Genomic DNA, 227,787 nt, shown 5'->3' with positions numbered 1-227,787 from the left:
GCTCTTCTTCTTCCTCCTTGTCCATCTCGCGCAGGCGCTTCTGGACGCGGACGAAGTCCTCGTGGTGGCGGTCGGCCGCCTCCTGGGCCTCCACGAAGGAGTCGTGCATGTCGTCGGCCTCGTCACGGATGTCGTCGGCCTCTCGGTAGGCCTCGATCATCTGATTGTGGTGCTCCTGGGCCTTGTCGGCGAGCTCCGTGACTTTCTGGTGGTGCTGGGAGGCTTCCGATCGGACCTCTTCGGCCTCTGCTCGGAGGTCTTCTAACTCCTCACTGCCGTCGAGTTTGTCCTTGCGCTCGGCGTACTCCTCGCGCTTGCCTTCGATCTTCTCGATGAGTTCGCGCTCTTCGTCCGTCGAGAGCACCTCCGTCTGCTGTTTGAACTCGAGATCTTCGATCTCCGATTCGAGTTCCTCCAGGTCCTTGCCTTCGTCGAGTTCGAGGTCGGACTTCAGCTCGTCGACCTTGTCGAAGAGCTCGTTCGCCTCGGCGTTGAGCTCGTTTCGGCTCTCTTTGTGTTCCTGGACCTGTTCGTTCAACTCGTCTCGTTTTTCGCGATGCTCCTGGGCCTCGTCGACCTTCTCACGCGTCTTGGCGTTGAGATCGTCACGCTTCGACGCGCGATCAGAAGCCATCTGGTTCAGCTCGTTTCGCCGATCACGGAGTTGACCAGCCTTCTTGATGAGCTGTCCCTTCGATTTGTTTGCGAGATCGTCCTCTGTCAGTTCGATGTTCTTCGATTCGTCTACCATGTATTCAAACCTCTGTGCCATACCCGCACCGGCTGGCGCAACCGCTCAAAAGCAGCGAAATCTCGGTCAGTAAGATTCCCTGTCATCGGTTATCGAGCGATACGCGCCACGCCGGTGACGCTCTGGTACCTCCAACTACCGTCGCCGCCTAGTTAAAGGTACCGAAAATCACCCTGTGAATATCGTTAGCACGGGCCGTCTGGGGCGTATACGCGGCCAGGAACCGATCTGGGTCGGCGATCATAACCGATACTCATTCACGCTCGAACCTCCGTCCGTTTCGACGACGAGTGAGAGGGTCGAAGCGCCCGACGGGATGGTGAACGTCCCGAGCTCGGCTACCCCTCCGGCATCGATATCCACCGATAGCTGCTCGGTCGCATCGGCTGCACGGCAGGTGACCGTCGCGTCCACGCGGTCGCTCGTCTCGTTTACGAGCCAGATCGTCGTCGTTCCACCGGCTGACGGACGCCCGTCGACGACAGCCCGTACCGGTTCGAAGATACCGGCGATATCGTCACCGCCGAGCCACGCTTCGACGCGGTGGGCTTCGTCTGCAATGGCACTGTTCGAGCCACCTTCCCGCCCGGGTTCGACGAGGACGACCTCCGATTTGTGCCGTCGGAGCGCCTCTACGGTGGACCGGAGCGCCGTCGATCGCTGCTCGTCGAGTGCCGTCGAAGCGCCGCCGTCTGCCGAAACGGCCGTACTGGATTCGTCCGGTTCGGCCGAACCGGGTGGTGTCGCGTCCAAGTTGGGACGGTCTGATGTGGGTGTGGGTACCGGTGAACTGACGATGGCACCCATCGTGTCGTCGTCGACGTAGCGATCGAGCAGCCACTCGACGGATGCCTCGTCTACGTATCGCCAGCCCGGAGCGAGTCGAACGACGTCCGGACCGGTCCCCGGCGGTCCGACGAGCGGAATCGGGACCAGATCGGCTGGGACCGCCGCCGCGATGTCGTCGACCGTCCCTCGATCGTCGTCTGCGCGCCAGGCGCGCCAGCGGACGCGCGCTCTCGCGAGCAGTCCCGTTCCGAGGGCGTCGTCGAACGGTGCGGATCCGCCGTCTCTGATCCCGACCACCGACAGACTCGGATTGCCGTATCGGTGGCCGTAGAGCTGATCGGCCACGGTCGTCGCCTGCTCGGTATCGGTCGACGGGGCGATCGGGAGGTCCTGCCAGACCAGCAGTCCCGCCTCGTCGCAGGCCTCGTAGAGCGACCGGGAGGGGACGTGACCGCTGAACCGAACCAGCGTCGCGTCCGCCGCGGCCGCTGCCTCGATCGTGGCTGGGGACGCCGTACCGGGCGGAAGGCTAACGCCGCGGGCGGGGACTGGCCGGCCGTTGATCCGCAGCCCCGAGTCGTCACTGTCGATCGTTCGCAGTCCGATCGACCGCTCCAGCGATCGGTCGCCCACCTTGGCTCTGAGCGTGTACCGGTGCTGGGGGCCGAGCCCGCGTGGCCACCACAGGACTGGATCGCGAACGTCGATCTCGGTTTCGACGGTCACTTGCTCTCCGGGACCGGCCTCGATGGGCGTTCTGTCCATGGAGCCGCCGCCCCGGAAGCCGTTCGGGCGCAGGGAGAACGTCACCACGTCGTCCACCGGCTCGACGGTCTGGACGGTTGCCGCCACTGCCAGCGACGCTCGATCGTCCTCGACCGTCGGTTGCACCTGCAACGACCGAACGCCGGCGGTGGGAATCCGATGGACCGAGACCCCATCACGGATGCCAGGCACGGCAAACTCGGCTGGAACGTCGTCTCGCTCGGCAACGGCGGCCGTACTCGCGGATGGTTCGCACGCGATCACCAGTTCGTTCGTCGTCTGTGGCTCGAATGCGAACCGAGCCGGTTCGATCGGTCCGTCGTGGGTTCCGTGGAACCGATCGTTGATCCACACGTGCGCCCGCCCGTAGACACCCGTCAGTTCGAGTTCGGCCCGTTCGTCGTCCCCAGCTCTGGGGTCGGGAAACGTTCGCCTGTAGGCGATCGGGCTCGACTCGTCGGCAAACACCGTCGAGACACCCGGAACCGACACGTCCTGCCACGATCGTACCGTCGGTGGCGACTCGCCGTTCATCGACGCGACCACGCCACCGCTCCACGTATCGGCCATCACCACAGCAACTGAACGCCGGCGTCAAAGCTGTTGCGACGATCGTGTCAACGCTGTCGGGTTCGTCGGGGCCACCACGACTGACAGTGGTAGGCGCTCTCGGTCAGATTGCAGCCCGTCCCGCCGCGTCCGAACGGCGACGGTCCGTCGGCCACGAACGGGAGCCGTCGATGCGGATAACAACGGCTTTCCGGGGCCGTCACCTGCCACCACGTATGTTTGCCGAACTCCGTACGGAGGTCCCAGCGTCGCCGGCGGCGCTCCGGGCCGAGTATGACAGGGAACTCGCGGCCATCGTCGAATCCGCCGGTCTCGATCAGGCCGTCGCGGAGACGGATGTGAACCGAGACGAATTGCAGACGCTGCTCGATGGGGATTCACCTCCGATTTCGCTCACGGACGCCGCCGCTATCACTGCCCTCGATCCCGACCAGCCGGACGCGGAGTCGATCGAGATCGAAGCCTGTGAACACCTTCTGCTCGGCATGACGACTGCGGTGCTCGACGTGGAGCGCCTCGCGATCGAACTCGACCTCGATCTCGACCCGACGGAGATTCAACAGAAGATCGAACGTCGCGCGCCCATCTCCTTCGAGGAATTCGTCCACATCCAGCACACGATCGCGGAACAGTCTCCATAGGGCGCTACCCGTCGCAGCCTCCACAGGGCGTCATCGGGCGGAGTCGGCGTACCCGTTGTAATCCCGGTCTGACCGGTTTCGATCGTATCTGTCACTCTCTCACTCCCGTGCTACCGAAGATCCCGCAATATTTGGGGTGCTGGTCGGTCCTACGGCCGGTCTCGGAGGATTGAAATGTGTTCGCCTTCTAGCTGACCCAATGTCATTCGACGACGTTTCGGACGCAATAGGAACGTTCGAACACGACGGTTCGTCATACAAGATGGCCGACCTCACGGTGTTAGAGGAGGAAGGCCTCTGTGATCTCGACTCGCTCCCGGTGAGCATTCGCGTCATGCTCGAATCGGTGCTGCGCAACGCCGACGGCGACACCATCGACGTCCAGGACGTGAAAAACGCCGCGAGCTGGCGCCCCGACGTCCCGAACGTCGAGGTGCCGTTCACGGTGTCGCGCGTCGTCCTGCAGGACCTGACCGGCGTCCCGGCGGTCGTGGACCTCGCGGCACTGCGGTCGGCGGCCGACCGCAAAGGTGTCGACCCGTCGGTCGTGGAACCGGAGGTTCCCTGTGACCTCGTCATCGACCACAGCGTGCAGGTCGACTACTTCGGCAGCGACGAGGCCTACGAGAAGAACGTCGAACTCGAGTACGAGCGCAACGAAGAGCGCTACCGCGCGATCAAGTGGGCCGAAGGGGCGTTCGAAGACTTCAACGTCGTCCCGCCGGGGACGGGGATCGTCCACCAGGTCAACTTAGAGCACCTGGGTCGCGTCGTCCACGAACGAGAACAGGACGGCGAACAGTGGCTCTACCCCGACACGCTCGTCGGCACCGACAGCCACACCCCGATGATCGGCGGGATCGGCGTCGTCGGCTGGGGCGTCGGCGGGATCGAGGCCGAGGCCGCGCTGCTCGGCCAGCCCATCACGATGCAACTGCCCGAGGTCGTCGGCGTTCGCCTCTCCGGCGAACTCCCCGAGGGCGCGACCGCGACGGACCTCGTGCTTCACATCACGGAGAAGCTCCGACAGGTCGGCGTCGTCGACCGCTTCGTCGAGTTCTACGGGCCCGGCGTCTCCCAGCTGTCGGTCGCCGACCGCGCGACTATCTCGAACATGGCGCCCGAGCAGGGCTCGACCATCAGCATGTTCCCGGTCGACGAGAAGACCCTGGAGTACCTCGAACTCACCGGCCGCGACGAGGAGCACATCGACCTCGTTCGCTCGTACCTCGAAGCCCAGGGCCTCTTCGGCGAACAGAACCCAGAGTACACCGAGACCGTCGAGTTCGATCTCGGCGACGTGGAACCGAGCCTCGCCGGCCACAAGAAGCCCCACGCCCGGATCCCGATGGGCGACCTGGACGAGCACTTCCCGACGCTACTCGAGGAAGAAGGTGTGATCGACTCGGGTACGGCCGAGAGCGACGGCGGACTCGTCTCGAAGAATCCGCCCGAACTCGACGAGAACGTCCCCGTCACGCTCGACGATGGCACCGAGATCGAGATCGGTCACGGCGACGTCCTCGTCAGTGCGATCACGAGCTGTACGAACACCTCGAACCCGTCGGTGATGGTCGCCGCCGGCCTCCTCGCGCGCAACGCGGCCGAGGCCGGACTCAAGGTCCCCGACTACGTCAAGACGAGCCTCGCACCCGGCAGCCGCGTCGTCACGGAGTATCTCGAACAGGCCGACCTGCTCGACGATCTCGAAGAACTGGGCTACCACGTCGTCGGCTACGGCTGTACGACCTGTATCGGCAACGCGGGCCCCCTCGCGGAGCCGATCGAGGCGGCGATCGACGAACACGACCTCTGGACGACGAGTGTCCTCTCGGGTAACCGCAACTTCGAGGCGCGCATCCACCCGAAGATCCGCGCGAACTACCTGGCCAGCCCGCCGCTGGTCGTCGCTTACGGCCTCGCCGGGAAGATGGATATCGACCTGGAGGAAGAGCCGATCGGCACGAACGACGCAGGCGAAGAAATCTATCTGGAGGACGTCTGGCCGGACCCGGAAGAAGTTCGCCAGACCATCCACGAGAGCGTCTCGCCGGAACTCTTCGAGGAGAAGTACGCGAGCGTGTTCGAGGGTGACGACCGCTGGGAGTCGCTCGACGCGCCGACCGGCGACGTCTACGACTGGGATCCGGAGTCGACGTACATCCGCGAGCCGCCGTTCTTCAAGGACTTCCCGCTCGAGAAACCCGGTGTCTCGAACGTCGAGGACGCCCGCACGCTGCTCACCCTCGGTGACACCGTCACGACCGACCACATCAGCCCCGCCGGTCCGTTCGGCGAGGACCTACCCGCCGGCCAGTGGCTGAAAGAGCGCGGCGTCGAACCCTACGAGTTCAACACCTACGGCTCCCGACGCGGGAACCACGAGGTCATGATGCGCGGGACGTTCGCGAACGTCCGAATCGAGAATCAGCTGCTGGACGGCAAAGAGGGCGGCTACACCGTCCACCACCCGACGGGCGAGGAGACCACAGTCTTCGAGGCCTCCGAGCGCTACCGCGAGGACGACACCCCGCTGGTCGTCACCGCCGGCATCGAGTTCGGGACCGGCTCCAGCCGCGACTGGGCGGCGAAGGGAACGGACCTGCTCGGCGTCCGCGCCACCATTGCGAAGAGCTACGAGCGCATCTACCGCGACAACCTCATCGGGATGGGCGTCCTCCCGCTGCAGTTCGACGACGGCGAGGGCTGGGAGGAACTCGGCCTCGACGGCACGGAGTCCTTCACGATCGAGGGACTCGAGGACGGCCTCGAACCGAGCGAGCGTCTCACCGTCACCGCTGAATCCGAAGACGGCGATACCACGACCTTCGACGTCACGGCGCAGGTCGCGACGCCGTCCGCCGTCGACTACGTCGAACACGGCGGCGTCCTCCACATGGTGCTTCGCCAGCTCCTGACCGAGGAACTCGACGCCTGAGCAGGACCGTCCAATACTTGGACGTCTAGCGCGACTACCCGATCTCGTTTTTTCGACGGTTCGCCGTCGCTGTCGACGGATCTACACCGCCAGTAGTGAGCGATGAACGCCGGTAGCCTCGTCGCACGCCGTGGTGATTTCGTACCTCCCTGTTTCGCCGCGGGGTTGGGGCCCGTAGTCGTTCAGCTGAAACACGTGTGGATGTGGAGCGGAGAGCGCTGCCATTTTCCCGCCTGACGCCCAAGCGGTCCCTATGCGCGTGGCGATCCTCGGCTGTGGGTACGTTGGACTCGAGCTCGGGCGACAGCTGACCGAGGCGGGGCACGAGGCTGTCGGCGTTCGCCGGAGCGAGGCCGGTATCGCGGCGATCGAAGATGCCGGATTCGACGCCGTACAGGCGGACGTGACCGACCCCGACTCCCTGTCGGCAGTCCCGGACGTCGACGCGGTCGTCTTTGCCGCGAGCAGCGGTGGCGGGGACGCAGAGCAGGCACGAGCCGTGTACGTCGACGGGCTCCGGACCGTCGTCGATCACTTCGGCGGACGAGAGTCGGTTCCCGACCGGTTGCTCTACACCTCTTCGACCGGCGTCCACGGCGACCACGACGGTGACTGGGTCGACTCGACGACACCCGTCGAGCCGGCGACGCCCAAGGCGGCCGTCCTGGCCGAGGCCGAACGGGTCGCACTCGACGCGCCGCAAACGGACGGGATGGATGGGACCGTCGCCAGACTGGCCGGCCTGTACGGCCCCGATCGCTACCGTCTGTCGCGATATCTGGACGGGCCGGTGACCGAGGGATACCTGAACCTGCTTCACCGCGACGACGCGGCGGGAGCGATTCGGTGGCTCCTGACTGCCGACGCGTGTCGCAGGCAGGTGGTCCAGCTCGTCGACGACGAGCCCGTCTCGAAGTGGGAATTCGCCGACTGGCTCGCCGACCAGTGCGGTCGGGACCCGCCGCCCAAGCGCACGACTGCGGAACGCCTCGCCGACGACGACCTGTCCGAGCGGGCCCGCCGACGGCTCTTGACGAGCAAACGGTGTGCCAACGACCGACTCGTCACCACGGGCTACGAATTCACCTATCCGACGTATCGCGACGGCTACCGAGCGGCGATCGAATCGCGACTGTCGTGAGCGGACAGCTGTCGGTCGTGTTCCCATCCTGACCCGATACATTGCGGTGAACCCGGTTTATAGGCCATCTGTGGCCCAAATTCACCTTTCCGTCTGTGAGGGGAACTTTCATGGTGACCGACTTGGAGACTGACGTATGATCGATCGGTTCACCGCAGGACCCGTCGGTGATCCGTCTGGTGGGGTGGCCACGGTGGGTGGCCTGGATGTGGAGACGATAACCGCCACGGATCCGCTCGTCGTCTCGGCGGTCGTCCTCGTGATCGTCCTCCTCGCGGCGGGGCTCTGGGTGGTCTACCGGTGGTTCAATAGATCGCCCGGTGACCGACTTCGCCGACTGCTGGCGACGGAAGACGAGGTCGCCATCCTGATGCACCCGAACCCTGATCCGGACGCGATGGCCTGTGCGATGGGTGTCGCGCGGGTAGCGGAGACGGTCGGTACGGAGTTTACCATGCAGTATCCGGGCCAGATCCGCCATCAGGAGAACCGGGCATTCAGGACGCTGTTGGAACTCGAACTGGAACAGATCGAAGCGGCGTCCGAAGTCGCGGCCGATGCCATCGTCCTCGTCGACCACAACACGGCCCGGGGCTTTACCGGCGCACAGAAGATCGAACCCATCGCCGTCGTCGACCACCATCCCGGAAACGGTGCCGGGACGCAGTTTACCGACGTTCGGCCCGGATACGGCGCCGCCTCGACGATCGTCGTCGAGTACCTGACCGAGATCGGCGCGACGCTCGAGGCCGAAGCCGAGGACGGGTCGTCGGGGCCGCTCATTTCCGAATCGCTCGCGACCGGCCTGCTGTATGGCATCCAGTCCGACACGAATCAGTTGACGAAAGGCTGTACGAAAGCGGAGTTCGACGCCAGCGCGACGCTCTTCCCGGGCATCGACGAGGACCTGCTCGATCGGATTGCCAACCCGCAGGTGGCCGACGAGGTCCTCGAGATCAAGGCGGACGCGATCAGAAATCGTCACGTCGAGGGCTCGTTCGCGATCTGTGACGTCGGCGAGATCGACATCGTCGACGCGATTCCGCAGGCCGCAGACGAGCTCATGCACCTCGAAGGGGTGACGGCTGTCGTCGTCTTCGGCGAACACGACGGCACGTTACATCTCTCGGGCCGATCGCGCGACGATCGCGTTCACATGGGTGAGACGCTCAGACACGTCGTCAGCGACATCCCCATGGCCTCGGCGGGTGGCCACGCCCGAATGGGTGGCGGCGAAATATCGATCGATCACATGGCCGGTCTCGGCCCGTCAGACGGCGTCAGTAAAGCGGAGTTCGGCGAACGGCTCTTTACGGCCCTCTCCGGCGAACGGTGAGAACAGGGGGCGATCGCTCTAGCGAATCTCCTTCCACTCGGATCCACACTCCGGACACGTCCTGATGGTGGTGATCGTGTCCGGGTCGTTCTCCGTCTTCAGCGTCTTCTCGCAGGTCGCACACGTGACACGCTCGTAGGTGTCCTTGACGAGTTCCCCCTCCCGGAGTGCCTTTCGGATGGATTTCATGTCTCGGTCATACGAACGTGGGGGAGAAAAAGACCCGGGTCGGTGGACAGACATTTCGGTTCGAAAACTTTGAATCGGAGCCGTCCCTCGATTCGACCGTGTTCTCAGCCAACGGCCGGTCGATCGGGGCCAGAACTGGCGTCTTCGGGTCGCTCTGCGTACTGGTCTTTCTCGTCAACTTCGCCCGGGTGGTGTACGCGCCCCTGCTCGAACCGTTTCGGGCGGCCTTCGGCGTCAGCGAGGCGGCCGTCGGGTTACTCGCGACGCTGGTCTGGATCGGCAGCGCGGCACCACGATTCCCGACCGGGTATCTGCTGACCAGATACCCTCGTCACCGGATCGTCCTCGGCTCGGGACTCGTCCTCGCGGGCGCGTCAGCGATCGCCGCGGCGGCGCCCTCGTTCGGGACGCTCGCAGCCGCGACGGTGCTGGTCGGGGTCGGCAGCGGGGTCTACTTCGTCGCCGCGAGCCCACTCATCGGGCAACTCTACCCGGACCAGGTCGGGCGGGCGATCGGCATTCACGGAACCGCGAGCCAGGTAGCCGCCGTCGTGGCACCCGGTTTCGTCGGTGTCGTGCTCGCCCTCCACCGCTGGCCCTTCGCGGCCTGGCGGGGGATCTTCGTCCTCCTCTCGCTCGCCGCGCTGGGATCGGCCATCCTGTTCTGGCTCGCCGCCCGTCGATCGACGATCACGGGCCCGCAGGAACTGGATCTCGACATGCGTGTCGCGCTCGTCGCCCACTGGCGACTCATCCTCTCCGGGATCGCGGTCGTCGGACTCGCCGGCCTCGTCTGGAACGGCGTCTTCAACTTCTACGTCACCTACCTGATCGAGGCGAAGGGGCTCTCCAGCGGGAACGCACGAACCGCGTTGACCGTGGTGTTCGCAGCTGGCGTCCCCGCGTTCTGGGCCGCTGGTGTCGTGGCGGATCGACTCAGGTTCGTGCCGCTCATGCTCGCCATCCTGGCAGTCTTCGTCGGATCGATGCTCTCGCTCGTCGCCGTCCAGTCGCTCGTTCCGGTGTTGTTGGTCTCTGCGATCCTCGGGTTCGTCATCCACTCACTGTTTCCGGCCACCGACACGTACATTCTCGCGTCGCTCCCCGCGGAACACAGCGGCAGCGGCTACGCCGTCTTCAGCGGCGCGATGATGCCGATCCAGGCGATCGGCAGCGTCGTCGTCGGCGTCCTCGTGGATAGCGGGCTCTCGTACGACGTCGTCTTCACGGCGCTCTCGCTGGGTGTTGCCGTTCTCACAGCCGGTCTCTTCGGCCTGGCACTGCTCGGACGCGTCCCGTCGGGAACGAACGGGTGAGACGAGGAAGGGTCCGGGGGACGGATCGAGTCTCGGTTTCCTGGCCGGGCGTGAACTCATCGGTGACTCGACTCGGTTCGACCCGGAGCCGTGGCTGTTTTCACGGACGGCGCCAAGACACGAGCGATGGAGTACGTCCAGGAACGGATCACGACCCTGCACGATTTCGGTCGGGGTGGGCTCCCCGACGTCGACAGGGCCCTCGAGGAAACCGCCGTCGTCGTTCCGATGACGGCTCGCGAACACGCGAGCCTGGCCGCAGAACGCGTCCTCTCGGAACTCGAACGGCTCGACCCGGCGGCCGTGTTCGTTCCCGTCAGGGCACCGGCCCAGCGAATCGAGGCGGTCCGGACCTGGCTCGATTCGTTCGACCTCTCGCTGTCCGTCATGTGGTGTAACGCGCCGGCCGTCGAACGAACGCTCGAATCGGCCGGCCTCGATGGCGGCTCCGGCAAGGGGCACGACGTCTGGCTCGCGCTCGGGCCGGCCGCCGACCGTGGGGAAACCGTAGTGGTGCACGACGCCGACGCCAGTAGTTTCGACGGCGACCACGTGGCGCGGCTGCTCGCTCCCATTATGCTGGAGCACTCCTTCGTCAAGGGGTACTACGCGCGCGTCGAAAACGAGCGACTGTACGGCCGACTCGTCAGGCTGTTCTACGAACCCCTCGTGCGCTCGCTCGCGGATCGCCACGACGCGCCGATCGTCTCGTACCTCTCCTCGTTTCGGTACGCGCTCGCGGGCGAGTTCGCGATGACCGCCGACCTGGCGAAGGAGGTCCGCGCGCCTCGATCGTGGGGGCTCGAAGTCGGCGTCCTCGGTGATGCGTTCGAAGAAGTCGGGTTCGAGGGCTCGGCACAGGTCGACCTCGGCCACCACGAGCACGACCACCGGGCGGTCGCCGGCGAGACCGGCCTCGAGGGGATGAGCCGACGCGTGGGGGAGACCCTGTTTCACGTCCTCGCCGACCACGGCGTTCGGCCGACCTACGACGAGCTGACGAATGCGTACAGGGAGGCCGGTCGGACGCTCGTCTCGCAGTACCGTGCGGACGCCCTGTTCAACGGCCTCGAGTACGACGCCGCCGACGAGAGTGCGCAAGTGGACCGGTACGCGACGGCGATCGAAGCCCCCGGTCCGGATCGTCGCCTCCCGTCCTGGTCGAGCGTCGATCTCTCCCCCGACGACGTCCTCGCGGCCGCGACCGAGTGGGAGCAGTGATCGATTGGAAAATGATCGGGTGGGGTGATGACACCTCGGTCACTGGTCACATTCACGGCTCGGTCATCGATCACCCTCGCAGGTCGGTCACCGGTCCTGGCGCGCGCACGAGTCAGAAAGCGCTAACTGTCCGCCGTGACTCCCACCGGTATGGACCTGACGGCGGACGAGCTAGCAGGGATCGTCGACCTCTTCGGCGCGGTCACCGACGACGAACTCGGGCGGGCGCTCGACGAGCTCGCCGCCCGAACCGGTGAGTCGGCGCTCGCCGACGCCGCGGCGATCGAGACTGCGCTCGAATCGTTCACGTTGCTCGCGTACGAGGTCGACGGCGAACCTGGGTATGCGGTTGGCCCGACGTCATTTCCGACGCTGCCGCCCCACGCGGAGGACCTCCCACACATCCTCGACGTGCCACATCGCTCGCCCGACGCAGCCGAACTCGGCCGCGTGGCCGGTGAGCGATTCGCCGACGAGGTCGCCGACGCGATCGCAGCGGACGATACCGAGCGGGCGCGCGAGCTCCTCGACCTGAGTTACGACGTCGAGGCGTGGGCACCGGTCGAGCTGTCGGACGAACGATCCCGTCTCGACGAGCTCACGTCCTGAGCGATGGACGGGTTCGACATCGAACCGATCGCTCGCCACTCGCCCACGTCGATCGACGACCAGCCGAGCGACGCCGCCGTCCTCGTTCCGATCATCGATCGACCCGACGGGCCAGCCCTGTTGTTCACCAAACGCGCGGAGCACCTCGGCGAGCACCCCGGGCAGATGAGCTTCCCCGGCGGTGGCGTGGAACCGGAAGACGACACGCTCCGGAACACCGCGCTCCGGGAAGCCCACGAGGAGATCGGCCTCGATCCGGCGGCACCGACGGTGATCGGCCGCCTCGACGACATCAGCACCATTACCGGCTACGCGGTGACGCCGTTCGTCGCACGCGTTCTGGACAGGGAATACGAGCCGGACGACGGCGAGGTCGCCGAGATCGTCGTCATCTCGCTGTCGGAACTGCTCGATCCGGCCACGTACACGACTGAGGTACACGACCACCCGACCGAGGGGCCGACGATCATCCACTACTTCCACGTCGGCGAGTACACGGTCTGGGGCGCAACGGCGCGCATCCTCGTCCAGTTTCTGGATCTCGCGACCGACTTTCAGCCCACCACCGACGTCGATCGTGTCGATGGCTAGTCGACTCTTTCGGCGGTGACCACGTCTGACACGAACCTGGCTCCCTGTGACGACGGCCCCGTGAGTGGTCCCCACGAGAGGGGGTCGAACGTCACCCTTTTGTACGGCGACGAACTTGCCTGTACTACATGGTCTCACAGACGATGGATCGAGTTCCGCGCCGATTCTAGCACTGCCGTCGTCTCGACCGGTGATCGACGATGTTGACCGAAAATACCACACACGGTACCGGCAGGTGCGTCGAACGAATCGGACTCGACGGGCTCGCACTCAAGCCCACGGAGACGGCGATCGAAGCGCTCGAGTCCGTCCCGGTGGAGACGCTGACGATCGATTACGAAGGCACCGAATCACTCCCGTCGGCCGAGGTGCTGGCTCGCCTCGGGGCGGACGCCGACGTCCGCGTGACGACGCCGGTGCGAGCCGACGGGTTCGACCCGCTGGGTGACGATTCGCTAGCGACGGCGCTCCCGGGCGAGGTCGGCCGCGTGCTGGTCGCCGGTCATCCGGCGTATCTCTCGGCCGACGAGCGCCGACGGGCCGTCGCCCCGCGACTCGGGTCGGCACTCGAGACCGATCCCGACGCCTGGGTCGGCTCCGAGAGCATCGAACGGATCGCCATGGCGACCGGTGCCGGGCAGTTCGACCTCCTCACGGCCACCACCGAACGCGAAGTACGGGCGCTTCGGGCGGCCGGATTCGACGGCGACGTCGCCGTCTACGCGCCGACGGTCCTCTCCGACGACGAGGACGTCCTGCTGGACGCCGTCGGCGACTACGTCTCGCGCCGGCCGGCGGTCGCGAACGCGCTGCCGACGGACGCGCCGACCGACGCGACTGCGACCGGCCAGGCCAGAGAAACGCTGCTCGCCGGTATCGACGATTTCGCCCTGGCCGGCACCGTGGAAACCGTCAGTGAGCGCATCGACCGACTGCGATCGATCGGCGTCACGACGGTCGTGGGCTACCCGGCTCGCGGTCTCGACACCCTTCTCGAATCCTGAGTCGCGTTCGGTCCGCGTTTCGACGCTGATCACGTTCCATCGAGGCGCGAACCGAATCGTTTTGGGCGGCGCGGGGTTCCGGATTCTCGGTGGCAACCACCCACACGTAAGTGGGTGCCGAACTCACTCCGAGGCATGCCAACACTCGCGACGAAGTCGAGTCCCGATTCGGCCGAGGCGATCGAACGGGCGGAGGTGGCGGTCCTCCCGACCGGGAGTACGGAACAGCACGGCCCGGCGCTCCCGCTGGGGATGGACCACTACGCAGCCCGGGCGTTCGCCAAAGAGGCAGCGACGGACGACACCGTTCTCGCACTGCCGACGATTCCGGTCGGCGTCAGCCCGCATCACATGCAGTTCGACGGCTCGCTCACCGTCTCCCCGGAGACGTTCGCGGCGTACGTTCGTGAGACGATCGAGAGCCTGTCCTCGCATGGGCTCCGGAAGGTGATCGTGGTCAACGGGCACGGCGGCAACATCGACGCGCTCTCGCAGGTCGCACGCGATCTGCGAGCGAGTGAAACCGCCTATGCGCCGACGTGGAACTGGTGGGACGCGGTCGAGGATCTCGCCGACGACCTCTTCGACGAAGCGGGCGGGCACGCGGACGCAGCCGAATCGAGTCTCGTCTGGCACCTTCACGAGGAGTACGTGGATCCTGATTCACTCGAAATGGCCGAGGCAGACGGCGCGGATGCCTGGGGAGAACGGGTTCACGGCGCCACTATCGGTTTCGACACCATCGACTTCACCGAGAGCGGCGCCGTGGGAAAGCCGACACAGGCCTCGCCCGAGAAGGGCGAACAGCTGTTCGACGAGGCTGCGACGGCGCTGTCGGCGCTGGCAGACTGGCTGGCCGAACGACCGATCGACGACTGCTGGCAGCGAGCGCACAAATGACGGCAGACACTCCTCCCGCCGAGGCGGAACTCGCCGTGGGTGCGGACGCGTTCGTCGACGAGGGCGCCGGCTGGACGATCGCCGTCGTCGGCGCGGGCGCGATCGGGGCGACCTGCGCCTACGATCTCGCCCGACGCGGCGCTGACGTGACGCTGTACGACCGTGGCTCGATAGCGAGCGGTTCGAGTGGCCGTGCGGCCGGGATCTGCTACGCCGCCTTCGCCGACGGGCTCGATGCGGAGATCGGTCGCGAGTCGATCGAACGATTCCGTCACCTGTCGGGCGACGAGACGTTCCCGTTCGTCGAGTGTCCGTACGTCTGGCTTGCTCGCGAAGGAGACGATCAGCGAGCCGCGGTGATCCGCGAGGACGTCGAACGCATGCAGGCACAGGACGTCGTTGCGGTCGCGATGGACGGCGACGCGCTGGGCGAGCGCTTCGAGACGCTTCGGACGGACGACGTCGCCGTCGCCGGCGTCGCGGGAGCAGCGGGTTACACGGATCCCGGCAGATACACGGCCTGTCTCGCGGCGGCCGCCGACGGGGCCGGGGCGACGCTTCGCCCCGAGACGCCCGTCTCGGTGTCGACGGATCCGGCGGCCGTCACGGAATCGGCGTCGGACACGACGACCGAGTACGACGCCGTCGTCGTCACGGCCGGCGCGCACTCGAAAGCGGTCCTCGCCGACGCCGGGATCGATATCGCGATGAAGCCCTATCGGGTGAAAGCGCTCGTCGCGGACGCCGCCTACCCGGAACCGATGTGTTTCGACGCGACCGAGGACTTCTACGTCAGGCCCCACCCCGAGGGACTCCTGGCCGGGAACGGGACGGAACTGGTCGAAGCGGATCCGGACGACTGGGAACGGTCGGCGCCCGCCGACTTTGCATCGTCGCTCGCCGAGCGCGTCACCCACCGGTTTCCGTCGCTCGAACCGACGGTCGAACGCGCCTGGTCGGGGCTCTGTACGGCCACGCCGGACCACGACCCGCTCGTCGGCGCGGTTGCCGACGGCCTGTACGTCGCGACCGGCTTCCAGGGCCACGGATTCATGCGCGCGCCCGAGATCGGGGACAGGCTGGCCGCACAGGTACTCGGGGAGGAGACGCTGGATGCATTCGACCCAACCCGATTCGACGGCACCGAGTCGTTCGAGATCAGTGCCGGTATGACGATTCCAGAATAGCGAGATTGCGGGCTGACGTCTCGACACGTGGACTATTGGTTGATCACCGAATCGAAGTCAGTCGTCGATCGGAATCTCTTCGCCTGCGACTTCGGCTGGTTCTGCCTCCGTCGCTTTGGGGAGTTCGATCTTCACCGTTCCAACGGGGCTGAGCCGTGCTGTTCCGGCCTCCGGATCCACGACGGCGTCGTCGGGAAGGGTAATCTCGGTCGAGAGTTCGACCGCCCGGCCGCGGTAGCTGGCCCCGGTCGACTCCTCGTTCGGACGCTCTCGCTCGACGGTGACCTGGACGTGTCCGTCGTAGTAGCGGATGTCGAGTCCGGCCGCGTCGGCGCCGGGCGTGTCGACGATGAGGAGGTAACTTCGATCGTTTTCGAGGAGATCGGCATCGAGCGATCGAACGTGTTGGACGGCGCTTGCGAGGCGACCGGTTCCTCGATACAGCTGGGTGGTGACCGAGGCGGGGAGCGTCCGCAGGTTCACGGGCACGCACCTCGTGGAGGGGCGGGGCGAGCGGGGACCGTGGTGGGTGACGGAAAACGTGCCATCGTCTGTCACGAGCGGCTACGCCGCCCCCAATTATATCTCTTGTGTTCGGACAAAATAATCGTCAGACGTTCGCGCCGTTGATCCCATCGACTGGGCCCGTGTAACGGCTCGATGTCTTCTGACTCTGTGTAACGGAATGCACAAACGTGCGCGTGGCGGGTCCCCGCCAGCTGCGGGTTCGACTCGCTCTAGAGTTCGATCTGTTCGAGCGACTCGGTTTCGCCACAGACTGGACAGGAGACCGTGGCAGGGTCGTGGTCGTCCGGTCGATCGTAGGTGTAGTGGAGTTCGAACATGTCCAGAAAACACTCGTCGTTCGGACAGCGGACTTCGGCGGTTGATGGCATGTCACTCCCTTGGGACCGATCGCCCTTAGCCACTGGGATGGCGTCCACGGCTGTCCGGTTTCGGTGATCGTGGAAAAAGGCAGCGTGTTTGCGGTCGGTGCGGTGTGGACGTGGTGAGTGCGTCACGTTGTCCGCTCCGGACATCCGTACCAGCCAGGACCCGGCGGCGGTGTCGGTCAGACAGCGTTTTCCCGCTCGGGTCAGTACGAAGTGGCATGACCGACCCCGAGACGCTCTCCGTGACGCTCGTCGATGGCTACGTCGACGAACCGGCTCACTTCGGGGTACCGCCGTACATTTCGACGTATCCGCGATACACGGCCGGTGCGCTAGTCGACGCCGGTGTGCCGGCCGAGTCGATCACGTATCACACGATCGACGGACTCCGGGACGAGCAGCCCCGCTGGCGCGACGTCGACGAAGCGGATCTGCTGATTTACTTGGGTGGGATCACCGTCCCCGGCAAGTACGTCGGGGGAACGCCAGCCGAACCAGACGAAGTGAAAGAACTCGCCTGGACAGCGAGCGGAACGACGCTGATGGGCGGCCCAGTCAAGTTCGGCGTCGGCGACGCCAACGAGGGGGCGATCGAGACCGAACGACAGGACCTCGACTTCGACTTCGTCGCGAAGGGCGACGTTGAGGCGGCCGCGTACGACCTCGTTGACAACGGACTGGAGGGATTCGGCGACCGGATGCGCGACGTCTCGGAGGTAACGCGCTGGGCGCGCCAGGGCGCCTTCGTCGTCGAACAGCACCCGAACCATCCCGAGTACTTGATCTGCGAACTCGAGACCTCGCGCGGCTGTGCGTACCGCTGTTCGTTTTGCACGGAACCGCTGTACGGCGACCCGACGTTCCGACCGCCGGAGACCGTCGTCGACGAAGTCGACGCGCTCTCGGCGTACGGCGTCTCCCACTTTCGCCTCGGACGGCAGGCGGATATGCTCGCCTACGGTGGCGACGGCGAAGCGCCCAACCCCGACGCGCTGGAGGCCCTGTACGGCGGTATCCGTGAGGTCGCTCCTGACCTCGAGACGCTCCACCTCGACAATATCAACCCAGTGACGATCGCTCGCTGGCCCGAGGCCGCCCGCCGCGGCCTCGAGATCATCGCCCGGTACAACACACCGGGGGACACGGCTGCGTTCGGCCTGGAATCGGCCGATCCGGTCGTCCAGGAAGCGAACAATCTGGCGGTCTCGACCGAGGAGTGTCTCGAGGCGGTTCGTATCGTCAACGAGGCCGGCGGCTGGAGACCCGGCGAGGATCCGGCGGAAGCTCCGACGTTCGGGGACGATGCGGCCGATCGGTTGCCGAAGTTGCTCCCCGGGATCAACCTCGTCCACGGGCTGCAGGGCGAACGCCCGGAGACCTACGAGCACAATCTCGACTTTCTCCACCGTGTCTACGACGAGGGACTACTCCTGCGACGCGTGAACATCCGCCAGGTGATGGCGTTCGCCGGCACTGAGATGTCAGAGACGGGCGCGGACATCGCGATCGAGCACAAACAGCAGTTCAAACCGTACAAACGCCAGGTCCGCGAGGAGATCGACAATCCGATGCTACAGCGGCTGGCGCCCCCGGGAACCGTGCTCCCCGACGTCCACCTCGAGTACCACCAGGACGGCAAGACGTTCGGCCGCCAGCTCGGCACGTACCCGCTCCTGGTGGCGATTCCAGGCGAGCGACCGCTCGGACAGACGTTGGACGTCGCTATCGTCGACCACGGGTATCGCTCTGTGACTGGCGTCCCACACCCGCTCGATCTGAACGAGGCGTCGCTCGACGAACTCGAAGTGATCCCCGGAATCGGCCGTTCCCGAGCCGGTGATATCGTCGTCAACCGGCCGTACTCGTCGGTCACCGACGTCGACGTCGGCGACGACCTCGACCTTTCCCCGTTCACTGTCGCCTCGCAGTGAGGCTGCAGCCTCCGGAGAATCCTCGATTCCCCGGCTTGTGGTGCCGGTAGAACTATTAGGGTCGATCTGTACTGGCCACGTGAGGGTTTACCTGTGGAAATCTCTGAAAAGTTACTGTGTCTGTTCAGCACGGATATTTCCGAAGAGGACGACCGGTACGTCATCGAGGTACCGAAACACGAGATCGAGACCGGCGACGTCGATCCGGACTCGATCTATCGCGTTGCCCTGATCGCTCGCGAGACGGCCGAGTCGACCGATTCGGTGAGTACGACTCCGACGTCGAACCCCGGCGAGCCCCGTCCCCCGGTCGAGATCGGCGAGACGCGATACGTCGAAATCGAGGACATTGGCAAACAGGGCGACGGCATCGCCCGTGTCGAGCGCGGGTACGTCATCATCGTTCCCGGTGCCGACGTCGGCGAACGCGTCAAAGTCGAGGTGAGTGAGGTCAAGTCGAACTTCGCTGTCGGCGAGATCATCGAAGAGACGTTCTAATCTGTCAGTCCACGCCGATCGGGGCCACCAGCTCGAAGCCCGGGTGTGTCCCGGACCGATGGCGTCTGTCAGTTGGCCTCGACGACAGCGCAGCGGTAGTTATTCGAGTTCTCTCTGCACTGGTCGTCCATCGGGCCGTTTTGCCCCTTCCGAGTCGTGGACGACAACCTCGTCGACCTGATCGATGGGCTCGTAGGCATCCGTGACGGCGATCGCCTCTTCAAGTTCCGTGATCGCGCGTTCTCGTAACGCCCGGGCCATCGATTCGGCCGCGTCCCGATCCATCGATCGACCGAGTCCCTCACACTCGTGGGCCCGGACGAGTCCCGCTTCGTCGACTGCGTCGCCGAGCGGTTGCGTCGTGCCGTCGAGGGCGATGCTGAACGGGTAGGTTTGACAGATGAGCGGGCGATCCTCGTGGATGGTACAGCCACCCTCGCCGCTTCCCCCGTCGTAAAACGCGCAGTCGCCGCAGGCGTCGGTCTGGAGCGCCCACTCGAACGTCTCGCCGCTCGTCGTTCCATCGTCGTTCGTCTCGACGCCGAACGGCATCGGCCGGGCGACGTCTCGCCAGTCGACATTGACTTCCTCATCGGCTGTCTCTGCGAGGCGTTCGCGTATCGTTCTGATCTCGTCGGGGAAGACGGTGGCCGTGTGGGGCGATGTGTCGGCGTTCCCGCTTCCCGTGTCGCCTCCGCAGTCGGTCTCTGCACGACAGCAGGCGCCGCAGTGGGTGCACTCGAACCCGATCGACTGGACGGCGTCCGCGAGCTCCGCGACGGAGAGTGACCGTGCCCGTTCGAGTGCGTCTTCGAGTGAGGTCGATGCGGCCTCACCGTCGCTCGTGTCGTCCGAATCGCTCACGACTGCACGTAGACGGCGAGGGGCAAAAGTCCGCCGTTCACCGGTCCGTCGGCGTCGCCGTCGATCCGTCCCAGGACAGCTCGCCGTCCGCCGCGAGTTTGTCGAGGTGGGTGACGACGGTGGCCTGTGCAAGGTCTCTGACGCCGGTCAGGTCCTTGTCGTAGGCGATTTCGAGAATCTCTTCCGGCTTCCTTCCACCCCGCTCGACGGCGTCCTTGATCCGTCGTTCTCGCCGCTCTCGATGGGTGACGAGCCGATCGATCGTCCCCTCCGGATCCTCGATCGGCGGCCCGTGGCCTGGCAACAACGTCGGGGGGTCGAGCGTGCGAAGCCGCTGTAGCGAGGCGAGGTACGCTCGCATGTCCGCCCCCTCGCCACCGACGACCACGCTGCCGTCACGAACGGCACAGTCGCCACAGCAGACCGGCCCGTCGTCGCCGACGACCAGCCCGACGTGATCCGGGGCGTGCCCTGGTAGCGCCATGACGCGTACGGTTCCGTCGCCGACAGTGAGACGGTTGCCGTCGGTAAACGTGTCGTCGGGCGGGCGACCGGTGGCCCGCTCGAAGCGAGATTCGACCCCATCGAGGGCCCAGCAGGTCACAGGTCGATCGATGTGTGTCGCGTAGTGGCCGACTGCGCCGACGTGGTCCGGATGTGCGTGCGTCACGACGATGTGCTCGACCCCGCGGTTGCGAACTAGTTCGTCGAGCGTCTCACTGCTGTCGGCGGGATCAACCAGTATCGCTGGATCTCGACCGAGAACGTACGCGTTCGTTCGACCGCCCGGAGCCCGCGTGTCCGTCGTGATCGCGCTTCGGACGACGTCCATACCTCGCCGTAGTCTCAGGACGACGAAATGTCTATCGGCCCGGGGCGATGGTCCGGAAGTAGACGAGTTTTCTGGCGTCGTCGAAACTGTGTCGAGAGTCGACCAGTCCGACGTCTTCTAGGCGGTTCAGCGCGTATCGGACCGTCCGGTCCGGGAGCAACGTTTCCTCGACGAGTTCCCCCTGGGCGAGGGGCTCGTCGGTTTCGAGCACTTTCGCGACGAGCTTCGCACTCGGCGGAAGGTCACGCAATCGGTCGCGGTATTCGGTCGGCGTCAGTCCTTCGGTGGCTTGCGGACGTTCACTCGGGGTACGAGTGCTCATGTCTGACAGCGCGCCGTCGGTGTTGGTAAAGGTTCTCCCTATTGAGGTCCATATTGTTTATGCTGTTTAATGTATATTAGGTCGGTTAATTCCGATGGTGTAGTCCGAGGCTGTCGACCCTTGTTTTCCCGCGGTTAGTGCTGATTCCCGGCAGTTGGACGTCCACTCGACTCTGTGCTGGCCACGGCCTGGCAGGCCTTCGACACGTGGTTCCGATACGAACGTTCGTGTGATTTCCGCTTGTAAATTGGATACGAATACAGCGGTGGGGCAAGTCCAGTATTGTTTTATCCCCCCGGGAATCTATCAACCACTAGCGTGAAGGGACAGGAGTGGTACCAGGCCGACGACGTCGCCGCTGAGTACGACGATAAACGGTTTTCGAGAGGTGGACAGCTCATCGACTTCAGGGAAAAGGCCGCCGTGTTGGACGCGCTCTCCCCGCTCGAGGACAAACGGGTGCTGGAAATCGCCTGTGGGACCGGTCGGTTTACCGTGATGCTCGCCGATCGCGGCGCCGACGTCGTGGGGCTCGATATCTCCGCCGCGATGCTCCAGCAAGGCCGGACGAAGGCCCAGGCTGCGGGCGTCGCGGACAATCTGGAGTTCCTCCGAGGTGATGCTGGGCGACTGCCGTTCCCGGACGACCACTTCGATACCGTCGTTGCGATGCGGTTTTTCCACCTCGCGGACGATCCGCACGCGTTCTTACAGGAGATGCGACGGGTGAGTCGCGACCAGATCGTCTTCGATACGTTCAACCGCTATTCGACTCGCAGCATCTACAACTGGGCGCTGCCGATGGGATCGCGCCTCTACTCCGCGCGGGAGGTACACGCGCTCCTCGAGGCGAACGATCTGTCGTTGTCCAACGTTTCGGACGATTTCCTCCTGCCGTACGGGCTGTATCGCATTACGCCGAACGTGCTCGCGTCGCCGCTACGGTCGCTGGATCGTCTTCTTGGCAACGCTCCATTCGTCGATCGACTCTCGTCAGTCTCGTACTGGGATGCGACAGTGGACGAGCCTGTCGAGTAATTACCAGATTGGGGCCCTGCGAGCGGTCCGAGGCGGCGAATTTATACACCCCCGCCGTCAGATTGTTCGCTATGAAGCTCTCGGTCGTCCTCTCGACACTCAACAACCGGGAGCGACTCTGCGGGGCGCTCGACGAACTGGCGACCGTCCTGGGAGCTGACGACGAAGTGATCGTCGTCAACGGCCCCTCGACGGACGGGACGACCGGAACGATCCGGGCGCGCGACGACGTAGACGTGCTCGTCGAGATCTCGGAACGGAGTCTGAGTGTCTCGCGTAACGCCGGGCTCGATCACGTCCGTGGCGATGCGGTCGCCTTCCTCGACGACGCGTGTCTCGTGGAATCGGGCTGGCGCGACGGCATCGAGACGGCCCTCTCGGCGGGTGCCGACGTCGTCACTGGCCCTGTCACCGGAAACCCCGACAGTTCGGAGACCATGGAGGTGTTCGCCGTCGCCGGTCGGACCGTGACCCCGATTCCTGGCAACAACGTTGCGTTTACTGTGCCCGTCCTCGACTGTCTCGACGGATTCGACGAATATCTCGACCCCGGGAGCACGATCGACTGTGCACACCGGCTTGCAGGCGGTGACTTCGACGTCGTCTCGTCCGGGAACATGACGGCCCGGTGGGCCGGCGAGTCATCCGAGGGGGAAGCGCCGGAGTGGGGGAAACGATACCGATCGATCGGCTATCGGCTGGCGAAAAATTACGGGATCCACCCGGCTATTCTTGCCCGGACTCTCGGCAGAGCGTTACTCGACGGGTTCGACGACGCCCGCTGTGTCCTCCGTGGCGAGACGGCGCTCACGGGGTGGGTCAGAAACGGCGTCGACGTGACGTCGAACGCCATCCGTGGCCTTCGAGACGGCCTCAAAGCGCGATACGGGGGCGATTCACCTCGACGGAATCCCCGCGGCGTCTCGAGTCGACAGGACCGGGCGGTCCAGGTGTACGACCGGCGGTGACGTGGGCGGATTCTGGGACGCAGGTGATGCTTTAGTGTCGAGCGGCCGGCCACTTCGTCTCGATCGACTGGCAGCTCTTCGATCGGTATCACTCACCAGTGAACTCCGGGTCGCGATCCTCGATGTGAGCAGCGACCCCTTCGGTGACGTCTCGCGTGTCCCTGAGCGTCTCCCCGAGTGACCGTTCGTAGGCGAGCCCACGCTCGAGCGGCATTTCTAACGCGGCAGTGAGCGCTTTCTTGGCGTTCTGGATCGCCAGTGGTGCCTTCTCGGCGATGTCGTCCGCGAGCGCTTTCGCGCAGTCGTCGACGGTGCCCGGGTCGCAGACTTCGTGGACGAGCCCGATGCGTTCGGCTTCGTCGGGGTCGATGTAGTCGCCGGTCAGGACCAGCTCCGTCGCCTTCGAGAGCCCGATCAATCTCGGAAGCCGTTGTGTGCCGCCACCCTGGGGAAACAGTCCCATATTCGTCTCGACGAGTCCGTACGTCGCGTCGCTGCCCAGCACACGGAGGTCACAGGCGAGCGTGAGTTCGAACGCGGCCGCCGGGGCAGCGCCTTTGATGCCCGCGACGACGGGTTGTCGGACGGATTCGACGAGCGAGAGCAACTGCGGGAACGCGTCGTCGCTGATCGGGTCCGATTCCGCACGCTGGCTGACCAGTTCGAGGTCCATTCCGGCCGAGAAGACCGGTCCCTCTCCAAGGAGCGCGATAGCTCGGATGTCGTCGTCGGCGTCGAGGCGACGAAAGGCCTCGGTGAGGTCCTTGACGAGGTCGGTCGTCATCGCGTTTCGTTTCCCCGGGCGGGACAGGTAGATGTCCGCCCGGTGTCCAGCACGCTGGATCGCCGCGAGGCCACTTCCCACTGATCGCATACTCGGACGGTCTTACCCACCACTCTTAAATCTCCCCGACGGTCCATCGATTCCATCGAGGGACTGCCAGGACCGGGCGGCCTCTCGAGGCTCGGCGAGGGGTGTGGTAACCCGTTTTAGGGCTGGTTTCTCTCCAGGACGGCTCCGTCGTCCAGCGTGTGGACTCACTCCAGTGCTGTGACGACGCGCACGGCGTTCTTCGAGAACGCCCGGGTGAGTTTATCGGCGGAGACGTCGAGCGTCAACAGTTCCATGACGGCCACATTCGGGTGACTCGCCGGTGTGCCGCTGCCGAAGAGGACGCGGTCGGGGTGTTCTCTGAGTGCTCGTTCGAGCTGGTCGCGATAGCGAACGAGGCTCGTGTCGACGTAACACCCGTCGTAGGTATCGAGGAGCTCGATCATCTCGTCCATGAGTCCGCGTTGTAACGGGTGGCCACCGAAGTGACCGACGACGATCGGGAACGATCGGTCCAGAAGCGTCGCCGCGAGTTCGCCTGGGGGTGCGTCGATTCCACCCGAGACGACGACCGGGAGGTCGACGTCTTCGAGCGTCGCGAGGACGGCCTCGTCAGGCAACCCGTCGATCGCGGGATCCAGCGTAAAGCCGTGGAACCGGTCGTCGTAGGCGTACTGCTCGACGTCTTCGGGGTCGACGTGACACTCCTGGCGGCGACTGATCGCGTTCGTGAGTCGACTTCTGGGGTCGTCACCGATCGATCGGTGGCCGTTGATCCGGGCGAAGGCGACGAACGGGCGGTCGACACTCAATCGGGCGACACCGTTGTTCGCCTGCAGGTAGTTTGCCTCCGGTCGGGGGGTCGGACTCACGATGGCGCGGACGATTCCCGCCTGATGCATCTCCCGTTCGAGTCGGTCCGGGGAGACCGGTCTCCCTCGATCGCGATAGGCAGACTCTCGCTCCGGAGTCAGCCTCGCGTTGACGTCGACCACCCGGAACCCGTGCTCCAGCTCCAGCATTCACCAGGTTGTTTGGGCCCCCCACATATCGGACTACCGGCTGTCGTGTGTGGTCCGCTCTCGACCGATCGAGTGGGGGGATCGACCTATTTCGTCTCCCCGCCGAACGACCCATGTCGATCCTCCCCTGTCACTGTCTACCAATCGCAAGAGGGAGACGATTCCGAGGGAAACGCTTATATAGAAGTGCTGATGATATATTTAGTGAGGCATACACCATGGCACAACAGCAACGCATGGGTGGACAACCGATGTTCATCCTCAACGAGGACAGTCAGCGAACGGAGGGTCGCGACGCCCAGTCGTCGAACATCATGGCCGGGAAGGCGGTCGCCGAATCGGTTCGAACGACGCTCGGCCCGCGCGGCATGGACAAGATGCTCGTCGACTCGGGTGGCGAGGTCGTCATCACGAACGACGGCGCGACCATTCTGGAGGAGATGGACATCGAGCATCCGGCGGCGCAGATGATCGTCGAAGTCTCCGAAACCCAGGAGGCCGAGGTCGGTGACGGGACCACGACCGCGGCCGTCATCGCTGGCAATCTCCTCGCCGAGGCCGAAGACCTCCTCGAACAGGACGTCCACGCGACGACCATCGTCGAGGGCTACCACGAGGCCGCGCGCATCGCCCTCGACGCCATCGAGGATCAGGTACTCGACGTCGAGGTCGACGACGAGCTGCTCGCCCAGGTCGGCAAGTCGAGCATGACGGGCAAAGGAACCGGCGGCCTCACCCCGGCCGAGCTCGCCGAGACCGTCGTCACCGCGATCGGTCACGTCGCCGACGACGATGGCGTCCGCCGCGACGATGTCTCCGTCTACACGCAGGTCGGTGCCTCCTCGAGTGCAACCGAACTGGTCGAGGGCATCGTTCTCGACGAGGAGCCGGCTCACGACGCGATGCCATCGACCGTCGAGGACGCCGATATCGCGATCCTCGACGTTGCGCTGGAGATCCAGACCGGCGAGATCGACGCGGAGTACGCGATCGACTCCATCGATCAGCTCAACGCGGCACTCGACGCCGAGGAGAGCGAACTGCGCGGCTACGCCGAGGAGATCGTCGACTCCGGCGTGGACGTCGTCTTCAACACGGACGACGTCGATGACCGCGTCGCCTCGTTCTTGGCGAACGAAGGCGTCCTCGTCTTCGAGGGGCTCGGGAACTCGGACACGCGCAAGATCGCATCGGCCACCGGCGCTCGTCGCGTCGGCGCGCTCGAGGACCTGGACACCGAGGACTTCGGCCACGCCGACCGGATCCGGACGGACTCCTACGGCGACGACGACCTCGCCTTCGTCGAGGGCGGTGCTGCGGCCGAGGCCGTCACCGTCTTCGTGCGCGGCGGCACCGACCACATCGTCGACGAACTCGAACGCGCGGTGGGTGACGCCCTGGACGTCGTCGCGACCGCCCGCGAGTCCGGGGAGGTCGTCCCCGGCGCCGGCGCCAGCGAGATCGCCATCGCCGACCGCATCCGTGCCAAGGCGGCCGGCATCGAAGGTCGCAGTCAGCTCGCCGTCAACGCCTTCGCAGACGCCATCGACGTGATCCCGCGCACGCTCGCCTCGAACACCGGTCGCGATCCGATCGACACACTGGTCGATCTCCGCGCCGAACACGAGTCCGAGGGCCGCGCCGGCCTTGTCACCGACGGCGAGACGGTCACGATCGCCGACCCCGTCGAACACGGCGTCGTCGATCCCGCCGACGTCAAGCGCGAGGCGATCGAGAGCGCGGCCGAGGCCGCGACGATGATCGCGCGCATCGACGACGTCATCGCCGCCGAATAACCGCTCTCCGAGTCGGTTACCGCCGATACGATACGCTCTCAAACTTTTTTGCCAAATTGGGTATCGCCCGCTGTCGGTTTTCACAACGTATTCTGCTATATCCGACTAACTAGTGAGGTAAAATGCAGGATATGTGCGCAACTCTCCCTGTTTCGGGTGACATTCCTCGATAGTGTTAAGTGTTATCATATACCTATGTATGGTGGGATGGTCCGAAACGAGCGGGGAGGACACACTCGGCGTATCGACACCGTGGATGGGACGGCCATCTACCGGGACGAGCGCCACGAGACGTACTACGCTCGAATCCCGTTCGACCAGCGCGATCCCGTGCTGACAGTCCTTCTCTCGCTCGTCGCTCGAACGACGGATCGAGACCGCCTCGAACTCGCGCCGCTCACCGACGTCGTCGATCCGGACGCCCTCGAACGGTTCGTTGCTCACTGGGCAGATTCCGGAACGGACGACGAACCAGTTGCACGCCTTTCGTTCACGTACGAAGGGTGCGACGTTACGATCAGTGCGAGCGGTGAAATCGTCGTCTCACCGGTTGATGGCGTCTCTCCACCGGAGTGAGTGTGTCTTCGTTCGCACCTGTATCGATCGTACTCGATCCCTCTCACCTGTGGACAGCACTGGGTCAGTCCCAGGTGAGGGTGACCGAGTCCCCCGCGGTCACGTCGAACACGTCCTCGCCGCGCCCTCGATTGACGGCGAGTTCGACGAGGCCATGACTGCCCGAGAGTACGACGGGATCGCCTGGATCGACGGCGTCGAACGCCCGCCCGACGGTCGCGGTCGAATCGTCGACGTGAACTGCCTCACGCCCGTCGAGTACCTCGCCAGGGACGTTCGTCACGCAATTGCCGAACTCGTCGACGATCAGGATCTCACCGCGGGCCCGGGTGGACTCGACCTGTGGCTCGGGGAGCTGGTACGCTACCGGATCGTCGATCGGCGTGAGTCCGTCGATCGTGGCGAGGTCGTCCCAGTCGTGGTCGTGTACCGTCGCAGCCATCGGGGCGAAGACGTCTCGACCGTGAAACGTGTGCTCCTCGGCGTCCGCGTCGTCGATCGCGAACCACTCGACGGATTCCGTTCCGGCGAGTCGACGGGCGATAGGAGCGAGGATTCCGTTGTCAGGTCCGACGAGGACGTGTTCGCCGGCGGCACAGACGAGTGCCCGTCGATCCGTCCGTACCCCGGGATCGACGACGATGACGTGAACTGCAGGCGGAAAGGACGGGAGCATCTCCCGCAGCCAGAAGGCGCCGGCGCGAACGTCCTGCCTGGGAAGGTCGTGTGTGACGTCCACGACGCGTGCGTCGCTCTGACTGTAGATGACGCCGGCCATCGCGGCCGGGTACAGCGAGCCGAAGTCTGAAGCGAGTGTGATCATACGACGGGGAAGTATCCGTGTCCGCTTGAGACTGTGGTCGTGCCCGGGTCCTTCCGCAGTCGCCTCACTCGTGGCTCACTCGCGAAGCAGTTCGCGTGCGTTGTGTCGCCAGGTGCGCACGTGTAACACGTCGAGGTCGAGAACGGAGGCGACTTCGCCGGCGTGGATCGTCGCCAGCCGTTCGGCCGAGCGGATCCCAGCTTCGGCGAGTTGGTCGGCGTTTGAGCCACCGACGCCGGTCACGGCAGTCACTGGGGTTGGTCGGGGATACGGCCGTTCGTCCGGCGTTTCGGTCGTGGTCGGGATCGAGCGCTCGCCCGCGTGTTCGAACCCCTGCCAGTCCTCGTCCGCGCTGGCGGCGATCCAGGCTCGTTCTGCGTCGCCCAGTCCCGAGACGGCCTCCGATCGATCGTCGAGGTCTCCTTCTGTCTGGTACGACCAGGGCAGGGAGAAGGTGCGTCGAAGCGCCTCAGCCGCCGATTCCTCCAGTCCGCCATCGAGCAGTTGCCGGTAGGAGTACTCTTTCTCCGCGACACCCGCCGGATCGATCCCGACGGATTCGAGATCGGCTGGCTCGACGCCTGCACCCTCGAGGCGTGACCGCTCGTCGGCTTCGAGTGGTCGGACGCTCGGTGTCTCGATGACGTCGTTATCGCTCGCCATACAGGTTGTCTGACTCTGACGGTCGGTCACCTAAAACGTTACCCTCCCGGCGCCCCTTGAACGAGTGGACGACCGACACCGGTCGATTCAGGCTGTCGTTGAACGGCGTAATCGGGTGCCGGATCGGCCACTCACCGGTACGCGATCCATCTGGCTCTCCGTCATCGCCAGCCGACGACCACGTCGGATCGTCACCGTAATGAGATTGTCGCTGGAACGCAGAGGTATGATTCGAGACGAGCTCGACCGGATCGGCGTCGTCGGTGCAGGAACGATGGGCAGCGGCATCGCCCAGGTGGCGGCGACCGGTGGTTACGACGTCGTGATGCGAGATATCGAACGCGAGTACGTCGACAGCGGGTTCGAGACGATCGAGGACAGCCTCGATCGCCTCGCCGAGCGGGACGCGCTCCCGGACGACCCACAGACGATTCGCGACCGGATCGAGGGAACGACGGACCTGGCAGACCTGGCCGAGTGCGACGTCGTCATCGAGGCCGCCCTCGAGAAACTCGACGTCAAGCGGGACATCTTCGCCGACCTCGAAGCGGCCTGTGACGACGACGTCGTGCTCGCGACGAACACGAGCACGCTATCGATCACGTCGATCGCCGGCGACCTCGATCGTCCGGAGCGCGTCGTCGGCCTGCACTTCATGAATCCCGTCCCGATCATGGAGGGCGTGGAGGTCGTGGTCGGCGAGAAGACCGTCGACGACGCCGTCGACCTGGCCCACGAGTTGGCCGAGGATCTGGGGAAGACGACCTGGGAGTCCGACGACAAACCGGGCTTCGTCACGAACCGCATCCTCATGCCGTGGATCAACGAGGGAATCCGCGCCTTCGACGAGGGTGTCGCCTCGAAGGAGGATATCGACGCCGGCATGGAACTGGGAACGAACGTGCCGATGGGGCCGCTCACCCTCGCCGATCACATCGGCCTCGACATCTGCCTCCACGCATCGGAGACGCTGCACGAGGAACTCGGCGACCGGTACAAGCCTGCGTACCTCCTGAAGCGCAAGGTCGAAGCCGGCGATCTCGGGAAGAAGACGGGCGAAGGATTCTACGAGTACGACTGACGGTTCCGTTTTTTTTTGTCGTTTGTCGTCTCTCCGATCACCCGCAAGCGTCCTCTTGCCGTTTCTCGCCATTTCTCCGTTGAGGGCCGCAGTCCAGTGTAAATTTTAGATTGGTCGATCGAACGCCTGGGAATGAGGCCTATCGGTGGAGCGGTTCGGACGCCATCGTCTGGCGCAGTTCGTCGAGTTCCCCTCGAGAAACGCCGGTATCGAACCGCTGGATGACGGTGTAGACTTCCTCGCGCGCGAGTTTGACGTCACCCGTTCGAACGACGTCTTTCGACCGCTGGCGCAGTTCTCGGAGGGTGCCGACCGCGAGTAGATACGGAATCGCCCAGGCAGAGAGGTTGTTTCCGCGGTGCTCGGGGAGGATTTCGAGGTAACGGTGCGCGTCGTCGAGGTAGCGCTCCGCCCGATCGACGACGCGACGGACGACCGTGGTTACCTCCTGGTGATTGTCGGTGTCGGTGACGGCGTCGGGCGCGACCGCTTCCTCGGCGAGCCACTCGGCGGGGAGGTAGACGTTGTTCTCTTCGTGGTAGTCCGACCGGACGTCTTTCGCGATGTTGACGAGCTGCAACAACAGGGCGAACGACCGTGCGTTGTCCCTGAGCTCCGCGGTGCGTTCTGGGGAACTATCACGGACGAGGAGTTCCGTGATGAGCGTCCCGACGGTGCCGGCGGCGTACCAGCAATATTCTTCGAGTTCGTCTATCGTCTGGAGACGAAGTCCACCCTCGTCGGCGTAGCGTTCGGTGAACATCGCCATGCCGCCGACCAGTTCCCGGATCGGGTCGCGCATGAGCTCGCGAGGTTCGTCGTCGAGGGTCTCGAACGCCCGAAAGACTCGCGCGGTCTCCGCGACGACCGTCCAGTCGGCGGATCGCTCGTCCGGCTCCGGGAGCCACGGGCTGACCGCGTCCACGAACTGGTCGACGGTGTACTCGTCGGTCGGATCCAACAGTCTATCGTACTCGGTGAGGAGGTCGGACTGGGCGGACGGGGGAACGTGACCGGCATCTTCGATCGTATCGGCGATCCGACAGAGGAGATAGCCGACGCAGATCTGGCGTGCCATCGGCTCTTCGAGGCGGTCGATCGTGATCGAAAAGGTTCTCGAGACGCCGTGGACCGCGTCGAAACACCAGTCGAGATCGGACGACAGTGCTGGTGAAGGGGAGCCGGAACTCATCTGGTTGCTGGACGTACGGGCCTGGGTGGGAAAAACCTCGGGGGCGAGCCACGGCCGGGACGATTCGGCTGCAGACATCGGTGCGGCTAGCGGGTCTACACCAGCGTCGAGCGTGGCCGATTGATAACTGTAAAGGAGAGCGGCCCGCTACCGGGCGTATGGATTTCACGCTCTCACCGGAGCAACAACAGATCCGTGACATGGTCGCGGAGTTCGTCGACGAGGAGGTCGTCCCACGCGCAGCCGAAATCGACCACGAGGACGCGTTCCCTCACGATCTCGTCACCGCAATGGGCGAACTTGGATTGATGGGGATGCCGTTCCCCGAGGAGTACGGTGGCGCCGGACTCGACTACCACTCCTACGCGATCGGGCTCGAAGAGATCTCTCGCGGCTCCGGCGGACTCGGAACTATCGTCGCCGCGCATACCTCACTGGCGGGGAACATGCTCTACGAGTTCGGGGACGAGTCCCAGAAAGAACAGTACCTGACGCCGCTTGCGGAGGGGCAGGATGTCGGCGCATTTGCGCTGTCCGAGCCCGGTGCGGGAAGCGACGTCCCCGCGATGGAGACCACCGCGGAGCCGGTCGGCGACGGTGCCGACCACGCCGACGCTGAGCCGGATGCCTACCGCCTGAACGGCGGTAAGCTCTGGATCTCGAACGGATCCGAAGCGGAGACGGTCACCGTCTTCGCGAAGACCGATCCCGAAGCGGGCAACAAAGGCATCTCGTCGTTCGTCGTCCGCCCGTCGGAAGACGACGGTTTCTACGTGGAGGGAACGGAGGACAAACTCGGCGACAAGGGCTGTCCGACCGCCGAACTCAGGTTCGACGACCTGGAGATTCCAGCCGACCGACGCCTCGGGGACGAGGGTGATGGGTTCGTGCAGGCACTCAAGACGCTGAACGGCGGCCGTATCACGATCGCCGCTCGCGGGGTCGGCATCGCCCGGGCGGCGTTCGAGGAGGCTCGCGATTATGCATCCGACCGCGAACAGTTCGGCCAGCCGATCGGGGAGTTCCAGGCGATCAAGCACAAACTCGCCGACATGGACACGAAGATTCAGGCCGCGAAACTCCTGATGCACAAGGCGGCGGACAACAAGATTCGCGGCGAGGAGTACATCAAGGAGGCTGCACAAGCGAAACTCTACGCCAGCGAGGTCTCGCGAGAGGTGGCCAACGAGGGCATCCAGATCCACGGCGGCTACGGCTATACGAAGGACTTCCCCGCCGAACGCTTCTACCGCGACGCGAAACTCAACGAGATCTACGAGGGAACGAGCGAAGTCCTGCGGAACACGATCGGCGATCGACTGCTCGAGTAAGCTGGTCGACCGTTCAGGAGAGCCGATCGACTGGACGACTGAGTCGATTGCTTCGAGAGCCGATCGACTGCTCGGGAGAGCCGAACGATTGTTCGAATGGGCGATCGGTTGGCCTCGACGCTCCGGCTGGGGCTCGGAAACTGTCTTCGTCGGGGGGCAAAAGTGACAGAAAAACGATTGGTGTCGGGGCTGGACCGGAGCGTGAAACCTGCCGAGAAGCCTCCGTAGCGACTGGCATTCTTGCTGCAGTGACGAACAGGATCCCGGATCGATTCACCAAGACTCATTATACAGGCTGGATAAGTATTCGCTAATGAGCGAACAGTACGACGTAATCGTGGCGGGCGCTGGGCCCGCTGGCGCCCAGTGTGCGCGCGACTTGGCGACACGGGGGTACGACGTGGTCGTCCTCGAGACGGAGAGCGAGGACGCCTTCCCCACGACGAGTAACAAGTCGACGGCCGGAACGTTCCCGTCGATGATCACCTCGTTCGGCGTCCCCGACGACGTGGTGATGAACTTCACCGACAAGGTCGTTCTCGAGTCGCCGAACAATCACTACACGCGACACCATCCGGGTGCGGTCCTCGAATTTGCCGACTTCAAGCAGTGGCTCGTCGAGGACGGACGCGAAGCGGGCGCCGAGTACCGGTTCGATGCACGCGTTACCGGCCCCGTGATGGAGAACGGCCAGATCGCGGGCGTCGAGTACAACGGATCCGAGGAAGTACGCGCCGAGATCACGATCGACGCGACGGGCCCCAGCGCACCGCTCGCGAAAGCGCTGAACGTGAGCAAACTCGAACGGGAAAACCACGCCATCGGCATCGAGTACGAACTCACCGGCGTCGACCTGAATCACCCAGACTTCGGTGACCTCTCCGACGCGATGATGCTCCGGCTCGATCACGACCTCGCTCCGGGCGGCTACTCCTGGATCTTCCACACCGGGGCGGACGAGGCCAAGGTCGGCCTCTGTTACATCCAGAACGACAGTCACAGACAGAACGCCCGTGATGGCTTCTCGGTCGACGACTACATGGAGTACTGGCTCGATAGGGACCCCCGCTTTGCCGACGCCGAGCGCAAGGAAGGTGTCCAGCACCGCGGTTCGGCCCACATCCAGATGCCCGGCGACCTCTCGACGGATCGGTTCATGGCCATCGGCGACACGGTCCCCTCTATCGATCCGATCTGGGGGGAGGGAATCCACAAAGGTATGAAGTCGGCACGCGCAGCCGCCATCACCGTCGAAGCTGCCCTCGACAAGGGGATGACCGACACGAGCGCCGAGCAGATGAGCATCTACGATCGGCTCTGGCATCGAGACGTCGCACCCAACCAGCGGCGGCGCCTCCTGATGACCGAACTGCTCTATCTGGCCGACAACGATCGATACGATCGGTTCATGGAGGACCTCCACGGGATGGACGAGGCGACGATGCGGAAGCTGAACAACGGCAATCCGCTCGCGGTTGCGAACCTGCTTCACTTCGACGACAGGGCGCTGCTCACCGAATTCGTCCGGGACAAAGTCGCCATCGACTTCGACGGCTTCTTCCCAAAACCGTTCAACAAGCGCCGGAGTAACGCGTCGGCAGCCTTCGAGTTCGACTGACGCGTCGATCGTCGAATCGCGTTTTCCGGTTGGTCCGTTCTATCTTTCCCGGTGAGGATGCGCCGTGCGTGTCGGTCACGCTGTCTGTTCCGTGAGCCACGAGACGTGTTCGTCGAGTCGGTCCTGGCCGGCGTCGGTGAGTGTGTACACGTCGTGGAGGCCGTCCGTGCGCTTTTCGACGAATCCGGCGTCGACCAGTGCGGAGAGCGAGCCGTAGAAGCCGCTCGGATCGATCCGTTGCTCGTAGTGTGATTCGAGGGCGGATTTCACCTGTTGGCCACGCCGTTCTTCGGAGCCGGCGAGCAGGTAACAGATGTCGCGCCGCCGGCCGCTCTGGAGCCACCTGGACATACGGGACTCTCACGCGAGCGTCGTGTCGGGTGTTTCGGTTTCGCCCGATCGCGACCGCCCGCTCGATCGAGTGTCCGCCGGCTATCGACAGGTTCCCGTACCTCGGCGAGTGACGAGAACGTATGACCGACGACGCGGTCACGAAACGGGCACATGGGATCGTCGCGAGGTACCACGAGACCGACGACGAGCGGATTCTCACATTTGAGGACGAATCGGGAGACGGGACGGCGGCCGTCGCCCAGAACATCGACGGATACGCGATGTTGAAGGTCCGTACGGCGTCCGACGGAGACGAACTCGAACGCTATTACGGATTCGACATGGCGCTCGATCACGTCGGAGAGCGCCTCGCTGTCGCGCCAACTGCACTGCCGATTCCGGACCCGGCCAGCGACATGGGAATGTAGTGTCACCCACGAGCTACCCACCACTTTGGTCGAGACCGCCGCCACGAAAGCGGGACCCCTAAGTAACGCCGGCCGAAGTATTCGGCACGAACCGTGACTTCAGCCCGTTTCCCGTCGCCGATCGAGAGCACCTCGCGATTTACGGGGCTCCTCACGGCGACGGCCCTTGGCGTCTATCTACTGATTCTCGTTGGGGCGACGACGTCGATCACCGAGGCCGCTGCCTCGTGTTCGACCTGGCCCGGGTGTGGCCAGCCGGTCGATCCGATTACCGAGACCGAACTGGCGATCGCCCTGGGACACCGGATCGCCGCACTTGTCGTCGCCGGCCTCGTTCTCGTCTCGACGGCGGTCGCCTGGCTCGGGGACAGCTCTCGACGTGTTCGCTACACACTCTCGCTCGGACTCGTCCTCTACGGCGTGCAGATCGCCGTCGGCGCCGTGACGGCGACGATGGGGCCTGACGCGATCGTTCCCGGCCTCCACCTCGCGCTCGGCGTGGTCGTTTTCGGTGCCGTCGTCCTCGCACTCGCCTGGGACCTGGAACTGGCCACGGGAACGGCGGAGTCGATCGACCGTTCCGTCGCCACGACACCCGCTGAACCCGTAGTCGATGCCGCGGAAACGGCCGGACGATCACTCCCCGAGAGCCGCCTCGGACGCGTTCGCCTCCTCGCGAAAGCCTATCTCTCGATGACCAAACCGCGATTGATGTGGCTCCTCTGTCTCGTCGCCGCGGCTGGGATGGCACTCGCCGCCGGCCCTGCTCTCGACGCGGGGACCGTCGTTGCGACACTTGCCGGCGGGGTTCTCGCGATCGGGGCGTCGGGCACGTTCAATCACGTCCTCGAACGAGACGTCGATCGACGGATGAATCGGACGTCCGATCGACCCCTGGCGCTGGATCTCGTCCCGGTCAGAAACGCCATCCTGTTCGGCTTCCTCCTCGCGGGCGCCTCGCTCTCGGTCTTTCTCACCGTCAACGTCCTCGCGGCCGCACTCGGACTGCTCGCGATCGCCTTCTACAGCGTCGTCTACACGCTAGTGTTGAAACCCAATACGGTCCAGAATACGGTCATCGGTGGCTTCGCCGGCGCGCTCCCGGCGCTCATCGGGTGGGCGGCCGTCACGAACGAGATCGGCGTCCCCGCCCTCGCGCTCGCGGGACTTATCTTCCTCTGGACGCCGGCGCACTTCTACAACCTGGCGTTGGCCTACCGCGACGACTACGAGCGTGGCGGTTTTCCGATGCTATCGGTCGTTCGCGGTGAAACTGTCACGCGAAAACACATCGTCTACTACCTCGGAGCGACCCTCGTCGGCGCCGCCGGACTCGCCTGGGTCACCGACCTCGGCGCCATCTACGCGGGAGCCGTCGCCGTCTTCGGGGCGATCTTCCTCTGGGCAGCCGTGGAACTACACTTCACCCAGACTGAACGCGCAGCGATGCGCACCTTCCACGCCTCGAACGCCTTCCTCGGTGCCGTCCTCGTCTCGATTCTCGTCGACGCGATGCTCGTCCTGTAAGCCAAGCCCACCGGTGACGATCGACGCTCGAAACGAGGCAAAGAAAACCCGTAGCGGTTGTTACTGCCGAGCGTCGGCGATCCGGTCGAAGTCGTCGTCGGTAAGTTCGACGTCCACGGCACCGACGTTTTCCTCGAGTTGTTCGGGCGTCCGCGCGCCGACGATCGGCACGCAGGTGAATCGATCCTGGTCCATCAGCCAGCGCAGCGAGACCTGCGCGGGCGTCGCGTCCCGTTCGTCGGCGACGGCCTCGACCGCGTCGAGGACGTTCCAGGCGGTGTCGGTCGCGTAGTACTCGCCGAAGCGATCTTCGAGCGTCGCGCGCGACCCGTCCGGGGCTTCGACGGAGCCGTCGTCGGCGCGGTCGTACTTCCCGGTGAGGAAGCCGCCGGCCAGCGGCGAGTAGGGGCAGACGGCGAGGTCCTGATCGGCACAGAGATCGAGGTAGTCCCCGACCTGATCGTAGTGAGCGGCGTTGACCATCGGCTGGGTGACGTCGAAGCGCTCCAACCCCTCGACGTCGCTGGTCCACAGCGCCTTGGTCAACTTCCAGGCGGCCATCGACGAGGCGCCGAGGTAGTTGACTTTCCCCTCGCGGACGAGCTCCGTCAGCGTCTGCATGGTCTCGCGGATGGGTGTCTCGTCGTCCCAGCGGTGGATGTAATAGAGGTCGAGGTAGTCCGTTCCGAGCCGATCGAGCGTCCCCTCGATCTGACGGCGAATGTGCTTGCGTCCGAGCCCGGAGTCGTTCGGACCGGGTTCGCCCCAGCCGTCGAACGGGAAGTAGACCTTCGAAGCGAGGACGAAGTCCTCACGGTTTCGGCCCTCCAGCCACTCGCCGATCCACTCCTCGCTCGTGCCGTCGGGATCGCCGTAGACGTTCGCCGTGTCGATGAAGTTGATTCCGTGGTCCGCGACGGCGTTGAGGAGGTCGTGGGCTTCCTCCTTCGTGGTTTCGACCTCGTCACCGTGGCGCTTGCCGAAGCGCCAGGTGCCGAAGCAGAGTCGCGATACCGTCGTGCCGGTGTTGCCGAGCGTGACGTACTCCATAGGCGGGTGGGTGTTTCATCGGCACCGAAAAAACCCCTCGGGTGGCGGAACACTCCCTGCTCGTGGCGTGCGGTTCCACCCGTGGCCGCCGTCTCGGCCGGGAGAAGCGACGCCGATATCGGTGTGTCACTTACCCCAGTCGAGCCGATCGCCGGATTCGACATCCCGCTCGGTCGTCCAGTCGAGTGTCACTTCGAGGACGTACTGGCCTCGACCAGGATAGCGATGTTCCTCACCGTCCTCGTCGGGGTCGGGGGCCGGTGCACGGTGAATTTGCGTGATCGTCCCCGACGCGTCGGCGTAGACGATGTCGATCCCGAAGTCCATCTCACGCATGACGAAGGTCCGGTCGGCGACGCGGTCGAAGATGAAGAGCATCCCGTGGTCGTCGGCGAGGGACTCGGTGGCGCTCAGGCCCAGCTGCCGCAACTCGTCCGTGTCAGCGACCGCGGCTGTGACGGATCCCAGCCGCTCCCCGTCCGGCGTCGAGACGGTCACCGGCGTCGTCTCGTACCCGGGGAAAACCGGTCGCTCGTCGGACACGGGCGCGGTCTCGTTCGTCGATTCGTTCGGCGGCTGGGGCTCGCCGCCGGTACACCCGCTCAATCCGACGGCCGTAGCCGTCGCCCCGACGGTCGCGAGGTAGTTGCGTCGGGTTCGCGCGGGATCGCCACGCCCCATGCGGTCGGTCTACACCACTCCGAGTAATAAACGCCGGCGACGGTGGTGCGCCGCTGGCAGGGGTCCATGGGAACTGGACGACGGGGAAATCGGATGGCGTCCCGACCTCCATCACGCCTCGCTCTCAGCCGAGTTTCGGTGCCAGTTCGTCTTCGAAGAACTCGAAGAACGCTTCCTGGTCGGGGCCGATCTGGTGGAAGTAAACGTGGTCGAAGCCGGCGTCGACGGCGGTCTCGAACGAGTCGATCCAGGGTTCCGGATCGGGATCGGTGAGCGTCGCCGACTCGGCGATGTCGTCGCGGTCGACCATGGCCGCGGCCTGTTCGAAGTGTTTCGGCGTGGGGAGTTCCTGGCCCAGTTCGCCCGGGAGCGAACCGTTCGGCCAGGTCTCGTAGATCGTGTCGACTGCCGCGGACTCGCTCTCGGCGTAACAGCCGTGGAGCTGGGTGATCCGGGGTCCTGAACCGCCAGCGTTCTCGAACGCGTCGACGACGTCTCCCTTCGGGCCCGAACACCAGAGCCCGTCGCCGTGGTCGGCCGCCCATCGGGCCGCTTTCGGGCCGAACGCGCTCACGACGGTCGTGGGTTGCTCGTCGGGGCAGGTGAACAGTTTCGCGTTCTCGACCGTGTAGTGGTCACCGCGGTGACTCGTGTTCTCACCGGTCCAGAGCGACCGCATCACGTCGAGCGCTTCCGCCAGCTTCTCGAGTCGGACCGCGTGCTCTGGCCAGCGTTCGCCGGTCACGTGTTCGTTCAGGTTTTCTCCCGTCCCGACGCCGAACGTGAACCGATCGCCAAGGAGGACGGCGACGGTGGCGACGGCGTGGGCGACGTTCACCGGATGGATGCGCATGGTCGGGCAGGTGACGCCGACGCCGACGTCGATCTCGTCAGTTGCAGTGGCGATACCGCCGAGGGTCGTCCAGACGAACGGTGACTCGCCCTGGGCTGTCACCCACGGGTGGATGTGATCGGAGATCGAGACGAAGTCGAACCCGGCCGCTTCCGCGCGCCTGGCCTGTTCGATCAATGCGTCCGGGCCGTGCTCCTCGCTGGACAGGGTATAGCCGACGTTCGTCATGGTGACAGCGTCGACCACGGGCCGACGCATATCGGTTGGGCCTGCCATGGGGAATAGGTCCGATCAGGACTGGCCATCGGTTCCTCGATCGAGTCCCGGAATCGAACGCCTTACCCCGGCCGGTTGCGTACCCCGGCGCATGAATCCGGTCGTCGTGGCCGAGGACGTGGCCAAGCGGTACGGCGAGACGGTCGCCCTGGACGGCGCGTCGCTCTCGATCGACGCGGGCGAGGTGTTCGCGCTCATCGGGCCGAACGGCGCCGGCAAGACGACACTCGTTCGAGCGCTCACCGGAACCGTCTCCCCAGATTCGGGCTCGGTCTCCGTGCTCGGGACCGCACCTGCCGACGTCGACGCCAGCCGCCTCGGCGTGCTCCCCCAGTCGTTCTCGCCGCCCGACCGACTGAGCGCACGCGAACTACTCGCCTACTACGCGTCGCTGTATCCGGAGTCGCGCGATCCCGACACCGTACTGGCCGAGGTCGGGCTCGCAGACTCGGCGGAGACGTGGTACGAGAACCTCTCCGGGGGCCAGCAGCGCCGTGCGTGCGTCGGGAGCACGCTGCTCAACGACCCTGACGTGCTCGTGCTCGACGAACCGACGACGGGGATCGACCCCGCCGGTCGACGGACGATCCACCGGTTGATCGAGGACCTCGCGGCTGATGGCACGACCGTCCTTCTCACGACCCACGACATGGCGGAGGCCGAGCGACTGGCAGATCGTGTCGGCCTGCTCGCCGACGGCACCGTTCTCGACGTTGGGTCGCCGGCCGCGCTCGTCGATCGCCACGCCGGGTCGGACCGGCTCGTGGTCGACCTGGCCGAGACGGAGACCGATACCGAGTCCCCGATGACGGCGGCTGATCTCGTCGCTACAGCGCGCGAAACACTCCCCAACCGGATCGAGCGTGACCGATCGCGCCTGGTCGTCCACGACGTCGATCCAACCGACATCGGGTCGGTGGCGGACGACCTGTCGACGGCAGGAATCGAGTACACCGGCCTCCGTTGGACGGAACCTGGCCTCGAAGCTGTTTACTACGCGCTCGCGGACGCGGAGACCGATGCCGTGACGGGCGGTCCCGAGTCGGTCGCTGGTGAGGCGAGTGTGACGTCGAATCCGCCGATCTCCGATGTGGGAGGTGGTCGACCGTGACGGCCGTCGACTCGCCCGCCGCACGCGTTCGCCGGATCCGCGGTGCGGTGAGTGCCGGCTGGCGGGCGTTCGTCAGGCGGCGGACGGCCGTCTTCTTCACGTTCTTCTTCCCGGCGATCCTCGTGATCATCTTCGGGGCGCTCGTTCGGACCAGCTCGGGCAGTGGCGGGCTGTTCGCGGAACCGGCGGGTTACTACGTCCCCGGCTACCTCGCCACCGTCGTGCTCTTTACGCCCCTCTCCCGGATGAGCAGCGAGGTGGCTCGCCATCGGGAGGGCAACCGATTCGAGAAGCTCGCGACGACGCCGCTCGGACGCACCGAGTGGCTCCTGGCGCAGACGATCGTCAACGCGGTCATCATCACGATCGCGGCCGCGCTGATCCTCGTGCTTGTCGTCGCTCTCACCGGTGCGACCGTCGCGCTCTCGCCGCTGTTACTCGTGTACGTTCTCGTCGGCGTCGTCGGCTTCTGCGGACTGGGTGCAGCCCTCGGGAGCTACACCGAATCGCAGGACGGCGCCGTGGCGGCGAGCAACGCGATCGGGTTGCCGGTGCTCTTTCTCTCCGCGACGTTCGTGAATCCGTCGCAGCTGCCCGCGTGGTTCCTCCCGCTGGTCGATCTCTCACCGCTCTCGTACTTCGCTCGCGGGGTTCGGGCGGCGACGTATCCGGCAGCCGACTACGGCCCCGTTCTCGGCTTCGACCCGGTGATCGGGAACCTGCTCGTCCTCACGGGCGCGTCGCTCGTCCTGTTCTGGATCGGTGCCCGGTCGATTCCGCAGACTGAATCGTGAGTCGGCTGCGCGTCGAAGCGTTCGGTGGGATCAGGTGGCCGTTTCGGTCAGAACGTGTATCCCCAGATGTGGTTGAGCATGAGGTACGTCACAATTCCGAGGACGAGACTCAGGATCCACGATCCGGCGGCGACTCGACCGACGCGAGCGTGGATGCTGTCACGCAACTCCGCTGGCGTCCGGGTCAGGCCGAGCAAGAGCGCGTAGAGGACGACCGGCACCGCGACCATCGATAGCACGATGTGGACGGCGAGCATGAGGAGGTACGCGTAGTACGCGGGGTCGGGCCCCTCGAAGTACTTCGTCCCGCCACCGCCCACTTTGAGGAGGTAGACGACCAAGAACAGCAAGATCGTCCCGAAGGCGCCGGCCATGGCGCGTCGATGTGCGTTCACCCGACCGTTCCGGATCCAGTACCAACCCGCGATCAGCAGGGCGGTCGTCGTCGCGTTGATGACGGCGATTGCGTGCGTGAGGAAGTTGGTCTGGCCCTGGGTGAGATCCGGGTAGATCGGTACGTCGAGGAGGAAAGTTCCGAGGACGAGTCCGTACCCGAGTACGGTCAGGACGATCGTACTCGCCGCCGTCCGGGTGCGGATCCACTCGCGAAGTCGGACAGTACTCATTACGTGGTTCTTTCGAGTCGATCGCTTTCCCTCTTGCCTTCCGTGGCGCGACTCATTCGGCTTCGAGTTCGAAGGGAAGGTGATCGAGTCGTTTGCGTGCTTCGCGAGTCAGGTCGAACCGATAGCGTTCGGTCGTCGGTTCTCCGCCTGTCGATCCGTGCTGGGTGTAGACCACGCGGTCGACGGTAACCGACGCTGGCAGCTGATTTGCGACGACGATCGCACGTACTCCCGTGCCCGGTTCGAGCACCGCCGACCCTGGCCACCACGTCTCGGGAAGTGACGTTCGCCCCGGCGTGAGGAGGGTCGAGGCCTCGTACATGAAGCCGTCGGTGCCGATAAAGCGCGTCTGCGATGGGCCACGCCATTGCCGGGGCTGGGAGGTCGTGTTTCTGACCTCGAAGGCCGCGACGGCTCGTTCGAGCGCCGGTCTGGTCCCCGGTGTCTCGACGAGGCGAGAGATGTCGACCGCCTCGTCGAACCCCACGAGTGCGAGTGCGAGGAGGTCGCCTGTCACGGACAGGGGTCGCGTGGGGGACGATTCCGCCTCGATTTCGAAGGTCGGGGCGTCCGGTGATCGCGTGTCCACGGCCATCGTCTGTGACGTCGAGTGATCGGGCGGTTGTTCGCCGGTGATCGACTCGTAGGCCGCTTTGAGTTCGAGAAACTGCTCGCGGCAGCCACCCTGATCCGGGTGGTGCTCGGTCAGGAGCGCCCGATACCGCTGTCGGACCGTCGCGAGCGACGCGTCCGATGAGAGACCGAGAACCTCGTAGGGACGCTCCATTGTCGTTCGTATCGACTCGCGTCCGGAAAAAGAGTCTTTCTGCTCACGATCGCATTCCAGCCCCGTCGCCGGTCCATTACACCCGACACGTTCGTCCGTCCACTACAGCCGGCACCGTGATGAACCCACTCCACTGGTCTGGCAATCACCCAGCGGGAGCGCCTGTCTGTTCCGGTCTCACGTCGATCCCGTCTGCAGCGGATCGACGTCGTCGACCGGAAGGACCGAGTAATCGACGGTGAGGATGTCGCTGGTCGCGCGAATTTTACCGACGAACGTGGAAATCTCTTCTAGCTGCCCTTCGAGGACGAACAGCTCCATACAGAAGTGATCGCCGACGTGACTGTGGAAGTTCGATGTCACGAGTTGTTCGTACTCGTGGCGCAGCGAGATCATCCGCTCTTCGACCGTGGTCGTCTCGTAATCGAAGAGGACGGTGACGACGCCCATGAGCGTCCGATCCTCGAGTCTGGTTTCTTCGAACTCGCCGAGGAGTGAGCGTGATGCTTCTCGAACGACCTCGCTTCGGCCCGTGTACCCGTGTTCGTCGGCGAATTGGTCCAACCGGTCTAAGAGTTCGTCCGGCATCGAGACGCTAACAACTGTCATATGCTAATACTCGGGGGCGCTGTTATTAAAATGTACGGAGACAGCCGAGATTGTGCGTATTGCCGGGCAGCCACTGGCTCGGGTCGAGAAGGGGGAGTCCAAACGCCCGTCTCTCATCGGTAGCCTCGGGAACCTACGGACACCGGCCTGCGTCGGCCGTCCGGTAACTGTTTGCACAACCTCACTCGAAACCGCCGATTGAAGATAAAATCTTTTCATGGATGCGCCCTGACCCTGTGGTATCACCTGGTGGCCCCATGGTTACGATGGATACAGCGGATATCGAGACGGATTTGAGCCTGTTCAAGTACGACACCTTAGAACAGCTCCCCCCGGAGTATCGAACGTTGTCGGAATCCGAGCGCACGCCGCGCATCGAAGCGGCGCTCGACGAACTCGGCGACGAAGCCGTCGTCCTGGGACACAATTACCAGCGTCGAGAGATCGTCGAACACGCCGATTTCGTCGGGGACTCCTACGAGTTGTCGAAACGAGCCGCCGAGGCCGACGCCGAGTACGTGATCTTCGGCGGCGTCACCTTCATGGCCGAGTCCGCGGATATCATCACGGACGACGACCAGACCGTGATCCTTCCGAGTATGGAAGCGTCGTGCCCGATGGCGGGGATGGCCGAGGCCCTGCAGGTCGATGCCGCGTGGGCCGAGATCACGGCCGCCGCACCCGACGCGGAGATCATCCCGATCACGTACATGAACTCCTACGCCGACCTGAAGGCATTCTGTGCGAGTCAGGGCGGCCTCGTCTGTACCTCCTCGAACGCCCACCGCGCGTTCGAATGGGCGTTCGAACGCGGTGACAAGGTGCTCTTCCTGCCGGACAAGCACCTCGGAGAGAACACGGCTCACCGACTCGGGATGGAGGACGAGGTGGCGACGTGGGATCCCTGGGACCCTGCGGGGAAGGACCCGGACGAGGTCGTCGAGTCCGACATCATCTGCTGGGACGGCTACTGTCAGGTCCACGAGCGCTTCACCGCCGAACACGTCGAACAGGTGCGCGAGGACCACCGGGGCGCCCGGGTCGTCGTCCATCCGGAGTGTCGTCGCGAGGTCGTCGAAGCTGCCGACGTCGTCGGTTCGACGAGTACCATCTGCGAGACGATCGAGACAGCGGATCCTGGCGAGACGTGGGCGATCGGCACCGAGATCCACCTGACCGAGCACCTCCAGCGCTGGCATCCCGAGGTCGAGGTGCTCCCGCTGTGCGGCGACGCCTGCATGGACTGCAACGCCATGCGCCAGATCGATCCGAACTACCTTGCCTGGGTCTTGGAAGAATTAGTAGCGGGTCGGGAACGAAACGTCATTGAGGTCGCGGCCGACGAGAAGGAACTCGCTGGCGTCGCCCTCGAACGGATGCTGGAGGTCTGAGTCGATGGTGAACGACGACCCCGCGGCTGCACCGACTGCGGAGACGGACGATCGGACGGACGTTCTCGTCGTCGGTTCCGGGATCGCCGGCTGTGCCGCCGCGCTCGGCGCGGCCCGGGACGGTGCTGCGGTCTGTCTGTTGACGAAGGCCAGCCGGCCGGACGAAGCGAGTACCGACTGGGCACAGGGAGGCATCTCGACCACACGAGGTGATCCGGAATCGCTCAAGCAGGACGTGCTCGCAGCGAGTGCCGGAACTGCCGACGACGCGGCGGTCGACGTCCTGGTGGAGAACGCCGACGAGGCCGTCCAGGACGTCCTCGTCGACACGCTCGACGTCGATTTCGACCGCGAGGGGGAGAAGTTCGATTACACGCGCGAGGCGGCCCACTCCACCGAGCGGATCCTCCACGTCGACGCCTCGACGGGAACGCACATTCTCCGGCCGTTCTTGCAGTACGTCGACGACCACGACCGGATCGACGTTCGCGACGACACTGCCGCGCTCGATCTGCTCACTCACGAGGGGGCGGTCCACGGCGTCCTGACCGACGAAACCCCCTCCGGCCATCCGATCTACGCGACGCGGACGATCCTCGCGACCGGCGGCATCGGCTCGCTCTACGGTCGGTCGACGAACCCGGACGGCGCGACGGGGGACGGCATCGCCATGGCCGCACTGGCCGGGGCCGATGTCGCGGACATGGAGTACGTCCAGTTTCACCCGACGGCCTACGCGGGCGAAGATCCGTTCTTGCTCTCGGAGGCCCTCCGGGGCGAAGGCGCTCACCTGCTGAACGCTGATGAGGAGAGATTCATGCCCGACGTTCATCCGGACGCCGAACTCGCACCGCGCGACGTCGTCGCGCGGGCCGTCGCCGACGAACGTGACCGGACCGGTGAGGTGTTCCTGGACGTGAGTACGCTCGCGGAACCGTTCGCCGATGCGTTCCCGAATCTGGCCAGCAAGTGTGTGGATCGCGGTATCGAGTCCGAGCGCATTCCGGTCGCGCCGTGTGAACACTTCCTCTGCGGCGGTATCCACGTCGACGATCGTGGCCGGACGTCGCTCGCAAATCTCTTCGCAGTCGGCGAGTGTTCCCGGACGGGCGTTCACGGGGCGAATCGCCTGGCCAGCACGAGTCTCCTCGAAGGGCTGGTCTGGGGGCTCCGATCGGGCGAGACCGCGGCGGACGCCGGCTCCGTCGAGCCGGTTGGCCCCGAGACCGTCGATCCGCCGGAACTCAGAAACACTGACCCCGAACTTCCGGCACGATTCGCCGGCGAGAAGTTCACCCGACTGCGCCGGACGATGGACGCGTCACTCGGTCTCGAACGCGACCTCGACGACGTCGCCCGGGCCGGGAGCGTGTTCCGGCGTCTCAAGGGCGAGGTCGACGCATACACCAGGACACGTACCTCCCGGTCGCTGTACGAACTCCGCAACGCCTGTGTGACTGCCCTGCTGATCGCCCAGGCCGCTCGTGAGAACCCTGAATCCGTCGGCTGTCACCACGTCGTCGACGACTCGGTGGCAAACGAAGCCCCGGGCCAGTAACCACCGGCGAGCACTTCTCTGTCATCAGTTTCCGCAACGAGCGACGGGATACCAGCTGTCGACAGTAGCTCGTCGACTCCATTCCCGATTCGTTACTCCCAGTACTCGGGAGCGAGAGCGGCGAAATCAGCGAGTTCAGGTGCCATCCATACGAGCACGTCCTCGTCGTCCAGTCCGATCGCTTCGTAGCGACCGTCGCTGGTCCAGACGTTTTCGCGGTCCGTCTGGGCCCCGCGTGATTCGGCCCAGTGACGGACGTGCTCGAAGCCAGTTTCGGCGGCCGCAGTGTCGGCGAACCGGATCCGCCAGTACCACCCGTAGGCGCCATCGTCGCGTTCGAACCCGGTGAACGCGTCCCCGCGCCACTGGTCGGTCACGGGAGCGCGGTAGCGGATCAGCGAGGCGTACACCTCGTCCGTCGCCTCCGGACTGCGAGTGTAGACCGCCTCGGTGGGAAGGGCGCCCGCCTGCCAAAGGGTCGTAAAGAGTGCCTGCATCCCGAGCCGCTCGGTGTCGAGCAGGGTCCAGCCGTCACCCGGTTCTGATGGGGCCGTAACCGGTTCGGGATGTCGATCCGGATACCACGCCGGATGCAGGATCTGCCCCGAGGAGATGGGTGGGTCGTCGTGACTCGCCCAGATTTGCTCCCAGCCGCCGCGGGCCGCGAGGGCCGACGCGAAGTCGTAGCCGTTGAAGTACGAGCCGTACTGGAGCAAGAGTGCCGGGTCGAGCGATCCTGGACTGATGCGGGTGGGGTCTGCGAGTTGACAGTGAGCGAAGTCTCCGCCGCAGCCGTCGACGTACTCGTCTTCGACGAACATCGCTGTCCCCTCGACGACCGCCTGCTGAGCGCTGTAGCGGTCGAAGCCGACCGACCAGCTGCGGTTCCACTCGTCGAGGCTCCCAGTCTGGAACTGGATCGCGTGGAAGAGCTCGTGCGCGAGTAATTGATCGTCGATGGCTGCGTCGTCCGTCCCGACCAGTCGGATCGTCGTCGACGCCGGATCGTAGGAACCCGCGAACTCGAACGACCGGTCTGCATCCAGTCGCTCCGTGAGTCCGAGCGCCCGATAGGCGAGTTTCTGGGTCCTCGATCCGCCGACGACCGGATAGGTCTCGGCGCGCTCTCGCATCTCCGAGGGTGTGATGCGCTCGATCGTCGTCCGTTCGTGTATCGACGCCCCGACGATGTCCGTCAGGCGGTCGTAGACCGTCTCGGTCCGCTCGACGAACCCGTCGCCGACGCCCTCGAACCGAAACTGCTCGGACGTGGGGGTCGGGTTCCGATTCGAACACCCGGCGAGCGTGGCGCCGAGGGCGGCCGCCCCCGCTCGAACGAACTGCCGTCGTGTTCGCCGTCCCCGACGCATTTCCCGTCACTTCTCGCCCGAGGATGAAATCTGTACCGTTCGAGTGATCGACGCTCCACGGCGCCTCGGAGAACGGGGGTCGCTACACGACAAAACCGGTGGCGATAAACGGCTGCCGGCGAACCCCTCACCGACGCAATGATCACCGATTCCCAGATCGAGGGCTGGCTCCGGGAGGACCTGGGTCATCACGACGTGACGAATCAGGTCCCCGGCGAGACCACCGGGCGCCTCGTCGCGAAAGCGGCCGGCGTCGCGGCCGGCCTCGACGCTGCCGAGCGTGTCTTCGAGTATCTGGACGTCGACGTGACCGATCGCGTCGCCGACGGGACGTCGTTCGACGCCGGAGAGACGATTTTTTCGGTCGAGGGCCCCGCACGCGACGTTCTCAGGGGTGAGCGCGTCGCCGTCAACGTCGCCGGACACGCGTCGGGGATCGCCACTCGCACGCACCGGACAGTCGAACTCGCTCGACAGGCCGACGAATCGGCCCGCGTCGCCGCCACCCGCAAAACCACGCCCGGGTTACGGGGACTCGAGAAGCGGGCCGTCGTCGCGGGCGGCGGCGACACGCATCGCCTCGATCTCTCACACGCGGTGATGGTGAAGGACAATCACATCACCGAGATGGGCCTCGAGAAGGCAGTCGAGCACTTCGACGACCGCGTGTCATTCACGACCAAACTCGAGGTGGAAGTCGAGACGCCGGCGGACGCACCGAGAGCCGCGGCCGCCGGAGCGGATATCGTCCTTCTCGACAACATGGATCCGGACACCGTCCGGAACGCGCTCGATCGACTCGCCGAAGCCGGTCACGACGACACCCTGACCGAGGCGAGCGGCGGGATTACGATGGAGACGGTCGCCGACTACGCGGCGACGGGCGTGGACGTGGTCTCGATGGGGAGTCTCACGCACTCCGCTCCCTCGCTGGATCTCTCCTTCCGTACGGGTGAGTGAGAACTGGCGTTTTGGCTCGTTCGTTTCTGGTCCGATAGCTGGTGTCCGGGACAGGGCAGCACGGATTTTCGACCCGAGTAGGTAGAATTATGCGTCAGTCTTCTCGACGGGAACGTATGAACTCGTCAGCAGAGACGACGGAGGGACAGACTTCCTTCGAAGACGGCCCACTCACGCCGAACCTGCTGGGGGCAGCGTTCGGCCTCATGGACGTCGTCGCGTTCGGCGCCGTCGGATTTTTCGTGCTTGACGATCCGTTCCTGGGGGCGCTTGCCGGTCTCTTCGTTGGAACTGGCGTCTTCCTGTTTCTACCGCTGTTCGTCGCAAGTTCCACCGTAGACGGCGGACTCCAGGGGATGGAATCCGACACAGATCGCCACCCGTTCCGCGGATTTCACCGTCTGGCCGCCGGGTTTGCGCTTTCTGCCGGGGGACTTTCGTATTTGAGTTACCTCTTCGTCGAGCAGTCGCTCGTCCCGGCTCTTCCGATTGGCCTTCTCGTCGCCGCAGTCGTGTACGTCTCGCTTTCGTTCCTCATGCCGAATGCGGAACTGTAGTGGCGACCCCGCCCGTCGCTTTCGGCCGGTTGCGTGCGCCGGTCCGCCGATTATCTGCTCGGGCGGGGTGGGGTCCGTATGGCGGATCTTCCCCTGTCACCCGATTCCGGCTGGACCGCACTCTACAGAGACGGCGAGTGGATCGACCGCGATGACCGTGACACAATCGACGTCACGAACCCGTATACCCGCGACACGATCGCACGTGTTTCCGCGGGGACGCCGGACGACGTCGACGAGGCCTATCGGGCTGCGGAGCGGGCCCAGGGGTCCTGGGCCGAGCAACCGCCGCAGCGGCGCGCCGGCGTCGTCACTCGCGCGCTCCGATTACTCGAAGATCACTGGGACGACGTCGTCGAACTGCTGGCGATCGAATCGGGCAGTGCGTCGGTCAAGGCGGTCGCCGAGTTGCAGACGGCGAAGGGGATGATGCAGCAGGCGGCGAGTTACCCGTTCACGATGACGGGCCAGCACCGCGACTCGATCGTCCCCGGAAAGGAGAACGTCGTCGAACGCGTGCCAGTGGGTGTCGTCGGCGTGATCTCGCCGTGGAACTTCCCCTTTCACCTCTCGATGCGCGCCGTGGCACCGGCGATAGCAGCGGGGAACGCGGTCGTCCTGAAACCCGCCTCGAACACGCCGATCACCGGCGGCCTTTTGCTCGCCCGTCTCTTCGACGAGGCCGGCCTCCCCGACGGCGTCCTGAACGTCGTTCCGGGCCGGGGGTCCGAGATCGGTGACGCCGTGGCCGAGCACGAGACGCCACGCGTCCTGGCGTTCACCGGATCGACGGAGATCGGTCAGCGGGTGGCGCGGAAGGCGGCCGGCAATACCGCGCTTCCCGCCCTCGAACTCGGCGGGAACAACGTCCACGTCGTCACCGAGAACGCCGACCTCGATCGGGCGGTCGACGGCGGCGTCTTCGGCTCCTTCCTCCACCAGGGACAGGCCTGCATCTCGATCAATCGCCACCTGGTCCACGAATCGCTGTACGACGAGTACGTCGACGCCCTCGCGGATCGTGCGGCGAATCTGCCGGCCGGCGATCCGCGTGACGAGGAGACGGTTATCGGGCCGATCATCGACGAGAGCCAGCGCGACCAGATGCTCGAATTCGTCACGGAGAGCGTCGACGCCGGCGCGACCGTCGAGACTGGCGGCGAGAGTGACGGGTTGCTCGTCGAACCGACGGTCCTCTCCGACGCGAGCAACGACATGGCCGCCGCGTGTAACGAACACTTCGGGCCCATCGCGCCCATCATCCCGTACGCCGATGACGCCGAGGCGATCGACCTCGCGAACGACACCATCCATGGTCTGTCGGGCTCCGTTCACTCCGACGACGAGGCGCAGGCGCGACGTATCGCCGACGGCATCGAGACGGGCATGATTCACATCAACGACCAGCCGATCAACGACGAACCGCACGTTCCCTTCGGCGGGATGAAGCACTCCGGCCTCGGGCGCTACAACGCCGACTCGATCCTCGACGAACTGACGACGACCAAGTGGATCTCGATACAGCGCGAACCGAGACAGTACCCGTTCTGATCGCGAAAACTCGTCCTGCGTACGAGTGGCCATTCGCGTACGAGTTCGTCGCGCTGCGTCGGCCCATCGGCCCGAACGCGCCGGGATCGAAAGAGTCGACTTGATCGCCTGTCTCCACCACGGACATGAGCAGTCACGAGATTCTGATTCCCCACCGCTACGACCGGGCGGATCGCGAGCGCCTCGCCGTCCGGTTCGACGAACTCGACGACGCCGACGTGACCGTCGCGACTACGCCCGACGAAACGCTCTCGGGTATCGAAACGGCGACGGCGGCACTCTCACCGAGCGTTCCGGAGGAGTGGCTCGATCGTGCCTCGAATTTGGGGTGGGTGCAGGGATCGACGGCCGGCTACGATCACTACGATCTGGACGCCCTCGAGGCAGCCGGGATCACCCTCACGACGGCCTCGGGCGTCCACGCGCAGCCGATCGCCGAGTGGGCACTCGGGGCCATGCTCGGCATCGAGCGCGACCTCTTCGCCGCCCGGGATCGCCAGCGCGAGGGACTTTGGCTCCGCGAGAGCGGCGGCGAACTGGCGAGCAAGACCGTCGGGATCGTCGGTCTGGGTGCGATCGGCGGTCGGATCGCCGAACTCGCCGCGGCCGTCGGCTGTCACGTCGTCGGGACGAAACGTGATCCGTCGACTGCGCCCGACGCCGTCGACGAAGTCTATCCGGCCGACGAACTGGACGCGGTCCTTCGCCAGACCGACTATCTCGTCGTCGCCTGCCCGCTCACCGACGAGACGCGCGGCCTGATCGATCGGTCGGCGATGCGAACGATGCCGCGCGACGCGGTCGTCGTCAACATTGCCCGAGGCGACGTGGTCGACGAGGATGCCCTCGTCGAGTCCCTCCAGCAGGGTCGCCTCGCCGGTGCGGCACTCGACGTCTTCTCGACCGAACCCTTGCCCGACGACTCGCCGCTGTGGGATCTTCCCAACGTGCTGGTGACGCCACACGTCTCGGGTTCGACGCCGCACTACTACGATCGCGTCGCCGAAATCTTCATCGAGAATTACGACCATTTCGTCGCCGGGACGCCCGAAGAGATGCGAAACCGCGTCGTGTAGGGCCGGGACGCCGTCGCTCGGTCGCCGTCACTCGGTCGTCGTCGATCGATACCGATCGTCCGGTGTGCTTCCTCACTCGAATCGCCGCTCCATCGTCACGTAATCGAAGGGCCGATCCGGTTTCTCGTGGGTCTCGATCGGCTCGTATCCCTGACTTTCGTACCACTCGTGGAGGAACGGGTGCGTGTCGTAGGTCGTCAACTGTGCGGTGTCGTAGCCGCGCGATCGAGCGATCGATTCGACCCGATCGAACAGTCGTTGGCCGAGTCCGCTCCCCTGCCACGATTCGACGACGGCCAGCCGTTCGATGTACGGCGTCTCGCGTTCTTCGAGCAGGCGAACGGTGCCGACGACCGGCTGACTACCGTCCGGCTCCGTGCCACCACTCCTCCCGTCACCGACGTTGGTCTCGCCTGGCTCGGCGACGAGCGTGACAGCATCGGCGTCGAGCCACTCACGAACCGTGTCGGCCCCGATCTCGGTCATCCGCGTCGGAAACCCGCGCTCGGCACCGACGCGGTAGGCGTCTCGATAACAGGCGGCGATCGCAGCGGCGTCCTCGGGGGTCGCGCGGCGAATGGTGGCGTCCGCGGTCATACGGCGTGATTCGAGCGTGAGCGGCAAACGACTTCTGCAATTCCACCGCGCAACTGACCTGGTCGATTTGAACCGTGTCGAGCGACGACTCGCCCGTTCACACCGCGTCGATCGCCTGTTCCAGGTCTGCGACGATGTCCGCGGGGTCCTCGATGCCGACTGACAGACGGACGAGATCGGGCGTGACGCCGCTCGCGAGCTGCTCGTCCTCGGTCAGCTGCTGGTGGGTCGTGCTCCCGGGGTGGATGATGAGCGTCTTCGCGTCGCCGACGTTGGCGAGCAGGCTCGTCAACTCGACCTCGTTGCAGACGGTCTCGGCGCCATCGTAGCCGGCTTCGAGGCCGAAGGTGAGCATGCCGCCGTAGCCACCATCCAGATACTCGGAGGCGGTGTCGTGCGTCTCGTGGGATTCGAGCCCCGGATAAGTGACCCAGGCGACGTCGGGATGCTCGTCGAGATACTCGGCGACGATTTGTGCGTTCTCGCAGTGGCGACCCATCCGGAGCGAGAGCGATTCTAGCTTCTGGAGGGTGTTCCAGGCGTCGAACGGTGCTTGCTGGTTACCGAGATCGCGCAGCCCGCGCGTGCGTGCGGCGATCGAGAACGCCTGCTCGCCAAATGTTTCGTAGAAGTTGACGCCGTGGTAGGCGGGGTTCGGTTCGGCGATCTCGGGATAGTCGCCTTCGTCCCAGGGGAAGGTGCCCCCGTCGACCAGAATTCCGCCGACGGTTGTCCCGGCGCCGGTGAGCCACTTCGTCGTGGAGTGCCAGACGAGGTCGGCGCCGTGTTCGATCGGATTACAGAGGTACGGCGTCGCGAAGGTATTGTCGACGAACAGCGGAACATCGTGATCGTGGGCGATGTCCGCGATCCGCTCTAGGTCCGGTGTCACCAGCGCGGGATTCCCGATCGACTCCAGGTGGACGAACGCGGTGTCGTCGTCGATCGCCGCGTCGTAGGCCTCGTAGTCGAGCGTATCGACGAATTTCGTCTCGATCCCGCGGCGCGCGACGGTGTGGCTGAGGTAGGTGTACGTCCCGCCGTAGAGCGACGAGGCGGAGACGATGTTGTCGCCGGCTTCCGCCAGCATGAACGTCGCGAGATCGAAGGCCGCCATCCCGGACGCGGTTGCGAGCGCACCCACTCCGCCTTCGAGACTCGCGACGCGCTCTTCTAACATCGCGTTCGTCGGGTTCATGATCCGCGAGTAGATGTTGCCAAACTCCTCCAGGCCGAAGAGGGCGGCGGCGTGATCGGTGTCTTCGAACTCGTAGGACGTCGTCTGGTAGATCGGTGGGGCCCGAGCGCCGGTCGTCGGGTCGGACGCCTGTCCAGCGTGGATCGTCCGCGTGTCGAATCGCGGTGTCTCGTCGTCTGCCATACACGTCCGTGCGACCGGGTATCGGTTGTAGCTCGCTATCGCGTCGGTTTCTGCCGCTATCGCCGACGGCGAACCCGTTGCCCCGACGACGGTGGACGGTCACGTCGGCAGTACGCGCGTGAGTCCGACGCTTTCCGTGATAAGCCAGGCGACGAACCCGCCGTAGAGGACGAGCAAGAGCCACCCTTCGCGCCGCGAGAGGAACATCTTTGTCCGGGAGATCGTGAAGAAGATGACCGTCGCGACGACGAGGAAGGCCATCATTGGGACGACGTGATCGAACCTGATCGAGAGGGAGCCGGCGACGAGAATCCCGACCGGAATCGCCACGAGCAGATCGAACGTGTTGGAGCCGAGGACGTTCGCGATCGAGACCGTCGGTCGGCCCGACTGGGAGGCAGTGATACTGACGAACGCGTCCGGGAGGCTCGACCCGGCAGCGACGATGGTCATCCCCCAGAGGAACGACGGCGTCCCGAAGGCGTCGCCGAGGCCGACAGCAGCCCGGACGAGCCCCTCGACACCGACGACGATCAGCACCAGTCCGACGAGAAAGCGCCCCCAGCTCCGGGCGAGGTCGATGCCCTCGTCGGGGACGGTCCCGGACTCCGAGGCGTCGAGATACTGGGTGAACACGTACAGCACGTACAGGACGATCGGCACGAGTGCGAGTGCTCGCGTCACCTCACCGCTTATCCGGCCGTTGGCGACGTCGATGGGGTAGTAGATGACCGCGAGCGAGAACGTGAGCAACAGCGTCGCGACCGCGAGCATGTAGAAGAGTGCTTCCTTGTAGACCAGGTCTCGGTTCGTCTCGATCCCGCTGCCGATCACGACGGCGATACCCGGGATAACGAGGAGGTTGAACACCGCGGAGCCGACGATCGCGCCGACACCGAGTTCGAACTCGCCACGGGTAGCCGAGAGTAACACGCTCATCAACTCGGGCGTACTCGACCCGACGGCAGCGATGATCGCCCCGTGAACGACCGATGGGATGCCGTACGCGCCGGCGAGCTTGGCTGCCGCGTCTTCGAGCCACCTGCTCCCGATCCACACGATGCCGGTCCCGACGACGGCGAGGGCGAGCAGTCCGAGTACCGTGAACATTTCGTGAAGCGTTCGAAACGTCGCTGGATAAAATGGTCGGTGCCAGCCGGCGCGGTTGTGCTGTCCCTGTATCGATGTCAATCCGGGAGATCGAACGCGGTGTCGCTTAGATAGACCAAACGCGGCGTCACTCGGGTCGGACGGACGCGGCGTCGATCTGGTCGAACGGACGCGGTGCCGCTCAGGTGGGCCGAACCCGTCGTCGCCACCCGACCCACCCGAGGGCCACGAGTGCGGCTACGCCGCCGAAACCGGGGAGTTTCTCATTGACGGTTGAGCCGATCCCGTCCGCGTCGCCACCGCCGGGCGAGCTGCTTTCGCCGGTGCCGTCCCCAACGGTGATCGTCCCCGCTGTGGGTTCGACTGCGATCGGTGTGCCACCGTCCGCGTCGAGCCGTGCATCCGTCACGCGAACGGCTGTAGTGCCGACTTCGTTCCCCGAGACCTCGATCGTCGCCAGCGTGACGTCCGCCGCACCGGCCGTAATTTCGTTTTCGAGATCGACGGCTTCGAGCGTGATCGATCGTCCGTCAGTGCTCACCATCGGGCGTTCCGTCATGGCCAGCGTGTCCGGATACGCCGCGCTCTCGATCGACGCCACGTGTTCGTCCGCGACGGAGACCGTCACCTCGAACCCGGCGAGCCCGGCCGGCGCCTCGCCCAACACGAGGGGAATCGACGCGTTCTCCCCGGGGTCGACGGGAGCGTCACCCAGTTCGATGCGTCCGTCCATCTGTGCTGTCGCGCTCTCGTCTCCCTGGGGCGTGGCGGTCGCGGCCGTCAGATCGGTGTCGGACCGATCGAGGTGCGCCACGGCAGCAGTGTCCGTGCGCTCGTCGACGACCGTTGCCGCGTCGACCGGGGCCCCAATGGCCACTGCGCTCATCGTGAGACAGACGAGTGCAGCGATCGAGACGAACCGGGGCAGTACTCCACGCTCGTCCGACCACGTCGCTGGCTCGCACTCCGTGAGCCACCCGGTCCCGTCGTTCGGTCGGCTCGCTGGGCTCACAGTTCGTCAGCGAGTGCGTCGACGTCGTCGTAATCGATCCGGCCGTTGTCGTTGAAGTCGAACGCGTCCGCGTTGAGCTGCACGGCCTCCGAGTCGAGTCGTTCGAACAGGGTGACCACGTCGTCGTAGTCAAGGCGGCCGTTCCCGTTGACGTCCTCGAAGCGACCATCGTCGTCGGGATCGGTCGGCGCCCGGCCGCTGCCGGAGCCGTCGCCGATCGCGGGCGGTCCGGTGACGACCACGCCGGGGTAGGGCGCCGGCTCGACCGGCTGGCCCGCGTCGTCGTCGAACGCGTGGACGTCGACCGACACGTCGGTCGTTCCAGTGCCGGTCGCCTCGAGCTCGATCGAGGCGAGGGTCACCTCGCTCGTCCCCGGTTCGATCTCGTTTTCGACGTCGGCGAACCGGAACTCGACGGCGCTTCCGTCGGCGGCGATTTTCGGGTCGCTGGTGAGCGAGACGTCGTCTGTGTAGGTCGCATCGGTGATCGATGCGACGTCGGTGTGCGAGACCGAGACCGTGAGTCGACCACCTGCGAGTCCGTCGCGAAGGTTGGAGACGCGCAGGTCGAGCGTCCCCGTCGACCCGTGTGACAGGGCCAGCGACTCGACGTCGAGTTCGGCCGGCGGTTCGTAGACCCACATCGCGTCGTTGGGGTACGAGCGGCCGAAGCTTCCCTTGTCCTCACAGCACAGCACGCGCCCATCGTCCATCACGTAGACGTTGTCGACGTTGATGAGCGAGACGTCCTGCAGGGAACTAGGATCGCTCGCGTTCGGCCCGACGATGACCGGTTCCAGTCGGGAGACGTCGTAATTTTCGTCGAGGCGGCCCCGATAGACGACCCCGGAGTCAACCTCGTCGAATCGGAGTTCGCCCCGGTCGTCGGTCATGTATCCGCTGAGCGAGGAGATGCCGAAGTAGACGAAGTCGCCGGGTTCGGCGTCGGCGACGGAGTCGATGCCTTCGGCTTTGTTGAACTCGACGCTGGCCCCGATCTCTTTGGCTGCCGCGCGGGTTTCGAGGAACGGCACGCGACGGAGTTCCTCGTCGACGTCGTCGGGCCCGCGTGCTTCGTACTGGCTAGCCCACTCGACGATCTCCTCGTCGGTGATGTAGTCCTGGTTGCCCTCGATCGCGACGGTCTCGTCGGCCTCGGCGAGGGCCGCTTCGAGGTCTTCCTCCCAGTCGGTTTCGGCGTGGGTCTCGAGGTAGTCTATCTGGGTGACGTCGTCGTAGTCGGCGATCCAGGACTCGACCTCGGCGTTGCTCGCCGTGCCGAGTTCGAGCCACTCGACGTCGAGGTCGGTCTCGCCGACGGTCCCCTCGCCGACCTCGGTCGCTTTCACCGCGTACAGCGTTCCGCGAACGTCCATCCGGCTGTCGTAACTCGGGATGGGCTCCTCGGCGACGAACTTGTAGATACCCTTCGCGCCGCCGTCGGAGGCGAGGTAGACCGTTCGCTCGTCGGGCAGCACCTCTGGACACTCCCAGGCGGCGCGGCCGAAGACGTGGTGTTTGACGGGGACTGGCTCGTCGGCCGTCGGCTTCGTAACCTCGACGATCTTCCCGTATCGGTAGCGGTTTGGGAAGTTGTCGTCGATCGGCGTCGCGCTGTTCTCGTCGTCCGTGCGGTCGATCGGCTCCGCGCCGAGGTAGTACGCCAGCCGTTCGACGCCACTGTTGGCCCACAGCCCCATCGGGGACCAGGCGTCTTCGCCGAAGACGTCCTCAAGTGACGATTCGACGTCGGTCAGGTTCGGGCGGTTGTAGAACTCGCTCCCGCCGCGGAGGCCGACGCCGCTGCCGGCATCCACGATGTCGCTGACCGTCGCGAGTCCGTTGACGCGTGGGTGTCCGTAGTCTTCCTCCGCCGAGAGTGGCGTCTCCCAAGGAGTAAGATCTCCGTAGCAGTTGATCTTCGTCCCACCGATGTCGCGGAAGGCGTCGGTGTTCTCGAGTTCCATCGCGTTCTCCAGGTCGGCCTCCCAGTCGCCGCCGTCGTCCCGGCTGAGCGGCGTTCGCGAGATCGCTCCCGGCGTGGTCTCGTTGTTCGTAAAGAGGTACCCCTCCATCCCATCGTCGTCGGTCGGTACAAAGAAGTTCATGTCCGGATTGTAGCCCACCTCCTCGAAGCGCTCGCCGACGAGGTCCGAGAGGTCCGTTCCATCAGGCGTCTGCGGGCGACCCCATCGCTCGGTGCCACCGTTGATCTCCTCTCCTTCCCGGACGAGGTAGGAGAAGTCACCGGCTGCGGATCGAACACGTCCCCGCTCGGCGTCCGATCGCGGCGGTTCGAGTTCCGTGAATTCGGGCGTCGCCCCATCGAAGTCGAACCGGAAGCCCTCGAAGACGCCGACACCTGCCTGATCGTACGGTGCCGGGTTGTCACGGCTCGGGTGCTGGACGCTGTAGAGCAGTTCGCCGGTGTCGAAGACGAACGGGCCGGTCACCTCCGCGCCACGGGCCGTGGTCAGGAATCGGGTGAGTCGGCCGTTCACGTACGGCGCCTCGGGCGTCGCGTGTTCGTCCGGTTTCTCGCTGGCCTGGACGGAGCCGACGACGCCCGCCCCTAGTGCCGCCGCAGTCGACGATGCAAGCAGGTTGCGTCTGGTGAATTTCACCATGCAGATGGAGTGTTAATTAGTAAAATAAAGGAGTTTTATAATATGGGTATCGGGTGGTATGATCCCGTCGCTTCGACCCCGACGTGAAACAGTCCCATCCGGAGACTATGTATCGGTCCGGAGTGCTTGGCAGTGATCAGTCACTGTCGGAATGGGGCTACGCTGTGGGTCACGTCGTCGAGACGGGTTGCAAAACGAGGGCCGAATCAGCAGTTCGGTCGAGTTCTGTCCGTCTCACCGGGGCTGTCCGTTTGCAGTCGTCAGTCGGCTCCGGCGTCGGGAGCTTCCTCACGGATTTCGTCGGCACGATGGCGCACCCACGAGCAGTATCGGTCGATGACCGTCGGTGTCGTTCCGTAGAAGGACGCGACCCAGTTCTCGTCCGCCCACTCCATCGTGACGAGGTAGGCTGCGAGCGTATCTTTGCCGGCCTGCACGATCTCCGGCGGAACCCCGCGTGCGCCCGTGTCGGCCTCGACGAACCCGTTCACGTCGAAGTAGACGTCGGCGTACAGGCGTGCGTCCGCGGGTCTGTCGAACGTGATATCGGTGTGCTGGGGTGCGACGAACCGGTATCGAGGCGACGGCTCGTCTGCCTGGCACTCGACGATCGAGACGCCGAAGCCGTACGATTCGACGACGGTTCCCTCCGGATCCGAGTTGTGGGTGGACGTGGCCATGGGCCGTGTGTCGGTGGACAGCCGTAGGGCTGTTTATCGTTTATATGAGGGCTATTGAGTACTCACGAGTGGACCCGAGTCCGTTCGATGGTGAATCCACGACCAGGTGGGAGGTTGGGTACGGCGGTTCGAATCAGCCGTCCAACAACGGGCGGCCGGTCATCGCTGCCGGTCGATCGATTCCAGTGAGCGTCAGCACCGTCGGGGCGAGATCGGCGAGCGTGCCGCCGTCGTGGAGGGTCCGATCGTCGGCAGTTCCGTCGGGGGAGACGTACACGACCGGGACAGGATTCGTCGTGTGGGCGGTGTGAGGATCAGACGCCGTCCCCATGTCGTCGGCGTTGCCGTGATCGGCGGTGACGAGGGCGTGGGCCCCCGCGTCCGCGATCGATTCGAGGAGCCGTCCGAGCTGGGTGTCGACGGCTTCGACGGCTTCGACGGCCGCATCGAAGTCCCCCGTGTGCCCGACCATGTCTGGATTGGCGTAGTTGAGCACGAGGACGTCAGGATCGTCCGCCCTGAGGCGCTCGATCGCGGTGTCCGTGACGCCGGCTGCGCTCATCTCAGGTCGTTCGTCGTAGGTCGGGACGTCGGGACTCTCGACGATCTCGCGTCGTTCGCCGTCGAACTCAACCTCGCGGCCGCCGTTCAGGAAGTACGTCACGTGGGCGTACTTCTCCGATTCGGCGATGCGCAACTGCGTCGCCCCGGCCGCTGCGAGCACCTCGCCCAGAACGTTTGCGGGCTGGTGGGGCGGATACGCGACGGGGAGGTCGAACGTCCGGTCGTACTCGGTCAGCATCACCACCTGCGTCTCCGGCGGGCTGATTTCGAACGCGTCCGCCCAGTCGTCCGGACGGATATCGGCCAGCAATCGCGTCAACTGTCGGGCGCGGTCGGCGCGGAAGTTGAACCAGACGACCGCATCGCCGTCGTCGATGGCCGGCCGGTCGGCGACGATCGTCGGTTCGACGAACTCGTCGGTGTCGCCGCGCTCGTACGACTGTTCGACAGCTGCGAGGGCCGACGGTGCCTCGTACGCCGCCTCTCTCTCGACGATCGCGTCGTAGGCGCGTTTCGTTCGTTCCCAGTTCTGGTCGCGATCCATCGCGTAGTAGCGCCCGGAGACCGTCGCGACGTCCCCGGTCCCTGCGGCGTCGACGGCGGATTCGAGCGCCTGGAGGTACTCGCGACCGCCGGTCGGGGCCGTGTCTCGGCCGTCCGTGATCGCGTGGGTCACCGCCTCGACGTCGCGGTCGACGGCGAGTTCGAGCAGGGCGTGGAGGTGGGCCTGGTCCGAGTGAACGCCGCCGTCGCTGACGAGTCCCAGAAAGTGGACCCGCCCGTCGTTCGCCCGCGCGTACTCGAACGCGTCGTCGATGGCTTCGTTCTCTCCGAGGTGGCCGTCGGCGATGTCGTCCGTAATTCGCGTGTACTCCTGGTCGACGACGCGGCCGGCGCCGATCGTCAGGTGACCGACCTCGCTGTTGCCCATCTGGCCGGCCGGGAGGCCGACGGTCCGGCCGACGGCGTCGAGCGTCGAGACCGCGCCCCGGTCGACCAGCCGATCGAACGTCGACGTCTCCGCCGTGGCGACGGCGTTTCGGCCGCCGTTCGCTGGCCGAGTGGCTGCCCCTCCATCCTCGTCGTTACGATCTGTCGAACTGGACCCTCCCTCGGCCAGGCGATCCCACAGCGGGTCGTCGTGACCGAGTCCCCAGCCGTCGAGTACGATCAGCGCCGCGTCCATGGTACAGGCGACTCGACACGCGACCAATTAGCTGTCGCTCCCCGGTCGTGTCGACTGGTGTGTTGCTGGCACCGACACCGTTGCCAGTCGCCCGTCCGAGCGAGGCCACCTCGTCCTGCAGGACCGACCGCGACCTTTTTGCCGCTGGCATCGGTCCCCCGACACATGACGCTCGATCCGGTGCACTTCGACGGCATCGCCCGCCTCGCACGACGGATCGATCAGGGTGCCTCAGAACAGGACCACCGGGAGCTCGCCGAGACGGTCTGGGCGGAGTTTCTCGACCCACTGACCGATGGCGACCGAGTGGTGCTGGAGCCGATCGAGGACGTGAGTCGGCACCTCGTCGATATCGAGCGGATCGCTCTCTCGGAGCGGCCCTTTCCGACCCAGCACGGCCTCGATGCCGGGACGATCAACCCCACGTCGTTCCGGAACGGGCTGGTCATCGATATCGCGCAGGCCGCGATGGCCTCCTCGCCGTCGACGCTCGATCTCCACCGGTCGCGGACGGTCGTCGCAACCGTCCACTCGAACGACGCGACGGCGAGCGTCAACGACCGCTGGGACACGTTCGACGCGGGCTACAGCCGAAGCCGTGCCGTGAAGGTTCCGTCACTCCCGCGCTTCGCGGAGGGCGTCGTCCACGCGCTGGCGCTGTACATGGCCGAAGGTGAGCACGCCCTATCCCACGCGGACGCCGTCGACGATCTGCTCGTTCTCGACGGACCGCTGTACCCCCGTGGGCTGCTCCGGTGGGCGGATCAACACTCGGATCTGGCCGAACTGCTGGTGACCGAACGTCAGCCCCGATCGGTCCTCGAAAAATACGTCCGGCTCGTCGAGTCGTTCGTCGAGCGATCGGTCCCCCTCGTCGGCTTCGTCAAGAACCCTGCCACACGTGTCCTCTCGCGAACGGTCGCCGAACACGGGATGGAGACGCCGTGGACCGACGACACCGCCTTCTTTACCCGCGTCCTCGAACGCGGCGAGTCGGGCACTGGCCCGGACGGCCGACAGTTCGACCGCGAGACGGACGCCCTTACGTACACCGGCTGGTTTCGCTCGCGAGGCGGCGTCGACGGCCCGATGTCGATCGACGGGGACGCACTCGGCGTCGAGCGAACGCTGGATCCGGCGTGCTACGAAGTTACGTTCTTCGTCGTCTACGACCCGCGAACCGACCTCTGCTACCGGATCGAAGCGCCGTACGCGTTCACCCGTAATGCCGAGGTGCGCGAGGCGCTCACCCGTCACCTCCTCGCCGAGGTCGCGACCTCGCGGGGGCCGCCACCGGTCGTGGAGAAGGCCGACGAGCTGGCGCGTATCAGCGCGCCGGAGAAAGCCTCCCTCCGCGAGACGTTCGAGGAGCGGTTCGCGACGACGGCGGAGCGCGATTACGACGATCGTCGCTGGGGAGACGACGGCCGACCGTTCGACTCGGCTGGGCTCAGGTAAGGGAGCGTCGGGTTCTTGGAACGGAACGGAATTCGCACTGGCCGAGACAGATCGCCGGATCCCTTTTGCCAACTGGCGGCGTACGACAACCATGCTTACGGTGCGGGGTCAGGCGGGCGGGACGGAACTCACCGGCACGATCTACGAGCGCGGCGAGGAGGCGCCGCGGTTTCGCGGCGCGCCGGACGGCGACGCGGCTTACGTCTGGATCTGTGACGAGTTCTACGAGGTTTCGAGCGGCGGCTCGCGACTCGAACTCGAGGACCGTGTCGTCAACGTCGCGTTCGAGACGCCGCTCCCGCGTGGCTTCGACACAAAAGAGTGCGCGATCGACGCCGCGACCGAACACGTCCGGACGCAGTTCCGTCGCATCGGCGTGGACGCCGACAGCGTCGAACTTTCCGTCGAACCAGTCGACGAAGCGGGAGAGCGTCGGCAGTAACCGACCTGCATGTCGATCGAGGAGTTCTGGCGTGGCTACGGGGGACTGGAGGCCGGCGACCCACGCAATTCGGTCGCATCGCCGGCCATCTATCGACGGGGTGAGACTTTTCCGTCCCGCGTTCGAGCACTCTGTATGGATTTTCCGCCCCCAAATAACCGATCCGAACACGGGCTCGACGTGTCCGGCTCGGTCGATCACATCCAGGCGCTATCGAGTCCGCGGCGGATCGCTACCCTCACAGCACTCGCCCGACGCGACGAGTCGATGCGCGTCGAGGATCTCGCCAGCCACGTCAGGGCGCTCGAACGCGAGACGGACGTGTCGGCGGTGTCTCGGCGGGAGCAACGGCGCGTCCAGACGTCGCTGCAGCATGCCCACCTGCCCGCCTTGGCCGCTCGCTCGCTCGTCGAGTGGGAGCACGAGGCCGACTGGGTGGCGCTCCACCCCGACGTTTCGTCCGAGGAGCTTCGCGAGACAGTCGGCGAGGCGCATCCGACGGCGTCGACACGCCACATCCGGACGCTGTCGGACCCGCGGCGCAGGCAGGTTCTCGAACTTGTCGAGGAGTATGATACGCCACTCTCTATCGACACGCTCGCCAGACAGGTTGCGTCGTTCGAGACGGGTGGAGGGAGTTCCTCACCTCCCGCGCAGACGATGGATCGGGTTCGAATCTCGCTCGTCCACTCCCACCTCCCGGCGCTCGATGACGCCGGCCTCTTGACGTACGACGAGGAGACTGGGACAGTGACGAGCACCGCCCTGTCCCCCGTTGGCGACGAGTGAGGAGAATTGCGCGAGCGGGGGCAGGAATAGTGTCATCGGGGCGGTGGGCCGTTCGTATTTTCTCATCAGCAGGTCGTGACAGCCCCGCGTCTGACGAGCGTCTGCCGCGGAGGGGAAACGTGTTTTAGGCAGCGGTTTCACTGTGACCGTATGACTGACCTTGGGGATTTCGAGAGTTACGCCGAGTCCGACGAGTCGTCGGATGCGGGGGCACCCCAGGCCGAATCGGACGGAGACGCGACGACAGCGACCGGGGGAGGCGCCGAGGCGTCCGAGTCGACGGACCGGGACGACGCGTTCGAACGGACGACGGTGGAATCCACTGCAGAGGAAGCGGGGATCGGTGCGCTCTCGGTCTCGCGTGGCCTCCGTGTGACCGAGGACGGCGAAGACACGACGTTGCAGGCGTACGTCACGCGAGAGAACCGCTCGCTGGTCCGCATCGGGAGCTACCTGATCGCACCGTATCCCGACGACGAGTTGCTGTTCTGTCGGATCACAGGCCTCGAGTACGCCCAGCAGTTTCACGCCGACGACGCGACGGAGATCCACGCGCGCCGGGCGATGGGCACCGACGACTTCGAGGAGGCCGACTACAAGTTCGTCGCGAGTCTCGAACCTGTCGCGGTGCTGTACGAGGACAGCGATGAGCAAAGCTCATCTGGCAGCCGGACGCAGTCCGGCGACGATGGCGAACTCAAGCGACGGATGACCGACCGCGTGCCGAAGCCCCAGACGACGCTCGAACGGGCGAGCGACCCGACGCAGATCAAGACCGGTTTGAAGATGCCCGAGGGTGGGATCTTCCTCGGCCACCTCGCCGTCGGCGGGGAGAAAGTCCGCACCGCCGCGGAGCCACCGACGATCGACTACCGACTGAACGACGACTACGACTCCGGCGATCCGCTCGTCTTCCGGCACACCCTCGTCGCCGGGGGGACGGGGTCGGGGAAGACCCACGCCGCGAAGAACGTCCTCCGGCAATTTTTGGACGAGGAGCGACGCTACCCGATGGGTGACGGTCGCGAGGTCCGCCCCGCCGTCGTCCAGTTCGACCCGCAGGACGAGTACGCCCAGATGCACGACGACGGGGACTACGACGACGCGTTCGCTCGCCGATTGGATCGCGAGGGAATCGCCCACGGCGGGCACGACGATACGGTGGCGTTCGTCCCGAAGGTGGGCTCGTCGACCTACGCGGCGGACCACCACCGCGCCGAGCAGATCGAGTTCACAATCCCCTTCTCGATGGTGAAGGACAACCCGTGGCTCGTCGCCGGGAGCGGTCTCAACGACAACCAGTACGGTGCGCTCGTCTCCGTCCTCCTGCCACGCTTCGAGCGAAACTACGGCGGGGACGCGACCTACGACGAGTTCACGACCTTTCTCGACGACCCGGCGCTCCGCGAGGAACTCGACGAGAGCGGCCTCGTCCACGAGGCGACGTTCGACGCCGTCCGCCGCCGGGTGCTGGGCTTCGGCCACCTGTTCGATCAGTCGGCCCAGCCGATCACCGACCTCGTCCACGAGTTCGTCAAACCCGGCCGTCTCTCGGTCGTCCCGACGTACCACCTCTCGGATTCGCGGGCGACGGAGGCAGTCGTCCTCGCCCTGTCGAGTCTCCTCATCGACGAGAAACTCTCGAACGATCCGACGTTCGACCGGATCGAAGAGACGCCCCTCCTGCTGGGAATGGACGAGGCACACAACTTCCTCACGGACGCCGATTCCGTCCAGGCGCGCAAGGTCATCGGGAAATTCACCGAAGCCGCGAAGCAGGGTCGCAAGGAGCGCCTCGGCCTGTTCCTCGTCACGCAGGATCCCCAGGACATCGACGACGCCGTCTTCAAACAGATCAACACGACGGTCGTCCTCAACCTCGGCGACGAGGACGCCATCAAGAGCGTCAACATCCCGCGCTCGCTCGAATCGAAGGTCCCGTACATGGAGAAGGGTCAACTGGTCGTCTACTCGCCGGACAACTCCGAGCCGGTGGAACTGATCGGGCTCCCCCACTGCCTGACACGGCACGGACGGTGACTCTCATGGATGGACGACTCCCTGCGGGCGATCGCGGTGTCGACGACGTCGATGGCGTCGCCGTCGGATCGAGCGTCGCCGAGGCCGAGTGTGTGCGATCGGACGGTGAGGCCGTCGAGTGTACGCTCTCGCTACCGGACGATCTGGCCGGAGAGCTGGACGACTTCTGCCGGGAGCAATACCTTCACCGCGAGGCTGCGGTTCGATCGTTGCTCGCCGAGTGGCTCGATGGCCGGTCCGTCGAGTAATCTCTCTCTCTCTCTCTCTCTCTCTCTCTCTCTCTCTCGATTCCGCCAGACGGCTCGTTGATTGTGAATCACCCCGGCACAATCGAAACCGAACGCACATATGATCGCCGGACGAGACTCCGATATGGAGCAGTTTCCCGAGGTCGTGGTCTGCCGGCTGGGTCACCGGCCGGGCCGCGATGACCGGATGACGACCCACGTCGGATTGACCGCACGGGCGCTCGGTGCCGATCGCGTCATCTTTCCCGACAACGCGACCGACGCCGTCGAGACCGCCGAGGACATCACCGACCGGTTCGGCGGCCCCTTCTTTGCAGAACTGGTGGAGAAACCGGCGGCCGTCGTGCGAAACTGGGAGGGTCCGATCGCCCACCTGACGATGTACGGCGAACCCGTCCAGACCGTCGAGTCGGAGATTCGATCGACCGTGACGGAGGGAGACGACCCGCTCCTGGTCGTCGTCGGCGCGGAGAAGGTCCCCTTCGAGATGTACGAACAGGCCGACTGGAACGTCGCGGTGACGAACCAGCCCCACTCCGAGATCGCGGGGCTCGCCGTCTTCCTCGATCGGTTGTTCGACGGCGACGAACTCGACCGCGAGTGGGTGGATGCCTCGCGGAGAGTCGTCCCGAAGGAGACGGGCAAACTGGTCTTGCCCGTGAGCGAGGAGTAGTCGGGACGACAGGTCCGATTCGATCTATTGCGGTGTCGGGCCCGTTGGAATCAGTACATCCTCTGTGGTGTCGTTCGCTGACGGCGAGGCTGGAGGCACAGAAGAATGTGAGTCGCGGGGGCAGGGCGACGCACTCATCGACGACGGAGCGGCAGGGGGCTTCCGACTCGATTCGATTTCGGTCGTGACGGTCGATTACGCGTCAGGCCGAGGTCGCGAGCACGCGTCACGTCACGGTCGCGATCACGCGGCGTATCGGTTGTCGCAGTGGTGGGCACATGACGATCGTCGACAGTGGTGCGCACGTGACGATCGACACTGGTCGTGTCACACAGTGGGTCGTGTCTCACGCGCCGTCGTCGGACTCGTTTCCGTTCGTGCCATCGTCCGACTCGTTGCCGCCCATCCCATCGTCCGACTCGTTGCCATCGACGCCGTCGTCTGATTCGTTGTCGTCCATCCCGTCGTCTGATTCGTTGTCGTCGCCGATGCCACCAGTGTCGTCAGTGCCGGTGTCGTCGCCGGTGTCACCGTTGTCGTCCTCGGGGCCGCCACCGTCGTCACCACAGCCCGCGAGTGCGACGGTGCCGAGGGCGGCTCCGGCGACGGTCAGATACTGTCGTCGATCGAGTGGATGGGGTGCATCCATGGGCGGCGGTATTCGAATCTCCTCGAAATGTTCCGACCGGTCGACTGCAAGCAATTTATGTGGTTTTCGGTGCGATTCGGCCGGTGAGAGGGGCCGGCGTGTCAGAGCATCCCGATCGATCTGCACCGCGCGCTCTCAAAAGACTTAATTGGCTGATCGGGTTATCGTCACCCAATGGCTTTTGAGGATCTCCTCGAGGACCCGGTCATACAGAAGTACCTCCACGAACTGGTCGGGCCGAAGGGGATGCCCGTCGCGGCCGCTCCGCCCGAAGGCGAGGTGACCGACGAGGAACTCGCCGAGGAACTCGATCTCGAGTTGAACGACGTCCGTCGATCGCTGTTCATCCTGTACGAGAACGATCTCGCGAGCTATCGACGGCTGCGCGACGAGGACTCCGGCTGGCTCACCTACCTCTGGACCTTCGAGTACGACAACATCCCGGAGAACCTTGAATCGGAGCTTCACCGCCTCTACGAGGCACTCAGCGACCGCCGCGAGTACGAACGTACCCACGAATTTTACCTCTGTGAAATTTGCTCGATCCGATTCGAGTTCGGTGAGGCGATGGACTTCGGGTTCGAGTGTCCGGAGTGTGGGACGCCGATGGACGCGATGGACAACGATCGCCTCGTCTCGTCGATGGACGAGCGTATCGCCGCGCTCGAAGACGAACTCAACGTCGGCGCCGAGGCCTGATGGTCGTTCTCGCATCCAAGGTGTACGTGCAGGGCGACGCCCGCGAGCGTACGCTCCGCTCACTGGAGTCACTCGTCGAGAACGCGCTTGGCGAGTTAGACGTCACCTACGAGATCGGTGTTAGACACGACGACTTCCCGAGTGTCACCGTCGACGGTGACGACGCCGTCGTGGCACGAAACCTCCTCAGAGACGAGTGGGGCGAAATCACGGAGCTCGAACCCGGGGCGACAGCCGTTGGAACGCTCGACGCCTGGGACGAGGACGGTTTCGTCATCGACGCTGGCGAACCGGTTCGGATCGCGGCCGACGAGATCGGTCTCGGTCCGGGTACGCCCGGACAGATCCGCGAGCGCTTCGGACTGGTCCAGCACCTCCCGATGGAGTTCGTCTACGGCGGCGACGACCCGAGTCGCCTCTCGGACGCCGAACGTGACCGCCTCTACGAGTGGACGCGTGGCGACGGTCGGTTGAACGTTAATAGCGCGACGAGAGGTGAGGTTCGGGCGACGCTCAACCGGGCCGGGCACGCCCAGGACTACGTCACCGTCGAACGGCTCGGACTGCTCGAACAGAGTGTCGTCGCGACGGAAGACACGGATCCGCCAGGGCTCCTCGCGAGCGTCGGCTCGTACCTGCCGGCGGAATTGCTGTGTGTCGTTCCCTGATATGGTTTCGGTACCGAATCGGCGGCTCGTTCTCGCTGCACTCGCAGTCACCGCACTCCTCCTCGTCGCCGGCTGCACCTCGAACCAGATTCCCGACGAGCAACTCGATAGCGAGTACGACTATTCGGACCTCAGAGAGCGAAACGCCACCGTCGCGATCGATCTCGAGGCTGGCGGCCTGCTCGACGATGGGTCGTTCGCGGCGGTCTACGATCTCGAAGATACCGACGAAATCGACGTGTACAGAAGTGGCTTGTTCAGCGATAGCCCGCTCGACATCGAGAGTGTCAGATTCTGGTACGCGAACGGCACGGTCGTCAGCGGATCGGACCTTGCCGTCGACCGGGGTCAGTCGCAGACCACGATCAGTCTCCCAGCATCGAACGGGACGGTCGCGTTCTCGGGAGCCGCCGGGAAGAAATCGTTCTCCCTTCCTGCGTTCCGGTCGGGATCGTACAACGTCACCTTGCCGGCGGATCACCGCTCTTCGTCGCTGATTCTCGGTTCAGTGTCTCCCGGTGGGTTCGACCGGTCGATCCACGGGGACACGGAGACGCTCCAGTGGGAATCGGTCGACGAGCCCCTCTCACTGCAGTACTATCACGAACGTGATATCTGGATCTTCTACGGGGCCATCGTACTGGCCGTCGTCGGTGGTGGCATCGCTGCCGCCGTTACGTACCGGCGCCTGGCGCAGTTACGACGCCAGCGGGCCGAGATGGGTATCGAAGACGATCCATCGGAGTGAATCTGTCGAGTTTCAGTGGAGTGACTCCGCCGAATCCTTCCGAATGGATCTGCCGAAAGCCAGCGGAATGAATTCACTGAACGTGACCGTTGACTGGTCGCCGAACGGCCGCAATCGCTAACTGATCGCCGAACGGTCGCGACCGCTGACCGGTCGCGTTGGGGCACAGTTTTAACCGTCCACGGGGATACGTCGAGACGAACATGTCTTCGGATCTCCCCGACGGAGTGCGAGACGCCGAGGGGGACAGCGAGGGGGAAACGGGTGAGTCACCGGACGAAGAGGTCTACGAACGATTTACGATCGTTCAGATCGGCGACCATCGGCTGGCGATTCCGGTAACGGCTGTCGGGTCCGTCATCAATCGCGCGGTCGACGTCACACGGGTGCCGCGATCGTCGCCTGCCGTCGAGGGCGTAACCGACATTCGGGGGCAGATTACGACGCTGGTCGATCCGCACGTCCACTTCCCGGACAGTGGCGGGCGATCGGACGCACAGACGTTGCTCGTATTCGACGATCGTGACCAACCGTCGGCAGTTCACGTCGACGAAGTGATCGGCGTGGAGGCCGTCCCGGAGGACGGAGTCTTCGACCAGTCCGCATACGGCGAGGACGAACGGGATGGAACGGCACTCGCGCATCCGCTCATCAGTGGGGCGATTCGCGTCGAGAAGCGCACGCGAGGCAACCTCGTCGACTCCATGGTCGCCGACGAGTCACCCGACGAATCCGACGATCCAGTGCGAGAGCCAGGACTCGGGCGGGCACAATCGACTCCCGAGCCGGACGAGTCGGGCGTGATCGTCGGCGAGTTCTCGCTCGACGAGGATGCTTCCGACGAGCCGACCTCGACCAACCGTGACTCGCCGTCCGACTCGGAGGAGATCGAGGTCGAGATTACGCCTGTCCTTGACGTGGACGCCTTCCTCCTGGCGTCCGGTCGGCCTGTCGACGACCGGGATCCGGTCGATCGCGCGGCTGCGGAGTAGCATCTTCGAATCCGCTCCCGGGGAATTGGCACGCGAAATCACACCCCGCGAAATCCTGCTTGGATGTCGCCCCGACTCTCGTTGTCGCGAGTCGGTTCGACGATCCGTCCAGACCGGACGGGTTTCGAGATCGATTATCACGATGTATCCCTGATTCTTCCGGCTGTTCGTATACGGGGTGATGACATATCTGAAAGACTTTCAATTCGGCTCGTGCGCCCGTTGGGGGTGACGTATCCGTTACGCAGTCTCTGTTCGCTAGACCGTATTGTATGCCGAAACTCGATTGGGGCAGCGATTCCAGTGGACCCGTTCTCGAGACCGGTCAGTTTATCACGACTGATAATCGGGAGACAGCATTTATGGTCGTCGTATTTCTATCAGACGTTGGTGTACAACTAAATGTCGCAAGGGGTGCTTATCGTCGACGACTCCCATTTTATGCGAAATCTCCTTCGTCAGATTCTGGAGGACGACTATCGCATCGTCGGCGAGGCGTCGAACGGAGCCGAGGCGGTAAAACTGTACAAAGAAGAGAACCCCGACATCGTCATGATGGACATCGTGATGCCAAAGTGCAACGGGATCAAGGCGACGGCCGCGATCAAGAAGTTGGATCCCCGCTCGCGCGTCATCATGTGTACAAGCGTCGGCCAGCGCGAAAAGATGAAACTCGCTGTCAAGGCCGGAGCGGATGGGTACGTGACCAAACCGTTCGAAGAGCCGAGTGTTCGGAAAGCTCTCGCTGACGTCGTCGCTGCATGACGCGAGTACTGGTCGTCGACGATTCACCGTTCATCAGAACCGTCCTCGGTGAGGAACTCGACGAAGCGGGGTACGAGGTCGAGACCGCCGCAGATGGCAGTTCGGCGGTCGATGCCGTGGCCGAATGTGAGCCCGACGTCGTCACGATGGACGTCGAAATGCCCGGTATCGGTGGCATCGAAGCTACGGAACGGATTATGGCCGCTACCCCGACTCCAATTCTCATGTTGAGCGTTCACACGGACGACGGGGCCGACGCTTCGATGGAGGCGTTAAACCGTGGCGCGATGGCGATCATGGAGAAGCCGGACGGGTCCGGCGATCGGACGATCTCGGACCTCACCGACGAACTGATCGGAACCGTCGACGAACTGTCCGCGGCCAGTACCTCCGCGCTCGCGCTCGCACAGACGACGGCTGCGGCCCATCGGTCTCGAACGCGGACGCGGACACTCGCGTCGGGAACCTCGGACGGCGGAACGGACGTCTCGACCAGCGGATCGGCCGCTGGGCCGGACGCCTCTCCAGCACCCCCGGCAGTGGGTGGTCGGTCGGACGTTATCGGTGCGTGGCCGGATGTCCCGATCGACGTGCCACAGGTCCCGGACGAGCCCCCGACGATTGTCATCGGCGCGTCGACGGGCGGGCCGCGAATCGTCGAAGGGATACTCGGAGCACTTCCAGAAGCGCTCGGTGCTCGCATCGTCGTCGTCCAGCACATGCCGGCTGGGTTCACGGAGCGCTTTGCCGCTCGGCTCGACCGAAAGAGCGAGTACGCGGTCCGGGAGGCCGGTATGGCCGACCGTATCGGCGCAGGTGAGGCCGTCGTCGCCCCCGGAAGTGCACATATCGAGGTCGCCAGTGTCTCGACGGACGCCGTCGAGATCGAACGGTCGACCGCACCGCGTGTTCACGGGGTCCGCCCCTCGATCGACGTGACGATGGAGTCGATCGCCGAGATGCGACCGCCAAATCTCGTCGGTGTCGTCTGCTCCGGCATGGGCCGAGACGGTGCACACGGTATCGAAGCGATACACGAGGCCGGCGGCCACACGCTGGCACAGGACGAAGCCACGAGTCCTGTCTTCGGAATCCCGAAACAGGCGATCGAAACCGGGGCCGTCGACGAGACCGTCCCCGCGACGTCGCTTCCGGCCCGCATCGTGGCCAATGCGATAGCGGCGACCGCTGTCAATAGAGGTGATCAGTGATGGATGACTACGTGCGCGAATTCGTCGACGAGACCGAAGCGGCAATAACGACGCTGAACAACTTGTTGCTCGATCTCGAACGTTCGCCGGCGGACGACGAGGTCGTGCAGGACATTTTCAGGACGGCCCACACGGTGAAGGGCAACGCCGGGGCGATGGGGCTCGAACGGGCGAGCGACCTGGCACACGCGATCGAGGACGTTCTGGACGGGATTCGCGCCGGCACTGTCGAGGTTTCACCGGAGCGAATGGATACGTTGTTCGCTGCGGTGGACTGTCTCGAGCGAATGGTCGACGAAGTCGCCCGCGACGGTGCAATTCGAACCGATCCGGCGGACGTCATCGCTTCCCTCCGGGAACCGCTCACAGACGACTCGCCCGACGTGACACCACCATCGCCGGGAGAGCGCGAAGCGATTCTCACCCGTTTCGATCCGCCAGCAAATTCGGCTCACGACGCCTATCTCGTTCGGATGGCGATCGCCGATAGCGACGAACTGAACAACGGATTGGTCGTGATCGAGGCGCTCGTCGACGCCTTCGATCTCATCGGGACGGATCCCTCGCGAACTGCCATCGAGAACGAAGAACACGGTAACCGGATCGACGCCGTCTTCGCCGCGGCAGTCGACGAGACGGCCATTTCGGCCGCCCTCGAACCGGTCGGTGCCGTCGAAGCGTTCAGCATTCTCAGCGTCACCGACGAACTCGACTCGGGAGCGGACGGCTCGTTCTCCTCCGTCGAGAAGAATTTGGGGTCCGATCTCTCGACCGACCAGGCGAACGAGATGTCCGTCGACGACCTACTCGACGAGTTCACCGAACTCGACGACATCGACGCGCTCGCCGACGAGATCGACGACACCAGCGAGTTCGAGGACATCGGTGACGCCGGTTCGTTCGACGATCTCATTCCGGAATCGGCCGACGAACCCTCCACTGCGGACCCGGAACCCGATCAGGAACCGACGGCCGACGACGAGGACAATGTCGAGGATGCAGGTGCTGTCTTCGACGAACTCAAACAGGAAGTCGATATGGTCGGATTCGACGAGCTCCAGGACGAACTCGAAGCACTCGAATTCGACGAGTTCGACGAAGAAGAGGTCGGGATGGACGAACTTCTCGGCGAGGACGTCGACGTGGACGACCCGTCGTTCCTCGACCTCGACGAACCCGACCCCTCTGATCCGATCGACACCGAAGCGACACCCGCCGAGTCCGCCGACGCTTCGGCTCCCACCTGGGGCGCACCTGAGAGTGACGAGCCTGCAGCGGGTGGCGCGTCTGCAGCACCTGATTCCACACCTACCGATTCCGACGCCGGGTCCGCCGAGGGTGCTGGAGTGGCGGCCGATGCGACGGGCACCGATCATACGGAGTCACCCGAAGCGGCGGAGTCGAGTAGCGATTCGTCGGCTTCGGCCGCCGAGTCGTCAGCCTTCGCCGACGAACTGTTCGGTGGAGCCACGACTGACTCTGGAGATGACACAGCGGCCGACCAACCGGCTGCCAATTCGGCAGACACGGCAGTCGAGGAAGGTGCAGGCAGGTCTGATATCGTCGAATCTCCATCCGATGTCGATCGAGCGGATGCTGAACCCGATGAGGGTGGGGACGACGTAACCGTCGCACCACCGGCAGATGGTGATGCTGTGCCTCCCGTCGAAGAATCCGATTCCACAGTCGACGACGAGCTGGCGGTGACTGACGAGCCAGTGGCTGACGACGGAACGACCCCAATCGAAGCCGACGAGGCGGTCGAATCCGAGCCGTCACTTCAGCCCGGCGCGGACACTGACGCTGACTTGTCACCGACCGCGATCGACCTGGCCGACGACACTGGCCCGGCTGCCGAGGTGGATGATGCGGATGCAGTCGCGGAAGAGGGTGACGGTTACACGGCGCGGTCGCCAGATCCGACACCAGAACCGATCGACGGTGACGACGAGCCGGGATCGGCCGACGACGACCCGTTGGCCGTCGATGACGAACCCGCGCAGGCCGACGCCGAGATGGATTCGATCGACGAGTCCGCCGGCTCGGCCGACGAGATCAAAGGAGGGCCTGACGACGGTACCGAGTCGGCCGACGAACCGGCTGCAACCGTCACAGCCGAGTCGGTGTCGGACGACGAGCACTCGGCCGACGATGACGCCGAGTCAGGTATCCCTGGGTCCGAACCCACACCCGAGGAAGGAACTGACGTCGGGCACGGTGACGAGTTCTCTTCAGCCCCTGGCCCCATAGCCGACGAGGCGGCCGATCCGACCAGTCCTTCGTCTGCCGATGCGGAGACGGAGGCCCCGGTGGATGCCGCCGATAGCGAGCAAGACGAGGACGAGCCGATTTCCGCGTCGAACTCGCCTGACGAACTGGAGGGCGATGCCGACGCACTCACTGACACCGCGGAGCCCTCGGCTGACCCACTTCCCGACACAGCTGAGGCAACGGCTGACAGCGACGATCAGTCGACTGACGGTGACCCGCCTGCGTTCGACCTCTCGACAGGTCTCGACGAACTGACCCAGAACGAGGATTCGGACGAGATAACCGCCGATTCGTCGGCCGATATGGCGGCCACCTGGGACGGCGACACGTCACCGGGGTCGGACCAGTCTGGCCCATCGGAGACGGTCGCTGCAGAGACCGACGCTACTGCAGATCCGGCGTCGGCTGACGACGTCGATTCGCGGGCCGAGTGGTTGACCGAACCGCTCGTGGACGAGGATGAAGATCCAGCCGACGAATCGGCCGAAGACCGTGAGTCGGCTGTGTCGGCCGACGACGTTGATACGGCGGACGACGATCACGGGCTGGCGGATTCGTTCGCTGAATCGACCGAGAATACTGCCGAGGACGACTCGGAGGCACTCGGCTTCGACGACGCACCGTTCGATTCAGCCTCCGACGAGTCCGACATGGTGTCCGAACCCGCGTCGTCCGACGCAGACGACGTCGAATCGGACGGCGAATCACCTGACGAGTTCGGTGACGTCGAATCGGGTGTCGAGTCCGATGGAGAGTTCGGTGACACCGAATCGGGCGTCGAACCTGACGACGGGTTCGGTGACGCGATCGACGACGAACCGTCGTCCGTCGGCTTTGGGTCAGACGACGAGTCGACCGTCGACCTCTCCGGACTCGAAACCGATGACGAACCCTCCGAGGATACCGAGTTTGGGTCCGACGATGCGTTCGATAGTGATCTCGACGATGAGATCTCGTTTACGGACGACTCCGACGATACGGCGTTCGCTGACGATATCGACGCTGTCGCATCCGATACGAGTAGCGACGTCGAGTCGACCGACGCGACGAGTGGCTCGGCGTTCGATGCCGACCTCGACCTCGATTCCGACGATTTCGGACTCGATGCCACGCCAGCCGACGAGTTCGGTGCTGGTTCTCAGGCGGAAAGCGAGTCGGCCTTCGACTCGGAGGGCGATGAATCGGCGTCGTTCCAGACCGAGGCGGACGAGATCGACACGAGCGGGACGGATTTCGACGCTGGTGACGACCCAGAAGACGAGGTGCTAGCTGGCCTTCCGGAGATGGCGGTCCCGGATATCTCCGTTCCCACCGAAGCGTCACCGGACACCGACACCGAACTCGAGGCGCACTCCCAGTCGGTTCGCGTCGAACGAGACCAGGTCGACTCGCTCTTGCAACTCGTCGAGGGGCTCGTTACGTCACGGGTGCGACTCCGATCGGCGATCGATTCGCGGGAACCGTACGAAACACTGGAGCGGGAACTCGACGATCTGGAAGACTTCACGACAGAATTGCAAGAGACCGTGATGGACGTGCGACTCGTCCCGCTCCAGACGGTGACGAACCGGCTGCCGCGCGTGGTTCGTGACCTGGCCCGTGAACAGGACAAACAGGTGACGTTCGATCAGTCGAACGCCGACGTCGAACTGGATCGTGGTGTCCTCGATCGGATCGGTGATCCGCTCATCCATCTGGTCAGAAACGCCGTCGATCACGGCATCGAGTCCGTCGAATCACGGAAGGCTGCCGGGAAGGATCCCGAAGGAACGATCCAACTCAGTGCGAACCGGACACAGAACCGGGTCACGATCGACATCGCAGACGACGGATCCGGCCTCGACGCCGATCGACTTCGGGAGGAGGCCGTCGATGCGGACATCCTCACGCGAGCAGAAGCTGAGGAGTTGTCGGACGAAGAGGCGTACGACCTGGTCTTCAACTCGGGACTGTCCACCAAAGAGCAGGTCACCGACGTCAGCGGTCGCGGCGTCGGGATGGACGTCGTTCGCCGCACCGTCGACGAACTGAACGGAACGGTATCGGTCCACAGTGAGCCGGGCGACGGCACGACGGTCACGATGACCCTCCCGGTGAGTGTCGCCGTGGACGACGTGTTGTTCGTCGAGAGCGATGGCGAGCAGTTCGGCATCCCCGTCGACGTCGTCAGGGACGTGGTCGACGGTGCGGACGTCGTCGAGTCCGACGGCGAACTCGTCCACGAGGATGGTGAGGAGTCCCTCCCGGTCGTCGACCTCTCGTCGGCGCTCGAGGTGGATGCAGCCCGGTCGGGTGACACAGACGGGATGCTCGTCCGGGTTCGTGACGACGTGCGTCCGGTCGCACTCAAGTGTGACGTCGTTCGCACTCGTCGTGAGGTCGTGATCACGCCGTTCGAAGGATTCATGCGCAACGTTCCGGGTATCAGCGGGGCGACCGTCCGCGGTCGGGGGGAAGTTATTACTATCCTCGACGTGAGTACCCTGTAACAATGAAAAACTGGCACGCAGACCGATTTCGGAGGATCAACGAATGACGCTAAAAGTCGATATTCGAAAACTGAGCTTCATCAACGAGATGGCGAAGGTTGGGACGAACGGTGTCGCCGACAACATGGGCAAACTGACCGGCGAGGACGCTCGAATGGAGGTGACGAAGACGAACTTCATCGACGTCGACGACATCAAGTCACAACTGGACGCCGGCAAACGTGTTGGCGTGCGCGTCAGACTACTGGACGAGCCACACGGCCACATTCTCATCCTGTTCCCGGAGGCGAGTGCGAAGAAGATAACGGCGCTGATGCTTCGTGACGTGGTCGACGATATGGGAAACGTCTCCGGAAAGATGGCCAGAAGCGCCGTCGAGGAGATGGGGAACATGATGGCCTCCGGGTTCATCGACGGCTGGGCGGACGTCCTCGGCCGGGCGATCGACACGGCGGCCCCCCAACTCGTGTACGCCCCTGCGGGTGACATCGTCGTCAGGACGGCGGGACTGGGCGGGGACGATCTCGCTCTGTTCTTCGATTCGGAGTTGTCCGTTCCGAGCTATCAGATCGAAGCAGAGATCTACGCGTTCCCTGACCTAGAAGAGTTCGTCGGGATGGTAAACGGTATCGAACCACAAACTGCATGAAACTCGACGTAAACGCCCTCGGCACCTTCTACCGAATGGCGCAGGAAGGTGCGGGCCTGGCGGCGGGTCGGTTGACGCAAATGACCGGCGTGGACACCCAGGTAGGCGTTACTAAACTCAACTTCATGCGGGGCACCGAGATCCGCCACGATTTCGACGACGGGACCGAGAACGTCGGCGTCCGTGTCGAACTATCGGGTGGTATCGACGGCCACTCGATTCTCGTCTTCGATCGGGGGAGTGCAGAAACCATCATCGAAGCGCTTCTGGGCGATTCCGACGCTGGACTTGGAGACGAACTGAGCCAATCGGCCGCGACTGAGCTGGGCCAGATTATGAACAACGGGTTCGTCGACGGCTGGGCAGACGTCCTGGAGACAGCTATCGACGTCTCCACGCCGGAGTTCCAGAGCGGGACGACGGCGGCGGATTTCTTCGGCGATCTGGAGGAAGCACCGAGCGACGACGACCTCGCGCTGGTCTTCCAGAGCCACATCGAAGCCGTCGGCGCCGAAACCGGCTTCCGGCACTACCTCTTCCCCGAACACGAGTCGATGGCCGTCTTGCTCGAACGCCTTCGGTCGAACGAGGGTATCGAGTACGACAAACTCGAAGGATTCGACCGGATGGCCGAACAGGGCGCGGAGGAAGTCGCCAAGACGGCGACGACGTTGACTGGCATCGACACCACCGTCGAGATCAGACGCCTCAACTTCGTCTCCCTCGAAGCGATTCCGCAGGAGGTAGCGAACGAGCCGCTCGTCGGGGTCGCCTTCGAATTCGACGGGACGCCGAGTGGGTACCTGCTGTTCCTGTTCGACGAACAGTCTGCCCGGGAGATCGTCGACGCGATGGTTCCGATGGAGACCGACGACGAATCCGACGAGTTCACGGAGATGGACCGGAGCGCGATCAAGGAACTCGGCAACATCATGGCGAGTGGCTTCCTCGACGGGTGGGCGAACGTCCTCGATACGACGATCGATCACTCGACGCCGGAGTTCATCCACGACATCGGTGCGGCCGCCGTCGACCCCGTCGTGATTCAGCTCGGTGAGAGTCAGGATTACGCCTTCGTCTTCGACACGACGGTCGTCGCCGACGGCCAGGCGTTCGACTGCGACGTCTACGCGATCCCGGACGAATCCGATCTCGAACGCGCGCTCAACGATCTGGACGTGAGCCGGATCGACGAAACGCCAACGACCGCCGAGTTCGCCGACCTCGAGGGAACATGAAGACGTACGGAAGCGAACCCGGAGCTCCCGAATCGGTACAAGTCGGCATCTCTGAACTCGTCGTTTCGGAGGGTACTGATACACTGAAATCCTACGGCTTGGGGTCGTGTCTGGCAATCGCCCTGTACGATCCGGGAACCGCAGTCGGCGGTCTCGCACACACGATGTTACCCGACGGTGACGCAGCCGAAAACAGTGATCTCAAACCCGGCAAGTACGTCGACACGGCTATCAGGGCTTTGCTCCGGCGCATGGTCGAGCGGGGGGCGACCTACACGGACGTGGAGGCGAAGATTGCTGGCGGCAGCGACATGTTTCAGTTCGAGAGTTTCGGCGAGGGCGTTGGGAAACGAAACGCCGACGCAGCCCGCGAGGAACTCGAGAAACTCGGGGTTCCGCTCGTCGCCGAAGACGTCGGCGGTAGTCACGGCCGAACGGTCGAATTCACGCCAGAGACGGGTACACTCCTCATCAAGGGTAACGAAGATATCGGAGTGACGGAGCTGTGACCGACGTCGGGTTCGAATCGATCTGTTCGTTCGTCGAGGATGAACTCGAATTTGCGACGAGTCACTACAACGATAGTTATCTCGATCGGCGCATTTCTTCACGCATTCGCCGGACCGGTAGCGACGGGTACGACGACTATCACGAGTTGCTCGCAGCGGATTCGGACGAACAGGAAGCAATCTTGGATTCACTCTCGATCAACGTCACTGGGTTCTTCCGCAATCCGGACGTCTGGGAGGGAATTCGTGAGGTTCTCGTCACGCTCTCGCAGTCGCCCGGTTCGATCCATGTCTGGTCTGCAGCCTGTGCCGACGGCCGGGAGACGTACTCGATTTCGATGCTCGCTCACGAGGATCCGCGTATCGATGCCTCTGACCTCTTCGTACTCGGGACAGATATCAGTCCGCCAGCACTCGAAACGGCTCGAGCTGGTGTGTACGAACAGTCCCGAACGACGGATATCGAGGGCCAACTAGACTTCCTCGAGTCACCGGAGGAGTACGTCACACAACGTGACGGCGCCTTTCACGTGACGGAGACACCGAGAGAGAACGTCACGTTTCAACGCCACGACCTGATAAACGACCAACCGAAGGCCGGATTCGATCTCGTAATCTGTCGAAATCTGTTTATCTACATCGATCCGTCGTACAAAGCGCCGATTCTCAAAACCCTCGGTCGATCGTTACAATCGGATGGCTACCTGGTTATCGGAAAAGCGGAGACGATCCCACCGGAACTGAAATCACTCTTTGCGGTTCACGATGGTCGATTGCGCATTTACACGTTGGCTGCCGACGACTCCGTTTGAAAGGCCACGAAAGTTGGCGGGTGTCGAGGGGCGTCAGACCGTATCCGTGGCCACTGTAGTATTACAGCCTTCGAACGGTGAATGCGGGAACTACATGGGGATGGGTGTCCGTGAGTCCATATGAGCGAGTTTGCACTAGATCGGTACGCGACACGCCTCGATCGAGTGCTTTCGGTGGCGCCACCGCGGTCACGTCGGGAGACACTCTCCTGGGTATTCCAACCGCTCTGGACCCACCTCGGATGGGATATCGACGCAGCAACCGGGCGGGGTTCGATCGGACAGTTCGAATACGATTCGATCCTCGTCGTGGGTTCGTCGCCGTCGACACCGGCGGTACTCGTCGTGGCGGAGCCTGCCGATCAGTCACTTTCGGCTGCTCGACAGGACAAGATCGCCGCTGGGATGCGACAGTCGGGAATCGATCGGGCGATGTACTCGAACGGCCGCCGGTTCGTTCTGTTCGCTGGAGATGGATCGGATCGTGTCGAGATCGATCACGAATCGATTCCGACTCGTACTGGCCAGTTTGCACCACTCTCCCACGACGCGGTCACGACTCATTGCCGAGACATTCCGACTGAGTCGGTGCGACGACGCCGGATCGCTGTTTCGGGGACAGAAATCGCATCGTCGATCGAATCCATCCTTACGGAAGAGCTTGGATCGAGCCCGCCCGTCGACGAAGCATCGCTCCCGGCCCTGTTAGCGGCTATCGACGACGCTGGCACGGCGGGCGGATCAGGGATGGAATCGAGCGGTCAAGTTGCATCGCCATCCCCAGCGTCTGAATCGGATCCGGCGGCTGAACCCGATGGACCAGCACACGATCGGCCGGACTCCATCTTGCCGGCGTCCGACGAGACGGGAGAGTTCGTTGTTCGGGTGTTCAACGACCGTGGATCCATCGGTGCGGTCGCCCACTCGACGTCGGCGGGCGCGCTGGTAGAAGCGGCGGCGTACTTCTTCGAACGTGGGCTGTCTGGTATCCGCCTCCCGTGGGGACCAGACGGCGGTTCGACCGTCGTCCACGACGAACCGGTCGACAGTGATGGCGCCGTGTGGGACGCCTACGAGCAACTCCCAAACGGTCTCTACGTCAATACGTCCGGCTCGGTGGCGGACAGACGACAGCGCGTGGAGGCACTTGCGTCGAGAGCGGGGCTCCGCGTCATGCTCCGTGGTGACTGGTCGAACTAACGCGAGAATCGACGGTTACGAGTAATCGAGGTCCATCGTCGTCGTTCTGACGATTATGGTATTGTCTCCCCCACCGAGATTGCAGGTCACTTTTCCGTCGGCATCGTCTCCTCCGTGTTCCCACTCACCGGCAGCGAGTGAGCGTTCCCAGGCCTCGGCGCGTGGAGAGTCGACCGTGATCGTCACCGTATCCTCTTTGAATCTATCGACCGTCGTCTCGGAGTGCGTTGCGGAGATTGCTCGCGTCCCCGCAGAGCTCACGGCCGTTTCGTCTACCTCAAGCTGGACCAGTGAGATGATCGCTGTATTCTCCGTACATCGGATCAGTGGCTCTCTGATCGTCCAGGCACCGCTCTCTGTCGAACGGACGACTGCACCGCCTTCGTAGACGATCTCTGTATCGCCTGTTTTGTAATTGAGTGTACCGGATGCGTTGATCCAGTTTTTATTCTGAACTTTGACTGCAACTGTGGTCTCGTTATCCGTCGACGAGAGTGTTCCTTGCCGGAGACTCATTTCGCCAGCGCGATATGCGACTCCCTCTGTCTCGACGATGTCGTTCAGATTCTCTGCAAGGGCGTCCATCGCTCGCTCGGCGTTTCTCGTCTGCTCTTGCTCCTGGACGGCTCCCATCGCGGAGAAGCCGGTCATATACAGGATTCCGACCGATCCGATGATGATCCCGAAGACGATGACGAAGCCGACCAGTTCGCTCACGGCCCGGTCGTCGTGGAGTAACGTGTGATCGTTCATCAGCTGTCCTCCAGTGTGATGTTGCCGCCCGATTTGCGTTTCACCTGAATTTCCCCACCGTCTACTGTTGCTGTGTCGATGTCGCCCTCGAGAGCGAGTGGGATTGCGACGGGTTCAGTCGCGGATGCTTCGAGGACGAGACATGGGGAACTGTCGATGAGTGGATATTTCCCACAGTTGTCGGTCAAACTCACGGTGTACCCCGATCCACCGACGGATCGCTGATGGCTGGTCGTCACCGTGATCGAATCGTCCCCATCTGTCGTTTGATCGACGGCCGCGATCTCGCCAGCGAGGCGCTCGCCGATCGTCTCGAGGGTCGACTCGGTCGACCGTTCCTGCTCCGTTTCGAGTAGCGTCGACCCCGCGATCAACAACCCGGAGATCAATATTGCGGTGATGCCGACGGTGAGGACGTGAGTTACCGCAATGGAGACCCCTCGATCGTCGCGGGCGAAATTCATCATGTATCCACCTCGATCTCTTTTGTCACGGTAATCTCGGTCGTCGTGATATTTATTTTGAATGTGTCTGGAGATCCAGGTGCGTAACTACTTTGGACATAAGAGATGTGTATCGGCCCTTCTGCTGCCTTCTGCGGTGCGTATTCCTCCTTGATGTAATATTCAACCGTACCGTCATTTATCGATTCATTTTCGCTCAAGGTGTCCAGGTTCGTCTGTATCTCAGATTCGATCGTCCGAATCTCCGAGATGTCGTCACTGGCTCCGCCGCTATCGATCGTCTCCGTATACTGGACGCTGTTGAAGACGATAACGACGCCGAGTAGGATGAACGCGAGCGAGATGGCGCCGATGAGCACGAGCTGGCCGCGGTCTGAGGTTGGTCTGTCGATTACCATACTGTGACACGCACCTCCACGAGGGTGTACGCATCCGTGTCGGGCTTGAACGGATACGCGGGTGTTGATTCGATAGAGTCACCGTTGCCTTCGAACGCTCTCGAGGTATGGAGATTTTGCTCCTCGTGGACGAGGACCGTGTAGCTTGCGGACACGACCGAGTCACTGGCACCGCCACCCATTCTGACTATCTGCTCGGACGTTCTCGATCCGGACGACGGATCGTAGGCGATGTATTCGACGTTGTAGGATTTCCCGCCAGCTTCGACGATGTGCTGGTCGAGTATTGTGCCGAAATCGCTCAACTCGGCGAACCGGCTACTGTTGTACGCGCCGGGCCCCGGAGCGTTTGCTTCTTCCCATTCACCCGAATCTGGATTCCAGTATCGGACCAGATCGGAGAGGTTGCCTTTCTCACCGGCGACGATCAGGGCGTCGCGAATCTCCTGTTCGTCCTGTCCCATTGCCGCACGGTCGACGGCACCACCCGTCGTTGGGGTGATGACGACCGCCTGGAGGGCAAAGAGGACTGCCGTGAGCACGATGATGGCGCTGACGAGCCCCTCGAGCGTAAACGCCTGGGCGCGTTCGTCGCGTCGGTTGGATTGTCGATCCATCCTTACCACACCCTCACGACGAGTTTACAAGCTGTCTCACATTGCGACTGATCGTCTGTCGTTACGATCCTGCTCGCACTCGATCCGATTTGGTCGTCGTAGTCGTCACCACCAGCGAGGACGAGCTTGGGGTCGTCGGCTGCCACGTCCTCGATCTCGATTAGAGTTATGTTTACGTGTGTGATCGCGGTACTACCAGTCTTTTTGAGGCCGAGTTCGTCTGCGAGTTCCTCGCTATCGCTCCCGTCGTAGGTCGATAACGCCGCCCAGTCCAACTCGTTCGTCGTCTCCGTCGACGCATTCTCCACGATCGTCGCCGCGATACGGTCGGCCTGGGCGGTTTCGGCGCCCCCGGCGTCTTCGAACGGCGTGATGATCGAGGGGACGAACGAAAAGACGAACGCGATCGCGAGCAGGAAGATTCCGATCCCCACGGCGAAGTCCTGGACGGTCTGGCCGCGGTCACGCTCCGACGCGCTGCTGGTCGAGGGGCGATCGTCGGCGGCGTCTGTAAGGTGGCCGATGTGCATGATTACGAGACGAATGCCCAGGCGACGAGTGCAACCGTCGAGAGTCCGACGACGTATTTCAGTCCGCTCATCAGGTTCGCATCGCGGATATAGCCGCTGATGAACCCCGAGAGGATGGCGTGGAGTGTGATCGCGTGGAAGAACAACAGCCCCATCTGGTCGACGTCGATGTTCTCCGTCAAGTTCATCTGGGACATGCCGCTCCCGCCAGCCCCTTCCATCGCCGAGGAGTCGACGTTGCTTTGCGAGCCAAGATCGGCCATCGTGTTCAGGAACTGTGTCTGCAAGATCGCGATGACCGCGAGCATCGTCATGAACGTCATGATGATGATCACGATCTGCATCCGGGTCCGTGATTTTCGATCTCGCTCGATGTCGTCGTGGTTCTCGCTCGCACGGGCGGCGGTCCTGAGAACGTTCGAAATCTGGTTCGACGCTTCTTGAGCTTTCGTGATCAACTTGACCGACCTGGCCAGACGGGGGATGTGATACTTGTTGTTGAACTCGATCATCGCCTCCTTCAGGTTCATCCCGTAGTTGACCTTCGTGTGCATCTCTTCGAACTCACGTGCGAGGGTCCCACTGGTGGTGGAAGAAACCGATTGCAGAGACTCCAAGAGCGTGAGGCCGGTGTCGTTCGCACTCGATAGCTTTCGCAGGTCTTCCGAAAGTGTCGCGACGACTCCGTTACGGGATCGAAGATTCCACTCGTAAAAGATGGCCAGTGGAACGAGTATGACGTACACGGGCATGTAGACGTACATGAACGTCCCCCAGACCGGGTCGTCGACGAGCCCGCCCCAGGACGTCGGGACGATGCCGTTTACCATCGCGGCGGTGATGGTCACCAGCACCGCCGGCACTGTCAACGTGAGTGTCATCAGCGGGTGCTCCCGGAAGAAGAGATGTGGATCTTTCAGCACCCCGAGCGTTTCGTAGGTCCCTTCTCGATTTTTAATTCGATCGAAGACACTGTGCGTCCCCGTGAACTGTTCGATCAGTCCGAGATCGAGCAACCCCTTGTTTTGGGTCGCTTCGAGCCGCTGATGCCCACCATCGGGGCTGAGATAGCCGTCACCCACCTCGTCGTGTTTGACCGTCGAAACCAGAATAATGAACCCGACACCTGTGAGGGGGATGAGCCCATAGACGGCGACGAAGATCATGTTCGGCGACGCGCTCGAGTTCGGCATCATCTGCATGATCACCAGGATGATGATCAACAGCAGCGGGAACAGCGAGAGCGTCATGTACATCTCCCCGAACAACTCGAGGGTTTCGAGGGTGAGTTCCTGTTGCTGCTTGGCCGTCCGCATGTGCTTTTCTTTCTTGTCCTGCAGGAAACTCTTCATGTCTCCGCCGCTGTTGACGATCGAGAGCATGTCCGTCAGGAACTGCGAGAGTTCGTCACTCGGCGTTTCGATCGCCTGATTACGGATCGCCGTCCGGTAATCCGTATCGAAGTACTCGGTCTCGTTGACGATATTTTGGAACTCTTTCGAGACCTCTCCGTACGTGTCGTCCGCCTCGGCCATCGCCTGGAGGATCTCGAGTTGGTTCAGGCCCCCGACCGACAGCGCGTACATGAACGATACGGCATCGGTTAGGAGCATGTTGATCTCGCGTTTTCGTGCCGATGCCCGAGAGTAGGGGACGGCGACCAGCGAACCGAATCCGAGGAGGAATCCGAGTGAACCGAACACGATCCCACACACCACGATCAACGTCGGGATTTTTATCGTCTCCCACACCGACAGCACCTGCTCGTTCGGTACGGGCACACCGATGATCGTGTCGACGGTGATGATCCCCGTTCCGAACAGCCCCCAGCCGACCAGGAGACCCAGGATCCACAGGAAGAGTCCGCTGATAAACCCGATGCCGATCGCTCGCGAGAGGTACATCTCGACGGTGTCGGTCATCCGGCCTTGGGCGAGTTTCGTCTCGACGTCCGAGGCGAACTGGCTATCCTCGCTGAAGAGCCTCTCGTACACCGGATAGAAGGTATCTCCGAGCATATCGGAGTCGCCGAACTTCCCGTCGGAGGCGGTCGAGCCTTCGACGCTCATCGATCGGCCTCCCCGTCGTCACGCTCGGTATCCGTCCCCTCCTCGTCTCTCTTCGTTCTCTCGTCTTCCTCGGTCGTTTCCGGTTCGTCACTCGCGGCGAATATCGACTCCTCGTCGTCCGATCCGGAGTCGAATACCGATTCGCCAGCATCGGCCTCCTTTGCAGGGTCCGCGTCGGTAAACGGCGACGAGTCGTCGGTGCCGAAGATCGAGTCATCACCATCGTCAGGTGATCCCGGCTGCGAGTCGACCCGGCCAGATTCGTCGTCTACCGGCTGTGGTTCACTTTCGACCCACGTCGTTTCCTCGTCAGTATCGGTCTGCCCACTCGTCTCGTCTGCCGATGTGGACTCGGGACCAGCCGTATTGACCGATTCGCCAGCAGATGGCGACGTGTCGTCTCTCCGTACTGATTCCGACCGCGTCCCGAGTCCCCAGTCGGGTTCTGATTCGTCTTCCGTTGATTCGCCGGTCGCGAAGATGGACTCGGCGTCCGAACTCGGGAACATCTCGTCGAACCCCGACGTATCAGGCTTACTGTCCTCGTCTTGTCCCTGCTCCGGCGCAGGCACGGGTTCGTCGGATTCGAGCGCTGCAAGTGTGTCGTCCATGTCCGTGAAGAGGGCGTCGAGACCGCCGGATTCTTCCTCATCGCCGGCACTTCCCTCACTCGGCCCGTCAGTGTCGCCGGTTGGTTCCTCGAGTGAGAGGGTTCCCTCGTCCTCGGCAGACTGTCCCGGGGTTGCTGTCGTCTCCCCAGTGCTTTCCTCTTGGGTGATCGACCCGTCGATGGTCCCTACGTCGCCGTCGAGCGGCGGGCGTTCGGTAGTCTCGAGCTGGTCGGTCCCACGCTGCCCTCCAACGGCGGAGTCCGCACTCGCTGTCCCGGTCGGTTGCTCTCCCTCGAGCCACGCCGGCGCTTCGACCGTCGTGTCGCCTCCGGCCGCCGTTGCTCCTGACCCGCCACCCCCGCCCGATTCGTCGAACGAGACCGATTCTCCGTCGTCTGAAGCCCAGAAATCTTCCTGGTTGTCTTTCGCTTCGGCCGCATCGAATTCGAACAGGGCGTCCGTTTCGTCGTCGGCCGTCTCCTCTTCGACGTCTCCGATTGCACTTGCGAGCCCGCTAGGGACGTTCCCTCGATATTCGTCGAACAGTGACTCTTCGGCCCGTTCGAGGATGTCCATCGAGAGGTTGTACGTCTCCGAGGAGGCGTCCGGCCGGGGCACCAGTTCCTCTTTCTCCGGGTCGACGTCGATCAGCACGCTCTCCATCTCGCGGAGATCGTCGAGGCTGTTCTCGAGCTGCCCGTTGGCGATGAGCGTCAGGATCGTCTCCGGATCGTTGATGAACGCTTGAACGGTCGCGGCGACTTCGGCGTACGTGTTGAGGCCGTTCCGGATGAGGTACGCGAGGATCGTCTTCCGTTTGAAGAGTTCCTCCTGGAGCTTCTCGTGATTCCAGCCCCGGTCGAACATGATCTCGTCGAGTGTGTTCGAATCGCCCATCTTGAGATACTCGTCCGTCTCGGCCTGCCACTGATAGACGTCCTGGACGTTGATCTCGTCGTTTTCGGCCTCGTAGTGGTTGATCTCGGTGAGCGACTTGTTCCGGCGGACCTTCCGCCCTTGCACGCGCGTTTGGGTCTGGATGGAAACGAGATCCAGCGCGGTGAACATCGTCTTCGAGACGTTGATCGGGTCCGTCGTGAACCGTTTGAGGACCTCGTCGACGGAGTCTGCGTGGAACGTGGTGTAGGTGGTGTGACCCGTCGACATGACCTGGAACAGCGTCCGCCCCTCCTCACCACGGATCTCACCCATGACGATGTAGTCCGGCCGCTGACGCAGTGCGGCCTCCAGCAGGTCGAACTCGTCGATGTCGCCTGTCGAGTCGTCAGCGAACGAGGGCCGGGTCATCGACGCGATCCAGTTACGCTGCGGTAACTCGACCTCGCGCGTGTCCTCGATCGAGACGATCTTGGTGTTCGCCGGGATGAACAGCGAGACGGCGTTCAGCGACGTCGTCTTCCCCGATGCCGTCCCACCGGCGAAGATCAGGCTCTTGTGATTCTCGATGCAGAGCCAGAGGAAGGCCATCTCGTCCAAACTGAACGTGTTCCAGTTGATGAGGTCGATCGGCGTGAACGGGACGTCCTTGAACTGTCGGATCGTGTAGTTCGTCCCGTGATCGGAGACCTCCTTGCCGAGCGTGAGTTGTGCTCGGGAGCCGTCGGGAAGCGTCGCGTCGACCTGCGGGAGTCGCTTACTGATCCCCTTTCCGGACCGCTGAGCCAGTTTGACGACGAAGTCGTCTAGGTCGTCCTCGCCGTGATAGATGTTCGAGATGATCTGTTCGTAGCCGGAGTGGTAGACGAAGACGGGTGAATTGTACCCGTCACACGAGATGTCCTCGACGTTGATGTCGTGTTTGATCGGGTCGATCCGCTCGTAGCCGATGAAGTCGCGTTTCAGGAGGTACAGCAGCTTTTCGACCTGATACTCGGAGACGGTATCGGGATCTTCTTCGAGGATAACCGGCTCGGGCCGGACCGACATGCCCTCGAGTTGGGTGGGCGCTTGTGGCGCTTCGTCTTCGTCGTCTTCGTCGTCTCCGAACAGTTGTTTGACGGTTTCGACGATCCCCATCGTCGTCTCGTTCTGGGTCCCTTCGAACAGATCGTACCGTTTCAGCAACCGACGGGTTTCGCGTTCGATGACGCTCCGACGACCCTCCTCGTCCGTACTGGTCTTCACGCTGTCGTCGGCGTACTTGATCGCCGTCCTGAGTTTCCCCGAGAGGAACTCCTGCAGCTCGGTCTCGATCTCGTTGCAGTACGGCTCGACGGCGTAGTATTTCGTCTCGTTTTCCTTTTCGGAGTGGAAGATGACGACGAACGCGTAGGGTTTGTTCACCCAGTAGCGCTCCGTCTCGACGAAGTGTGTCTTCTTTTCGAACGGAACGGCCTTCTCCAGGTCGTATCGGTTGGCGACGGTCGTATTGCCGTTGTCCGTGGAGAAGAACTCGTCTTCGTCTACTTCTTCGTTGACGTTGACGGTCCGTTCATCGACGAGTTCGTCGAGTTCCATCGCGGCATTTCCGGCCGCGTGGACGTGTTCCTCGATCCGATCGGGATCGAACCCGAGCGCCTGCTCGCCGTCGAACCGATCGATTTCACCACCCGACCTGGGTCGACTTCCGTCGTCTTCGTAGTAGTACTCCCACTTGTAGTGTTCCCAGGTATAGACGTCTTTTGTGACGGGCGTCGTCTCGGGATCGACGTACTCGAGAAAGCGTTCCCAGAGAAACTTCGCGTTCGGTGCGTACAACTCGGTAATCTGCTCGTCGAGCTCTGTCGGGTGGAAACCGAGGTGTGCCGTAGGATCGAAGTCGACGGTGTTCCACTCTTCGCGAGTTGGGGTCCCGGCCGTTCCATCGGCATCGAGGCCGAGCTGTCCGCTTACTTCCTTGTCTTCCGGGTACAGCGCGTCGATCTCGTCTTCGTACCCGTACTCCGCCATGAAATCTGCCCACGTGTAGTTCCCGACACGAACGTCGGCCCCGCTCGTGGGCCCGCTCGTTTCGTCACCACCCGGGGTCGAATCTGACGGCCCAGCGTCAGAAAATTCCGACCCGCCGGCGTGGTCGCCCTCGTCAATAGCCATTAACGCCCCCGAAGTACTCCCCCGTAAAAAGTTTCATCCGTAGATTATCGGTCCTGATAACGGATTCGTCGTCGCACTCGCCTTCCCTCCATCTCAGGTGGCCATCACCGAACGCGGTACCTGCCCCCAGCCTGCGATTCATTGATATCTTGTACTGTCCACCCAGTTAGGTTATATTTTTCCACACGCTTCAACACGTTTTCGTGATTGTGGTGATACCTTCTGTCGCTCCTCGCCGTTAGAATCATCAATAATTTGTGGTTTAGGGGCGAGCGCCGGGTGCATTTCCGCCGCGCCCGCCACTACCCACATCCGCTGCCGTCACACGCGTTCCATTGACGGAGGTAACGGTGAACGGGCGTGGTGGGGATCCGCTCGGTGGAAAACGGACGTGACGGGATTCGAACCCGTGATCAGAAGGTTAGGAACCTTCTGCCCTCTCCGCTAGGCCACACGTCCCGGCGAAAACAGATTATTGGGATTCCGCTTCGGTGCTCTCCTCCGCGGTCGTCGTGTCTGAGCCGTCCTCCGACGTGACGGGCTCGGTGTCGACGAAGTCATCGTCGGACGACGAGTCGTCGTAGTTTCCGGTTTCACGCATTTCTTCGAGTTCCGTCTCGACCTTTTCTCGCCCCTTCTGGAATTCGCCCATGGCTTCACCGGTGGATCGAGCTAGCTTCGGGATCTTGTTGGCGCCGAACAACAGGATGGCGATGAACAGGATCACGCCAAGCTCCATCGCACCCGGCATTGGCACGAACAGTGGTATGGTTTCGGGTACCATCTCTATCCGATCCTTATCGACTGGCAATTATAACCTTTTTGGAGCGCGCGGTCCCGCGAACGAGTGATCTGTTTCCCATACTACTTATTTACAATAGGTGGGGCCGTAGTGTGTGGGGTTGGAAATGCAGTATTATTGGCGTTGCGTGTTCGATTGCCAGTGCATTGGAACCGATCTCAATCGTCCAGTTGTCGATGGCTGGCCACGACTGAATTCAGCGGGTGAGCTGTCTCCCCTTCGGTGGCTGTGCGGTGGGCTTTTGGCCGTGCCAGTCGAGAATCGGGTATGACCGAACCGACGAGCGAAGGGTACCGGACCTACGACCCCGACGCAGCCCACGCCTTTCCCGACGGGCCCGTCAACTCGATTCTCGAGTTTATCGCCGACGACGCTGAGATTCAGACATTTCTCGAGGCCCAGAACGTCAACGCCGTCGATCGGATGCGATACAACGATCACGGACCAAAACACATCGAAATCGTTCGTAACCGGGCGCTGTGTTTGTACGATTTGCTTAAAGCCAGCTCAGTGACCTTCAACGGGGCTCGTCAGCAGGGACTCGCCGAAGCCGATGAGGCCGTGATAATCGCCCTCGCGGCTACGTTGCACGACGTCGGGCACGTTGTCCACCGGGATCGCCACCCGTTCTACTCCGTTCCGCTCGCCTCGGACATCCTCGATCGAATCCTCCCCGAGTTCTACGACACCGTCGATGCCGTCAGGGTAAAGGGTGAAGTCCTGCACGCGATCCTCTGTCACCACACCCCTGTCGATCCGTTGACGCTCGAAGCCGGCGTCATTCGGGTCGCGGATGCACTCGATATGGAACGCGGGCGCTCGCGCATCCCGTACGAGCAGGGTGGCCGCGGAATCAACACGCTTTCCAGCCAGGCGATCAGTCGCGTCTCGCTCCACGAGGGCGAATCGAGCCCCGTCATGGTCGAGATCGCGATGACGAACGCCGCCGGCGTCTATCAGGTCGACAACCTCCTGAAGGCCAAACTCGAGCGGTCGATGCTCGAAGACCACGTCCGAATCGTCGCGGTCAACACTAACGAGAACCGCGAACAACTGGTCGAGCGAATCGAACTCTGAGAGCGTGTCGATCAGCGGTTCCCGAACCTGTGGCCGTATCGATTTTGAACGAAAACTGGTTGCTGTCGATCTGTGTACGGCTTCGCAACCCAGCGCTGCTCGCAGTCCAATCGTCGCCGGCACTGGGTGTCACGTTGTGCGCATCACTTTAGGTAGCCTCTCCCCATGCTCGAATCGATGACGACACAACTCGCCGTCTTCGCACTGGCAACGGGTGTGCTCACTGGTGGAGTGTTCCGAATGCTTTCGATTCCGATCCCCGCCCCACCGGAATTACCTGGGCTCCTCGGGATCGTTGGCATCTTCCTCGGGTACAAACTCGTCGGGGCACTGGGAATCAGTATCAATCTCGTCGAGGCACTCGGCTTCTAACGGATCGTCGAAAAGACTGCGTTCTCGGACCGGCGTGGTGCAAATTCCGACGTCGGGACGATCAGTAGCTGCGAACCTTCGGCTCGTAGGTCTTCTCTTCGCCTTCGAGGATCACCGGGCGATACCAGATCGACGGTGCACCGTCGTCCCAGGTGATCATCGTGTGTTTGAGCCAGTTTTCGTCGTCGCGAATCTGGTTCTCCTGGCGCCAGTGGGCACCGCGGAACTCGTTGCGGACGAGCGCCCCGAGGGCGATCGTCTCGGCGACGTCGATCAGGTTGCGCGTCTCGTAGGTCATCTGCAGATCCGTGTTGAACGTCCGGGAGGGATCCGAGACGCCGACGCGCTGGTACTCCTCGCGGCACTCACGAATGATCTCGAGGGCCTTCTTGACACCGTCTTCCGTGCGGAAGACGTTGACGTAGTCCGTCATCGCTCGCTGGAGCTTCGAGCGGATGTCGGCGTGGTTGACACCGTCGTCGGTATCCATCAGGTGGTCGACGCGGGTGCGTTCGGCCTCGACCGCCTGCTCCAGGACGGCGTCGCTTGCCATCGTCTGTCCGCTGCCGTCGGCTGCGACACCGCTTGCGGGACTCGTCTCGTCGATGCCTGCGAGGCCCGGCTCGACGGGTGCCCCGACGTCGGTCTCGTCTTCGACGTCGTCGCCGTAACCCGTCAGAATCTCGGCCGCTCCCAGCTCCTCGCCCGCGGCGTGGCGGCCGGCGCGCTTGCCGAAGACGATGAGCTCGGGCAGCGCGTTGCCACCGAGGCGGTTCGCACCGTGAACGGAGACGCAGGCGCACTCGCCGGCGGCGTAGAGGCCGTCGACGCAGGTAGCGCCGTTTTCGTCGGTCTCGATGCCGCCCATCTCGTAGTGCTGGCCCGGCTTGACCGGCATCGGTTCGACGAGGCCGTCGACGCCCTCGAAGTCCTCCGCGAGGTGCAGAATGTTCTCGAGGCGGTCCATGATGCGTTCTTCGCCGAGGTGGCGCATGTCGAGGTTGACGTACTCGTCTTCGACGCCGCGTCCCTCGTTGACCTCGGTGAGTTCCGCCCGCGAAACGACGTCTCGAGAGGCGAGCTCGCCGTCGTTGTTGGCGTAGCCGTGTTCGAACATGAACCGCTCGCCGTCCTCGTTGTAGAGGATGCCGCCCTCGCCACGGACACCCTCGGAGATGAGGACGCCAGTGCTGGGCAGCGTCGTCGGGTGGAACTGGACGAACTCCATGTCCTCGAGCGGGACGCCAGCACGATAGGCCATCGCCTGGCCGTCACCGGTACAGGAGACGGCGTTCGTCGTGTGATCGAAGGCCTGACCGGGCCCACCGGTCGCGAGGATGACTCCGTCGTTCGCTTTGAAGCCCTGTATCTGTCCCGACTGGACGTCGTAGGCGACGACGCCGTGACAGGATCGATCGTTCGGATCGGGCTCGTCCGTCACGGCGAGGTTCATCACGTACCACTCGTCGTAGACCTGGATCCCGCGCTTGACGACCTGCTCGTACATCGTGTGCAGCAGGTGGTGACCGGTTTCGGCCCCGGCGTAGGTCGTCCGCGGGAAGGAGAGGCCGCCGAACGGTCGCTGGGAGACGGTGCCGTCCTCCTCGCGGGAGAACGGCATCCCCCAGTGTTCTAAGGTGATCGTGTCCTCGGGCGAGTCCTGTGCCAGCGTCTCGATCGCTGGCGCGTCGCCGAGGTAGTCCGACCCCTTCATGGTGTCGTAGGCGTGCAGTTCCCAGTCGTCGCCGTCGCGGATCGCGGCGTTGATACCCCCCTCGGCCGCGCCGGTGTGGCTGCGGACCGGGTGGAGTTTCGTGACCATCGCCACGTCCGCTCCGGCTTCGTGTGCGGCGATCGCCGCGCGGAGCCCGGCGCCGCCGGCGCCAACTACGATGACGTCGTGTTCGTACATGGTTACCAGAATTTCAGGTTCTTCTTGACCGCCTCACGCTTGAGTTCCTGAATGTGCTCGGTGAGGGGGATGTCTTTCGGACACACCTCGGTGCAGGAGAACTGCGTCTGACAGCGCCAGACGCCGTGTTCTTGCTCCATGATGCGTAGTCGGTGCTCTTTGAGTTCCTCGCCCTCGCGGTCGTCCATGGCGAAGCGGTAGGCCTTGTTGATCGCCGCCGGGCCGAGGTACTCGTTGTCGCCCGCCGCGATGTTACACGAGGACATGCACGCGCCACACCAGATACAGCGCGTTGACATCTTGACCTTCTCGCGGTTCTCCCGGGTCTGATATTGTTCTTCGAGGTCGCCGTCCGGGAGGTCTTCTTCCTGGAAGTACGGTTCGACCGCGTGCATCTGCTCGTAGAAGTGCTCCATGTCCACGACGAGGTCCTTGACCACGTCCTGGTGGGGGAGCGGTTCGACGCGCACCGGGCCGTCGAGATCCGAAATCTGTGTCTGACAGCCCAGACGTTGACGGCCGTTGACGAAGAACGCGTCCGAGCCACAGACCGCCTGTCGGCAGGAGTGTCGGAAGGTGAGCGAGGGATCGAACTCGTCGCGCGCGTAGATCAGCGCGTCGAGGACGGTCATCCCCTTCTCGAAGGGAACGTGGAAGTCGTCGAACCGTGGTTCCTGCTTCCCCTCGACTTCCGGATCGTACCGGAACACCTTCAGGTGGACCGTCTCGGCGTCGGCGTCGGTCGCGCCCGCCGCTCGTTCCCGTTCGATCCGCCGATCAGCCTTCTTGTCCATTCGGCGATCCTGCGGGGAGGGACCGGCGTCCGCCGCGTCGTCTGCCTGCCCTGTTCCAGCGTCGTCGGCGTCCGTCGGTTGTTCCTGTTGGGTGCTCATTATATCATCCCGTTCATGACGAGTGCCACGTAGGTTCCCTGTGCGACCAGTGCCAGGCCGGCGAGACTCAGTACTGCGAGCACGATCCGCTTTGGCGTCCCGGAGAGTCCCTGGTTGACGAGCGCGTTGTAGACGCCGTTGACTCCGTGGAACGCGGCTGCCCAGAGGAAGAGAACCATCGTGATCAGGTAGCCAACGTTCTCCATGCGCATCTGCGTGCCAGCGAACGTGATCTCGTAGGCGTGATTGACGAAGTGAAGCAGGAAGAAGTGAAACGCGAGCGTCACCACGAGGAACGCAGCGGTCACGCGCTGGAGCAGCCAGCCGGTGCCGCCGGGGGTGAAACTGGAGTAGCGTTCGGCCATCAGGCGCCCACCCCTGTCATGAAGGTCGGCACGCTCGCGACCGTGATCGCCGCGGTGACGACCAGCGAGATGTAGAAGCTCTTGTCCTGGGCTTCCAGTCCGATACCGAGGTCGATCATCAGGAGTCGGACACCGTTCAAGATGTGGAAGACGGCGACCGCGAGCAGGCCGACTTCGAGGACGCGAATGAGGAACAGCCCTTCGAGTCCCTGCAGCGTCGTCGTATAGATGTCCTCCCCGGCAGCGATCTTCGCCTCGTTACCGGCGGCGCCGAGCGCGTTGCTCAGCACGGCGATGTGGGTAAACAGGTAGCCGATGAGAATCCAGCCGGTGAACTTGTGGAGGATCCACGCCCACATCCCGGGCGCGAACTCCCGCCACCGACCGAAGTCTTCGATCAGGCCACGGTTGTAAGACTCGCTCATACTCTCACCAGATGCGTCGAACCCCGGTGGTATAGTAGTTACTTTCCGTCGCTGGGCGCCGCCGTTGCCGGAAACCAAATCTTGAGGAGAATCACTGTCTCCGACACACGGTACGGTCCAGCAATCGGGTACAAATCGTCGGTGTGCACGGGAGGGGAACACAACTACCGTTTCAGCCGTCGTTTCGACCGCGTCCGCCGGCAAAGATCGAGAGCGAGGATTCGATTTCGTGTTCGAGCGCCCGTAAGGTGGTGTCGTCGAGCGCGACGAGGTGGCAGACGGGATTGCCGGGGTAGACGACCGGGTTCTCCAGGACGCCGACGATCAAGCCGGTGAACGGTGCCGTGACGGGGACGATGTCGTCTTTCTCTTTGAACGGGTTCGTGATGGTACAGATCACGTCGCCCTCGTGGACGAGCTCGCCGCGGCCGCGCTTCATGTCGACGATGCCACCGGCGTCGGCCCGGAGCCAGGTTTTCTCGTCCGAATCGTTGATGACCGTCCGCCACCCGGGCCAGTGGACGGCGGAATCTGGATGACAGCCCACCTCGGCGAGGACGCTTGCGACGCCGGTCAGCGCTCGATCGATCAACGATCGCTGGAAGCGATGGGCTTTGCCCATCTCGATCGTGATCGTCGGCACGCCGGCTTCGGTCGCCTCCCTGCGCAACGATCCGCTGGGACCGGATCCGTCGATGACTACGTTCGAACTGAATGCGTGTGAGAGGCGTTTTACGGCGGGATTGTCGGTGTCTGCCCGAACGTGAAGCATGTTCGTCCGCCCGCGCGTCGACGTGTGGAAGTCGAGGCCGAAATCGCATGGATCGACGAACGAGGTGAAGAGTCGATGCGCCATCCGTTTCGCGCTCGTAGAGGATTCGTGACCCGGAAACGACCGGTTGAGGTCCCGATCGTAGATGGGCAGATACCGTTCCTGTGCGAGGAAGCCCGGGACGTTCAACACCGGGAGACAGACGAGCGTCCCGTGTAGGTCCGCGTGATCCCAGTCGTGGGCCACTTCGCGGACGACTTCGATGCCGTTGAGTTCGTCCCCGTGGGCAGCCGCGGAGAGAAACACTGTCGGGCCAGCGTGGGCACCGTTGATGATCGTGACCGGGACGCGAATCGGGTCACCGAGATAGGTCTCACTGATCCGGTACCGGTCGTTCACGGCCTCGCCGGGCTCGACCCGCGTGCCGTCGTACGTGAACGGTTCCGGCTGCTCCCCGTTCGACGTCCCGTCGGTCATGTTTCGTCCTTTTTTTGGCGCGGTTATAAAGTGTGCTTGCGTTAGTGGTGCGTATGCGTCGTGCCCACATGCCCTCGTTTCTGCCGGTGGTGTCGGCGTTGACCGGGAGGTCGGCGAAGGGTGTCTCCGCTGTTTGCACTTCTGTGCTGATATTGCCTATGGGGACGCTACAAAAGGAACACTACAGTCACAGAGCGGGACCAGCGACCATCTTTCCGCCCGTGCCGTGGTGAGTGCGGGCTCCCTCGAAACGTGCGTCGGGGGGCGAACGTTTTGTACGTGGCTGTGATTCGCCCGGATATGGAGTTTCGCGAGGCAACCGCGGCAGATACGGAGGCGATTCGGTCGATGGCCGAAGAGTCGGTAACCGCGTCGTACACGTCCTTTCTCTCGGAGGAGACGATCGAGGATGCCCTGGCACAGTGGTACAGCGACGAGGCCACGTCCGATCTCGTCGAGAGCGACGACACGATCGTCCTGATCGCCGAGAACGACCAACCGGCTGGATTCAGTCAGTCCGAGGTGGTCGGTGACGTGGAGACGATCGGCCACCTTCACTGGTTGCACGTCCGCCCGGACGAGCGAGGTGCCGGCCTCGGTTCTCGGCTTTTGACCCGCACGCGGGAAGCGTTGCTCGATGCCGGCGCCGAGCGAATTCGCGGGTTCGTCCTTGAGGGTAACGACGACGGGACCCGATTCTACGAGGAACACGGCTTCGAACGCGCGGGTACGCGCAGCATTCAGATCGGTGCGGACACGTACACCGAGAACGTCTACATGGAGAGTGACGACGCGGACGCCGAGTGGCGGGCGATCGAAGAACGGCACCTCGAAGACGGCGCCACGGTGTTCGTTAGCTACGGCGAAGCCGACCGGGGATCGAAGGCGCCGTTCTACAGCGCGTACGAGTCCCGCGACGAAACCGACCGCTTCGGCTGGTTCTGTGGCAATTGCGAGACGCTCGACAACGCGATGGATGCCATGGGTCGCATCGAGTGTAACGTCTGTGGCAACAAGCGGAAAGCCACTCGCTGGGACGCTTCCTATCTCTGAGGCGGCGCTCTTCACCATCGGATCGGCTGTCCTCGTCCGTTCTTGTACCCGACGTGGGTGTCGGGCCACCGGCCCAGGCGCCATCAGTTGGTGGTGGGCTGCAGGTCGCCCATCGTGTGATTCATCGGCCTCGTAAGCTCTCCCTGCCCGCTGATCGGCCCAGATAACAATTCTATGACCGCCCGACGAACCGGTCGACGTCGCCGACGGCAGTCTGTGCTGGCACGCTCGCTGGTGGCCTCTATGCGCTCACTCGATCACATCGTCCGCGGATTCGCCGCGACGCTCGTCGCCAGAGCGGCGTACATGCTTTCGAGCGCGCTGCTGATGGTGCTGCTCGCCCGCGTCTTCCTCGACCCTGACGCGTACGGGCTCCTGTTCTGGTCGATCGGAGTGCTGGCGGTCGTCCAGCTGGCCGCGGATCTCGGACTCGGGAAGTCCGCCGCGCGCTACATCGCCGAGTACGGCGAGATGGACCCCGGCCAGATCCCACACCTCCTGCGACACGTCCTCGGCTACAAACTGGCCGTCGTCTCCTTCGTGGGAGGGGTCCTGTTCGTCGTCGCGGCACCGCTCGCCGCGGCCCTCGGGAAACCGGCCGCGGAACCGTTTTTCGCCGCTGGCGCGTTGCTCGTCGTCGCCAAGTCCTTCGCCGTTTTTCCGGAGATCGTCTTCCAGGGATCGAACCGACTCGGCTACAGCGCGACCGTCAGGGCGCTCGGCGGCGTCGGTCGCCTCGTCTTCGCCGTCGCGTTCGTCCTGGCCGGGTTCGGTGCGCTGGGTGCGTTCGTCGGTTACGTCGTCGGGTACGGGATCGCCGCCGTCTTCGGCCTCGTGGCGATGTACGTGCTCGTTTACGAGGCACACGAACCGTCCGCGGAGATGGAACCGGGCCTGGCCCGTCGGCTCGTCGGCTACGCCGTCCCGCTTACCGCGACGCGCGGGGCGAACGTCCTCGACAAACAGATCGACATCGTCCTCGTGGGGGTGTTCCTGAACTCGTCTGCCGTCGCGTTCTACACACTGGCGAAACAGCTCACCGACTTCGTCCTCGCGCCAGCGGAGTCGCTCGGGTTCGTCATCTCGCCGAACTTTGGCGAAGGGAAGGCGGGCGATGACGTCGATCGTATCAGGGCGCTCTACGAGACGGCGTTGGGGAACGCGCTGGCGCTGTACGTCCCGGCCGCAGTGGGGCTCGCACTCGTCGCCGAGCCGCTCGTCACGCTCGTCTTCGGTGCGTCGTACGCCGGCGCCGCCCCCGTACTGGTCCTTCTCAGCGGATTCGTGGTGTTGCAGACGATCACGAATCTGACGAGTGACAGTCTCGATTATCTCGGCCGTGCGCGCGAGCGAGCAATCGCGAAGGGGGTGACCTCGGTCGGCAACTTCGCGCTCAACGTGGCGCTGATCCCTGCAATTGGCGTCGTCGGGGCGGCGCTCGCCACGGTCGTGACACACGCGATCTACGTCTCGGTCACCCTCTACGTCGTCCACGACGAGTTATCGTTACACCTGCGCGTGTTAGCGATCGACGCCGCCCGGGTCGTCGCCGTCTCGGGCGTGATGGCCGGGACGATCGTCGTCGTCGCGCCGCCGATCACGTCACTTCCACTACTGGGGGTCGCGATCGGCATCGGCGTGGTTTCTTGGGCCGCACTCGCATTTGCCAGCGGGGTGATCGAACGTCGATCGATTCGGGCGGTTCTTGGGTAGAACGGTCAGCTGGTGTGGGTTTGTGTCTGACAGGACTCAACGACCGTTGCCTTTCAGGAGACCCGACGGCGGCACTCGAACGTCGTGAACCGGTGTCGTGGGACAGCGTCTGTAGCACGCGTCGAAACAGGTGGTAACTCTTTTCGCCTCGGATGATGGTATTTCTGTATGACTTCTTCCGAACCGGTCACCGTCGGGGTGTTGAGCCTCCACACGAGTAAAGAGACGAAGGCGATCTGTAACGCGATCGAGGAACTGGGCCATCGCCCGCAGTGGCTTCGAGCGGACAATACGACTATCGGCGTGGAAGATGGACGCGTCAGCCTGGAGCCCTCCGTCGACGTAATCGCGAATCGATTGTTGCTCTCGAACACGGAACAGCCCTGCGAGGCCCTCGGCATCGTCAACACGCTCTCTCGGCTGGTGCCGACACTCAACCCGCCGACCGCGTCGATGACGGCGCTCCACAAACTTTCGACGGCCGTCACCCTCGCCGCCCACGAACTTCCGGTTCCCGACGTCCTCCTCTCGCTCAGTAGCGATCGCCTCAACGAGGCCCGTGCGGACTTCGGCGAGGAGGCGGTCTACAAGACCGCCATCGGCACCCACGGTGGCGGCACGTGGAAGGTCGGTCCGGGCGAGCGCGTCAACCCGAAGGTCGGCAACCGGTACGCGTTCCTGCAGGAACTCATCGAACGCGACGCCAGCCAGCACCGGGACATCCGGATCTACGTCGTGGGCGACGAGATCGTCGGCGCGATGTACCGGTACGCCCCGGAGAACGACTGGCGGACGAACGTCGCCCTCGGCGGGTCCGTCGAGGACGCCACAGACGAACTCCCCGACCGCGTCCGGGAGATCGCGCTGCAATCGACTGAGGCGATCGGTCTCGACTACGCGGGGGTCGACATCGTCGAAGGCGACGACGGCTGGTTCGTCCTGGAGGTGAACCCCACGGCCGGATTCAAAGGGTTGTTCGAGGCGACGGGTGTGAGTCCCGCACCGTCCATCGCGAAACTCGCCATCGAGCGCGTCGGCGGCGAAGTGGACGACGAGGACGTCGATCGACTCGCGCGAACGCTCGACGACTCGCGCCCGTCCTTCTTGCCGCCGGAGCCGATCGCCGCCGATCAGGAGCCGAGTAACATCGGCTACACCGAGGAGGTGATCCTCACGGGGACCCGTGGCTCGGAATCGATCGTTGCCAAGTCCGACACTGGTGCCAGTCGGACGAGCATCGACACCAGCCTCGCCGCCGACATCGGTGCCGGGCCGATCAAGTCCATCACGAAAGTCAGGACGGGCAGTTCGAAAGGGAGCCGGAGCCGCCCCGTCGTCGACGTCGTAGTTGGCGTCGGCGGTAACCAGCACACGGTGACCGCGAGCATCGAGGATCGCAGTCACATGGAGTATCCCGTAATTCTCGGCCGCGATATCCTGTCGCACTATCGTGTCGACGTCGCGCGTCGGGTCGACGGAGACGATCGGGACTTCGCCGAAGAGTGACCATTCGTTCTGGCATCCACTGTTGCGTCCTCGTTCGGCGGCGTCGCCCGATCCTCTCGAGTCCGTTCTGGCAGCGGTAAATTCCGGTCATCCTTGCTCGGTCAGGCGTGTCCGCTCGGTCGATTCGAGGCGTCGATCGGTGAGAGCGCGATGTAGATCGACGCGACGATGAGAACTACGTTGACGGACGCGATCGCACCGCCGAGACCGGACCGGGTGAGCATCCAGACGATCGTTGGGACGAGTGCGAGTAACGCGACGGCGAGCGCAGTCCGTGGGGAGTACGATTCGAGCATCGATCGTCCTAGATCATCCTTCCTCCTGTAGTGATACCCTCCGTTTGCCGGGTTCTCACCGCTGACGCCGGTTGCGTCACCCGTCACGACGTGGGGCGAACGCCCAGGCGAAGAGCACGGCGAAGACGATCAGGCCGACGAGGACAGTTTCGAGCGGGGAGATTTCGACGCCGAAGAACCCGAGGACCGTCCGTCCCTCGACGAGGAAGACGAGGAGCAGTGCACTGACGATCAACAGCTTCGCTGGGGTAGTCCGCATCAGTGGATGGGCACTCCGAGGATCGTTCCGGCGTGCTGTACGGCGTCGACGAGAACGACCGGGTAGGGCCTGATGTCCTGTCCGTGCAGCCCTCCTCCCTGGATGACGCTTGCGAGTGGGAGGGCGTAGGCGAGAACGAGCAGGACGATTGCGATGGCCGCCCACAGTTTCAGATTGTCGAGGATCCGCGGCGAATCCTCGGGTCCGGACAGTGCGGGCGGAATCGTCCCGTCCACCAGCGGTTCACTGTCTCGATTGAGAACTGTGAGCAGCATGACGCCGAGGAACAGTACCGTGGCGACGAAGAGCAGGGTTCCACCGAGGGCGATCTGGGCGTTCAGTTCGCCCATCGACCCGATGCCGACGTCGTACTCGAAGCTGTACTGTGGCTCCGCGGTTCGTCGGGGGACGCCGAACAGTCCCGACCGGTACATCGCGTTCGTCATGAACACGATGCCGAGGAACCAGGTGACGACCTGAAATAGGGCAATTCGCCGGCCGACGAGGCGGTTTCCGGTGAGCTGGGGGACGAGCCAGTACGAACCGGCCATGAGCGAGAGCGCGGTCGCCGTCCCCACCTGTGTGTGGATGTGTCCGGGGATCCACAGCGTGTTGTGCACGAGGTAGTTGATGTTCATCCCCGCATTGACGATGCCGGTGAAGCCGCCGAAGGCGAAGACCGCGCCCGCGAGCGCCATGCCGGTAAACGCGGGGTCTTTCCAGGGTAACGCTCGTATCCAGCCGAACGTGCCCGCCCCGCCGCGCTGGCGAGCACCGTGTTCCATACTCGCGACGACGGTGAACGCTGTCAAGAGGCTCGGTAGCAGCAAAAACATCGTGTTGGTCATCGCGACGAACTTGAACCCTTCCGCAATGCCGGGATCCATGTACTGGTGGTGGATGCCGACCGGCGTCGAGAGCAGGACGAACAGGATGAACACGACTCGTGCGAGCGGATCGCTGAACAACCGTCCGCCCGAGAGCGTGGGAAGGACGTTGTACCAGAGCAGGTACGCCGGCAATACCCAGAAGTAGACGACCATGTGCCCGAAGAACCAGAAGAGCGTCCGGGTCAGCAACGGGTTCACGCCCGGGATCACCTCGAACGACCACGGCACGAGGAAGGCCACGAGCGAGACGATGACGCCGATCGAACCGAGATACCACATGATCATCGTCGTCAGGACCATGAAGGCCGGGAGCGGGATCCGCTTGCCGGGGTGTTCGCCCTTCCAGGTCAGCCACGTCCGAAACCAGTCGGCACCGGCGAGCCAGGTTCCCGCGAAGAACACGATCAGCCCCAGATAGAACAGTGGGTTGGCCTGAAGCGGCGCGTAGAACGTAAAGAGCACGTCCGCGCTCAACGGTGCTCCAAGCACTTCCGGTGGTTCCTCCATGAACCCGCCGAGAATCGATGCGGCGATGATGAGGGTCCCGAGCGACATCAGCCCGTACCAGCCCCAGCTCAGCCAGGCGCGGGACGGCCGCTGGCCGAGACTGTCCGTAATCGCCCAGTGAAACAGCCCGACGAGAAAGAAGATCACGAACGAGATGACGAGGAAGACGCCGTGTCCGGTCAGTACCGTGTAGTAATCGGGCGACGGCAGAAAGCGATAGATATCGGTTCGGTGGAACGCCTGAATGAGCCCGAACGTCGCCCCGATTGCGAGTGCGACGAACGAGTTCAGGAACGCAGCCCGGACGAGTCGTGCCTGCCCCGGATACTCGTCGACGAAGAGGCGCGTCATGGATAGCCCACTCCACGGGACGCGCGCGTTGGGTCTGCTGGATTCATCGTCACCGATACTGTTTCGGTTCCCACCGATGCAGGCACTGACTCGGTTGTGTCCGTTTCGTTCCCGACGGTGATCGTCCCGGACTCTTCCTGATCGTCGACGCTGACCGTCCAGTCGTGCTCACCGGGTCCCAGTTCGTCACTGTCGACGGTCACCGACACGTTCTCGCTACTCTCGCCGTCGACGGTGATCGATTGTTCGGTGGTCTGGGATCCGATGGTGACGTTGACCGTCGACTCGTGCGTTTCGAGCAATCCGTTGGAGACAGTGGCCGTGAGGTCGATTTCGTCACCCTGTGCGACGCTCTCGGGCGCGTCGACTTCGAGCTCTGTCTGCGAGAATTCCCATTCCGGCGTCACTACCAGCGACCCTTCCATCGTGTGGTGCTGTGGGCCGCAGTATTCGTTGCAGATGACTCCGTAGGTTCCGGGCTCGTCGAACTCGACCGTCAGTTCAGCCACCTGACCGGGGATGGCCATCGAGTTGATGTTGGTCCCGGGGACCTCGAAGCCGTGGATCACGTCGCGACTCGTCACGTAGAACGTCACCTCGGAGTTCGCCGGCACTTCGATCGGGTCGGGTTGAAAGATGAACGTCATCGCGACGACGTACACCTCGTACTCGTTTTCCCCGACCTGTTCGACGCGCGGTTCGCTGAACCGCTCGTCGGACGAAATCTCGTCGGGCGAAACGCCGTCTGCCTCCTCGCCGATCATGTCGATGCCGAGCCCGACCGAGCCGTACGTGACTGTTACGATGAATCCAACGATCAGGACGAAGGACCCAGCGAGCCACAGTTTCTCGTACGTGTGAATGCGCATCTGTGATCACCGGTTAGCCGAGTGGGAGCAATCCGACGACCGTGGGTCCGTGTCCGAGGAACTCGACGAAGTAGGTGAACAGCCACATCACCGTGAGGACCACGAAGTACAGGACGACCAGGGCTAGCGTCCCGATCGGATCGAATTCGTCGTGGTCGATCGTTCGCGCCACGCCGGAGCGGCTCATGTCCTATCGCTGCCCACCTTCTGTGTATTAAATCACCAGTGGCGCGCGGCCGTCCGGTGAAGACCAGTGCGCGGGTAAATGTGGGCCAAATCGTGAGTAATTTTGGGCCACATCGCTGGTAACGGTGGATTGTCGGCCAGCTACTGTTATCCGTTTCGACGCGTTCGTGTTGAACTCACTCCGGTTCGGCCTCGATCGGACTCGTCCCGGGTATCGATCCGTTCTTCCGCGATCGGTGACACGGTGTGCGAAATGACTGGCACCATCACTTCAGTGAGGCCTATCGTGCTGTTGGTACAGTAAACGGTATTTCGAGTCTGAATGTCTCCGATTAGGCGGTTTTAGGGCCAACAATCTTACTCGGTGGCGATGTCCGACCGAGCATGGGCGCCAGTACGAACGACAGTCACGGAGAGTCCGGCGAACCGCTTCGAATCGGCATCAACGGCTTCGGGCGCATCGGTCGAAGCGTGCTCCGCGCCTCGCTCGAGCACGACGATCTCGACGTGGTCGCGGTCAACGACGTGATGGACGACGACGATATGGCGTACCTCTTCCAGTACGATACCGTCCACGGACGCACGGAGGGTGTAGCCCGAACCGGCGATCGTCTCGTCGTCGACGGGCGGGAGGTCCGACTGCTCTCCGAGCCCCAGCCCGACGCGTTGCCGTGGGACGATCTCGGCGTCTCCCTCGTTCTCGAAGCCACTGGGCTGTTCCGGACGTACGAGGACGCCGCCCGCCACCTCGAAGCGGGTGCCGATCGGGTTCTCATCTCGGCACCGCCGAAAGGCGAGACGCCGGTCCCGGCGTTCGTCTACGGCGTCAACCACGAGACCTACGACGGCGAGGCGGTGATCTCCAACGCGTCGTGCACGACGAACTCCGTCGCGCCGGTGATGAAGGTGCTCGACGACGCCTTCGGCATCGACTCGGGACTCCTCCTCACCGTCCACGCCTACACGGGCAGCCAGGGGCTGGTCGACGGCCCGATGGCCAAGCGCCGGCGCGGGCGCGCCGCGGCGGAGAACATCGTCCCGACGACCACCGGTGCCGCCATCGCCACGACGGAGATCCTTCCCGAACTCGAGGGGAAGTTCGACGGGCGGGCGATGCGCGTTCCGATTCCGGACGGCTCCATCTCCGATCTCACACTCAACCTGGAGACCGACGTCACCGCCGACGACGTGCGGGACGCGATCCGGGAAGCGGCGGAACGCGGTCCGCTCTCGGGCGTCCTCGGTTACACCGACGACGAGATCGTCTCCTCCGACGTCGTCGGCTTGCCCATCCCCTCGTACGTCGATCTGGAGTCACTGATGGTGGTCGCCGACGACATGGTCAAGGTGCTCGTCTGGTACGACAACGAGTACGGGTTCTCCCACCAGCTGCTCGACCTCGCGCGATACGTGGCGAGCGAACGAGACCGGGTGTCGACGGGTGCGGCGGTTCACCACTGACACCATCCATCACAGTCAGGGCCCGCTCGGCCTGCCGAGATGACCGCGCTCGTCGCCGTCCCGGCCCTTTCGATCCTGTCGTGCAGATGTCGGGGAGATACTACCGATTCCGTCTAGGTACCTGGGCATATCGGTGGACCCGGTATTTTCTCTCTGTGGGTGGTGGATTGTGACATGCAAGGGCTGCGATGGGTCCAGATGAACGACGAAGAGATGGACGAGTTCCTCGGGCGCGGGGGGACGGGCGTCATCTCCTTCGCGACGCCGGACGACGAACCGCCCGCTTCGATTCCGGTCTCCTACGGGTACAACGCGACCGACCGGACGTTCTACTTCAACCTCTCGTCACCCGCCGAGAGACGCGAGGTCGGGCTCGTCGAAGAACCCGTTTCGTTCGTCGTCCACGGGCAGTCCGACAGCGGGTGGCGAAGCGTCGTCGCGACCGGTCGGTTGGCGGACGTCTCCGAGCTGCCGTACACCTCGGACGCCATCCAGGGTATGTGGGCGATCGAAATCCCGATCGTCGACGTCTTCGACCGGCCGCGGCGGGAAATTACGTTCCAGCACTATCGACTCGTTCCGGAGTCGGTATCCGGCCGAAAAGAGGTCTCGACGGACGACTGATTACGGTATGCTCGTCGCTTCACCGAGCGCCGTCACCGGGGTGGCTCACTCGGATCCGAAGAGCTCCGCCACGGCGGCGTGATCGGTGAGCAGTTCGTGCATTCGCCGGACGGTGGCCTCGTCCTGTGTGCGTCCGCCCCGTACGATCGACTCCGTGCGCTCGACCGTGGTCAACGTGTCCGACTGTACCGACAGGATGGGCACCGACCGTTCGGTCGCCGTGCCGAGGATGCGCCCGGATGGGTGGTGCCCGCCGGTCAGGATGAGACACCGGATGCCGGACGCCTCGAGTGCCGCGGCCTGAACGTCCGCCCGGTCACCGCCGGTGATGACGGCAGCGTCTCTGGTTCGCCTGAAGTATCTGAGTGCGCTATCCGCCCCCATCGCCGCGACGGAAAAGCGCTCGACGTATCGATCGGTCCCCTCCTCGACGAGGACGGATGCGCCGAGTTCGTCGGCCAGATCTGCGACCGTCACCCCGGAGAGTTCCTGCACTCGCGGGACGATCCCGTAGACCGGAACGCCGCGCCCTTCGAGGAACGGAACCACGTCGGTCTCGAGGTCGTCGTACGCCGCGTCCGCGACGTCGTTGAAGATCACGCCAGCCAGCCGGTCGCCGAACGCGCGGCTGGCTGCGAGCACGTCGTCGACGTCGCCGGGATGTTCGTACGGAGCCACGAGCACGACGCGAGCGTCGAGCAGATCAGCGACGTCGGCGTCCGTGAGGTCGATGATTTCCCCAACAGTATACTCGCCGGCCCCCTCGACGAACATCCGGTTCGTCTCGCTGGCGAGTTCGTCGAACGCCTCGCGGACGCGCTTGCGGAGGGTTTCGGGCGTTTCGCGACCCCGGATGACCTGCTCGACGAACGTCGGTGAGTAGACGATGGGTTCGAGCGTCGACACGTCCGCGTCGATGCCGAGCAGTTCCTTCGCCAGCAGGGGGTCCGCGTCGAGCGTCTTCCCGACGTTGCTCTGCAGTCGGGTCCCCTTCGGCTTCATGTACCCCACGCGCTCGCCGTTGTCCGAGGCGAGCTGGGCCAGCGCCAGCGTGATCGCCGTCTTGCCGGTACTCTCCTCCAGTGAGGCGATCAGCAGCGTCTCCGCTCCACCGTCCGGTCGTGCGTCGGTCTGTCGCGCCGTCGCGTCGTCGGGTCGTGTGTCGTCCGGGCCGTCCATCGCTTCGTCGTGTCGCGTTTCGTTCGATCGGTCCGTCGCGTCGTCGCTCGTCGTTCGCTCGTCTATCGTGTCGGTGTCTGTCATAGTTCCTCCGTGTCGACGGTTGCCCTGAGGTCGATCGCTTGCACGCCGTCCGGGCCGGCGACGAGCGGGTTGACGTCCAGTTCTACCAGTGCGGGGAAGTCGGTGACCAGTTGCGAGAGCCGTCCCAGCGTCTCGACGATGGCGTCGATATCCGCTGGTTCCCGACCGCGAGCACCGCGCAACAGCGGTGCCGCCGTGATCTCGTCGACCATGCTCCGGGCTTCCGTCTCCCCGATGGGGGCGACGCGGATCGACGTGTCCTCCAGGATCTCGACGAAGATGCCGCCCAGACCGAACAGCAACAGCGGGCCAAACTGCGGATCGCGGTTCATCCCGACGATGGTCTCCGTCGCAGTGTCGAGATCCACCATCTCCTGGACCTGCACGCCGAGGATCGACGCGTTCGGCTGGTAGTTTCGCGCGCGGGCGACGAGGTCCTCGTAGGTGTCTTCGACTTCGTCGACTGCGACGCCGACGGCCACGCCGCCGATGTCCGACTTGTGTGAGATGTCGGGGCTCACGATCTTCATCACCACGTCGCCGTCGATGTCTTCGGCGACGTCGTGGGCCCGGATCGGGTCGTCGACGATCTCCGACGTCGGCGTCGGAATGCCGTACGCGTCGAGCAGGGCCATCGATTCGACGCCGAGCCGGTTGTCCGTCCGCTCCGCAGCGCGTTCGAGGATCGATCGGGCGCGCTCCCTGTCGACGTCGTATGCTGTCGGGTCGTCCGCCGCACGGCCGGTGATCTCGTCGTGTTGAGCCAGTGCGTCGAGACCGGCCACCGCCCGTGAGGGGTCGAAGTAGTTCGGCACACCGGCGTCACGCAGAATCGCCTCGGCCGTATCGACTCGCGATCCGCCCATCAGACAGGTCACGATCGGCGTCTCGTACGATTCGCGCACGTCGAGAACCATCTCTGCGAGCGCTTCGTACGGAAGCACTGCCGTGGGGGCCGAGACGACGATCGCGCTCCCGACGTTCGGGTCGGCCAGTGCCTGTTCGAGCGCCGTTCGGAACCGGTCGACGTCCGCGTCTCCGATCACGTCGATCGGGTTGTAGACGGCTGCCTCCTCGGGCATCGAATCTGTGAGTTCCTCGATGGTGTCGTCTTCGAATGACGCCAGTTCGAGCGAGGAGTCGCCGACGGCGTCCGTCGCCAGGACGCCAGGCCCACCGGCGTTCGTGACGATCGCGACACCCTCGGACTCGAGCGTCGAGAGACCCGAGAGGCCGCGGGCGTAGTCGAACAGTTCCTCGACCGTCGACGCGCGGATCACGCCCGCCTGATCGAGGCCGGCCTCGTAGGCCTCCTCACTGCCGGCGATGGCGCCCGTGTGCGAGGAGGCGGCCTGTGCGCCAGCGTCCGTTCGGCCCGATTTCACGAGGACGACCGGCGTCTCCGACGTAACCTCGCGGGCCGCCTGCACGAATGCCTGGCCGTCTTCGATCCCTTCGAGGTAGCCGACGATGACGTCGGTGCCCTCGTCTTCGTCCCACGCGCGGAGGAAGTCAACCTCGTCGAGAACCGCCTTGTTCCCGACGGAGACGACGTGGCGGAACGAGATGCCCTCCTCGTTCGCCCAGTCGAGGACGGCCGTGATGAACGCCCCTGACTGGCTCATAAAGGAGATCGAGCCTTCCCGGGCGATGTCGGGCCCGAACGTGGCGTTGAGGCCTGCGGGCGTCGACATGACGCCCAGGCTGTTCGGCCCGACGAGGTCGATGTCGTACTCCTCGGCGACCGCACGCAGCTCTCGTTCGCGTTTCGCTCCTTCACTTCCGCTCTCGCCGAAACCGGCCGTGATGACCACGACGTTGCGGGTCCCCGCTTCGCCGAGGTCCCGGACCGCGTCGAGGACGGCCGGCGGTGGGACGACGACCACGCCGAGGTCTATCGACGGTGCGCTCGCGACGTCCGGATAACAGTCGTAGCCGAGCACCGTGTCCCGGCCGGGGTTGATCGGGACGATCTCGCCGTCGAAGTGTTCGTCCAGGTTCGTCACGAGCGCGCGGCCGATCGATCCATCGCGGTCCGTGGCGCCAACGATACCAACTCGTTCGGGCCCGAAGAGCCCTGTGAACCGTCCCATCGTCCGGACGAATGCGTTCGGGTACTGTAAAACCTCACCCGCGTTCCCGCGGGGTGGGACGACTCCCTGTTCTCCGCTGGCCGACTGCGGGCCACCTCAGTCGGCGTCTTCGTACGCGGCCCAGATGTAACGCGTTCCGACGGATCGATACGGGCGCCAGGGGTCCGCGACGGTCCGCATCTCCGCGCGCGTCATCTTCTCACCGTCGCCGTACAACTGCTGGATTCCGTTCCGTATCGCGAGATCCCCGAGGGGAAGGACGTCCGGTCGTTCGAGGACGAACAGGAGGTACATCTCCGCCGTCCACTCGCCGATTCCCTTGATCTCCGTCAGTGTGTCGACGACTTCGTCGTTCGAGTGGTCGGCCAGTCCCGATCGGGTGAGATCGTTCTCGTCGAACGCGCGGGCGGCGTTGCGAAGGTACTCGACTTTCGTCCCGGAGAGGCCGGCGTCCAACAGCGGCTGGTCCGCGGTCGAGAGCACGCGATCCGGCGTTATCTCGTCGCCGAGGACCCCATACACCCGTTCGCGAATCGCGTTCGCACTCGCGGTCGAGAGCTGCTGGTTGATGATCGAGACGCAGAGACGCTCGAACTCGTCCCACTCCGTTTCCGTGTACGGGTCGTAGGTCTCGACGAGCTCCGCCATCACGGGATCGTTTCGCAGCACGTCGTGGGCCTCGTCGGTGAACATTCTGGTTGCCAGTCGAACGGGCCTGTGGGGTACGTACCTTTCGGTCGGACTCGTCGGCAAGTGATTCGTTAGTCGTGTGGCACCGCTCGCCGTTGATTTCGGCTGCTGACAGGACATTCTCAGTATACGAAGAATGTGCTGAACTATAACACACTTCGCGAAATGCGCTGGACCGAGCACTCCATGTCACGCTCCCTGGTCGCTACGTGGTCACGGTATCGGTCGATTCCCATCGTGTACCGAATTGGGGCTGCGTTCGTCCTCGGTTCGATCGTCGGTCTCGTGGTCGGCGCGCCGGCGACACGACTCCAACCGCTCGGCGATCTCTTCGTGAGACTCCTGAGTATGATCGTCCTCCCGATCATCGTGTTCACCCTCCTGATGGGGATCAGGGGACTCACACCGTCCAAACTCGGTCGGATCGGCGGGCAAGTCGTCGGTCTGTATCTACTCACGTCAGCCGCCGCCGTGTTCATCGGGCTCACGCTGGCGAATGCGATCAGTCCTGGGACGGGGTTGGAACTCTCGACGGGCGAATCCACCACCCAATCACCACCGCCGTTAGAGGAGGTGTTCCTGGGAATCGTTCCGGAGAACCCGATCGGGTCGATGGCGAACGCCGAGATCCTTCCGACGATCTTCTTCGTCATCGTCTTCGGCCTGGCGCTGGCGATGGTCGCAGACACCACCGACGACGACCGAGTCCAGGCAGGGATCGAAACGATCTTCGACGTTGCCGAGGCGGGTGCCGAAGCCATGTTCAAGATCGTCTGGGGTGTCATGGAGTACGGTGTGATCGGTGTTTTTGCCCTGATGGCCGCGGTCTTCGCGGAGGCTGGCGTGGCCGCCGTCACGACGTTTGCCGTGCTCATCGGCACGCTGGCGCTCGCTGTGGCCCTTCACGTACTGCTCGTTCACCTCGGTGTGATTATTCTGGTGCTGGTTGGGGAATCGCCCGTCGCCTTTCTCACCGGTGCGAAGGAAGCACTGATCACGGCGTTGAGCATCCGGTCGAGTAGCGGGACGCTTCCGGTTACGATGTCAAACGCGGACGAGAACTTTCACATCGACGAGAGCGTGTACGGCTTTTCGCTTCCGCTCGGGGCGACGATCAACATGGACGGGACGGCCCTCTACCAGGGCGTCGCAGCGATCTTCGCGGCGAATCTAGCTGGCGTCTCCTTGACCCTCGGCGAACAGGTAACCGTCGTCGCCATCGCCGTGTTGGCAAGTATCGGCGCTGCCGGCGTTCCGGGAGCCGGCCTCATCATGCTCACGATGGTGTTGACCCAGCTCGGCCTCCCACTCGCCGTCGTCGCGTTCGTCGCCGGTGTCGATCCGCTTCTCGACAGACTTCGGACGATGACGAACGTTAGCGGCGATCTCGCGGTGACGACCCTCGTCGCCTCGTGGAACGATGCGATCGACTTCGACAAGGGGTCCTGGATCGGCGACCACGCAGGCCAGTCGGGACCCGTTCCGAGCGACGATTGACCGACTATCCACCCATCGTGGGATGACCACCCGAGTCGACCTCCGTATCCGGCGGACCCGAAACGAATTCAGTCCTCGGAGCGTACACTGGGTGTGACTACGAGCACCGGTAGCGGAACCCTTCGGGAGTTCTGGCAGTTTTATCGGCGGTACGTGGAGACACCGATCCACGCCCTCTCGGTCGCAGTTCTCGCGATGTTTGGGATCCTGGTCTTCGTGGACTCCCTGTTCGCGCTTCTGGCCATCGCGTCGTACGTCGTTCCACCGATCGTTCTCTTTTCGATCGGCTGGTCCACGTCGGCCGAGCGGGACCTCGAACCCGACGAACGCTCCGCGAGCCGTGCTCGGCGATCGGATCCGCAGTCGGCCGAACGCGGCACCGCAACGACCCGATCGAACCCACCCGCTCGTGCCTCGGCCCGCGACGGCGATTCGGATTCGGACAGCGACGACGGAGATTCAGACTCGGATAGTGATGGGAGTGATTCGGATTCTGATAGCGACGGCACTGACACTGATTCTGACAGCGACGGCACCGATACGGACGCTGATAGCGACTCGTAAGCAATCCCGGTGGCCGGGATCGCGACCGAACGGGAGTGAGGGCGCGCTACCCGACGGAAGCGAAAGCGCTTCCGAGCATCGCGAAAGCGACGCTTTCGCTCAACGAGGAAAGGCTGGCTTACAATAAGTACGTTGTACCGCGAGCAGACTCTGTCTGCGAGCGGGCCGACGACTGACCCGGAAGCGTCGCGTAGCGACGCTGTAGGGGAAGGAGGAGTGCTTTTCATCAACGTTTTGCCGAGGGCCGGCGAAGCCGGCCCGCAGCGCAAAAGGTTGGTTCTTAGAACGCGCCCTTGCCGAGCAGTTCGCGGGCGATGACGTTCTTCTGGATTTCGGTGGTTCCTTCGTAGATCTGGGTGATCTTGGCGTCGCGGTAGAAGCGTTCGACGGGGAAGTCGTTGACGTAGCCGGCGCCGCCGTGGATCTGGACGGCTTCGTTGGCGGCGTCCACGGCGATGCGGGAGGCGAACTCCTTGGCCATGGAGGCCAGTTTGGTGATGTCTTCGCCCTGGTCGACCTTCCAGGCGGCCTTGTACGTGAGGTTCCGGGCGGCCTCGGCCTCGGTGGCCATGTCGGCGATCTTGTGCTGGATGGCCTGGAAGTCCGAGATTGGCCGGCCGAACTGCTCGCGATCCTGTGCGTACTCGAGGGAGGCCCGGAGTGCGCCTTTGGCGATCCCGACACCCTGCGCGGCGACGGCGGTTCGGGTCTCGTCGAAGAACTGCATCTGCTGCATGAAGGCGGCGTCCTGCGTGCCGATCAGGTTCTCCTCGGGGACGCGGACGTCGTCGAAGATGAGTTCGGCGGTGTCGGAGGCGCGGATGCCCAGCTTGCCGGTGATCTTGTCGGCCTCGAAGCCGTCGCGGTCGGATTCGACGACGATCTGCGAGAAGCCGTTGTAGCGGCCCTCGGCGTCTGGGTTGGTTTCACAGAGGACGACGAAGAAGTCACCGATGGAGCCGTTGGTGATCCACATCTTGTTGCCGTTGATCACCCACTCGTCACCGTCTTTCTCCGCCTGTGTGGAGACGGAAGAGACGTCCGATCCGGTGTCGGGTTCTGAGATTGCGGCACCGGTGATCGCCTCGCCAGCCGCGACGGGTTCGAGGAATCGTTCCTTCTGTTCGTCCGTCCCGAAGTGCATGATCGACTCGCAGCCGAACGAGGTGGAGATGATCGAGAGGCCGATGCCGGCGTCGACGGCGAACAGTTCCTCGACGATCATGGCGACTTCGAGCGAGCCGTAGCCGGCGCCGCCGTACTCGATCGGGATGTGCGGCCCGAGCAGGCCCATGTCGGCGGCCTTGTCGATGATCTCGTGGGGGTACTTCTCCTCGACGTCGTACTCCTCGGCGATGGGGGCGATCTCGTTTTCCGCGAAGCGTCGAACCTCTTCGCGAAGCTGCTTCTGCTCGTCGGTGAGTTCGAAGTCCATACCTGTGACATGCCTCCACACCCGTAAAGAGTTTTGTAACCCGAAGTAAACTGAATATTGGTTTCCTCGGGGAGCGAGGGAAACGTTGAAACGGGATCACGTCGCATAGTCGGGCATGGATCTGGAAGAGATCAACACCGTCGCAGTTCTCGGTGCGGGAAACATGGGCCACGGCATCGCGGAGGTCGCGGCCCTCGCGGGGTACGACGTGTGCCTGCGCGACATCAAAGAGGAGTTCGTCCAGAACGGTTACGAGCAGATCGAGTGGTCGCTGGGTAAGCTCGCCGATCGGGAGCAGATCTCGGAGGCTGACGCCGACGAGGCGCTCGATCGGATCACGCCGCTCGTCGACGTGGGAGCGGCAGTCGGTGACGCGGATGTCGTCATCGAGGCCGTCCCGGAGAAGATGGACATCAAGAAGGACGTTTACGGCGAGGTCGAGGAGCACGCCCCTGACCGAACCATCTTCGCGACAAACACCTCGAGCCTCTCGATTACGGAACTGTCCGAGGTGACCGACCGTCCCGAACAGTTCTGTGGGATGCACTTCTTCAACCCGCCGGTCCGTATGCAACTGGTCGAGGTCATTTCGGGGGCGCACTCGTCCGACGAGACGCTCGACGCGATCGGTGGCCTGGCCGAGGACTTCGGGAAGACGCCAGTCCGCGTCCACAAGGATTCGCCCGGGTTCATCGTCAACCGTGTGCTCGTTCCCCTGATGAACGAGGCAGCGTGGATGGTCTACGAGGAAGAGGCGACCGTCGCGGAGGTCGACTCCACGGCGAGCTACGACATGGGCCTTCCGATGGGGCTGTTCGAACTCACGGATCAGGTCGGCCTCGACGTGGGCCTCCACGTCCAGGAGTACATGCACGAGACGCTGGGCGAGGCCTACAAGCCGTGCCCGATGACCGAGGAGAAGGTCGAAGCCGGTGAACTGGGCAAGAAGTCCGGCAAGGGTGTCTACGACTACGAGGACGGTGAGGGCGTCGAGATTCCGACCGACGCCGGTGCCGCGTGGATCGAGGATCGTCTGCTGGCCGTGATGGCGGACGAAGTTGCCCAGTTGATCGACGACGACGTGGCCGGTCCGGACGCTATCGACCGCGCGATGCAACTCGGCGCCGGCTTCCCCGATGGCCCAGCGAAACTGGCGGACGACCGCGGTCTCGCCGACCTGTTCGAAGCACTCGAATCGACGTACGACGAGACCGGTGCGGCTCGTCACGAGCCATCCGACGCGTTCGCCGAGGCTGCCGAGGACGGTCAGTTCTACGCGGGCGGCGATGAGGGTGGGAAGGATACCGTCTCGTTCGACGCGATCGCCGTCGAGGTCGACGGTAACGTCGGCCACATCCAGATCGACCGGGCCCACCGGATGAACACGATCACGACCGACATGATCGAAGAGATCGACGTCGCGATCGACCAGCTCGTCGACGATGACGCAGTTCGTGCCGTCTTGCTCACCGGCGACGGCGATCGAGCGTTCTCGGCCGGGTTCGACGCTTCCACGGCAGCGGCGGGCACCGGTATCGAAGCGGCCGAACTGTCCCGCCTGGGCCAGCGTGTCTTCGGTCGACTCGAAGAAATTCCCGTTCCCGTGCTCGCGGCGATCGACGGGTACTGTCTGGGCGGTGGGATGGAACTGTCCGCCTGTGCCGACATGCGGATCGCCAGCGAGCGATCTCAGTTCGGCCAGCCCGAACACAATCTCGGACTGCTTCCCGGCTGGGGCGGCACCCAGCGCCTGCCGCGAATCGTCGGGGAAGGTCGCGCCAAGGAGATCATTTTCACGGCACGCAACGACTACGACCCCGAGACGATGGCCGACTACGACTTCGTCAACGAGGTCGTCCCGACCGAGGAGTTCGAAGACCGGGCCTGGGAACTGGCGCGTGATCTCGCTGCCGGCCCACCGATCGCGATGAAGTTCACCAAGCGCGCGATGCTCGCTGGCCGCGATGGCGTCGACGCTGGCCTCGAGGTTGAGTCGAGTTCGTTCGGCCACCTGTTCACCACTGACGACCTGTGGGAAGGCCTGTCTGCGTTCCAGTCGGATCGCGATCCCGATTTCGAGGGCGAATAACGTCGCGCCTGGCTGGTCACAGCCATCGAATTGCTGGTGCTGTTTCGATTACTATTTGAGTTGGGTTGGTGGACTCTCACCGTGTACCGTTCCACACCGGTCACGGTTGCGCCTGGACCGGACAATCGGATTACCTGTCTCCTTGTTGCCACCCCCAGGTCGATCTGCGCCAAATTCAATGTCGGAATGTCTACAACTGGTCGCGAGATTTATCATGGAGTGATACCATTCGTCCACTGTGGCAGTACCGATGGTGATGGAACGGGAGGGGTCGACGGATGAGTGACGACGAACCCGACGTTCTCGTCGTCGACGACGAAGCGAGACTCGCGGATCTCTTTGCGGCGTGGATCGGCACGGAGTACGCCGTCGAGACCGCCTACGACGGCGAGCAAGCCCTCTCGAAGATGAGTGACTCGGTCGAGATCGTGTTGCTGGATCGACGGATGCCGGGACTCTCGGGAGACGAGGTGTTGAGCGAGATTCGCGATGCCGGCTACGATTGTCGCGTCGTCATGGTGACCGCAGTCGATCCGGACTTCGACATCATCGAGATGGGATTCGACGACTATCTCGTCAAACCGGTCTCGAAGGACGAACTGTTCGAGATGATCGACTCCGTCCTCAGCCGTTCTGCGTACGAATCTGACATCCAGGAGTACTACGCGCTGGTCTCGAAGAAAGCGTTGCTCGAATCCGAGAAGGCAGAGCGCGAACTCGAGACGAACGAGGAGTACCAGGAACTGGTCGACCGTGTCGACGAGTTGCGCGCTGAGGTCGACGAGAGCGTCTCGGGAATGCAATCACACGACGACTTCGTCGGCGCGTTTCAGGATCTCCAGTCAGAGAACTGAGAGTTCACGTTCGGCGGCTAATGAAGTTGGTTTTCCTGCGTACAATCGCGCTGTTTTGTGTACTGTTCTGATCGCGTTGTCAGTTCAGCGTGGTGGCGGCCGGTAGAGAGGTCACTCGTCGCCCAGTCGCTCTGTCAGTTGATTCCGCTCGACCGTACCCGAATCCGTCCGTGGCAGCTGTTCGACGACGGCGATGGTCCGTGGTCGCTTGTGTGTGGCCAGTCGATTCGCACAGAATGCCTCGAACGCCTGTCGCTCGAAGTCGTCGATTCCTGGTTCGAGAACGAGCGCTGCTGCGACGCGTTCGCCCCACTGCTTGTCCGGCACCCCCACGACGGCCGCATCTGCGATGTCCTCGTGTGATCGGAGTACGCGGGCGACTTCCGCGGGATCGACTGTCTCGGCGCCGGTGATGATCCGATCGCTTTGTCGACCAGTGATCCGGAGACGGCCGGCGTCGTCTCTGTACCCGAGGTCGCCGGTTCGAAAGCGCCCGTCCGTGAACGACGAGGTCGTCTGGTCAGGATCGAGATAGCCCGGTGAAACCGTCGGTCCTGCTACGACGACTTCACCGGATTCGCCGCGGTCGACGGGGGTTCCCTCGTGATCGACGATTCGAACGTCCGTCTCGAACAGGGGATTACCGACGGACCCTGGCGCACGGCTGGCCTGGCTCGGTGTCGCCGTAGCGATCTGCGAGGCGGCTTCGCTCGCCCCATAGCTCGGATGGAGTGGAACGCCGGCGTCCAGCGCTTCGGTCACCAGTTCGGGTGGTGTGGGTGCGCCACCGACGAGAACGAACCTGAGGTGGGCCGGCGGTTCCCACCCCCACTCCAGCAGGGAGCGAACCATCGTCGGGACGACCGAGAGGCCCGTACAGCGGTGGGTCTCGACGTGACGGGCGATATCGGCCGGACCCGTCTGTTGCGTCGTGACGACCGTCGTCCCGTACAGCGCCGAGCGGATAATCGGGGCGAACCCGCCCATGTGATGTTGCGGGAGGGGAACGAGCCACCGATCGGATGGATCGACGCCTAGTCGAAATCCGGAGGCCATCGCGCTCGCGCGAAGGTTCGCGACGGTCACCCTGACGCCCTTGGGGGTCCCGGTGGTCCCGGACGTGAAGACGACGATCTGGGTATGGTCGGGAGTGAGCGGCGCCGGATCGATTCGTCGGTCCGGATTCGCCTGATCTCGTTCACCCACGTCGGTCGACTGGTGGTTGCTCGACTCGCTGTCTCCGATCGGGCCGATCGTGACGTGGTCGACGTCGGACGAGGTGGCGAGTGTTTCTGCCACCGATTCGGTCTCGGCGGCTCCGACGACGCAGTCGAGGGACGTCTGATCAGTTTTCGTCCTGAGTTCGGCGACGGACTCGTCCGGCGAGAGGAGCACGCCCGTTGCCCCGAGGCGTGCGAGGGCGAAGGTCGTGACGACGAACTGGGGGCCGGTCGGGAGAATCGTCGCGACGACCGCCCCTGGTTCGAGGTCGAGGCTCCGTGCGGTCGATGCGACGGCAGCGTCGAGTTCGCGGTAGGTCCATTGGCGACCGCTTTCGCCGTCGACGAGTGCCATTCGATCCGGTGTCGTGGCGGCTCGTTTCGCACAGAGATCCGTCGTCGGCCAGCTCGTCGGTGTCACGGTTCGGTCCAGACGTTTTCGATGCCTAATCCCTTCGTTTGTGGGATGACAGCGGTGCCACCGTCGATGAAGACGGGATCGCGCGCGAGATCGTCCGCGAGCCGGTCGCCGGTTGCGACGCCCGACGCCAGGACGTTGGGAATCGCCGCCGCGAGGTGCACGGCTGCGGTTCGAGCGACCACGGCGTCGATCGTCGTGGTGACGATCGCCGACCGATCGGATTCAGCCACCCAGGCGGCGACGCGCCGGGCGACGTCGACGCCGCCGAGCGCCATCGGTTTGAGGACGTAGACATCGGCCGCCTGGGCGGATTCGATGGCGTCGACGCCGTGTTCGAGCAAGCCCTCGTCGACGGCGATGGCGACACCGTTGCCCCGTAACTCGGCGAGTCCGGACAGCGCACCCGCCGGGAGTGGTTGTTCGAGGATCGAGACGCCGAGGTCGTCGAGTTCGTCGAGTGCGCGTTCGGCCTCGTCGAACGTCCAGGCGCCGTTCGCGTCCACGCGCAGGTCTACGTCGGGACCCACTGCGTCCCGGGCACGACGAATGCGGTCTATATCCTCGCCGACTTCGTCGCGACCGACCTTGAGTTTACAGCAACTGAACCCGTCGCCGATCGCGCGTTCGACGGCCTCGACCGTCTCCGAGGGCGAGCCGTCGCCGATCGTCGCGTTGACGGGAATCCTCGGAACGCGTTCGAGTGCGCCGAGGTCACGATACAGCGGGTTCGCATCACGCGTCGCGGCTAAGTCCCCGAGTGCGAGTGAGACCCCGTGGCGCGCGGCGGCCGTGTCGTCGACGGCGTCGAGCACGGCTGACTGGCCGTTCGAGGCGGCGTCGACGGCGTCGTCCAGTGACGCCCGGCACGCGTCGATCGATTCCGTCCAGCCAGCGAGCGGAGTTGCTTCACCGTAGCCGGTGTCCGTCCCATCGGAGATCCTGATGAGAAAGCCGCTGCGCTCCTCGATGGCTCCGTTAGCGGTCCGGAGCGGCCGCGTGAGCTGACAGCTGAACGCCCGATACCGCACGTCGAGTTTCACGCGAGGATCAACCCTCCGGCGAAGGTGACTGCGTACAGTGTGAGCAACATTCCCGTCCGTTCGAGCGCGAAGTTGAGGTCGACTTCCCGCCAGACGAGCCGTCCGACCAGCATCGCGTGTGGCATCGTTAGTACCGGCACGAGGACGAACGTGGAGAGGTCGGTGCCGACCCAGAGCCAGACCGGGATCAGGTACGCGAGACCGACGAGGGCCGCCCACTGGTACTTGCTGAACTGGCGACCGTACCGGACGGCGAGTGTTCGCTTCCCGGTTTCCCGGTCGGTGTCGATGTCTCGGAGGTTGTTCACGACGAGGATCGCCGTCGCGAGCGCGCCGATCGGGATCCCGGCGAGCAGTGCGAGTGCGGTGATCGCCTCGGGTGGTACGGACAGCGGAACGCCCTCGACGAGCGTGTCGGCGGCCTGCACGTAGTACGTGCCGCCGACGGCGACCAGCCCGAAGTAGACGAAGACGAAGAGGTCACCGAGGCCGTGATAGCCGAGCGGGTACGGCCCCCCGGTATACGCCCAGCCGAACGCCACGCCGGAGAGCCCGATCACGAGGATCGGAAGGCCGCCGACGGAGACGAGGTACGTCCCCGAGACGATCGCGAGGCCGAAGGTGACGATCGCCGCCGTTTTCACCTGGCTGGCGGCGATGAGCCCCGATTGGGTCACGCGCGTAAAGCCCTCGCGGTCGTCCGTGTCCGCGCCGTGTTTCGCGTCGTAGTAGTCGTTGGCGAAGTTGGTCCCGATCTGGATGAGCGCCGCTCCGATGAGCGCCAGGGCTGCCGGGAGCGGGGCGAAGACGTGATCGTGTACCGCCAGTGCCGTTCCGACGAGCACCGGGGCGATCGCTGCCGGAAGCGTCTGCGGGCGGGCAGCCATCAGCCACGCGCTCGTCGGAGAGACGTTCGACTCGGCCGTCGTCATTGGTCACTACTGTCGTCCCGCGAGAGTGTCAACGTTGGCATTGCGGTCGAGTGTGGTTTCGCCCGAACACGGCGAATTGCCGTCCGTCGGGCTGCGTCCCTCAGTAGTGCCACGGATACTCCTCGAACTCGGGCTCGCGTCCTTCGACAAACGCGTCGCGGCCTTCCTTAGCCTCGTCGGTCATGTAGCCGAGGCGGGTCGCCTCGCCGGCGAAGACCTGCTGACCGACGAAGCCGTCGTCGGCCATGTTGAAGCCGTACTTGAGCATCCGCATCGCGGTCGGGCTCTTCGCGTTGATCCGTTCGCCCCACGAGAGCGCCGTCTCCTCGAGCTCGTCGTGGGAGACGACCTCGTTCACCATGCCCATCTCCGCCGCCTCGTCGGCCGAGTACGTCTTTCCGAGGAAGAAGACCTCGCGGGCCTTCTTCTGGCCGATCTGCCGTGCGAGGTACGCCGAACCGAAGCCGGCGTCGTAGCTCGCGACGTCGGGATCCGTCTGGAGGAATCGGGCGTGTTCCTGCGAGGCGAGTGTGAGGTCACAGACGACGTGCAGGGAGTGGCCCCCGCCGACGGCCCAGCCCGGAACGACGCAGACCACGACCTTCGGCAAGTGACGGATCTGGCGCTGTACTTCGAGGATGTGGAGTCGACCGCCCTCAGAGGCCCGGTCTTCGGTGCCGTCGTACTCGTACCCCGAGTCACCGCGGATCGTCTGATCGCCACCCGAGCAAAACGCCCACTCTCCGTCCTTGGGTGACGGCCCGTTGCCGGTCAGCAGGACACACCCCACGTCAGTCTGGCGCTTCGCGTGGCGGAGCGCGTCCGAGAGCTCGTCGACCGTCCGAGGACGGAACGCGTTTCTGACCGCCGGCCGATCGAACGCGATCCGCACCGTTCCGGACTCGATCGCTCGATGGTAGGTAATATCCTCGAAATCGAACCCCGATACCGACTCCCATTGCGATTCGTCGAACAGATCGGACACCATTGTCGAATCCTTCGTGGTCGACCCCAAATAGCTTCCCGACACGGGGAGCACCCCGCTGGAGTGACCACGTGTCGATTGCCGCCGGCGTCGATCGATTTTTTACGACGGCCCGACGAGTCGATGGAGAATGGGTCAGTCGTACTACGACGTACTGGGCGTCGCCTCAGACGCCTCGACGAACGCGATCGAGCGCGCGTATCGCGAACGTGTCCTCGAGACCCATCCCGATCACAACGACGACCCGGACGCGACCGCCGAGTTTACCACGGTGACGACCGCTGCCGACGTGCTCACCGACGAGACGGAACGGGCTCGATACGATCGACTCGGGCACGCTGCGTACACTGGGGCAGCCGATCTCGGGAGAGCAACGGCAGATCCGACGAACGCAGCCGGGTCCCACCCCGACTCCAACCACGGTGACTCCACCCAGGGCGACACCGCCACGAACGCCGACCCGTCCGGAGCGACTGGGAACGGACATTGGCCCGACGAGGAGTGGTGGGATCGATACTCGACGGGGACGACCGACGACACCGATCGGTCGGGTCCGAGCCATCACGCCAGACAGCGTGCCCGCCGACAACGCGCCAGAACGAGCCGCCAGACGACGGACTGGCCGTTCGATCGAACCGGCACCGATTCGACGTCGGTCGGCGGCGGAAATCCGGCGGGTGACGTTCGGTCAGGCGGCGACACATCATTTGTCGGCGATACCGCGTCAGCCGGCGAAGCGGAAGCGACAACGTCGAACCGTACTCACAGCGACAGTCAGGCGAGGTCGGCGCGTCGATCTGCTCGCGATGAGGCCACAGGAGACCGATCGGTCACGAATCGATCCGCGTCATCGTCGGACTACGTCGTCTCGCAGTGGGACGACGACATCGCCGTCGACCGGTCGCTCGGGCCGATCGATGGGACGACTCTCGTCGTGGGCGGTGGCATCGCCTCGATCTATCCATTTCTGGTCTACGCGTCGGTGACGCCAGCCTTCTCGTGGCTGGTCAATCTCCTGGTCGCGTGCTGTACGCTCGTGCTGGTGGGCTATCTCCTCACCGTGCCGCGGATCGCCCTCGTCACGTTCGGTGGCTGGGGGCTCCTCGTCTCTGCCTGGTTCGGTCTCACGGGAGCGATCTCCCCGTTTGCTCCGATCGCGCTCGTCGCACAGGCGGGCTTCTGGATCCCGTTCGGGTACGCCACAGCGGTCTGGTGGGTGCTGAGACAGTAACTCGAGAATGCAGTCGGCGTCTCCACCAATTGATCGCTACGTTCGACAATCCTGGGCGATCCGTTCGACGAGGTCCTCGCGTCGCCGGTGACTCGATTCGGCATCGACGTGTACCGCGACGAGGTGCGTGCCGTCCGATTCGCGTGCTGCTCTGTACGTCGATTCGAAGCCGGCTGCGCTGGTTTCGTCGTATTCGAAGTCGTACAGCTGTGCCAGCGCCGAGAAGTCGAGCCCGTGGGGCGTCTTGAACTGTGCGGTAAACGGCGGGTCGTGGGCTTCGATCGGGAGGTTGTGGAAGATGCCACCCCCGTCGTTGTGGACGACGACGATCGTCGCCTCGACGTCACACCGGGAGAGCGCGAGGAGCCCATTACTGTCGTGATAGAGCGCGAGATCGCCGGTGACCAGTGTGAGCGGGTCGCTCGTGGCCCGGCCAGCGCCGAGTGCGGAGCTGACGATCCCGTCGATGCCGCTCGCTCCCCTGTTCGCGAGGACGGTGAGGTCTGCATCGCGTGGCCGCCCGAAGAGGTCGGCGTCCCGGATCGGCATCGAGTTCGAGACGAAGACCGTCGCGGGGTCGGGCGTCCGTTCGAGGACTGTCCGGAGGACGCTCCCCTCGACCGGGTCGCTTTCGAGCGTTTCGGTCGCCGCAGCGATCTGCTCGTCGACGACCTGCTCGGCGTGGACGAACGTCTCGAGCCATGCGTCACGTTCGTCCCTGGGCTGGTTTTGTGTTCGGTCGTTCCCCCGGTCCGTTTCGACGAGCCGATCGGCGAGACCGTCTATCAGATGGCGGGGGTCGGTCTCGACGAGGTCGGTGGCCGTGAACGTCGCTTCACGCCACGACCCGGCTGGGTCGACCAAGAACTGTCGACACGACGCGTCCCGAAGGGTGTGTCGGAGCGTCTTGGACGTGGGGGCGTCGCCGATTCGGAGGACACAGTCCGGAGCGGGTAGCTCCTCGACGTAGGCGTCGTAGCCGCCACAGACCGTGGCAGACGTGGCCGCCGAACCGAATCGGACGTCCGACAGCGGATCGGCGAGGAGTGGCGCCTGGATCGCCTCGGCGATGTCGACGAGGGTTTCCTGCCAGTCGGTGCTATCGTCGACGACAGTCGGGTCCGCGGGGCCGGCGACGAGCAGCGGTCGCTCTGCCGCTTCGAGTGCCGTAGCGATCGAGTCGATCGTCCCTCTATCGGCTGTTTGTGTCCCGTTCGTCGTTCGGACGTAGGGCCCGTCTCGCGACTGTGCGAGCAGTGATTCGAGTCGCTCGTCGTCGATCGGTTCCGCGTTCGGATCCGGATCGAGCGGCTTGGCAAACGAGCAGTTTAGGTGGACCGGTCCTGGCGGGGTCCCGGTCGACGTCGAGAGCGCTCTCGCGACGGTGGTTCGGACGCTCCTGAGTCGACGGTCTTCGGGTGCCGGTTCTGGCAAATCGGCAAACCATCGGACGCTATCACTGTAGAGGCCCGTCTGATCGATCGTCTGGTTTGCCCCGCTCGCGGCGAGCTCTGCGGGTCGATCGGCCGTCAGGACGACGAGCGGGACGCGGCCGTGATCGGCCTCGATGACGGCGGGGTGAAAGTTTGCCGCTGCCGTCCCGGAGGTACAGACGAGCGCCGTGGGGCTTCCTGTACGACGACTTCGGCCGAGGGCGAAGAAGGCCGCAGCCCGTTCGTCGATGTGCGAGTACACCGTCACGTCGGGATGTGCATCGAACGCGGCGGTCAGTGGTGTCGATCGACTCCCCGGGGCGAGACAGACGGCGTCCAGGCCGCCGGCTGCGAGTTCGTCCACGATCGTCCGTCCCCAGAGTGTCGCTCGGTTTTGGTGTGTCACGTATCCTCCTGTCGTCAGTGCAGTTCGTCGAGGATCGACCGGAACTTGAGGTCGATCTCGGCGGCTTCCTCGTCGGCGTCACTTCCGGCGACGATTCCGTTGCCCGCGAAGAGCGTCACCCTCTCTCCGGAGATCACGCCCGATCGGATACCGACCGCGAACTCACCGTCGCCGTGTTCGTCGAACCAGCCGATCGGTGCGGCGTACCAGCCCCGGTCGATCGGTTCGATCGATCGAATCGTCTCACACGCCTGCGTTTGCGGGACGCCGCCGACGGCTGGCGTGGGGTGGAGTGCCCGAACGATGTCGAGGACGTGTGTATTCGCACCGATTTGCCCGTGCATCGGGGTCTGCAGGTGCTGAATCGTCGCCAGCCGTTTGATCGTCTGTGGACGGATTGCGATCGATTCGACGAGATCTGTGAGGTTCGTGCGGATGGCATCGACCACGAACGCGTGTTCGGCGTCGAGCTTCTCGCTCTGCCGGAGGTCGTCAGCGTGACTCGACTCTTCGTCCGGTGTCTCTCCTCTGGGGACGGACCCTGCCAGCGCCTCCGTTTCGAACGTCGTTCCGTCTTTCGAGATGAGGCGTTCGGGTGTCGCACCGAAGAAGGTCGAGCCGTCGGTGCCGTCGATCGCGAACCGATAACAGGCCGGGTAGCGCCGCCGCAGTCGCGTGAGCATGGTCGGGAGTGCAAGGGCTCCGTCGAGCGTCGCGGTCAGTGATTGGGCCAAGACGATCTTCTGCAGTTCCGTCGTGTCGATCGCCTCGACCGCCCGTCGCACCTGGTGACGCCACTCGTCGGGTGTCGTCGAGCGTTGCTGGGACTCGAGACGTGGTGGCTCGGGACGTGAGACGACCGGCGGCGCCGATTCGAGTCGCGATTGCCATCGATCGAGTGCAGCTGAGGTATCGTCGGACCTGGTGACTGTGAGCCACGTTTTCTCGTCCGTTCTGACGACTTGCACGCGCGGAACGACGAATCGGGCATCGCCGAACCCGTCCCACGGGGTGTCGGACGGTTCTGCTCCGTGCGGTGCTGCGGTGGTGGTGTCCTCGTCGTGAAACGAGAACCCGCCGAATGCGCGCGGCCGACCGATCGTCGGTCCGTCGTAGTCGAGTTGCGCGAACTCCATCTCGGCCTGCTCGCGAACGTCGTCGATTCGGGATGGTCCGGTCGCGGTGAGTGACGCTGCGGCGCCACAGCCGACGATTTCGGGACCGGTCGGTGCGGTCCAACTCAGTCGCCGCCTCGACGGCGCTTCGAGGATCGGTCGGGCCGAGACGTCGGCCAGTTGACGACATCGACTCACGAGTGCTGGTGACTCGGTCGTCGGTGACGGCTGCCCACCGGGGGCGTTCTCCATTGGGCCAGATTCGGGCGGGCACGCCCTTCAGCCTAACTATATCGCTCCTCGTTCCACGGATTTGCTGTCTCGGAGTAACCACGTTTCTCCCAGAATCCCAGCGCCGGCTCGGTCAGGAACTCGATACCGTCCACCCATTTCGCTCCCTTGTACGCGTAGCGATGTGGGGTGACGACGCGGACTGGGCCCCCGTGATCCGGCGGGAGGGGCTCACCGTCGAACTCCCATGTGAGCAGTACTTCTTCGCGCATGCACGTTTCGAGTGGTAGGTCGGTTGTGTAGCCATCACTCGCCGAGAACAGGACGTGGACGGCGTCGTCGGTCACGCCGGCGTACTCGGCGAGCGTGGGAAACGAAATGCCGGTGAACGTACAGTCGAACTTGCTCCACCCCGTGACGCAGTGAAAGTCCTGACGCTGGGTGGCCGTCGGAAGCTCTTGGAACTCCTCCCAGGAGAGCGTCTGTGGGTCGTCTACGGCACCCGAAATCGACAGCGACCATTCCTCGCGCGAGACGGCTGGCGTCTCTCCCTTCGAGAGGACCGGAAAGGCGGTCGTTTTCCGTTGTCCGGGTGGTAATCGGTCCCCGTCGAACTCACGGTGGAGGTCCGTGACGTCTTCCATACCGGTCGGACGGGCGGTACGGACGTATGTCTGGTGGTTTCCCACCCGGTGGGGAGCGAACGGATACTGAGCGCCACGAAACGTGAATTGGCGTGGAGATCGTCGACTGAGGAGGCGTGATGCCGGCGCGAGACGGGGAGGTGGGGCTCGTTCGGTCGCCGTCTGCTGAGGACGGTCGGCAAATTACGATTTCCCTTTCATTTCACCACTCGCTGGCACCGGTGTGACCCGAATCGACAGCTTCAATGACCCATTGTCCCCTTCCCGCACACCGATTTGTGGGCCGCGTGAAACGGGATGAAACGGTCGGAAAAACGGAGCGTTCCGCGGAGTCGAATCGATACGTTGGGGATAACCAAGTGCCGCGTCGCCGTCCGGCCGAAACGCATGGCAACGAAACAATTGATGCCTGACCAGTCGACCGAAAAGCCCGCAGGCGGGGTAGGCGACACATCGATGGGTCCGGCCGTGATGGCCGCAGCGGCGTCGGTGGGCCTGTCGTGGTACTACTTCTTCCTCAAGGGGGACAAACAACGCGGATTGTTCGTCGGCCTCTGGCCGCCGACCATCCTGGCGTTCGCGAGCTATTTCAAGCAGCACCAGATGGAACAGACACTCTCGATGCTCACGTCGCCTGGACGTTCGCTCAAAGAGACGTTAGACTCGATGATGGGCAGTTCGTAAGCTTCGGACAGGTTCGATCCTGCACGCTGATCCCGTTCCGTGTCCTTCCGTTCCGCGTCGTTCGAGGGGTCGATCACAGTGGCCGCTGGCACGTCGATCGAGAACGGCAGAATTGATTCGTCCGGGACTCTTGTGGCGTCCGAGCGTCCGTCTGTAGCCGACGACCGAGACGATTGCGACGGACGGTACTACCCGAGGTCAGTCGCCACGCTGGCGGTCGTTCACAGCACGGTTGGATCCCCGTCAGGCTTAAATACCCCTCCACCGAAACCCGAATCAGATGCCGAAAGTCGAGCTCACGATTCCGGAACATCTCGAGATGCAGATCGCCCAGATGGTCGAACGCGGCGAGTTCGTCAACCGGGAGGAAGCGGTCGAAGATCTGCTTTCGACTGGGATCAAGGCGTACAAGACGAGCGGCCCACAGGACGAAGAGGAACCGGGATTCGAAGACGACGGAATGATGGGACACGACGACGAATACGTCTTCTGACTCCGTTTTACAGCGCGAACAGCGGGACGCCGAAACTGATCGCGAGTCCGACCACGAGCACGAGGATACCGATCGTTACCGTTTCAGTTCCGAATTCGCTCATTGGCGCCGTCTCTCGCGGCGTATTCGGTTCCGTACTGTCTGGCGCGTCCGACTCGTCAGCGGCTGCGGTTTCCGGTTCGTCCGTCATGCGTAGTTGTAGCCGGGACTGCCCCTTAAACCCGTCTACAGCCGGTGTTGACTAGCCCAGCGGGAGGGCACGGTTCACCGTTCCCTGCTCGTGTCGTTCAATGCATATTTATCCGACGGGTAACTACTGAAACCAGATGCCCTCCACAGACTGTACACGTCGGGGAGTACTCGCGACAGCGAGCGCGTGCCTCGGTGCGAGCCTGGCCGGTTGTTACGGGACCGAAATCCAGGGATCCCCGGAAGCCGGACTCGACGATTCCTCGTCGCACAGCTCCAGTGTCGACCTGAGCGGAAAGTATTCGTCGACGCACGAGTACGAAGTTCGGTTCGCCAGGGCCGAGACCGACGATCCGTTCGTCTTTCCCGACGAGGCTGCGGTCGATGCGTACGAGGACGACCCGGACTCGGCGTGGCTCAACTCGACGGTGTTCGTCCTCGACGACGCTGCCGTCGACGAACTCCGAATCGAAACTGAAACGGATGGGCTTCGGTCGTTCGTGGCGGCGACCGATTTCGCGTCCGAATCGATCGTGATCCAGCAGCAGTCGATCGGCGACTGCTACTATCGGGAGGTCACGGGCGTCGAGGCTCGTGACGACTCGTTTCGTGCTCACTACTGCCGGTGGCTGAAGGATCCGACGACTCGCTGTACGGCGGACAAGGACGTGATGGAGGCGGTCGCAATTCGGGTTGCCCGTCCGTACGAGGACGAACCGTCGAGTCGCGGCAGCTCCGAAAGCGCCGTCTGTCGGGGAGGGGCTCCTGATGCAGACGCCTCCGAGAATCAGTCCGTGAACGGAGGTGGTGATCGATGACCGGTACCCGGGCGCGTTTGCTGCGCCGCCGGGAGTTTCTCGCCGGAACCGCGGCAGCAAGTCTTGGGTCGTTGGCCGGGTGTCTCGATGAGTTGCCGTGGACGGAGGATTCGTCGGGTGGATCGGTGCCTGCGGGAGACGTGGACGCCGTGTTGACGGCCGACCGACCGCCCATCGAGTGGCCATCCCCAATCGACCCATCCCAGACATCGATCGACGACGCGCGCGATCGAATCGACGAGCTACTCGCCCCGCTCCCCGATCTGATCACGGCTGCCGACGTTCCGAACGGCGTCGTTCGCCAGTCGATCGCGTCGAATCGGGGAGATGCGGTCGACGGTCGCAAGTCGGGAGCGGCGACCCGGTATCGACACCTGTGTCACTCGCCAGCCGCGCGCGAAGCCGCACGGCACGCCCGGACCACGTTCGATGCGATCGATCGAGACCACGAGTCGCTCGTCGCCGATATCCGTACCGAACGTGCCGACACGAGTGAGACCGTGCGAACGCAACTCGACGCGATCGACTACCACGGCCCGGACACGTCGTCTGGAAAACTCCGTGCGGCACTCGTCGCCCGACAACGCGAAGACGACCTCGTTCGAGCCGATCGAATCCTGGACGATTGGGATGGTAGCGCCAGCGACAACGTCATCGATCTCGGAGAAGCTGCGGGCGAGATCGAACGTGCGTCGGCGACGGCATCGGTCTGGTCGCACCTGGCCGACCGATATGAGGCCAGCCAGTCCGGTGCAGTGTCTCTCGACTCGTCCTTCTCGACGGCAATCGATCGATCGCTGGATCGGATCGCGACGGTCGACTTCCCACCGCAGGAAGACGAGGGCTGGTACGCGGCCGTCGGTGTCGACGACCTCGACGACGGGGGAGTCCTCGAACTTGCCCTGTGGCGAGTGGGGCGTGGGGTGATCGACGCGGCAGACGGCGTCGAATCGGCCTCGGAAGCGGGTCGCCTCGGAACGGCGCTCTATCACGCGCTCGTTTTCGAGGTCCGGTATCGAGCGTTTCAGACGTTTCGAGACCGTATTCGAGACGGATCGTTCGCGTGGCCCGCGTCCGTCTCGACAATCGAGGCCGAACGGTCGGCCGCCTTCGAAGCCGCCGAAACCGTCCGTCAATCGATCTCCGGCCCGACCCCCGGGACGCTCGTTCTCGCCGAAACACTGCAATCGCTCGAATGGGCTGACGAGCGCGTCAGGAACGCCGCCGACAACGATCCCGACGTCCACGTATCACTCGACGACGAATATCGTCTGTATGCACGCTGCCGGGCGGAACTGGCGGCGCTCCCCGACGCCGTCGCGGCGTTTCGCGACCGACTAGGTGGGGACTGATCGGCCCCTCGTGTGACTAGCGACCGCCAGACTCGTATTCCAGGATACGAATCACGCCGCTCAGTACCATCGATCGCTGGGTCAGTCGATCACCATCACTCCGGGTCCCTTTACTACCTTCGCCTCCAACTCTCGATAGAAGCTGTATGGGACTCACCAAACGCATTATTCCCTGTATCGACGTCGACCTCGACGATGACGGGAACGCCGCCGTCTATACCGGTGTCAACTTCGAAGATCTGGAGTACACCGGCGACCCCGTCGAGATGGCGCGCGCATACAACGACGCGGGCGCCGACGAGTTCGTCTTCCTCGATATCACCGCCTCGGCGGAGGGGCGAGAAACGATGCTCGACGTCGTCGAGTCGGTCGCGGACGAGGTGTTCATCCCGCTGACCGTCGGCGGCGGGATCCGAACCGTCGACGACATCGCAGAGACGCTCCGAGCCGGCGCCGACAAGGTCTCGATTACGACTGGCGCACTCGAAAATCCCCAGCTCATCGACGACGGCGCCCGGGCGTTCGGCAGTCAGTGTATCGTCATCAGTATCGACGCGCGGCGTCGCTTCGACGACGAGGGGGAGCAGTACGTCGACGTGGACGGCGAGTCGTGCTGGTTCGAATGTACGAAAAGCGGCGGTCGCGAGGGGACCGGTATCGACGTCGTCGAGTGGGCCCGCGAAGCCGAACGCCGCGGTGCTGGCGAACTCTTCGTCAACTCGATCGACCGGGACGGAACGAAAGATGGCTACGATCTCGCGCTCACGTCCGCCGTGACCGAGGCCGTCTCGACGCCCGTCATCGCCTCGTCGGGATGTGGGGAACCGGGGGATATGTACGACGTGTTCACCGACGCCGACGCCGACGCGGCACTCGCCGCGTCGATCTTTCACTTCGACGAGTACTCGATTCAGGAGACGAAGGAAACACTCGCCGATCGCGGGCTCGCGATCCGGCTGTAAAAACGGCGGGTCGTCGCGTTGGTTCCGGGACGTTCTCAGGCTGCTGCTTCGAACGCCGATTTGAAATCGGCCGCCTTCGTTCTGATGTCGCCCGCAGCCTCTTCGAGCGCGTCGATCGGTTCGATCGACCCGTCGGTTTTGAGCGTCAAGATCGGATCGGTCTGCCCACCGGATTGCTCCGGATTGATGTCGTAGGTCGCCGCGTTGATGTGCTCGTGTTCGAGGAGACTGCCCTTCAGGACGTTCATGAAGGTGTGGTCCTCGCCGGCGATCTCGATAGAGAGTTCTTCGTCCGTTCGCTCGGTGACCCGCAGTTCCATACCTCCCAGTGGGTGAGTTAGCTGTTTGTACCTTTCGAAGGGCGTCGGTCGAGACGTGTGGATCTCTCGACCGGTGTCGACGACGAGAGGAAACCGCTTTGCCAGTCGGGAAACATCGTCGGCGTATGCCATGGGCCTCCGTACTACTCGCTGTCGCCGTCTGTCTCCTGGCTGCACTCTCCGTTTACACTGTCAGCCGCCTTGGCGCTGCGAATGGTGACTGGCTGACACACCTTCGCTCTCGGCTGTATCTGGGGGTCCCATGGGGGACGCTCGTCGTCATCTCGTTCGTTCTCTTCGTCTACCTGTTCGTCCAGGATGGGTCGAGTGCAATCCGGGATCCGGTCGTGATCCCCTATCGCGCGTGGTCGTATCAGTATCCACTCGGGATGTTGACGGCGCCTTTCGCACACGCGAGTTTCGATCACCTGCTCGGTAACCTGACGGGTGCGCTCGTCCTTGCACCGATCGCCGAGTACGCCTGGGGTCACTATCCGGATGCCGATGCAGCCGACTCCAGCTCGCTTCGATCTGATCCCCGATTTCGGGCGTTTTTCGTCTTTCCGGCTGTGGTCTGTGGCGTGGCGCTCGCGACGAGTCTGTTCGCCGTCGGACCGGTGATCGGATTTTCCGGTGTCGTCTACGCCTTCGCCGGGTTCGCGATGGTCTCGTACCCGATCGCGACGATCGTTGCGAGCCTCGGGGTTCACGGGCTCGTGTTGACGATCGTCCGGGCCGTTCAGTCGCCGATCGTCGAGGCGTCGGTCCAGGCACAGCCGCCAGCGCCACCGTCGTGGGCCTCGATCGCGATTCAGGCCCACGCGCTCGGCTTTTTCCTCGGGCTGGTCCTGGCACTCGCGATCGTCTCACGGCGGGGGACGCGTCCCGATCCGCGTCGCTTCTGGATCGCCGTCGTCCTGTTCGGGTTCTCGAAATCGTTGTGGGCGATTTACTGGTATGGATCGGAGGGGAGCTATGTTCTCTTTCGTGGGCCCGGTGTCGTGGTCGTCCTCGCGCTCTCCGTGCTCGTAACGCTGGCCGTGACCGCCTCCGATCGGCCAATCGTTCCAGTCGATCGATCCACCCCGCTTGCGGGTGGCCGGCTCCGTCGGGCCGTCGTGCAGGCACCCCACCTTGGGGCGGTGACGAATCGGTCTCGCCGCGCGACCGCGGTAACGACGGTCGTTCTGCTCCTCGCACTGATCAGCGGCCCCGCCCTCGCACTCAACGCTGTCTCGGTCGCACCAGCCGACGACCGTGCAGCGCTTTCCATCGAGGAATACGGCGTGACGTACGACGAGTCGGTTCAGAACGAACTGGTCTCGGTCGTCCCGTTCGACGCATACGGGTCCAACGAAACGGTCTCCGCGAGCGGCGTCATCGTCTGGTCTACCGAACGCTCACTCTGGACGAATCCCGTCAGTGCCGACCAGCTGGCGTACTCCGGGACGGCGACCGTCGAACTCGGCGGTCCCGGCTGGCGTGAGACGGTCAGTGTCGAGCGGACCGGGTGGGACGTCGTGGGCAACGGCTCGACGTACCAGGTCTGGCTCGACGCGCCGTCGCACGACCGGACGATGGCGTTCGAGTCCGGTCCGCAACGCTCGTCCGTCGTCGTCGACGAGGCCTCGCTGTCGATCGCCTCCGTCGACGGCGAGTTCGTGGTTCGCGCGACGAGTGATGCCGGGCTGAACGTGACGACGGCCGTTCCGTCACCCGGTGAGACGGCGTCGATGGGGCCAGTCGAACTCGTTCGCGAAGACGATACTCTCGTCGTCGAACACGAGGGAACCCGGGCGGCTATCGCAGCTGTCGAGACCTATCGTTGAGAAGTGTCACCGGCGGATCGATCGACCCCAAATCAGGTGTCGTCGCTGGGGCCGGTCCAGTCGATCCGGAATACTTCCACGTCGATCGACGATCGGGCGTCGGTGTGATGGTCGAACCGGTGGTCGATCGGGAGCGTCGATTCGAAGGCATCAGTCACGCTGGCGCCGTGGTCGCTCGCGAACTGTTCGACGAAGTCGAGACTGCCCGCGTTGTGGATCGTGTAGGAAACGCTCGCGAGGTTGGCAGTGGCGTCGAGGAACGCACGATCGGCGTGGCGATTGCCGTGTTGGGCACCGAACGGCGGGTTTGAGACGATGGTCGCCCGTTTCGGACACGTGGGTGGGAGCGTGGCATCGCTTTCGACCCAGTGTATCGTCCGTCGATCGAACAGCCGCTCTTCGTTCTGTACGGCAGTTTCCAGGGCCCCCCGGTCGACGTCCAGTCCGACGATCGAATCGGCTTCGACGCAGCGTGCCCCGAGTGCGAGCATCCCGGTGCCACAGCCGAGATCCACAACGGTCGCCTCGTCCATATCTCCACGCATGGCTGCGAAGTGGCAGATGTGAGCCGCGAGATCCGGTGCCGTTAGATATTGCTCTAGACCGACCCGTGGCTCTCGGAAGTCGGCGACGGTTTCGAGCGCTCTCGCGATATCGCGCCGAGACGGCATTGTCGACACTCGGTGATAGAACTCCCTCTGTGTTTCGTTTCTGTCGGTCGTCCGGTTCTCACGATTACACCGAGAGCGCCGTCGGTCCCTCGACCGAGAATTGGAGCCCCTCCCGCCTCGCACGTTCGGCACAGGCTTCGAGGCCGGGTTGGACGCGTGAGGCGTCTGCCACGGCTTCGACGCGAACGGTTACGGTTCCCGCCCCGAGGAACGAGGCTGCACGAACGTACTCGCGGATCCGGTCGAGTTCGTCCTGTGTGGTGAACGAGCAGTCATCGTCGAATCTGGCCGAAATCCGAAGCTGTGCGGGCTGAAGTCCTTCCCCCGAGAGAGTCCGCTTCAGCTCGCTCAAATAGGATGGTACAGTCGAATCGAGCGTTTCGTCGTCGAGGACGATTGGTGTGACGTCCACCGGTCGACAGCCGTCGATGGTCGTACTGACATCGGCTTGCGTCGTTGCGCTCATACACCCCAATACACACTCCGCATACAAATAGGTTAGTAAATGCACAGTGGTAATACAGTGGGTGAACTGTCGCTTGGTGGGCTCACCGGGCGAGAAATCAAATAGAATTAAGATCATTGAGTGATATGGTTAAATATGGACGACTGTCCCCGGTGTCAGTCGCCGCTGGAGCGGCTTTCGCTCGCCGAGGCGTCGACGGTGGCATGCAAGCGGTGTGGGTACGCCGACGTGCCGGTCGAGCACGAGGCAGAGTGGCTCGAACAGGAATCGTGGCGCGACGCGATGGCCCGTTTCTACGATCAGTGACCGGTCGACCGGTTTGATCCGCCCCTGTTCTGTCGTTCCGCTCGTGTCTCTGCGCTGGTAGCCGTACGGACGGGTATCAGTTTCAGCTGCCCACTGGGTGTGTGAGATTGGTACCGCTGGGTTGTTCGAACAGGAACATTCGGGCTACTCGTCCTATTCCTGAGCACGGCCACATCCGATCCCCAAACTGCGAGAGTACGATCGCTTCAGGTGGCGTCAATTGTCACGTCAGAAGGCTCGAGTGAATCTGAAGCGGCCACACTCGGTACAACGGCGAGAAGAATTTGCGGGGACCGACTTACTCGCTGGCTGCGGCAGCCTCTGCTTCGTCCTCGTCTGCTCCCTCGTGTTCGATGTCTTCGTCGGACCTGGCGGCGACGAGGCCACCACGGGCGACGCTGTAGAGCGGTTCGTCGGCGTGGGAGACGCCACTGATCGAGAACGGGATGTTCGCGTCTTCGAGATGGTCACGGAAGAGCGCCTCGAAGCCGCTGGGGCTCGAGGTGCCGCCGGTGACGACGACGGGGATGTCGAGTCCCTCTTCGACGTCTTCGTCGTCGACCTCTTCGACGACCTTCTCGATGACGTAATCGAGCAGGTTCTCGTAGTAGATCGAGAGGGCGCCTTCGACGCCGCCGACGTCCGTCGTGAAGTCGAGCTCGAAGTCGTCTTCCTTGATGGAGGTGACCTTGTCGACGGGCGTCCCGGTCGCGCGGGCGGCCTGTTCGTCGATCCAGTCGCCACCGCGGGCGACGGAGAACTTCATGACGGGGACGGCGTAGTACGCCAGACAGACGTTCGTCATACCCGCACCGAAGCTGATTCCGAGCCCAGTGAAGTTGTTGTCGGCGAGTTCGGAGTAGATGACCGACATCCCCTCGTTGATCGGCTCCGCGTCGTAGCCGACATCGTTGAGGAAGGATTCGATCGTCTTCTGGTGATACAGCGTCGAGAGTTTGGAGTCGATCGGGTCGGCCGGAGTCGAGAAGTACAGTTTCTCGTCAGGGTAGGCCGGTTCGCCGACGACCTGTTCGATGATGAGCTTCATCATCGGGATCGCCGACTTCTCGTCCGAGGAGAGGATCCCCTGGGACATCGGTCGACGCGTTTCCTTGTTGAAGATGTTCGCGAAGTTGAGTGCGTCGTCACCGACGACGTACACCTTGTCGTCTTTTCGGATGTGAAGCACTTCGCTTCGTGAGAGCATCTGCTCGGCCATGTCCGAGTACTCGATCTCGACGAATGAGTTGCGCTGCTGGACGAATACCGTGTCGTTACCATCCTGCTGTGCCGACAGGATGTTCATTGTTCCGACGTCTAGGCCTTTGGCCATATGTGGGCAAGGCGACTGACGGATTATAAATCTATGTGAATAAATTCCCGATTTGATATGTGGGTATAATTGGCCCTTACCGACCAGCGCCGGTCATTAATTCCGCTTTACCCGTCGGCCAACGGCTGTGACTTTGGATTTGAACGTTCTGGCCGCACCAGTAAGCCCCGATCGAACTCGGCCGACCGGCCCCTCGTCCGCGGTGGCGACGTCTTCGGCTTGCTTTTGCTCTCGAAGCTCCTTCAGCTTCGCCGTCTGGTCGTCGACGGTGCCCGTGGAAGTCTGCGTCTTCGCTTCACCGCCTTTCATCCCCTTGAGGCCTGCGACCTGTGATTGGACGCCAGTCGATCGGGTCTTCGTGACGCCGGCATCGCCGACTTCGGTGTCTTCGAACTCGTGACCGGTGAACGTCAGTGTCGTGTTGTCGCTCTTTTCGACCCCTCCCCAGGAGAGTTCGACGTCTTCCATCGCGTCGTCGATGTCGTTCGCGATCTCCTCGTCGGTGTAGTGTTCTTTTGCTTCGTCCGCTTCGGGCGTCACTTCGATCTGTCTGGCCAGATCGAGGTAGTGAGCGATCAAGGCTGCACCCGTGGACGCCGCCATCGCGGCGAGTCCGATCGCGTAGACGGTGACGATGGGGACGGTGTAGTCGTTTCCGTACCCGTTCCAGTGCTCCGGATACGCGTAAAAGAGGAATCCGGATGTCGCAACGAGCGTGATCGCTGCGCCGACGACAGAGACCGCGAGAACGCGTCGTTCCGACGGAAGGAGAACGACGATCCCAAGCATCACGAGCGGGAGTGATACCATCCCGAGCGTGTACGCGGGTCGCGCCCACGTGAAGAATTCTGGTGATCGGTACGGATGACCGGTTGCCACGACGAACAGCCCGAGCGCGACGACGGCCAGGACGATCCCACAGAGGAACAGTCCAAAACCGACGTAGACGTCTCGCTCACTGTCGGGTTCCCCGATGTACGAGCGATAGAGGTCGAACAGGTTTTGTTCGGAAATCGTCGACATTACCCCTCGCTTTAGACTCCAGTACCATGACTTTTTGCCCGTCGACATCTCAGTGAACGAACGGCAGTCTGACGAGTGTCTGACTGGCGTGAAACTGGGCCTCGATTCCTCGATGAGCGCCAATCGGCCAAAACGGGCACGTTTTACGTTCGTAGTCGGTACTGAGTCCAATGAGCCAGGACTCGTCATATAGCGAGGGAGACCTGCGGAACACGGGGATGCGTCTCAAGCACGACCGGGAGTGGGACTACGAGCTCGATCGCATCGCGGAGGCCATCGAAGAGAAGGACGCAGACACCGTCGGCCTGCAGTTCCCGGAAGGGTTGAAGCGGCGGGGCCCACGCGTTGCAGACGACATCCGCGCGCTCGTCGAAGAACGTGATCTGACTGACGACGTTCGCGTACTCCTCTCCGGCCAGCCGTGTTACGGCGCGTGCGATCTCGACACCTATCTGATGAAACGATCCGACGTGTTCGTCCACTTCGGTCACTCGCCGATGAAACAGACGGAGAAGGTGATCTACGTACCGCTCTTCTCGAACGTCGACGTTCTCCCAATCATCGACGAGGCCCTCGAAGAATTGACCGATCCCACAGACGAGGAGCCGCTCGGTCTGGTGACGACGGCCCAGCACATGAACCGGTTCGACGAGATGCGATCGGCGCTCGAGGACGAGGGCTACGACATCAAAACTCGGCGGGGGGACGACCGCTTGACCCACGAGGGGCAGGTGCTCGGGTGTAACTACGCCAGCGCGGACGTCGATGCCGAACAGATCCTCTACGTCGGTGGCGGTAAGTTCCACCCGCTCGGCCTCGCGATGGAGCACCCGGACAAACGCGTCGTCATCGCCGATCCCGTCAACAACGTCGTCACCGTCGCGGATACGGAGAAGTTCATCAAGCAACGCTACGCGTCGGTGCACAAGGCGATGGACGCACAGAAGTGGGGCGTCATCTTCTGTACGAAGATCGGCCAGGGTCGCTGGGACGAGGCCGAACGGATTCTCGACGATAACGACGATGCCTACCTCATTACGATGGACGAAGTGACACCGGATCGGCTCCGCAACTTCGACATGGACGCCTTCGTCAACACCGGCTGCCCACGCATCACGACCGACGACGGGCCTCGATTCCACAAGCCGATGCTCACCCCGGGCGAGTACGACGCTGCCGTTGGTAACAAACGCCTCTCAGAGATCGGGTTCGACACGTTCCACGACACCTGGTAGATCGGCCACTGCTAGCCGGTTTCTGTTTTTTGCTCCCGGGCTCTCACACGGAGTCACAACCTTTACCCCCGTTTTTCGCGCACGTCGATGTAATGACCGAGAGTGACTGGGGCGACTGGCTCGTCAGGGAGATCGAATCGACCGAACCGGATGACCTTTCCCTGTGGTATCTGGGCTGCAACGGGTTCGTTGTGAAAGGCGCCGACGGGACCACCATCGCTATCGATCCGTACGTCGGTCTCGGTGACCCACCCAGAACGGTTCGAATGATCCCCGTGCCGTTCGATCCGGCCGATTTTCGGGAGATGGACGCGATCCTGGCCACACACGAACACACCGACCACGTCCACGGACCGTCGCAGGCCCCGATCATGGCCGAAACCGGATCGACGTTCTACGGCCCGGACGCGAGCGTCGACGTCGCGCTCTCGGACGAATCGTGGCCGGACGAGTGGGACGTGTCGTCCAATCAGTTCGAAACGGTGTCTCCCGGCCACTCGTTCGACGTGGGTTCGATCTCGGTGACCGTCGAAGCGGTCAACGATCCGGATGCCGATGCACCGGTGGGGTTCGTCATCGAGTCGGGTGGTACGACCGTGTTTCACGCCGGTGACTCGCGGCCGGCAGACTCGTTCGAACGAATCGGGGAGTCGTCCGATATCGACCTCGGTATCCTCGCGTTCGGTTCGGTCGGGATGATCCCCGACAAGCAGACCCGGGAACCGAAGCGAACGCGCTGGTACAACGACGAGAACCAGATCGTTCGTGCCGCCAGTGCACTCCAGGTGGATTCGCTCCTCCCCACTCACTGGGATATGTGGCGCGGACTCACAGCTGATCCGACGGCCCTTACGCACCACATCGGTTCGTTCGAGTATCCACGCAGGCTCGAACTGGTCCGGATTGGCGACCGGGTCGATCTATAATCGATCACGACAGCCAACGTGCGTCTTGACATTAGTGAACGCGCGTCCACGACCGATCACAGACGAGACGAACTCACTTAGTGCGATCCGAGTCCTCCAATCGCCCGCTTCCTTTATGGTCGTCCTCCTGTAATCGTCTCACAATGAGTTCGAGTGTGGACACTGGGGATGTCGTGACTGTCAGTTCGGACGACGTCTCAGTGACGAAACGGTACGCACCCGATGAGTTTCCCGTCCCGGCTATCCGATTCGAGATCGATTCATCTCACGACGAATCCGTCACCGTCAGACTGAGTGAATCGATTCCCGAATCGTTTCCGATGGACGCCGTCGGGTTTCATCCGGAGTATCACAGCGAACAGTGGACCGCCTATCAGGATCACCGTGTCGAGTTCACTGGGACCGTCGAGCCTGATTCAGCGCTCGTCACCGTCTACGGCATCCGTCTCGACGACGACTTCGAACCGGGCGCATTCCTCACGGAGCCGTCGATTTCGGTCGACACGAGTGCAGGTGTGACAGAATCGACGGCTTCGGATGTCTCTGACTCCGTCGACGAGGTCGTCTCCACGGACGGCACGAACGCCGTGAAGGATCTTCTCTCCGGTGACAGCGATTCGGTCCCAGGACTGGACGATGACGCGCAGTCTGACGCGACTGACAAATCTGCGAGTGAAGCCGATGAATCGTCTATCGAACTCGACATCGATGCTGCTGCGGAACGCGTCGCAGACGACACGCCGAGTGATGCGGATACCGACGAGTCTGCCGACGTGGAGCCGGTTGACTCGATCGAGTCGAAAGATACCGGAGAATCCGACTTGTTCACAGATGTATCGGACGACTCGTCCGATGAGGCTGCACCGGCCGAAATCGACGCTGCCGATAGTGAGGCCTCTCGGGCGACCACGACCGAGGCGGATTCCCCAGCGACTAGCCAGGCTGCTTCTCCCGACGAATCGGGGCGGTCGAACGATCAGACCGAAACGGATAGCGTCCACGCCGGGGACACTAATCCATCCGACGAATCGCTCGCCTCAACGCTTGCGTCGGAGATTCGGTCCGGCTCCGCCGATGAAACCGACCTCGAAACCATCGAGGATGCGCTTCAATCCTCGGAAGCGTCCGGTCCCACCGAGGCGAAACTGTCCCATCTCCAGCAACGCGTCGAGTCGGTCGCCGCGTACACGGGCGCGCTCGAAGAATTCCTCGAATCGGAGGGTACCGGCGCGCAACTGATCGAAGAACTCCAGTCAGAACTTGACGCGTTGCACACGGAGATGGCGTCGATCGAGGAGACGGTCGAGGACAACAGTACCGCGATCGATGACCTCTCGTCCACGACGTCGTCGATGAACGAGTCGCTCGACACACTCACCTCGGACGTCGACGCCGTCGAAGACGATCTCTCGTCGGTTACGTCCGCCGTCGATGCGAACGAGTCGTCGATCGAATCCCTCGAAGGCGAACTGACGGACGTCGAATCGTCGGTTGCCGACCTCGACGAACGTTCTGCGGAACTCGAGTCGGACGTTGAAGACGTTTCGAACAGCGTCGAATCCCTGTCGACGGAACTGGACGAGGTATCGGACGACGTCGTCGACATTCTGGAGTGGCGTGAACAGCTTGGATCGATGTTCTCTGAATAACGGCTTCGTCTGGCGTTCGAGCAACTAACCGTTCTGTTCTCTTTCGTTCGAATATCACGCGTTCACGTTTCGAGTGACCTCATCGGTTGAGGCGAGCTGATGTGCTGACTGACTCTCAGTTTTCGTGACAACGTCACATCTCGTTCTCCCCGTATCGATCTGTACGAGTCGCCGCTTCGACTGTCCACTTGATCCACACACGACCCAAATCTAGTTAGAATGTTGTCGCTATCTACCCGTTCACCGAGGGGTCGTTCTATATAGCTACATGCGATTTACGGGTCTGCGTTCGAACAAGGGGAAATGATGGTATTGTTACTCTATTTTGGGTTCAACTCCTCGTTGAAGGGCCAAATTCAGGGTATCGATCGACACGCTGGTGGGACTGTCTCGCCGTCAGGATTGCTGGCCGCGCAAAACTGCCAGATCAACTATCACGGATGATAGCGGCTGTTCTGCCGTTCGCCGTCGATACGTACGGCTAAGCGTCGCAGGATACACTCCCCTGGACGGGACAATGCCAAGTTCCGGCTCGACAGTGCTACTAGCGAACTCCTCCGTTGCTACGGTGTTGAGGCCCAATTTCGACGCTGTCCGATAATCGACGGGTACGACCTCAGCGACACAACGAATCGGACGCTGCTTGGAGGGGTATCGACCTCCCTTGGGCCCGTTACTCGGGATGGATCGAGTAGATGTTCGAGAGGTAGGTCGTGCGAACTCGATCGCCCCAGTTGTGGGTGTACGTATCGATGATGTCGTCGGCAACGTCGCCGCGGAGGTACTTCACGATCCCCCGATCGCCCGTTCGGTCACGCATGTGGGTGGTGAAAAAGTGCCGGAAGTAGTGCGGCGTGACGTTCTCGCGGGCGCCACCACCCGTCCGATACCAGCCCTCGCGCCTGGTTCGGTCGGTGACGATGTGGTGGACGTGATCGGGTGTAAGTCGTTTCCCCCAGCGGTCTTCGGTACTCACGAACACGGGTTCGACGGGTTCGACGGTGTCGGGTCGTATCGCTAGCCACCGCCGGAGTTCGATTTCGAGTTCGTCGTCGATGGGGACGATCGTCTCGCGCTTTCGTTTGTTCGACGCCGTACGCATGGTGCCGCCGCTTTGCTCTCCGTAGGTGTGATCGGGTGAAACGTACAGAGAACCCTCTTGGCCCTCGATCTGTGGCCGGGGTGTCCAGTACTGGTCACCGGCGAGGTTCACGTCGCGAAGATCGAGATTGCAGAGCTCTCCCGATCGCAGGCCCGTCTTCAGGAGTGTCGAGACGATCGTTCGATGGAGCGGGTGGGCAATCTGCGAGACGAATAGTTGCATCTCCGAGATCGAGATATCACGTCGTGCCGGGCTGGTCTCGATCGATTCGTCCATCTCCTCGACGACAAGCGCCATCGGATTCTCGTCGTGACGGCCGACGCGCTCCAGGTAGGAGTAAAACCGGTTCAGGTAGGAGGCATACGTGGCGATGGTGCTCTCTGCGTGCTTCGTCCGAATATCGTGTACCCAGGCCATACAGTCTCTGTACGTCGCGTTCGTAGGGGACGTCCGTCGTTCTTCGTCGAGAAACTGTTCGTATTCACCGAGAACGCGTTCGTACGCTTCGTGGGTTCTGACGTTGCGTCCGTGGTGCGTGACGTCCTCGAGGAAGTACTCGATCGGGTCGGCCATCGTCTCACTCATCGTCGATCAGTTTGTACCCGCCACTTCGTCCACTGTGGACGACTTCTCCGTTGGCCTGTAGCGTCTGCAGCGCCTCGTCGAGTTCTGACTCGACGTCGTCGACGAGTGCGTCCACGAGCTCGTCCCACTCGAGTGCCCCACGTCGGTCGAGAACCGTCCGAATTCGGCCCGGGAAATCGGCCGCCCGGGTGGTGTCTTCGCTCGTATTACCGGATCGTTCGTCGGGTCTACCCGAAGCATCGGATCGTCCATCGGATACCGCACGCTCACCTGACACACCACCTGGAACATCAATTTCGGCCCGTCCTGCCTGAACCATCGTCCTGACGAACTCGCTCTGGGTCATGTCGAGTTCCTCAGCGTGTGCGACCCAGGTCTGCTTCTGGTGGCGTGGCACGTACGTCTTCACCGCCACCCGATCGTCAGTGCTCATGGAACGTCCAACGAACGCGACTGTCTTCAATCTATCCCATATTTCCAAATAAAGGCCCTTATTTTGGTATCTAGTTCTTCTCTTCGCCGCCATGGGACAGTATATTTGGACTTGTAGGTCTACGCCTGATGGGGTCTGGTGCTTTTTGCCCGAATAAGCATTTAGGTGTCTTCTATTACTCCACCAACGATGGTGTTTCGGTGGTACTTCGCTCTCAGTAGCCACTCATTCTGGAGGGGTGTCCTCGGCCCGCAACCCCTAGGGTCGAGGTGACGAAAACACCGTTGCAAGTGTCCGAATATATTCGTCTTCACTGGGCTCGGTGAGTTTGTGCCCCATTCAGTACGAGGCGACGACCGACCCGAACTCGACATGTTGAGTCGATATGACATCGTCCGTCATCCGATACTGTGAACTATTGCGTTGGCCTCATCTGGATGTTGGTGAGCCCCTTCGAGTCTGGGTAGCGGGTTGGTCAGCGGAGACTGACTCGCCTCCAACTGCCATCGAATTATCGGATGGTGTTATCGTGTCGTAGGGTGAGCAATTGATCCGACGTACTCTACCACATGGCGTCTCGGTCACATCTGATCTCCTGTAGCGATTTTAGCTACTACTGTGAGTACCCAGGCCGCCAGAATCAGTGTGAAGGCCTGGCCCTCCCGACTCCCGCTGCTCGTTCGCGGGTTCGGCGCTCACGTCGACGTGGCACGGAGCGCCGCACGCTCGCTGTTGTTCGTGGTTACTCACTTCAGTCCTTCTTTCGATTCTAGCGTCGCCTGGTCTCGTCGAGAGTGCCAATCTCTTTTTCCTACGTCCCTCTGTGTGGGCTGCCTTTGCTTCGCTGAACAGCATCCTCTTGGCTGTGAAGAACTCATTTGGCCTCGTTGACTCTGTCGGGTAGTGGCCGTCGATATCCTGATTCCCTCGAGCAATATTGCCTCTGGAGGTGACTGGTTATCGATTCGCGATACGCGGTACTGAGGCCTGTTTTCCAAAGATTGCCGTTCAATCTATCATTCTGATGCAATTTGTCGCTGTCGACTGCCCGACTTTTAAACTATATATCGCTATACAATATGGGGGTGTCTGAATCTTCCTCGAAAAGTTGGATATCCAACCACTATGGTGGTGTTATGAGGAGGGAGAGACGGTTGCAGTGTCGCTCGTCGAATCGACCGAGAGCGCGGTGAGGGCATCGAGAACGGTATCTGAAGTCCCATCGTCGGTGAGTACGACGTCGTGCATCGCTTCTCGAGTCGTGGATTTTGACTGATCTTCTTCGATGACGGCGGCCGTCGGCAGTGTACGTAGCTGGCCGGACACAGCTTCAATCGGGATCGCGGCTGTTTCCTCCACGAGGACGGCTGCGTCTGCGGCTTCGATCGACGACCGGAGTGTGTGACGGTGTTGGGCGTCGAGAGTGCTGAACGCCGGAGCCTGTTGAACGGACATATCGAGGTCCGATGCTGTCACGGCAGCGATATCGCCCGGCGGAACCGGGCCGAGCGAGAGTTCGGCGTCCGTCGTCGACAGGATCGTCAGCAGTCGAGCGGTGCGCGGCCCAGTGCCCAGGACGTGGATTCGGTCGGGTAACGAGGACGGTTCGTCGGGTCGTTCGATGGCGGTTACCGACGGCGTCCCGGTTACGGGATTCCGCGTTACCACGTTGGGGATCTCGAACGCACGTTCGACGGCGGTCGTCTCGATCACCTGTGCTGGCGATCCGCGATCGACAATCGACCCATCGGCGAGCAGGCACAGTTCGTCACAGAAGCGAGCTGCAAGGTCGAGATCGTGGATCGCAGCGACGACTGTCTTTCCGCCTGCGGTGAGATCAGCCACGAGCGAGAGCAGTTCGACCTGGTGGTTGATGTCCAGGCTGGCGGTCGGTTCGTCCAGCAAGATGACGGGTGTATTCTGTGCCAGCGCCCGGGCGACGACGACGCGCTGGCGTTCCCCACCACTCAGCTCGTCGATCGATCTATCGGCAAATTGTGTCGTATTCGTTCGGGAGAGTGCATCATCGACGCGCTGGCGGTCGCGTTCGTCGGGCGGGGAAAATTTCGACCGATACGGGGTACGGCCCATTTCGACGAAGTGTCTGACGCTAAAGGAGAACGCTGGCGCCGTGTCCTGTGCGACGACGGAGACGAGTCGGCTCTGTGCTCGCGACCCGAGCGTCGAGATCGGTTTCCCATCGATCGATATCTGGCCCGCGTCCGGGGAGAGTGCGCCGCTGATCGATCGCAGGAGTGTCGACTTACCGGCGCCGTTCGGCCCGACGAGCCCGACGAATTTCCCCTCCTGAATGGTTATCGAGAGGGACTCCAACACGGATGTCTGGCCGAACGAGACGTTGAGAGAGTCGACGTCGATCATAGCGCGTGTACCTCCTTGCGAGCGAGCAAGAACAGGAAGAACGGCGCTCCCACCGCGGCCGTCACGATACCGACCGGGACCTCGACCGGTCCGGACCGAGCGATGGTGTCCGTCAGGACGAGGAAGGAGGCACCGGCAAGTGCACTCGTGGGCAACAGGATGCGGTGGTCGGGGCCGACGACGAGTCGCATCATGTGCGGGACGACCAGTCCGACGAACCCGATGATACCCGCGACGGCGACGCCGGCCGCGGTGACGACACTCGAGACGAGTAACAACAGGAGTTTGGTCCGCTCGACATCGATGCCGAGGTGGTGGGCGTCCTCCTCGCCGAGAAGAAGAACGTTTAGTTCGCGCGTGTACGCGAGCAGCACGGTCACCCCGACGATCACGAACGGCAGCGTGAATTCCACGTCACCCCACGTCGAGTCCCTGAGTCGCCCCATCATCCAGTAGACTGCCGCGCGGAGGCTATCGCCGCTGTGGACTAGGAGGTACGAAATGACGGCCCCGAGAAACGTCTGGACGGCGACGCCGGCGAGTAGCAGCGTCGCGACCGGTGTTCGGCCGCCGTCAGTTGCGATCGCGTAGACGAGCCCGGCCGTGGCGAGTGCACCGACGAACGCGGCCAGGTGGAGCTCTGCAAAGGGAAAGAAGGCGGGGAAGGCGAGCATCGCGACGGCACCGACGGCCGCTCCGGACGAGACGCCGATGATCGACGGGTCTGCGAGCGGGTTCCGAAAGAATCCTTGCATGACGGTTCCCGCGGCTGCGAGGCCCGTACCGACCGTCGCCGCGAGCGCGATTCGCGGCAGGCGCAGATCGACGACGATCGATTCGTGCGGCCCGTGGACGTCGAATCCAAACAGCGGTGTGTACGAGACCGACGGGGTCGGAATCGTCCACTCGACGAACGGGAGCGTCGCTGGCGTCGTGTGGATGTCGGTTGGGATCGAAAGCGAGTTCAGTATCGATTTCGCGACGATGACAGGATCGATCCCGACGGGTCCGATGGCAGCACTAACGACGATGCTTCCGACGAGCACCATCACCAGCGCGGTCGACCACCCGAGCACCCGCCGACGAAGTTCCATCGAACGCAAGTACGATTGCTTTAGATAAGTATTTATTGAGTTGGTCGTGAGTGGCGAGTGATGCGAAACCGATTCGTCACAATCGTTGCACTGTTCGTGGTCGTCGCCATGGTAGCGCCAGGAGCGGTGGCCGCCGGAATGGGGCCGTCGGACGGAATAGGGGTCAGTGAAATGACACAGTTGCCAGCGGGGACAAACTACCAGGTCGATGACGGTAACTGTACGTATCCACAGACTGTCACTGATTCGACTGGGACCGAAATCGAACTCAGCGCCGAGCCCGAATCGGTCGTGGCCGTCCAGCCGAGTGATGCCCAACTCGTGACCGAGATCGGCGCGACCGAGAAACTCGTCGGCATGCCGGTCGGACAGTACACGGCATCGCTGAACGTTTCGGAATCTGTCACTGACATTTCCATGGATGACGGAGCCTCGCCCGTCGCCGAGAAAGTGATCGATCTCGACGCGGACGTGGTCATCGCCGCGAACACGGTCATGTCCTACCACGAAGGGTTCGTCGAAAATCTTCGTAATGCAGGCCAGACCGTGTACGTGTACGATGCCGCAGGGTCGTTGGACGATGTCCGTTCTAACGTACAGTTGGCCGGGATGCTGACTGGTGAATGCGAGGGTGCAGCGCAGACGATCACGTCGATGAACGAGTCGCTCGATCGGATCGACGAGGTCACGGCCGGTGAGGACCAGCCACTGGCATACTACGTCATGGGTCCAAACACTGACATTACTGCTGGTGCCGGGACGTTCCAGCACGAGATCATGGTCCGTGGCGGCGTCGAAAACGTCGCCGAGCGAGCAGGCAACACCGGGTGGGCAGCCCTAAGCGAAGAAGTCATCGTCGCAGAGGACCCTGAGTGGATCATCTACGGAGATTCGTACGATTCGCCGCCCGTCACGGAGGCAATCAAGTCGACGACTGCCTGGGAGGAAGAGCAGTTCGTCGAAGTGGATAGCAACGCGATGAGTCAACCTGGTCCGCACGTGATCACGGCGATCGAACAGATCGCTTCGACGGTTCACGCCGACGCCTACGCGGAGGTGACGAACGAATCGTCGACCAACGAATCCGCGGATGAGGATTCGCCTGACGAGTCCGACGACGATGCGGCAGTCATTCCTGGCTTCGGCCCCGTCGTCGCGCTCGTCGCGCTCCTGTCGGTCGCTGCGCTCGCCGTTCGTCGCCAATGATCGGACCCGAGTGACCGACTCGATGGTGGGTAGTCGACGCCGCCATCGAGTGCGCAGTGCAAGGTGTATTTTGACAGCTGATGTTCCGATCGGATTTGCGAAGGATTTACCCCCTCCATCCCCCAGCCACGAGTATGGTCGAGAACGTCATCTGGCCCGCCTATCTCGATGCGGAGCGGACCCGGCGCGAAGGTCGTCGGGTCCCACACGAGCTGGCCGTCTCCGAGCCCACGGTCGACGAAATCGCCAAGGCCGTCCAGCAGGTTGGCTACGACGCCACCGTCGAGCGCGACAAAACCTACTCACGGGAACCGTGGCGCACTCGCGGGCGGGTCGTCGTTCGCGGGGCGGAGGATTCGACGAAGAACGATCTGGTTCAGGCCGTCGCCGCCTACGTGGGGGCAATGCGAAGCTGATGCGTCGCGCTGGCTCCGTGGTCGAGGTGGCGCAGGGATTGCTCGTCTGTCGAGCAACTGATGACATCGACATCGGCACTCCAGTACTCGACGATTCGCTCACCAGTGTCGGTCGGGTGGTCGACGTCTTCGGGCCCGTCGCCGAGCCCTACTTCGCCGTGACGCCGTCCTCGTCCGTCCATCCTCCGACACTCGTCGGGGAGCGCATCTACGTCAAGTGAATCACGCGTTGGGAAGAGATGATCTGGGTTCGGCCGGTTCACTTGCCGCTCACTGTTGCAACCTGTACTGAGCCACTCGACCGGGGTAGGTGGCGCTCCATCGAACACAACACAGATACCGGCCCCGTCCAAAGAGGGGCCAAATGAACGACCGCGCTCGAGTGGTGCTGTCGGCAGCTGGCGTCGTTGGGATCTTTCTCGGCGTGCAGTTCGGCGCACTGGCACTCGTCGAACCGTTCCAGACGACCCACGGGCCTGCCGTCGAGAATCCGCAGGACCCGGCGAACTCCGGCGTCTTCTTCGGTGTCATCCTCGTCGCGACGGCGATCATGCTCGCGGCTTTCCGGTACGACGGCGATCGGTTCATCCGCTGGCTCATCGTCGGCGTGAGCGTGATGCTCTCGTGGTACGTCTTCGTCGTCCTGATCCCGCCAGCCGTCACGGTAAACGGTCTCAACGTCCTCGCAGTGCTCGCGTCGGTGGGTATCGGCGTCGGCTTGCTCGCCTACCCGGAATGGTACATCATCGACGCTGCCGGGGTGGTGATGGCCGCCGGTGCGGCGGCACTCTTCGGGATCAGTTTCGGCCTCTTTCCGGCCATCCTCTTTCTGTCCGTCCTCGCGATCTACGACGCGATCAGCGTCTACCGGACCGAGCACATGCTCTCGCTGGCCGATGGCGTCCTCGATCTGAAGATTCCGGTCGTTTTTGTCGTACCCGCGACGGTTGGCTACTCCTACATCGACGACGATGGTGGTCGGCCCGATGCATCGGTCGACGATGATGACCGCCCGGAAGTGTCAGAAGGCGATAGTGTACCTTCGGATGCATCAACCATGGATTCGGTGTCGAGCGACGGGGAAGAGACCACGAATCTGGCGACGGACGGCACCGGGAGCGAGTCGAACCCGACCTCTGCGGAGTCCGACGGACTGGACCGGGACGCGCTGTTCATCGGGCTCGGTGACGCCGTCATCCCGACGATCCTCGTCGCCAGCAGCGTCACGTTCCTCGACGCGCCACAGTTCGCTATTCCGTTCGTCTCCCTCACGCTCCCCGCGCTCGGTGCGATCGCCGGGACGACCGCGGGGCTCGTGATCTTGCTCTGGATGGTCGTGAAGGGGCGGGCCCACGCGGGGCTTCCGCTGTTGAACGGTGGGGCGATCGGCGGATACCTCCTCGGTGCGGTGGCGACCGGCGCGTCGCTCTGGAGCGCCCTTGGACTCTGATCGACGATCCGAACGCTCCGTCGGACGCTCCTCGATTTTTGCGACCCGGTGATTCGTCGAGCAATCGACCCAGGAGCTGGTGGTGTTGCTATCACCAGCCGGTGTCGATCCAAAACGGCGTTGCTCAGGGAAGGCGGAACGTCGGCCCGTCGTCGCTGTCCTGGACGTCCACACCGAGCGCCTGGAGTTCGTCCCGGAGTTCGTCCGCGCGTTCGTAGTTCCCGGCCTCGCGCTCACGCTCGCGGATGGAGAGCAGGAACTCGACCAGTTCGCCAGCCAGGGAGACGTCGCCCGTAGTCTCGCCGTCGAACGAGAGGCCGAGGATCGCGCCGTAGCGTTCCATCGCGTCGACGCCACGCCTGAGTCCCTCGTAATCGTAGTCGTCGGTCGCCTCGCGGTGACTGTTGAGTGCGCGTGCGAGATCGAGGAGGGCAGTCTGGGCCTCACGCGTGTTGAAGTCGTCGTTCATGGCCGATTCGAACGCCGTGATGGCGGTGTCGACCGAGTCGCGAAGCGCCCGGTCGGTTTCCTTGGTGTGGGCGTCGGGCGAATCGAGGGCGGCCGTCGCGTCCTCGTACGCACGCTCGAGGCGGTCCCAGCGCTTTTCGGCTTCGTCGATCGCCTCCTCGCTGTAGATCTGTGAACTGTTGTACGCGCCAGCGGTGAGGAACGTCCGAACGACGTTCGTTCCCCAGCGCGATACCGCATCGGAGACGGTGACGAAGTTCCCCAGACTCGAGGACATCTTCTCGTCGTCGAGTTCGAAGAGTTCGCAGTGGAGCCAGTACCGTGCGAACTGCTGGTCCGTGGCGGCTTCGGACTGGGCGATCTCGTTTTCGTGGTGCGGGAAGACGAGGTCGCGCCCGCCGACGTGGATGTCGAGCGTCTCTCCGAGGTGGGCCATGCTCATCGCGGAACACTCGATATGCCAGCCTGGCCGGCCGTCTCCCCACGGTGAATCCCAGGTCTGGGCGGTTTCACAGGATTCGGCCGCCGGGGCGGCGCCGTCGTGGCGGTGGTCCGCGATCGCGTCGGGGTCGACCCCGTCGGCCTTCCAGAGGGCGAAGTCGGCCGGGTGTCGTTTCTCGGTCCGTTCGTCCGGCTCGCCCTGGGATTCGATGTCGTCGATCGACTGGTTCGAGAGCGCGCCGTAATCGTCGAACGCCGTCACGTCGAAGTAGACGGAGCCATTCGACTCGTAAGCGTAGCCGCGCTCGACGAGCGTCTCGACCAGGTCGATTATCTCGGGAACGTGTTCGGAGACCCGCGGATAAACGTCGGCGCGCAGCAGGTTGAGCGCGCGCATGTCCTCGATGGCCTGGCCGATGTACGTGTGCGCAACCGACGCTTCGGACGTTCCGAGGTCGTCTTCGCCGACGCGAGCGACGATCTTCTCGTTGACGTCGGTAAAGTTCTCCACGTGGGCGACGTCGTACCCCAGATGGGAGAGCCAGCGGTGCATGACGTCGACGTGGACCCACGAGCGGGCGTGCCCGAGGTGGGGCGGATCGGAGACCGTCAGCCCACAGTAGTAAAGCGTGACGTCGTCGGGATCCTGTGGCTCGAACGGTTCCGTCTCACCCGTCAACGTGTTCGTCACGTGCAGGGTCATTGCCCGGTGATACCCGCGGGTGAGTGATAAAGCGTTGGATGCACCCCGAACGCTGGTGGAACGGAATCGGCCAGCGAGTTCGACTCCCTACTCGGCGTCCGCCGGGACAGCGTCGAACGAGTTCTCGATACCTCTGAGAGCGTTGGCGCCGTCCCGTCGTGAAACGACGAACGCGGCCGTCGATCCAGCGACGAACGAGACGGCGTCCAGATCGATTCCGTCGACCCGGCAGCGGCCCATCGCGCCGGCGACCCCCGCAGCGTCGATCTCGCCGGTGGCGACGATCGCCGTTTGGTCGCCGCGTCCGGGGCCGAGTGCGATCTCACCGACCCGCAAAAGTGCCGCGTCCGGTTCTTCGACCGGTTCGATGCCACTCTCCATCGTGACGCGGACGTCTCGTGAGGCCGTCTCGTACTCCGTGAGGGCTTCCCCGTAGCGCCGCAGTGCCGTCGCGACGGCGTCGACCTCGCCGTCGACGTCCAGAAAACGCGCGGCGGCGGTATAGTTACAGATTCCCGCGCGTAGTGCGTCGACGAGGAACGGATACTCGTCGACCGCATCCCGTGTGGCTGCCGCGAGTGACATGCCGGAGTTGGGGAAGGCAGATCGCATAAAGGCCCTGATATGCGTGGACGCCGACCAAAGGTGTCCGGCAGTCAGATTCGACTACTGGCTGTCTGTCCCCCTCACGTGTACAGGACCGGACCGCGCGGCTTTTGGCGCGTCACCTGCAGTGAACGAGTATGGAACCCCAAGCCGTTCAGCAGTTGATCGAGGATGCACTCCCCAACGCCGAGGCGGACGTCCATCGGGCACGCGGGGAACACGACGACGATCACCTGGCGGCGACCGTGGTGTCGCCGGCCTTCGAGGGCGAGTCGCTCGTCGACCAACACCAGCTCGTCTACGACGCCCTCGGTGATCACATGACGACCGACATTCACGCACTCGAACTCTCGACGTACACGCCCGACGAGCACGCGGAGTAACTCCCTCTCGACGAGGGCAGGATCGATCGGATATACTCCGTTCGGTGTCGTGGTACACTACTGGCCACTGTGGCCAGTGGCTACTGTAAAATTCGTGCCAATCGTCCCCAATCGACACTGATTGAGGGTGAGACGGTCCATCCGAAAGGAAGCGGTGGTGACCGGTACGTTTACAATCTGCGTGTCCCGACTCCGTGTATGGAAACGCTCCACCCGCGCATCCGACTGGTCTGGATCGCACGGGCCGTTCTCGGGGCGGCTGTGCTCGGTTTCGTTCTTCTCGCCGTCGATTCCTGGCTTCGTTCACTGCCGATGGCCGGGCTACTCGCAGTCGTCTCGATCGCCGTCGTGCTCGGCGTCGTCCACGCGATCGTGCTCTACGGTCGCTGGGCGTTCGACCTCGAGGCCGACTCGCTGTACCTCGAACGTGGCGTTATCACGTTCGTGGAGACGGCTGTCCCGTACGTTCGAGTCCAGCACGTGGACACCCAGTTCGGTCCGATCGAACGCGCGCTCGGTCTGTCGAGCGTGGTCGTCTACACCGCCGGCTCGCGCAACGCCGACGTTCGTATCCCGGGACTGACGCCCGATCGGGCCCGGGAGCTGCAGGACACGCTGCGCGAACTCGCCGTCGAAAGTGAGGCCGCAGACGCCGTATGAACACGAACCGTCTCCACCCCTTGAGCGCCGTCACGACCGCCCTTCAGCGCGGGTTCGTCGGGGGTTCGATGCTGTTCTTCTTGGTCTCGATCTCCTCTGGGTTCGTCGCTGCCGTCGACATCAGCTGGGCGTTCGTTCTTTCGGCACTCGGCTTTCTCGTCGGTGCCGCCTATGGCGTCGCCTACTACTACCGATTCGAGTACGAACTGACAGACGACACGTTCGACATCGCGTCCGGCGTTCTCTCCCGCCGGGATCGCGAAATCCCGCTCGGCCGGGTCCAGAACGTCGACATCAGACAGGGGGTCGTCTCCCGGATCCTCGGCATCGCCGTCGTCACGATCGAGACTGCGGGCGGCGGGGCGAGCGAAGCGACGCTCGATTTTGTCGACGACGGCGAAGCCGACCGTCTCCAGCGCGAGATTCGTCGACTGACGATGTCGTCCGATCGAGCCGCTCGCAGGCGGCGAGAGGAGAGACGAACGGCTGGTGAGCGATCCAGTGACGAATCGGCGGGCGACCGTCTCGGTGAGGCATCGACGGACGGGGAACACCCCGATATCGACGGAGCCAGTGCTCGACACTCGTCGGAGATGGCGGCTGATACTGACGCAACTGGAGCTGGCACAGCGACCGAGTCCGCCGGCTCGCCGGGACGGCCAAAACAGCTGTTCGAACTCGAGATGCGCGAGTTGCTTCTGTACTCGTTCGCGTCCTTTCGTCCTGCTGCGGTGGCGGCACTCGGTTTTCTCACCCTCTTCGGGACCGACTTCATCGTCGACTACCTGCTCGCGGTGACCGACAGCGTAACCCAGCAGGCCCCTTCCGACGTAGCCGGTTCGTCGCGTGGCGTCCTCCTGGGGACCATCTCCGTGCTCCACGCCGTCGTCGTGACCTACGCGTTGAGTATCGCGTACACGTTCGCCTCGTACTACGGCTTTCGCCTTGGCAGGGCCGGAAACGATCTCGTCTACGAGCGTGGCCTCCTGCAACGCTACAGCGGGAGCATTCCGCTCGGGAAGGTCCAGTCCGTGACGATTACGGACAACCCGATCCAGCGCCTGCTCGGCTACGCCGGACTGGTGGTCGAAACGGCCGGATACGGGCCCGATAGCGACAGTGGAAGTCAGTCCGCCGTTCCGTTCGCGAAACGACCCCGGGCACACGGGTTCGCCGAACGCCTCACCAGTGTCGAACCACCGACGTTCAATCGTCCGACGAGAGTCGCCAGACGTCGGTATCTCGTCAGGTACTCGCTCGTCGCGACGGTGGTCGTCGGTGCGCTCTACGGACTAGCTCTCGTGACGCCGTTCGACGCCTGGTACATCGGGCTGGTGACCTATCTGGCCGTGCCGCCGGCGGCACATCTCAGGTGGGCGAACCTCGGATACGCCGTCGGCGACGAGCACCTGATCGTCCGCGAGGGGTTCTGGTCGCGCAAGACGACGGTGATTCCGTACTACCGGATCCAGACAATTTCGACGCGACGATCGATCTTTCAGCGTCGGCTGGAACTCGCCTCGGTCGTCGTCGACACGGCGAGTTCCCGGACGTTCGCCTGGTCGAACCCGACGATCTACGACGTTGACCTGCCGATCGCTCGCGACGTCACCGACACGGGCCGAGACAGACTGCAGGCGTCGCTAGCCCGTGACGACGCGTCGCTGTCGAGCGACTTCCTCTAATCCTTCGTGCGGGTTGATCGGACTGATGCCCGCGGGTGACGCTGTACTAGCGTCGTTCAACCGTCGGCCCCGGAGATACGCTTGCGGCGGGTTTCGGTGACTTTTACCCCGCGCACGGACAACGCCGCGGTATGGCAGACGAGTTCCGAACGGAGGCGGACAGTCTCGGCGAGATGCAGGTACCGGCCGACGCCTACTGGGGCGCCCAGACCCAGCGGGCCGTGGAGAACTTCCCCATCTCGGGGATCCGGTTCGGCCGCCGCTTCGTCCGTGCACTCGGCGTGGTGAAGAAGGCGGCGGCCCAGGCCAACCGTGATCTGGACCTGATCGAGGCGGACGTCGCGGAAGCCATCGTCGAGGCCGCTGACGAGGTCATCGCCGGCGAACACGACGATCAGTTCCCCGTCGATATCTTCCAGACGGGATCGGGAACCTCGTCGAACATGAACGCAAACGAGGTCATCGCTAACCGCGCGGCCGAGCTCATGGGCGCCGAGATCGGCGATCGGGTCGTCCATCCGAACGACCACGTCAACTACGGGCAGTCCTCGAACGACGTCATCCCGACCGCGATGCACGTCGCCGCCCTCGAGGCCGTCGAGAAGGACGTCATCCCGGCGCTCGACCAGCTTCGCGAGGCCTTGGAGTCGAAGGCCGAAGAGTTCGACGACGTCGTCAAGACCGGGCGCACGCACCTCCAGGACGCGACGCCGGTGACGCTCGGACAGGAGTTCGGCGGCTACCGTACGCAGGTCGAGAAGGGACTCGGGCGCGTCGACAATGTCCGCGATCACCTCTCGGAACTCGCCCTCGGCGGTACCGCCACCGGGACGGGCCTGAATACCCATCCGGACTTCCCGGGTCGCGCCGCCGAGTACATCACGAAGGAGACCGGCGTCCAGTTCCGCGAGGCGGACAACCACTTCGAGGCGCAGGCGGCCCACGACGCGATGAGCGAGGCCCACGGGGCGCTGCGCGTCGTCGCCGGTTCGCTCAACAAGATCGCCAACGACCTCCGCCTACTCGCGTCGGGGCCCCGCAACGGCCTCGGCGAGATCGAGCAACCCGAGAACCAGCCCGGCTCCTCGATCATGCCCGGTAAGATCAACCCGGTCGTCGCCGAGGCGGTCAACCAGGTCCACAAGCAGGTCGTCGGCAACGACGCCGCCGTCTCCGCCGGCGCCGCCGAGGGACAGATCGACCTCAACCTCTACAAACCCGTCCTCGCCCACAACTTCCTGCAGTCGGCGGAACTCATCTCGAACGCCAGCCAGGTGTTCGCCGACCGATTCGTCAGCAAGCTGGAAGCGAACGAGGAGTATTGCGCCGAACGCGTCGAGGAGTCGATGGCGATGGCCACCTCGCTCAACGTCCACATCGGCTACGACAAAGCCAGCGAGGTCGCCAAAACGGCGCTCAAGGAGGACAAGACGGTCCGCGAGGTCGTTCTCGAGAAGGGCTACCTCGACGAGGACGAGGCCGACGAGGTGCTCGACCCGCGGAAGATGGCCGAGCGCGGGATTTTGGGCCAAGATTAACGCCTTGGTGCTGACGGCAGTCGGTCGGGAACCGACCTCGTCCATCGAGCGAGCGTCGAAACGGCAATCCCTCACGGGTGCCGAACCCGCATCTCACACGGGCGCGGAAACTGAACGGTTTTTTACCCCGGCGGCACCCATTCTCGCCTAATGGACGCAGACGACTACGCAGATCTCGGTCTGGTCGCTGGTCTCGAGATCCACCAGCAGCTGGACACCGACTCGAAGCTGTTCTGTTCGTGCCCGACGGCGCTTCGTGAGCCCGAGGAGGCGACGCGCACGTTCACCCGCTATCTCCACCCGACGCGCAGCGAACTCGGCGAGATCGATCGGGCCGCACTGGAGGAGAGCCGGGTCGATCGGGAGTTCGAGTACCTCGCGTACGACTCGACGTGTCTCGTCGAGGAGGACGACGAACCGCCGCGCCGGCTCGACGACGAGGCGCTGGAGACGGTCCTCGAGATCGCTCAGCTACTCGACATGGATCCGGTGGATCAGGCCCACGTCATGCGCAAACTCGTCGTCGACGGATCGAACACGGCGGGCTTTCAGCGATCGGCGCTGGTCGCGACCGGGGGCGAGATCGAGACCGAAGCGGGACCGGTCGGTATCGAGGACCTGATGATAGAAGAGGAGAGCGCCCAGCGCGTCGCCGAGACGGACGACGGCGTCCGATACAGTCTCGATCGGCTGGGACTCCCACTGGTCGAGATCGGGACGAAGCCGGATCTGCGGTCACCCGAACAGACCCGCGAGGCGGCCGAACGAATCGGCATGCTGCTGCGATCGACTGGGAAGGTCAAACGCGGCCTGGGAACGATCCGCCAGGACGTCAACGTCTCCATCGAGGCGGGTGCTCGTGTCGAGATCAAGGGCGTCCAGAGTCTGGACGACATCGACGACATCGTTCGTCACGAGGCCGAGCGACAGGTCGAACTCGTCGAGATCGCGGGCGAACTCGAAGCGCGCGACGCGGCCGTCGGCGAGTCGACGGACGTCACTGCCGTCTTCGAGGACACCGACAGCGGCGTGATCGCCGGTGCCCTGAACGACGGCGGCGCCGTCTACGCGGTACGACTTGCCGGCTTCGACGGGCTCGTCGGCCGCGAGATCGCCCCCGATCGCCGACTCGGCACCGAACTGTCCGATCACGCGAAGCGCCACGGCGCGGGTGGCATCTTCCACACCGACGAGCTGCCGGCCTACGGCGTGACCGAAACCGAAGTCGCGTCACTCAGAGCGGCGGTCGACGCCGACCCGGACGACGCCGTCGCACTCGTCGCCGCAGCCCAGGACGTCGCACCGGGTGCTATCGAGGCCGCGGCCGAGCGTGCCGAAACCGCCATCTCCGGTGTCCCCGAGGAGACTCGCGGGGCGAACGAGGACGGAACGACGCGCTACCTCCGGCCCCTCCCCGGCGCCGCGCGGATGTACCCCGAGACGGACGTCCCGCCGGTCGAACCCGATCCGAGCGACGTTCCGGTCCCGGAACTGCTCACGGCGAAGGTCGAACGCTATCAGGCCGACCACGAACTCGACGCAGGTCTGGCCGAACAGGTCGCTTACGGCACGCACATGCCGCTATTCGAATCAGTCGTCGAGGACGGCGTCGAGACGGACGACGGCTCAGTGACGACGGATAGCGTCGACCCCACGCTCGCGGCGAGCACCCTCGAGTCGACGCTGACCGAACTGCGCCGTGACGACGTCGCCGTCGACGTCCTCACCGACGACCATCTCGCTGACACGCTCGCACTGGCGGACGAGGGAGAGATCCCCAATGAGGCGGTCCCGGAACTGCTCACTGCGCTCGCCGCCGACCCGGACCGAACGGCGGTCACGGCTGTCGATGCCGAGGAACTGGGCGGTGCCGACGAGGACGCGGTCAGAGAGGCCGTCGTCGAGGTCGTCGAGCGAAACGCCGACCAGGTCGAAGCGGAGGGGATGCAGGCGTTCTCCGGCCTCATGGGCGAGTGTATGGGTGCCCTTCGCGGCCAGGCCGACGGCGATCAGGTGAGCGAGATTTTGCGAGAAGAGATCGGCAAGCGCTCGTCGTAAGTTCGGCCGAGTGTAGTTTCCGCTGCGAGCCGAGTGAATGCCCCCGACGACGGTCGTTCAGTTCGTCTCGTCCGTCCGATCCGGTCTGTCTCTGGCCCGTTTGAGGATGCCCAGAAGCGTGTTCGCTTCACCTTCGGTCGGATCTGCACGACCGACGAGCCGGCGGAACATTCGGTCGGCTTTCGCCCGCTTCGGTTCTGGATGGTTGATCTCACGCAGGAGGCCTGTCCACGCGTCGAAACACCGTTCGAGTAGTGGTTCGGGGGCACGAGTTCGCTCGACATCGGGAAGCTGCGTCTCCTCCAGCGCCAGCTCCTGAAGTTCGTAGAGGGTGATGGTGGCGGCCTGGCCGAGATTGAGGACCGGATACTCGGGGTTCGCAGGGATCGCACAGATCTCGTCCATCCGGGCGAGTTCGTCGTTCGTGAGCCCGACGCCTTCGCGGCCGAAGACGACGACGGTCGGCGCGGCCACCGTCGAGAGGCGGTCAGCCAGGGCTGCCGGCGTCGTGAACGGGTACCGGACGTGTCCGCGATCGTCCTCGTTGGTGACCGCCGTGCAGCCGACGGTGTGGTACGTCTCGACGAGTTCGTCGAACGTGATCTCAGTCGCGTTCGGGAGGACGTCCTCACGGGCGTGTCCGGCGAAGCCGTATGCCTCCCCGTCCGGGTAGAGTTCTGGTGGGTCGACGAGGAGGAGGTCGCTGAAGCCGAAGTTCTTCATGCCGCGGGCGATCGTCCCGACGTTTCCGGGCGTCTGTGCGTCGACGACGGCGACGGCTGGTGGACCGGTCGGGTCGGTGTGAGCGGGCGTTTCCGTGGTCATCGTCGTTCGGGGAAGGTCGCTCGTTCGATTCCGTGATACAGGGTCATACCGGATGAAAACGGCCACGGTGGCAAAAGTGACGCGTCTGCGCCCCGTTTCCGGGTAAATCGCCGAAACCGCGACCCCTAACTGGCTCGCTTGCACAGGACAGGTATGCACAGCGTGGATGCGGCGGGCCTCGGAATCGGCGACGGGTACCCGCCTCGGATCATGGGCGTGTTGAACGTCAGCGAAGAGTCGCCGTACGACCCGAGCGTCTACGACGACCCGGCCGAGGCCGCCAGGTACGTCGACGAGGAATTGATCGGCGAGGGGGCAGACATCGTCGACATCGGTCTCGAATCGGCGAACAAACGCTTCGATGTCCTCACCGCCGAGGAGGAACTCGAACGCTTAGACGTCGCGATCGAGACGATCGAACGCGTCTCCGGCGACGCCGTCTTCTCGATCGAGACCCGGTACGGGGCAGTCGCAGCGGAGGCACTCGATCGTGGATTCGACATGGTCAACGACATCTGTGGATTCGCCGACGAAGGCATGTATTCGGTCTGCGCAGCCCGGGACGCGGCGGTCGTCAAGATGGCGAGCCCGCCGGATCTGGAACGACCGGGCGCCGTGTCGGCGATCGACTGGGCCGACAGGAAGTCACCCGAGTGGGCCGCCGAGGCGACCTATGTCGACAAACTCCTGGCCGCCCTCGAAACGACGCCCCTCACGGACAAGACCATCGTCGATCCCGCGTTCGGCGGCTGGAGCGAGGAAAAGACGATCGCCGACGACCAGGCGACGTTCGATCAGCTCGCCGAATTTCGCTCGCTCGGCCAGCCCGTTCTCGTCTCGATCAACCGCAAGAATTTCCTCGGCGATGTCGTCGACCGGGAGACCGACGAGCGATTACCCGTGAGCCTCGGCGCGACGGCGCTCGCTGTCGATCGTGGTGCGGACGTCATCCGCACGCACGATGTCGCCGCCACACGGGACGCGGCGTTGATCGGCGACCGATTCGGTCGCGATCGCCGATGAGGGGCGTTCGCTGGCGCCGTTCGAGTCGCTACTATGTCGGCCATCTGCTGTGCGTGTGTTTCGCACACATGACTGTCGTAGGTAAGAGAAAGCTTATACCGGAGGCATTTGAAAGACCGGATGGAAGCCGGGAACCCTCTCGGGTAGGGGTACTTGGAGGCGTACCCGGCTCAATGCGTTCATTTATTGCACAGCTACCTGGTGAGCGCCCGCCATGACAGTCGAATTCGACGAGTGGGAACCGATCTACGAGGCCATTCGGACCGACTTCGGGTACGACCGCACGGCCGACGAACGGGCACGTGATCGACTCCTCGATCGATCGAGCCCGTTCGACGATCGACGCAACGACGTCGATCCTGGCGCGACGGTGGCGGTCGCGGGTGCTGCCCCCTCCCTGGAAACGGAGCGGGCTATCGAGCGCGCGAAGGGGGCTGACGCGGTCGTCGCCGCATCGACGGCCGTCGACGTGCTTGAGGAAAACGGTGTCACCGTCGACTGGATGGTGACGGATCTCGATAAGAATCCGGACACCGTAGTCGAGCTCGCCGCCCGCTCGACGCCGGTCGCCGTCCACGCACATGGCGACAACGTCGACGCGATCGACGACGTCGTGCCCGAGTGTCCGCCAGGATCGATCCTCCCGACGACACAGGTCCGTCCTCGTGGCCACGTCGTCAACGTGGGCGGCTTCACCGATGGGGACCGTGCGGCGTTTTTGGCGGATTCGTTCGGTGCCGACGAACTCGTCTTCGTCGGCTGGGCGTTCGACGATCCGAGCGTCGGTTCGGCGAAAGCCAGGAAACTCGCGTGGGCCGAGCGGCTCCTGTACTGGCTCGAGCGGCGACGGGGCGACCGATTCGACGTCCTCGACGGCCGCCGCGAGACGATCGACACCGACGTAATTCCCATCGAGTGACGGGTCTTTCCTCGCACCGGTTTTCACTCTCCGTTCGCTCGCTGGTAGGGTCCGCTCAACCGGCATAGCCTACAGTGATCAGTTCCGTCGCGTCACAACTCCCTGTCCCCGGTCCCTCCCTCGTGAATTTGGCAGCAACAGTTAAGACGGAAAAGCAGAGACGATCATCGTGGACAATCGACTCGTCGTCACGGCCTCGTTCGTCGCGTACCTCGTCGCCGGCGGCCTCGTTGCGGTCGGCGCGTACGCCGGGGACGTCTCCGTTTCGACCGATCAGACCGCCTTTCTTGCCGGAGTCGGCGTCGGTGGACCGCTCCTCGGACTGGTGTTGCTCTGGGTACGCAACGACGGGTTCGGGGCAGCGCTGTACGTCGTCGCCGTGATCGCGACGCTCTGGTATGCAGGGGCTGTCTTCGTACTCGGCGACGATCCCGCGTCGGTCGCCGCCGCGAGTGGTGATGGCGCGACCGCGTACACCATCGGGCTCGTCGTCTTTCTCGGGATCGGGCTCGTCTCAGTTCTCGTCGGCTCGTGGCGCTGGTATCGAACGAGCCCGGGATTCAGGACGGTCGTCGACGCCGTCGCCGGCCGCCGGTCGTCCTGATCACATTGTCGGTACCCGCTGTTCAGCAGTCACGGGACTGGCAGAATCGTATTGCTAGAAACTCAGGCGTCGGGACCGAGTGCGTCGATCGTCGTGAGCACTTCCTCGTGGGTCGCCCCACGCGGGAAACTGATCGCGAGTTCGTCGAGGCCATCGATCGCTTCCCACGTTGCCAGTTGTTCGCGCGCCTCTTCGGGGGTTCCTGCAATTGCGAGGTCGGCGAGCATCTCGTCGTCGACGATTTCGTGGACCCGTTCGTGTTCGTCGTTTGCGACTGCGGCGGCGATCTCCATCGCCTCGTCTTCATATCCCTGTCGCGCGAGAGACTCGCGGTAGTACGTTCCCATCGCGCCGACGTAGAACGCCAGGTGATTCCGGCAACGTCGCCGGGCGAGGTCGCCGTCGTCGTGGACGGCCGCCGTGAGCGAGAGCGTCGCCGTCACGTCGTCGCGTGACCGGTCACCGAGGTCGATCCCACGTTCGAGATCCTCGAGCCGGTCGCGAAATCCGTGCGGGGTGAACACGGTTGCGTGCCAGCCATCGGCGAACCGGCCCGCGAGTTCGACAGATTTCGGTCCCATTCCGGCCGCTTCGATCGGGACGCTCGTCTCGGGTGGGTCACAGCGGAGTCGAAAGCCGCCGAGTGAGAAGATATCGCCGTCGTAATTGACGACATCGCCCGAGAGCACCGCCCTGACGACGTCCATGAACTCCCGGGTTCGCCGGAGCGGTCGATCGAACGACTCGCCGTGCCAGCCTTCGATCACCGCCTGGCCGCTCGGGCCGACCGCGACGCGCAGTCGGCCGTCCGAGAGTTCCTGGAGACTCGCCGCCGTCTGGCCGACCAGCGCGGGTGAGCGCGAATAGACGTTGAGGACGCTCGGCCCGAACCCAATGTCGCTGGTCTCGGTCGCGATCCGTGTGAGGACGGAGACGGCATCGCGACCCCAGGTTTCGGGGAGCCACACGTGTTCGTAGTCGACCGACTCTCCGAGGGTCGCGTACTCGACGAACGATTCGACGCGATCCGGTGCCGAGACCGGGAGGTGTAACGTTCTCGTCGTCATGTGTTGTGGTGGCCGTCTGTGCCGGTGGAAGTACCTGCGCCGTCCACAGCCGGTCGCTGTCGGGAAGACACTTTCAACTCTCTTAAAATTGTGTGATAGGCGGAGCATCGGGTAGGCGTGGAAGTCTCGCGCTATTTGTTAGATTCAGTGACTATTCGGGCCACCAAACTTATGCAATCGTCTGGAATGGATTCTGGTATGGGACTTTCCCAGCGTCGTTCGGACGCATCCGACGGTTCGTTGAGCCACGCCGTCGTCGAAGCCGTCGCCGATCGCGAAGGTGTCGATGTAACGGAGCTCGAACCGCCAGCGTTCGAACCGCTATACACCGTCGTCGACCCCGACGCCCTCGATGCGGTCTTCGCCCCCACACACGACGGGAAGCGACGAACGTCCGGCTCGGTGACGTTCGAGTACGAAGGGTACACTGTTACCGTCGACAGCGACGGAACCGTCGACCTCGAGTAATCGGTTTTTCCTCCGAGTGGTAACTCTTTGCACGTTTGCCAGTCCTACGTGAGCGATCGAGAACGGAGTGGCCGCCTTAGTCGTCCGCTGGTGATGCCTGCTGGACCACAGCGTCGAGTTCGCCGGCGTCGAGTTTCCGCTCGACGTTCCTGGCTGCGGTCACCATGTTCTCGAGTTTTCCGTACGCGACGTCTCGAGGGAGCAACTTCACGCCGCAGTCTGGCGAGACGACGAGCTGTTCGGGCAGGACGACCTCGAGTCCTTTCTCGATGTTGCGTTCGATCTGTGCGACGGATTCGACATCCGCGACGTGTGCGTCGGTCACGCCGAGGGCGAGGTCCGCAGTAAATGCCGGATCTTTGAACACGTCGAGCTGATCGTAGTCGCCGTTGGCGAGTTCGAGGTCGAACTCGTCGACGGGGAACTCGAGTATTTCGGGGTAGATGCGCGAGTAGTCGCCGTAGCAGACGTGGAGGCCGATACGGACGTCGTCAGGGACGTCTGCGACGATTCGTTCGAGTGCCTGGCCGACGATCGCGTGATCGTCGGGGGTGGTCGCCAGCGCGGGTTCGTCTATCTGGATGTAGCGCGCGCCGGCGTCGACGAGCTTCTCGATTTCCTCGTTGACGAGGTCCGCGAGATCGTAGGTCAATGCTTCGTCGTCTTGGTAAGCCTCGTTGAACGACCAGTTCGCGAGCGTGTACGGACCGGTGATCGGCACTTTGACCGGTCGCTCGGCGATCGACGCGGTGAACTCGTACTCCTCGACGAGCCACTGTTCGTCGTACTCGACCTCGTCGACGACCGAGGGCTTGTCGAAGTAGTTGTGGCCCCAGACCTTGACGGGCCCGTTGAACTCGTAGCCCTCGATTCGGTGTGCGAAGTACTCGACCATCTCGTTGCGCCGCATCTCCCCGTCGACGACGACGTCGAGGCCGGCCCGTTCGTGTTCTCGGGTGATCAGGCGAGCGGCGTCGTCGCTCGCTTCCTGCAGGTCGCCGTCGTCGAAGGCGGCCTCGTCGTCCGCGGCGAGTTCCCTGGCCCGGTTGAGCCACTTCGGTTTGGGATAGCTCCCGACGACGGTCGTCATGATGAAGTGCTCGGCGTCGTGGTCGTCGGGTCGGAACTGGGCTTTGGTGTCGCTCATGCGGCACGCACCTCCGCGAGGGTCGCCGCTTCGGCGAGTGTCTCGAGTTTCGCCTCGCACGTACTGTAGGGCAGGTAGAACGTCTCCGTGTTCGGTGCGAGGTACGCAGTCTCGAAGTCGGCGACGGGGAGCCGATCGAACACCCAGTCGACTCGTTCGCGAATGGCCTCCGGTTCCTCGACGAGCGTGTTCTGGCTGTCGACCAGCCCCAGGAAGATGTCGTCGGTACAGCCGTACTCCTGCAAGTTGTAGAGGTTTTGGTCCTGTTCGGTGACGAAGTCGAAGCCCACCGCGTCGATATCGGCATCGAGCAGGTGCGCGTAAGTCTTCTCCTCCAGTGGGCCCCAGTAGCTGTGGACGATGACGTCCGCGTCGGTCGCGCCGGCGAGCCGATCGGTCGCCTGGCTCACGCGTTCGTCATGGCCGTCCGCCGGTGGGTCCGTGGCCAGCGCGGGATCGAGCAGGAGGAGCGTTTCGAACGCGTCGAGCGAGTCGAGCTCGTCGACGAGCAGGTCGGTGACGCCGGCGAGCAGTGACGCGTTGTCCCCGTAGTACTCGTCCGTCGCGAGTTCTGCGAGCGTGTGCGGACCGGGGAGGACGACCTGTCGCCGTTCGGCGTCGACCGTGTCGGCGAACGGTTCGAACTCGGTCGCGAGGTCATCGGATGCTTCGAGCGCGTCCGTGATCACCGGCTCCCGGTAGAAGTTGTTGTTGTCGAAGTAGCGAACGATGCCCCTCGTCTCGACCCCGTCGGCCAAGGAAAGCGGGTGGGCGAGCATGTCGTCCCATCGGAGCTGGCCCTCCACGATCCGGTCGAGTCCGACCGACTGCTGGTGGTCGATCACCGCGGCACGGGCCTCGTCGTACCGGCTTCGTATCTCCTGACCCTCTGTCCCATCGATCAGGTCGTGCTTCTGGTGCCCCTTCAGTTCAGAGAGTTCGTCTTTCGCCCAGTCGGGCAACGGGGCGAGACCGGTCACGGTCGAGACGTAGTCTGTCATGTGTATCGGGCACTACGCTATGCCGCTGTTTAATATTTACCATATGAATCCATGCTCTGCAGTAATCAATACCTCGTGCCAGCCAGTCGTGGGAGCGCCCTGACGGCTTTGGGCTTATCCGTCTTTTCGTGCTGGAACGCTGTTCTCTGGCTGCTATTGCCTGAATTTCAGCCTTAACTGGCACTCACACGGTCTTGAACGATCGTGACGTCGGTTCGAGCACAGAACTGTATTAGTTGGGCCTATTTCGTAAATCGACGCCCCTGTCGCCCGTGGGGATGAGCGCAACGACGGACACCCTCCTCACTGGACGAGTTCGAGGACGGTCAGTGATTCGTAGGGGAACGACTCGGTGGTGACGGCGATCGCACTGAATCCGGCGTCGCCTGCCAGCTCCGTGACGTCCGACATTCCCGTGAGACTGCTGACGAGGAGTAACACGACACCGTCCGGCCTCAGCACGCGGCGGACCGTCTCGAGGAACGGCTCGACGACCGCCCGTCCGGAGGGACCGCCGGAGAGGGCTACCTCCATCCAGTCGTCGCGTTCGACCGACGGATCCGTCGGCAGATACGGCGGGTTGAACAGGACGGCGTCGAACGTCTCGGCGCCGAACGGCTCGACGAGGTCTCCGCGCACGACGTCGATACCACGGTCGTGAGCTTCCCGACAGGCGTTTGGGTTCAGATCGGAGGCGACCACGTCCCACTGTAGCGCCGCTCGTAATTGCGCTGCGACGTACCCGGAGCCCGTCCCGACCTCCAGCATGCGGCCGGACGATCGATCCGAGAGTCGATCGATGGCGGCCTCGGCGAGGAGACGGGAGTCCGCGGCTGGTTGATAGACGTCGGTCTCCATTCCTCGTCGTTCGGCCAGGTCCATCAGCGGTCACCGGCGTCGTCGCTCGTGGCTGGATCAGCCTCCTCCGAAGTTGTGGACTGCTGGTCGGCTTCACCCGCCGGCTCGTCGTACCCGACCATCGCTTCGTCGTCGACCGCACCGCCACCGGCCGGTGGGTCGACCGCGCCGGAGAGTTCGCGCTGCGGGAACGGAATCTTGATGCCGGCGTCGTCGAACCCGGCCTTGATCGCGTTCGTCACGCCCGTCTGGGCCTCCATCGCCCGCCGGGCGCGCGGTCTGTCGATCCAGAACCGGACGCCGAGGACGACCGAGGAATCGCCCAGTTCCTTGGTCGCGACGCGCGGTCTGGGGGCGTCGAGAACGATGTCGACCGATTCGGTGATCTCACGTGCCAGTTCGGCTGCTCGTTCGACGTCAGAACCGTAATCGACACCGACTTCCACTTCGAGCCGAAGGCGGCCGGCGTGAGACCGATTCGTGACCGCGGCCGAGCCGACGACGTCGTTGGGGAGGACGATGTACTCGCCGTCGACGGTTCTGAGACGGGTGTCGAAGATCGAGATGTCGGTGACGACCCCGTCGTGTCGCTCGTCGACTACCACCCAGTCGCCGATTTCGAAGGGACGGGAGAACATCAGCACGAAGCCTGCGAGGAGCGCTCCCAGGGTTTGCTGGGCGGCCATGCCAAGTACGATGCCCAGGAAGCCCGCCCCGACAAGAATCGCGCCGAGGTCTTCGACCCAGATTCCGAGGACGGTAACGCCGGCCAGCGAGTAGATGATCACCTGGGTCAGTCGGTAGGTGACTTCTTTCTGGTGTTCCGAAACCGAGGAGGCCGACCCGAGGATGTTACGAATAAGCCGTCTGAGAAATCGAGTTCCGATCACGGCCGTCATGAGGAGGATCACCGATACGATCAACTGCGCGATGGTCTCGGTACCCATGTCGAAGCCTTTTACGAGCGTCACGAATTGCTGGGTCGATTGCCAGGTACCGATCAGAATGCCCGCTGCCAGACCAGCACCGAGCAAGAAGACCACCGTGCCGACGAGGTCGCGGTACACCGGGCGGACGTAGTCGTCCAGCCGGGTGAGTGCCCGCCTGCCGACACGCATTCCGTACGCAAAGATCAGCGAGACGACGAGGGTCACCACCAGCCGCTGTGGCGTCGTCTCGAAGATCGTCCCCAGCTGATCGAACGTGGTGATCGAAGCCTCCATCGTGTTCGAGTGATGTATGCAGGTACCCCCTGATAAGTCGTCGGTAGTCGACCGAGCGGTGAGCAGGGACCGACGCCAGCGATGTCAGTCGTCGGCTACTGACTCGGCGATCGTTGCCAATTCGGCGAATTCCGTCGGCGTCACGGCGTCCGGCCGTTTCGCCAGCAGGTCCTCCGGTGTTGCGTCGACGACGGCTGCTGGATCGTCCAGCTCGGAGATGTGGGCGGTGTTTCGAATGCCGTTTCGGACGGTCTTGCGCCGCTGGGTGAACAGTGCCTTCACGAACCTGAGGAAGAACGTCTCGTCGGCAACCTCGTACGACGGCGCCCGCGGCTCCGTTCGAACGATCGCGCTGTCGACGGCCGGCGGTGGCGAGAACGCCTCGGGGGGCACCGTCTCGACGATTTCGACAGCGGCGTAGTGCTGAGTAGAGACGGAGAGTCGCCCATAGTCTGACGTCCCCGGCTCGGCGACCATGCGCTCTGCAAACTCCCGCTGGAACATCAATACCAGCTCGATCCCCCGCGGCAAGAGGCGAAAGGTGAGGTCGCTCGACGCGCTATAGGGAAGATTCGAGACGGACGCGGTCACGTCGGGGAGCGCCACGTCGAGCGCGTCGTCTTCGATCACCGTCAGCCGTCCCGCGTCGATCGCCTCGTCGAACTCCCGGCGTAGAAAGCCGGCGAGTTTGCGATCGCGCTCGATCGCGGTGACGGTCGCGCCGGTCGCCAACAATCGGTCCGTCAGCGCGCCCGTCCCCGGTCCGATTTCGAGGAGGTGGGCATCGGCGAGCGGGCCCCGTTCGGGCGGATCGTCGTCACCATCGATCGAATCGACCGCGTCGAGATACGTCGGTAGTCGGTCGAGGACGCGGTCGTCGACGAGGAAGTGCTGGTCACGATCGGGATTACCACGGACCCCGGCTCTGGCCAGCAAGTCGTCCGGATCTCTCATCGACCGTCGGTACTCGGGGGACGTGGGTAAACGCACCGTTCCGGTCGGGGGACGACACCGGATCGAGAGAGCTACCCGCGAAAAATCCTCAGTTTTTGGATTCGGCTTCCCGCCCAACGAACGTTCGATACTTCAGATCGTCGTCTCGGAGCTCCTCCAGGATTCGCTCGACGAGGATCTCGTCGGGATCGTGCAATCCGGAGACGCGCTCCGATAGCTCGTCGAAGCTCTCGAAGGGCTTGCGCTTTCGTTCTTCGAGGATGGCGTTTCTGAGTTTCTTCCCGATCCCCGGCAGCAGATTGAGCTGGTGCAGTCTGAGAGTGATCGGCTGTGCGTCGTTGTAGAAGTCGACGAATCGCTCCTCGTTCTCGTCGATCAGGTCCTGAATCACGTACTCGAGTTCGGAGTGTGCTCCGGAGGAGAGCGCGTCGTACTCGACTGGCCAGGCGTCTTCGACGACCGTCCGTGCTTCCGGCGGCTCGATGACCACCCGCGTTCCGATAGTCAGACGCTCGTCTTCGTCGAAAGCGACCTCGTAGAGTCCAAAATCGTCCACGTCGAGGGCGTATCCGGTTGGTGAGCGGTCGTACTGTCGCCGCCCGCCGGTGGAGTGCCCGTGGGCCAGATAGTCCAGCACCACCGCGCGCCGCTCCGTCGACTCATCACGATCGGATTCACTCATCACCAGGGGGATACGCCTAGCGGACACTTAAACAATCGGCCACCTCTCGTCCACTGGGGTCGGTCCAGAAGGACGTGCGCGTGGCCGGATTTTGCCTGCTCGAACGAGTGAGTGGCGCTCGGCTCGAACGAGTCCGTGGTTTGACGGAATCGACTGCCCGATCGATCAGGCGTACTTCGCGATGATGTCGAGGATCTCGTCGAGTTCGTCGCCAGAGAGCGAGTAGCGCTCCTGCGCGAAGACGGCTCTGAGTTCGCTGCGATCTCTGGGCAGCAAGTTCGTGATCTTGTACGCCGTCGGTTCGTCGATCTTCTCGAGCTCGGTGAGTTCGTCGACGAGTTCGAGCGACTCCTCGGGTTCGAGAACGGCGAACCGGTTGGCGTGCTCGATCGCACGGGCGAGTTCGTAGCGGAGCTCGCGGTCCTCGTCGAGAGCCCGTTCGGTCTCGATGTCGGCGAGGAGTTCTTTGGTCTCAGAGATCGTGAGATACTCCTCGTCGACGATCTCTTTGAAGATCGTCATTCGTTCTGTGCGCGCAGGTGGGCGGCCGTGACGATGAGCGTCTTCGACGAGCCACCGTCGGAGACGCGTACTTTGAACGCGTCGCCCTGCGTCCCGACGACCTCACCGGTTCGGCCGTCGAATCGCGGGTGGAAGCGTCCCTTCGTCACGCTCGGATCGATCTTCAGGTGGACCTTCTGGCCCTCGTCGTAGTCCTGAATCGCTCGCTGCGGCGGCGACGTGCCTCGTTCCCGGGGTTTGTTACGGAGTTTGTTCCGCGTTCCCTGCCGAGGTCCGTTCGATTTGGGCATAGTCGTACGGACCTGTTGCCCCGTCATAGTTATAAAAGGCACGTTCCGCAGGCGTGACGTTGTTCAGACCAGCGTTCGAAAGAACGAGGTGGTGGAACTCGTCACGCCGGATCAAATTTCGGTCCTGCGTTGATCGATGAGCGCACCGTCCCAGTCGGGCACGATCGGAATTATGTCGTAATCGGGATCGAATCCGGACGTTCCCACAGTTCGACGTCGACCGGTTCGCCAGCGGGGATTCCTTCGAGCGATTCCGGGACTATGACCCAGCCGTCGGCTCGCGTGACACTGGAGAGGACGCCCGCACCACCCGTTCGAACCGGGTGGACACGCGGGAGCCCGTCCGCTGTCGGCGGTGCGTCCGTCCATTTAACCCGGGCGAACGTCCGCTCTCCCGGTTCACTCGGAAGTTTCGCCCCAAGTTTCGCACGGACCGCGGGCAAATCGGCAGGTTCCCGGCCGATGCTCCACGCCACGGCAGGCCGCAGGAACTGGGTGGCAGTGACCAGACAGGAGACTGGGTACCCCGGGAGGAACAGGACCGGTGTCTCTTCTACGGTTCCAAAGCCCATCGGATGGCCCGGCTTGATGGACAGCCCGTGAACGCGTCCCTCACCGATCTCGTCGACAACGTCGGGGACGAGGTCACGCTCGCCCACGGACGAACCGCCGAGCGTGACCACGATATCGTGGTCGAGATCACGTTCGATCGCGGTCTGTAACCGGTCATTGTCGTCGGTCACTGGGTCTCTATAGGTCGGTACCGAACCCCATTGTTCGAGGAGACTCGACACCATCAGCCCGTTCGTCTCGACGACCTGGCCCGGTTTCGGATCGACGTCGGGATCGACAAGTTCCTCGCCCGTTGGGACGACGCTGACCGTCGGTGAAGGGACGACCTCGACGTGATTTACGCCGGCGGCTCGAAGCAGCGCGAGGTCCGCCGGCCGGAGTCGATGCCCGCCGTCGAACAGGGACTCGTCGGCGGCGACGTCCTCGCCCGCGTCCGCGACGTTCTCGCCGACGGTCACTGCGTCGGTCACGAGCAGTGTTCCCTCTCGGCGTTCGGTGGCTTCGACCGGCACCACGGCGTCTGCCCCTTCGGGCACGGCGCTTCCGGTGTGGACGGCACTCGCGGTGCCGGTGGCGACGTGTCCTGTATCGACGGTAAGGCGGGCTGGAGACCGGCCGCTCGCGTCGAAGGTGTCCCGTGCACGGACCGCGAACCCGTCCATCGCCGCGCGGTCGTAGTGTGGAACGGCCCGGGCAGCACGGACCGCACTTGCGAGTACGGCACCGTTTGCGTCCGTGACCGGCCGTCGCTCCCGCCGCTCGTGCGAGTGACAGATCGATCGTAACTGCTTGTATCCGTCCTCGAAGGAGGTAACGGAGTGAAGCCCAGCCTCCGGATTATTCATACCTGACAAACGCGCCCCCCGCCCCTAAGCGTCGTGGTCCGGAGCCCTCGACCGTCCGGCCGAACCCGAGACTCGCGAGCGTCTCGGTTGCGGGTTCGGCGGAGGATTATAATAGCGCCGGAGCCAAATGATCCGTGTGTCACTCGAGGACGAGTTTGGCCGGACGGTCTCGGGCGTACGGGTGTCCCTGACCGACCGATGTAACTTCGACTGTGTGTACTGCCACAACGAGGGGCTCGGCGACACCCGCGGCCCGCGAGCGCCGGCAGACGACGAGCTCGCCGCAGACGAGGTGATCCGGATCCTCGAGGTACTCTCGGAGTTCGACGTCGAACGCGTGAAGTTCACCGGTGGCGAGCCGATGCTTCGGACGGATCTCGAGGAGATCGTTGCCGGCGTCCCCGAAGGGATGACGCCGTCGCTAACGACGAACGGAAGTTTCCTCCCCGGCCGCGCGGCCGATCTGGCGGCAGCCGGCCTCGAGCGCGTCAACATCTCGCAGGACGCGATGGACCCCGAGACCTTCGCCAACCTGACGAAGAGCGGTGCCTACGAACGGGTTCTGGAGGGTGTCGACGCCGCTCTCGAGGCGGGACTGACACCCCTCAAGCTGAACGTCGTCGTCTTCGAGGCGACGGCCGAACACGTCCCCGAGATGGTCGACCACGTGGCCGAGTCCGACGGACTCCAACTCCAGCTAATCGAGTACATGCCGGAGATTGCGGGGCATCCCGAATGGGCGATCGACGTCGATCGCGTTCACGAGTGGCTCGAGACCCGTGCTGACCGCATCGAACGCCGCGACATGCACGACCGTCGGCGCTACCACGTCAGCGCCACGGGCGAATCCGATTCCACCGGCATGGTCGAGATAGTCGACCCCGTGGGGAATCCAAGCTTCTGTGCCAACTGTGGGCGGATCCGGGTCACCCACGACGGTCGGTTCAAGGGCTGTCTGAACCGTGCGGACGCCCACTCGATGGGCGATCTCAGTCGGTCCGAGATTCGCCGAGCCTTCAGAGCGGTCGTCGCGACCCGCGTCCCCTACTACGGGGAGTACCTGATCGAGCGCGACGGCGAGTGGGTCATGAACGACGAGTACGACTCACCGATCAACCCACCGGAAGCCGACAGCTAATGGCGCCAACGGGACGGAACAGTGCTCACGCGTCGCGCGACGCCGCCCAACCACTGGACCGGAGATCGACCACCTGGCTGACGACCACTGACGGGCCGTACTCGTCGGTAGGGCCCGGAGACCGAGCGTTACGGTTCTTCGCTCTCGACTTCGGCGTACCCGGGAAGGTCTGCGAGTCGCCGTCCGAGTCTGTCCGCAAGTATCGACTCGAAGTCTCTAACGCCGGGTTTCTCCCGTCGAGCGGAGTCGACGGCGACGACCAGTTCCTGTGACCCGAGGGGCAGGTAGTCGAGGGAAAGTCGGTCCGCCGTCGTGGACAACGCGAGGCCGACGCGAGTTCGTCCCTCGTGCACCGCACGGGCAGCCGATTCGAGGCCGGGAAGTCCATCCTGGGTAATCGCGTCGTTCCCGTCTTGCATGGTGGCTGCCACCCAGTCGTCGAACGCGTGGCGGAGACCGAGCGAGCCGGCTAGTGATGCGAGGTGTTCGACGGAGTCGAGAATATCGACGCCAGATCGTCCGCCCTCCATCGTCGATGCTTCGCCGACGAGCCCCCACTCACGCGTAAATCTTGCGAGGGTCTCCCACGAAGCAGTGTCCTCGGGATCGGGGGCGACGGTCGATACCCCCGAGAGGCCACGGGGGGCCACGACGACATCGGGAACGCCATTCTCGACCCATCGGTCGATGTCCCGTACCGGAACTCGCAGGAAGCGAGGTTCTTCGACGTCGTCGAGGAGTCCGGACAGGAGCGGGTCAGGGTCCCCGACGACGAGTGGCGACGGGATCGGTGCCGAGGCGTCGAACCGCTCGACGGTCACGTCTCGTCCCCTCGACAGGGTGTTGGTCCCTGGCGACATCCGAACGACCCCGTCCGTTTCGGCCAGGCTCGTCGTTGCCCCACTCCCGCGCGAGAGCGGGTAGGCGACGTCGGACCCGTTACCATCCTCGACGAGGCCGACCGGGACCAGCCGCATGCGGCCGCCGTCGTACCGGATCCGGGAACCAAGCCTGGCCGAGACGGTTGCACGGTCGGGTTCGTCGACGTGGGCGGTTTTTCGAATGATCGGGGCCACGAACGTCCTGAAGACCGCCATGGCAGAGACTGGATAGCCCGGTAAGCCGACGAGCGGAGTATCGAATGCACGACCGACCAGTAGGGGTCGACCCGGTTTCATCGCGACGCCGTGGAGTAACAGCTCGCCGTGTTCCTCGATTACGTCCGGCAAGACGTCGACGGACCCGGCGCTCGTCGATCCCGACGTCACGAGCAAGTCCGCAGATGCCGCGGCCGCCGACAGCGTCTCCCGAAGTTCGGCGGGGTCGTCGGGTGCCGTGTGCAATCGTTTCGGTACCCCGCCGGCCGCCTCGATGGCCGCCGAGATCGCGACGCCGTTTACGTCGTAGATCTCGCCGGCCGCTGGGTCGAGCGGTTCGCCCGGGTCGACTAGCTCACCCCCGGTCGACAGCACGGCTACCCTGGGTCGGCCCCGAACGGGAACGAACTCGCGACCGATCGCCGAGAGCAGGGCAACGTGTCTGGCGCCGAGGCGCGTGCCGGGACTCAACGCTCGGTCGCCCGCAGCGATGTCGGCGCCTCGATACTGCACGTGATCGCCAGGAGCGACCGGCGTGGCGATCGCCACCTCGCCGTCAAGGGACGTGGTTCGTTCGACCGGTACGACCGCGTTCGTCCCGGGTGGGAGCGTCGCACCTGTCGCGACCTGTACGGCTGCCTCCCGGTCGATCTCGATAGTCGGCGACTCACCCGCAGCCATGCTGTCGACGACTGCAAGTCGCGTCGGCTTCGCCTCCGATGCACCGAAGGTGTCCGCCGCCCGAACGGCGTATCCGTCCATCGCTGCCCGGTCGAACCCGGGGACGTCGATGTCCGCATCGATACGAGTGGCCAGTCGACGACCACTGGCCTGTCCGAGTGACACTTCCTCGATGTCTGTGTCGACGTCCAGTTCTGCGAGTATCTCCCTGGCGGTGTCGGGTGACGCGAGCTCGCGAAACTCGTGGCGGGTCATACTCGAACTTGCCCACCGATCCAAATGAGTGTGGCCATCACATCGGCCCTGTTCCGAGTAGCGCTCGACGGAGTGGTGTTGTTCAGCGTAGAGATCCGGGGTCCTTTTTGGGAATCGACACTAGAACCCAATAGTTCTGAAACTATTCAGGATACCGATACGAAAACGGCTGATATGTAGTTCCATACCGGTTCAAACTGCTGGTACAACCGTATCCGAACAGTCCGACGCCTGACGGTCGTTCCGCAGACGGTAACAGTAAGGGGTATCGAACACGTCGACCCTGACATGGACGACCAGTACCGGTTCGAGACCCGATCGATCCACGCCGGACAGGAACCAGATGCAGAGACAGGGGCGTTGATGACGCCGATTCATGCCAACTCGACGTACGAGCAGGACGCGCCGGGCGACCATCGCGGCTACGAGTACTCGCGGACGGGGAACCCGACTCGCAGCGATCTCGAAGCCAATCTCGCCAGCCTCGAGAACGCCGACTACGGGCGCTGTTTTGCGAGCGGGATGGGGGCGATCAACACCGTCCTGAACACCCTCTCGGCGGGAGATCACGTCGTCACCGGCAACGACGTCTACGGCGGGACCCACCGGATCTTCACGCAGGTCTACGAGGAGTACGATATCGAGTTCACCTTCGTCGATATGACCGACCTCGAGGCCATCGAAGCCGGCTTCCGGGAGAACACGGAACTGCTCTGGCTCGAGACCCCGACGAACCCGCTCATGTCCATCGTCGACATCGAGGGCGCCTCGGCGATCGCACACGACCACGACGCCATCTGTGCGATCGACAATACGTTTGCGACCCCGTACCTGCAGCGACCGCTCGATCTGGGCGCCGATGTCGTTTCGCACTCGCTCACCAAGTACCTCGGCGGCCACTCGGACGTCGTCGGCGGCGCGCTGTTGACGAACGATCCCGATCTGGACGAGCGCTTCGGCTTCTATCAGAATGCCGTCGGGGCCACGCCCGGTCCGTTCGAGAGCTTCCTCGTGCTCCGCGGAACGAAGACGCTCCCGGTCAGGATGGATCGCCACTGCGAGAACGCCCGTCGGATCGCGTCCTGGCTCGACGACCACGCGGACGTCAAGCGCGTCCACTATCCCGGCCTCGAGTCCCATCCAGGACACGAGCTCGCAACAAAACAGATGGACGACTTCGGCGGGATGTTGAGCTTCGAACTCGATGCCACGATGGACGAGGCGGGTGCCGTCGTCTCGAACACCGAGGTGTTCACGCTCGCGGAGAGTCTCGGCGGCGTCGAGAGCCTCATCGAACAGCCGGCACCGATGACCCACGCCGCGGTCCCCCGCGACGAGCGTATCGCGGCCGGGTTGACCGATGGACTGATTCGCGTCAGTGTCGGTATCGAACACGTCGACGATCAGCTCACCGATCTCGAGCAGGCGATCGAAACCGCCCTCGATTGATGAATACGCGATAGCGGCGGTCCCGTCGGAATGTTTTCGGTGACGCACGCGAACTATCGACCGATGACCGACGATACGTACGTGCACGCACTCACGATCCCGATCGAGTTCGGTGGTCGGACGGTCTCGATCACCCCTACAGCGGTGGAAACTGACGACGGCCTCATCCTCGTCGACGCGGGCCCCGAACCGGCGACGGATCGGCTGGAAACTGCGCTTGCCGACGTCGGATTCGGCTTCGACGACGTCGAACGGGTCATCCTCACCCACCACGACGCCGATCACGCGGGCGGGCTTGCGGCGCTGCGTGACCACACGGACGTCACGATCGGCGCCCACCCCGCGGAGATTCCGCACCTGACTGGCGACGAGATGCCTGTGAAAGGGCCAGACGACGATCGCTACCCGCCAGTCCCGGTCGACGAGGAATTGACGGACGGCGAGGAATTCTCGACCCGTGCCGGCCCGCTTCGGGTCGTGGAGACCCCGGGCCACACGGCTGGTCATATCTCGCTGTCTCTCCCCGACGAACGACTCCTCTTGGCGGGCGATGCCCTCGTCGCCGACGAGGCCGAATCGCTTTCCGGACCGAAACCGGCCTACACGGTCGACGAGGATCGCGCAGCCAACTCCGTAGCATCGCTTGCCGAACTCGACGTCGAACACGTGATCTGTCACCACGGCGGCTACGCTCCGTGTGGGAGTGACCGCATTCATGCCATCGCAGCGTCGCTCCAGGACGGCGATTGAACGGAATTCTCATCCGTCCAGACCGGCTACGGCTCGATATGCGACTCGAGTTGCGCGTCTGTGAACACTGTTACACCGGTGAACACGGCGAAGCGGAACGCCAGGCGATCGTCCAGGATATGGTTCGCTGTGCAGAGCGGATCCAGGAACACAAGGATGTCCTCGACCTCGATGCCGTCCACATTCGAAAAGTCAGGGAGGACGAAACGGGCAAACCCGAGGCACTCCCTGTCGTCACGGCCTCCATCGTCGACGATCAGGTGATGATCAACGACACCCAGCTCGCGACCGAGGGCGACGACGGAACCATGCTCGTCTATCCGAACCCGCCGGACATTCTGACCGTCCTCGCGAAGAACATCGACGAGATCAGCACGGGACTCGACCGGGACGTCTCCGTCGAACTCTCCGAGGCGGGCTCCGAACTCCTTGCGTCGAAACCGGCGACCTGGGGCGCACCGGACGACGCCTGAGTCGCCACGATCGAAACAGCCGCTCGTTCGCTTATCGTTCGCCGCTGTCTCCGACTGTCTCTCTGCGTTGTGCGGCTCGATTACTGTCTCACGAACTTCGCCAGTGATCAGGAGTCAGTCGAGTAATGGCGATGAAGGAGAACGCTGCAGCTCCCGAATCTGGCACACGCGGAAAAATCGGCGTTCGGTGTCGGCGTTAGATTCGGCCGACGTTCTCGACGTCGACGCTCTCGACGCCGTCGACGTCAGCGAACGAGTCTTCGACGGCTTCGGTCCCGCCCGAGCCGTCGGGAACGATCACTGTCGGGATGAGTGCGATGAGCCCGAACGCGACGTCTTCGCGCTCGACGCCGTTGATCTTCGCTCCCTCGGGGAGGCTGGCTTCGAGCCGTTCCTGAAGATCGTCCAGGTCGATTTCGGGGCTGTTCGGCATGACCTTGATCGCAGCGGCTACTTTACCCATTGTTGTCAGGGACCGGTGAATCCGCAGTCGGGACACTCGTAGAGGTTGCTTTGCTTGCGGCAGGTGGCACAGCGGTTGATCGTGGTACCACAGTCCGGGCACTTGAATCGCGCGGCGTTCGTCCCGGAAACGTTGATTCCGCAGGACACGCACGCGCGCTGTCCGCGGTCGTCCGTCGTACTCATACCCCTGAGTTCCCGTCCGGTGCTTTTAACGATTGTCTTTCCGCTTGCCTCGAGCGATGCGCTCACACGGCGAGCCCGTTGGTGTACTTTTCGTTCGACGCAGACAACCAAGGCATGGGGCCGCCACTGGTGGCACTCTCCTTCCTCAGGGGCTATCGGATGGTGGCTCCCGCCCCCAGTTCTCGTGCAGGAGGGCCCATCCTGAGACCATGACCGTCACGATTGCCCAGCCAAGCCACACCGAACTCGTCCCCGTCACGATAGCAGCCAGCACGAGCGCTCCCGACCCACTCACGATACGGACGAGTGCTGTCGTCGACAGCGTTGCCATGGGGTGGTCTTGGATCGTGACCGGCATGACGATTTGGGTCGGACATTACACTGAGCCGACGACGAGCGGACCGAGCAGGACGCCCATCAGGTGGACGCGCCGCACGCCGAGTCGAATGGGGACGAGGCCGATCAGGCTGGCGACGACGAATATCCCGACTCCCATCGGTCCGGCAAAGAGGGCGGAGAGGCCCACGAGCAACGTGAGGATGACGATAGAGAGAACGGTGTAGTTCGCTCGACTGACGACGTCGAGGTAGTACCGGCCTCCGAAGAGCACGATCACGAATCCCACGATCCCTGCGAGTAACACGGTGGCTATGAGGATGGGAAACGCGAGCGGTGCGTCCGTCCCGTCGAACGCGACCATCACGCCGGTCCGGGGGCTCCCGATGACGAGCAACGCGACGAGCGCGAAGACGGTGTTCGCCGTGTCGACACCGCTCGTGGCCACGATGTAGCTCCGGTCGCCGGCTGACCCGAGGCCCTCGTCTCCCGGCACGACGACGAGCACGGCGACTGCGGCGATCGCCGCCGAAATCCCCGGGAGGAAGCCAACGATCGCCCCAGCGATGGTCCCGGCCAGCGCGGTCGAGGCGACGGTCCGCCGAGAGACACGGAGCCTCGCGTCGTCCTGTGGGGGAAGGCCGCCAGCGTGGACGGCATCTAACAGCACTGGCGCCCCGAACAACCCGGCGAAAATCGGCGCGAGCACTCCGCCGGCGTCGAGGGGTGCGGCCGGATCGATATCGAGGGTGACCAGCCCGAGTCCGGCAGCCAGGCAGAACGTGACCATCCCACCCAGCATGCGCGCGGGCGCCCGCTCACTCACGATAAGTGCGATGACGACGCCTCCGAGGACGAGCGCGAGATGGTCGATCACGACCGGGTATAGCCTGACGACGAGCCAGGTGATCGGCACGGCGAGCGGGACGGCGACGACGACCGCCAGGAGGCTGCCGATCGCTGACAGCACCATTGCCTCGTGACCACGCCCAGCGAGGACGAGTCGGTGTCCGGGTAACGTCGTCATCGCCATCTCCCCGTCGGGGACGCCGATCGCCATCGCCGGCACGGCGTTCACGAAGGTATGGACGACGCCTGCCGCGAGCATCGCGACACCGACGAGCACCGGCGGACCGGGAACGGCCGGAGCGACCCCTGCGAGGACGAACGCGAAATTGTTCGCGTGGAGGCCGGGAACGGCTCCGCTAACGGTGCCGAGTACGATACCGGCGCTCGCCCAGCTACAGACCCGAATCGTCGTCGCTGGATCGACGGCGAGCTCGAACATCCTTCCTGGGGCACGCTGGCCGCGCCATTGCTTATAAAAGTGCGGGCGGTTGACAGTTGTAGGTAGGTCAGAAACGTCTGTCCTGAACACGAGTGTGTCAGGGATACTGCTGGCGCTTTCCGGCAAAAAGAACTGAGAAATCGTGTGGTGACCGATTTAGCCGAAGAGTTCGCCGAGGCCCTCGCCGCTGGCCTCGTCGTCCTCGTCATCGTCGTCCGTCGTGTCCGGGACGTCGCTGGTCTCTTCGACCTCGTCGTCCTCGTCGTCACCGGCTTCTTCGGCAGCGCCACCGCCTGCTGCGCCACCGGCGGCCGGAACGGCCGCGGCGTCGGCGACGGCTTCGTCGATGTCGACGTCCTCGAGTGCGGCGACGAGCGCCTTCACGCGGGACTCTTCGACGTCGACGCCGGCGGCGTCGAGCACGTCGGTCAGGTTGTCTTCGTTGATCTCTTCGCCCGATTCGTTCAGGATGAGTGCAGCGTATACGTATTCCATTGTCTGTAGTCTCCGTTGGGATTAGCCGAACATTGCGCCGAGACCTTCCGCACCGGACCCGTCATCATCGTCGTCATCGTCGTCGGGTTCCGCCTCGGTGTCGTCGGCGTCGTCTTGGTCGTCGCTCGATTCGTCGTCGCTTTCGGCGGTGTCCTCGGTCGAGGGAGCCGGCGCCTCGACGTCCTGGAGCGCTTCAGGAAGCGCTTCGGTGTCGTCGATCTGGGCTGCGAGAGCACGCAACTGGGCGTCGGCCTTGCTCACGAGGTCGGGCATGAGCTCTTCGTCCTCGATGGCTGCCTGCAGTCCGAGGCTCTTGGCTTCGCCCGTGGCTTTGGCGACAAGTGTCGGTGCGGTCTGGCTCGTCGGGTAGACGGCGTTGACCGACAGGTTCCGGGCCTGGGCTGCAGCGGTCGCAACGTCCTGCTCGTAGGCGTCGACGTCGATGTCGAGGTCTTCGGGATCGAAGACGACGCCATCGGCGTACGCCGCTCGCAGGTCGAGACCGACCTCCTTGGCCTCGATACCGAGTTCGTTGAGGACGTTCTCGATATCTGCCGTAACCTCCTCGCCGGCTTCGAGAACTGTCGAGTCCTCCATCACCTGGATCGAGCCGTCCTCGATCCGGGCGTTCGCACCGATCTGCTGGAGTTCTCCGACGAACGGTCCGGGATCGACGCCGGTGTCGCCTTCCGGAATCACGATGTCGTTGGGGGCGACCTCGCCGGCGCCGATCGGTGCCGGCGTCTTCGAGGCCTCGAGTTCGCGATAGAGGCTGAACGGGTTCTCGTCACTGAGGACGAGCCCGACCTGGCCCTCGACGAACTCGGTGAGGTCGTCGCTCCCGGTGGCTTCGAGCGCACGACGCTGCAGCGTGTTACGGCTGACACGAAGCACGGCTGTCCCGTGCAGTTCGCGCCGCATGTCTTGCAGCTGTTTCGAGGGGATGCCGGCGATCCCGACCACACCGACGTTCTCGTGGTTCTCGATGAGAGCCTCGATCTCGTCGGTTTCCTCGCGCTTCCACTCCGGAAGGTTTTCGGTCTGGCGGGTGGCCTCCGCGCTCATCTCAGGCCACCTCCACGGACGGGCCCATCGTCGTCTTCACGAAGACGGAGCCGATGTTCTGTGGACCCTTCTCCAGATCCGCGTGCAGTCGGCGGAGGATCACGTCGATGTTGTCCGAAATGTCCTCCGCGCCCATGTCCTCGGCGCCCACGCGCGTATGGAACGTGCGTCGGTCACCGGAACGCAGTTGCACGGTGTTTTTCATTCTGTTTACTGTCTCCACCACGTCGTCGTCCGGCGAGAGCGGCGTCGGCATCTTCCCGCGCGGACCGAGGACAGTACCGAGGTACCGTCCGATGTTCTGCATCATCGCCTCTTCGGCGATGAAGAAGTCGGTGTCGTCGGCCAGCTCTTTGGCCGCATCGTCGTCGTCACCGAGGTCGGCGAGCTCGTCGCCATCGAGAACGTCGTCTGCGACGTCCTCAGCTCTGAGCGCCGTCTCTCCTTCGGCGAAGACGACGATCGTCGTCTCCTGGCCGGTGCCGGCCGGGAGGACGACGGACTCGTCGACGCGATTCGACGGTTCGTCAAGATCTAGGTCACGCAGGTTGATCGCGAGATCGACCGTCTCGGTAAAGTTCCGATCCGGCGACTCGTCGAGTGCGCGCGTGACTGCTGTTTCGATATCCGAATCTGCCATCGTTCACCTCCGTAGTACGCAGGGTGTGCTCCTACGGGTCAGTGAAACAGGCAAAGCCTGTCTCACCCGTGACTCAGACGGATTACGGACTTAAACCCGTCGAAGCCCGCTGCAAGTGACCCGTGACGCGTCGCTGGAGTCGGCAAATGGGATTTTCCGGCAGTTCATTTCTGGACCAGTCAGAGTGGACCGTTTGCGCCCAGTACTTGATTCGGTTTCACAGGCAATTCAGGACGCTTCTTCGACGGCCCGGTACCGCATCCTCGTCGAGCGGATACGTCAGAGTAGATGAGCCATCTTCCAGTCGGTGTCAACTGCCGGAATGGTTCGATGTGTCCTCACGTTCATCGAAATCTTCTTTGTGCCCCATCGTCCTGTGATGAACCATGCTCCTCAGCGGCCGTCGGGTGGGTGGGCTCGCTGAGCGACCGGCGACACCACTGTCCGACCAGCAGGCAGTCGTCGACTTCTATATGGGTGTCTCTCCCGTCGTCCGTATCGCGCTCGTGGTGGCAGCGATACTCGTCGTTGGGATCACCGTCCTTGGGTTGCTCCCCGATTACAGCAGACGGACTATCGTGACGGCACGACGCAGCCCCGTCATCTCGATCTTGATCGGCATTCCAACGGCCCTCGTGTTCGGTGCGCTCGCCTACATCGGTCTCTTGCTCAGTCACTCGGACATCGGCGTTTTCTTCGCGATTCCGCTCGTGACCGTCTGTCTGGCACTGTTGCCAACGTGGGCGCTCATCGCGATCGTCTCCACTGGAAACGGACTTTCGGGTCCCTTCCTTCGCGATAGCGTCGGGGTGGGGCTCGTGGTCGGCGCGCTCGTGGTCGGCGTGTCGGCAGTCCACACCGTGACACTCATCGCCGTTACTGGGTTCGTTATCTGCTATGGAGCTGGCGCCGGCGCTCGGGTATTCGTCTCCGGCGGTGCAGCATCGGATCCTGCCGATCGGTCTGTCCCACCCGCGAACAAGATTTAACCGACGGGCGATTCGTTCGGTCGGTTCCACACTGTCCGACAACCTGGACGAACTTGACTGCAGTTGCTGGTATGGGAACTGAGCGTCACAACCGACGGTGAAAACGGGACCGGACGGTCTCAGCGAATTACGCCGCCGCTTCGTCGGCGAAGACGTCGTCGTACTCGCCGTCGTCGATCTTCGCTTTGAACTCTCGCGGATTCTCTCCTTCGATCGTCACGCCCAGTGAGGTGCACGTGCCGACGACCTCTTTGGTCGCGTTCTTCAGATCGTACGCGAGGAGGTCTGGCAGTTTCTGTTCGGCGATCGTTTTGACCTGGTCGACCGAGAGGTCGGCGACGAACTCTTCTTGCGGTTCACCGCTCCCGGTTTCGAACCCGGCCTCGTCCTTGACGAGTGCAGCCGTCGGCGGGACACCGACGTCGATGGTGAACGAGCCATCGTCTTCGTAGTCGACGGTGACGGGGACTTCCGTTCCGTCGAACGCAGCTGTCTGATCGTTGATCTCCTGGACGACCGCCTGCACGTCGACGGGCGTCGGTCCGAGCTCCGGTCCGAGCGGCGGCCCTGGATTGGCCGCTCCGCCCGGAACGAGGACTTCGATGGTTCCAGCCATACGCGATCAAATCACTGCGCGAGTTTTAAGGGTTGCTTTTCGACGCGAGCGTCTGCAGGCCGAAAACCAGCTCGGCCGGTGCGTGTGGGTTCGACACGGGGTCCGCTTTGCGACCGATCGGTCAACCGGTGAGCCGACCCCCATCGGCAACTTAGCATAGGCTGTACTTCGTCCGGACACGTCGGTTCTCGGCCACCGACGTGGCTGCGATCGATCTGTTCGTGCTCGCTCAACTCTATCGATCGGCCGACTCGACGGGACAGAAGGTGCCAGTAATGTCCCACTCGTGGATGCACCACCGACGTGTTCGATCCCTGCGGGTCGCGTCGGCGATCGCCCACTGTTGTCGAAGTGGATCCCAGGTTTCGACGCGTCCACACTGTTCACATCGACGCCGGTCCGGCGCGCGAATGGATCGGTCCTGACCGTCGGTCGCCATGCAGTCATTGCAGCACTGGAAACGGATACACGCACGGGTAACCGGCGGAATTTGCCCAGAGTAGGTAAATTGGCCTGAACGTGGTCGACTCGGCGCCGCAACCGAATCCGGCGATCAGTAGACGGCGTCGGCGATCTCGTCGTCGAGTTGTGGGAACGAGTCGAGATACACCGCTCGTTCTTCCCGCAGTGCGGCTCGTGCGTCCTCGTAGTCGTCGACGTGATCCGGGACGTAGAATTGTTCGATGTCGATGCCGGGAACGGATTCGGGGATCGTCAGCCCCATTCGGTCGTCCGTTCGCCACTCGACAGTTCCTCGTGCGATCTCCGTCAGAAGCGTCACCGACTCCGTGACGCCGATATCGACCGTCTGCTGGCCGATGTAGCCCGTGTTCATGACGTAACAGTCGACGTCGAGCGTGCGGACGAGCTCTCTGAAGATGTTCCCCTCCGCGCCCTCCGGTCCGATGATGAACGGATTCGTCCCGACGACGCGAATCGATTCGCCCGCACGTGACGGATCACCGGCGCTCGTCTCGATGGACTCACCGAGCATGAAGGCGACTGCCGCCTGTTGATCGTCGAGTTTGGTGACGGGCGGCATGAGGGGGTTTCGGGTGATGAAGAAGATCTGGTCGACGCCGTCGAGGTCGATTTCCTCGGCGGCACTCTCGAGTTCGTCGCGCTGGACGACCGCCCGCGCGTTCGCCGTGTACTGGTCGTCCTCGAAGTCGACGGCCCCGTCTTCGTCGACGGCGACGTTTTCGAAGACGGCCGACGCTGCTGTCGCCGCGTCGTAGAGGGCGGGTTGTTCGCTCTCGGTCAACCCGTGTGTCTTGATGTACAGCCCTTGGCCCTCGCTGCCGGCGACGGATCCATCCGGCAACAGTGCACAGACGTCGTCCTGCAGCATCGCGGCGTGTTCGGGCTCGTCGAGCCAGCACCCGTGGGACGTAAGCGTCGATTTACCCGTCGCGGAGAGTCCGAGGAACAGTTGGCCGACCGTCCGTTCCGTCGATTCGTCGTCGGTCACCGTTACCCGCTTGCTTCCGGCGTGGAGGCCGAGGCCACCGTTCTCTTTGGCCCGATACATGAAGAGTCGGAGGAACGATTTCTTGGCTTCGCCGGTGTAGTCGGAGCCGAGGACGGCGGTCGTCCCCTCGTCCGGGAAGACACGGATCGCCGTCTCCTCGGCGTCGGGAAGTTGAACGGTTTGAAAATCAGGATCGCGGCCGTCGGTCGGTTCGAAGAGTTTCGCCCAGGTGAGGGCAATTCGGGCGTACGCCGTCGGAACGAACAGCCGACAGCAGTACGTCGCGTCGGGGTGGCGCCCGACGAGCCGGTCGACGCAGAGGAGATCACGATCCGAGAGAGAGGTGATGGCGTCGAGAACGAGTGAGTGATCCGCCTCGGTTAGTTCGTCGTCGATCGCGTTCTTCGTTCGATCTGCGCTGCGGGAGCGATACTCGCTGACGTACGCAGGGGAGCCGTACTCCGTCGTTCGCTCGTCGTCGCGCGCGAGCGAGCGGAGTTCGGTGAGTGTCGGATTGTACCGAATATTCGACGCACGTTCCGGGTCGGGGAGCCGGGTCGCGTACGTCGGCGGTTCTGTCCCGGTTTCGGACATGTACGCTAGTACTCTCGTTCCCCTATTATAACGCTAGAGGTTCCCGTCTCGATGTGTGGGTCACTACCGTGATTTTCGCCACCGCTCGGTTTCGACGTTCGATCGCATCGCTACTGGCACGAACGGCGGTCTGATTTTCACATCTGGTATTCGGAGCCGAACTACCATTATCGGTCGGATACTGTCGCCGACATGGCAACTGGTATCGCCCTTTCTACTGAGGAACTCCGGATCGCGCGTGACGGGTCGGACGGGCCGGTCGTCGACACGATTCCGGCAATCGCCTACCCACTCGACGAGGACGACGATGCGTCGGAGACGGGGGAACTGACGGTCGAGACATCGGGAGCGACCTACGTCGTCGGCGCCCCTGCACGAGATCGATCGACGGCAGCCGATGCCGAGCCACTCGCCATTTTCGAACGTGGACTGCTCTCGACGGAACCGTACGCGAACCCGGCTATCGAGGCACTCATCACGGACGCGCTTTCGGACGAACCGGAGACTCGCCTCTCGTATACCGTCCCCGGGACCATCGTCGACGCCGACACACCGACAGCCCGGCACCGAGATGCGATCGACGAGGTATTCCGCACACTGGACGTCGACGCGACCCCCATTAGCACGGGGTACGCAGTCGTCGCCGATCAACTCGCCCACGAGACGTTCACGGGAGTGGGTATCGATATCGGGGCGAAACTCACCAGCGTCGCGCTGGTGTATTACGGGGTTCCGGTGCTCGCGTTTGCCCTTCCGAGGGGCCGCGACTGGCTCGTCGGCCACGCTGCGGGCGAAACTGGCCACAACCGATCGCAGATCGCTGCCCGGCTCGAAGAATTCTCACTCGATCCGGACGCGAGCGGTGATATCGACCGCGCACTCGCACAGGCGTACGACGACCTCTGTGGATCTGTCGTCTCCGCGATCCGGACCGAAGCGGCCGCTGCCGACGTCGAACCGGGTGTTTCCGTCCCAGTCGTGCTCGCGGGATCGGGCGCCGTCGACGGCGTCGAATACCTCTTCGGCGGCCGATTCGATGCGGCCGAATTGCCGTTTTCGATTCGCGGGGTGCGACTGGCCGACGAACCAGCGGCGAGCGCTGCCCGCGGCGCGCTGATCGCCGCTCAAGACGATGTCGACGACTATACCGAAGTTACGTGGTCGACGCACGACTCGGGTGAAGGCAACTCCGATCGGGACGACAGGCAGCTCACCGACTTCGTCGACGCCGAGGATACCCAGGAATCGGTCGACTCGGATACCTCCTCTGACGACGTTGCGAACGACGCGATCGAACGGCTCTTCGACCGTCTCGGGACGAGAGACGACGATATCGCGGCGCTGCAGGAAACGACGACAGCGCTCAAGGACGAACTGGAAACCGTCCGAGACGATCTTCACTCGCTCGACGCCGAGACAGCGCGGACCGATACTGTCGATGCCGCCAGTGATCGTCTCGACGAGGTGGAGACGACCCTCGCGGCTGTCGACGACGCGATCGAAACGTGTGCGGACGCCGATCGACTCGAAACCATCGCGGAGACGGTGACCGAACTGTCGACGGAAACCGATACGCTGTCCGACCAACTGGACTCGCTCCGTGACGAGTACCGACGCGACCTCGATGGACTCCAGTCGGAACTGACGACAGACGTGGCGGACCTCGACGCGGAACTACGGGCGCGCGTCGACGAACTCGAATCGGAACTGTCCACACGCGTCGACGAACTCGACTCGACTCTCGCCGACGAACGCGCCGCTATGGCAGAGCGGGTCGACGAAATCGAACAAGCGCGTGAGGACGCCGTCGCACAACTCGAAACACGGATTTCCGGCGTCGACGAGACGCTCTCGGCTCTCGACGACGAGCTGTCCACCAGTATCGACGACTCGTTCGACGAGCTCGAATCGGCCCAGACCGCGTCCGAGGAACGGGTGACCAACCAGATCGACGAGCTCGAATCGACGTTCGTGACGACCCAGGAGCACGTCGATTCTCTCGACGATGCCGTAGATGCGCTGGAGTCTGAATTCGAGGCAGTAGAATCGGTACTCGACGACACCGACTCGACCATCGATTCGATCGGTTCCGATGTCGAGTCACTGCAATCGTTCGTCGAGTCGCTGAACGAGGCGGTTGAGTCCCTGGAATCTGCTGTCGAAGGGCTGGAATCGGACGTCGGCTCCGTCGACGATCGGGTGTCGTCGCTGGAGTCGAGATACGACGGCGAACTCGAAGCGATCGAGTCGTCGGTCTCCGCTGCAGAGACGACCGTGGACTCGCTGGCATCTGACGTCGAATCGCTCGAATCCACTGTGGCGACGAACGAGACCGCGATTGCAGAACACACCGATAAGATTTCCACGATCGAATCGAGGCTCGACGAAGCGACGTCGACTATCGAAGTCAATGGCGACCGTCTCGAGACGCTCGAGGCCGCCAGCAATGCTACTGACGAGTCGATCGAGACGCTCCGGCGGGACGTCGACGGGGTCGAAGACAGGCTCGATTCGATCGACCAGTCCGTGTCCGAACTCGATGCGACGACGCCTGATGCGGCTGATCGAGCGACAATCGACGACGTCGAAGAGCTAGCGGAGCGAGTGAGCACGTTTGCGGCGCGTCTCGATGCGGTCGAATCGTCCGATCCGGAGTCGCTCGACGAACGCGTCGACGGGCTCGAATCGAGGGTCGAGGAACTCGCCGACGAGCAATCCGACGACGATCCACGAGACCGAATCGACGAACTCGACCAGGCGGTTGCGGACCTCGAACGGTCGATCGAATCGCAACCGTCGGAAACGACAGAGGGGGACTCCGCTCCCGACCGGCGAGTCGCAGCCAGTGGGGTCGGTGTGGGGGCGTTCGTCGCCGGTGGTGCGAGCGCAGGCGTCGTGTCCGGAGCAGCCCTCGCCGCGACCGGCGCCGTCGAAATCGGTCTCGGGGCGATCGCCCTTGGCCTCGTCGGCCTGGTGGGGATGTTCGTTACTCGCTAGGCCGAACTGACCGGTCCGGCGTCTGACCAACAATTAAGAGTCCACCCCACTTTTGCCCGGACATGGACGAACGACCCCAGGAAATTACGTCACTCGTCGGCCGCGAAGTGTACACGAAAAACGGCGTTTTCGTCGGTGAGGTCGAAGATCTCAAACTCAACCTCGACGTCCGATCGGTAACCGGCCTCGCCGTCGGCAGTCTCAATACGGAACTGTTCGAACACGAGGCGCGTCAGGGCCAGGGCGTCGTCGTTCCCTATCGCTGGGTTCGCGCCGTCGGCGACGTCATCCTCGTCGCGGACGTCGTCGAACGCGTCCGCGACCCGGACGACGAAGAAGAGATCGTCGCCTGAGGTCGGGCTCTAGTTTCCGTTCGATCCTTCGGATCCCTCGACGCCCATCGCGTCGAAGAGCGTCTGTTTGACGGCCTCTTCTGTCAGTTCGAGGAGTGTCTCTCTGGTCCCGTCGGTGATTTCGATCCCGGTAAAGATACCGAGTGGAATCTCGGCACTCGACTGCGTGGAGTGGCCGGCGACCTCGCCGATTTCACCGTAGGCATCGGTGAGGACTTTCCCGATGTTGATCCGGATATCTTTCGATCGAGCCGAGAGGAAGATCGTCTCTTCGGCGACACCGAACACGGCCGTCGTGGTCACACCCTCGAGATTGAGGAGGTGGTTCGCCGCCTGTGACAGCGCTTCTCTGTCGCGGACGAACCCGGCGTTCGAGACCAGATGACTCCCTTGGACGTCACGATTCGCGATCGCCTCCGCGAGCACGTCCAGCGTCTCGGGCGACATGGACGGTGATTCCACCTGCTCCAGGGTGTCGTGATTCGCGAACGGATAGAGGTACGCGGCGGCGGTGAGGTCGGCCGGAGTCGTGTCGCGTTTGAAGTCGAGCGTCTCGGCCCTGATACCGTACAGGAGTGCCGTGGCGACCTCCTCGGAGACGTTCAGGTCGAACTCCTGGATGTACTTCGTCATGATCGTCGACGTCGAGGTCATGCTCGGTCTGACGTCGGCGAACGTCGGGTCGGCTTCCGTGTCGGCGTCGTGGTGGTCGATCACGATGTCGATCGGGCGGTCGATGCCGGGCTGGCCGGTGTGATCGACGAGGGCGACGGTATCGTACGGCGTCTCGTCGGCGACGTCTTCCCAGAGGTGTAACTCGATTCCGAGCAGATTCACGAACGCTCGATTCTCCTGGTGGCCCAGGTCTCCGAAGTAGATGATGTCGGAGTCGACGTCCCGGTTCTCGGCGATAGCCTGCAACGCGGCAGCGCTCGCGATCGAGTCCGGATCCGGATTGTTCTTCGTGACGATGGCGAGCCGATCCGTCGTCTCGTCGATGATCGAGGCGAGCGTCTGGGCGTTGTGTTCGAGTTCGCCTGATTCGAGGGCACGAAGGGCCGAATCCGCGATCACTGCGGAGGGGTTGATCACGACGTCGGCGCCGAGCTCGGCGAGTTCGTCACCGGAAACGGGGTCGCTCGCACGGGCGATGACGAACTGTTCGGTGTCGGTGCTTCGGACGTGCTCGACGGCAGCCTCGTTCGACTCCACGTCGGAGGCGAGGATCAGGACGACGTCGCGGTCCTCGATCAGTTCGACGATCTCCGGCTCGCTGATGTCGGCGACTCGTGCGTCCAGATCCTGGTCTCTGAGCGATTCGACCCGGCTCTCGTCCTGGTCGATGATCCGGACGTCTTTCCCCTGCTCGACGAGTTCCTCCGCGACCGCATACCCCACGCTCCCACAGCCGAGTATGGCGTAACTCGACGTCGAGGAGATGGATGCCCCCGAGTTCATTGGGCGTGTGGTCGGGGTCGCTACACTTAACCCTCCCGGAGCGTCCGACACCGCCCGTCAGCACCGCATTCGGCCGATTGTGGTCGTAGAATCGATCTTTCGAAATCAGTGAGTGTCGAGATCCTGTGTCAGTTCGACTGGCTGTCGAGATTTCCCATTCCCTACTCTCTTTCATCATCGTTTCGTTGGCTCGACCTGGGCCAGTCTGGTGATCCTTCACACGCGACCGCCCAAGGGAAATGTATTTCAATACCCGGCGGAAAGTCGTTGGCGTAGGGCCGGTAGCTCAGTTAGGCAGAGCGTCTGACTCTTAATCAGACGGTCGCGTGTTCAAATCGCGCCCGGCCCGTTTTTGCGAGGAACGGACGTGACGAGCAAAGCGGCCACCAGCGATTTGAATGCAGGGAGGTCGGGCGCAACGGAGTGAGCACGTCCGACCGTGTGTTCAAATCGCGCCCGGCCCGTTTTCTGAACGACGGATTACAGGTCAGATCGGTGGCGGCTGAACTGCCTGTATCTACCAATTAGGGCCAGTAGACGATTCGAGGGATTCGGATGCAGAATACGAGGTAAAGTGCACCGTAACAACGTGTGAAAAGGGGAGAAAGGAACCACCGACCGCCTTTGCTTTCAGAGACGGCTGGGTCCAGTAGTGACGAATGAATCAATTGGTTCGCCGGCGTACCTGACGATATGGAAAACGACCCACTCGACAATCTCGACAGGCGCATCCTGCACCTGTTACAGTTGGACGCCCGCGGGGCCTCCGATACGGACATCGCTGATGAAACGGACGTTACCGGAACGACCATCCACAACCGAATCACGCAACTGGAGGAGCAGGGTATTATCACCGGCTACAATCCGGAACTCGACTACGAGCAGGCGGGGTATCCGATGCAAGTGTTGTTCATCTGCTCGACGGACCTCTCTCGCCGGTCGGAGATGGCCGAGGAAGCCCTCGAAGTTAGGGGTGTCGTCAACGTCCGCGAAATGCTGTCCGGCGAGGAAAACCTCCACGTGGAGGTCGTCGCCGAATCGACCTCTGAGGTTGAGGAGAGTACCGACCAGTTAGACGCGCTCGGCCTCCGAATCGTGAGTAGCAACATTCTGGCGGAAGAACACATCCAGCCATGGAATCACTTCCATCAGAAGTTTGCCGGTGAGGATTCTGATGCGGCCGAGGAAATCGGTTCGTCCGAGGAGTAGTCACGGTCGGGAGGGATCGTAATTGTCGGAGTCCCGACTCGTACTGAATTTGGCATGACTGTCCCCTCCATTGTGCTTGGGAAAGTCAAGTAAATGCCTCTCCTGGTTTGTATTATCAAATATATAAACTTATCACTAAAAAGAGGTTAAGGGTGTTCGGCCCAGACTATGGGGTGATGGAAGCACGAACAAAATCAGAGATGAACGAGATCTTTTCCCTGTTGAGGCATCCGTACCGGCGCTACGTCTTGTATCACCTGACCCGGGAGTCCGAGACCGTGGACTTCGACACGCTGACTGCTTCACTCGCCAACTGGGACGCTGGTCAATCTGAGGAGAGTAGAAACATCAGTAGTACGACCATCGAGGTGCAACTCCGTCATATGCACCTCCCGAAACTCGCTGATGCTGGCCTCATCACGTTCGGTCAGGATGGTCAATCGATCGAGTTCGACGGCATAAATGGTCTCAGCCAGTTCATCGACCAGGCGGCACGTATCGACGGCCATGCTCCGCCCGCCGCGGGCGATTGAGCACAGAAACTCGGCCACACCTGTTCTGTCCACGACGCCAAACTAGCGAGATACTATGACACAAGCCCACGACGACGAAATCGTCCACCGAGAATTGAACACAGACAGAGCGGAGCCGGCTGTTGCGATTGCGGAAGTTGTCGCTGAGCTCGAGGGGAAACAACCGGACGAATTGACACCGACCTACAACTGTATCGACGGGGTGATATCGAAGCTGTATTCGAATCCGCCATCACCAGCGGCACAGATAACTGTCGAATTCACGTACAGCGGCTACCGCATTACCGTCGAGCAGAGTGGCGCCGCGGAGTTCGTCCAGGTTACGTAACTACCGACAGCCAAATCTCTGACACCGGTAGTGGGTCCATGCTCGATTGGACGAGGGCATCGGTCAACTTGCAATCCTTCCTACCGGCCGCGCCCGGCTCGTTTTCCTGCGACTAACCTGAGTGGTGAACACCACCCGTAGCGGCGAGACCCACAGTCGTTCGTATGAGGAGTCCGACCGGTGATGGCCGTGATGTGCAAGCACCACCGGCTACCCGGCGGCTGGCGTGCGTGGTGCTGTCATGTGCACAGCATTCGGAGAGGACGACGTCGGAAAGTCCGTCGTGAACGCGAGTGGTGAGGAGATCGGGATGGTGACGGCCGTCGAGCACGGGACGGCCCACGTCACACCCGATCCGGGAGTTACAGACAGCATCAAGGCTGCACTCGGGTGGGAAGGGACCGGCGAAAACGCGTATCCATTGCAGGAGGAATCGGTCGAACGTGTCACTGGCGACGAGATACGACTCAGCGGCGACCTACACGACGAGACAGTATCCGGTGGTGCGATGGACACTGGTCGTGAGGCTGGACACGACAGGGGCGTGTCGAGTACAGAGATGGGATCGACGGACACACCAGCCGACCGACGGGACGGCAGCGCGGGTCGGAGTGATACGCAAGGGCACGACGACGAGGCTACAGGGCTGAGTGGGACGGGGGCTGCCGGTGACGACGAGAGCACCATCCCTGACCGTGACGCCACCGGTCGCGTTGGCGAGTCCGATGGGCTGGACGAACCAGCCGACCGGTCGATGGACGACTCAGCGGGCGCCGGGCCGGAATTTTCAGAGCCCGACCGAGCGGGGCGGGGTCGTAGTTCGTCACCTGAGCGCAGCCGGGACGAAGGCGAAGCGATGGACCCTGCCGTCGGCGACGGGGATCGAACCGGTGGGACAGACGACGAACTAACCGATGCCGACCGGGATATTCACGACCGAGACCGGGACACCGGTCGGGGCGACCAGGACAGTGATATGGACGCGGGGCTGGCCGATCTCGACAGCGATTCTGATCAGGGGAATTCCGATAGCGATTCGGACTCCGACACGGATCGCGAACTCCGCGATCGAGATTCGGATACGGACACTGATCAGGACTGATTTCGGGCAAGAGAACTGTCGCGTTGGCCCAGTAACTCTCGATACTCAGGAGTCCGGCGCCCCGAACGTTTCGCCCTCCCGGTCGTCCGCTCGCATTCGTCGGACGGTGGCGCGTCCGTTGCTCGCGTCGTACCCGAAGTAGACGTCGTTCGCGTACGCCTCGGCGACCGACGCTGCGCGGGCGAGTGCGTCGATATCGACGTCGACTGCGTAGAGTTCGATGCTGAACGGCGTTTCGAGGGCACTATCGAACCCTTTCGCGAGTGACTCGAGCCAGTACGTGGTTTCGTAGGCCGTATCGTACAGCGGGACGACGAACTCGTCGACGTCCGGTTCGATCGCTTCCAGATCCAGCCCGGAGCGCTCGTAGAGGTGGCCCGGATAGGGGTCAGGGTAGAGCGTGAGGTACACCCGACCGGGGATTCGCGCCGTCGCCTCGGCGACGAACGACGTGATGACGTCCGATCGCCACGCACCCCAGTCGTCGATGTCGCTCTCCTGGAACCGTTCTCGACAGACTGAGCAGTGACAGTATTCACCGCGTGGGAACCCCACGTCGTCGAGTCGGACGTCCTCGTTCGCGTCGACGCAGTCGTCGATGATCTCCAGCAGTCCGTCCCTGTACTCGGTTCGCGACGGGCAAATAGCGGCCCAGTCGAAGTACGGTTGCTCGCGAGTCGCCCGATTCCCCTCGTCGTCGACTGCGACGAGCGACGGCTCGGCGTCGGCGGCGGCGTTGTCACCGAAACAGGACACCATGTTCACGGCACTCGCGAGCGGCTCGGCTGACCGGCCGGTTACGTCCTTAACCTCGTAAAATGCGCGATCGAACTCGTTCCACGCGACCTCAGATTCGTTTCGAGTGACGACGCCGACCATGCGTCGCCCTTCGTCCGCTGCGTGTTAAGGCGTTCGTTCACCGGTCCGGTAAGTGGGGAAACCGGTCGTTTTCGATTGACTGTGCCGAATCAGGCCGTTTCCGCCTGCGGGTCTGGTTCGTACTCGACGGTGTCGGGGGTGACACTGCTGTAGAGCTTCCAGACGACGACGATAGCGACCAGCGCGAGCGCGAACTTCATCGTTCGAGACATACACGATAGCTAGGTTGCGCTCCTTATTAACTCTTTTGGAGAAATATATTCGATGAGAAATTAGGGTTCGATAAGTGACGCGATCTCGTCGCGAACGATCCGTTCACAGTAGACGCATCGGACCCCGTCGGCGAGCACGTCGAAGCGTGAGGTGACCGGTTCGTCCGCTGCAGTGATACACCCGGCGTTGGGGCACGAGAGGATCCCCTCGACGGTGTCCGGTCGTTCGACCCGGTGTTTCTCGACGACGTCGTACTCGCGAACGATGTTGATCGTCGCCTCGGGTGCGATCAGCGAGAGGACATCGACTTCGTCCTGGCTCAATTCGCGCCCTTCAACTTTCACGATGTCCTTCGTCGCGAGTCGATCCGACGGGACGTTCATCCCGACGGATACTTCCTCGCCGTCGGAACCGTCGATTCCGAGAATTGCCAGGACGTTCAACGCCTGTCCGGCGTGGACGTGGTCGATGACGGTACCGTTTCGGATCTTGCTCACGCGGAGCTTGTGGTTCTCACTCATCGTCCTCACCCAGCAGGAGGTCTAACAGCGCCATACGAACCGGGACGCCGTTGTGGGCCTGTTCGAAGTACGTCGCGTGCTCCGTCGCGTCGACGTCCGGCGCGATTTCGTCGACTCGCGGGAGCGGGTGCATCACGGTCAGATCGTCGCTGGCAGCGTCGAGCGTCTCGGCGGTGATGCAGTACTCGCCTGCGACCTTCTGGTACTCGTTCTCGTCGGGGAAGCGTTCTCGCTGAATCCTGGTGACGTAGAGGACGTCCAGTTCGGCCAACACCGGATCGAGCGACTCGTGTTCTTTCAGGGACGCGCCTTCCTGGTGGAGGTCGAAGACGACCTCTCGTGGGAGTTGTAGACTCTCGGGACTGATGAAGTGCTGTCGAGTACCGAAGTTCGAGAGGGCGTATGCGAGTGAGTGGACGGTCCGTCCGTACTTCAGGTCGCCCATGATCCCGATAGTCAGGTCGTCCAGCCCCGCCGTTTCCCTGATCGTGTACAGATCGAGGAGCGTCTGTGTCGGGTGGTGGCCCGCGCCGTCTCCGGCGTTGATGACCGGAACGTCGACGTACTCACTCGCCAGTTTTGCCGCACCCTGTCTCGGGTGGCGCAACACGATGGCGTCGGTGTAGCCTTCGATGACGCGAACGGTATCGGCCAGGCTTTCTCCCTTCGTGATACTGGAGGAGTCGACGGCACCCATATCGACGACGTCGCCACCGAGACGCTTCATCGCCGTCTCGAAACTCATCTTCGTCCGCGTACTCGGTTCGAAGAACAGCAGGCCGAGCAGCGTGTCGCTGTACTCCCCTGCGAGTGCCGATCCGTCCCCATCCAGTTCGCTTGCACGGTCGAGGACGGTTTCGATATCCTCGCGGGATAGTTGTTTACTCGTGAGAATATTGCCGTGTCGCATCTACCCCATCTGCGTGGGGGGTCCCCTTCAATCTCCCCATCCGAGACGCGGCGCTGGCCGACAGTCACAGGAACCAACCGGTTCTGTCGAGCGGTCGACCGCCTCGTACCCGTTCCGTCGCGAATCAGGACGGATACCGGGAGAAGGCAAAGAGTTATCACCGCTGTAGCGCAATTCTCCACAGGTACATGGCTGGGCGGTTAGAAACCGGTATCGACGTTCTCGACAGGAAGCTCGATGGTGGGTTACCACCGGGGTGTATCGTCGCCTACACGGCTTCGCCAGCCAGCCAATCGGAACTGCTCCTCTACGAACTGACGGCCGCTCGTGGCACGCTATACATTTCGACGGAGCGATCCGACGACGCGATTCGTCACTGCCTCGACGCCTCACAGGCACGCGTCGGGAGTCCGACGATCAGACAGATCACTGGCGACGATCCGATCACCGATGCCCGTCGGCTCGTCGGTGCGCTCCCGGACGGCGCGAATCTGATCATCGATACGATGGACGTCCTGGAAGAGACGGGAATCGACGATTATCGCGTCTTCCTGAACGAACTCAAGAGCCAGATGCTCGAAACGGGAAGTATCGCCGTCCTCCACTGCCTGAAACGCGAGACGATCCCGACCAACCGGTCGGCGACGCTCCACATGGCTGACGCCGTCTTCGATCTGGAGACGAATATCGGGGCGGCGGAGCTAGAGAACTTCCTCACGATCCCGAAGTTCAGAGCCGGCGGCGCGCCAACCGAACGGATCAAACTGGAGATGGCCGAACAGATGGCGATCGACACGAGCCGCGACATCGCCTGAAGAGCGGTGTATCGGTTCGATCGAATCGGCACGCTGTGAGTCGGTCGCTATTTCGCCGGATTATCGACACTGTTTCCGCCGCTACGGACTACTGAGAGAGCGGGAGAATTGAACGGACGCTCTTACTCGTCGTCGGCTTCGAGTTCTTCGACGAGTTCGTCTGCGTCGACGTCAGCGTCTTCGAGCGCGTCTTCGAGGCCATCTTCACCGCCGCCCATGCCACCCATGCCGCCCATCATGCCCGGCATGCCCATGCCGCCGCTGCCGTCGATGATGTCCTGCACGATGACGCGGTCGACGCCGACCTTGTCGATGACGTCCTGGGCGATCTGCTGTTTGGAGAACATCCACTGCTGGTTCATCGTCAGCTGTGGCGTGGACTCGACGTACAGCGTCTCCTTCTCGACGACTTCGGTCTCGTACTCGGGTTCGGCATCTTCGTCTTCCTCGTCTTCGTCGGGCTCGACGAGAACCTCCTCTTCGACTTCGTCGGTCTCGATGTGGACCTCGGGCTCGACGTCGATGTACATCTCGAAGAGGCCAGCCGCCTGCTGGAGGCGATCCTCGACTTCGTCGAGCACCTCGTAATCGTACTCGACATCCTCACCCGCGAGCGGGTGGTTGAAGTCGACGCGGGCGCGGCCGCCGACGATCGTCTCGAGGAAGCCCTGGCGACCGTCGAGTTCGATTTGTGCGCCGGGATAGCGGTCGTCTTCGCCGATCTTCTCGGCACTGACGGTCTCGACGTCGTCCGGGTCGTACTCGCCGAAGGCCTCTTCGGCGGGGACGGTCACGGTTCCGCTGTCGCCGACTTCGCTGCCGCGAATCGCGTCCTCGACGCTCTCGAAGATGTGTCCCTCGCCGACGACGATCGTCCGCGGATTGAACTCTCGACCCTGATCCGCGACGCCTTCTTCTTCGGCGACCTCCTGGTCGGTCGTGTCGACGAGCTGGTCGTCCTCGACCGTGCGGGCGGTGTAGGCGATCTCGATAAAGTCGCCGTCCTGTAACCCACTCTCGGGCGTAGACTCGTCTGTGTCGGCCGTTTCCGTGTCTGCGTCATCTACCGGGGTCTCAGCCTCGGACTCAGCTTCATCGGTCATACGTTGTACGTTTCCCCGTCCACATTTAAGGACGACGTTTTGTCGCGGGGTCGACCGCCTGGGCACGCCTCGGGAGGCGATCGATTCGGGACCGGAACGTTGGGACGGACATTGGCCTCGGCTCGGTCGGTGTCGAGGACGAAACGACCGATTCTTCCCGTCGACAGTCGTGCGGGTACGTATGTACGAGGTCGAGGTGAAGGTACCTGCCGATCACGAGCGTGTTCGAGAGCGTCTCGAGCGGGTGGAGGCCAACCTGCGTCGATCGGTGACCCAAGTTGACGTGTACTACGACGCGCCCCATCGGACGTTCGCCGAAACGGACGAGGCGCTTCGCATTCGGCGCGAACGGGACGGGGGCGACGAGCAGGTGAAGGTGACCTATAAGGGGCCACTCGTCGACGAGGATTCGAAGACGAGAGAGGAGTTCGAGACGTCAGTCGGGGACGAGTCGGCGATCGAGGGGATTCTCGACCGCCTCGGGTTTACCGAAGCCGCCACCGTCCGGAAGGACCGACGTATGTACGCGCTTGACGGCTACACCGTGACACTCGACGACGTCGAGGGTGTGGGCCAGTACGTGGAAGTGGAACAGGAGACGAGTGAGGGGGACGTCGACGCCGTCCGTCGCGGGGCATTCGAGGTAGTAGAGCACCTCGGTCTCGATCCTGACGATCAGGTCCGGACGTCCTATCTCGGTCTCCTTCTGGACAAGTCGAACGACTCCGCGTGACGTGGATCGGCTAAACCGACCTGGGGTGGATCGACTGACCCGCCGCGACGTTGCTCGATTGAATCTCGTGATAATGGTCACTAAACCATCGTGACGCCGTTCGATCGAACCCACTCGGAGTAATGCGGGGAGCGGTATTCATTTTCGCAAGTTATAGGACCGGGCCGGCGTAATTCGACCTCAATGACCGATCGGAACATCCGCGTCGAACCGTTCGAGCGACGAGCGGTAAACGATCAGGAGATCGAAATCGTCGAACGAAAGGGCATCGGCCATCCGGACTCGATCTGTGACGGCATCGCCGAACACGTCTCGCAGGCGCTCGCGCAGACGTATCTCGACCGTGTCGGAACGGTGCTTCACTTCAACACGGACGAGACACAGCTCGTCGCTGGCGAGGCGGCGCCTGCCTTCGGCGGCGGGGAAGTCGTCGACCCGATCTACTTGCTGATCGTCGGTCGGGCCACGAAACACTATGACGGCCAGACGATCCCGACTGAAGCGATCGCCCTGCGAGCAGCGCGCGAGTATCTGGCCGAAACGATCCCTGAACTCACGTTCGGCGAGGACATCGTCGTCGACGTCAAACTCGGCGAGGGGAGTGGTGATCTGCAGTCTGTCTTCGGTGAGGACGACGTCAGCGTCCCGATGGCCAACGACACGAGCTACGGTGTCGGCCACGCGCCGCTCTCGGAGACCGAAGAGATCGTTCGTGAGGCCGAGCGCCGACTCAACGGTCCGTACTCCGCCGACCATCCGGAACTTGGCACCGACGTGAAGATCATGGGCAAGCGCGAGGGCGACGAGATCGACGTGACGGTCGCCGCCGCGATGATCGACGAGCACATCCAGGACATGGACGCCTACCGCGACGCCGTCGAGGATGTCCGGGCGTTCGTCGCCGACGTGGCCGCCGAACACACCGATCGAACGGTTCGCGTTCACGTCAACACGGCCGACGACTACGACGCCGGCTCGATCTACCTGACGGTGACAGGCACCTCCGCGGAGCAGGGTGACGACGGGTCCGTCGGTCGAGGGAACCGGGCGAACGGCCTCATCACCCCGAACCGATCGATGTCGATGGAGGCGACGAGCGGGAAGAACCCCGTCAATCACATCGGGAAGATCTACAACCTGCTCTCGACGCAGATCGCACAGGCGACGGTCGCCGAGGTCGACGGCGTCCGCGACCTCCGTGTCCGTCTACTGAGCCAGATCGGCCGGCCGATCGATCACCCTCACGTCGCCGACGTCCACGTCGTCACCGAGGACGGCGTATCGATCGAGGCTGTCGAAGACGAGGTCACCGCGATCGTCGACCGCGAGCTGGGCGCCGTCACCGATCTCACGCGCCGCGTGATCGAGGGCGAACTGACCACGTTCTAAGGCGGATCGAACGTTCTCGATCAGGTAGCACGTTCCAAGTCTGATAGCGCATTCTCAGTCTGTTCGCTCGCTGCCGTCACGGACCCGTCGGTTGGCGCTCTTTCGCCGTGGCTCGGGTCCCGGTCGCGATAACAACCCCCTTATATGGCCGAGCAGCTATCGGGAGCCATGCATCCGCCGGGAGCCGACACCGTGCTCGTCCGTCATGGCGATCTCAATACCAAGAGCACGTCCGTCAAGCGCTACATGGAGGGGCTGCTCGTCGAGCACCTGGAGGCGCTCGTGGCGGATCGATCGGTTCCGGGTACCGTGGTCCGCGTGTGGAACCGGCCACGGATCGAGACGACCGAAGCGACCATCGACGCGGCGGTTGACGCTGCGACCGACGCGTTCGGTGTCGTCTCTGCGAGTCCGTGTCTGACGGTGGAGCCGGAGCTTTCGGTGATCACGGACACGCTCGCGAACATCGCACCGGCGGTCTACGACGGTGGGAGTTTCGCCGTCGACGCGCGACGCGCGGACAAGAACCTTCCGTTCACCAGTCAGGCCGTCGCGGAGGCTGGCGGGACGGCGATCTGGGAGGCGGTCGAATCGTCGTTCGAACCAACCGTCGATCTCGACGATCCGGACCACACGTTCGGTGTCGAGGTCCGCAGCGAGACGGCTTACATCTACACTGACTCCGTCGCCGGCCCCGGCGGCCTTCCGCTTGGCTCACAGGCGCCTATGGTCGCGCTGGTGAGCGGCGGGATCGATTCGCCGGTCGCGGCCTACGAACTGATGCGACGTGGCAGTCCCGTGATTCCGGTCTACGTCGATCTGGGCGAGTACGGCGGGCCGGATCACGAAGCGCGCGCCGTCGAGACCGTTCGCACGCTGGCGTCGTTCGCTCCCGACCACGACCTCTCGGTCTACCGTGTCCCCGGTGGCGAGACCGTCTCCCACCTCGCCGAGACCATGGAACAGGGACGCATGCTGTCGCTCCGTCGCTTTTTCTATCGTATCGCCGAAACGATTGCCGCGGACACCGGCGCACAGGGGATCGTCACGGGCGAGGCCCTGGGCCAGAAGTCGAGCCAGACTGCCCAGAATCTGGCGGTTACCAGCCGGGCGACCGACCTCCCCATCCACCGGCCGCTGCTCACGATGGACAAACAGGAGATCGTCGAACGCGCCCGCGAGATCGGTACCTATCACGACTCGACGATCCCGGCCGGGTGCAATCGAATTGCGCCCGACCGCGTAGAGACCAACGGTCGAATCGATCCGCTTCTGGCAGTCGAACCCACCGATCTGTTCGAGCGCGCCGACGCGGCCGCGGCCGACGCGACGCTCGTTTCACTCCGCGAGTAGATACTCGATCGCCGCGACCATGGGCGATGAGTCTGATCGTAACAGCGCCAGGCGAGAAGTGAGCGCCAAGCCGAAACCACCAATACTGCTCCCCCGTACGCTGTGAACGTGACCCGGGTCTGTTTCGTCGGCGACGAGGACGTGACGTTGCGGTACGAGCTCCTCTCACGAGAAACGTCTCGAGACGCCCTGTCGACGTACGATCTTCACCGGCCGTTCGAGAATTCGATCGCCGTCGATACGGTGAGTCTCGGTGCGGCGATCTCGCTGTGCAACGATCTACAGTGGTACGTCGTACGGTTCGTCGACACGGTCCTCGTCCAGGATCCGAGCGTCAGCGAGACGGAGTGGCTCTCGCGCCCGCTCGCTCGTGCGCTGCGCAACGACGAGATTGCGTCGACCGAGACGGGCGAGTACCTGAAGGTCTACGGCGTCGAGTTCCCCGAGGATCGACGGGAACGCGAGCGAGCCGAGGGGCCACCGGCTGGCGTCGACCCGGACCTGGTGGACGGACTGACTGGAGGCGATCTAGTGGGTACGACGACCGACCAGCCGGATGAGGAGACCGTCCACGAGCCGGCCGGCGGGGCATCCGGCCCGGACGGCGCGACCGACCGCCCGGACGAACCGGCAGATCGAGGCCGTCTCGTCGAACCGCTGTACGTCAGCCGAACGGACGGCGAGATTCCCGAGTACGATCTCCGTGACGTCTCCGAGACGGTCGTCGTTCGACTGACCGAAGACGAGTACGCGCCCTGAGGGCCGTGTCGGCGCCCGGATCGAGACTGTTCGCGTCGGTCAGAAGCCGATCGCCTGTCCGTCTTTTCTGGGCTCGCTGGCGCCGGCGAGGCTGCCATTACGGTGACGAACAAGTTGTGCGCCACCGAACTGAACTGGTGGCAGGACGCGAACGTCGTGGCCACGTCTGGCGAGTGCCGCAGCCTTCGGCAGGCGTTCTTCGACGCCGAGCGTGCCATCCTCGCGGACGCGCCAGCGTGGTGCGTCGAGCGCTTCCTGCAAGCCCATGTCGTAGTCGACCACGTTCGAAACGACCTGTACGTGGCCCTGCGGTTGCATGTAGCCACCCATGACGCCGAACGCGGCCCAGTCGTCTTCGTCGAACTTCGCGAGCGCTGGAACGAGCGTGTGGAACGGCCGTTTGCCCGGTTCCAGGCTGTTCGGATGGTCGGGATCGAGCGAGAACGACGCGCCCCGGTTCTGGAGCGCGATTCCCGTGTCGCCCGCGACGAGGCCGGAGCCGAAGCCGGCAAACCGGGAATTGATGAACGAGACGAGGTTACCGGCCTCGTCGCCGACGGTGAGGAGGACGGTGTCGGCGTCCTCGGCGTTCGCGTTCGGGACGCCGATGTCCGGATCCGCGATGGGAGCCTGGCCGATCGCTTCGGCGCGCGTCCGGGCATACGATTTCGAACCGAGCGGCGGGATCGATTCGTACTCGGGATCGGTGATGTAGTGGTGTCCGTCCACGAACGCGAGTTTCATCGCCTCGGCGAACGCGTGGACACGATCGGCCGACTCGTAGGGGTGATCGCCGGCGCCGATTTCGTCGGCGATGTTGAGCGCTTCCAGGGCGATGAGGCCCTGATTGTTCGGGGGAAGTTCGAAGATCTCAGCCCCGTTGTAGGTCGTACTGATGGGGTCGACGAATTCGGGTTCGAACGAGGCCAGATCGTCGACGGTCAGGAAGCCGCCAGCGTCCTGGACCTCGCTCGCGATCGACTCTGCGATCTCGCCCTCGTAGAGGACGTCTGCCCCCTCGTCGGCGATTCGTTGCATGGTGTCGCCGAGTCGAGGCAGAGTGACCGTCTGACCCGGCTCGGGCGCGTCACCGTCGAACAGGTAGGCCTCGCGGGCATGCTCGTCGGTGAAGAGGTCTTCGGCGCCCTGCCAGTAGTAGGAGATGACTTCCGAGACCGGATACCCCGCCGTCGCGTAGTGGATGGCTGGTTGCAGTGCGTCGGCCAGGGATTTGTCGCCGAACGCGTCGATCGTCGCCTCCCAGCCGCGCGCCGTTCCGGGGACGGTGACGGCGTGTGGGCCGAGAAACGGCATCTCGACGTCGTCGGGATCGGAGACATCGTCGACGGCGTACCCGCGAGCGTCCGGGTAAAACGACGACCGTTGGTCCGGATCAGCCTCCGAGACGGCCGTCCGAACGGTATCGATCGTCGCGTCAGCGGGTGCGCCACCGCAAGAGCGTATCGCCCCGACGTCGCCGTCGGCGGTTCGGTAGAGAGCGAAGATGTCACCGCCGAGTCCCGTCGAGGTCGGTTCGACGACGTTGAGCGCCGCGGCGGTCGCAACGGCGGCGTCGAATGCATTTCCCCCCTTCTTGAGGAGATCGATCCCCGCCTGTGCAGCGAGCGGTTGACTCGTCGCGACGAGTCCCCGATTCGCGCGGACCGTCGATTGCCGAGAGGTGAATCGATCCAGATCGTAGTCCATGCTACAACGTGCCACTCGGCGGGGCAAAAAACGCCCTTTCCCGGCAGCCGAGGGAGGGTACCAGAGACACGGGCTGGTCGAACGGTCAATCGTCCATTCCCCGTCGCAACGTTGACGGTTGTTCACTCCTGAGTGTCGCCAATGGCGGACGAGGCTCGATTACCGGGCGTCGAGACGGGGAGGGGAGAGAAGTCGATCGTTCTCCACGTCGACGCGGACTGTTTCTACGCCGCCTGTGAACGCCTCCGTGAACCGGCCCTTTGCGGTGAACCGGTCGTCGTGGGGATGGGCTACGAGCCTGGTGAATCCATCGGTGCCGTCGCGACGGCAAGTTACGAAGCCCGGGAGTTCGGCGTCGAGAGTGCGATGGCGATCAGCCAGGCTGTCGAGCGCTTGCCCAGACGAGCCAAGGCCGACTCAGACGACGCCCTCGAACGGTCGGAGACGGGTTTCTATCGGCCGGTCGACATCGAGTACTACGAGTCGGTGAGCGAGGACGTCCAGGCAATCCTCCACGAGAGCGCCGACGTCGTGCGGGAGGTGAGCATCGACGAAGCCTATCTCGACGTCACCGACCGAACCGAGTGGGCGGTCGCCGAGGGCTTCGCCAGGCACGTCAAAGAACGGATCCAACGCGAGGTTGGCGTCGTCGTCAGTATCGGCGTCGCGCCGTCGATGAGCGCCGCCAAGATTGCGAGCGATCACGACAAACCGGACGGTCTCACCGTCGTCGAGCCCGGCGACGTCAGCGACTTTCTCGCCCCGCTCGACGTCGCCGAACTGCACGGCGTCGGCCCGGTGACCGCCCGAGAGCTGCGGTCGATGGGGCTCGAAACTGCAGGTGACGTCGCCGACACGGATCCCACGGAACTCGAAGATCAGTTCGGCGAACGGGGCCGCGAACTCGTCGAGTACGCGCGGGGCGAAGACGACCGGCCGGTCACGCCGCGCGGGCTCCCGAAGAGTTTCTCGCGAGAGTCGGCGTTCGCCTCTCCCGTCACAGACTGGGAACGGAAACGAGAGACGCTGGAGACGCTCGCCGCGGCCGTCGCCGATCGGGCCACGCGTGAAGGCGCCCTTTATCGCACCGTCGGTGTCAAAGCCGTCTTGCCACCGTACGACGTCAACACGCGCGAACGGTCACTCTCCGGTCCAATCGACGACGTCGACCTCGTCGTCGACATCGCCCGTGACCTCTTCACCGAGTTCGCCGACGATCGCGTCCGCAAACTCGGTGTCAAGGTGGCGAATCTCGAGTTCGGCGCCGCCGACCAGGCAAAACTCGACGGGTGGGAAGATGCAACCGGTTCACCACCTGATTCTCCAGCCTTGTCACCCCCTGATGACCGCGCTTCGACACCGTCCGATGCGACTGCCGGGTCGGTCTCGAGTGAAGAGCCGGTTGGGGAGCACGCTGCCGGGCAACGGACGCTGGACGAACTCGACACGTTACCTGCTGGCTCTGGTGGGCGTGCCTCCCGATCGTCCAGTGACGAGACGACCGACGACGATGTCGCCGCACCCGGCACGGCCGGAGACACGAGCTCGTCGACCACTACAGACGATGCCACTCTCCTCACCCTGACTGACTTCGGTTCGTCGGCAGACGCGGAGCGCGTCACACCCGATGAGGGGTGGGCACATCGGAAGAGCCCTGTCCGTCCACCTATGGAGCGGGTAGATCCGGCACAGACGACGATGTGGGACTTTCTCGACGAGAATCCCCCATAATCAGTATCGGTTGTGTCTGATCAATCGGCCGTAACGCTAAACCGGGTGGGCCGAGGAGAATCGGCAGACGACGACCGAACAGCAGAATTATACGGAGAGGATATGAATGTCTTACTACCGACCAGTCGAGTGACGCCATGACCGAAGACTTCTACGATCTTCTCGACGTTCCGCCCGACGCCTCGCAGGACGAGATCAAAGCTGCGTTTCGAGAGCAGGTACGAATCTATCACCCCGATCTGAACGACGACGAGCGCGCTCGGGCGCAGTTCACTGCCCTCAAGACGGCGTACGACGTGCTCGGCGATCCGGTCGAGCGGCGCGCATACGATCGACTCGGCCACCTCGATTACGTCGCCAAACGCACGTCCGGGTTGCCGTCGCCCGACAAGTGGTCCGCCCCCTCCGATGACGCGTCGGCCGACGAGTCGGAGGCCGACGATGGCTCGACCGTCACGAGTGAAACGGGTTCGTGGAGTGCCCAGGGGAAGACGACAAGTGCAGCGTCGGGGGCCACGTCGAAGAGCACGACGGACGGTGGCCACGCCCGAACCGAGACAGGAACGACCTGGGGGCCGGACGACGGCACTGCCAGGGGGTCCGGCGCTCCCTCGAGCGGCACCGTCAGACGCTTCCTCCGGTGGTGGCACTCGTTGAATCTCGCCGGTCCGCTGCTTTGGATCGGTACTGCACTGTACGTCTTCGGCCTCGCCCAGTACGGACGCGAAAACGCCGCCGCAATCGAGTCCCTCTGGCATGCGGTCCGGACAGCCGGGACGGACATCGACGCCATCTCGGGAGCACTCACGAGCGATACCCACGGACTGGATCGAGTACTCACGTACATGCAGCACGTGGAACTCGTCACCCCGCCAGTCGCCGGTGGACTGTGGCTCGCGATGCTTTCCGGGACGTTCGTGGCGATCTGCGGGCTTCTCGTCGGCTGGCGCTACCGGACACGCGGTGAACTCCTGGGACCGATCACCATCGACGAGACCATCGTCCTCGCCGTCGCCCTCGGGACGGTGAGTGCCCTCTACGGTGGTGTGCTCCTGGCCAGTGCGCTGCTCCTGCCCCTTCTCTACGGCGTCGTTATCTATCACTCGCGACGCCTTCCCGGCTGGTCGCCGTCGTACGCGTACCTGCTCGCCGTCGCTGCCCCCGTGTGGGGATTACTGGCCGGTTGGCTCGAACTGACCACACTCCCGATCGAGTTGCTCGTCTTCGTCGTGATACCCCTCGTCGGTGCGATGGGCCTCCCGATCAGGTTCGCCGTCCGTCGCCGACTCGGCGTCTGAACGGACCAGTTGTCACCCGACGAGCGTCGCCACACCTTTCGTCTGCCGATAATCCGATTCGTGAATAGACGTCAGCCGGTCGCGCGCAGCGTCGAACAGCGACTCGTCCCAGTGGCGCGGATCGGCGAGTGGAACGACGAGAAACCCACGGCCACGAAGTTCGGTCGCGTGGAGCGTTGCCATCTCGAGGTCGACCCGCGATCGCTGTGTCGTGTACGCTTCGAGGACTTGTGCGGTCGCCTGTTCGCCGACGGATACGAGGATGTGGGCATTGATCGCCCGTAACTCCGCGTCGAAGAAGCGCTCGAGGCGGGCGTACTCCTCGGGTGTCGGCGGTCGGTCGTCCGGAAGGGTGCACATGTGGACGTAGCTGAGAAAGCAGTTGTCGAGTTCCGGATCCGGTCGGTCGCCGGTGAGAAATCCGAGTGTTCGCAGGAGTGACCGGACGCCCGACTCGTCGTCACCGGTGTCGAACGGAACGCCCGATGCGGTCCCACCGTGGCGGCCCGGGTGATCGCCGATGACGTGAAAATCGGCGTTCGGATCGCCGTAGCCGGGAACGGCGGGCTTGGCGTCGGCGTCGCTTCGATCGAACGGCGGCCTGAGGCCGAACGGATTCGACTGACGGTCGCTCAGGTGTTTCACGGCCGTGCGGAGGATGGCTGTCCGGAAAACGATCGTGGTATCGATCGGTCACGCTTCGGACACGGCGTCGCTACCTGGGGGAAGGGGCCATCGCACGCTTCGGGGTCGACAGAGGGAGCCGTCGTTCAGGCCGTCTCGGCTATCGGTGTCCGCTCGTCTTCGAACGCCGTCCGGCACTCTCGGCCACAGAAGTGGAACAGGCTCCCATCGAACCGAAGCGAGAGTCCGTTTTCGGTCACGGTATCGCCGCAGGTGTGACAGGTTAGACTGATCGAGTCCTCGGTGAGAGAGGGGTTCCAGTCTCGTTCCTGGACGAGGTGGACACGGTAGGATTCGATCTGGTCGGCTTCGAGTGCCGAGAGGAGACAGGGCCCGACCTGTTCGCTCGCGAGTGTGCCGATGGCGAGCAGTCGGGCGTCTGAGGTCATGAACACGTGTTCGATGCCGTCGACACTGGCGAGATCGGCCGTGACACAGCCATTCTGTACGGCACACAGCTGAACGTCGATCAGGAGCTCGATGCCGTCGACGAACGACGATCGGTCGATGTCGACGGTGAACCCCTGGATCACGCCGAGTTGCTGGAGGCGATCGATTCGATCCGAGACGGTGGGGGCGGAGACGTCGACCCGATCGGCGATGTCGTTGTACGGGCGTCGGGCATCTTCGAGCAGGAGGGCGACGATTTGGAGGTCTGTTTCGTCCAGGGTTCGCATGACTGAATCTTCGACATCCCACACTTTACATTTTACGATTGTATTCTACCGCGTAAAACACACACAGCTCCTCTCCGGTGGTTCTACGTCAGTATTTCCGTCAGATACACCAGATGGTCTGGTCCAATAGTTGTAGCGAACCAGGTGGGTCAGAACTCAGTTCGCAGCACCGATCGAACGCGTTCGAAGTCCCAGCCACCCATAGACCAGTACGGCGAGGATCGTGATGACCGTGTAGGCAAGCACGACGACCGGGTCGAATCCCATGACGGATTCACGCCCGAAGTACGCGACGAGCAGTCCGAGTATTGGCGTGGCTGTGAGGACGGTTGAAAGCCATCCATCGAACCGGCGGCGGCCGACGATGGCAACGAGGAGGAGCGAACCAATGAACACGAGTGTCACTGCGTACAGCGCGGTCTGCAGCACCTGCGTGTACGACGAAATAACGAGCGGACTGAGGAGGGCCTGCAGGGGAACGAGCACGGTCGCCAGTCCGAGGGCCTGCGGAACCGCTTTCGTCGGGATACGGTGTTCCCAGACCAGGATTGCGCCGATACCGAAGCTACAGAAGATGGCAATCGCCGTCCAGAAGTGCAAGTTGAGTATCGGGATCTCGTAGAGGATGACCGTCCCGGCCCCGAGTGCCACCTGCACGGGGGTCAGGACCAGTCCAATCGTCAGCGCGATCGCGACGGCCCGATCGGTGTCCGTTCGCCAGGCGACGATCGCCGACCCGAGGATGAAGAGGCCGGCGATACCGGCGACGACCCGGTGAATCCACTCGAAGAAACTCGGGAACGTCGCCGGAAACAGGTTCAGGACCCCGCCGTCACAGAGCGGCCAGTTCGCGTCACAGGCCAGCCCGGCGCCCGCGGCTTTCGTCGCAATCCCAAGGAGAATCGTCGCACTCACGAGTGCGAGGGTCGTCACCACCAGCTCCGGCACCCCGAATCGGCCGAATCGATCGGTACCTCCGGTTCCGCCGGTGCGTGTATTCGAGACCACGGTCTTTCGCACGTGGATTGGGACGACGGCTATTTCAATCGTCCGAGTCGGTCCCAGCGCACAGGAATGGACCGAACGGTCCCCAGTCGAGCCCCACGATGAGTGGACGCTTCACGACGATTCGACCACGGACTGGGACTGCTCGAATGGGTGCCGTCCACCGTGTCGAACGGTGGCAGGCTCGAAGAACGTGTTGTGTCGTGGGACCGGTCAGATAACCGTTTTACACGTGCTTGCTCGATACGCTGTTGTAGATCGATTCGCTCAGACGGCACTCAGGTCGTTTTCGTCGAGCAATAACGACGCACACAGGGCATCGACGTCCTCGTTTGCGAGGATCTGTCGCTGTCGTTCCGCGCCGCTATCGGCCTCGTAGACGCGTCGGAGGCCGTCGACGTCGAGGCGTTCGCACTCCCGGTCCACGAGTTCACCGAGGCCGATTTCGTTGTTCATATCGCGCGTCATGAGCGTCGCCTCGTGGCCGTGGCGCATGGCTCGCCACTTGTTCTCGTCTAACAGTTCGCGTCGCTGCACGTGTGCGTAGCCACGCTCACCATCGTCGTACGCGTCCGCGAGCTCGCAGACGAGTGCGTGACAGTACTCGACGAACGCGCTGATGACGGTTGGGTCGGCCTGCCCGTCCGGCGTTCTGATCTCGACGGTGCCGTGGCCAGTGTGGGGACGGACGTCGTACCAGAGTTCACCGCGGTCGTCGATCGCACCTCGTTCGACCATCCGCCGCTCGAAGCGATCGAACGCCTCGTAGTCCTCGAAGAATGTCGGCATGCCGGTGTTCGGGAGCGCCTCGAAAATCTTCGCCCGGGCCGACGCGAGACCGGTATCGAATCCGTTCCAGATCGGCGAATTCGCCGACAGCGCGAGGATGATCGGGACGTACCAGCGCAACTCGTTCGCGATCCAAATCGCCTTGTCCGGATCGTCGACGCCGACGTGGACGTGGACGCCGGCCGTGGTATTGCGGTGCTGGGGATACTGGATGCGATCGAGCTGGGCCTGGTATCGTGGTTTCTCGGCGTGTTCGAGTTCACGCCACTTCGCGAGCGGATGCAATCCGGCCGCGGCGATGGCGAACCCGTGGTCGTTCGCGTGTTCGCACAGTGCCGATCGTATCGATTCGAGCACGTCTGCCGTCCGGTCGGGGTCGTCGAACGTCGGCGTCTGCGTTTCGATGACACACTTGAACAGTTCGTGATCGAGTCGTCCCTCTAGTACGTCCGGCGGGTCGGATTCGTACACGAGTTCGTCCGTCCCATTCGTCGGCCGTCCCTGCGCGTCGACGACGTAACACTCCTCCTCGACGCCGAGCGTCCCCATCGTGTCGAACGTCGAAGGCGACCCGCGGTCCATCGGACACATCTTACTGACGGGACGGTAAATAGGGTTTGGAACCAGCAGAAGAGCCAGCGTCCGCGTGAACCCAGTCAACGTTCACAAGATGCTCGGGGTACGGAGATCGACCCGTGGCTCTGTTCGGTGACTGACTGGGAGATGACGCTATCGAGGACGTGCGACGATTCCGAGGTGGTCTGTATGGAACTCGTCCAGCCGACGAGCCTCGAGAATCTCGTACGTCTCGCTCAGCTGGTCACGGACGCGGTCGAAGACGTCAGTCGGCGCTGCGGTGACGTCTTCACTTCGTGCCTTCACGGCGAGCACGAGTCGCCCGTCGTCGGCGAGGAACCGACGGTTTTCGATCGCGACGCGCGCCTGTCCGCGGGTCGCGACGTCCTGGACGATCACGTCGATGTCCGCTTCGACGACGTGGGCGTACTGTTCTGGCAGTCGCGCGTCGGCGAGGAGGGGAAAGAGTCTGGATCGGCTTTCGGCAACCGACACGAGGTCGCGGGCCGGTCGCGGCGCGAACTCGACGGCGTACGTCGGCCCCGAAAAGTCGGCGACGTGGCCGACGGTCGTCCCGCTCGCCGCCCCGAGGTAGAGCACGCGTTCGTCCGGCCCGCCGTCGAATACCGTTTCGAATCCGAGTTCGAACATCGCGCCGAGTTTGGACCGGTTGGGGTCCCAGGCGCGCCACGTCCCGTCGGTCGGTTCGCCGTAGACGGGTTCACCTTCCGTCGCGAGCCGTTCGCGACCGTCGAATTCGCGTCGTTCAACGCCGTTCGGGAGATCAGTCATCGGTGCCCGCCTCCGTGGACTCGGTTGCACCGTCGCGAGCCTGTATCGTCTCGATCCGCGCGGCCAGTTCGCGTTCGAGTTCGGGACGTCTGTCTCCTGCGTAGTGATCTACCCTGGCGGCGATCGCCAGCTTTCCGGCGACGGCCCGTGCCGCGGAGCCCCGGTTCGCCGGCGCCGTGCCGCGGACGGCCTCGTGCGTGTAGATGACGCCGTGCTTCGGCGACGGCGCGTGGCCGCGAAGGTGCGCGAAGAGGGCGTCCTCCGCGCCGAGGACCTGGATCGTCCCGCTCGGCTGTTTCGCGAGCGCCTCCAGACTGCCAGCAAGCGAGATCAATCGCGCGGCGAGGATCGGATCGGCGAGGGCGACGAGGTTCGGCGCCACCGTCGGAGCCACTCTGTCGAGGCGCTCTTCGAGCGCGAGTGCTTCGTCCTCGAGATCGACGACGCGTTCGGCTAGTGACGTGATCGTCTCGTCCTCGATCGCCGTTTCGTCGGCCACGATACGACGAGCGTACGCGACACCTGTCCCCGGATCGTCGTCGACAGTCCCGGCCCACTCGGCGAGTCGTTCGGCGAGTTCGTTCGCCGTTCGACGACAGTCGTCCATCGCACGGACGGCGTGAACGAGTTGCCGATCGTCGGCCCGTTCGAGTTCCTGGGCGGCGTCTGCCGTGGCTACCACGGTCGCGTCGTGGAGCCAGTCGTAGTAGTCGTCCTCGTCCGAAGCCGCCCCCGATTCGACGGCCAGCTCCGGCCAGGGGGCCGGTTCTGCGTGTGACCCCGATCGAATCGCGGTCGCACTCGCTGCCGTCTCGTGGCGCGTGACGTCCTCGAACCAGGCCCCTGTGCGATCGCTCATACCGCTACGTGGTCGGCCCGTTCCTAAAGACGTTCGCGATTGGACAGTCGATACGCCTGGATGTAGACGTTCGATCATGTAGCGTGTCGAGTCACGTAGTCACGCACCCGTTCGATTGGGAACGCAAGAAGCATACAAATCGACCGCTCCGATTTTGGTGCCGCTCAGACGCCGAACGTGGCCCTGAGCATGTCTCTGGTCCCTGGCCCGAGGCCGACGGCGACGACGGTCAACATGAGCATGATCGTAAAGCGTGGACTCTCCTCGAACACTTCCTCGTTGAACACCCAGATGATGAAGACGGCGGCAGCCACTTTCAGGAGAAGGAACGGCCAGACATCGCCGATGACACCCGTGATAGATTCCGGAAGTAGCTGCCCGGTGTACCGCTGCACCGCGGCGTTGACGGGGTGTTTCGGAGTTAGATCCCAAGGGAGGCCGAATGCCTGTGCCCAGTCGAGCCCGATGACGTTTGCAACGCCGTCGATCGCGTGGGCCCAGATAATGAGGACGCCCATGTATCGGGTGCCCTCGTTCAGCTCCGGTGCGAACCGCTGGATTGTGAACCACACGAGTGCCGTGAGGGTACTCGCAACGACGAGCGTCGTCACCGTGATCAACGGGAAGAATCCGACGCCGCCGATCGCTGCCCACTGCCAGAGAATCACGAGCGTGACGGCGAGCAGGGATGTTCCGATCCCGGCGAGTCCATATTCGTAGCCAGGAATCACTCCCGTTCGCTCTAGCCAGACGGCAATAACGAGCGAAACGAGGGCGATGACCGCGACGACGACGTAGGTAAACGGACTGATGAGCAACGCCTGCCAGGGAAGTGACAGTGCGGCATCACCGGTAGCCTCCGCGACTTTCACGTTGGCGTCTTCGACGGCGCGAAGCGCCCCGCCGAAGAGCATGAACGGAAAGAGGCCCCAGAAGCCGGCTCGGTAGCGTTCGATGTCGAGTCGGTCGATGACGAAGATGAATCCCGTCAACAACAGGAGCAACGTCGGAATGTAGCCGGCGTAGGAGGTAACGGTGTACCCCGGGCTGGCCGTCGGGCCCGCACCCGATCCGGCGACATCACACGATTGCACCTCGCCACCGGCCCAGGCGACACAGTTCCAGCCGTTCGCGTCGGCGACCACCGGCCCCCAGAAGTACTCCCAGATGAACTCGACGTACACCTGCTGTGGAAACAGTGCTGCGAGGAGGGCAAGTCCGCCGAACACGACGACGACCGTCGCCGCCCAGATCCGCTCGGCCCCGAAGCGGTCGATGTACTGCTGCATACTCGGAGGCCTATCGTGCGGTCGGTTATCGGTTCCGGTTCGGGGCGTGGCGAGGCCCCTCCTGAATATCGGTGTTCTGTCCAGTTACGTGGACTCGGCGACGTCGTCGACGGCGCTGGCTGCCTTGAGTAGTTCGTCGTGGATCTCTCCGTTCGACGCCACGAGCCCGTCGCTGTCGTGTCGCCACCGGTTCCCGTCTAGATCGGTCACCGTCCCACCGGCCGCTCTGACGAGCGAGACGCCGGCGACCGTGTCCCACGGGTGAGCAGATACGTTCGCAAACGTGCCATCCTGGGCGCCGCTTGCGACCATCGCGAGTTCGGCCTGCGCACACCGTACCCGGCGCAAGTCGGCAAAGCGATGCACGATTTCGGAACAGGCTCTAGCGTACTCGTTCCGTCGATCTCTGCCCCACCACAGCGTCGGACTCACTGTACACACGTGCGGATCCGATCGATCGCTGACGGCGAGTTCGTCGTCGTTCAGCCACGCGTCGGTTCCATCGAACACGTACTGATCACCGGTAACGGGAAAATCGAGTGCCGCGGCGATCGCCTCCCCGTCGTCGACGGCTGCGACCGCCGTGCAGAACGTCGGAATCCCGGCGACGAAGTTCGCGGTGCCGTCGATCGGATCGACGATCCAGGCGCGTCCGTCGTCCGGGATCGTACCCGACTGCTCGTCTTCCTCGCCGACGATCCGTTCGTTTGGGTACGCAGTTTCGATCCGTTCGATCACCGCGCGCTGGGCGTCGCGATCGGCCTGCGTCACGACGTCCGTCTTCGAGGATTTCGTCTGGACGTCGAGGTCGGACCGGAACGCGTTCTGTGCAACAGCCGCGCCGGCGGACGCAGCATCGACGGCAACGTCGATCCGTGCGTCCGGATTGCCGCTAGCTTTCATGGTCGTACTCGGTTCCCGTATCGCCAAAGCCACTGCGGTCGAATTCTGTGGGAGTCGAATACGTGGCCCACACTTCGGCTGTCGCGGTTGTAGTTGCTGGTTTCGAAGGAAACGAGGGGGAACCGACCGCGCAATAGCACCATCTATGACCAGTAATAACTTATGATGGTTTAGTTTTCGTGAGAACTTGGGGAATTTGTTTACGAGTGTCACACACTGGTGTCGTGTGGTGGAATGCCACACCAAAGACCATGAGTAAAACTAATCACACATCGGGCGAGTCGGTATCGGCGTCTGAATCGGATCGCTATACGCACAAAGAAGCGGCCGCACTCGACGAGGGATCGTTCGACGGGTCTCCGATCGATCGACGCACGTTCATGCACGTCGCCGCAGCGACGGGAGCTGCACTGACTCTGCCAGGTGCGGTCTCGGCGACGGTCGAGGACGATTCGCTCACGGAGTTGGCCTCGTTCGCCGTCGATGCAACCTCCGATGATCACCAGACGACGCTCGTCATCGAATTCGAGAGCGTCGATGCGCTCGATGCGTTTTACGATCTGTACGGTGAACCCGACTGGGACATCGACGAGGACGATCTCCCACCGAAGGTAGCGACGCGGGCGGAGCCATCGCCGGCCGCTCACGCGTATCTCACCGCCGACGAAGTTTCGACGGCCCTCGCGGAGATCGACGGCATCGAATCCGTCGACTTCTCCCCGGGCGCGAATCCGTTCTGGAAACTCGGCGACGCGTACGACGACCGGGTCTTTCCGGCGGTCGAAAACGCACGCGATTACGTTTCCCACGGCGAACTCGCGCAGGGACTCTCGCACCTGGAGTCGACCCACCCTGATCGGGTCCGCGTTCACCCCATCGGGGAAAGCCCCGGGTGGGAGAACCTGTTCACCGGCGCCGAACGCGACCCGAAGGACGTCTACGTCGCCGAAGTGACGAAGAACGTCCGGGACGACGCGTCGTTCCAGGCCAAGGAGAAGGCCGTCTTCTCCCTCGCCATCCACGGCGACGAACCGGCCGGTCGGGTCGCGGGAACGCGGCTCATCGAGGAGATCACGAAGGGCGAAGCGGACGGCTTCGAGGAACTGATCGAGGATATCGCGATCGTCTTCATCTTCACCAATCCGGACGGCTGGGTCGCTCGCAAGCCCCAGTACGAATTCGAGTCGTGGAGCGGGACCGAGCGGGTCCGGTATCACCGCGGGAACGCGGCCATCGGCGACACGAACCGCCAGTATCCGACGATGGGATGGATCAATCCGAGCTACTGGCCCGCCGAACCGGAGGACGCGCCCGACGTCCGACCCGACGACCCAGCGGGTCGCGGGTACGAAGACGTGGTCCCGGACGCGCTATCGGTCGTCGAGCATCTGCGGGGGTACGACAACGTCGAGTACCTGTGCGATTACCACATGATGGATCTCTCGGCATCGATGGTGTTGAACCTGGAATCGAACGCGCCCTACGATCACGCCGGTACACACGATCTGGACGAGGTCAACCGCCGGATCGACGATGCGATGACCGATCACTGGGGAAGCCCGGACGCGATCCCCGACGAGACGAGTCGGGCCGCCGAAGCGATCTGGGACTATCCCGGATACGTCCCCGATCGATTGCTGGATTACGGGACGATCTACGATACGCTTTCCTACCAGGTTACCGGCGCACTGCTCGGTTGGGCCGGCCAACCCGAGGAGTTCGGCGGGCTCGGCGCCGTCACCGTGGCTCCCGAACTCATCTTGCGGGATGCCTACGACTTCAAACCCTTCATCGAACGCCACCTCGCGACGGCCTACCGGCTCTCGATGCGCGAGTACGCCGAGCTGACGGCCGCCTCCACCGACGCGACGGTAGCCACCGGCGGGAAGGACGTTGCGTACGTCAGTTCCGATTCGCTGACCCGTCGATCGGCGGATCTCCCGTTCACGGACGATCATCCCGGCAAGGGGAAGGGATCAGACGGACGGCCCAGCACCAGCGTTCATCGGCGCCACGATACCGTCCAGCCCGGCCCGGCGGGTCGGTCGACCGTTACCGCCAGCGGATCGACGCGTTCGCTCGCCGTCCAGGTCGATGCCCCGGATCTCGACACGGGAACCGTTCGACTGGTCGATCCCGAGGGGAAGACGGTTCGGAAGGCAGACTTCGGGGATATCGAGGGTCGAGACGACGGAGCGTTCTACGTTCCACAGCCCGGCACCGGCGAGTGGTCGATCGAACACGACGGCGGCGATGCCCTCGCAGTGGAGTTCGTCCAGCTTGACAGCGATACCGAGTATCCAGATCCAGAGGCGGTGCTGGGATACAGCCAGCGCGAGTATGTCGTCAACCCGATGCAGTACTTCGCGGATCTCGAACCCTACCTCGAGGACGGGTCCATCGACGAACTCCGCGTCCACGACGTCAGAAACGGCCGGCTGATGCGAGGCAACTCGGGCAAATTCTGGTACGATACTGTCGTCATCTCGACGGACGACGGCATCGACAATCCGTGGTATCTGGCCGTCCTCGAGTTGTTCGTCGCGACTGGCGGTAATCTGGTTCTCACCGACGCGGGAGTCGCCCTCCTTGGCGAGATCGACCTGGGTGAAGCGAGTGCTATCGACCCGGACCATATCTCTACCGAGACCGTCCGCTTTCCCAATCTCGCCGATCGTGACTTCGATCATCCACTCCTGATGGACGTCCGTCCAATCCAGCAGGAGATCTGGAAGGTCTCACAGCTGGGATATACGACTGGCGAGGACTCGCCAGTCCGGACTGTCGATGCGGATGCCTTCTCCGGCGCGGGTGGGTCCGTCGCGGGCTCACTCGGCAGTTCGGGAAATGTCGGCGCTGGAGAGCTGACCGTCGGAGACGGTCGAATAACCGTCCTCGGGTCGGTGCTCCCACCGGCCAACCAGCACGAGCTGCACCCCTTCGGACTGGCCGACTATACCCTCTCGTTCATGGGTCACACGCTGCTGTGTAACGCTCTTGGATTCCAGCAGCGACGCTACGTCGACGGCGAACTCGTCGGGACGTGGGGTGACATTCGGTAAGTAGGACTCTCGAACCGAGTGGATCCAGAGAAGTGTTGCGAGGGAAGATCGCTCCGTGTCGATCTTCCGCATCGCGTCTCGCCGCAGCAGTGCGGCGCGCTGCGATGCGAGGGGAGGGGATCGAACCCACGAACGTCTACACGAGCGGATCTTGAGTCCGCCGCCGTTGGCCGCTTGGCTACCCTCGCACGCACCTGTCGCTTCGACGGGGTCGTTTGAATACGCTACGGTTCCGTCGTCTCGAATCGCGACTTCCTGACCGTCCGTCCGTGTCCGTCACCGCACCCCCGTCACCGAACCCGGTACCGATCGCTCGTCCGGCGTCGCTCCTCGCGGCCGCAGTTGTAACAGCGATACCCGCCCGTCCGTTGCGTGTACATGCGCTCCCCACAGCGGTCACACCGGCCGCGTGGATACTCCATCGTGGATGGTACGGAGGCCGTACGGGTAAATCAGGGGGCACGTACTCGCAGGGTGTGGGCCGGCAGGACGCCGGCTGCTGGTAATTGTGGTGAGTATGGTGAGTGTGGAGGTGGTGGCGGTGAAGTTTTTCCCGCGGGGAGCAAACGATACCGTATGGACGAACACACGCAGGATCCGAGCGTCGAGCCACCAGCTGGCAATCCGACAGGGTGGGACGCCCAGCTCGAACGCTGGGAACATCCCACCCTCAGGCGTGCCTGCGTCGATGGCATACAGGCGTTCAACGCTGGTGACTACCACGCCGCTCACGACGAGTTCGAGGATGAGTGGTACAACTACGCTAGCGGCTCCACGGAAAGCGCGTTTCTCCACGGGATGGTCCAGATCGCCGCCGGCGTCTACAAGCGAGTCGATTTCGAGAACGACGACGGATTACGCAACCTCTTCGAAACTGCGTGTCAGTATCTCCAGGACGTGCCGTCAGATTACTACGGGGTGAACGTCCACTCGGTCAGGACGGTCGCGACGCGTGCGCTAACCGATCCCCCGGTCGTCGACGGCTGGAACCTCCAGCTTGATGGCAACACTCTCTCATCCGAGTGACGCTGAGCCTGCACTCGACACAGGGTGTCTCCTGCCTCGGTCCGAACCGCATAAGTTTCGCAAGACCCCAAGCAGTGATACATGCGAGTCGAGCAGCTCGGAACCGGGACGCCGTCTATCGCGATCGTGGGCGGCATTCACGGCGACGAACCCTGCGGTGTTCATGCCATCGAGCGGCTCATTTCGGAGCGGCCGGCCGTCTCGGAACCGGTCAAACTCGTCGTGGCCAACGAACGGGCGATCGAATCGGGACGCCGGTACGTCGACGAGGATCTGAACCGGGCGTTCCCCGGAGACGAAACGGCGACGTCCCACGAAGGCCGTCTCGCGGCCAGACTGACTGACGAACTCGCGGGCACGCTTGTCATGTCGCTACACTCGACGCGGAGCCATGCCGACCCGTTCGCGGTCGTCGATCGTGTGACCGAGACGAGTCGCCGCGTCGTGTCACAGCTGTCGATCGGCACGCTCGTCGAAACGGGTGCGTTCGCCGACGGGCGACTGCGGACCGGAGCGGAGACGATCGAAGTGGAGTGTGGCCTCCAGGGGACACAGCGAGCCGCGGAGAACGCCGTCCGCCTCGTCCGGGAGTTCCTGACCGCGACCGGGGCCCTGCCGGGTGACACAGTCGCCCACCAACTCGCGCACTTTCGCCTCACCGATACGATATCGAAAGACGCTGCTGACCGGTACGAGGTCTTCGTCGACAATTTCGAGCGCGTCGAATCCGGCGACCAGTTCGCCGCTGCGGATGGTGACCCCCACGTCGCGTCGGATCCGTTCTACCCGGTCTTGCTCTCGGCGAACGGATACGAAGACGTCTTCGGCTACACCGCGACGAGGCTCCCCGATATCGTCCCGGCCGAGCCGACGTAATCACGTTTCGGTACGAGAGCCTCGGCCGTTCTCGCCGTAGATGACATCGATAACCGATGTTTGTTTCGCTGCTGCATTCCTGTCTCAACGATCTTCCATCCCGAACAGAACACTTAATTACGTGTGCGAGGATACTCAGGCGAACGACTGATGGGATCTCATTCGACACCGTCCGATCAGAATCGGTTGTCCGCCGGTTCGACGGCGGATTCGGGCTCGACTTCGACCCGTGAGGCCGATCCGACGAACCACTGTCGGACGGACGGTGGCGTCTCAGATCGCACGGCGTCGTCGGTCTTCGCGGATCTCGCCGCAGACGACGAACCGGTCGATACCGACGCGATTCTCGGAGACACCTCGCCGACAGACCTGATCGACGGGTCGGCAACGCCCGATCCGGAAATTCAGGCCCCGGCTGATCTGTTCGACGAGGCGGCCTTCGACGATTTACTGTTACCCGACCGACGGGAAGGTGACGAGTTTCTCTGGATCGAAACGCCGAATTCGACGCCCACGACCGAGCCGGCGTGGGATCAACCGACTGACGATGGGACCGACCGATCGGCTGGATCGGACGCCGACGAGGCTCCACGGACTACCACTGTCTCCGAAGAACCAGCCTCGGTGCAGGACCAACCTGGGAGTGCATTCGACGACAGGGATACCGGGTACGAAGAGATCGATCTGGGATCGATCTTCGCCGGTGCTGCGGAAGTAGGTGATGGCGGTGGTGGACGAGTACCGCCTCGGACCGATTCGCCGACGGAAAAACTGGACGACTCCAGCTCGAACGAACCAACTCCGGACGAACCGTCGGCCGAAGCGTCTCAATTCGATTCCGAAGCATCTCAGGTCGATTCCGACGATTCGTCGTCGGACCCGACAGACACCGAGGGGTCGTCGACCGAGTCCTCGTCACGTATTCGGTCGGTCCTCGCCAGCCTACGATCGCTCGTCCCGGGTCTGTAATGCGGTGTGGAAGGACAGTTGTCCGACCTAGCGCTGATCGCGTAAATCGGGGAAAACGGTGTAACGATGTGTGCGTGAGCCGGTAGTCCGTCCAATCGAGACGGCCCGCTAGAGGATCGATTCGACCGAATCGGCAACCTCTTCGGGCGTGTCACCGACCGGGACGCCGGCGTCGTTGAGGGCGTCGATCTTGCTCTCTGCGGTGCCGGTGCCCGATCCGGAGACGATCGCGCCGGCGTGGCCCATCCGCTTGCCCGGCGGGGCCGTGCGACCGGCAATGAAGCCGACGACGGGTGTGTCGACGTGGTCGGCGATGTACTGGGCGGCTTCCTCTTCGTCCTCGCCGCCGATCTCGCCGCACATCACGATCGCTTCGGTGTCCGGATCGTCTTCGAACGCCGCGAGGGCGTCGACGAAGTCCGTGCCGATGATCGGGTCGCCACCGATGCCGATGGCCGTCGTCTGGCCGATGCCCCGGTTCGTGAGGCTGTCGACGACCTGGTAGGTGAGCGTGCCCGAGCGCGAGACGAGCCCGACGTCACCCGGCGCGAAGATGTTGCCGGGAAGGATACCGAGTTTCGACTCGCCTGGCGTGATGATGCCCGGACAGTTGGGGCCGAGCAGTCGCGTGTCGGTTTCGGTGAGTCGCTTGTTCACGCGAGCCATGTCCTGCGTCGGGATTCCTTCGGTGATCGCGACGGCGAGATCGAGGTCGGTGTCGAGTGCCTCGAAGATCGCGTCACCGGCGAACGCCGGCGGGACGAAGATGACGGAGGCGTCCGCGTCCTCTTCGCGTACGGCCTGGTCGACCGTGTCGTAGACGGGGACACCGTCGACCTCCTGGCCACCCTTGCCGGGGACGGCGCCGGCGACGACGTTCGTCCCGTATTCCATCATCTGACCGGCGTGGAACTTGCCTTCCCCGCCGGTGATGCCCTGTACGACGACGCGCGTGTCTTCGTCGACGAGTACACTCATGCTTCTCCCTCCTCGGCGTATTCGACCGAGCGTTGGACCGCGTCCTCGAGCGTCTGTTCGACGGTCACGAGGTCCTCGTTCAGAATCTCCATGCCTTCCTCCCAGTTCGTTCCCGCGAGTCGGACGACGACCGGTTTGGGAATCTCGTCGAACGCCTCGAGTGCTTCGTTGATCCCCTTGGCGACCTCGTCGCCACGGGTGATGCCGCCGAAGATGTTGAAGACGACGCTGTCGACGTTGTCGTCGGAGAAGACCATATCGAGCGCGTTGGTGATCCGTTCGGCCTTCGCGCCGCCACCCACGTCGAGGAAGTTCGCGGGTGACCCGCCGTAGTAATCCACCAGGTCGAGCGTGGTCATCACGAGTCCGGCGCCGTTCCCGATGATGCCCACAGAGCCGTCGAGACGGACGTAGTCGAAGCCGTACTCGTCGGCTTTCTGCTCGAGTTCGTCCCCGCCTGCGGCTTCCTCGCCCATCTCGGCGATCTCGGGCTGGCGGAACAAGGCGTCCTCGTCGATGTTCATGACGGCGTCGGCCGCGATGACCTCGTCGTCGGCCGTGACCATCAGCGGATTGATCTCGGCGTCGGAGCCGTCCTTGCTCGTCCAGAGATCGTACAGCGTCGACAGGACGCCCGCAACGTCGGTCGCGACGGCGCGGTCGACGCCGGCGTCGAAGACGACTTTCCGGGCCTGGTACGGCTGCATGCCGAAGGACGGATCGATGTGTTCACGGGCGATCGCGTCGGGATCCTCCTCGGCGACTTCCTCGATGTTGACGCCGCCTTTCGTCGAGACCATCGCGACGGGTTTGCCCTCGCCGCGGTCCATGGTCACACCGACGTACAGTTCGTTCGTGAAGTCGACGGCTTCCTCGACGAGCACGCGCTCGACGTGGATACCCTTGAGGTCCATCCCGATGATGCGTTCGGCTGCCTCGCGGGCCTCCTCGTCGGATTCGACGAGTTCAATCCCGCCGGCCTTGCCGCGGCCGCCTACCTGTACCTGCGCCTTGATCGCCACCGGGTAGCCGATATCGGCGGCGGCCTCGAGGACGCCGTCGACGTCCGATGCCAGCGCCGAATCCGGCGTCGGAATCCCCGCATCGGCGAACACCTGCTTCGCCTGATACTCGTGCAGCTTCATTGTAAACTCGTCAGAAACTTCGGCCAACCCCGAGTTAGACCTGTCGAAAGCTCACGACTCGCCCAGGCCGGTAATCGGTGGGCGTATCGGCTGATGGTGGCCCGTGCCAGTGGTACCTGTCTATCCTCCCAGTTCCGAGCGTTCAAACGGATCGACCGTGTACGAACCACCGGCAGATGAGCGATTCCGTGCTGGACGCGTCACACGGACGACCCAACGTCGTCGATGGTGCGCTCACCCTCGTCCACAGTAACGTCTTCATCGCACTCGCGGCGACGAGCTGGGTCGTGACTACCGCCGTCCTCGCGGAACTCCCACTCGAACCGCTTCCGCCGTTCATCGTCTTTGCCGTGACACTGTTCGTCTACAGCCTCAACCGATTCACCGACATCGACGAGGACGAGTACAACGTCCCCGGTCGAGCGGCGTTTACGAAACGGTACGGACGATTCCTCCTGATCATCGGCACACTCGCCTATCTCGGCGCGGTCGGGTTCGCACTCGCGTTCGACCTTCCCCGCGCCGAACTATTACTCGCACCGATCGCCGTCATCACGCTCTACTCCGTGCTGGGCCTAAAGCGAATCTTCCTCGTAAAGAACCTGCTCGTCGGCATCGCCTGGGGTGGGATTCCCCTCGGCGTCGGCGTCTACTACGGTGTCCCGATGGATACCGAAATACTCCTTCTGACCGCGTACGTGGTGGCCATGCTGACCATCGCTGCAATCATCTTCGACCTCAAGGACATCGTTGGCGATCGCCACGAGGGGATCGTAACCGTCCCCCGCGTCATCGGAACGCGTCGCACGCGCCTGTACTCCGCAGGGGCGACGGTCGTCGTCACCCTCGGTGTCGTCGCCGCCATCTGGGCGTCGCTCGTCCCCCCACGGTACCTCGTCCTCCTCGTGTTCAGCGCGTACGTGTTTTCGTACTGCCTGTCCGCCGACCCGGACGCGAGCCCGCTCTTCTACGGGCTGGTCGTCGACGGCGAGCACCTCTTTCTCGCCCTCCTCGTCGCCATCCTCGCTGCAATCGGTGTGCTGTGAGGGCTGGGACGGCCATGGCTCGTGGCCTGGTTCGCGGTCAAATGCCTCGTCTGGGATTTGAACGACGCCCAGACGTGCTCGCTTCGCTGCGCACGACTGGTCTAATTCAAATCCAGGATCGCATTTGCTACTCACGAATAGTTCGCAGCAAAATGCTCCGTCTGGGATTTGAACCACTTCCGAGAACCTGCTCGCCCCGCTCGCAGAACCTCGGTATAATTCAAATCCCATCCGTGCGCGCTTCGCTCACTCGTAAAACTCGTTCGCTGAAGTGCTCCGTCTGGGATTTGAACCCAGGTCATCGGCTCGAAAGGCCGAAATGATTGGCCGGACTACACCAACGGAGCGCGCGTCGGGTGTGACGCGACAGTCATGGCTTGCCCGGGGTTAATAAAAAGCGTTCCGTTCCAGCGGGGCTGTGCGGGAAGTTGCCACGACGGTGAGTTACAACGTTTTTAGCCGTCGGTTGAGTGAGTGTTCGTATGAAATACGCACGATTCCGCGATCCGGCCGGGGCCGTTCGTCGTGGCAACGTCGACGGCGACACGATCTCGTTCGGGGGGGACGAGTACGATATGGACGCGGTGCAGCTCCTCCCACCTTGTGAGCCCTCGAAGGTCGTCTGTATCGGCCGCAACTACGCCGCCCACGCCGAAGAACTGGGGAATGAGGTCCCGGACCGACCGCTACTCTTCCTGAAGCCACCGAATACGCTGGCTGCACAGGGTGATACGATTACGGCGCCCGCTGGAACCGAACGTCTCGAAGTCGAGGCAGAACTGGGTGTGGTGATCGGCGAACAGTGTCGGGACGTCCCCGCCGAGCGTGCGATGGACGTCGTCGCCGGATTCACCTGCGTAGACGACGTCTCCAATCGCGACGACCAACGCCAGGAGAAAAACTGGGTTCGCGGGAAAGCGTTCGACGGTGCGGCCCCGATCGGTCCCGTCCTCGCGACGCCGGACGAGGTGCCCGACGACGCCGGTGTGCGGTCGTATATCAACGGCGAGCAGGCCCAGTCGGGCTCGCTCTCGCAGCTTATCTTCGACGTTCCGACGCTCATCGCCGAAATCACGTCCTACCTGACGCTGGAGCCGGGCGACGTGATCGCGACTGGCACTCCCGAAGGCGTCACGCCCTTGTCCGACGGCGACGACGTCGCTATCGAGATCGACGGCGTTGGTCGACTGACTCACTCGGTTCGCTGGCCCTGACGATGACGGTCTCGCACGGCCCACTCGACATCGACTGGCTCGGGTACGCGACGATTCGCATCGCCGGCCGGACGGGGACGACCGTCTACGTCGACCCCGGTCGGTACGACGTCCTCGCAGGCCATCGCCCGCGTGACGGTGACCTCGTGCTAGTCAGCCACGCCCACCACTACGATCCAGACGGGATCGAACGGGTCGCCCACGACGATGCACTGGTCGTCTGTCACGATTCGATCGACGCGACCGAAATCGACCGCGTCTCTCGCCAACCTGAGTCACTCCCGTTCGACGTCGAACGTGTCCGCGCCGACGAATCGTTCGCGCTCGGCCCGCTCGATCTGTTCACTACGCCGGCGTACAACGAACCCGGCGGGGCGCACACCCGCGCCGACGACACTCCCTTCCACCCGGAGGGGTCGGGTTGCGGGTTCGGACTCACGATGGATGGCGTCACCGTCTTCTGGCCAGGCGATACGGACGTTCTCTCACTCCACGAAACACTGGCTGTCGACGTTCTCTGTCCACCGATCGGCGGTCGATTTACGATGAACCGCGACGAAGCGGCCGAGTTAGCGACGCAGATACGGCCGGACCTCGTCGTGCCTGTCCACTACGATACGTTCGACGACATCGAAACTGACCAACGTGCGTTCGTCCTCGACGTGGCGACGGCCGGTGTGCCGGTCGCCCTCGACGAATAAGCACCGAGCTACGGTGAATCCGCTTCGAGCGTTTCGAAACTGAGCAGTTCCGCCGCGTCGCCATCGGTCCACCGGACGGCGAGTTCGTCCCCCGATGCGACACCGTCGAGTGTCACGGTGTCTCCCTCGGAGACCTGGTCGGTCTCTCCTTGTGATTGGGCCTTCCAGGTTCCGCGTGCGTCCCCGTTCAGCTCGAACGTTATCTCGCTTGCGTTGACCGTCGGGCCGCCAGCGTGTCGCACGACGACCGATTCGTTTTCGAGCGTCGTTTCGAACTCGATGTCGGGTGCCTCCGTGGTTCCGTCGTCTCCTCCTCCGACGAAGACGCTCCCGACGAGATTCACCCCTATCGCGAGGATGAAGAAAACTACGACGAGAAGCAAGGTAATCCCGAGAACGACCCCGACGGCCGTGAGGCCCGCTCGAACCTTCGCCGCTCGTGATGCCATACCGGCCGTACGCCAACCGCCGCCAAAAGTGACCCGAACCAGACGCGCTCGGTCGCTTCCTCTCGACGTCAGCTTAGAGAACGTTCATTTCTTCGAGCCGCGTCGGGAGGTAGGTGTCGGTGACGAAGTCGAGTCCGCGGGCCGCCAGCGACTGTTGTTCGGACTTCTTCTCGATCTCGAGTTGCAACTCGATCTGTTCCTCCCAGAATTCGGTCTGGAACCGTGGGTCTTCGAGTTCGCTTTCGAGCGCGTTGACGTCTGAATCTGACAGCGGATCGGTCGGCAGGTCGTACTCGACGATGTCTTCCGGTCGAATGCCGATGTACTGGGCGTCTGGCGTCGCGAGATACTCGGAGAGGTGGGCCGACTTGATAGAGCCGTAGGCGACGGAGCCGTAGATACGGTAGGACCACGGGTCACCGTCGGCGAAGACGACAACGGGGAGATCGAGCTCGTTTCGCATGCGCTTGATCAAGCGGCGAGTCGCTCTCGCCGGCTGGCCGCCCAGGTGGACGACGATGCTGTTGTACTCGTCGTCGAATCCGTTCTCGACGAGCCGATCACGCATACCACCGGTCTCGACGGCGAGGACGAAATCCGCATCGTTCTCCAGAAACTCGATCGTATCCGGGTTGTTCGGAATCTGGTAGCCGCCCTGCCCGACGTCCTTCTGACAGTGGATCTCGCGGTCACCGCGACGGGTCTGCTCTCTGAGTAAGAGTGGCCCCATGACCTTCGCGCCCGACTCTTCGGGACGCATGTGGAAGTCTTCGCGCTTTACTTCGGAGACGATCTCGAGATCCTCGATCAGGTTGTTCGATTCGTCCTGCGTGTTGAACTGCGCCTCGTCTAGATCCCACGACTCGGAGAGGTAGTACAACTCACGCAGGGTCGACGAACGATCCTCTTCGAGCTGGTTGGCGAGAAAGTCGATCGTGTAGGTGGCCTTCAGCAGTTTCTGCGCGCCGGAGACGGTCTTCGCACTGCGGGTGCTGCTTCGGTCCCCGTAGACCCAGACGTCCTTCTCCTCGTCGTACTCGATGTTCGACTTCGTCCGTGTCGGAATCTGCATCCGCGGGACGTCTCCCTCGGCAAACTGGTCGTAGAACTCGGCGGCCAGTTCGAGTAACTGTTCGCGTGCTTCCTGCTCGTTTAGCGATGTGCTCGTGCTCATTGTTATGCGTTTACCGTCAGGAGTTCGTCCTCGATCCCTTCGACGGAGAGATCGAAGTCGGCCTCGCCGTCGACGTTGTACTCGAGAGTGGCTTCGTCTCCCGATCCCACGGACTCGGACCACTTGACGAACCACTCGCCGTCCATTTCGATCACCTGCGCCCCGTTGGTCTCCTGTGGTTCCACGGAGACGATGTCCGTCAGATCGACGTCGGCGATGGTGTCAGCGTTGTTCTCGACGGTGATCGTGACTGTCCCGTCCTCGACCGTCCGCTCGACGAGGACGTTGTTCATGATCCTGGCTATCGAGTCGTCGATGACGAGCGGTTCACGGCCGGTGACGGCGGATAGTTTCTTGGCCATCTCCGGCAGGATCGTCCCGAGTTTGTTCCGTTTCTCCCGACGCTGTTGCATCGACCGGCGCTTGTTCAGATACCGTTTGAGTTCGCGTGACGCCTCGCGGATGGCCAGTTCGATCTCGTCTTCGATTTCGGGGACGTTCGCGACGGCGTCTTTCGACTCACTGGTGAACGGCACGTTGGTCGAGGCGACGTGGACCATGATGACGGCCGGCCCGTTCGGCAGTCCCGACCCGCCAGGTTGGTCCAGGCCGTAGTTGCGCCAGCCGATCGACTTCACGACGTCAGTCGTCGCACAGGCGCCTCGCTGGTAGACGAGCGGGACACGGTTGGCGAATCGCAGGACGTCGGCCGATCCCTCGGCCTCGAGTTCGCCGCCGTAGGCGATGCCGGCCTCGACGACGAACGGATCGCCACCGGAGACCTCCGCGTCGCGCGTCGCCGCCGCGT

220 protein-coding genes, 4 tRNA genes and 1 pseudogene (2 of these 225 cut by a window edge) are annotated in these 227,787 nt (G+C 63.5%); 109 read left to right on the top strand and 116 right to left on the bottom strand.

All coding sequences use genetic code 11. The features are described 5' to 3' along the window. On the bottom strand, positions 1-751 hold the 5' portion of the coding sequence (locus C479_RS02470; RefSeq protein WP_007697342.1) for a coiled-coil protein. The gene continues 131 nt to the left of window position 1, outside the view; the window shows 751 of its 882 coding nt (coding positions 1-751); it begins with the start codon at positions 749-751; the stop codon falls past the left edge of the window. Positions 752-991: 240 nt separating this feature from the next. Next, complete coding sequence (locus C479_RS02465) at positions 992-2,875, bottom strand: glycoside hydrolase (RefSeq protein ID WP_007697339.1); 1,884 nt, start codon at positions 2,873-2,875, stop codon at positions 992-994. 215 nt (positions 2,876-3,090) lie between these two features. Here C479_RS02465 and C479_RS02460 point away from each other — a divergent pair, with 215 nt between their 5' ends. From C479_RS02460 to C479_RS02445, 4 genes are all read left to right on the top strand, one after another. After that, a complete protein-coding gene (locus tag C479_RS02460) occupies positions 3,091-3,516 on the top strand; it encodes a DUF5791 family protein (RefSeq protein WP_007697338.1) in 426 nt (141 codons plus the stop codon). A 199-nt stretch (positions 3,517-3,715) separates the two neighbouring features. Then, positions 3,716-6,454 carry an aconitate hydratase AcnA gene (acnA, locus tag C479_RS02455; RefSeq protein ID WP_007697336.1) on the top strand — a complete coding sequence of 913 codons (2,739 nt, stop codon included), beginning with the start codon at positions 3,716-3,718 and terminating at the stop codon, positions 6,452-6,454. 253 nt (positions 6,455-6,707) lie between these two features. Beyond that, complete coding sequence (locus C479_RS02450) at positions 6,708-7,595, top strand: SDR family oxidoreductase (protein ID WP_007697334.1); 888 nt, start codon at positions 6,708-6,710, stop codon at positions 7,593-7,595. Between the two features lie 136 nt (positions 7,596-7,731). Continuing rightward, positions 7,732-8,931 (top strand): DHH family phosphoesterase, encoded by a 1,200-nt coding sequence (locus C479_RS02445; RefSeq protein WP_007697333.1) that lies wholly within the window; start codon positions 7,732-7,734, stop codon positions 8,929-8,931. Between the two features lie 18 nt (positions 8,932-8,949). Here the strand turns inward: C479_RS02445 and C479_RS16435 are convergent, their stop codons facing one another. Further along, positions 8,950-9,120 carry an HVO_0758 family zinc finger protein gene (locus tag C479_RS16435; protein WP_007697330.1) on the bottom strand — a complete coding sequence of 57 codons (171 nt, stop codon included), beginning with the start codon at positions 9,118-9,120 and terminating at the stop codon, positions 8,950-8,952. 98 nt (positions 9,121-9,218) lie between these two features. On the opposite strand from C479_RS16435, the gene C479_RS02440 reads away from it, so the two are divergent. The 7 genes from C479_RS02440 (at position 9,219) to C479_RS02410 (ending at position 15,948) form a co-directional block, all read left to right on the top strand. Further along, positions 9,219-10,436, top strand: coding sequence for an MFS transporter (locus C479_RS02440; RefSeq protein WP_152415781.1), 1,218 nt, complete (start codon positions 9,219-9,221; stop codon positions 10,434-10,436). 126 nt (positions 10,437-10,562) lie between these two features. Further along, the gene (locus C479_RS02435) at positions 10,563-11,657 is read left to right on the top strand and encodes a glycosyl transferase family 2 (RefSeq protein WP_049907045.1); all 1,095 of its coding nucleotides are present in this window, start codon (positions 10,563-10,565) and stop codon (positions 11,655-11,657) included. A 150-nt stretch (positions 11,658-11,807) separates the two neighbouring features. After that, positions 11,808-12,266 carry a DUF7109 family protein gene (locus tag C479_RS02430; protein WP_007697324.1) on the top strand — a complete coding sequence of 153 codons (459 nt, stop codon included), beginning with the start codon at positions 11,808-11,810 and terminating at the stop codon, positions 12,264-12,266. Between the two features lie 3 nt (positions 12,267-12,269). After that, complete coding sequence (locus C479_RS02425; protein ID WP_007697323.1) at positions 12,270-12,857, top strand: NUDIX hydrolase; 588 nt, start codon at positions 12,270-12,272, stop codon at positions 12,855-12,857. A 200-nt stretch (positions 12,858-13,057) separates the two neighbouring features. After that, positions 13,058-13,861 (top strand): DUF7388 family protein, encoded by an 804-nt coding sequence (locus tag C479_RS02420; RefSeq protein WP_007697315.1) that lies wholly within the window; start codon positions 13,058-13,060, stop codon positions 13,859-13,861. A gap of 135 nt (positions 13,862-13,996) precedes the next feature. After that, positions 13,997-14,761, top strand: coding sequence for a creatininase family protein (locus C479_RS02415; protein ID WP_007697314.1), 765 nt, complete (start codon positions 13,997-13,999; stop codon positions 14,759-14,761). Further along, entirely contained in the window at positions 14,758-15,948 is a 1,191-nt protein-coding gene (locus C479_RS02410; protein WP_007697310.1) for an NAD(P)/FAD-dependent oxidoreductase, read from the top strand. The genes C479_RS02415 and C479_RS02410 overlap by 4 nt, the downstream gene beginning before the upstream one ends. Before the next feature lie 57 nt (positions 15,949-16,005). Here the strand turns inward: C479_RS02410 and C479_RS02405 are convergent, their stop codons facing one another. Both C479_RS02405 and C479_RS16430 read right to left on the bottom strand, forming a co-directional pair. Further along, positions 16,006-16,431, bottom strand: a complete 426-nt coding sequence (locus C479_RS02405) for an Hsp20/alpha crystallin family protein (protein WP_007697308.1) — start codon at positions 16,429-16,431, stop codon at positions 16,006-16,008. Between the two features lie 254 nt (positions 16,432-16,685). Beyond that, positions 16,686-16,844 (bottom strand): DUF7559 family protein, encoded by a 159-nt coding sequence (locus C479_RS16430; RefSeq protein WP_007697305.1) that lies wholly within the window; start codon positions 16,842-16,844, stop codon positions 16,686-16,688. A gap of 215 nt (positions 16,845-17,059) precedes the next feature. Here C479_RS16430 and C479_RS02400 point away from each other — a divergent pair, with 215 nt between their 5' ends. Further along, the gene (locus C479_RS02400) at positions 17,060-18,772 is read left to right on the top strand and encodes a radical SAM protein (RefSeq protein WP_007697303.1); all 1,713 of its coding nucleotides are present in this window, start codon (positions 17,060-17,062) and stop codon (positions 18,770-18,772) included. A 93-nt stretch (positions 18,773-18,865) separates the two neighbouring features. Beyond that, positions 18,866-19,270, top strand: a complete 405-nt coding sequence (locus C479_RS02395; RefSeq protein ID WP_007697301.1) for a TRAM domain-containing protein — start codon at positions 18,866-18,868, stop codon at positions 19,268-19,270. A 99-nt stretch (positions 19,271-19,369) separates the two neighbouring features. Here C479_RS02395 and C479_RS02390 read toward each other — a convergent pair whose 3' ends face one another. Genes C479_RS02390 through C479_RS02380 form a run of 3 tightly spaced genes read right to left on the bottom strand, consistent with a single transcriptional unit; the run spans position 19,370 to position 21,288 of the window. Then, positions 19,370-20,134 carry a YkgJ family cysteine cluster protein gene (locus C479_RS02390; RefSeq protein WP_007697299.1) on the bottom strand — a complete coding sequence of 255 codons (765 nt, stop codon included), beginning with the start codon at positions 20,132-20,134 and terminating at the stop codon, positions 19,370-19,372. 37 nt (positions 20,135-20,171) lie between these two features. Further along, positions 20,172-20,966 (bottom strand): MBL fold metallo-hydrolase, encoded by a 795-nt coding sequence (locus tag C479_RS02385; RefSeq protein WP_007697298.1) that lies wholly within the window; start codon positions 20,964-20,966, stop codon positions 20,172-20,174. Between the two features lie 31 nt (positions 20,967-20,997). Continuing rightward, positions 20,998-21,288 carry a MarR family transcriptional regulator gene (locus C479_RS02380; RefSeq protein WP_007697296.1) on the bottom strand — a complete coding sequence of 97 codons (291 nt, stop codon included), beginning with the start codon at positions 21,286-21,288 and terminating at the stop codon, positions 20,998-21,000. A 318-nt stretch (positions 21,289-21,606) separates the two neighbouring features. Between C479_RS02380 and C479_RS02375 the strand changes: the two genes are divergently transcribed. Together C479_RS02375 and C479_RS02370 are read left to right on the top strand one after the other, a co-directional pair. After that, entirely contained in the window at positions 21,607-22,326 is a 720-nt protein-coding gene (locus tag C479_RS02375; RefSeq protein WP_007697294.1) for a class I SAM-dependent methyltransferase, read from the top strand. A gap of 71 nt (positions 22,327-22,397) precedes the next feature. Next, complete coding sequence (locus C479_RS02370; protein WP_007697291.1) at positions 22,398-23,294, top strand: glycosyltransferase family 2 protein; 897 nt, start codon at positions 22,398-22,400, stop codon at positions 23,292-23,294. Positions 23,295-23,382: 88 nt separating this feature from the next. On the opposite strand, the gene C479_RS02365 is transcribed toward C479_RS02370, so the two are convergent. Beyond that, positions 23,383-24,168 carry an enoyl-CoA hydratase/isomerase family protein gene (locus C479_RS02365; RefSeq protein ID WP_049907015.1) on the bottom strand — a complete coding sequence of 262 codons (786 nt, stop codon included), beginning with the start codon at positions 24,166-24,168 and terminating at the stop codon, positions 23,383-23,385. Positions 24,169-24,332: 164 nt separating this feature from the next. Continuing rightward, the gene (locus C479_RS02360; protein ID WP_007697288.1) at positions 24,333-25,148 is read right to left on the bottom strand and encodes an amidohydrolase family protein; all 816 of its coding nucleotides are present in this window, start codon (positions 25,146-25,148) and stop codon (positions 24,333-24,335) included. 251 nt (positions 25,149-25,399) lie between these two features. Here C479_RS02360 and thsA point away from each other — a divergent pair, with 251 nt between their 5' ends. Continuing rightward, positions 25,400-26,944, top strand: a complete 1,545-nt coding sequence (gene thsA, locus C479_RS02355) for a thermosome subunit alpha (protein WP_007697287.1) — start codon at positions 25,400-25,402, stop codon at positions 26,942-26,944. 207 nt (positions 26,945-27,151) lie between these two features. Continuing rightward, entirely contained in the window at positions 27,152-27,520 is a 369-nt protein-coding gene (locus C479_RS02350) for a HalOD1 output domain-containing protein (RefSeq protein ID WP_152415780.1), read from the top strand. Between the two features lie 64 nt (positions 27,521-27,584). Here C479_RS02350 and C479_RS02345 read toward each other — a convergent pair whose 3' ends face one another. Both C479_RS02345 and C479_RS02340 read right to left on the bottom strand, forming a co-directional pair. Next, positions 27,585-28,343: an SAM hydrolase/SAM-dependent halogenase family protein gene (locus C479_RS02345; RefSeq protein WP_007697284.1), complete on the bottom strand. Its 759-nt coding sequence runs from the start codon at positions 28,341-28,343 to the stop codon at positions 27,585-27,587. A 75-nt stretch (positions 28,344-28,418) separates the two neighbouring features. Next, positions 28,419-29,006: a hypothetical protein gene (locus tag C479_RS02340; RefSeq protein ID WP_007697282.1), complete on the bottom strand. Its 588-nt coding sequence runs from the start codon at positions 29,004-29,006 to the stop codon at positions 28,419-28,421. A gap of 226 nt (positions 29,007-29,232) precedes the next feature. On the opposite strand from C479_RS02340, the gene C479_RS02335 reads away from it, so the two are divergent. Further along, complete coding sequence (locus C479_RS02335; RefSeq protein WP_007697281.1) at positions 29,233-30,087, top strand: 3-hydroxyacyl-CoA dehydrogenase family protein; 855 nt, start codon at positions 29,233-29,235, stop codon at positions 30,085-30,087. A 139-nt stretch (positions 30,088-30,226) separates the two neighbouring features. On the opposite strand, the gene C479_RS02330 is transcribed toward C479_RS02335, so the two are convergent. Next, positions 30,227-31,279 (bottom strand): phytoene/squalene synthase family protein, encoded by a 1,053-nt coding sequence (locus C479_RS02330; protein WP_007697279.1) that lies wholly within the window; start codon positions 31,277-31,279, stop codon positions 30,227-30,229. 158 nt (positions 31,280-31,437) lie between these two features. On the opposite strand from C479_RS02330, the gene C479_RS02325 reads away from it, so the two are divergent. Continuing rightward, positions 31,438-32,610, top strand: coding sequence for an acyl-CoA dehydrogenase (locus tag C479_RS02325; protein ID WP_007697277.1), 1,173 nt, complete (start codon positions 31,438-31,440; stop codon positions 32,608-32,610). A gap of 313 nt (positions 32,611-32,923) precedes the next feature. Beyond that, on the top strand, positions 32,924-34,228 hold the full coding sequence (locus tag C479_RS02320) for a digeranylgeranylglycerophospholipid reductase (protein WP_007697275.1): 1,305 nt from the start codon (positions 32,924-32,926) through the stop codon (positions 34,226-34,228). 75 nt (positions 34,229-34,303) lie between these two features. On the opposite strand, the gene C479_RS02315 is transcribed toward C479_RS02320, so the two are convergent. After that, the gene (locus C479_RS02315; protein WP_007697273.1) at positions 34,304-34,579 is read right to left on the bottom strand and encodes a PadR family transcriptional regulator; all 276 of its coding nucleotides are present in this window, start codon (positions 34,577-34,579) and stop codon (positions 34,304-34,306) included. Positions 34,580-34,701: 122 nt separating this feature from the next. Between C479_RS02315 and C479_RS02310 the strand changes: the two genes are divergently transcribed. Then, entirely contained in the window at positions 34,702-34,989 is a 288-nt protein-coding gene (locus C479_RS02310; RefSeq protein WP_007697271.1) for a DUF7111 family protein, read from the top strand. Between the two features lie 93 nt (positions 34,990-35,082). Next, a complete protein-coding gene (locus C479_RS02305; RefSeq protein WP_007697269.1) occupies positions 35,083-36,516 on the top strand; it encodes a heme o synthase in 1,434 nt (477 codons plus the stop codon). Between the two features lie 60 nt (positions 36,517-36,576). On the opposite strand, the gene C479_RS02300 is transcribed toward C479_RS02305, so the two are convergent. The 3 genes from C479_RS02300 to C479_RS02290 all read right to left on the bottom strand — a co-directional run bounded on the left by C479_RS02300 (position 36,577) and on the right by C479_RS02290 (position 39,328). Further along, complete coding sequence (locus tag C479_RS02300; protein WP_007697266.1) at positions 36,577-37,566, bottom strand: aldo/keto reductase; 990 nt, start codon at positions 37,564-37,566, stop codon at positions 36,577-36,579. 126 nt (positions 37,567-37,692) lie between these two features. Next, positions 37,693-38,247 (bottom strand): DUF192 domain-containing protein, encoded by a 555-nt coding sequence (locus C479_RS02295; protein ID WP_007697264.1) that lies wholly within the window; start codon positions 38,245-38,247, stop codon positions 37,693-37,695. Between the two features lie 124 nt (positions 38,248-38,371). Then, positions 38,372-39,328: a TIGR03557 family F420-dependent LLM class oxidoreductase gene (locus C479_RS02290; RefSeq protein ID WP_049907044.1), complete on the bottom strand. Its 957-nt coding sequence runs from the start codon at positions 39,326-39,328 to the stop codon at positions 38,372-38,374. A 139-nt stretch (positions 39,329-39,467) separates the two neighbouring features. On the opposite strand from C479_RS02290, the gene C479_RS02285 reads away from it, so the two are divergent. Further along, entirely contained in the window at positions 39,468-40,487 is a 1,020-nt protein-coding gene (locus tag C479_RS02285) for an ABC transporter ATP-binding protein (RefSeq protein WP_007697259.1), read from the top strand. Next, a complete protein-coding gene (locus C479_RS02280; RefSeq protein ID WP_007697256.1) occupies positions 40,484-41,281 on the top strand; it encodes an ABC transporter permease in 798 nt (265 codons plus the stop codon). The genes C479_RS02285 and C479_RS02280 overlap by 4 nt, the downstream gene beginning before the upstream one ends. Before the next feature lie 47 nt (positions 41,282-41,328). Here the strand turns inward: C479_RS02280 and C479_RS02275 are convergent, their stop codons facing one another. From C479_RS02275 to C479_RS02265, 3 genes are all read right to left on the bottom strand, one after another. After that, positions 41,329-41,907 (bottom strand): DUF420 domain-containing protein, encoded by a 579-nt coding sequence (locus C479_RS02275; protein ID WP_007697253.1) that lies wholly within the window; start codon positions 41,905-41,907, stop codon positions 41,329-41,331. 52 nt (positions 41,908-41,959) lie between these two features. Then, the gene (locus C479_RS02270; RefSeq protein ID WP_007697250.1) at positions 41,960-42,694 is read right to left on the bottom strand and encodes a J domain-containing protein; all 735 of its coding nucleotides are present in this window, start codon (positions 42,692-42,694) and stop codon (positions 41,960-41,962) included. 177 nt (positions 42,695-42,871) lie between these two features. Continuing rightward, positions 42,872-43,303 (bottom strand): CopG family ribbon-helix-helix protein, encoded by a 432-nt coding sequence (locus C479_RS02265; RefSeq protein ID WP_049907013.1) that lies wholly within the window; start codon positions 43,301-43,303, stop codon positions 42,872-42,874. A 257-nt stretch (positions 43,304-43,560) separates the two neighbouring features. Here C479_RS02265 and nadA point away from each other — a divergent pair, with 257 nt between their 5' ends. After that, a complete protein-coding gene (nadA, locus tag C479_RS02260) occupies positions 43,561-44,694 on the top strand; it encodes a quinolinate synthase NadA (RefSeq protein WP_007697244.1) in 1,134 nt (377 codons plus the stop codon). Between the two features lie 4 nt (positions 44,695-44,698). Then, positions 44,699-46,252 (top strand): L-aspartate oxidase, encoded by a 1,554-nt coding sequence (locus C479_RS02255; RefSeq protein ID WP_007697241.1) that lies wholly within the window; start codon positions 44,699-44,701, stop codon positions 46,250-46,252. A gap of 92 nt (positions 46,253-46,344) precedes the next feature. Here C479_RS02255 and C479_RS02250 read toward each other — a convergent pair whose 3' ends face one another. Further along, positions 46,345-47,622 (bottom strand): hypothetical protein, encoded by a 1,278-nt coding sequence (locus C479_RS02250; protein WP_007697238.1) that lies wholly within the window; start codon positions 47,620-47,622, stop codon positions 46,345-46,347. 138 nt (positions 47,623-47,760) lie between these two features. Between C479_RS02250 and nadC the strand changes: the two genes are divergently transcribed. The 4 genes from nadC (at position 47,761) to C479_RS02230 (ending at position 51,766) form a co-directional block, all read left to right on the top strand. Further along, a complete protein-coding gene (gene nadC / locus C479_RS02245) occupies positions 47,761-48,582 on the top strand; it encodes a carboxylating nicotinate-nucleotide diphosphorylase (RefSeq protein ID WP_007697236.1) in 822 nt (273 codons plus the stop codon). Positions 48,583-48,698: 116 nt separating this feature from the next. Further along, entirely contained in the window at positions 48,699-49,139 is a 441-nt protein-coding gene (locus tag C479_RS02240) for a hypothetical protein (RefSeq protein WP_007697233.1), read from the top strand. Positions 49,140-49,217: 78 nt separating this feature from the next. After that, entirely contained in the window at positions 49,218-50,690 is a 1,473-nt protein-coding gene (locus C479_RS02235) for an aldehyde dehydrogenase family protein (RefSeq protein WP_007697230.1), read from the top strand. A 125-nt stretch (positions 50,691-50,815) separates the two neighbouring features. Beyond that, positions 50,816-51,766, top strand: coding sequence for a D-2-hydroxyacid dehydrogenase (locus C479_RS02230; RefSeq protein WP_007697227.1), 951 nt, complete (start codon positions 50,816-50,818; stop codon positions 51,764-51,766). A gap of 72 nt (positions 51,767-51,838) precedes the next feature. Here the strand turns inward: C479_RS02230 and C479_RS02225 are convergent, their stop codons facing one another. From C479_RS02225 to gpmI, 7 genes are all read right to left on the bottom strand, one after another. After that, complete coding sequence (locus C479_RS02225) at positions 51,839-52,363, bottom strand: GNAT family N-acetyltransferase (protein WP_007697225.1); 525 nt, start codon at positions 52,361-52,363, stop codon at positions 51,839-51,841. Between the two features lie 97 nt (positions 52,364-52,460). Further along, positions 52,461-53,744 (bottom strand): O-acetylhomoserine aminocarboxypropyltransferase/cysteine synthase family protein, encoded by a 1,284-nt coding sequence (locus tag C479_RS02220; RefSeq protein WP_007697222.1) that lies wholly within the window; start codon positions 53,742-53,744, stop codon positions 52,461-52,463. Between the two features lie 99 nt (positions 53,745-53,843). Beyond that, positions 53,844-54,854 (bottom strand): sodium:calcium antiporter, encoded by a 1,011-nt coding sequence (locus C479_RS02215; RefSeq protein WP_007697219.1) that lies wholly within the window; start codon positions 54,852-54,854, stop codon positions 53,844-53,846. A 181-nt stretch (positions 54,855-55,035) separates the two neighbouring features. Next, a complete protein-coding gene (locus tag C479_RS02210) occupies positions 55,036-55,866 on the bottom strand; it encodes a hypothetical protein (protein WP_007697216.1) in 831 nt (276 codons plus the stop codon). Continuing rightward, positions 55,863-58,493 (bottom strand): alkaline phosphatase PhoX, encoded by a 2,631-nt coding sequence (locus tag C479_RS02205; RefSeq protein WP_007697212.1) that lies wholly within the window; start codon positions 58,491-58,493, stop codon positions 55,863-55,865. The genes C479_RS02210 and C479_RS02205 overlap by 4 nt, the downstream gene beginning before the upstream one ends. A 260-nt stretch (positions 58,494-58,753) precedes the next feature. Beyond that, positions 58,754-59,173, bottom strand: a complete 420-nt coding sequence (locus tag C479_RS02200; RefSeq protein WP_007697209.1) for a hypothetical protein — start codon at positions 59,171-59,173, stop codon at positions 58,754-58,756. A 133-nt stretch (positions 59,174-59,306) separates the two neighbouring features. Continuing rightward, on the bottom strand, positions 59,307-60,923 hold the full coding sequence (gpmI, locus tag C479_RS02195; protein ID WP_007697198.1) for a 2,3-bisphosphoglycerate-independent phosphoglycerate mutase: 1,617 nt from the start codon (positions 60,921-60,923) through the stop codon (positions 59,307-59,309). A 165-nt stretch (positions 60,924-61,088) separates the two neighbouring features. On the opposite strand from gpmI, the gene C479_RS02190 reads away from it, so the two are divergent. From C479_RS02190 to C479_RS02165, 6 genes are all read left to right on the top strand, one after another. Further along, on the top strand, positions 61,089-62,381 hold the full coding sequence (locus C479_RS02190) for a DNA double-strand break repair nuclease NurA (RefSeq protein ID WP_007697195.1): 1,293 nt from the start codon (positions 61,089-61,091) through the stop codon (positions 62,379-62,381). Between the two features lie 91 nt (positions 62,382-62,472). Then, on the top strand, positions 62,473-62,823 hold the full coding sequence (locus tag C479_RS02185; protein ID WP_007697192.1) for a DUF7113 family protein: 351 nt from the start codon (positions 62,473-62,475) through the stop codon (positions 62,821-62,823). Positions 62,824-62,958: 135 nt separating this feature from the next. Further along, positions 62,959-63,612, top strand: a complete 654-nt coding sequence (locus C479_RS02180; RefSeq protein ID WP_152415779.1) for a DUF7344 domain-containing protein — start codon at positions 62,959-62,961, stop codon at positions 63,610-63,612. 150 nt (positions 63,613-63,762) lie between these two features. Then, the gene (locus tag C479_RS02175) at positions 63,763-65,652 is read left to right on the top strand and encodes an ATP-binding protein (protein ID WP_007697189.1); all 1,890 of its coding nucleotides are present in this window, start codon (positions 63,763-63,765) and stop codon (positions 65,650-65,652) included. 5 nt (positions 65,653-65,657) lie between these two features. Then, a complete protein-coding gene (locus C479_RS02170) occupies positions 65,658-65,900 on the top strand; it encodes a hypothetical protein (protein ID WP_007697186.1) in 243 nt (80 codons plus the stop codon). 124 nt (positions 65,901-66,024) lie between these two features. Further along, the gene (locus C479_RS02165) at positions 66,025-66,573 is read left to right on the top strand and encodes a tRNA (cytidine(56)-2'-O)-methyltransferase (protein WP_007697183.1); all 549 of its coding nucleotides are present in this window, start codon (positions 66,025-66,027) and stop codon (positions 66,571-66,573) included. Positions 66,574-66,919: 346 nt separating this feature from the next. On the opposite strand, the gene C479_RS02160 is transcribed toward C479_RS02165, so the two are convergent. Beyond that, positions 66,920-67,222, bottom strand: a complete 303-nt coding sequence (locus C479_RS02160) for a hypothetical protein (RefSeq protein ID WP_007697181.1) — start codon at positions 67,220-67,222, stop codon at positions 66,920-66,922. 174 nt (positions 67,223-67,396) lie between these two features. On the opposite strand from C479_RS02160, the gene C479_RS02155 reads away from it, so the two are divergent. The 12 genes from C479_RS02155 to C479_RS02100 all read left to right on the top strand — a co-directional run bounded on the left by C479_RS02155 (position 67,397) and on the right by C479_RS02100 (position 81,473). Next, positions 67,397-67,921 carry a transcription factor TFIIE subunit alpha gene (locus tag C479_RS02155; protein WP_007697177.1) on the top strand — a complete coding sequence of 175 codons (525 nt, stop codon included), beginning with the start codon at positions 67,397-67,399 and terminating at the stop codon, positions 67,919-67,921. After that, positions 67,921-68,589, top strand: a complete 669-nt coding sequence (locus tag C479_RS02150; RefSeq protein ID WP_007697175.1) for a DUF2110 family protein — start codon at positions 67,921-67,923, stop codon at positions 68,587-68,589. The genes C479_RS02155 and C479_RS02150 overlap by 1 nt, the downstream gene beginning before the upstream one ends. A gap of 1 nt (position 68,590) precedes the next feature. Beyond that, positions 68,591-69,337: a DUF5803 family protein gene (locus tag C479_RS02145; RefSeq protein ID WP_007697172.1), complete on the top strand. Its 747-nt coding sequence runs from the start codon at positions 68,591-68,593 to the stop codon at positions 69,335-69,337. A gap of 203 nt (positions 69,338-69,540) precedes the next feature. Next, on the top strand, positions 69,541-70,329 hold the full coding sequence (locus C479_RS02140) for a chemotaxis protein CheW (RefSeq protein ID WP_007697170.1): 789 nt from the start codon (positions 69,541-69,543) through the stop codon (positions 70,327-70,329). A 402-nt stretch (positions 70,330-70,731) separates the two neighbouring features. After that, entirely contained in the window at positions 70,732-71,094 is a 363-nt protein-coding gene (gene cheY / locus C479_RS02135) for a chemotaxis protein CheY (protein WP_007697168.1), read from the top strand. Then, entirely contained in the window at positions 71,091-72,305 is a 1,215-nt protein-coding gene (cheB, locus tag C479_RS02130) for a chemotaxis-specific protein-glutamate methyltransferase CheB (protein WP_007697166.1), read from the top strand. Before cheY ends, cheB begins: the two co-directional genes overlap by 4 nt. Next, positions 72,305-77,065 (top strand): ATP-binding protein, encoded by a 4,761-nt coding sequence (locus C479_RS02125; RefSeq protein ID WP_007697162.1) that lies wholly within the window; start codon positions 72,305-72,307, stop codon positions 77,063-77,065. The genes cheB and C479_RS02125 overlap by 1 nt, the downstream gene beginning before the upstream one ends. Positions 77,066-77,108: 43 nt before the next feature. Beyond that, positions 77,109-77,714 (top strand): chemotaxis protein CheC, encoded by a 606-nt coding sequence (locus C479_RS02120; protein ID WP_007697160.1) that lies wholly within the window; start codon positions 77,109-77,111, stop codon positions 77,712-77,714. Next, positions 77,711-78,952 (top strand): chemotaxis protein CheC, encoded by a 1,242-nt coding sequence (locus C479_RS02115; protein WP_007697158.1) that lies wholly within the window; start codon positions 77,711-77,713, stop codon positions 78,950-78,952. The genes C479_RS02120 and C479_RS02115 overlap by 4 nt, the downstream gene beginning before the upstream one ends. Further along, the gene (locus C479_RS02110) at positions 78,949-79,461 is read left to right on the top strand and encodes a chemotaxis protein CheD (RefSeq protein ID WP_007697156.1); all 513 of its coding nucleotides are present in this window, start codon (positions 78,949-78,951) and stop codon (positions 79,459-79,461) included. Before C479_RS02115 ends, C479_RS02110 begins: the two co-directional genes overlap by 4 nt. Continuing rightward, on the top strand, positions 79,458-80,273 hold the full coding sequence (locus tag C479_RS02105) for a CheR family methyltransferase (RefSeq protein ID WP_007697154.1): 816 nt from the start codon (positions 79,458-79,460) through the stop codon (positions 80,271-80,273). Before C479_RS02110 ends, C479_RS02105 begins: the two co-directional genes overlap by 4 nt. A 120-nt stretch (positions 80,274-80,393) precedes the next feature. Next, positions 80,394-81,473, top strand: coding sequence for a hypothetical protein (locus C479_RS02100; protein ID WP_007697151.1), 1,080 nt, complete (start codon positions 80,394-80,396; stop codon positions 81,471-81,473). Positions 81,474-81,488: 15 nt separating this feature from the next. On the opposite strand, the gene C479_RS02095 is transcribed toward C479_RS02100, so the two are convergent. From C479_RS02095 to C479_RS02055, 9 genes are all read right to left on the bottom strand, one after another. Further along, a complete protein-coding gene (locus C479_RS02095) occupies positions 81,489-82,226 on the bottom strand; it encodes a DUF7289 family protein (protein ID WP_007697134.1) in 738 nt (245 codons plus the stop codon). After that, complete coding sequence (locus tag C479_RS02090; protein ID WP_049907012.1) at positions 82,226-82,693, bottom strand: DUF7266 family protein; 468 nt, start codon at positions 82,691-82,693, stop codon at positions 82,226-82,228. The genes C479_RS02095 and C479_RS02090 overlap by 1 nt, the downstream gene beginning before the upstream one ends. Next, the gene (locus C479_RS02085) at positions 82,690-83,088 is read right to left on the bottom strand and encodes a DUF7261 family protein (protein WP_007697128.1); all 399 of its coding nucleotides are present in this window, start codon (positions 83,086-83,088) and stop codon (positions 82,690-82,692) included. The genes C479_RS02090 and C479_RS02085 overlap by 4 nt, the downstream gene beginning before the upstream one ends. Next, positions 83,082-83,705: a DUF7288 family protein gene (locus C479_RS02080; RefSeq protein WP_007697125.1), complete on the bottom strand. Its 624-nt coding sequence runs from the start codon at positions 83,703-83,705 to the stop codon at positions 83,082-83,084. Before C479_RS02080 ends, C479_RS02085 begins: the two co-directional genes overlap by 7 nt. 2 nt (positions 83,706-83,707) lie before the next feature. Further along, positions 83,708-84,235 carry a DUF7287 family protein gene (locus C479_RS02075; protein ID WP_007697122.1) on the bottom strand — a complete coding sequence of 176 codons (528 nt, stop codon included), beginning with the start codon at positions 84,233-84,235 and terminating at the stop codon, positions 83,708-83,710. Positions 84,236-84,237: 2 nt separating this feature from the next. Then, entirely contained in the window at positions 84,238-86,304 is a 2,067-nt protein-coding gene (locus C479_RS02070; protein WP_007697108.1) for a type II secretion system F family protein, read from the bottom strand. Further along, the gene (locus C479_RS02065; protein WP_007697105.1) at positions 86,301-89,969 is read right to left on the bottom strand and encodes an ATPase, T2SS/T4P/T4SS family; all 3,669 of its coding nucleotides are present in this window, start codon (positions 89,967-89,969) and stop codon (positions 86,301-86,303) included. The genes C479_RS02070 and C479_RS02065 overlap by 4 nt, the downstream gene beginning before the upstream one ends. 386 nt (positions 89,970-90,355) lie before the next feature. After that, positions 90,356-90,428 (bottom strand) — tRNA-Arg (locus C479_RS02060). 13 nt (positions 90,429-90,441) lie between these two features. Continuing rightward, positions 90,442-90,753, bottom strand: a complete 312-nt coding sequence (locus C479_RS02055) for a twin-arginine translocase TatA/TatE family subunit (RefSeq protein WP_007697100.1) — start codon at positions 90,751-90,753, stop codon at positions 90,442-90,444. 285 nt (positions 90,754-91,038) lie between these two features. Between C479_RS02055 and C479_RS02050 the strand changes: the two genes are divergently transcribed. Together C479_RS02050 and C479_RS02045 are read left to right on the top strand one after the other, a co-directional pair. Continuing rightward, positions 91,039-91,848, top strand: a complete 810-nt coding sequence (locus C479_RS02050; RefSeq protein WP_007697098.1) for an HD domain-containing protein — start codon at positions 91,039-91,041, stop codon at positions 91,846-91,848. A 177-nt stretch (positions 91,849-92,025) separates the two neighbouring features. Continuing rightward, a complete protein-coding gene (locus C479_RS02045) occupies positions 92,026-92,220 on the top strand; it encodes a XapX domain-containing protein (RefSeq protein ID WP_049907043.1) in 195 nt (64 codons plus the stop codon). A gap of 61 nt (positions 92,221-92,281) precedes the next feature. Here the strand turns inward: C479_RS02045 and C479_RS02040 are convergent, their stop codons facing one another. The 5 genes from C479_RS02040 to C479_RS02020 form a co-directional block, all read right to left on the bottom strand. Next, positions 92,282-94,132: an FAD-binding protein gene (locus C479_RS02040; protein ID WP_007697094.1), complete on the bottom strand. Its 1,851-nt coding sequence runs from the start codon at positions 94,130-94,132 to the stop codon at positions 92,282-92,284. A 2-nt stretch (positions 94,133-94,134) separates the two neighbouring features. Continuing rightward, positions 94,135-95,025: a succinate dehydrogenase/fumarate reductase iron-sulfur subunit gene (locus C479_RS02035; protein ID WP_007697091.1), complete on the bottom strand. Its 891-nt coding sequence runs from the start codon at positions 95,023-95,025 to the stop codon at positions 94,135-94,137. Continuing rightward, on the bottom strand, positions 95,025-95,390 hold the full coding sequence (locus C479_RS02030) for a succinate dehydrogenase hydrophobic membrane anchor subunit (RefSeq protein WP_007697089.1): 366 nt from the start codon (positions 95,388-95,390) through the stop codon (positions 95,025-95,027). Before C479_RS02030 ends, C479_RS02035 begins: the two co-directional genes overlap by 1 nt. Next, positions 95,390-95,815 (bottom strand): succinate dehydrogenase, cytochrome b556 subunit, encoded by a 426-nt coding sequence (gene sdhC, locus C479_RS02025; RefSeq protein ID WP_007697086.1) that lies wholly within the window; start codon positions 95,813-95,815, stop codon positions 95,390-95,392. The genes C479_RS02030 and sdhC overlap by 1 nt, the downstream gene beginning before the upstream one ends. A gap of 172 nt (positions 95,816-95,987) precedes the next feature. Next, entirely contained in the window at positions 95,988-97,064 is a 1,077-nt protein-coding gene (locus tag C479_RS02020) for a succinylglutamate desuccinylase/aspartoacylase family protein (RefSeq protein ID WP_007697083.1), read from the bottom strand. A gap of 300 nt (positions 97,065-97,364) precedes the next feature. Here C479_RS02020 and C479_RS02015 point away from each other — a divergent pair, with 300 nt between their 5' ends. The 3 genes from C479_RS02015 to C479_RS02005 all read left to right on the top strand — a co-directional run bounded on the left by C479_RS02015 (position 97,365) and on the right by C479_RS02005 (position 101,336). Next, positions 97,365-98,117 (top strand): GNAT family N-acetyltransferase, encoded by a 753-nt coding sequence (locus C479_RS02015; RefSeq protein ID WP_007697069.1) that lies wholly within the window; start codon positions 97,365-97,367, stop codon positions 98,115-98,117. Between the two features lie 243 nt (positions 98,118-98,360). Further along, complete coding sequence (locus tag C479_RS02010) at positions 98,361-99,830, top strand: flippase (protein ID WP_007697066.1); 1,470 nt, start codon at positions 98,361-98,363, stop codon at positions 99,828-99,830. A 168-nt stretch (positions 99,831-99,998) separates the two neighbouring features. Continuing rightward, positions 99,999-101,336, top strand: a complete 1,338-nt coding sequence (locus C479_RS02005) for a RimK family alpha-L-glutamate ligase (RefSeq protein WP_007697063.1) — start codon at positions 99,999-100,001, stop codon at positions 101,334-101,336. A gap of 101 nt (positions 101,337-101,437) precedes the next feature. On the opposite strand, the gene C479_RS02000 is transcribed toward C479_RS02005, so the two are convergent. The 5 genes from C479_RS02000 to C479_RS01980 all read right to left on the bottom strand — a co-directional run bounded on the left by C479_RS02000 (position 101,438) and on the right by C479_RS01980 (position 104,695). Beyond that, a complete protein-coding gene (locus C479_RS02000) occupies positions 101,438-101,632 on the bottom strand; it encodes a hypothetical protein (RefSeq protein ID WP_007697061.1) in 195 nt (64 codons plus the stop codon). 76 nt (positions 101,633-101,708) lie between these two features. After that, positions 101,709-101,891, bottom strand: coding sequence for a hypothetical protein (locus tag C479_RS01995; RefSeq protein WP_007697058.1), 183 nt, complete (start codon positions 101,889-101,891; stop codon positions 101,709-101,711). Then, complete coding sequence (locus C479_RS01990; protein ID WP_007697056.1) at positions 101,891-103,639, bottom strand: b(o/a)3-type cytochrome-c oxidase subunit 1; 1,749 nt, start codon at positions 103,637-103,639, stop codon at positions 101,891-101,893. Before C479_RS01990 ends, C479_RS01995 begins: the two co-directional genes overlap by 1 nt. Beyond that, on the bottom strand, positions 103,636-104,508 hold the full coding sequence (locus C479_RS01985) for a cytochrome c oxidase subunit II (RefSeq protein ID WP_007697053.1): 873 nt from the start codon (positions 104,506-104,508) through the stop codon (positions 103,636-103,638). Before C479_RS01985 ends, C479_RS01990 begins: the two co-directional genes overlap by 4 nt. 13 nt (positions 104,509-104,521) lie before the next feature. Then, the gene (locus tag C479_RS01980) at positions 104,522-104,695 is read right to left on the bottom strand and encodes a hypothetical protein (protein ID WP_007697050.1); all 174 of its coding nucleotides are present in this window, start codon (positions 104,693-104,695) and stop codon (positions 104,522-104,524) included. A gap of 383 nt (positions 104,696-105,078) precedes the next feature. Between C479_RS01980 and gap the strand changes: the two genes are divergently transcribed. Continuing rightward, a complete protein-coding gene (gene gap, locus C479_RS01975; RefSeq protein WP_007697047.1) occupies positions 105,079-106,155 on the top strand; it encodes a type I glyceraldehyde-3-phosphate dehydrogenase in 1,077 nt (358 codons plus the stop codon). 174 nt (positions 106,156-106,329) lie between these two features. After that, on the top strand, positions 106,330-106,779 hold the full coding sequence (locus C479_RS01970; protein ID WP_049907011.1) for a pyridoxamine 5'-phosphate oxidase family protein: 450 nt from the start codon (positions 106,330-106,332) through the stop codon (positions 106,777-106,779). 45 nt (positions 106,780-106,824) lie between these two features. Here the strand turns inward: C479_RS01970 and C479_RS01965 are convergent, their stop codons facing one another. The 3 genes from C479_RS01965 to C479_RS01955 form a co-directional block, all read right to left on the bottom strand. After that, positions 106,825-108,042 (bottom strand): phosphotransacetylase family protein, encoded by a 1,218-nt coding sequence (locus C479_RS01965; RefSeq protein ID WP_007697040.1) that lies wholly within the window; start codon positions 108,040-108,042, stop codon positions 106,825-106,827. After that, the gene (locus C479_RS01960; RefSeq protein WP_007697037.1) at positions 108,039-110,135 is read right to left on the bottom strand and encodes an acetate--CoA ligase family protein; all 2,097 of its coding nucleotides are present in this window, start codon (positions 110,133-110,135) and stop codon (positions 108,039-108,041) included. Before C479_RS01960 ends, C479_RS01965 begins: the two co-directional genes overlap by 4 nt. 96 nt (positions 110,136-110,231) lie before the next feature. After that, positions 110,232-110,828: a DNA-3-methyladenine glycosylase family protein gene (locus tag C479_RS01955; RefSeq protein ID WP_007697033.1), complete on the bottom strand. Its 597-nt coding sequence runs from the start codon at positions 110,826-110,828 to the stop codon at positions 110,232-110,234. Between the two features lie 183 nt (positions 110,829-111,011). Between C479_RS01955 and C479_RS01950 the strand changes: the two genes are divergently transcribed. Next, entirely contained in the window at positions 111,012-112,322 is a 1,311-nt protein-coding gene (locus tag C479_RS01950; RefSeq protein ID WP_007697029.1) for a dicarboxylate/amino acid:cation symporter, read from the top strand. Between the two features lie 93 nt (positions 112,323-112,415). Beyond that, the gene (locus tag C479_RS01945; protein ID WP_152415778.1) at positions 112,416-112,886 is read left to right on the top strand and encodes a hypothetical protein; all 471 of its coding nucleotides are present in this window, start codon (positions 112,416-112,418) and stop codon (positions 112,884-112,886) included. A 280-nt stretch (positions 112,887-113,166) separates the two neighbouring features. Here the strand turns inward: C479_RS01945 and C479_RS01940 are convergent, their stop codons facing one another. After that, entirely contained in the window at positions 113,167-114,321 is a 1,155-nt protein-coding gene (locus tag C479_RS01940; protein ID WP_007697023.1) for an acyl-CoA dehydrogenase family protein, read from the bottom strand. A 115-nt stretch (positions 114,322-114,436) separates the two neighbouring features. Here C479_RS01940 and C479_RS01935 point away from each other — a divergent pair, with 115 nt between their 5' ends. Next, the gene (locus C479_RS01935; protein WP_007697021.1) at positions 114,437-116,410 is read left to right on the top strand and encodes a 3-hydroxyacyl-CoA dehydrogenase/enoyl-CoA hydratase family protein; all 1,974 of its coding nucleotides are present in this window, start codon (positions 114,437-114,439) and stop codon (positions 116,408-116,410) included. Between the two features lie 278 nt (positions 116,411-116,688). Then, positions 116,689-117,264 carry a response regulator transcription factor gene (locus tag C479_RS01930; RefSeq protein WP_007697019.1) on the top strand — a complete coding sequence of 192 codons (576 nt, stop codon included), beginning with the start codon at positions 116,689-116,691 and terminating at the stop codon, positions 117,262-117,264. A 111-nt stretch (positions 117,265-117,375) separates the two neighbouring features. Here C479_RS01930 and C479_RS01925 read toward each other — a convergent pair whose 3' ends face one another. The 4 genes from C479_RS01925 to C479_RS01910 form a co-directional block, all read right to left on the bottom strand. After that, entirely contained in the window at positions 117,376-118,905 is a 1,530-nt protein-coding gene (locus C479_RS01925) for a class I adenylate-forming enzyme family protein (RefSeq protein ID WP_007697018.1), read from the bottom strand. Next, positions 118,902-119,945: a mandelate racemase/muconate lactonizing enzyme family protein gene (locus C479_RS01920; protein ID WP_007697017.1), complete on the bottom strand. Its 1,044-nt coding sequence runs from the start codon at positions 119,943-119,945 to the stop codon at positions 118,902-118,904. The genes C479_RS01925 and C479_RS01920 overlap by 4 nt, the downstream gene beginning before the upstream one ends. Next, positions 119,942-120,877, bottom strand: a complete 936-nt coding sequence (locus C479_RS01915; protein WP_007697016.1) for a 1,4-dihydroxy-2-naphthoate polyprenyltransferase — start codon at positions 120,875-120,877, stop codon at positions 119,942-119,944. The genes C479_RS01920 and C479_RS01915 overlap by 4 nt, the downstream gene beginning before the upstream one ends. Before the next feature lie 100 nt (positions 120,878-120,977). After that, positions 120,978-121,865 carry a 1,4-dihydroxy-2-naphthoyl-CoA synthase gene (locus tag C479_RS01910; protein WP_007697015.1) on the bottom strand — a complete coding sequence of 296 codons (888 nt, stop codon included), beginning with the start codon at positions 121,863-121,865 and terminating at the stop codon, positions 120,978-120,980. Positions 121,866-121,992: 127 nt separating this feature from the next. On the opposite strand from C479_RS01910, the gene C479_RS01905 reads away from it, so the two are divergent. After that, positions 121,993-123,093 carry a J domain-containing protein gene (locus C479_RS01905; protein WP_007697014.1) on the top strand — a complete coding sequence of 367 codons (1,101 nt, stop codon included), beginning with the start codon at positions 121,993-121,995 and terminating at the stop codon, positions 123,091-123,093. Positions 123,094-123,129: 36 nt separating this feature from the next. Here C479_RS01905 and menD read toward each other — a convergent pair whose 3' ends face one another. The 3 genes from menD to C479_RS01890 are packed head-to-tail and all read right to left on the bottom strand — an operon-like array spanning position 123,130 to position 126,922. Next, positions 123,130-124,932 (bottom strand): 2-succinyl-5-enolpyruvyl-6-hydroxy-3-cyclohexene-1-carboxylic-acid synthase, encoded by a 1,803-nt coding sequence (gene menD / locus C479_RS01900; RefSeq protein WP_007697013.1) that lies wholly within the window; start codon positions 124,930-124,932, stop codon positions 123,130-123,132. Between the two features lie 14 nt (positions 124,933-124,946). Beyond that, a complete protein-coding gene (locus C479_RS01895) occupies positions 124,947-126,299 on the bottom strand; it encodes an isochorismate synthase (protein ID WP_007697012.1) in 1,353 nt (450 codons plus the stop codon). Positions 126,300-126,331: 32 nt separating this feature from the next. Further along, complete coding sequence (locus C479_RS01890; protein ID WP_007697009.1) at positions 126,332-126,922, bottom strand: sulfite oxidase-like oxidoreductase; 591 nt, start codon at positions 126,920-126,922, stop codon at positions 126,332-126,334. Between the two features lie 387 nt (positions 126,923-127,309). On the opposite strand from C479_RS01890, the gene C479_RS01885 reads away from it, so the two are divergent. Together C479_RS01885 and C479_RS01880 are read left to right on the top strand one after the other, a co-directional pair. Then, entirely contained in the window at positions 127,310-127,606 is a 297-nt protein-coding gene (locus C479_RS01885) for a hypothetical protein (protein WP_049907041.1), read from the top strand. A 280-nt stretch (positions 127,607-127,886) separates the two neighbouring features. Further along, positions 127,887-128,099 carry a DUF7120 family protein gene (locus C479_RS01880; protein ID WP_007697004.1) on the top strand — a complete coding sequence of 71 codons (213 nt, stop codon included), beginning with the start codon at positions 127,887-127,889 and terminating at the stop codon, positions 128,097-128,099. Between the two features lie 7 nt (positions 128,100-128,106). Here the strand turns inward: C479_RS01880 and C479_RS01875 are convergent, their stop codons facing one another. Then, entirely contained in the window at positions 128,107-128,289 is a 183-nt protein-coding gene (locus C479_RS01875) for a DUF7550 family protein (protein ID WP_007697002.1), read from the bottom strand. 136 nt (positions 128,290-128,425) lie between these two features. Between C479_RS01875 and C479_RS01870 the strand changes: the two genes are divergently transcribed. The 3 genes from C479_RS01870 (at position 128,426) to hisF (ending at position 131,420) form a co-directional block, all read left to right on the top strand. Then, the gene (locus C479_RS01870) at positions 128,426-129,106 is read left to right on the top strand and encodes a hypothetical protein (RefSeq protein WP_007697000.1); all 681 of its coding nucleotides are present in this window, start codon (positions 128,426-128,428) and stop codon (positions 129,104-129,106) included. Next, positions 129,103-130,458: a hypothetical protein gene (locus C479_RS01865; protein ID WP_152415777.1), complete on the top strand. Its 1,356-nt coding sequence runs from the start codon at positions 129,103-129,105 to the stop codon at positions 130,456-130,458. Before C479_RS01870 ends, C479_RS01865 begins: the two co-directional genes overlap by 4 nt. Positions 130,459-130,604: 146 nt before the next feature. Then, a complete protein-coding gene (gene hisF / locus C479_RS01860; protein WP_007696996.1) occupies positions 130,605-131,420 on the top strand; it encodes an imidazole glycerol phosphate synthase subunit HisF in 816 nt (271 codons plus the stop codon). A 35-nt stretch (positions 131,421-131,455) separates the two neighbouring features. Here the strand turns inward: hisF and C479_RS01855 are convergent, their stop codons facing one another. After that, complete coding sequence (locus C479_RS01855) at positions 131,456-131,740, bottom strand: DNA-directed RNA polymerase subunit L (protein ID WP_007696994.1); 285 nt, start codon at positions 131,738-131,740, stop codon at positions 131,456-131,458. Positions 131,741-131,865: 125 nt separating this feature from the next. Here C479_RS01855 and C479_RS01850 point away from each other — a divergent pair, with 125 nt between their 5' ends. Then, positions 131,866-133,569: a rhomboid family intramembrane serine protease gene (locus C479_RS01850; protein WP_007696991.1), complete on the top strand. Its 1,704-nt coding sequence runs from the start codon at positions 131,866-131,868 to the stop codon at positions 133,567-133,569. Positions 133,570-133,601: 32 nt separating this feature from the next. Here the strand turns inward: C479_RS01850 and C479_RS01845 are convergent, their stop codons facing one another. Both C479_RS01845 and C479_RS01840 read right to left on the bottom strand, forming a co-directional pair. Beyond that, positions 133,602-134,102 (bottom strand): METTL5 family protein, encoded by a 501-nt coding sequence (locus C479_RS01845; protein WP_007696988.1) that lies wholly within the window; start codon positions 134,100-134,102, stop codon positions 133,602-133,604. Between the two features lie 202 nt (positions 134,103-134,304). After that, on the bottom strand, positions 134,305-134,706 hold the full coding sequence (locus C479_RS01840) for a hypothetical protein (protein WP_007696984.1): 402 nt from the start codon (positions 134,704-134,706) through the stop codon (positions 134,305-134,307). Between the two features lie 135 nt (positions 134,707-134,841). Between C479_RS01840 and C479_RS15960 the strand changes: the two genes are divergently transcribed. Next, positions 134,842-135,012 (top strand): zinc finger domain-containing protein, encoded by a 171-nt coding sequence (locus C479_RS15960; RefSeq protein ID WP_007696981.1) that lies wholly within the window; start codon positions 134,842-134,844, stop codon positions 135,010-135,012. 298 nt (positions 135,013-135,310) lie between these two features. Here the strand turns inward: C479_RS15960 and C479_RS01835 are convergent, their stop codons facing one another. Together C479_RS01835 and C479_RS01830 are read right to left on the bottom strand one after the other, a co-directional pair. Then, positions 135,311-136,345, bottom strand: coding sequence for a hypothetical protein (locus C479_RS01835; RefSeq protein ID WP_015300613.1), 1,035 nt, complete (start codon positions 136,343-136,345; stop codon positions 135,311-135,313). 96 nt (positions 136,346-136,441) lie between these two features. Continuing rightward, entirely contained in the window at positions 136,442-137,368 is a 927-nt protein-coding gene (locus C479_RS01830; protein ID WP_007696967.1) for a DUF7139 domain-containing protein, read from the bottom strand. A gap of 170 nt (positions 137,369-137,538) precedes the next feature. Between C479_RS01830 and dph2 the strand changes: the two genes are divergently transcribed. The 3 genes from dph2 (at position 137,539) to C479_RS01815 (ending at position 141,178) form a co-directional block, all read left to right on the top strand. Next, on the top strand, positions 137,539-138,603 hold the full coding sequence (gene dph2 / locus C479_RS01825) for a diphthamide biosynthesis enzyme Dph2 (RefSeq protein ID WP_007696964.1): 1,065 nt from the start codon (positions 137,539-137,541) through the stop codon (positions 138,601-138,603). Between the two features lie 92 nt (positions 138,604-138,695). Continuing rightward, entirely contained in the window at positions 138,696-139,529 is an 834-nt protein-coding gene (locus C479_RS01820) for an MBL fold metallo-hydrolase (protein ID WP_007696961.1), read from the top strand. Positions 139,530-139,672: 143 nt separating this feature from the next. Beyond that, positions 139,673-141,178 carry a hypothetical protein gene (locus tag C479_RS01815; protein WP_007696950.1) on the top strand — a complete coding sequence of 502 codons (1,506 nt, stop codon included), beginning with the start codon at positions 139,673-139,675 and terminating at the stop codon, positions 141,176-141,178. Between the two features lie 673 nt (positions 141,179-141,851). On the opposite strand, the gene C479_RS01810 is transcribed toward C479_RS01815, so the two are convergent. From C479_RS01810 to btuC, 4 genes are all read right to left on the bottom strand, one after another. After that, positions 141,852-142,865, bottom strand: coding sequence for a tyrosine-type recombinase/integrase (locus C479_RS01810; RefSeq protein ID WP_007696948.1), 1,014 nt, complete (start codon positions 142,863-142,865; stop codon positions 141,852-141,854). Beyond that, the gene (locus C479_RS01805; protein WP_007696944.1) at positions 142,858-143,298 is read right to left on the bottom strand and encodes a DUF5805 domain-containing protein; all 441 of its coding nucleotides are present in this window, start codon (positions 143,296-143,298) and stop codon (positions 142,858-142,860) included. The genes C479_RS01810 and C479_RS01805 overlap by 8 nt, the downstream gene beginning before the upstream one ends. Before the next feature lie 1,134 nt (positions 143,299-144,432). Continuing rightward, a complete protein-coding gene (locus tag C479_RS01800) occupies positions 144,433-145,680 on the bottom strand; it encodes an ATP-binding cassette domain-containing protein (RefSeq protein WP_007696941.1) in 1,248 nt (415 codons plus the stop codon). Further along, entirely contained in the window at positions 145,677-146,774 is a 1,098-nt protein-coding gene (gene btuC, locus C479_RS01795) for a vitamin B12 ABC transporter permease BtuC (RefSeq protein WP_007696938.1), read from the bottom strand. Before btuC ends, C479_RS01800 begins: the two co-directional genes overlap by 4 nt. Before the next feature lie 171 nt (positions 146,775-146,945). Here btuC and C479_RS01790 point away from each other — a divergent pair, with 171 nt between their 5' ends. From C479_RS01790 to C479_RS01775, 4 genes are all read left to right on the top strand, one after another. After that, positions 146,946-147,980 (top strand): PGF-CTERM-anchored ABC transporter substrate-binding protein, encoded by a 1,035-nt coding sequence (locus C479_RS01790; RefSeq protein WP_007696936.1) that lies wholly within the window; start codon positions 146,946-146,948, stop codon positions 147,978-147,980. Between the two features lie 134 nt (positions 147,981-148,114). Continuing rightward, on the top strand, positions 148,115-148,396 hold the full coding sequence (gene srp19 / locus C479_RS01785) for a signal recognition particle subunit SRP19 (protein ID WP_007696934.1): 282 nt from the start codon (positions 148,115-148,117) through the stop codon (positions 148,394-148,396). Continuing rightward, positions 148,396-148,617: an H/ACA ribonucleoprotein complex subunit GAR1 gene (locus C479_RS01780; RefSeq protein ID WP_007696932.1), complete on the top strand. Its 222-nt coding sequence runs from the start codon at positions 148,396-148,398 to the stop codon at positions 148,615-148,617. The genes srp19 and C479_RS01780 overlap by 1 nt, the downstream gene beginning before the upstream one ends. Positions 148,618-148,760: 143 nt before the next feature. Next, complete coding sequence (locus tag C479_RS01775; protein ID WP_049907008.1) at positions 148,761-149,846, top strand: presenilin family intramembrane aspartyl protease PSH; 1,086 nt, start codon at positions 148,761-148,763, stop codon at positions 149,844-149,846. A 124-nt stretch (positions 149,847-149,970) separates the two neighbouring features. Here C479_RS01775 and cysS read toward each other — a convergent pair whose 3' ends face one another. Then, positions 149,971-151,458, bottom strand: coding sequence for a cysteine--tRNA ligase (gene cysS / locus C479_RS01770; RefSeq protein ID WP_007696929.1), 1,488 nt, complete (start codon positions 151,456-151,458; stop codon positions 149,971-149,973). An 87-nt stretch (positions 151,459-151,545) separates the two neighbouring features. Beyond that, positions 151,546-152,043 (bottom strand): DUF7523 family protein, encoded by a 498-nt coding sequence (locus tag C479_RS01765; protein WP_007696927.1) that lies wholly within the window; start codon positions 152,041-152,043, stop codon positions 151,546-151,548. 158 nt (positions 152,044-152,201) lie between these two features. On the opposite strand from C479_RS01765, the gene C479_RS01760 reads away from it, so the two are divergent. The 5 genes from C479_RS01760 to gatE all read left to right on the top strand — a co-directional run bounded on the left by C479_RS01760 (position 152,202) and on the right by gatE (position 158,388). Next, positions 152,202-152,447, top strand: coding sequence for a BolA family protein (locus C479_RS01760; RefSeq protein ID WP_007696924.1), 246 nt, complete (start codon positions 152,202-152,204; stop codon positions 152,445-152,447). A gap of 198 nt (positions 152,448-152,645) precedes the next feature. Continuing rightward, positions 152,646-153,107, top strand: a complete 462-nt coding sequence (locus tag C479_RS01755; RefSeq protein ID WP_007696921.1) for a PH domain-containing protein — start codon at positions 152,646-152,648, stop codon at positions 153,105-153,107. Beyond that, positions 153,104-154,792, top strand: coding sequence for a PH domain-containing protein (locus C479_RS01750; RefSeq protein ID WP_007696919.1), 1,689 nt, complete (start codon positions 153,104-153,106; stop codon positions 154,790-154,792). The genes C479_RS01755 and C479_RS01750 overlap by 4 nt, the downstream gene beginning before the upstream one ends. Before the next feature lie 131 nt (positions 154,793-154,923). Continuing rightward, positions 154,924-156,330, top strand: a complete 1,407-nt coding sequence (locus C479_RS01745) for a class II fumarate hydratase (protein ID WP_007696916.1) — start codon at positions 154,924-154,926, stop codon at positions 156,328-156,330. Positions 156,331-156,480: 150 nt separating this feature from the next. After that, positions 156,481-158,388, top strand: coding sequence for a Glu-tRNA(Gln) amidotransferase subunit GatE (gatE, locus tag C479_RS01740; protein ID WP_007696914.1), 1,908 nt, complete (start codon positions 156,481-156,483; stop codon positions 158,386-158,388). A gap of 57 nt (positions 158,389-158,445) precedes the next feature. On the opposite strand, the gene C479_RS01735 is transcribed toward gatE, so the two are convergent. Further along, a complete protein-coding gene (locus tag C479_RS01735) occupies positions 158,446-159,213 on the bottom strand; it encodes an RNA methyltransferase (protein ID WP_007696911.1) in 768 nt (255 codons plus the stop codon). A gap of 153 nt (positions 159,214-159,366) precedes the next feature. Between C479_RS01735 and folP the strand changes: the two are divergent. From folP to C479_RS01720, 3 genes and pseudogenes are all read left to right on the top strand, one after another. Beyond that, positions 159,367-160,218: pseudogene (folP, locus tag C479_RS01730) on the top strand (dihydropteroate synthase); the annotation flags it as partial. A 232-nt stretch (positions 160,219-160,450) separates the two neighbouring features. Beyond that, positions 160,451-161,155 (top strand): 6-hydroxymethylpterin diphosphokinase MptE-like protein, encoded by a 705-nt coding sequence (locus C479_RS01725; protein ID WP_007696905.1) that lies wholly within the window; start codon positions 160,451-160,453, stop codon positions 161,153-161,155. Positions 161,156-161,324: 169 nt separating this feature from the next. Next, positions 161,325-161,759: a hypothetical protein gene (locus C479_RS01720; RefSeq protein ID WP_007696902.1), complete on the top strand. Its 435-nt coding sequence runs from the start codon at positions 161,325-161,327 to the stop codon at positions 161,757-161,759. A 62-nt stretch (positions 161,760-161,821) separates the two neighbouring features. Here the strand turns inward: C479_RS01720 and C479_RS01715 are convergent, their stop codons facing one another. Next, a complete protein-coding gene (locus C479_RS01715; RefSeq protein ID WP_007696900.1) occupies positions 161,822-162,826 on the bottom strand; it encodes a TIGR04024 family LLM class F420-dependent oxidoreductase in 1,005 nt (334 codons plus the stop codon). 198 nt (positions 162,827-163,024) lie between these two features. Between C479_RS01715 and C479_RS01710 the strand changes: the two genes are divergently transcribed. Further along, positions 163,025-163,294: a HalOD1 output domain-containing protein gene (locus C479_RS01710; protein ID WP_007696895.1), complete on the top strand. Its 270-nt coding sequence runs from the start codon at positions 163,025-163,027 to the stop codon at positions 163,292-163,294. Between the two features lie 76 nt (positions 163,295-163,370). Here C479_RS01710 and C479_RS01705 read toward each other — a convergent pair whose 3' ends face one another. The 9 genes from C479_RS01705 to C479_RS01665 all read right to left on the bottom strand — a co-directional run bounded on the left by C479_RS01705 (position 163,371) and on the right by C479_RS01665 (position 171,389). Next, positions 163,371-164,441 (bottom strand): methionine synthase, encoded by a 1,071-nt coding sequence (locus tag C479_RS01705; RefSeq protein WP_007696892.1) that lies wholly within the window; start codon positions 164,439-164,441, stop codon positions 163,371-163,373. Next, the gene (locus C479_RS01700) at positions 164,438-165,442 is read right to left on the bottom strand and encodes a hypothetical protein (protein ID WP_007696889.1); all 1,005 of its coding nucleotides are present in this window, start codon (positions 165,440-165,442) and stop codon (positions 164,438-164,440) included. Before C479_RS01700 ends, C479_RS01705 begins: the two co-directional genes overlap by 4 nt. 303 nt (positions 165,443-165,745) lie before the next feature. Then, on the bottom strand, positions 165,746-166,324 hold the full coding sequence (locus C479_RS01695) for a HemK2/MTQ2 family protein methyltransferase (protein WP_007696886.1): 579 nt from the start codon (positions 166,322-166,324) through the stop codon (positions 165,746-165,748). After that, complete coding sequence (locus tag C479_RS01690; RefSeq protein WP_007696883.1) at positions 166,324-167,523, bottom strand: mechanosensitive ion channel family protein; 1,200 nt, start codon at positions 167,521-167,523, stop codon at positions 166,324-166,326. Before C479_RS01690 ends, C479_RS01695 begins: the two co-directional genes overlap by 1 nt. 84 nt (positions 167,524-167,607) lie before the next feature. Further along, complete coding sequence (locus C479_RS01685) at positions 167,608-168,477, bottom strand: 16S ribosomal RNA methyltransferase A (RefSeq protein ID WP_007696880.1); 870 nt, start codon at positions 168,475-168,477, stop codon at positions 167,608-167,610. A gap of 88 nt (positions 168,478-168,565) precedes the next feature. Further along, positions 168,566-169,159: a DUF655 domain-containing protein gene (locus C479_RS01680; protein WP_007696878.1), complete on the bottom strand. Its 594-nt coding sequence runs from the start codon at positions 169,157-169,159 to the stop codon at positions 168,566-168,568. A gap of 165 nt (positions 169,160-169,324) precedes the next feature. Further along, positions 169,325-169,681 (bottom strand): RNA polymerase Rpb4 family protein, encoded by a 357-nt coding sequence (locus tag C479_RS01675; RefSeq protein ID WP_007696875.1) that lies wholly within the window; start codon positions 169,679-169,681, stop codon positions 169,325-169,327. Next, positions 169,678-169,971, bottom strand: coding sequence for a 50S ribosomal protein L21e (locus C479_RS01670; protein ID WP_007696872.1), 294 nt, complete (start codon positions 169,969-169,971; stop codon positions 169,678-169,680). The genes C479_RS01675 and C479_RS01670 overlap by 4 nt, the downstream gene beginning before the upstream one ends. 170 nt (positions 169,972-170,141) lie before the next feature. Further along, positions 170,142-171,389 carry a molybdopterin molybdotransferase MoeA gene (locus C479_RS01665; RefSeq protein WP_007696870.1) on the bottom strand — a complete coding sequence of 416 codons (1,248 nt, stop codon included), beginning with the start codon at positions 171,387-171,389 and terminating at the stop codon, positions 170,142-170,144. 127 nt (positions 171,390-171,516) lie between these two features. Here C479_RS01665 and moaA point away from each other — a divergent pair, with 127 nt between their 5' ends. Then, the gene (gene moaA, locus C479_RS01660) at positions 171,517-172,527 is read left to right on the top strand and encodes a GTP 3',8-cyclase MoaA (protein WP_007696868.1); all 1,011 of its coding nucleotides are present in this window, start codon (positions 171,517-171,519) and stop codon (positions 172,525-172,527) included. 128 nt (positions 172,528-172,655) lie between these two features. Here the strand turns inward: moaA and C479_RS01655 are convergent, their stop codons facing one another. Beyond that, positions 172,656-174,560, bottom strand: a complete 1,905-nt coding sequence (locus tag C479_RS01655; RefSeq protein WP_007696866.1) for a molybdopterin biosynthesis protein — start codon at positions 174,558-174,560, stop codon at positions 172,656-172,658. 288 nt (positions 174,561-174,848) lie between these two features. Here C479_RS01655 and C479_RS01650 point away from each other — a divergent pair, with 288 nt between their 5' ends. The 3 genes from C479_RS01650 (at position 174,849) to C479_RS01640 (ending at position 177,232) form a co-directional block, all read left to right on the top strand. After that, positions 174,849-176,009 (top strand): cystathionine gamma-synthase, encoded by a 1,161-nt coding sequence (locus tag C479_RS01650; RefSeq protein WP_007696864.1) that lies wholly within the window; start codon positions 174,849-174,851, stop codon positions 176,007-176,009. A gap of 63 nt (positions 176,010-176,072) precedes the next feature. Continuing rightward, positions 176,073-176,759 carry an MBL fold metallo-hydrolase gene (locus C479_RS01645; RefSeq protein WP_007696861.1) on the top strand — a complete coding sequence of 229 codons (687 nt, stop codon included), beginning with the start codon at positions 176,073-176,075 and terminating at the stop codon, positions 176,757-176,759. A gap of 38 nt (positions 176,760-176,797) precedes the next feature. Then, on the top strand, positions 176,798-177,232 hold the full coding sequence (locus C479_RS01640) for a hypothetical protein (protein ID WP_007696858.1): 435 nt from the start codon (positions 176,798-176,800) through the stop codon (positions 177,230-177,232). 196 nt (positions 177,233-177,428) lie between these two features. On the opposite strand, the gene C479_RS01635 is transcribed toward C479_RS01640, so the two are convergent. From C479_RS01635 to C479_RS01610, 7 genes are all read right to left on the bottom strand, one after another. Beyond that, positions 177,429-177,695, bottom strand: a complete 267-nt coding sequence (locus tag C479_RS01635) for an elongation factor 1-beta (RefSeq protein ID WP_007696855.1) — start codon at positions 177,693-177,695, stop codon at positions 177,429-177,431. Positions 177,696-177,700: 5 nt separating this feature from the next. Continuing rightward, positions 177,701-177,880, bottom strand: a complete 180-nt coding sequence (locus tag C479_RS15715; RefSeq protein ID WP_007696852.1) for an HVO_2753 family zinc finger protein — start codon at positions 177,878-177,880, stop codon at positions 177,701-177,703. A gap of 145 nt (positions 177,881-178,025) precedes the next feature. Next, complete coding sequence (locus C479_RS01630; protein WP_241430148.1) at positions 178,026-178,211, bottom strand: hypothetical protein; 186 nt, start codon at positions 178,209-178,211, stop codon at positions 178,026-178,028. 45 nt (positions 178,212-178,256) lie between these two features. Further along, positions 178,257-179,504, bottom strand: coding sequence for a tripartite tricarboxylate transporter permease (locus tag C479_RS01625; protein ID WP_007696847.1), 1,248 nt, complete (start codon positions 179,502-179,504; stop codon positions 178,257-178,259). 156 nt (positions 179,505-179,660) lie between these two features. Further along, entirely contained in the window at positions 179,661-179,999 is a 339-nt protein-coding gene (gene rpl12p, locus C479_RS01620; RefSeq protein WP_007696845.1) for a 50S ribosomal protein P1, read from the bottom strand. 21 nt (positions 180,000-180,020) lie between these two features. Next, positions 180,021-181,064: a 50S ribosomal protein L10 gene (locus tag C479_RS01615; RefSeq protein WP_007696843.1), complete on the bottom strand. Its 1,044-nt coding sequence runs from the start codon at positions 181,062-181,064 to the stop codon at positions 180,021-180,023. A 1-nt stretch (position 181,065) separates the two neighbouring features. Then, positions 181,066-181,704, bottom strand: coding sequence for a 50S ribosomal protein L1 (locus C479_RS01610; RefSeq protein WP_007696842.1), 639 nt, complete (start codon positions 181,702-181,704; stop codon positions 181,066-181,068). A gap of 386 nt (positions 181,705-182,090) precedes the next feature. Between C479_RS01610 and C479_RS01605 the strand changes: the two genes are divergently transcribed. After that, positions 182,091-182,693: a hypothetical protein gene (locus tag C479_RS01605; RefSeq protein ID WP_007696840.1), complete on the top strand. Its 603-nt coding sequence runs from the start codon at positions 182,091-182,093 to the stop codon at positions 182,691-182,693. Between the two features lie 127 nt (positions 182,694-182,820). On the opposite strand, the gene C479_RS01600 is transcribed toward C479_RS01605, so the two are convergent. The 3 genes from C479_RS01600 to C479_RS01590 form a co-directional block, all read right to left on the bottom strand. Then, entirely contained in the window at positions 182,821-183,309 is a 489-nt protein-coding gene (locus C479_RS01600; RefSeq protein WP_007696838.1) for a 50S ribosomal protein L11, read from the bottom strand. A gap of 235 nt (positions 183,310-183,544) precedes the next feature. Next, positions 183,545-183,748 (bottom strand): HEWD family protein, encoded by a 204-nt coding sequence (locus C479_RS16965; RefSeq protein WP_007696836.1) that lies wholly within the window; start codon positions 183,746-183,748, stop codon positions 183,545-183,547. Between the two features lie 114 nt (positions 183,749-183,862). Then, positions 183,863-185,374, bottom strand: coding sequence for a phosphoenolpyruvate carboxykinase (ATP) (locus C479_RS01590; protein ID WP_007696833.1), 1,512 nt, complete (start codon positions 185,372-185,374; stop codon positions 183,863-183,865). Positions 185,375-185,566: 192 nt separating this feature from the next. Between C479_RS01590 and C479_RS01585 the strand changes: the two genes are divergently transcribed. Both C479_RS01585 and C479_RS01580 read left to right on the top strand, forming a co-directional pair. Then, positions 185,567-188,371 (top strand): chromosome segregation ATPase-like protein, encoded by a 2,805-nt coding sequence (locus C479_RS01585; protein WP_007696830.1) that lies wholly within the window; start codon positions 185,567-185,569, stop codon positions 188,369-188,371. A 62-nt stretch (positions 188,372-188,433) separates the two neighbouring features. Next, positions 188,434-188,724, top strand: a complete 291-nt coding sequence (locus tag C479_RS01580) for a PRC-barrel domain-containing protein (RefSeq protein ID WP_007696827.1) — start codon at positions 188,434-188,436, stop codon at positions 188,722-188,724. A 9-nt stretch (positions 188,725-188,733) separates the two neighbouring features. Here C479_RS01580 and C479_RS01575 read toward each other — a convergent pair whose 3' ends face one another. After that, complete coding sequence (locus C479_RS01575; protein WP_007696823.1) at positions 188,734-190,182, bottom strand: DHH family phosphoesterase; 1,449 nt, start codon at positions 190,180-190,182, stop codon at positions 188,734-188,736. A 275-nt stretch (positions 190,183-190,457) separates the two neighbouring features. Here C479_RS01575 and C479_RS01570 point away from each other — a divergent pair. The 5 genes from C479_RS01570 to C479_RS01550 all read left to right on the top strand — a co-directional run bounded on the left by C479_RS01570 (position 190,458) and on the right by C479_RS01550 (position 193,354). Continuing rightward, a tRNA-Lys gene (locus tag C479_RS01570) sits at positions 190,458-190,531 on the top strand. Between the two features lie 344 nt (positions 190,532-190,875). Further along, positions 190,876-191,391 carry an Lrp/AsnC family transcriptional regulator gene (locus C479_RS01565; RefSeq protein ID WP_007696820.1) on the top strand — a complete coding sequence of 172 codons (516 nt, stop codon included), beginning with the start codon at positions 190,876-190,878 and terminating at the stop codon, positions 191,389-191,391. A 176-nt stretch (positions 191,392-191,567) separates the two neighbouring features. Beyond that, positions 191,568-191,924: a DUF7344 domain-containing protein gene (locus C479_RS01560; protein ID WP_049907006.1), complete on the top strand. Its 357-nt coding sequence runs from the start codon at positions 191,568-191,570 to the stop codon at positions 191,922-191,924. A gap of 55 nt (positions 191,925-191,979) precedes the next feature. Further along, the gene (locus C479_RS01555) at positions 191,980-192,252 is read left to right on the top strand and encodes a HalOD1 output domain-containing protein (protein WP_007696812.1); all 273 of its coding nucleotides are present in this window, start codon (positions 191,980-191,982) and stop codon (positions 192,250-192,252) included. 241 nt (positions 192,253-192,493) lie between these two features. Continuing rightward, a complete protein-coding gene (locus C479_RS01550; RefSeq protein WP_007696809.1) occupies positions 192,494-193,354 on the top strand; it encodes a hypothetical protein in 861 nt (286 codons plus the stop codon). A 45-nt stretch (positions 193,355-193,399) separates the two neighbouring features. Here the strand turns inward: C479_RS01550 and C479_RS01545 are convergent, their stop codons facing one another. From C479_RS01545 to pyrB, 4 genes are all read right to left on the bottom strand, one after another. Next, a complete protein-coding gene (locus C479_RS01545) occupies positions 193,400-194,233 on the bottom strand; it encodes a hypothetical protein (RefSeq protein ID WP_007696800.1) in 834 nt (277 codons plus the stop codon). A gap of 89 nt (positions 194,234-194,322) precedes the next feature. Further along, positions 194,323-194,445 carry a hypothetical protein gene (locus C479_RS16875; RefSeq protein WP_015300667.1) on the bottom strand — a complete coding sequence of 41 codons (123 nt, stop codon included), beginning with the start codon at positions 194,443-194,445 and terminating at the stop codon, positions 194,323-194,325. 60 nt (positions 194,446-194,505) lie between these two features. Beyond that, positions 194,506-194,967, bottom strand: a complete 462-nt coding sequence (pyrI, locus tag C479_RS01540; RefSeq protein WP_007696796.1) for an aspartate carbamoyltransferase regulatory subunit — start codon at positions 194,965-194,967, stop codon at positions 194,506-194,508. Further along, entirely contained in the window at positions 194,960-195,877 is a 918-nt protein-coding gene (pyrB, locus tag C479_RS01535; RefSeq protein WP_007696793.1) for an aspartate carbamoyltransferase, read from the bottom strand. Before pyrB ends, pyrI begins: the two co-directional genes overlap by 8 nt. A gap of 188 nt (positions 195,878-196,065) precedes the next feature. Here pyrB and C479_RS01530 point away from each other — a divergent pair, with 188 nt between their 5' ends. Beyond that, the gene (locus tag C479_RS01530; RefSeq protein ID WP_007696792.1) at positions 196,066-196,692 is read left to right on the top strand and encodes an RAD55 family ATPase; all 627 of its coding nucleotides are present in this window, start codon (positions 196,066-196,068) and stop codon (positions 196,690-196,692) included. 122 nt (positions 196,693-196,814) lie between these two features. Here C479_RS01530 and C479_RS01525 read toward each other — a convergent pair whose 3' ends face one another. Continuing rightward, a complete protein-coding gene (locus C479_RS01525) occupies positions 196,815-197,795 on the bottom strand; it encodes an FKBP-type peptidyl-prolyl cis-trans isomerase (RefSeq protein ID WP_007696790.1) in 981 nt (326 codons plus the stop codon). A 181-nt stretch (positions 197,796-197,976) separates the two neighbouring features. On the opposite strand from C479_RS01525, the gene cyaB reads away from it, so the two are divergent. From cyaB to C479_RS01505, 4 genes are all read left to right on the top strand, one after another. After that, positions 197,977-198,528 (top strand): class IV adenylate cyclase, encoded by a 552-nt coding sequence (gene cyaB / locus C479_RS01520; protein WP_007696788.1) that lies wholly within the window; start codon positions 197,977-197,979, stop codon positions 198,526-198,528. 183 nt (positions 198,529-198,711) lie between these two features. Continuing rightward, complete coding sequence (locus tag C479_RS01515) at positions 198,712-199,917, top strand: methionine adenosyltransferase (protein WP_007696786.1); 1,206 nt, start codon at positions 198,712-198,714, stop codon at positions 199,915-199,917. 168 nt (positions 199,918-200,085) lie between these two features. Beyond that, on the top strand, positions 200,086-201,270 hold the full coding sequence (locus C479_RS01510; RefSeq protein ID WP_007696784.1) for a tRNA sulfurtransferase: 1,185 nt from the start codon (positions 200,086-200,088) through the stop codon (positions 201,268-201,270). Positions 201,271-201,378: 108 nt separating this feature from the next. Continuing rightward, on the top strand, positions 201,379-202,029 hold the full coding sequence (locus C479_RS01505; RefSeq protein ID WP_049907039.1) for a DUF5804 family protein: 651 nt from the start codon (positions 201,379-201,381) through the stop codon (positions 202,027-202,029). 39 nt (positions 202,030-202,068) lie between these two features. On the opposite strand, the gene C479_RS01500 is transcribed toward C479_RS01505, so the two are convergent. Further along, positions 202,069-203,736, bottom strand: coding sequence for a gamma-glutamyltransferase family protein (locus C479_RS01500; RefSeq protein ID WP_007696778.1), 1,668 nt, complete (start codon positions 203,734-203,736; stop codon positions 202,069-202,071). A gap of 141 nt (positions 203,737-203,877) precedes the next feature. Here C479_RS01500 and dinB point away from each other — a divergent pair, with 141 nt between their 5' ends. Further along, the gene (gene dinB, locus C479_RS01495; protein WP_007696777.1) at positions 203,878-205,467 is read left to right on the top strand and encodes a DNA polymerase IV; all 1,590 of its coding nucleotides are present in this window, start codon (positions 203,878-203,880) and stop codon (positions 205,465-205,467) included. Between the two features lie 137 nt (positions 205,468-205,604). After that, positions 205,605-206,765 (top strand): J domain-containing protein, encoded by a 1,161-nt coding sequence (locus C479_RS01490; RefSeq protein WP_007696776.1) that lies wholly within the window; start codon positions 205,605-205,607, stop codon positions 206,763-206,765. Positions 206,766-206,777: 12 nt separating this feature from the next. Here the strand turns inward: C479_RS01490 and C479_RS01485 are convergent, their stop codons facing one another. The 8 genes from C479_RS01485 to C479_RS01450 all read right to left on the bottom strand — a co-directional run bounded on the left by C479_RS01485 (position 206,778) and on the right by C479_RS01450 (position 214,339). After that, positions 206,778-207,410 carry a uracil-DNA glycosylase family protein gene (locus tag C479_RS01485; protein WP_007696775.1) on the bottom strand — a complete coding sequence of 211 codons (633 nt, stop codon included), beginning with the start codon at positions 207,408-207,410 and terminating at the stop codon, positions 206,778-206,780. A gap of 125 nt (positions 207,411-207,535) precedes the next feature. Next, a complete protein-coding gene (locus C479_RS01480) occupies positions 207,536-208,126 on the bottom strand; it encodes an AsnC family transcriptional regulator (protein ID WP_007696774.1) in 591 nt (196 codons plus the stop codon). A 156-nt stretch (positions 208,127-208,282) separates the two neighbouring features. Then, the gene (locus C479_RS01475; RefSeq protein WP_241430147.1) at positions 208,283-209,059 is read right to left on the bottom strand and encodes a COX15/CtaA family protein; all 777 of its coding nucleotides are present in this window, start codon (positions 209,057-209,059) and stop codon (positions 208,283-208,285) included. Between the two features lie 339 nt (positions 209,060-209,398). After that, positions 209,399-210,502 (bottom strand): glutamate--cysteine ligase, encoded by a 1,104-nt coding sequence (locus C479_RS01470; RefSeq protein WP_007696772.1) that lies wholly within the window; start codon positions 210,500-210,502, stop codon positions 209,399-209,401. Positions 210,503-210,649: 147 nt separating this feature from the next. Further along, the gene (locus tag C479_RS01465; RefSeq protein ID WP_007696760.1) at positions 210,650-211,288 is read right to left on the bottom strand and encodes a fibrillarin-like rRNA/tRNA 2'-O-methyltransferase; all 639 of its coding nucleotides are present in this window, start codon (positions 211,286-211,288) and stop codon (positions 210,650-210,652) included. Continuing rightward, positions 211,281-212,147, bottom strand: coding sequence for an NOP5/NOP56 family protein (locus C479_RS01460; protein ID WP_007696757.1), 867 nt, complete (start codon positions 212,145-212,147; stop codon positions 211,281-211,283). The genes C479_RS01465 and C479_RS01460 overlap by 8 nt, the downstream gene beginning before the upstream one ends. Positions 212,148-212,311: 164 nt before the next feature. After that, the gene (locus C479_RS01455; protein WP_007696755.1) at positions 212,312-213,436 is read right to left on the bottom strand and encodes a DUF63 family protein; all 1,125 of its coding nucleotides are present in this window, start codon (positions 213,434-213,436) and stop codon (positions 212,312-212,314) included. 84 nt (positions 213,437-213,520) lie between these two features. Continuing rightward, complete coding sequence (locus tag C479_RS01450; protein WP_007696752.1) at positions 213,521-214,339, bottom strand: inositol monophosphatase family protein; 819 nt, start codon at positions 214,337-214,339, stop codon at positions 213,521-213,523. A 251-nt stretch (positions 214,340-214,590) separates the two neighbouring features. Between C479_RS01450 and C479_RS01445 the strand changes: the two genes are divergently transcribed. Continuing rightward, positions 214,591-217,401, top strand: coding sequence for a M14 family zinc carboxypeptidase (locus C479_RS01445; RefSeq protein ID WP_007696750.1), 2,811 nt, complete (start codon positions 214,591-214,593; stop codon positions 217,399-217,401). 105 nt (positions 217,402-217,506) lie between these two features. Here the strand turns inward: C479_RS01445 and C479_RS01440 are convergent. Both C479_RS01440 and C479_RS16870 read right to left on the bottom strand, forming a co-directional pair. Then, positions 217,507-217,589, bottom strand: a tRNA-Leu gene (locus C479_RS01440). 102 nt (positions 217,590-217,691) lie between these two features. Continuing rightward, entirely contained in the window at positions 217,692-217,823 is a 132-nt protein-coding gene (locus C479_RS16870; RefSeq protein ID WP_275039656.1) for a hypothetical protein, read from the bottom strand. 154 nt (positions 217,824-217,977) lie between these two features. On the opposite strand from C479_RS16870, the gene C479_RS01435 reads away from it, so the two are divergent. The 3 genes from C479_RS01435 to C479_RS01425 all read left to right on the top strand — a co-directional run bounded on the left by C479_RS01435 (position 217,978) and on the right by C479_RS01425 (position 220,272). Further along, positions 217,978-218,427, top strand: coding sequence for a DUF309 domain-containing protein (locus C479_RS01435; RefSeq protein ID WP_007696747.1), 450 nt, complete (start codon positions 217,978-217,980; stop codon positions 218,425-218,427). Between the two features lie 81 nt (positions 218,428-218,508). Beyond that, positions 218,509-219,303: a succinylglutamate desuccinylase/aspartoacylase domain-containing protein gene (locus C479_RS01430; protein ID WP_007696744.1), complete on the top strand. Its 795-nt coding sequence runs from the start codon at positions 218,509-218,511 to the stop codon at positions 219,301-219,303. A gap of 150 nt (positions 219,304-219,453) precedes the next feature. Beyond that, a complete protein-coding gene (locus C479_RS01425; protein WP_007696743.1) occupies positions 219,454-220,272 on the top strand; it encodes a hypothetical protein in 819 nt (272 codons plus the stop codon). Between the two features lie 108 nt (positions 220,273-220,380). On the opposite strand, the gene sucD is transcribed toward C479_RS01425, so the two are convergent. Next, positions 220,381-221,250, bottom strand: coding sequence for a succinate--CoA ligase subunit alpha (gene sucD, locus C479_RS01420; protein ID WP_007696735.1), 870 nt, complete (start codon positions 221,248-221,250; stop codon positions 220,381-220,383). Continuing rightward, a complete protein-coding gene (sucC, locus tag C479_RS01415) occupies positions 221,247-222,395 on the bottom strand; it encodes an ADP-forming succinate--CoA ligase subunit beta (protein ID WP_007696730.1) in 1,149 nt (382 codons plus the stop codon). The genes sucD and sucC overlap by 4 nt, the downstream gene beginning before the upstream one ends. Before the next feature lie 176 nt (positions 222,396-222,571). Here sucC and C479_RS01410 point away from each other — a divergent pair, with 176 nt between their 5' ends. Next, positions 222,572-223,441, top strand: coding sequence for a UbiA family prenyltransferase (locus tag C479_RS01410; protein ID WP_007696726.1), 870 nt, complete (start codon positions 222,572-222,574; stop codon positions 223,439-223,441). Between the two features lie 272 nt (positions 223,442-223,713). On the opposite strand, the gene C479_RS01405 is transcribed toward C479_RS01410, so the two are convergent. Further along, positions 223,714-223,788: transfer RNA gene (locus C479_RS01405), tRNA-Glu, on the bottom strand. A 135-nt stretch (positions 223,789-223,923) separates the two neighbouring features. Here C479_RS01405 and C479_RS01400 point away from each other — a divergent pair. Further along, positions 223,924-224,655: a fumarylacetoacetate hydrolase family protein gene (locus C479_RS01400; RefSeq protein ID WP_007696723.1), complete on the top strand. Its 732-nt coding sequence runs from the start codon at positions 223,924-223,926 to the stop codon at positions 224,653-224,655. 2 nt (positions 224,656-224,657) lie between these two features. Then, positions 224,658-225,356 carry an MBL fold metallo-hydrolase gene (locus tag C479_RS01395; RefSeq protein ID WP_007696720.1) on the top strand — a complete coding sequence of 233 codons (699 nt, stop codon included), beginning with the start codon at positions 224,658-224,660 and terminating at the stop codon, positions 225,354-225,356. Between the two features lie 8 nt (positions 225,357-225,364). Here C479_RS01395 and C479_RS01390 read toward each other — a convergent pair whose 3' ends face one another. The 3 genes from C479_RS01390 to C479_RS01380 all read right to left on the bottom strand — a co-directional run. After that, entirely contained in the window at positions 225,365-225,805 is a 441-nt protein-coding gene (locus C479_RS01390; protein ID WP_007696716.1) for a type IV pilin, read from the bottom strand. Positions 225,806-225,878: 73 nt separating this feature from the next. Then, the gene (locus C479_RS01385; protein WP_007696712.1) at positions 225,879-226,979 is read right to left on the bottom strand and encodes a DNA topoisomerase IV subunit A; all 1,101 of its coding nucleotides are present in this window, start codon (positions 226,977-226,979) and stop codon (positions 225,879-225,881) included. Positions 226,980-226,981: 2 nt separating this feature from the next. Continuing rightward, positions 226,982-227,787, bottom strand: the 3' end of a protein-coding gene (locus C479_RS01380) for a DNA topoisomerase VI subunit B (RefSeq protein WP_007696710.1). 1,618 nt of this gene lie beyond the right edge of the window; the window shows 806 of its 2,424 coding nt (coding positions 1,619-2,424); its start codon lies beyond the right edge, outside the window; the stop codon is at positions 226,982-226,984.

The sequence above is a fragment of the Halovivax asiaticus JCM 14624 genome, from assembly GCF_000337515.1.
In the GTDB taxonomy this organism is placed as follows: Archaea; Halobacteriota; Halobacteria; order Halobacteriales; family Natrialbaceae; genus Halovivax; species Halovivax asiaticus.
This window is presented reverse-complemented; position numbering and strand designations above follow the sequence as displayed.

Bases quoted from the DNA above. Each gene is read 5' to 3' on its own strand.
- C479_RS02465 (WP_007697339.1), bottom strand. From the start codon at position 2,875: ATGGCCGATACGTGGAGCGGTGGCGTGGTCGCGTCGATGAACGGCGAG.
- C479_RS02460 (WP_007697338.1), top strand. From the start codon at position 3,091: ATGTTTGCCGAACTCCGTACGGAGGTCCCAGCGTCGCCGGCGGCGCTC.
- acnA (WP_007697336.1), top strand. From the start codon at position 3,716: ATGTCATTCGACGACGTTTCGGACGCAATAGGAACGTTCGAACACGAC.
- C479_RS02450 (WP_007697334.1), top strand. From the start codon at position 6,708: ATGCGCGTGGCGATCCTCGGCTGTGGGTACGTTGGACTCGAGCTCGGG.
- C479_RS02445 (WP_007697333.1), top strand. From the start codon at position 7,732: ATGATCGATCGGTTCACCGCAGGACCCGTCGGTGATCCGTCTGGTGGG.
- C479_RS16435 (WP_007697330.1), bottom strand. From the start codon at position 9,120: ATGAAATCCATCCGAAAGGCACTCCGGGAGGGGGAACTCGTCAAGGAC.
- C479_RS02435 (WP_049907045.1), top strand. From the start codon at position 10,563: ATGGAGTACGTCCAGGAACGGATCACGACCCTGCACGATTTCGGTCGG.
- C479_RS02430 (WP_007697324.1), top strand. From the start codon at position 11,808: ATGGACCTGACGGCGGACGAGCTAGCAGGGATCGTCGACCTCTTCGGC.
- C479_RS02425 (WP_007697323.1), top strand. From the start codon at position 12,270: ATGGACGGGTTCGACATCGAACCGATCGCTCGCCACTCGCCCACGTCG.
- C479_RS02420 (WP_007697315.1), top strand. From the start codon at position 13,058: ATGTTGACCGAAAATACCACACACGGTACCGGCAGGTGCGTCGAACGA.
- C479_RS02415 (WP_007697314.1), top strand. From the start codon at position 13,997: ATGCCAACACTCGCGACGAAGTCGAGTCCCGATTCGGCCGAGGCGATC.
- C479_RS02410 (WP_007697310.1), top strand. From the start codon at position 14,758: ATGACGGCAGACACTCCTCCCGCCGAGGCGGAACTCGCCGTGGGTGCG.
- C479_RS16430 (WP_007697305.1), bottom strand. From the start codon at position 16,844: ATGCCATCAACCGCCGAAGTCCGCTGTCCGAACGACGAGTGTTTTCTG.
- C479_RS02400 (WP_007697303.1), top strand. From the start codon at position 17,060: ATGACCGACCCCGAGACGCTCTCCGTGACGCTCGTCGATGGCTACGTC.
- C479_RS02385 (WP_007697298.1), bottom strand. From the start codon at position 20,966: ATGGACGTCGTCCGAAGCGCGATCACGACGGACACGCGGGCTCCGGGC.
- C479_RS02380 (WP_007697296.1), bottom strand. From the start codon at position 21,288: ATGAGCACTCGTACCCCGAGTGAACGTCCGCAAGCCACCGAAGGACTG.
- C479_RS02370 (WP_007697291.1), top strand. From the start codon at position 22,398: ATGAAGCTCTCGGTCGTCCTCTCGACACTCAACAACCGGGAGCGACTC.
- C479_RS02365 (WP_049907015.1), bottom strand. From the start codon at position 24,168: ATGCGATCAGTGGGAAGTGGCCTCGCGGCGATCCAGCGTGCTGGACAC.
- C479_RS02360 (WP_007697288.1), bottom strand. From the start codon at position 25,148: ATGCTGGAGCTGGAGCACGGGTTCCGGGTGGTCGACGTCAACGCGAGG.
- thsA (WP_007697287.1), top strand. From the start codon at position 25,400: ATGTTCATCCTCAACGAGGACAGTCAGCGAACGGAGGGTCGCGACGCC.
- C479_RS02350 (WP_152415780.1), top strand. From the start codon at position 27,152: ATGGTCCGAAACGAGCGGGGAGGACACACTCGGCGTATCGACACCGTG.
- C479_RS02345 (WP_007697284.1), bottom strand. From the start codon at position 28,343: ATGATCACACTCGCTTCAGACTTCGGCTCGCTGTACCCGGCCGCGATG.
- C479_RS02340 (WP_007697282.1), bottom strand. From the start codon at position 29,006: ATGGCGAGCGATAACGACGTCATCGAGACACCGAGCGTCCGACCACTC.
- C479_RS02335 (WP_007697281.1), top strand. From the start codon at position 29,233: ATGATTCGAGACGAGCTCGACCGGATCGGCGTCGTCGGTGCAGGAACG.
- C479_RS02330 (WP_007697279.1), bottom strand. From the start codon at position 31,279: ATGAGTTCCGGCTCCCCTTCACCAGCACTGTCGTCCGATCTCGACTGG.
- C479_RS02325 (WP_007697277.1), top strand. From the start codon at position 31,438: ATGGATTTCACGCTCTCACCGGAGCAACAACAGATCCGTGACATGGTC.
- C479_RS02320 (WP_007697275.1), top strand. From the start codon at position 32,924: ATGAGCGAACAGTACGACGTAATCGTGGCGGGCGCTGGGCCCGCTGGC.
- C479_RS02315 (WP_007697273.1), bottom strand. From the start codon at position 34,579: ATGTCCAGGTGGCTCCAGAGCGGCCGGCGGCGCGACATCTGTTACCTG.
- C479_RS02310 (WP_007697271.1), top strand. From the start codon at position 34,702: ATGACCGACGACGCGGTCACGAAACGGGCACATGGGATCGTCGCGAGG.
- C479_RS02300 (WP_007697266.1), bottom strand. From the start codon at position 37,566: ATGGAGTACGTCACGCTCGGCAACACCGGCACGACGGTATCGCGACTC.
- C479_RS02295 (WP_007697264.1), bottom strand. From the start codon at position 38,247: ATGGGGCGTGGCGATCCCGCGCGAACCCGACGCAACTACCTCGCGACC.
- C479_RS02290 (WP_049907044.1), bottom strand. From the start codon at position 39,328: ATGACGAACGTCGGCTATACCCTGTCCAGCGAGGAGCACGGCCCGGAC.
- C479_RS02285 (WP_007697259.1), top strand. From the start codon at position 39,468: ATGAATCCGGTCGTCGTGGCCGAGGACGTGGCCAAGCGGTACGGCGAG.
- C479_RS02275 (WP_007697253.1), bottom strand. From the start codon at position 41,907: ATGAGTACTGTCCGACTTCGCGAGTGGATCCGCACCCGGACGGCGGCG.
- C479_RS02270 (WP_007697250.1), bottom strand. From the start codon at position 42,694: ATGGAGCGTCCCTACGAGGTTCTCGGTCTCTCATCGGACGCGTCGCTC.
- C479_RS02265 (WP_049907013.1), bottom strand. From the start codon at position 43,303: ATGACAGTTGTTAGCGTCTCGATGCCGGACGAACTCTTAGACCGGTTG.
- nadA (WP_007697244.1), top strand. From the start codon at position 43,561: ATGGTTACGATGGATACAGCGGATATCGAGACGGATTTGAGCCTGTTC.
- C479_RS02255 (WP_007697241.1), top strand. From the start codon at position 44,699: ATGGTGAACGACGACCCCGCGGCTGCACCGACTGCGGAGACGGACGAT.
- C479_RS02250 (WP_007697238.1), bottom strand. From the start codon at position 47,622: ATGCGTCGGGGACGGCGAACACGACGGCAGTTCGTTCGAGCGGGGGCG.
- nadC (WP_007697236.1), top strand. From the start codon at position 47,761: ATGATCACCGATTCCCAGATCGAGGGCTGGCTCCGGGAGGACCTGGGT.
- C479_RS02240 (WP_007697233.1), top strand. From the start codon at position 48,699: ATGAACTCGTCAGCAGAGACGACGGAGGGACAGACTTCCTTCGAAGAC.
- C479_RS02235 (WP_007697230.1), top strand. From the start codon at position 49,218: ATGGCGGATCTTCCCCTGTCACCCGATTCCGGCTGGACCGCACTCTAC.
- C479_RS02230 (WP_007697227.1), top strand. From the start codon at position 50,816: ATGAGCAGTCACGAGATTCTGATTCCCCACCGCTACGACCGGGCGGAT.
- C479_RS02225 (WP_007697225.1), bottom strand. From the start codon at position 52,363: ATGACCGCGGACGCCACCATTCGCCGCGCGACCCCCGAGGACGCCGCT.
- C479_RS02220 (WP_007697222.1), bottom strand. From the start codon at position 53,744: ATGGCAGACGACGAGACACCGCGATTCGACACGCGGACGATCCACGCT.
- C479_RS02215 (WP_007697219.1), bottom strand. From the start codon at position 54,854: ATGTTCACGGTACTCGGACTGCTCGCCCTCGCCGTCGTCGGGACCGGC.
- C479_RS02205 (WP_007697212.1), bottom strand. From the start codon at position 58,493: ATGGTGAAATTCACCAGACGCAACCTGCTTGCATCGTCGACTGCGGCG.
- C479_RS02200 (WP_007697209.1), bottom strand. From the start codon at position 59,173: ATGGCCACGTCCACCCACAACTCGGATCCGGAGGGAACCGTCGTCGAA.
- gpmI (WP_007697198.1), bottom strand. From the start codon at position 60,923: ATGGACGCGGCGCTGATCGTACTCGACGGCTGGGGACTCGGTCACGAC.
- C479_RS02190 (WP_007697195.1), top strand. From the start codon at position 61,089: ATGACGCTCGATCCGGTGCACTTCGACGGCATCGCCCGCCTCGCACGA.
- C479_RS02185 (WP_007697192.1), top strand. From the start codon at position 62,473: ATGCTTACGGTGCGGGGTCAGGCGGGCGGGACGGAACTCACCGGCACG.
- C479_RS02180 (WP_152415779.1), top strand. From the start codon at position 62,959: ATGGATTTTCCGCCCCCAAATAACCGATCCGAACACGGGCTCGACGTG.
- C479_RS02175 (WP_007697189.1), top strand. From the start codon at position 63,763: ATGACTGACCTTGGGGATTTCGAGAGTTACGCCGAGTCCGACGAGTCG.
- C479_RS02170 (WP_007697186.1), top strand. From the start codon at position 65,658: ATGGATGGACGACTCCCTGCGGGCGATCGCGGTGTCGACGACGTCGAT.
- C479_RS02165 (WP_007697183.1), top strand. From the start codon at position 66,025: ATGGAGCAGTTTCCCGAGGTCGTGGTCTGCCGGCTGGGTCACCGGCCG.
- C479_RS02160 (WP_007697181.1), bottom strand. From the start codon at position 67,222: ATGGATGCACCCCATCCACTCGATCGACGACAGTATCTGACCGTCGCC.
- C479_RS02155 (WP_007697177.1), top strand. From the start codon at position 67,397: ATGGCTTTTGAGGATCTCCTCGAGGACCCGGTCATACAGAAGTACCTC.
- C479_RS02150 (WP_007697175.1), top strand. From the start codon at position 67,921: ATGGTCGTTCTCGCATCCAAGGTGTACGTGCAGGGCGACGCCCGCGAG.
- C479_RS02145 (WP_007697172.1), top strand. From the start codon at position 68,591: ATGGTTTCGGTACCGAATCGGCGGCTCGTTCTCGCTGCACTCGCAGTC.
- C479_RS02140 (WP_007697170.1), top strand. From the start codon at position 69,541: ATGTCTTCGGATCTCCCCGACGGAGTGCGAGACGCCGAGGGGGACAGC.
- cheY (WP_007697168.1), top strand. From the start codon at position 70,732: ATGTCGCAAGGGGTGCTTATCGTCGACGACTCCCATTTTATGCGAAAT.
- cheB (WP_007697166.1), top strand. From the start codon at position 71,091: ATGACGCGAGTACTGGTCGTCGACGATTCACCGTTCATCAGAACCGTC.
- C479_RS02125 (WP_007697162.1), top strand. From the start codon at position 72,305: ATGGATGACTACGTGCGCGAATTCGTCGACGAGACCGAAGCGGCAATA.
- C479_RS02120 (WP_007697160.1), top strand. From the start codon at position 77,109: ATGACGCTAAAAGTCGATATTCGAAAACTGAGCTTCATCAACGAGATG.
- C479_RS02115 (WP_007697158.1), top strand. From the start codon at position 77,711: ATGAAACTCGACGTAAACGCCCTCGGCACCTTCTACCGAATGGCGCAG.
- C479_RS02110 (WP_007697156.1), top strand. From the start codon at position 78,949: ATGAAGACGTACGGAAGCGAACCCGGAGCTCCCGAATCGGTACAAGTC.
- C479_RS02100 (WP_007697151.1), top strand. From the start codon at position 80,394: ATGAGCGAGTTTGCACTAGATCGGTACGCGACACGCCTCGATCGAGTG.
- C479_RS02095 (WP_007697134.1), bottom strand. From the start codon at position 82,226: ATGAACGATCACACGTTACTCCACGACGACCGGGCCGTGAGCGAACTG.
- C479_RS02090 (WP_049907012.1), bottom strand. From the start codon at position 82,693: ATGATGAATTTCGCCCGCGACGATCGAGGGGTCTCCATTGCGGTAACT.
- C479_RS02085 (WP_007697128.1), bottom strand. From the start codon at position 83,088: ATGGTAATCGACAGACCAACCTCAGACCGCGGCCAGCTCGTGCTCATC.
- C479_RS02080 (WP_007697125.1), bottom strand. From the start codon at position 83,705: ATGGATCGACAATCCAACCGACGCGACGAACGCGCCCAGGCGTTTACG.
- C479_RS02075 (WP_007697122.1), bottom strand. From the start codon at position 84,235: ATGCACATCGGCCACCTTACAGACGCCGCCGACGATCGCCCCTCGACC.
- C479_RS02070 (WP_007697108.1), bottom strand. From the start codon at position 86,304: ATGAGCGTCGAAGGCTCGACCGCCTCCGACGGGAAGTTCGGCGACTCC.
- C479_RS02065 (WP_007697105.1), bottom strand. From the start codon at position 89,969: ATGGCTATTGACGAGGGCGACCACGCCGGCGGGTCGGAATTTTCTGAC.
- C479_RS02055 (WP_007697100.1), bottom strand. From the start codon at position 90,753: ATGGTACCCGAAACCATACCACTGTTCGTGCCAATGCCGGGTGCGATG.
- C479_RS02050 (WP_007697098.1), top strand. From the start codon at position 91,039: ATGACCGAACCGACGAGCGAAGGGTACCGGACCTACGACCCCGACGCA.
- C479_RS02045 (WP_049907043.1), top strand. From the start codon at position 92,026: ATGACGACACAACTCGCCGTCTTCGCACTGGCAACGGGTGTGCTCACT.
- C479_RS02040 (WP_007697094.1), bottom strand. From the start codon at position 94,132: ATGTACGAACACGACGTCATCGTAGTTGGCGCCGGCGGCGCCGGGCTC.
- C479_RS02035 (WP_007697091.1), bottom strand. From the start codon at position 95,025: ATGAGCACCCAACAGGAACAACCGACGGACGCCGACGACGCTGGAACA.
- C479_RS02030 (WP_007697089.1), bottom strand. From the start codon at position 95,390: ATGGCCGAACGCTACTCCAGTTTCACCCCCGGCGGCACCGGCTGGCTG.
- sdhC (WP_007697086.1), bottom strand. From the start codon at position 95,815: ATGAGCGAGTCTTACAACCGTGGCCTGATCGAAGACTTCGGTCGGTGG.
- C479_RS02020 (WP_007697083.1), bottom strand. From the start codon at position 97,064: ATGACCGACGGGACGTCGAACGGGGAGCAGCCGGAACCGTTCACGTAC.
- C479_RS02015 (WP_007697069.1), top strand. From the start codon at position 97,365: ATGGAGTTTCGCGAGGCAACCGCGGCAGATACGGAGGCGATTCGGTCG.
- C479_RS02010 (WP_007697066.1), top strand. From the start codon at position 98,361: ATGCGCTCACTCGATCACATCGTCCGCGGATTCGCCGCGACGCTCGTC.
- C479_RS02005 (WP_007697063.1), top strand. From the start codon at position 99,999: ATGACTTCTTCCGAACCGGTCACCGTCGGGGTGTTGAGCCTCCACACG.
- C479_RS02000 (WP_007697061.1), bottom strand. From the start codon at position 101,632: ATGCTCGAATCGTACTCCCCACGGACTGCGCTCGCCGTCGCGTTACTC.
- C479_RS01995 (WP_007697058.1), bottom strand. From the start codon at position 101,891: ATGCGGACTACCCCAGCGAAGCTGTTGATCGTCAGTGCACTGCTCCTC.
- C479_RS01990 (WP_007697056.1), bottom strand. From the start codon at position 103,639: ATGACGCGCCTCTTCGTCGACGAGTATCCGGGGCAGGCACGACTCGTC.
- C479_RS01985 (WP_007697053.1), bottom strand. From the start codon at position 104,508: ATGCGCATTCACACGTACGAGAAACTGTGGCTCGCTGGGTCCTTCGTC.
- C479_RS01980 (WP_007697050.1), bottom strand. From the start codon at position 104,695: ATGAGCCGCTCCGGCGTGGCGCGAACGATCGACCACGACGAATTCGAT.
- gap (WP_007697047.1), top strand. From the start codon at position 105,079: ATGGGCGCCAGTACGAACGACAGTCACGGAGAGTCCGGCGAACCGCTT.
- C479_RS01970 (WP_049907011.1), top strand. From the start codon at position 106,330: ATGCAAGGGCTGCGATGGGTCCAGATGAACGACGAAGAGATGGACGAG.
- C479_RS01965 (WP_007697040.1), bottom strand. From the start codon at position 108,042: ATGACAGACACCGACACGATAGACGAGCGAACGACGAGCGACGACGCG.
- C479_RS01960 (WP_007697037.1), bottom strand. From the start codon at position 110,135: ATGGGACGGTTCACAGGGCTCTTCGGGCCCGAACGAGTTGGTATCGTT.
- C479_RS01955 (WP_007697033.1), bottom strand. From the start codon at position 110,828: ATGTTCACCGACGAGGCCCACGACGTGCTGCGAAACGATCCCGTGATG.
- C479_RS01950 (WP_007697029.1), top strand. From the start codon at position 111,012: ATGTCACGCTCCCTGGTCGCTACGTGGTCACGGTATCGGTCGATTCCC.
- C479_RS01940 (WP_007697023.1), bottom strand. From the start codon at position 114,321: ATGGACTTCGAACTCACCGACGAGCAGAAGCAGCTTCGCGAAGAGGTT.
- C479_RS01935 (WP_007697021.1), top strand. From the start codon at position 114,437: ATGGATCTGGAAGAGATCAACACCGTCGCAGTTCTCGGTGCGGGAAAC.
- C479_RS01930 (WP_007697019.1), top strand. From the start codon at position 116,689: ATGAGTGACGACGAACCCGACGTTCTCGTCGTCGACGACGAAGCGAGA.
- C479_RS01915 (WP_007697016.1), bottom strand. From the start codon at position 120,877: ATGACGACGGCCGAGTCGAACGTCTCTCCGACGAGCGCGTGGCTGATG.
- C479_RS01910 (WP_007697015.1), bottom strand. From the start codon at position 121,865: ATGGTGTCCGATCTGTTCGACGAATCGCAATGGGAGTCGGTATCGGGG.
- C479_RS01905 (WP_007697014.1), top strand. From the start codon at position 121,993: ATGGGTCAGTCGTACTACGACGTACTGGGCGTCGCCTCAGACGCCTCG.
- C479_RS01895 (WP_007697012.1), bottom strand. From the start codon at position 126,299: ATGGAGAACGCCCCCGGTGGGCAGCCGTCACCGACGACCGAGTCACCA.
- C479_RS01890 (WP_007697009.1), bottom strand. From the start codon at position 126,922: ATGGAAGACGTCACGGACCTCCACCGTGAGTTCGACGGGGACCGATTA.
- C479_RS01885 (WP_049907041.1), top strand. From the start codon at position 127,310: ATGGCAACGAAACAATTGATGCCTGACCAGTCGACCGAAAAGCCCGCA.
- C479_RS01880 (WP_007697004.1), top strand. From the start codon at position 127,887: ATGCCGAAAGTCGAGCTCACGATTCCGGAACATCTCGAGATGCAGATC.
- C479_RS01875 (WP_007697002.1), bottom strand. From the start codon at position 128,289: ATGACGGACGAACCGGAAACCGCAGCCGCTGACGAGTCGGACGCGCCA.
- C479_RS01870 (WP_007697000.1), top strand. From the start codon at position 128,426: ATGCCCTCCACAGACTGTACACGTCGGGGAGTACTCGCGACAGCGAGC.
- C479_RS01865 (WP_152415777.1), top strand. From the start codon at position 129,103: ATGACCGGTACCCGGGCGCGTTTGCTGCGCCGCCGGGAGTTTCTCGCC.
- hisF (WP_007696996.1), top strand. From the start codon at position 130,605: ATGGGACTCACCAAACGCATTATTCCCTGTATCGACGTCGACCTCGAC.
- C479_RS01855 (WP_007696994.1), bottom strand. From the start codon at position 131,740: ATGGAACTGCGGGTCACCGAGCGAACGGACGAAGAACTCTCTATCGAG.
- C479_RS01850 (WP_007696991.1), top strand. From the start codon at position 131,866: ATGCCATGGGCCTCCGTACTACTCGCTGTCGCCGTCTGTCTCCTGGCT.
- C479_RS01845 (WP_007696988.1), bottom strand. From the start codon at position 134,102: ATGGACGAGGCGACCGTTGTGGATCTCGGCTGTGGCACCGGGATGCTC.
- C479_RS01840 (WP_007696984.1), bottom strand. From the start codon at position 134,706: ATGAGCGCAACGACGCAAGCCGATGTCAGTACGACCATCGACGGCTGT.
- C479_RS15960 (WP_007696981.1), top strand. From the start codon at position 134,842: ATGGACGACTGTCCCCGGTGTCAGTCGCCGCTGGAGCGGCTTTCGCTC.
- C479_RS01835 (WP_015300613.1), bottom strand. From the start codon at position 136,345: ATGGCCAAAGGCCTAGACGTCGGAACAATGAACATCCTGTCGGCACAG.
- C479_RS01830 (WP_007696967.1), bottom strand. From the start codon at position 137,368: ATGTCGACGATTTCCGAACAAAACCTGTTCGACCTCTATCGCTCGTAC.
- dph2 (WP_007696964.1), top strand. From the start codon at position 137,539: ATGAGCCAGGACTCGTCATATAGCGAGGGAGACCTGCGGAACACGGGG.
- C479_RS01820 (WP_007696961.1), top strand. From the start codon at position 138,696: ATGACCGAGAGTGACTGGGGCGACTGGCTCGTCAGGGAGATCGAATCG.
- C479_RS01815 (WP_007696950.1), top strand. From the start codon at position 139,673: ATGAGTTCGAGTGTGGACACTGGGGATGTCGTGACTGTCAGTTCGGAC.
- C479_RS01810 (WP_007696948.1), bottom strand. From the start codon at position 142,865: ATGAGTGAGACGATGGCCGACCCGATCGAGTACTTCCTCGAGGACGTC.
- C479_RS01805 (WP_007696944.1), bottom strand. From the start codon at position 143,298: ATGAGCACTGACGATCGGGTGGCGGTGAAGACGTACGTGCCACGCCAC.
- C479_RS01800 (WP_007696941.1), bottom strand. From the start codon at position 145,680: ATGATCGACGTCGACTCTCTCAACGTCTCGTTCGGCCAGACATCCGTG.
- btuC (WP_007696938.1), bottom strand. From the start codon at position 146,774: ATGGAACTTCGTCGGCGGGTGCTCGGGTGGTCGACCGCGCTGGTGATG.
- C479_RS01790 (WP_007696936.1), top strand. From the start codon at position 146,946: ATGACACAGTTGCCAGCGGGGACAAACTACCAGGTCGATGACGGTAAC.
- srp19 (WP_007696934.1), top strand. From the start codon at position 148,115: ATGGTCGAGAACGTCATCTGGCCCGCCTATCTCGATGCGGAGCGGACC.
- C479_RS01780 (WP_007696932.1), top strand. From the start codon at position 148,396: ATGCGTCGCGCTGGCTCCGTGGTCGAGGTGGCGCAGGGATTGCTCGTC.
- C479_RS01775 (WP_049907008.1), top strand. From the start codon at position 148,761: ATGAACGACCGCGCTCGAGTGGTGCTGTCGGCAGCTGGCGTCGTTGGG.
- cysS (WP_007696929.1), bottom strand. From the start codon at position 151,458: ATGACCCTGCACGTGACGAACACGTTGACGGGTGAGACGGAACCGTTC.
- C479_RS01765 (WP_007696927.1), bottom strand. From the start codon at position 152,043: ATGTCACTCGCGGCAGCCACACGGGATGCGGTCGACGAGTATCCGTTC.
- C479_RS01760 (WP_007696924.1), top strand. From the start codon at position 152,202: ATGGAACCCCAAGCCGTTCAGCAGTTGATCGAGGATGCACTCCCCAAC.
- C479_RS01755 (WP_007696921.1), top strand. From the start codon at position 152,646: ATGGAAACGCTCCACCCGCGCATCCGACTGGTCTGGATCGCACGGGCC.
- C479_RS01750 (WP_007696919.1), top strand. From the start codon at position 153,104: ATGAACACGAACCGTCTCCACCCCTTGAGCGCCGTCACGACCGCCCTT.
- C479_RS01745 (WP_007696916.1), top strand. From the start codon at position 154,924: ATGGCAGACGAGTTCCGAACGGAGGCGGACAGTCTCGGCGAGATGCAG.
- gatE (WP_007696914.1), top strand. From the start codon at position 156,481: ATGGACGCAGACGACTACGCAGATCTCGGTCTGGTCGCTGGTCTCGAG.
- C479_RS01735 (WP_007696911.1), bottom strand. From the start codon at position 159,213: ATGACCACGGAAACGCCCGCTCACACCGACCCGACCGGTCCACCAGCC.
- C479_RS01725 (WP_007696905.1), top strand. From the start codon at position 160,451: ATGACAGTCGAATTCGACGAGTGGGAACCGATCTACGAGGCCATTCGG.
- C479_RS01715 (WP_007696900.1), bottom strand. From the start codon at position 162,826: ATGACGACGAGAACGTTACACCTCCCGGTCTCGGCACCGGATCGCGTC.
- C479_RS01710 (WP_007696895.1), top strand. From the start codon at position 163,025: ATGGGACTTTCCCAGCGTCGTTCGGACGCATCCGACGGTTCGTTGAGC.
- C479_RS01705 (WP_007696892.1), bottom strand. From the start codon at position 164,441: ATGAGCGACACCAAAGCCCAGTTCCGACCCGACGACCACGACGCCGAG.
- C479_RS01700 (WP_007696889.1), bottom strand. From the start codon at position 165,442: ATGACAGACTACGTCTCGACCGTGACCGGTCTCGCCCCGTTGCCCGAC.
- C479_RS01695 (WP_007696886.1), bottom strand. From the start codon at position 166,324: ATGGACCTGGCCGAACGACGAGGAATGGAGACCGACGTCTATCAACCA.
- C479_RS01690 (WP_007696883.1), bottom strand. From the start codon at position 167,523: ATGGAGGCTTCGATCACCACGTTCGATCAGCTGGGGACGATCTTCGAG.
- C479_RS01685 (WP_007696880.1), bottom strand. From the start codon at position 168,477: ATGAGAGATCCGGACGACTTGCTGGCCAGAGCCGGGGTCCGTGGTAAT.
- C479_RS01680 (WP_007696878.1), bottom strand. From the start codon at position 169,159: ATGAGTGAATCCGATCGTGATGAGTCGACGGAGCGGCGCGCGGTGGTG.
- C479_RS01675 (WP_007696875.1), bottom strand. From the start codon at position 169,681: ATGACGATCTTCAAAGAGATCGTCGACGAGGAGTATCTCACGATCTCT.
- C479_RS01670 (WP_007696872.1), bottom strand. From the start codon at position 169,971: ATGCCCAAATCGAACGGACCTCGGCAGGGAACGCGGAACAAACTCCGT.
- C479_RS01665 (WP_007696870.1), bottom strand. From the start codon at position 171,389: ATGAATAATCCGGAGGCTGGGCTTCACTCCGTTACCTCCTTCGAGGAC.
- moaA (WP_007696868.1), top strand. From the start codon at position 171,517: ATGATCCGTGTGTCACTCGAGGACGAGTTTGGCCGGACGGTCTCGGGC.
- C479_RS01655 (WP_007696866.1), bottom strand. From the start codon at position 174,560: ATGACCCGCCACGAGTTTCGCGAGCTCGCGTCACCCGACACCGCCAGG.
- C479_RS01650 (WP_007696864.1), top strand. From the start codon at position 174,849: ATGGACGACCAGTACCGGTTCGAGACCCGATCGATCCACGCCGGACAG.
- C479_RS01645 (WP_007696861.1), top strand. From the start codon at position 176,073: ATGACCGACGATACGTACGTGCACGCACTCACGATCCCGATCGAGTTC.
- C479_RS01640 (WP_007696858.1), top strand. From the start codon at position 176,798: ATGCGACTCGAGTTGCGCGTCTGTGAACACTGTTACACCGGTGAACAC.
- C479_RS01635 (WP_007696855.1), bottom strand. From the start codon at position 177,695: ATGGGTAAAGTAGCCGCTGCGATCAAGGTCATGCCGAACAGCCCCGAA.
- C479_RS15715 (WP_007696852.1), bottom strand. From the start codon at position 177,880: ATGAGTACGACGGACGACCGCGGACAGCGCGCGTGCGTGTCCTGCGGA.
- C479_RS01630 (WP_241430148.1), bottom strand. From the start codon at position 178,211: ATGGCAACGCTGTCGACGACAGCACTCGTCCGTATCGTGAGTGGGTCG.
- C479_RS01625 (WP_007696847.1), bottom strand. From the start codon at position 179,504: ATGTTCGAGCTCGCCGTCGATCCAGCGACGACGATTCGGGTCTGTAGC.
- rpl12p (WP_007696845.1), bottom strand. From the start codon at position 179,999: ATGGAATACGTATACGCTGCACTCATCCTGAACGAATCGGGCGAAGAG.
- C479_RS01615 (WP_007696843.1), bottom strand. From the start codon at position 181,064: ATGAGCGCGGAGGCCACCCGCCAGACCGAAAACCTTCCGGAGTGGAAG.
- C479_RS01610 (WP_007696842.1), bottom strand. From the start codon at position 181,704: ATGGCAGATTCGGATATCGAAACAGCAGTCACGCGCGCACTCGACGAG.
- C479_RS01605 (WP_007696840.1), top strand. From the start codon at position 182,091: ATGCTCCTCAGCGGCCGTCGGGTGGGTGGGCTCGCTGAGCGACCGGCG.
- C479_RS01600 (WP_007696838.1), bottom strand. From the start codon at position 183,309: ATGGCTGGAACCATCGAAGTCCTCGTTCCGGGCGGAGCGGCCAATCCA.
- C479_RS16965 (WP_007696836.1), bottom strand. From the start codon at position 183,748: ATGGCGACCGACGGTCAGGACCGATCCATTCGCGCGCCGGACCGGCGT.
- C479_RS01590 (WP_007696833.1), bottom strand. From the start codon at position 185,374: ATGTCCGAAACCGGGACAGAACCGCCGACGTACGCGACCCGGCTCCCC.
- C479_RS01585 (WP_007696830.1), top strand. From the start codon at position 185,567: ATGGCAACTGGTATCGCCCTTTCTACTGAGGAACTCCGGATCGCGCGT.
- C479_RS01580 (WP_007696827.1), top strand. From the start codon at position 188,434: ATGGACGAACGACCCCAGGAAATTACGTCACTCGTCGGCCGCGAAGTG.
- C479_RS01575 (WP_007696823.1), bottom strand. From the start codon at position 190,182: ATGAACTCGGGGGCATCCATCTCCTCGACGTCGAGTTACGCCATACTC.
- C479_RS01565 (WP_007696820.1), top strand. From the start codon at position 190,876: ATGGAAAACGACCCACTCGACAATCTCGACAGGCGCATCCTGCACCTG.
- C479_RS01560 (WP_049907006.1), top strand. From the start codon at position 191,568: ATGGAAGCACGAACAAAATCAGAGATGAACGAGATCTTTTCCCTGTTG.
- C479_RS01555 (WP_007696812.1), top strand. From the start codon at position 191,980: ATGACACAAGCCCACGACGACGAAATCGTCCACCGAGAATTGAACACA.
- C479_RS01550 (WP_007696809.1), top strand. From the start codon at position 192,494: ATGTGCACAGCATTCGGAGAGGACGACGTCGGAAAGTCCGTCGTGAAC.
- C479_RS01545 (WP_007696800.1), bottom strand. From the start codon at position 194,233: ATGGTCGGCGTCGTCACTCGAAACGAATCTGAGGTCGCGTGGAACGAG.
- C479_RS16875 (WP_015300667.1), bottom strand. From the start codon at position 194,445: ATGTCTCGAACGATGAAGTTCGCGCTCGCGCTGGTCGCTATCGTCGTC.
- pyrI (WP_007696796.1), bottom strand. From the start codon at position 194,967: ATGAGTGAGAACCACAAGCTCCGCGTGAGCAAGATCCGAAACGGTACC.
- pyrB (WP_007696793.1), bottom strand. From the start codon at position 195,877: ATGCGACACGGCAATATTCTCACGAGTAAACAACTATCCCGCGAGGAT.
- C479_RS01530 (WP_007696792.1), top strand. From the start codon at position 196,066: ATGGCTGGGCGGTTAGAAACCGGTATCGACGTTCTCGACAGGAAGCTC.
- C479_RS01525 (WP_007696790.1), bottom strand. From the start codon at position 197,795: ATGACCGATGAAGCTGAGTCCGAGGCTGAGACCCCGGTAGATGACGCA.
- cyaB (WP_007696788.1), top strand. From the start codon at position 197,977: ATGTACGAGGTCGAGGTGAAGGTACCTGCCGATCACGAGCGTGTTCGA.
- C479_RS01515 (WP_007696786.1), top strand. From the start codon at position 198,712: ATGACCGATCGGAACATCCGCGTCGAACCGTTCGAGCGACGAGCGGTA.
- C479_RS01510 (WP_007696784.1), top strand. From the start codon at position 200,086: ATGCATCCGCCGGGAGCCGACACCGTGCTCGTCCGTCATGGCGATCTC.
- C479_RS01500 (WP_007696778.1), bottom strand. From the start codon at position 203,736: ATGGACTACGATCTGGATCGATTCACCTCTCGGCAATCGACGGTCCGC.
- dinB (WP_007696777.1), top strand. From the start codon at position 203,878: ATGGCGGACGAGGCTCGATTACCGGGCGTCGAGACGGGGAGGGGAGAG.
- C479_RS01490 (WP_007696776.1), top strand. From the start codon at position 205,605: ATGACCGAAGACTTCTACGATCTTCTCGACGTTCCGCCCGACGCCTCG.
- C479_RS01480 (WP_007696774.1), bottom strand. From the start codon at position 208,126: ATGCGAACCCTGGACGAAACAGACCTCCAAATCGTCGCCCTCCTGCTC.
- C479_RS01470 (WP_007696772.1), bottom strand. From the start codon at position 210,502: ATGGACCGCGGGTCGCCTTCGACGTTCGACACGATGGGGACGCTCGGC.
- C479_RS01465 (WP_007696760.1), bottom strand. From the start codon at position 211,288: ATGACTGATCTCCCGAACGGCGTTGAACGACGCGAATTCGACGGTCGC.
- C479_RS01460 (WP_007696757.1), bottom strand. From the start codon at position 212,147: ATGAGCGATCGCACAGGGGCCTGGTTCGAGGACGTCACGCGCCACGAG.
- C479_RS01455 (WP_007696755.1), bottom strand. From the start codon at position 213,436: ATGCAGCAGTACATCGACCGCTTCGGGGCCGAGCGGATCTGGGCGGCG.
- C479_RS01450 (WP_007696752.1), bottom strand. From the start codon at position 214,339: ATGAAAGCTAGCGGCAATCCGGACGCACGGATCGACGTTGCCGTCGAT.
- C479_RS01445 (WP_007696750.1), top strand. From the start codon at position 214,591: ATGAGTAAAACTAATCACACATCGGGCGAGTCGGTATCGGCGTCTGAA.
- C479_RS16870 (WP_275039656.1), bottom strand. From the start codon at position 217,823: ATGGAGTATCCACGCGGCCGGTGTGACCGCTGTGGGGAGCGCATGTAC.
- C479_RS01435 (WP_007696747.1), top strand. From the start codon at position 217,978: ATGGACGAACACACGCAGGATCCGAGCGTCGAGCCACCAGCTGGCAAT.
- C479_RS01430 (WP_007696744.1), top strand. From the start codon at position 218,509: ATGCGAGTCGAGCAGCTCGGAACCGGGACGCCGTCTATCGCGATCGTG.
- C479_RS01425 (WP_007696743.1), top strand. From the start codon at position 219,454: ATGGGATCTCATTCGACACCGTCCGATCAGAATCGGTTGTCCGCCGGT.
- sucD (WP_007696735.1), bottom strand. From the start codon at position 221,250: ATGAGTGTACTCGTCGACGAAGACACGCGCGTCGTCGTACAGGGCATC.
- sucC (WP_007696730.1), bottom strand. From the start codon at position 222,395: ATGAAGCTGCACGAGTATCAGGCGAAGCAGGTGTTCGCCGATGCGGGG.
- C479_RS01410 (WP_007696726.1), top strand. From the start codon at position 222,572: ATGAGCGATTCCGTGCTGGACGCGTCACACGGACGACCCAACGTCGTC.
- C479_RS01400 (WP_007696723.1), top strand. From the start codon at position 223,924: ATGAAATACGCACGATTCCGCGATCCGGCCGGGGCCGTTCGTCGTGGC.
- C479_RS01395 (WP_007696720.1), top strand. From the start codon at position 224,658: ATGACGGTCTCGCACGGCCCACTCGACATCGACTGGCTCGGGTACGCG.
- C479_RS01390 (WP_007696716.1), bottom strand. From the start codon at position 225,805: ATGGCATCACGAGCGGCGAAGGTTCGAGCGGGCCTCACGGCCGTCGGG.
- C479_RS01385 (WP_007696712.1), bottom strand. From the start codon at position 226,979: ATGAGCACGAGCACATCGCTAAACGAGCAGGAAGCACGCGAACAGTTA.